General features: G+C 69.3%; 193 protein-coding genes, 6 pseudogenes, 1 riboswitch and 1 other annotated feature (1 of these 201 cut by a window edge). Of the genes and pseudogenes, 118 read left to right on the top strand and 81 right to left on the bottom strand.

Annotated elements, in window-relative coordinates:
- Together ABT115_RS03620 and ABT115_RS03625 are read left to right on the top strand one after the other, a co-directional pair.
- A pseudogene (locus tag ABT115_RS03620) lies at window positions 1-467 on the top strand (hypothetical protein); the annotation flags it as partial.
- A complete protein-coding gene (locus ABT115_RS03625; protein ID WP_351783635.1) occupies window positions 467-1,204 on the top strand; it encodes a tetratricopeptide repeat protein in 738 nt (245 codons plus the stop codon). The pseudogene ABT115_RS03620 and the gene ABT115_RS03625, both read left to right, overlap by 1 nt.
- A gap of 58 nt (window positions 1,205-1,262) precedes the next feature.
- Here the strand turns inward: ABT115_RS03625 and ABT115_RS03630 are convergent, their stop codons facing one another.
- Entirely contained in the window at window positions 1,263-2,546 is a 1,284-nt protein-coding gene (locus ABT115_RS03630; protein ID WP_351783637.1) for a DUF1015 family protein, read from the bottom strand.
- Window positions 2,547-2,617: 71 nt separating this feature from the next.
- Here ABT115_RS03630 and ABT115_RS03635 point away from each other — a divergent pair, with 71 nt between their 5' ends.
- Complete coding sequence (locus ABT115_RS03635) at window positions 2,618-3,646, top strand: HAD hydrolase-like protein (RefSeq protein WP_351783639.1); 1,029 nt, start codon at window positions 2,618-2,620, stop codon at window positions 3,644-3,646.
- A 115-nt stretch (window positions 3,647-3,761) separates the two neighbouring features.
- On the opposite strand, the gene ABT115_RS03640 is transcribed toward ABT115_RS03635, so the two are convergent.
- Window positions 3,762-4,109 carry an SCP2 sterol-binding domain-containing protein gene (locus ABT115_RS03640; protein ID WP_351783641.1) on the bottom strand — a complete coding sequence of 116 codons (348 nt, stop codon included), beginning with the start codon at window positions 4,107-4,109 and terminating at the stop codon, window positions 3,762-3,764.
- Window positions 4,110-4,152: 43 nt separating this feature from the next.
- Between ABT115_RS03640 and ABT115_RS03645 the strand changes: the two genes are divergently transcribed.
- The 6 genes from ABT115_RS03645 to ABT115_RS03670 all read left to right on the top strand — a co-directional run bounded on the left by ABT115_RS03645 (window position 4,153) and on the right by ABT115_RS03670 (window position 10,245).
- Window positions 4,153-4,491 carry a hypothetical protein gene (locus ABT115_RS03645; protein ID WP_502969023.1) on the top strand — a complete coding sequence of 113 codons (339 nt, stop codon included), beginning with the start codon at window positions 4,153-4,155 and terminating at the stop codon, window positions 4,489-4,491.
- A gap of 7 nt (window positions 4,492-4,498) precedes the next feature.
- Window positions 4,499-5,314 carry a TlyA family RNA methyltransferase gene (locus ABT115_RS03650; RefSeq protein ID WP_351783643.1) on the top strand — a complete coding sequence of 272 codons (816 nt, stop codon included), beginning with the start codon at window positions 4,499-4,501 and terminating at the stop codon, window positions 5,312-5,314.
- Entirely contained in the window at window positions 5,311-6,216 is a 906-nt protein-coding gene (locus tag ABT115_RS03655) for an NAD kinase (protein WP_351783645.1), read from the top strand. The genes ABT115_RS03650 and ABT115_RS03655 overlap by 4 nt, the downstream gene beginning before the upstream one ends.
- 108 nt (window positions 6,217-6,324) lie before the next feature.
- Complete coding sequence (recN, locus tag ABT115_RS03660) at window positions 6,325-8,070, top strand: DNA repair protein RecN (protein WP_351783647.1); 1,746 nt, start codon at window positions 6,325-6,327, stop codon at window positions 8,068-8,070.
- Window positions 8,071-8,213: 143 nt separating this feature from the next.
- Window positions 8,214-8,969, top strand: coding sequence for a hypothetical protein (locus ABT115_RS03665; RefSeq protein WP_502969027.1), 756 nt, complete (start codon window positions 8,214-8,216; stop codon window positions 8,967-8,969).
- A 178-nt stretch (window positions 8,970-9,147) separates the two neighbouring features.
- Window positions 9,148-10,245 carry a glycosyltransferase family 4 protein gene (locus ABT115_RS03670; protein WP_351783651.1) on the top strand — a complete coding sequence of 366 codons (1,098 nt, stop codon included), beginning with the start codon at window positions 9,148-9,150 and terminating at the stop codon, window positions 10,243-10,245.
- A 41-nt stretch (window positions 10,246-10,286) separates the two neighbouring features.
- Here ABT115_RS03670 and ABT115_RS03675 read toward each other — a convergent pair whose 3' ends face one another.
- A complete protein-coding gene (locus ABT115_RS03675) occupies window positions 10,287-11,912 on the bottom strand; it encodes a PucR family transcriptional regulator (protein ID WP_351783653.1) in 1,626 nt (541 codons plus the stop codon).
- Between the two features lie 271 nt (window positions 11,913-12,183).
- Here ABT115_RS03675 and ABT115_RS03680 point away from each other — a divergent pair, with 271 nt between their 5' ends.
- Window positions 12,184-13,077: a sulfurtransferase gene (locus tag ABT115_RS03680; RefSeq protein WP_351783655.1), complete on the top strand. Its 894-nt coding sequence runs from the start codon at window positions 12,184-12,186 to the stop codon at window positions 13,075-13,077.
- Window positions 13,078-13,194: 117 nt separating this feature from the next.
- Here ABT115_RS03680 and ABT115_RS03685 read toward each other — a convergent pair whose 3' ends face one another.
- Window positions 13,195-14,997: a glycoside hydrolase family 15 protein gene (locus ABT115_RS03685; RefSeq protein WP_351784033.1), complete on the bottom strand. Its 1,803-nt coding sequence runs from the start codon at window positions 14,995-14,997 to the stop codon at window positions 13,195-13,197.
- Window positions 14,998-15,400: 403 nt separating this feature from the next.
- Between ABT115_RS03685 and pyrG the strand changes: the two genes are divergently transcribed.
- The 18 genes from pyrG (at window position 15,401) to der (ending at window position 34,841) form a co-directional block, all read left to right on the top strand.
- On the top strand, window positions 15,401-17,086 hold the full coding sequence (pyrG, locus tag ABT115_RS03690; RefSeq protein WP_351784035.1) for a CTP synthase: 1,686 nt from the start codon (window positions 15,401-15,403) through the stop codon (window positions 17,084-17,086).
- A gap of 149 nt (window positions 17,087-17,235) precedes the next feature.
- Window positions 17,236-17,862: an NUDIX domain-containing protein gene (locus ABT115_RS03695; RefSeq protein WP_351783657.1), complete on the top strand. Its 627-nt coding sequence runs from the start codon at window positions 17,236-17,238 to the stop codon at window positions 17,860-17,862.
- 220 nt (window positions 17,863-18,082) lie between these two features.
- On the top strand, window positions 18,083-20,143 hold the full coding sequence (locus ABT115_RS03700) for a tetratricopeptide repeat protein (protein ID WP_351783659.1): 2,061 nt from the start codon (window positions 18,083-18,085) through the stop codon (window positions 20,141-20,143).
- A gap of 143 nt (window positions 20,144-20,286) precedes the next feature.
- Complete coding sequence (gene ald / locus ABT115_RS03705; protein ID WP_351784037.1) at window positions 20,287-21,402, top strand: alanine dehydrogenase; 1,116 nt, start codon at window positions 20,287-20,289, stop codon at window positions 21,400-21,402.
- A gap of 398 nt (window positions 21,403-21,800) precedes the next feature.
- On the top strand, window positions 21,801-22,919 hold the full coding sequence (locus ABT115_RS03710) for a ParA family protein (protein ID WP_351783661.1): 1,119 nt from the start codon (window positions 21,801-21,803) through the stop codon (window positions 22,917-22,919).
- Window positions 22,916-23,518: a hypothetical protein gene (locus tag ABT115_RS03715; protein ID WP_351784039.1), complete on the top strand. Its 603-nt coding sequence runs from the start codon at window positions 22,916-22,918 to the stop codon at window positions 23,516-23,518. The genes ABT115_RS03710 and ABT115_RS03715 overlap by 4 nt, the downstream gene beginning before the upstream one ends.
- Before the next feature lie 102 nt (window positions 23,519-23,620).
- Complete coding sequence (locus tag ABT115_RS03720; RefSeq protein WP_351783663.1) at window positions 23,621-24,694, top strand: segregation and condensation protein A; 1,074 nt, start codon at window positions 23,621-23,623, stop codon at window positions 24,692-24,694.
- On the top strand, window positions 24,691-25,338 hold the full coding sequence (scpB, locus tag ABT115_RS03725) for an SMC-Scp complex subunit ScpB (RefSeq protein ID WP_351783665.1): 648 nt from the start codon (window positions 24,691-24,693) through the stop codon (window positions 25,336-25,338). The genes ABT115_RS03720 and scpB overlap by 4 nt, the downstream gene beginning before the upstream one ends.
- Window positions 25,338-26,444 (top strand): pseudouridine synthase, encoded by a 1,107-nt coding sequence (locus ABT115_RS03730; protein ID WP_351783667.1) that lies wholly within the window; start codon window positions 25,338-25,340, stop codon window positions 26,442-26,444. Before scpB ends, ABT115_RS03730 begins: the two co-directional genes overlap by 1 nt.
- Window positions 26,445-26,571: 127 nt before the next feature.
- A complete protein-coding gene (gene pnuC, locus ABT115_RS03735; RefSeq protein WP_351783669.1) occupies window positions 26,572-27,270 on the top strand; it encodes a nicotinamide riboside transporter PnuC in 699 nt (232 codons plus the stop codon).
- A 26-nt stretch (window positions 27,271-27,296) separates the two neighbouring features.
- Window positions 27,297-28,376: an AAA family ATPase gene (locus ABT115_RS03740; protein WP_351783672.1), complete on the top strand. Its 1,080-nt coding sequence runs from the start codon at window positions 27,297-27,299 to the stop codon at window positions 28,374-28,376.
- Window positions 28,373-29,107, top strand: coding sequence for an NUDIX hydrolase (locus tag ABT115_RS03745; protein WP_351783674.1), 735 nt, complete (start codon window positions 28,373-28,375; stop codon window positions 29,105-29,107). Before ABT115_RS03740 ends, ABT115_RS03745 begins: the two co-directional genes overlap by 4 nt.
- A complete protein-coding gene (locus ABT115_RS03750; protein ID WP_351783676.1) occupies window positions 29,104-30,126 on the top strand; it encodes an ADP-ribosylglycohydrolase family protein in 1,023 nt (340 codons plus the stop codon). The genes ABT115_RS03745 and ABT115_RS03750 overlap by 4 nt, the downstream gene beginning before the upstream one ends.
- 240 nt (window positions 30,127-30,366) lie before the next feature.
- Entirely contained in the window at window positions 30,367-30,729 is a 363-nt protein-coding gene (gene aroH, locus ABT115_RS03755; RefSeq protein ID WP_351784041.1) for a chorismate mutase, read from the top strand.
- On the top strand, window positions 30,726-31,811 hold the full coding sequence (locus tag ABT115_RS03760; protein WP_351783678.1) for a prephenate dehydrogenase: 1,086 nt from the start codon (window positions 30,726-30,728) through the stop codon (window positions 31,809-31,811). The genes aroH and ABT115_RS03760 overlap by 4 nt, the downstream gene beginning before the upstream one ends.
- Before the next feature lie 123 nt (window positions 31,812-31,934).
- A complete protein-coding gene (gene cmk, locus ABT115_RS03765) occupies window positions 31,935-32,651 on the top strand; it encodes a (d)CMP kinase (RefSeq protein WP_351783680.1) in 717 nt (238 codons plus the stop codon).
- On the top strand, window positions 32,648-33,319 hold the full coding sequence (locus ABT115_RS03770; RefSeq protein ID WP_351783682.1) for a lysophospholipid acyltransferase family protein: 672 nt from the start codon (window positions 32,648-32,650) through the stop codon (window positions 33,317-33,319). The genes cmk and ABT115_RS03770 overlap by 4 nt, the downstream gene beginning before the upstream one ends.
- Before the next feature lie 52 nt (window positions 33,320-33,371).
- Window positions 33,372-34,841, top strand: coding sequence for a ribosome biogenesis GTPase Der (gene der, locus ABT115_RS03775; protein WP_351783684.1), 1,470 nt, complete (start codon window positions 33,372-33,374; stop codon window positions 34,839-34,841).
- A gap of 78 nt (window positions 34,842-34,919) precedes the next feature.
- Here der and ABT115_RS03780 read toward each other — a convergent pair whose 3' ends face one another.
- Window positions 34,920-35,282 (bottom strand): hypothetical protein, encoded by a 363-nt coding sequence (locus tag ABT115_RS03780; RefSeq protein ID WP_351783686.1) that lies wholly within the window; start codon window positions 35,280-35,282, stop codon window positions 34,920-34,922.
- A 134-nt stretch (window positions 35,283-35,416) separates the two neighbouring features.
- Window positions 35,417-36,208 (bottom strand): DUF8842 C-terminal domain-containing protein, encoded by a 792-nt coding sequence (locus tag ABT115_RS03785; RefSeq protein ID WP_351784043.1) that lies wholly within the window; start codon window positions 36,206-36,208, stop codon window positions 35,417-35,419.
- A gap of 355 nt (window positions 36,209-36,563) precedes the next feature.
- On the opposite strand from ABT115_RS03785, the gene ABT115_RS03790 reads away from it, so the two are divergent.
- The 4 genes from ABT115_RS03790 (at window position 36,564) to ABT115_RS03805 (ending at window position 40,335) form a co-directional block, all read left to right on the top strand.
- Entirely contained in the window at window positions 36,564-37,847 is a 1,284-nt protein-coding gene (locus ABT115_RS03790; RefSeq protein ID WP_351783688.1) for a glycosyltransferase family 4 protein, read from the top strand.
- Window positions 37,844-38,698 (top strand): transferase, encoded by an 855-nt coding sequence (locus tag ABT115_RS03795; protein ID WP_351783690.1) that lies wholly within the window; start codon window positions 37,844-37,846, stop codon window positions 38,696-38,698. The genes ABT115_RS03790 and ABT115_RS03795 overlap by 4 nt, the downstream gene beginning before the upstream one ends.
- Window positions 38,699-38,755: 57 nt before the next feature.
- Window positions 38,756-39,715 (top strand): helix-turn-helix transcriptional regulator, encoded by a 960-nt coding sequence (locus ABT115_RS03800; RefSeq protein ID WP_351783692.1) that lies wholly within the window; start codon window positions 38,756-38,758, stop codon window positions 39,713-39,715.
- 404 nt (window positions 39,716-40,119) lie between these two features.
- A complete protein-coding gene (locus ABT115_RS03805; RefSeq protein ID WP_351783694.1) occupies window positions 40,120-40,335 on the top strand; it encodes an I78 family peptidase inhibitor in 216 nt (71 codons plus the stop codon).
- Window positions 40,336-40,443: 108 nt separating this feature from the next.
- Here ABT115_RS03805 and ABT115_RS03810 read toward each other — a convergent pair whose 3' ends face one another.
- Window positions 40,444-41,484, bottom strand: coding sequence for a phosphatase PAP2 family protein (locus tag ABT115_RS03810; RefSeq protein ID WP_351783696.1), 1,041 nt, complete (start codon window positions 41,482-41,484; stop codon window positions 40,444-40,446).
- A 545-nt stretch (window positions 41,485-42,029) separates the two neighbouring features.
- Here ABT115_RS03810 and ABT115_RS03815 point away from each other — a divergent pair.
- Window positions 42,030-43,748 (top strand): MFS transporter, encoded by a 1,719-nt coding sequence (locus ABT115_RS03815; RefSeq protein WP_351783698.1) that lies wholly within the window; start codon window positions 42,030-42,032, stop codon window positions 43,746-43,748.
- Between the two features lie 73 nt (window positions 43,749-43,821).
- The gene (locus ABT115_RS03820; RefSeq protein WP_351783700.1) at window positions 43,822-45,033 is read left to right on the top strand and encodes an acyl-CoA dehydrogenase family protein; all 1,212 of its coding nucleotides are present in this window, start codon (window positions 43,822-43,824) and stop codon (window positions 45,031-45,033) included.
- A gap of 22 nt (window positions 45,034-45,055) precedes the next feature.
- Here ABT115_RS03820 and ABT115_RS03825 read toward each other — a convergent pair whose 3' ends face one another.
- Window positions 45,056-45,496: a cell division protein SepF gene (locus ABT115_RS03825; protein ID WP_351783702.1), complete on the bottom strand. Its 441-nt coding sequence runs from the start codon at window positions 45,494-45,496 to the stop codon at window positions 45,056-45,058.
- A gap of 814 nt (window positions 45,497-46,310) precedes the next feature.
- Here ABT115_RS03825 and ABT115_RS03830 point away from each other — a divergent pair.
- Both ABT115_RS03830 and ABT115_RS03835 read left to right on the top strand, forming a co-directional pair.
- On the top strand, window positions 46,311-47,210 hold the full coding sequence (locus ABT115_RS03830) for a S1 family peptidase (protein ID WP_351783704.1): 900 nt from the start codon (window positions 46,311-46,313) through the stop codon (window positions 47,208-47,210).
- Window positions 47,211-47,420: 210 nt separating this feature from the next.
- Window positions 47,421-47,900 (top strand): hypothetical protein, encoded by a 480-nt coding sequence (locus ABT115_RS03835; protein WP_351783706.1) that lies wholly within the window; start codon window positions 47,421-47,423, stop codon window positions 47,898-47,900.
- 62 nt (window positions 47,901-47,962) lie between these two features.
- Here the strand turns inward: ABT115_RS03835 and ABT115_RS03840 are convergent, their stop codons facing one another.
- On the bottom strand, window positions 47,963-48,889 hold the full coding sequence (locus ABT115_RS03840; protein ID WP_351783708.1) for a DUF4231 domain-containing protein: 927 nt from the start codon (window positions 48,887-48,889) through the stop codon (window positions 47,963-47,965).
- A 225-nt stretch (window positions 48,890-49,114) separates the two neighbouring features.
- Between ABT115_RS03840 and fxsA the strand changes: the two genes are divergently transcribed.
- From fxsA to fxsT, 4 genes are all read left to right on the top strand, one after another.
- On the top strand, window positions 49,115-49,282 hold the full coding sequence (fxsA, locus tag ABT115_RS03845; protein ID WP_351783710.1) for an FxSxx-COOH cyclophane-containing RiPP peptide: 168 nt from the start codon (window positions 49,115-49,117) through the stop codon (window positions 49,280-49,282).
- A gap of 85 nt (window positions 49,283-49,367) precedes the next feature.
- Window positions 49,368-51,602, top strand: a complete 2,235-nt coding sequence (gene fxsBH, locus ABT115_RS03850) for a radical SAM/SPASM protein FxsBH, inactivated beta-hydroxylase extension form (RefSeq protein ID WP_351783712.1) — start codon at window positions 49,368-49,370, stop codon at window positions 51,600-51,602.
- A gap of 210 nt (window positions 51,603-51,812) precedes the next feature.
- Window positions 51,813-53,171 (top strand): FxsC protein, encoded by a 1,359-nt coding sequence (fsxC, locus tag ABT115_RS03855; RefSeq protein ID WP_351784045.1) that lies wholly within the window; start codon window positions 51,813-51,815, stop codon window positions 53,169-53,171.
- Window positions 53,155-57,087, top strand: a complete 3,933-nt coding sequence (fxsT, locus tag ABT115_RS03860) for an FxSxx-COOH system tetratricopeptide repeat protein (RefSeq protein ID WP_351783714.1) — start codon at window positions 53,155-53,157, stop codon at window positions 57,085-57,087. The genes fsxC and fxsT overlap by 17 nt, the downstream gene beginning before the upstream one ends.
- A gap of 51 nt (window positions 57,088-57,138) precedes the next feature.
- On the opposite strand, the gene ABT115_RS03865 is transcribed toward fxsT, so the two are convergent.
- From ABT115_RS03865 to ABT115_RS03880, 4 genes are all read right to left on the bottom strand, one after another.
- Complete coding sequence (locus tag ABT115_RS03865) at window positions 57,139-58,014, bottom strand: alpha/beta fold hydrolase (protein WP_351783716.1); 876 nt, start codon at window positions 58,012-58,014, stop codon at window positions 57,139-57,141.
- A gap of 316 nt (window positions 58,015-58,330) precedes the next feature.
- Entirely contained in the window at window positions 58,331-58,750 is a 420-nt protein-coding gene (locus ABT115_RS03870) for a DUF7919 family protein (RefSeq protein ID WP_351783718.1), read from the bottom strand.
- Window positions 58,751-59,047: 297 nt separating this feature from the next.
- Window positions 59,048-59,254 (bottom strand): DUF397 domain-containing protein, encoded by a 207-nt coding sequence (locus ABT115_RS03875; protein WP_351783720.1) that lies wholly within the window; start codon window positions 59,252-59,254, stop codon window positions 59,048-59,050.
- Window positions 59,251-60,093 (bottom strand): helix-turn-helix domain-containing protein, encoded by an 843-nt coding sequence (locus ABT115_RS03880; protein ID WP_351783722.1) that lies wholly within the window; start codon window positions 60,091-60,093, stop codon window positions 59,251-59,253. Before ABT115_RS03880 ends, ABT115_RS03875 begins: the two co-directional genes overlap by 4 nt.
- Before the next feature lie 260 nt (window positions 60,094-60,353).
- Here ABT115_RS03880 and ABT115_RS03885 point away from each other — a divergent pair, with 260 nt between their 5' ends.
- Complete coding sequence (locus ABT115_RS03885; protein WP_351783724.1) at window positions 60,354-60,803, top strand: ATP-binding protein; 450 nt, start codon at window positions 60,354-60,356, stop codon at window positions 60,801-60,803.
- Between the two features lie 147 nt (window positions 60,804-60,950).
- Here the strand turns inward: ABT115_RS03885 and ABT115_RS03890 are convergent, their stop codons facing one another.
- Window positions 60,951-61,967, bottom strand: coding sequence for a helix-turn-helix domain-containing protein (locus tag ABT115_RS03890; RefSeq protein WP_351783726.1), 1,017 nt, complete (start codon window positions 61,965-61,967; stop codon window positions 60,951-60,953).
- A gap of 260 nt (window positions 61,968-62,227) precedes the next feature.
- On the opposite strand from ABT115_RS03890, the gene ABT115_RS03895 reads away from it, so the two are divergent.
- Window positions 62,228-65,929 (top strand): S8 family serine peptidase, encoded by a 3,702-nt coding sequence (locus tag ABT115_RS03895; protein WP_351783728.1) that lies wholly within the window; start codon window positions 62,228-62,230, stop codon window positions 65,927-65,929.
- Window positions 65,930-66,058: 129 nt separating this feature from the next.
- Here ABT115_RS03895 and ABT115_RS03900 read toward each other — a convergent pair whose 3' ends face one another.
- The gene (locus ABT115_RS03900; RefSeq protein ID WP_351783730.1) at window positions 66,059-66,937 is read right to left on the bottom strand and encodes a septum formation family protein; all 879 of its coding nucleotides are present in this window, start codon (window positions 66,935-66,937) and stop codon (window positions 66,059-66,061) included.
- 198 nt (window positions 66,938-67,135) lie between these two features.
- A complete protein-coding gene (locus ABT115_RS03905) occupies window positions 67,136-68,170 on the bottom strand; it encodes an ABC-2 transporter permease (protein WP_351783732.1) in 1,035 nt (344 codons plus the stop codon).
- 177 nt (window positions 68,171-68,347) lie between these two features.
- Here ABT115_RS03905 and ABT115_RS03910 point away from each other — a divergent pair, with 177 nt between their 5' ends.
- The 4 genes from ABT115_RS03910 to ABT115_RS03925 all read left to right on the top strand — a co-directional run bounded on the left by ABT115_RS03910 (window position 68,348) and on the right by ABT115_RS03925 (window position 75,618).
- Window positions 68,348-71,830 carry a DNA polymerase III subunit alpha gene (locus ABT115_RS03910; RefSeq protein ID WP_351783734.1) on the top strand — a complete coding sequence of 1,161 codons (3,483 nt, stop codon included), beginning with the start codon at window positions 68,348-68,350 and terminating at the stop codon, window positions 71,828-71,830.
- Window positions 71,827-72,834 (top strand): DNA polymerase Y family protein, encoded by a 1,008-nt coding sequence (locus tag ABT115_RS03915; protein ID WP_351783736.1) that lies wholly within the window; start codon window positions 71,827-71,829, stop codon window positions 72,832-72,834. Before ABT115_RS03910 ends, ABT115_RS03915 begins: the two co-directional genes overlap by 4 nt.
- 191 nt (window positions 72,835-73,025) lie before the next feature.
- Window positions 73,026-73,937: an esterase/lipase family protein gene (locus tag ABT115_RS03920; protein ID WP_351783738.1), complete on the top strand. Its 912-nt coding sequence runs from the start codon at window positions 73,026-73,028 to the stop codon at window positions 73,935-73,937.
- Between the two features lie 124 nt (window positions 73,938-74,061).
- Window positions 74,062-75,618 (top strand): trifunctional class I SAM-dependent methyltransferase/NUDIX hydrolase/VOC family protein, encoded by a 1,557-nt coding sequence (locus ABT115_RS03925; protein ID WP_351783740.1) that lies wholly within the window; start codon window positions 74,062-74,064, stop codon window positions 75,616-75,618.
- A 41-nt stretch (window positions 75,619-75,659) separates the two neighbouring features.
- Here the strand turns inward: ABT115_RS03925 and htpG are convergent, their stop codons facing one another.
- The 3 genes from htpG to ABT115_RS03940 all read right to left on the bottom strand — a co-directional run bounded on the left by htpG (window position 75,660) and on the right by ABT115_RS03940 (window position 79,085).
- On the bottom strand, window positions 75,660-77,597 hold the full coding sequence (htpG, locus tag ABT115_RS03930) for a molecular chaperone HtpG (RefSeq protein WP_351783742.1): 1,938 nt from the start codon (window positions 77,595-77,597) through the stop codon (window positions 75,660-75,662).
- Window positions 77,598-77,686: 89 nt separating this feature from the next.
- Complete coding sequence (locus ABT115_RS03935; RefSeq protein WP_351783744.1) at window positions 77,687-78,184, bottom strand: ribonuclease FAU-1 family protein; 498 nt, start codon at window positions 78,182-78,184, stop codon at window positions 77,687-77,689.
- Window positions 78,165-79,085 (bottom strand): GNAT family N-acetyltransferase, encoded by a 921-nt coding sequence (locus tag ABT115_RS03940; RefSeq protein WP_351783745.1) that lies wholly within the window; start codon window positions 79,083-79,085, stop codon window positions 78,165-78,167. Before ABT115_RS03940 ends, ABT115_RS03935 begins: the two co-directional genes overlap by 20 nt.
- Before the next feature lie 70 nt (window positions 79,086-79,155).
- Between ABT115_RS03940 and ABT115_RS03945 the strand changes: the two genes are divergently transcribed.
- On the top strand, window positions 79,156-79,533 hold the full coding sequence (locus ABT115_RS03945) for a GntR family transcriptional regulator (RefSeq protein WP_351783747.1): 378 nt from the start codon (window positions 79,156-79,158) through the stop codon (window positions 79,531-79,533).
- 133 nt (window positions 79,534-79,666) lie between these two features.
- On the opposite strand, the gene ABT115_RS03950 is transcribed toward ABT115_RS03945, so the two are convergent.
- Window positions 79,667-80,761 (bottom strand): DUF5925 domain-containing protein, encoded by a 1,095-nt coding sequence (locus tag ABT115_RS03950; protein ID WP_351783749.1) that lies wholly within the window; start codon window positions 80,759-80,761, stop codon window positions 79,667-79,669.
- Between the two features lie 224 nt (window positions 80,762-80,985).
- On the opposite strand from ABT115_RS03950, the gene ABT115_RS03955 reads away from it, so the two are divergent.
- Window positions 80,986-81,795: an SGNH/GDSL hydrolase family protein gene (locus tag ABT115_RS03955; RefSeq protein ID WP_351783751.1), complete on the top strand. Its 810-nt coding sequence runs from the start codon at window positions 80,986-80,988 to the stop codon at window positions 81,793-81,795.
- A 273-nt stretch (window positions 81,796-82,068) separates the two neighbouring features.
- Window positions 82,069-82,332 carry a hypothetical protein gene (locus tag ABT115_RS03960; RefSeq protein ID WP_351783753.1) on the top strand — a complete coding sequence of 88 codons (264 nt, stop codon included), beginning with the start codon at window positions 82,069-82,071 and terminating at the stop codon, window positions 82,330-82,332.
- 216 nt (window positions 82,333-82,548) lie between these two features.
- On the opposite strand, the gene ABT115_RS03965 is transcribed toward ABT115_RS03960, so the two are convergent.
- Complete coding sequence (locus ABT115_RS03965; protein WP_351784047.1) at window positions 82,549-83,301, bottom strand: ABC transporter permease; 753 nt, start codon at window positions 83,299-83,301, stop codon at window positions 82,549-82,551.
- A gap of 71 nt (window positions 83,302-83,372) precedes the next feature.
- Window positions 83,373-84,350, bottom strand: a complete 978-nt coding sequence (locus ABT115_RS03970) for an ATP-binding cassette domain-containing protein (protein ID WP_351783755.1) — start codon at window positions 84,348-84,350, stop codon at window positions 83,373-83,375.
- Window positions 84,351-84,414: 64 nt separating this feature from the next.
- Here ABT115_RS03970 and ABT115_RS03975 point away from each other — a divergent pair, with 64 nt between their 5' ends.
- Complete coding sequence (locus ABT115_RS03975; RefSeq protein WP_351783757.1) at window positions 84,415-85,122, top strand: TetR/AcrR family transcriptional regulator; 708 nt, start codon at window positions 84,415-84,417, stop codon at window positions 85,120-85,122.
- A gap of 11 nt (window positions 85,123-85,133) precedes the next feature.
- Here ABT115_RS03975 and ABT115_RS03980 read toward each other — a convergent pair whose 3' ends face one another.
- Complete coding sequence (locus ABT115_RS03980) at window positions 85,134-85,901, bottom strand: GntR family transcriptional regulator (protein WP_351783759.1); 768 nt, start codon at window positions 85,899-85,901, stop codon at window positions 85,134-85,136.
- Window positions 85,902-85,984: 83 nt separating this feature from the next.
- Window positions 85,985-87,313 carry a homogentisate 1,2-dioxygenase gene (gene hmgA / locus ABT115_RS03985; RefSeq protein WP_351783761.1) on the bottom strand — a complete coding sequence of 443 codons (1,329 nt, stop codon included), beginning with the start codon at window positions 87,311-87,313 and terminating at the stop codon, window positions 85,985-85,987.
- Window positions 87,314-87,435: 122 nt separating this feature from the next.
- Between hmgA and ABT115_RS03990 the strand changes: the two genes are divergently transcribed.
- The 5 genes from ABT115_RS03990 to ABT115_RS04010 all read left to right on the top strand — a co-directional run bounded on the left by ABT115_RS03990 (window position 87,436) and on the right by ABT115_RS04010 (window position 94,376).
- Window positions 87,436-89,535 (top strand): right-handed parallel beta-helix repeat-containing protein, encoded by a 2,100-nt coding sequence (locus ABT115_RS03990; RefSeq protein ID WP_351783763.1) that lies wholly within the window; start codon window positions 87,436-87,438, stop codon window positions 89,533-89,535.
- The gene (locus tag ABT115_RS03995; protein WP_351783765.1) at window positions 89,532-90,380 is read left to right on the top strand and encodes a hypothetical protein; all 849 of its coding nucleotides are present in this window, start codon (window positions 89,532-89,534) and stop codon (window positions 90,378-90,380) included. Before ABT115_RS03990 ends, ABT115_RS03995 begins: the two co-directional genes overlap by 4 nt.
- Entirely contained in the window at window positions 90,377-91,660 is a 1,284-nt protein-coding gene (locus tag ABT115_RS04000) for a hypothetical protein (protein WP_351783767.1), read from the top strand. Before ABT115_RS03995 ends, ABT115_RS04000 begins: the two co-directional genes overlap by 4 nt.
- Before the next feature lie 52 nt (window positions 91,661-91,712).
- A complete protein-coding gene (locus ABT115_RS04005) occupies window positions 91,713-92,333 on the top strand; it encodes a TetR/AcrR family transcriptional regulator (RefSeq protein ID WP_351783769.1) in 621 nt (206 codons plus the stop codon).
- A 156-nt stretch (window positions 92,334-92,489) separates the two neighbouring features.
- Window positions 92,490-94,376 carry an ABC transporter ATP-binding protein gene (locus ABT115_RS04010; RefSeq protein WP_351783771.1) on the top strand — a complete coding sequence of 629 codons (1,887 nt, stop codon included), beginning with the start codon at window positions 92,490-92,492 and terminating at the stop codon, window positions 94,374-94,376.
- 60 nt (window positions 94,377-94,436) lie between these two features.
- Here ABT115_RS04010 and ABT115_RS04015 read toward each other — a convergent pair.
- The 3 genes and pseudogenes from ABT115_RS04015 to ABT115_RS04025 all read right to left on the bottom strand — a co-directional run.
- Window positions 94,437-95,355 (bottom strand): annotated as a pseudogene (locus tag ABT115_RS04015) (DMT family transporter); the annotation flags it as partial.
- 33 nt (window positions 95,356-95,388) lie between these two features.
- Complete coding sequence (locus ABT115_RS04020; RefSeq protein ID WP_502969024.1) at window positions 95,389-96,111, bottom strand: ArsR/SmtB family transcription factor; 723 nt, start codon at window positions 96,109-96,111, stop codon at window positions 95,389-95,391.
- 15 nt (window positions 96,112-96,126) lie between these two features.
- Window positions 96,127-96,801, bottom strand: a complete 675-nt coding sequence (locus ABT115_RS04025) for a TetR/AcrR family transcriptional regulator (protein ID WP_351783773.1) — start codon at window positions 96,799-96,801, stop codon at window positions 96,127-96,129.
- 224 nt (window positions 96,802-97,025) lie between these two features.
- Here ABT115_RS04025 and ABT115_RS04030 point away from each other — a divergent pair, with 224 nt between their 5' ends.
- Both ABT115_RS04030 and ABT115_RS04035 read left to right on the top strand, forming a co-directional pair.
- Entirely contained in the window at window positions 97,026-97,316 is a 291-nt protein-coding gene (locus tag ABT115_RS04030) for a YiaA/YiaB family inner membrane protein (RefSeq protein WP_351783775.1), read from the top strand.
- 82 nt (window positions 97,317-97,398) lie between these two features.
- Window positions 97,399-98,049 carry a TetR/AcrR family transcriptional regulator gene (locus ABT115_RS04035; RefSeq protein WP_351783777.1) on the top strand — a complete coding sequence of 217 codons (651 nt, stop codon included), beginning with the start codon at window positions 97,399-97,401 and terminating at the stop codon, window positions 98,047-98,049.
- Here ABT115_RS04035 and ABT115_RS04040 read toward each other — a convergent pair.
- Window positions 98,040-98,501 carry a MaoC family dehydratase gene (locus ABT115_RS04040; protein ID WP_351783779.1) on the bottom strand — a complete coding sequence of 154 codons (462 nt, stop codon included), beginning with the start codon at window positions 98,499-98,501 and terminating at the stop codon, window positions 98,040-98,042. The genes ABT115_RS04035 and ABT115_RS04040 overlap by 10 nt on opposite strands.
- Window positions 98,502-98,659: 158 nt before the next feature.
- Here ABT115_RS04040 and soxR point away from each other — a divergent pair, with 158 nt between their 5' ends.
- Window positions 98,660-99,133 carry a redox-sensitive transcriptional activator SoxR gene (soxR, locus tag ABT115_RS04045; protein ID WP_351783781.1) on the top strand — a complete coding sequence of 158 codons (474 nt, stop codon included), beginning with the start codon at window positions 98,660-98,662 and terminating at the stop codon, window positions 99,131-99,133.
- Between the two features lie 61 nt (window positions 99,134-99,194).
- On the opposite strand, the gene ABT115_RS04050 is transcribed toward soxR, so the two are convergent.
- Complete coding sequence (locus tag ABT115_RS04050) at window positions 99,195-99,806, bottom strand: hypothetical protein (RefSeq protein WP_351783783.1); 612 nt, start codon at window positions 99,804-99,806, stop codon at window positions 99,195-99,197.
- A gap of 239 nt (window positions 99,807-100,045) precedes the next feature.
- On the opposite strand from ABT115_RS04050, the gene ABT115_RS04055 reads away from it, so the two are divergent.
- Window positions 100,046-102,874, top strand: a complete 2,829-nt coding sequence (locus tag ABT115_RS04055) for a penicillin acylase family protein (protein WP_351783785.1) — start codon at window positions 100,046-100,048, stop codon at window positions 102,872-102,874.
- 241 nt (window positions 102,875-103,115) lie between these two features.
- Here ABT115_RS04055 and ABT115_RS04060 read toward each other — a convergent pair whose 3' ends face one another.
- A complete protein-coding gene (locus tag ABT115_RS04060; protein WP_351783787.1) occupies window positions 103,116-104,393 on the bottom strand; it encodes an exo-beta-N-acetylmuramidase NamZ family protein in 1,278 nt (425 codons plus the stop codon).
- 184 nt (window positions 104,394-104,577) lie between these two features.
- On the opposite strand from ABT115_RS04060, the gene ABT115_RS04065 reads away from it, so the two are divergent.
- The 5 genes from ABT115_RS04065 (at window position 104,578) to ABT115_RS04085 (ending at window position 108,536) form a co-directional block, all read left to right on the top strand.
- Window positions 104,578-105,342 (top strand): SDR family oxidoreductase, encoded by a 765-nt coding sequence (locus ABT115_RS04065; protein ID WP_351783789.1) that lies wholly within the window; start codon window positions 104,578-104,580, stop codon window positions 105,340-105,342.
- 116 nt (window positions 105,343-105,458) lie between these two features.
- Window positions 105,459-106,052 (top strand): TetR/AcrR family transcriptional regulator, encoded by a 594-nt coding sequence (locus tag ABT115_RS04070; protein WP_351783791.1) that lies wholly within the window; start codon window positions 105,459-105,461, stop codon window positions 106,050-106,052.
- A 448-nt stretch (window positions 106,053-106,500) separates the two neighbouring features.
- Window positions 106,501-107,493 (top strand): dihydroxyacetone kinase subunit DhaK, encoded by a 993-nt coding sequence (dhaK, locus tag ABT115_RS04075; protein ID WP_351783793.1) that lies wholly within the window; start codon window positions 106,501-106,503, stop codon window positions 107,491-107,493.
- 21 nt (window positions 107,494-107,514) lie between these two features.
- Window positions 107,515-108,129, top strand: coding sequence for a dihydroxyacetone kinase subunit DhaL (gene dhaL / locus ABT115_RS04080; protein WP_351783795.1), 615 nt, complete (start codon window positions 107,515-107,517; stop codon window positions 108,127-108,129).
- Entirely contained in the window at window positions 108,126-108,536 is a 411-nt protein-coding gene (locus ABT115_RS04085; protein WP_351783797.1) for a PTS-dependent dihydroxyacetone kinase phosphotransferase subunit DhaM, read from the top strand. Before dhaL ends, ABT115_RS04085 begins: the two co-directional genes overlap by 4 nt.
- Before the next feature lie 311 nt (window positions 108,537-108,847).
- Here ABT115_RS04085 and ABT115_RS04090 read toward each other — a convergent pair whose 3' ends face one another.
- Window positions 108,848-112,318, bottom strand: a complete 3,471-nt coding sequence (locus tag ABT115_RS04090) for a phosphodiester glycosidase family protein (RefSeq protein ID WP_351783799.1) — start codon at window positions 112,316-112,318, stop codon at window positions 108,848-108,850.
- Window positions 112,319-112,589: 271 nt separating this feature from the next.
- On the opposite strand from ABT115_RS04090, the gene ABT115_RS04095 reads away from it, so the two are divergent.
- Entirely contained in the window at window positions 112,590-113,102 is a 513-nt protein-coding gene (locus ABT115_RS04095; RefSeq protein WP_351783801.1) for an NUDIX hydrolase, read from the top strand.
- A 40-nt stretch (window positions 113,103-113,142) separates the two neighbouring features.
- On the opposite strand, the gene ABT115_RS04100 is transcribed toward ABT115_RS04095, so the two are convergent.
- From ABT115_RS04100 to ABT115_RS04110, 3 genes are all read right to left on the bottom strand, one after another.
- Window positions 113,143-114,357: a cytochrome P450 family protein gene (locus tag ABT115_RS04100; RefSeq protein WP_351783803.1), complete on the bottom strand. Its 1,215-nt coding sequence runs from the start codon at window positions 114,355-114,357 to the stop codon at window positions 113,143-113,145.
- A 140-nt stretch (window positions 114,358-114,497) separates the two neighbouring features.
- Window positions 114,498-115,442, bottom strand: coding sequence for a M56 family metallopeptidase (locus tag ABT115_RS04105; protein ID WP_351783805.1), 945 nt, complete (start codon window positions 115,440-115,442; stop codon window positions 114,498-114,500).
- Window positions 115,439-115,771, bottom strand: coding sequence for a BlaI/MecI/CopY family transcriptional regulator (locus tag ABT115_RS04110; protein ID WP_351784051.1), 333 nt, complete (start codon window positions 115,769-115,771; stop codon window positions 115,439-115,441). Before ABT115_RS04110 ends, ABT115_RS04105 begins: the two co-directional genes overlap by 4 nt.
- Window positions 115,772-116,038: 267 nt before the next feature.
- Here ABT115_RS04110 and ABT115_RS04115 point away from each other — a divergent pair, with 267 nt between their 5' ends.
- Complete coding sequence (locus tag ABT115_RS04115) at window positions 116,039-116,707, top strand: DedA family protein (protein WP_351783807.1); 669 nt, start codon at window positions 116,039-116,041, stop codon at window positions 116,705-116,707.
- Window positions 116,707-117,309 carry a phosphatase PAP2 family protein gene (locus ABT115_RS04120; protein WP_351783809.1) on the top strand — a complete coding sequence of 201 codons (603 nt, stop codon included), beginning with the start codon at window positions 116,707-116,709 and terminating at the stop codon, window positions 117,307-117,309. The genes ABT115_RS04115 and ABT115_RS04120 overlap by 1 nt, the downstream gene beginning before the upstream one ends.
- Window positions 117,310-117,352: 43 nt before the next feature.
- Here the strand turns inward: ABT115_RS04120 and ABT115_RS04125 are convergent, their stop codons facing one another.
- Window positions 117,353-118,561, bottom strand: a complete 1,209-nt coding sequence (locus ABT115_RS04125) for a PP2C family protein-serine/threonine phosphatase (RefSeq protein ID WP_351784053.1) — start codon at window positions 118,559-118,561, stop codon at window positions 117,353-117,355.
- Between the two features lie 219 nt (window positions 118,562-118,780).
- Entirely contained in the window at window positions 118,781-119,680 is a 900-nt protein-coding gene (locus ABT115_RS04130; RefSeq protein WP_351783811.1) for a TIGR03619 family F420-dependent LLM class oxidoreductase, read from the bottom strand.
- Between the two features lie 397 nt (window positions 119,681-120,077).
- Here ABT115_RS04130 and ABT115_RS04135 point away from each other — a divergent pair.
- Window positions 120,078-120,283 (top strand): annotated as a pseudogene (locus ABT115_RS04135) (hypothetical protein); the annotation flags it as partial.
- A gap of 72 nt (window positions 120,284-120,355) precedes the next feature.
- A complete protein-coding gene (locus ABT115_RS04140; RefSeq protein WP_351783813.1) occupies window positions 120,356-121,621 on the top strand; it encodes a sulfite oxidase in 1,266 nt (421 codons plus the stop codon).
- Between the two features lie 69 nt (window positions 121,622-121,690).
- Here the strand turns inward: ABT115_RS04140 and ABT115_RS04145 are convergent, their stop codons facing one another.
- The 6 genes from ABT115_RS04145 to ABT115_RS04170 form a co-directional block, all read right to left on the bottom strand.
- On the bottom strand, window positions 121,691-122,599 hold the full coding sequence (locus ABT115_RS04145; RefSeq protein ID WP_351783815.1) for an NAD(P)-dependent oxidoreductase: 909 nt from the start codon (window positions 122,597-122,599) through the stop codon (window positions 121,691-121,693).
- A gap of 54 nt (window positions 122,600-122,653) precedes the next feature.
- The gene (locus ABT115_RS04150; protein ID WP_351783817.1) at window positions 122,654-123,385 is read right to left on the bottom strand and encodes an adenosylcobinamide amidohydrolase; all 732 of its coding nucleotides are present in this window, start codon (window positions 123,383-123,385) and stop codon (window positions 122,654-122,656) included.
- A gap of 48 nt (window positions 123,386-123,433) precedes the next feature.
- A complete protein-coding gene (locus ABT115_RS04155; protein ID WP_351783819.1) occupies window positions 123,434-124,657 on the bottom strand; it encodes a beta-ketoacyl-[acyl-carrier-protein] synthase family protein in 1,224 nt (407 codons plus the stop codon).
- A complete protein-coding gene (locus ABT115_RS04160; protein WP_351783821.1) occupies window positions 124,654-124,932 on the bottom strand; it encodes an acyl carrier protein in 279 nt (92 codons plus the stop codon). Before ABT115_RS04160 ends, ABT115_RS04155 begins: the two co-directional genes overlap by 4 nt.
- Window positions 124,933-125,191: 259 nt before the next feature.
- Window positions 125,192-127,063 (bottom strand): acyl-CoA dehydrogenase family protein, encoded by a 1,872-nt coding sequence (locus ABT115_RS04165; protein ID WP_502969025.1) that lies wholly within the window; start codon window positions 127,061-127,063, stop codon window positions 125,192-125,194.
- Between the two features lie 13 nt (window positions 127,064-127,076).
- Window positions 127,077-128,354, bottom strand: a complete 1,278-nt coding sequence (locus ABT115_RS04170; protein ID WP_351783823.1) for a beta-ketoacyl-[acyl-carrier-protein] synthase family protein — start codon at window positions 128,352-128,354, stop codon at window positions 127,077-127,079.
- Window positions 128,355-128,552: 198 nt separating this feature from the next.
- Between ABT115_RS04170 and ABT115_RS04175 the strand changes: the two genes are divergently transcribed.
- Window positions 128,553-129,845, top strand: a complete 1,293-nt coding sequence (locus ABT115_RS04175) for a hypothetical protein (RefSeq protein ID WP_351783825.1) — start codon at window positions 128,553-128,555, stop codon at window positions 129,843-129,845.
- A 98-nt stretch (window positions 129,846-129,943) separates the two neighbouring features.
- Here the strand turns inward: ABT115_RS04175 and ABT115_RS04180 are convergent, their stop codons facing one another.
- A complete protein-coding gene (locus ABT115_RS04180; RefSeq protein ID WP_351783827.1) occupies window positions 129,944-130,876 on the bottom strand; it encodes a carbohydrate kinase family protein in 933 nt (310 codons plus the stop codon).
- A gap of 176 nt (window positions 130,877-131,052) precedes the next feature.
- Window positions 131,053-131,931 (bottom strand): LysR family transcriptional regulator, encoded by an 879-nt coding sequence (locus ABT115_RS04185; protein WP_351783829.1) that lies wholly within the window; start codon window positions 131,929-131,931, stop codon window positions 131,053-131,055.
- Window positions 131,932-132,011: 80 nt separating this feature from the next.
- Here ABT115_RS04185 and ABT115_RS04190 point away from each other — a divergent pair, with 80 nt between their 5' ends.
- Window positions 132,012-133,277, top strand: a complete 1,266-nt coding sequence (locus ABT115_RS04190) for an MFS transporter (RefSeq protein ID WP_351783831.1) — start codon at window positions 132,012-132,014, stop codon at window positions 133,275-133,277.
- On the opposite strand, the gene ABT115_RS04195 is transcribed toward ABT115_RS04190, so the two are convergent.
- Complete coding sequence (locus tag ABT115_RS04195) at window positions 133,267-133,584, bottom strand: cupin domain-containing protein (RefSeq protein ID WP_114242880.1); 318 nt, start codon at window positions 133,582-133,584, stop codon at window positions 133,267-133,269. The genes ABT115_RS04190 and ABT115_RS04195 overlap by 11 nt on opposite strands.
- A 236-nt stretch (window positions 133,585-133,820) precedes the next feature.
- Between ABT115_RS04195 and pgm the strand changes: the two genes are divergently transcribed.
- Window positions 133,821-135,461, top strand: coding sequence for a phosphoglucomutase (alpha-D-glucose-1,6-bisphosphate-dependent) (pgm, locus tag ABT115_RS04200; protein ID WP_351783833.1), 1,641 nt, complete (start codon window positions 133,821-133,823; stop codon window positions 135,459-135,461).
- A gap of 45 nt (window positions 135,462-135,506) precedes the next feature.
- Here pgm and ABT115_RS04205 read toward each other — a convergent pair whose 3' ends face one another.
- Complete coding sequence (locus ABT115_RS04205; protein ID WP_351783835.1) at window positions 135,507-136,715, bottom strand: MFS transporter; 1,209 nt, start codon at window positions 136,713-136,715, stop codon at window positions 135,507-135,509.
- Between the two features lie 777 nt (window positions 136,716-137,492).
- On the opposite strand from ABT115_RS04205, the gene ABT115_RS04210 reads away from it, so the two are divergent.
- The 4 genes from ABT115_RS04210 to ABT115_RS04225 all read left to right on the top strand — a co-directional run bounded on the left by ABT115_RS04210 (window position 137,493) and on the right by ABT115_RS04225 (window position 140,536).
- The gene (locus ABT115_RS04210) at window positions 137,493-137,870 is read left to right on the top strand and encodes a hypothetical protein (RefSeq protein WP_351783837.1); all 378 of its coding nucleotides are present in this window, start codon (window positions 137,493-137,495) and stop codon (window positions 137,868-137,870) included.
- A gap of 261 nt (window positions 137,871-138,131) precedes the next feature.
- Window positions 138,132-138,278, top strand: coding sequence for a hypothetical protein (locus ABT115_RS04215; protein ID WP_351783839.1), 147 nt, complete (start codon window positions 138,132-138,134; stop codon window positions 138,276-138,278).
- 15 nt (window positions 138,279-138,293) lie between these two features.
- Window positions 138,294-138,812, top strand: a complete 519-nt coding sequence (locus tag ABT115_RS04220; protein WP_351783841.1) for an SH3 domain-containing protein — start codon at window positions 138,294-138,296, stop codon at window positions 138,810-138,812.
- 23 nt (window positions 138,813-138,835) lie between these two features.
- Complete coding sequence (locus ABT115_RS04225) at window positions 138,836-140,536, top strand: acyl-CoA dehydrogenase family protein (RefSeq protein ID WP_351783843.1); 1,701 nt, start codon at window positions 138,836-138,838, stop codon at window positions 140,534-140,536.
- 132 nt (window positions 140,537-140,668) lie between these two features.
- Here ABT115_RS04225 and ABT115_RS04230 read toward each other — a convergent pair whose 3' ends face one another.
- Window positions 140,669-140,968, bottom strand: a complete 300-nt coding sequence (locus ABT115_RS04230) for a DUF1876 domain-containing protein (RefSeq protein ID WP_351783845.1) — start codon at window positions 140,966-140,968, stop codon at window positions 140,669-140,671.
- A 521-nt stretch (window positions 140,969-141,489) separates the two neighbouring features.
- On the opposite strand from ABT115_RS04230, the gene ABT115_RS04235 reads away from it, so the two are divergent.
- A complete protein-coding gene (locus ABT115_RS04235) occupies window positions 141,490-143,037 on the top strand; it encodes a sugar transferase (RefSeq protein ID WP_351783847.1) in 1,548 nt (515 codons plus the stop codon).
- A gap of 114 nt (window positions 143,038-143,151) precedes the next feature.
- On the opposite strand, the gene ABT115_RS04240 is transcribed toward ABT115_RS04235, so the two are convergent.
- Window positions 143,152-144,135 (bottom strand): GDP-L-fucose synthase family protein, encoded by a 984-nt coding sequence (locus ABT115_RS04240; RefSeq protein WP_351783849.1) that lies wholly within the window; start codon window positions 144,133-144,135, stop codon window positions 143,152-143,154.
- 113 nt (window positions 144,136-144,248) lie between these two features.
- On the opposite strand from ABT115_RS04240, the gene gmd reads away from it, so the two are divergent.
- From gmd to ABT115_RS04260, 4 genes are all read left to right on the top strand, one after another.
- Window positions 144,249-145,262, top strand: a complete 1,014-nt coding sequence (gene gmd, locus ABT115_RS04245; RefSeq protein ID WP_351783851.1) for a GDP-mannose 4,6-dehydratase — start codon at window positions 144,249-144,251, stop codon at window positions 145,260-145,262.
- A gap of 85 nt (window positions 145,263-145,347) precedes the next feature.
- Entirely contained in the window at window positions 145,348-147,612 is a 2,265-nt protein-coding gene (locus ABT115_RS04250; protein WP_351783853.1) for a LamG-like jellyroll fold domain-containing protein, read from the top strand.
- Window positions 147,609-148,304 (top strand): Rv1352/Rv1906c domain-containing protein, encoded by a 696-nt coding sequence (locus tag ABT115_RS04255; RefSeq protein ID WP_351783855.1) that lies wholly within the window; start codon window positions 147,609-147,611, stop codon window positions 148,302-148,304. Before ABT115_RS04250 ends, ABT115_RS04255 begins: the two co-directional genes overlap by 4 nt.
- Complete coding sequence (locus tag ABT115_RS04260; RefSeq protein ID WP_351783857.1) at window positions 148,301-149,128, top strand: glycosyltransferase family 2 protein; 828 nt, start codon at window positions 148,301-148,303, stop codon at window positions 149,126-149,128. Before ABT115_RS04255 ends, ABT115_RS04260 begins: the two co-directional genes overlap by 4 nt.
- A 51-nt stretch (window positions 149,129-149,179) precedes the next feature.
- On the opposite strand, the gene ABT115_RS04265 is transcribed toward ABT115_RS04260, so the two are convergent.
- A complete protein-coding gene (locus ABT115_RS04265; protein WP_351783859.1) occupies window positions 149,180-150,340 on the bottom strand; it encodes a glycosyltransferase in 1,161 nt (386 codons plus the stop codon).
- A 103-nt stretch (window positions 150,341-150,443) separates the two neighbouring features.
- Here ABT115_RS04265 and ABT115_RS04270 point away from each other — a divergent pair, with 103 nt between their 5' ends.
- A complete protein-coding gene (locus tag ABT115_RS04270) occupies window positions 150,444-151,958 on the top strand; it encodes a hypothetical protein (RefSeq protein WP_351783861.1) in 1,515 nt (504 codons plus the stop codon).
- On the opposite strand, the gene ABT115_RS04275 is transcribed toward ABT115_RS04270, so the two are convergent.
- From ABT115_RS04275 to ABT115_RS04285, 3 genes are read right to left on the bottom strand one after another with little or no spacing between them, the layout of a single operon-like run.
- Window positions 151,927-153,171 (bottom strand): MATE family efflux transporter, encoded by a 1,245-nt coding sequence (locus tag ABT115_RS04275; protein ID WP_351783863.1) that lies wholly within the window; start codon window positions 153,169-153,171, stop codon window positions 151,927-151,929. The genes ABT115_RS04270 and ABT115_RS04275 overlap by 32 nt on opposite strands.
- Window positions 153,168-154,859 (bottom strand): lipopolysaccharide biosynthesis protein, encoded by a 1,692-nt coding sequence (locus ABT115_RS04280; RefSeq protein WP_351783865.1) that lies wholly within the window; start codon window positions 154,857-154,859, stop codon window positions 153,168-153,170. Before ABT115_RS04280 ends, ABT115_RS04275 begins: the two co-directional genes overlap by 4 nt.
- Window positions 154,856-156,121 carry a glycosyltransferase gene (locus ABT115_RS04285; RefSeq protein ID WP_351783867.1) on the bottom strand — a complete coding sequence of 422 codons (1,266 nt, stop codon included), beginning with the start codon at window positions 156,119-156,121 and terminating at the stop codon, window positions 154,856-154,858. Before ABT115_RS04285 ends, ABT115_RS04280 begins: the two co-directional genes overlap by 4 nt.
- A 211-nt stretch (window positions 156,122-156,332) precedes the next feature.
- Between ABT115_RS04285 and ABT115_RS04290 the strand changes: the two genes are divergently transcribed.
- On the top strand, window positions 156,333-156,782 hold the full coding sequence (locus ABT115_RS04290) for an FAD synthase family protein (RefSeq protein WP_351783869.1): 450 nt from the start codon (window positions 156,333-156,335) through the stop codon (window positions 156,780-156,782).
- Here ABT115_RS04290 and ABT115_RS04295 read toward each other — a convergent pair.
- Both ABT115_RS04295 and ABT115_RS04300 read right to left on the bottom strand, forming a co-directional pair.
- Window positions 156,748-157,479 carry a CDP-alcohol phosphatidyltransferase family protein gene (locus ABT115_RS04295; protein ID WP_351783871.1) on the bottom strand — a complete coding sequence of 244 codons (732 nt, stop codon included), beginning with the start codon at window positions 157,477-157,479 and terminating at the stop codon, window positions 156,748-156,750. The two genes, ABT115_RS04290 and ABT115_RS04295, sit on opposite strands and share 35 nt — an antisense overlap.
- Before the next feature lie 254 nt (window positions 157,480-157,733).
- Complete coding sequence (locus ABT115_RS04300) at window positions 157,734-158,426, bottom strand: ribonuclease H family protein (protein WP_351783873.1); 693 nt, start codon at window positions 158,424-158,426, stop codon at window positions 157,734-157,736.
- A gap of 132 nt (window positions 158,427-158,558) precedes the next feature.
- On the opposite strand from ABT115_RS04300, the gene ABT115_RS04305 reads away from it, so the two are divergent.
- Window positions 158,559-158,750, top strand: coding sequence for a DUF6381 family protein (locus ABT115_RS04305; protein WP_351783875.1), 192 nt, complete (start codon window positions 158,559-158,561; stop codon window positions 158,748-158,750).
- A 207-nt stretch (window positions 158,751-158,957) separates the two neighbouring features.
- The gene (locus ABT115_RS04310) at window positions 158,958-160,646 is read left to right on the top strand and encodes a serine/threonine-protein kinase (RefSeq protein WP_351783877.1); all 1,689 of its coding nucleotides are present in this window, start codon (window positions 158,958-158,960) and stop codon (window positions 160,644-160,646) included.
- A gap of 34 nt (window positions 160,647-160,680) precedes the next feature.
- Here the strand turns inward: ABT115_RS04310 and ABT115_RS04315 are convergent, their stop codons facing one another.
- The 4 genes from ABT115_RS04315 to ABT115_RS04330 all read right to left on the bottom strand — a co-directional run bounded on the left by ABT115_RS04315 (window position 160,681) and on the right by ABT115_RS04330 (window position 164,657).
- A complete protein-coding gene (locus ABT115_RS04315) occupies window positions 160,681-161,310 on the bottom strand; it encodes a hypothetical protein (RefSeq protein ID WP_351783879.1) in 630 nt (209 codons plus the stop codon).
- Window positions 161,307-162,017: a hypothetical protein gene (locus ABT115_RS04320; protein WP_351783881.1), complete on the bottom strand. Its 711-nt coding sequence runs from the start codon at window positions 162,015-162,017 to the stop codon at window positions 161,307-161,309. The genes ABT115_RS04315 and ABT115_RS04320 overlap by 4 nt, the downstream gene beginning before the upstream one ends.
- 163 nt (window positions 162,018-162,180) lie before the next feature.
- On the bottom strand, window positions 162,181-163,215 hold the full coding sequence (locus ABT115_RS04325) for an alpha/beta fold hydrolase (RefSeq protein ID WP_351783883.1): 1,035 nt from the start codon (window positions 163,213-163,215) through the stop codon (window positions 162,181-162,183).
- 236 nt (window positions 163,216-163,451) lie between these two features.
- Window positions 163,452-164,657: an FUSC family protein gene (locus ABT115_RS04330; protein WP_351783885.1), complete on the bottom strand. Its 1,206-nt coding sequence runs from the start codon at window positions 164,655-164,657 to the stop codon at window positions 163,452-163,454.
- Window positions 164,658-164,959: 302 nt separating this feature from the next.
- Between ABT115_RS04330 and ABT115_RS04335 the strand changes: the two genes are divergently transcribed.
- From ABT115_RS04335 to ABT115_RS04360, 6 genes are all read left to right on the top strand, one after another.
- On the top strand, window positions 164,960-166,408 hold the full coding sequence (locus ABT115_RS04335) for an aldehyde dehydrogenase family protein (RefSeq protein ID WP_351783887.1): 1,449 nt from the start codon (window positions 164,960-164,962) through the stop codon (window positions 166,406-166,408).
- Between the two features lie 296 nt (window positions 166,409-166,704).
- Entirely contained in the window at window positions 166,705-167,589 is an 885-nt protein-coding gene (locus ABT115_RS04340) for an ABC transporter substrate-binding protein (RefSeq protein WP_351783889.1), read from the top strand.
- 8 nt (window positions 167,590-167,597) lie between these two features.
- Window positions 167,598-168,572 (top strand): amino acid ABC transporter permease, encoded by a 975-nt coding sequence (locus ABT115_RS04345; protein WP_351783891.1) that lies wholly within the window; start codon window positions 167,598-167,600, stop codon window positions 168,570-168,572.
- Entirely contained in the window at window positions 168,569-169,342 is a 774-nt protein-coding gene (locus ABT115_RS04350) for an amino acid ABC transporter ATP-binding protein (protein WP_351783893.1), read from the top strand. Before ABT115_RS04345 ends, ABT115_RS04350 begins: the two co-directional genes overlap by 4 nt.
- Window positions 169,342-170,961, top strand: coding sequence for an N-acyl-D-amino-acid deacylase family protein (locus ABT115_RS04355; protein ID WP_351783895.1), 1,620 nt, complete (start codon window positions 169,342-169,344; stop codon window positions 170,959-170,961). The genes ABT115_RS04350 and ABT115_RS04355 overlap by 1 nt, the downstream gene beginning before the upstream one ends.
- Entirely contained in the window at window positions 170,958-171,803 is an 846-nt protein-coding gene (locus ABT115_RS04360; RefSeq protein ID WP_351783897.1) for a serine hydrolase, read from the top strand. The genes ABT115_RS04355 and ABT115_RS04360 overlap by 4 nt, the downstream gene beginning before the upstream one ends.
- A gap of 19 nt (window positions 171,804-171,822) precedes the next feature.
- On the opposite strand, the gene ABT115_RS04365 is transcribed toward ABT115_RS04360, so the two are convergent.
- The 3 genes from ABT115_RS04365 to ABT115_RS04375 all read right to left on the bottom strand — a co-directional run bounded on the left by ABT115_RS04365 (window position 171,823) and on the right by ABT115_RS04375 (window position 175,759).
- The gene (locus ABT115_RS04365; RefSeq protein ID WP_351783899.1) at window positions 171,823-172,746 is read right to left on the bottom strand and encodes a LysR family transcriptional regulator; all 924 of its coding nucleotides are present in this window, start codon (window positions 172,744-172,746) and stop codon (window positions 171,823-171,825) included.
- A gap of 9 nt (window positions 172,747-172,755) precedes the next feature.
- On the bottom strand, window positions 172,756-174,108 hold the full coding sequence (gene lysA / locus ABT115_RS04370; RefSeq protein WP_351783901.1) for a diaminopimelate decarboxylase: 1,353 nt from the start codon (window positions 174,106-174,108) through the stop codon (window positions 172,756-172,758).
- A 142-nt stretch (window positions 174,109-174,250) separates the two neighbouring features.
- Entirely contained in the window at window positions 174,251-175,759 is a 1,509-nt protein-coding gene (locus ABT115_RS04375; protein ID WP_351783903.1) for a glutamate synthase subunit beta, read from the bottom strand.
- Window positions 175,760-176,410: 651 nt separating this feature from the next.
- Between ABT115_RS04375 and ABT115_RS04380 the strand changes: the two genes are divergently transcribed.
- Window positions 176,411-176,542 carry a hypothetical protein gene (locus ABT115_RS04380; protein WP_351783905.1) on the top strand — a complete coding sequence of 44 codons (132 nt, stop codon included), beginning with the start codon at window positions 176,411-176,413 and terminating at the stop codon, window positions 176,540-176,542.
- Between the two features lie 160 nt (window positions 176,543-176,702).
- On the opposite strand, the gene ABT115_RS04385 is transcribed toward ABT115_RS04380, so the two are convergent.
- From ABT115_RS04385 to ABT115_RS04400, 4 genes are read right to left on the bottom strand one after another with little or no spacing between them, the layout of a single operon-like run.
- On the bottom strand, window positions 176,703-177,944 hold the full coding sequence (locus ABT115_RS04385) for a cytochrome P450 family protein (RefSeq protein ID WP_351783907.1): 1,242 nt from the start codon (window positions 177,942-177,944) through the stop codon (window positions 176,703-176,705).
- Window positions 177,941-178,915 (bottom strand): amidohydrolase family protein, encoded by a 975-nt coding sequence (locus ABT115_RS04390; protein WP_351783909.1) that lies wholly within the window; start codon window positions 178,913-178,915, stop codon window positions 177,941-177,943. The genes ABT115_RS04385 and ABT115_RS04390 overlap by 4 nt, the downstream gene beginning before the upstream one ends.
- Window positions 178,912-179,799 carry an NAD(P)-dependent oxidoreductase gene (locus tag ABT115_RS04395; protein WP_351783911.1) on the bottom strand — a complete coding sequence of 296 codons (888 nt, stop codon included), beginning with the start codon at window positions 179,797-179,799 and terminating at the stop codon, window positions 178,912-178,914. The genes ABT115_RS04390 and ABT115_RS04395 overlap by 4 nt, the downstream gene beginning before the upstream one ends.
- Window positions 179,796-180,134 carry an antibiotic biosynthesis monooxygenase family protein gene (locus ABT115_RS04400; protein ID WP_351783913.1) on the bottom strand — a complete coding sequence of 113 codons (339 nt, stop codon included), beginning with the start codon at window positions 180,132-180,134 and terminating at the stop codon, window positions 179,796-179,798. The genes ABT115_RS04395 and ABT115_RS04400 overlap by 4 nt, the downstream gene beginning before the upstream one ends.
- Window positions 180,135-180,425: 291 nt before the next feature.
- Between ABT115_RS04400 and ABT115_RS04405 the strand changes: the two genes are divergently transcribed.
- Complete coding sequence (locus ABT115_RS04405) at window positions 180,426-180,581, top strand: hypothetical protein (protein WP_351783915.1); 156 nt, start codon at window positions 180,426-180,428, stop codon at window positions 180,579-180,581.
- Window positions 180,582-180,769: 188 nt separating this feature from the next.
- The gene (locus ABT115_RS04410; RefSeq protein ID WP_351783917.1) at window positions 180,770-181,129 is read left to right on the top strand and encodes a peptidoglycan-binding domain-containing protein; all 360 of its coding nucleotides are present in this window, start codon (window positions 180,770-180,772) and stop codon (window positions 181,127-181,129) included.
- 179 nt (window positions 181,130-181,308) lie between these two features.
- Here ABT115_RS04410 and ABT115_RS04415 read toward each other — a convergent pair whose 3' ends face one another.
- Complete coding sequence (locus ABT115_RS04415) at window positions 181,309-182,754, bottom strand: glyceraldehyde-3-phosphate dehydrogenase (RefSeq protein ID WP_351783919.1); 1,446 nt, start codon at window positions 182,752-182,754, stop codon at window positions 181,309-181,311.
- A gap of 137 nt (window positions 182,755-182,891) precedes the next feature.
- Window positions 182,892-183,821 carry a TIGR03619 family F420-dependent LLM class oxidoreductase gene (locus tag ABT115_RS04420; protein ID WP_351783921.1) on the bottom strand — a complete coding sequence of 310 codons (930 nt, stop codon included), beginning with the start codon at window positions 183,819-183,821 and terminating at the stop codon, window positions 182,892-182,894.
- Between the two features lie 648 nt (window positions 183,822-184,469).
- Here ABT115_RS04420 and ABT115_RS04425 point away from each other — a divergent pair.
- The 12 genes from ABT115_RS04425 (at window position 184,470) to ABT115_RS04480 (ending at window position 200,800) form a co-directional block, all read left to right on the top strand.
- Window positions 184,470-187,004, top strand: coding sequence for a Pls/PosA family non-ribosomal peptide synthetase (locus ABT115_RS04425; RefSeq protein ID WP_351783923.1), 2,535 nt, complete (start codon window positions 184,470-184,472; stop codon window positions 187,002-187,004).
- A gap of 54 nt (window positions 187,005-187,058) precedes the next feature.
- The gene (locus ABT115_RS04430; RefSeq protein WP_351783925.1) at window positions 187,059-190,313 is read left to right on the top strand and encodes a non-ribosomal peptide synthetase; all 3,255 of its coding nucleotides are present in this window, start codon (window positions 187,059-187,061) and stop codon (window positions 190,311-190,313) included.
- A 23-nt stretch (window positions 190,314-190,336) separates the two neighbouring features.
- Complete coding sequence (locus tag ABT115_RS04435; protein ID WP_351783927.1) at window positions 190,337-191,341, top strand: TauD/TfdA family dioxygenase; 1,005 nt, start codon at window positions 190,337-190,339, stop codon at window positions 191,339-191,341.
- Complete coding sequence (sbnB, locus tag ABT115_RS04440; RefSeq protein ID WP_351783929.1) at window positions 191,338-192,408, top strand: 2,3-diaminopropionate biosynthesis protein SbnB; 1,071 nt, start codon at window positions 191,338-191,340, stop codon at window positions 192,406-192,408. Before ABT115_RS04435 ends, sbnB begins: the two co-directional genes overlap by 4 nt.
- A 213-nt stretch (window positions 192,409-192,621) precedes the next feature.
- Window positions 192,622-193,698 (top strand): 2,3-diaminopropionate biosynthesis protein SbnA, encoded by a 1,077-nt coding sequence (sbnA, locus tag ABT115_RS04445; protein WP_351783931.1) that lies wholly within the window; start codon window positions 192,622-192,624, stop codon window positions 193,696-193,698.
- A gap of 150 nt (window positions 193,699-193,848) precedes the next feature.
- Window positions 193,849-194,148 carry a hypothetical protein gene (locus ABT115_RS04450; RefSeq protein WP_351784055.1) on the top strand — a complete coding sequence of 100 codons (300 nt, stop codon included), beginning with the start codon at window positions 193,849-193,851 and terminating at the stop codon, window positions 194,146-194,148.
- A gap of 214 nt (window positions 194,149-194,362) precedes the next feature.
- Window positions 194,363-194,821: a CBS domain-containing protein gene (locus tag ABT115_RS04455; protein WP_351783933.1), complete on the top strand. Its 459-nt coding sequence runs from the start codon at window positions 194,363-194,365 to the stop codon at window positions 194,819-194,821.
- 329 nt (window positions 194,822-195,150) lie between these two features.
- Window positions 195,151-196,965: an ABC transporter ATP-binding protein gene (locus ABT115_RS04460; protein ID WP_351783935.1), complete on the top strand. Its 1,815-nt coding sequence runs from the start codon at window positions 195,151-195,153 to the stop codon at window positions 196,963-196,965.
- A 94-nt stretch (window positions 196,966-197,059) separates the two neighbouring features.
- Window positions 197,060-198,166 carry a polyamine ABC transporter substrate-binding protein gene (locus tag ABT115_RS04465; RefSeq protein ID WP_351783937.1) on the top strand — a complete coding sequence of 369 codons (1,107 nt, stop codon included), beginning with the start codon at window positions 197,060-197,062 and terminating at the stop codon, window positions 198,164-198,166.
- On the top strand, window positions 198,163-198,987 hold the full coding sequence (locus ABT115_RS04470; RefSeq protein WP_351783939.1) for an ABC transporter permease: 825 nt from the start codon (window positions 198,163-198,165) through the stop codon (window positions 198,985-198,987). Before ABT115_RS04465 ends, ABT115_RS04470 begins: the two co-directional genes overlap by 4 nt.
- Complete coding sequence (locus tag ABT115_RS04475) at window positions 198,984-199,781, top strand: ABC transporter permease (protein ID WP_351783941.1); 798 nt, start codon at window positions 198,984-198,986, stop codon at window positions 199,779-199,781. Before ABT115_RS04470 ends, ABT115_RS04475 begins: the two co-directional genes overlap by 4 nt.
- Window positions 199,778-200,800 (top strand): ABC transporter ATP-binding protein, encoded by a 1,023-nt coding sequence (locus ABT115_RS04480; protein ID WP_351783943.1) that lies wholly within the window; start codon window positions 199,778-199,780, stop codon window positions 200,798-200,800. The genes ABT115_RS04475 and ABT115_RS04480 overlap by 4 nt, the downstream gene beginning before the upstream one ends.
- A 64-nt stretch (window positions 200,801-200,864) precedes the next feature.
- On the opposite strand, the gene thiD is transcribed toward ABT115_RS04480, so the two are convergent.
- The 4 genes from thiD to ABT115_RS04500 all read right to left on the bottom strand — a co-directional run bounded on the left by thiD (window position 200,865) and on the right by ABT115_RS04500 (window position 203,093).
- Window positions 200,865-201,662, bottom strand: coding sequence for a bifunctional hydroxymethylpyrimidine kinase/phosphomethylpyrimidine kinase (gene thiD / locus ABT115_RS04485; protein ID WP_351783945.1), 798 nt, complete (start codon window positions 201,660-201,662; stop codon window positions 200,865-200,867).
- A 266-nt stretch (window positions 201,663-201,928) separates the two neighbouring features.
- A riboswitch (TPP riboswitch) is annotated at window positions 201,929-202,023 on the bottom strand.
- A 195-nt stretch (window positions 202,024-202,218) separates the two neighbouring features.
- Window positions 202,219-202,479 (bottom strand): hypothetical protein, encoded by a 261-nt coding sequence (locus ABT115_RS04490; RefSeq protein ID WP_351783947.1) that lies wholly within the window; start codon window positions 202,477-202,479, stop codon window positions 202,219-202,221.
- Window positions 202,476-202,796 carry a hypothetical protein gene (locus ABT115_RS04495; protein ID WP_351783949.1) on the bottom strand — a complete coding sequence of 107 codons (321 nt, stop codon included), beginning with the start codon at window positions 202,794-202,796 and terminating at the stop codon, window positions 202,476-202,478. The genes ABT115_RS04490 and ABT115_RS04495 overlap by 4 nt, the downstream gene beginning before the upstream one ends.
- Window positions 202,797-202,850: 54 nt before the next feature.
- Window positions 202,851-203,093 carry a hypothetical protein gene (locus ABT115_RS04500; protein ID WP_351783951.1) on the bottom strand — a complete coding sequence of 81 codons (243 nt, stop codon included), beginning with the start codon at window positions 203,091-203,093 and terminating at the stop codon, window positions 202,851-202,853.
- 142 nt (window positions 203,094-203,235) lie between these two features.
- Here ABT115_RS04500 and ABT115_RS04505 point away from each other — a divergent pair, with 142 nt between their 5' ends.
- Both ABT115_RS04505 and ABT115_RS04510 read left to right on the top strand, forming a co-directional pair.
- Window positions 203,236-203,487: a hypothetical protein gene (locus ABT115_RS04505; protein WP_351783953.1), complete on the top strand. Its 252-nt coding sequence runs from the start codon at window positions 203,236-203,238 to the stop codon at window positions 203,485-203,487.
- Entirely contained in the window at window positions 203,484-204,632 is a 1,149-nt protein-coding gene (locus ABT115_RS04510) for an aminotransferase class V-fold PLP-dependent enzyme (RefSeq protein ID WP_351783955.1), read from the top strand. The genes ABT115_RS04505 and ABT115_RS04510 overlap by 4 nt, the downstream gene beginning before the upstream one ends.
- A gap of 93 nt (window positions 204,633-204,725) precedes the next feature.
- Here the strand turns inward: ABT115_RS04510 and ABT115_RS04515 are convergent, their stop codons facing one another.
- On the bottom strand, window positions 204,726-206,138 hold the full coding sequence (locus ABT115_RS04515; RefSeq protein WP_351784057.1) for an aminopeptidase P family protein: 1,413 nt from the start codon (window positions 206,136-206,138) through the stop codon (window positions 204,726-204,728).
- Between the two features lie 205 nt (window positions 206,139-206,343).
- Between ABT115_RS04515 and ABT115_RS04520 the strand changes: the two genes are divergently transcribed.
- On the top strand, window positions 206,344-207,327 hold the full coding sequence (locus tag ABT115_RS04520) for a LuxR family transcriptional regulator (protein WP_351783957.1): 984 nt from the start codon (window positions 206,344-206,346) through the stop codon (window positions 207,325-207,327).
- 428 nt (window positions 207,328-207,755) lie between these two features.
- Window positions 207,756-208,193 (top strand): DUF2690 domain-containing protein, encoded by a 438-nt coding sequence (locus ABT115_RS04525; protein ID WP_351783959.1) that lies wholly within the window; start codon window positions 207,756-207,758, stop codon window positions 208,191-208,193.
- Window positions 208,194-208,481: 288 nt separating this feature from the next.
- Here the strand turns inward: ABT115_RS04525 and ABT115_RS04530 are convergent, their stop codons facing one another.
- The gene (locus tag ABT115_RS04530; protein ID WP_351783961.1) at window positions 208,482-208,946 is read right to left on the bottom strand and encodes an RICIN domain-containing protein; all 465 of its coding nucleotides are present in this window, start codon (window positions 208,944-208,946) and stop codon (window positions 208,482-208,484) included.
- 252 nt (window positions 208,947-209,198) lie between these two features.
- Here ABT115_RS04530 and ABT115_RS04535 point away from each other — a divergent pair, with 252 nt between their 5' ends.
- From ABT115_RS04535 to ABT115_RS04555, 5 genes and pseudogenes are all read left to right on the top strand, one after another.
- A complete protein-coding gene (locus tag ABT115_RS04535; protein ID WP_351783963.1) occupies window positions 209,199-209,351 on the top strand; it encodes a hypothetical protein in 153 nt (50 codons plus the stop codon).
- A 2-nt stretch (window positions 209,352-209,353) separates the two neighbouring features.
- Window positions 209,354-209,500, top strand: a pseudogene (locus tag ABT115_RS04540) (transposase); the annotation flags it as partial.
- A gap of 566 nt (window positions 209,501-210,066) precedes the next feature.
- Entirely contained in the window at window positions 210,067-211,092 is a 1,026-nt protein-coding gene (locus ABT115_RS04545; RefSeq protein WP_351783965.1) for a cytochrome P450, read from the top strand.
- Window positions 211,093-211,490: 398 nt separating this feature from the next.
- Complete coding sequence (locus tag ABT115_RS04550) at window positions 211,491-211,763, top strand: CU044_2847 family protein (protein ID WP_351783967.1); 273 nt, start codon at window positions 211,491-211,493, stop codon at window positions 211,761-211,763.
- A 70-nt stretch (window positions 211,764-211,833) separates the two neighbouring features.
- Window positions 211,834-216,204: an nSTAND1 domain-containing NTPase gene (locus ABT115_RS04555; RefSeq protein ID WP_351783969.1), complete on the top strand. Its 4,371-nt coding sequence runs from the start codon at window positions 211,834-211,836 to the stop codon at window positions 216,202-216,204.
- Between the two features lie 235 nt (window positions 216,205-216,439).
- Here the strand turns inward: ABT115_RS04555 and ABT115_RS04560 are convergent, their stop codons facing one another.
- Window positions 216,440-216,901 carry a group II intron maturase-specific domain-containing protein gene (locus tag ABT115_RS04560; RefSeq protein WP_351784059.1) on the bottom strand — a complete coding sequence of 154 codons (462 nt, stop codon included), beginning with the start codon at window positions 216,899-216,901 and terminating at the stop codon, window positions 216,440-216,442.
- Window positions 216,878-217,906 (bottom strand): annotated as a pseudogene (locus ABT115_RS04565) (reverse transcriptase domain-containing protein); the annotation flags it as partial. The pseudogene ABT115_RS04565 and the gene ABT115_RS04560, both read right to left, overlap by 24 nt.
- 1,053 nt (window positions 217,907-218,959) lie before the next feature.
- Here ABT115_RS04565 and ABT115_RS04570 point away from each other — a divergent pair.
- Window positions 218,960-219,247 (top strand): transposase, encoded by a 288-nt coding sequence (locus ABT115_RS04570; RefSeq protein WP_351783971.1) that lies wholly within the window; start codon window positions 218,960-218,962, stop codon window positions 219,245-219,247.
- Window positions 219,208-219,336 (top strand) — a sequence feature (AL1L pseudoknot). (Overlaps the previous gene by 40 nt.)
- A 202-nt stretch (window positions 219,337-219,538) precedes the next feature.
- Here the strand turns inward: ABT115_RS04570 and ABT115_RS04575 are convergent.
- From ABT115_RS04575 to ABT115_RS04590, 4 genes and pseudogenes are all read right to left on the bottom strand, one after another.
- Window positions 219,539-219,825: pseudogene (locus ABT115_RS04575) on the bottom strand (transposase); the annotation flags it as partial.
- Between the two features lie 74 nt (window positions 219,826-219,899).
- Window positions 219,900-220,310: a hypothetical protein gene (locus tag ABT115_RS04580; RefSeq protein ID WP_351783973.1), complete on the bottom strand. Its 411-nt coding sequence runs from the start codon at window positions 220,308-220,310 to the stop codon at window positions 219,900-219,902.
- A 46-nt stretch (window positions 220,311-220,356) separates the two neighbouring features.
- Window positions 220,357-221,292: a hypothetical protein gene (locus ABT115_RS04585; protein ID WP_351783975.1), complete on the bottom strand. Its 936-nt coding sequence runs from the start codon at window positions 221,290-221,292 to the stop codon at window positions 220,357-220,359.
- A gap of 33 nt (window positions 221,293-221,325) precedes the next feature.
- Window positions 221,326-225,744, bottom strand: a complete 4,419-nt coding sequence (locus tag ABT115_RS04590) for a hypothetical protein (protein WP_351783977.1) — start codon at window positions 225,742-225,744, stop codon at window positions 221,326-221,328.
- Window positions 225,745-226,623: 879 nt separating this feature from the next.
- On the opposite strand from ABT115_RS04590, the gene ABT115_RS04595 reads away from it, so the two are divergent.
- Both ABT115_RS04595 and ABT115_RS04600 read left to right on the top strand, forming a co-directional pair.
- Window positions 226,624-226,926, top strand: coding sequence for a DUF4277 domain-containing protein (locus ABT115_RS04595; protein WP_351783979.1), 303 nt, complete (start codon window positions 226,624-226,626; stop codon window positions 226,924-226,926).
- Between the two features lie 299 nt (window positions 226,927-227,225).
- Complete coding sequence (locus ABT115_RS04600; RefSeq protein WP_351783981.1) at window positions 227,226-228,611, top strand: MFS transporter; 1,386 nt, start codon at window positions 227,226-227,228, stop codon at window positions 228,609-228,611.
- A 54-nt stretch (window positions 228,612-228,665) separates the two neighbouring features.
- On the opposite strand, the gene ABT115_RS04605 is transcribed toward ABT115_RS04600, so the two are convergent.
- On the bottom strand, window positions 228,666-229,145 hold the full coding sequence (locus tag ABT115_RS04605; RefSeq protein ID WP_351783983.1) for an NUDIX hydrolase: 480 nt from the start codon (window positions 229,143-229,145) through the stop codon (window positions 228,666-228,668).
- Between the two features lie 30 nt (window positions 229,146-229,175).
- Window positions 229,176-230,686, bottom strand: partial view of an apolipoprotein N-acyltransferase gene (lnt, locus tag ABT115_RS04610; RefSeq protein ID WP_351783985.1) — the 3' portion only. The gene runs 91 nt beyond the window's last position; 1,511 of the gene's 1,602 nt are visible here — the last part of the coding sequence; its start codon lies beyond the right edge, outside the window; it ends in the stop codon at window positions 229,176-229,178.

Here is a 230,686-nt window from a genome sequence, read left to right on the forward strand (position 1 = left end):
TGGTGGGTTCCGGCGTGATGACAGCCGTGGTGGTTCCGGTGGTGGGTTCCGGCGGGATGACCGGGACCGGGATCGTGACCGTGGGCCGCGGCGTGATGATGACCGTGGGGGCTACCGTGGGCCGCGGCGTGGTGACGACCGTGGTGGGCGTCCTGTGGGTGGGTTCGAGCGGCGTGATGACCGGCCGCGTGGCCCCCGCCGGGACGACGACAGCCGTGGTGGTGGCGACCGGCGTGACGACAGCCGTGGTGGCGGCTCCGGCGGCGGGTTCCGGCGGGACGACAGCCGCGGCGGTGGTTACCGCGGGCAGCGGGACGATCGTGGTGGCCGGGGTGGTTACCGCGGGCGCGACGACCGTGGTGGGTACGAGCGGCGGGACGACCGGGACCGTGAGCCCATCAAGCGGCTTCCGATTCCTGACGACGTCACCGGTGATGAGATCGACAAGGACGTACGGCAGGAGCTGATGAGCCTGCCGAAGACCCTGGCCGAGGATGTCGCCAGGAACCTCGTCATGGTGGCCCGGCTGATCGACGAGGACCCCGAGCAGGCGTACGCGTACTCGAGGATCGCGTTGCGGCTGGCCTCGCGGGTTGCTGCCGTGCGTGAGGCGGCCGGTTTTGCCGCGTACGCGACGCAAAAGTACTCGGAGGCGCTGGCCGAGTTCCGGGCGGCCAAGCGGATGACCGGTTCCGTGGAGCTGTGGCCCGTCATGGCTGACTGCGAGCGCGGACTCGGGCGGCCCGAGCGGGCGATGGCCATGGCCGGCGAGCCCGAGGTGCAGAAGCTGGACAAGGCCGGTCAGGTCGAGATGCGTCTGGTGGCTGCCGGGGCCCGTAGGGACATGGGGCAGATCGATGCCGCCATCGTCACGCTGCAGAGCTCCGAGCTTGCCTCGAACGCCGTGCACCCGTGGACCTCGCGACTGCGCTATGCGTACGCGGACGCGCTGCTGGCGGCGGGGCGAGAGGACGAGGCGCGTGAGTGGTTCGGGAAGGCGCTGGAGGCCGACAAGGACGGTGCCACCGATGCCTCGGACCGGCTCGCCGAGCTGGACGGTGTCGAGTTCGTCGACGCCCTTGGTGAGGACCAGGACGAGGACGATGCCGCTCAGGAGCCGGCCGCTGCTGCGGATGACGACACGAGCGACGGCAAGGACAGCGACGGCAAGGACAAGGACGAGGACGGTACGTCCGAGTCCTGAGGCATGAGAAGGGGCGGCACTCCGGAAGGGGTGCCGCCCCTTCTTGTTGCCGTGCGGGTCAGTCCAGGGTGAGGCTTCGCAGGACCAGGCCGGTGGCCGGCTTCGGGCCGAAGGAAGTCGACTTGCGGGGCATGGTGACGCCCTGTCGGGCGAGATCCCGGACGACTTCCTCGCGTACCGGATGCATCAGGACCGCCGTGGCGTTGTGACGTTCGGCCTGTTCGACGACGGCCGCGGTGTCGTGTATGTACGCGATGTGTTCCGGGGCGTCGGGGATCTGCCAGACATGGTCGAGCAGAGCCGCGTGCAGGACCGTCGCGTCGAGGGTTTGCCAGGCGGCCGGACGGTCGGCCGGAATCGTACGGGACAGCAGGTCGGCGTCGGGACGGTCGATGAGGTGGAAGCCCCCGTCGCCCGCGAGCAGGAATGCGTTGCCTTCGGCGGCCGCCTCGGCGAGTGCGTCCAGGGCCAGGGGGAGCGGGCCCTCGATGCCACGGACGCGGAAGAGGCCGTTCAGCGCGGCGAGTGCGTCGGCGACCGGGAGGCGGTGCAGCAGCCGGTGGATGGCGCGGACCCGCAGCGGATAGCGGGCCGTGTCGACGAGGAGGACCAGGCCGAAGTCCCAGGGGCCAGGAGCGGTGTGCTCCTGCTGGAGGCGGAGGTAGGTGGCCCAGCGGTGGTGGCCGTCGGCGATCAGGGCCTGGTGGCGGGCGAGATCGGCCACGATCTCGGCCCGGTCGGCCGGGTGAGTGACCGCCCAGAGCCGGTGGCTGTAGCCGTCCTCGGTGGTGGTGGCGAGGAGCGGCGGCCGGTGGATGGTCTGTTCGATGACGGCGGTCGCGCCGGTCGGGTCGCCTGCGCTGCGGTAGGTCAGCAGCAGCGGTTCGAGATGGGCCGCGGTGGTGCGCATCAGGTTGGCCCGGTCCTCGACGACGTGGGCCATCACGTCCTCGTGCGGCAGCACGATGCCGTCGGCGGGGGCGGAGAGCGCCAGCGCCCCGACGATGCCGCGTTGCAGGATCTCGGCGTTGCGCTGCTCGTAGACGTACAGCGCGGGCTCGGGGTCGGGAGCGAGTATGCCTTCGGCCAGCCAGCGGTTCAGGGTGTCGGCGGCCTGTGTGTGGCGGGCCGCGGCCGTGTCGGCCTGCGGCAGGATCAGCCGGACGATGTTGTGCGGATCCGCCGACTCCAGGTGGTGCAGCCCGTCGGGGCGCACGACGACGTCGTACGGCGGTGAGGTCACCGCGGCAAGACTGCCGACCCGCTCGGGGACGTATCGCAGTCCACGAAACGGGATCAGACGCAGTCCCTGGCCGGGGCCAGCCGGACCTGATGTGTTCATTTCTGCATGGTATGTGTGCGGCCGGGATGCGCGATGATCGGAACAGAAGCAGGCATCGAGGAGCGCAAAGAATGAGTCAGGCGAGCAGGACCAGGCCGCGCGGCAGCAGCACCGCGTTGAACGAGGCCTACGACACGGCGCTGCTCGATCTCGATGGGGTGGTGTACGCGGGCGGTCATGCGATCGTCCACGCCGTCGACTCGCTGGGAGCGGCGCGGGACGGCGGGATGCACCTGGCGTATGTGACCAACAATGCCCTGCGGACGCCGGCCGCGGTGGCCGCGCACCTGACCGAGCTCGGGGTTCCGGCCGAGCCCGTCGATGTGATCACCTCGGCGCAGGCGGTGGCCAGGCTGATGGCCGATCAGCTGCCGGCCGGGGCGCGGGTGCTGGTGGTGGGCGGCGAGGGGCTGCGCGTCGCGTTGCGGGAGCGCGGTCTGGTGCCGGTGGAATCGGCGGACGACGAGCCGGTCGCGGTGGCGCAGGGGTACGGCGGGCCTGACATGACGTGGGGGCGGTTCATCGAGGCCTCGTGCGCGATTGCGCGGGGGGTGCCGTGGTTCGCGTCCAACACGGATCTGACGATTCCGAGTGCCAGGGGCATCGCGCCGGGGAACGGTGCGGCGGTGGAGGTCGTACGGATCGCGACCGGGGCCGAGCCGCAGGTCGCCGGGAAGCCGTTGCTGCCGATGCACCGGGAGACTGTGCTGCGGACCGGGGCCGAGCGCCCGCTGGTGGTCGGGGACCGGCTGGACACGGACATCGAGGGCGCGTTCAACGGCGGTGTGGACTCGCTGCTGGTGCTCACCGGGGTGACGGACGCGGCGCAATTGGTGGCCGCCGAGCCGAAGCACCGGCCGGCGTATGTGGACGCGGATCTGCGGGGGCTGCTGACCGGGCAGCCCGAGGTGACGCGGACGGGCGACGGGTTCGGCTGCGGTGGCTGGACGGCGTCGGTGCGCGGTGACGACCTGGTGCTCGAAGGGGAGGGAGACGTACTCGACGGGCTGCGGGCGCTCTGCGGGGCGGCGTGGTCGTACGCCGGAGACGGCTCGTGCGGGCTGGACGCGGGGAAGGTGGTCGCCAGGCTGGGGCTGTGAAACACGACCCCGGCGATTCGAGCTCGAAGCGGGTTGGGCTGACCTGACTTCGTTCTGCTCTGTGTGCCGCCGTCCGGATGGCCGAGCCGCGGGGCGGGTGGGACCCGCCCCGCGGCTACAGCAGCGCCCTGAGTCTCAGCAGATCGCGGAAGCCGGCCTCCAGGCGGACCCGGCCCGCACCCCATGCCCTGGCGAAGTTCAGCTCGCCGTTCACCATGGCCACCAGGTCGTCGCCGGTCATCGCGAGCCGGATCTCCGCCTTCTCCCCGGGCGGGCCGTCGACGGTGTCCAGGACCTGGATCCGGCCATTGGCCAGTCGGCCGGTGAAGGTGATGTCGAGGTCTTTGATGTAGCAGCTCAGCGAGCGGTCGAGGGCAGCCGCGCTGCGCACGTCGCCGTCGGCCCCCGCGAGGTTGTCGGAAAGTTTGTCGAGTGCGCTGCGGCACTCCGCCATGGTCGCCATTGTGACCGACGGTACCGCAGCCCTTCGAGGTAGCGTTTCCCGCATGAGCGACTCGATGCCGGGTCCCGGGACGGCAGCCGGAACAGCACCCGGAGTGAAACCCGTGGACGCGGCGGAAGATCCGTCTGGCAAGGGCGGGGTTCCGGCCGCCGCAACCTCTCATGGTCCCGCCGCACCCGCGCCCCTCGGCGTCGAGCGTACCCCCACCGGCAACGCCGAGGTCGACACGCTGCTGGAGCGTCTCGCCGATGCGGACCACCTCCCGGCGGACGGGCATATCGAGGTGTACGAGGATGTACACGGCGGGCTGTGCGATGCGCTGACCGCGCTGGACGCCAGGCCCGCACCCGGACCTATGCCCTCGTACAACAACAGGAGCTGAACCGAACGTGGCAGGAGTGGCACGTCGCCGCCTCGACGCCGAGCTGGTACGCCGTAAGCTCGCCCGCTCACGCGAGCATGCGAGCCAGCTGATCGCCGCAGGGCGGGTGACCGTCGGCGGAAACACCGCGACCAAACCCGCCACCCAGGTCGAGACCAGCGCCGCGGTCGTCGTGATCAAGGACGACAGCGACCCCGAGTACGTCTCGCGCGGCGGGCACAAGCTCGCCGGCGCCCTTGCCGCCTTCGTACCCCTCGGGCTGAAGGTCGAGGGGCGGCGGGCGCTGGACGCCGGGGCATCGACCGGTGGCTTCACCGACGTACTGCTGCGGGCCGGCGCCGGTCATGTCGTCGCCGTCGACGTCGGCTACGGGCAGCTCGCCTGGTCGCTCCGGTCCGATGAGCGCGTCACCGTCAAGGACCGCACCAACGTACGCGAGCTGACGCTGGAAGCCATTGACGGGAAGCGGGCGGACCTGGTCGTCGGCGATCTGTCGTTCATCCCGCTGGGGTTGGTCCTGCCCGCCCTGGCGCGCTGCGCCGCCCCGGACGCGGACCTGGTCCTCATGGTCAAGCCGCAGTTCGAGGTCGGCAAGGAGCGGCTCGGCAGCGGCGGCGTGGTGCGTAGCCCCGAGCTGCGGGCCGAAGCGGTACGGGAGGTGGCGCGCCGGGCCTGGGCGCTGGGCCTCGGAGTGCAGGGGGTGACGGCGAGTCCGCTACCGGGGCCCTCGGGAAATGTCGAGTACTTTCTGTGGCTGCGGGCCGGAGCACCTGAGCCGGATCCCGCAGATGTCGACCGTGCAGTGGCGGAGGGGCCTCGTTGACGACGAATGCGGCACGAACTGTCTTTCTTTTGGCACACACCGGCCGCCCGGCCGCGATCCGCAGCGCCGAGCTGGTCGTACAGGGACTGCTGCGCAGCGGCCTGGGGGTACGGGTGCTGGCCACCGAGGCGGCCGATCTGCCGCTGCCGCCGTCCGTCGAGACGTTCACGGACACCACGCCCAAGGCCGTGGACGGCTGTGAGCTGCTGATCGTGCTCGGCGGCGACGGGACGCTGCTGCGCGGCGCCGAACTCTCCCGCGCCTCCGGGGTGCCGATGCTCGGTGTCAACCTCGGCCGGGTCGGCTTCCTCGCCGAGGCCGAGCGGGACGACCTGGACAAGGTCGTCGACCGGGTCGTCACGCGGGCGTACCAGGTCGAGGAACGGATGACGCTCGACGTCGTCGTGCACAGCAACGGCGACATCGTCCACACCGACTGGGCGCTCAACGAAGCGGCAGTGCAGAAGGTGTCGCCCGAGCGCATGCTGGAGGTCGTCCTGGAGATCGACGGCCGGCCGGTGACCGGGTTCGGCTGCGACGGGATCGTCTGCGCGACGCCGACCGGATCGACCGCCTACGCCTTCTCGGCGGGCGGACCCGTAGTCTGGCCCGAGGTCGAGGCGCTGCTGATGGTGCCGATCAGCGCCCATGCGCTGTTCGCCAAACCGCTGGTGACCTCGCCGACCTCGGTGCTGGCCGTCGAGGTCCAGCAGCACACCCCGCACGGGGTGCTGTGGTGCGACGGGCGCAGGACCGTGGAGCTGCCCGCGGGTGCGCGGGTCGAGGTGCGGCGTGGTGCGGTGCCCGTACGGCTTGCGCGGCTGCACCACGCCTCGTTCACGGACCGGCTGGTGGCGAAGTTCGCGCTGCCCGTCTCGGGCTGGCGGGGCGCGCCGCACTGACCGGCGGACGTCGCCCCGGAGACGCTGCGAATGCTCCAGGAGCACACGGGAGAGTGAACCCCGGGCGGCGGGGCCCGTCGCACACCCGGGCCCGGACCTCGTAAGGTCATGTCCGTGTTGGAGGAGATGCGGATACGGTCGCTCGGAGTCATCGATGACGCGGTGGTCGAGCTGTCACCCGGTTTCACCGCGGTGACGGGTGAGACCGGCGCGGGCAAGACCATGGTCGTCACCAGCCTGGGGCTGTTGCTCGGCGGGCGTGCCGACCCCGCCCTGGTACGGATCGGCGCCAAGGCCGCGGTCGTCGAGGGGCGGATCACGGTGTCCGACGGCGACTTTGTGGCCCTGCGGGCCGAGGAGGCCGGGGCCGAATTCGACGACGGCGCGCTGTTGATCAGCCGTACCGTCTCCGCCGAGGGGCGTTCCCGGGCGCATCTCGGCGGCAGATCCGTGCCGGTGGGGGTGCTCGCCGAACTCGCCGACGAACTCGTCGCCGTGCACGGCCAGACCGACCAGCAGGGGCTGCTCAAGCCCGCGCGGCAGCGGCAGGCCCTCGACCGTTACGCGGGCGACGGTGTCGCCGTGCCGCACGCCGAGTACGCGGCGGCCTACCGGCGGCTGCGGGCCGTCGTCACGGAGCTCGACGAGCTGACGACGCGCGCTCGCGAACGCGCTCAGGAAGCGGATCTGCTGCGCTTCGGGCTGGGCGAGATCGCCGGGGTCGAACCCCTGGCGGGTGAGGACGGCGACCTGGCCGCAGAGGCCGAGCGGCTCGGCCACGCCGAAGCGCTCGCTTCCGCGGCGGCCCTCGCGCACACCGCGCTCGCGGGCAACCCTGAGGACCCGGAGGGCGTCGACGCGACGACCGTGGTCGCGGCCGCCGGACGGTCCCTGGACGCGGTACGGGCCCATGATCCGGCGCTGGCAGTGCTCGCCGACCGGATCGGTGAGATCTCGATCCTGCTCGCCGATGTGGCGGGCGAGCTGGCCGGGTACGCCGACCAGCTGGACGCCGATCCACTGCGGCTTGCCGCGGTGGAGGAGCGGCGGGCCGCGCTCACCGGACTCACCCGTAAGTACGGCGAGGACATCACCGCCGTGCTTGCCTGGGCCGAGGAAGGGGCCGCCCGGCTGACCGAGCTGGAGGGCGACGACGACCGCATCGGCGAGCTGACCGCGGAGCGCGACGCGCTGCGTGCCGAACTCTCCGTCCTCGGGCAGGCGTTGACCGATGCACGTACGGGAGCGGCGGAGCGCTTCGCCGAGGCGGTGACCGCGGAGCTGGCATCCCTCGCCATGCCGCATGCCCGGGTCTCCTTCGACATCCGGCAGACCGAGGCGGCCGACGAAGCATCCGGCATCGAGATCGGCGGGCGGAGCGTGGTATACGGGCCGTCCGGCGCCGACGAGGTCGAGCTTCTGCTGGCCCCGCACCCGGGCGCCCAGCCGCGGCCGATCGCCAAGGGTGCGTCGGGCGGTGAGCTGTCCCGGGTGATGCTCGCCGTCGAGGTGGTGTTCGCCGGCTCCGATCCGGTACCCACGTACCTCTTCGACGAGGTGGACGCGGGCGTTGGCGGCAAGGCGGCCGTCGAGGTCGGGCGGCGGCTCGCGAAGCTCGCCAGGTCCGCGCAGGTGGTCGTCGTCACGCACCTGCCGCAGGTGGCGGCCTTCGCCGACCGGCAGTTGCTGGTCGAGAAGACGGTCGACGGGTCGGTGACCAGCAGCGGGGTCACGGTCCTGGAGGGCGAGGACCGGGTACGGGAGCTGTCCAGGATGCTCGCGGGACAGGAGGATTCGCAGACGGCGCGGGCTCATGCGGAGGAGTTGCTGGCCGCGGCGCGGGTGGATGCGTAGCCGGGGCTGGGCGGCCGCCGGGCGCGTGTTCCCGCTCAGTTTCCGGACGGGTTCGTCATTCAAGTCCGCCCGGCGATTCGCGGACGCAGTGGCCGCCGGACGGTCCCGGCGGAGCGCTGCGTAGCCTGGCCCGCATGGGAGCAATGTTCAGCAAAGCCGCAGTGTCCGGTGCTGTCGCCGCCGCCGTCGCGGGGGGTGTGTACCGGGCGCTGCGGACCCGGCCGCGCAGGCGCTGGCAGCGCACCAACTACGCGGGCCGTACGGTCGATCTGTACGCGGGACCGGCCGTCGCCCTCGGCGCCGCAGCCGGAACCGCCGTCCTCCCACTGCCTGCGCGTACCCGGTACGCCGCCGTGCTCGCCGTACTCGCGGCCGGCGGCTGCGGTGCGTACGACGACCTCGTCGGTGCGGACGATCCGCGTCGCGGGTTCCGTGCCCACCTGGGTGCGCTGCGGGACGGCGAGGTGACCAGTGGCGCGGTGAAGCTCTTCGGGATCGGGGCTGCCGGGCTGGCGGCCGGTGCGCTGCTCAGGGAGCTGCCCGTCGACCGGGTTCTCGCCGGCGTCGTGATCGCCGGAAGCGCGCACCTCGTCAATCTCATGGATGTACGGCCCGTCGTGGCCGCCGCCACCGTGCTCGCCCTCGGGGCCCCGGGCCTGTCGGCGGGCGCACTCACCGCCGCGCCGATGGGAGCCGTGGCAGCCCTCGTCGCCGACGACCTGGGGGAGCGCACCATGATCGGGGACACCGGGGCCCACGCCCTGGGCGCCGCACTCGGTGTCGCCATCGTCGCGGGCCGCGGCCGGGCCGGGCTCGTCGCCCATGCGGCGGGGCTTGTCGCGGCGACGGTGTACGGGGACCGGGTCAGCCGACTCGCCCACATGCTGTCGGACCGCTGACAGGGTGCACGGGTGCGGCAACATCGCGCCGCCTTCTCACCCGTGCGAGTGGTACGCCATGGCCGGTTGCTGTCGTACGCGGCGGGACAGTGGCTCGACTGTGCCGGAACGTGCGTACGGACTGGCATCCTTGACGGTGCCATCACCGCCCACTCGGGAGCCCCGGGAGCCATTCAACGTGTCACAGCTGCGTACGGTCCAAGTCCTGGGCGGCGGCAGCGCGGGCAGCAGCGCCCACGTCAGCTCACTGACTGCAGGGCTGGTGGCGAGAGGCGTGCACGTCACCGTCTGTGCCCCGGCCGAACTGGACCGGGCCTACGACTTCTCCGGTGCGGGTGCCCGGTTCGCCCCCGTACCGCGGCGCAGTGATCCTGCCGCCGTCGCCGCGCTGCGTACCGCCTGCCTGACGGCGGACGTGGTCCACGCGCACGGTCTGCACGCCGCCGTGCGCGCCGCTCTTGCGCTCGGCGGCCGGCGTATCCCGCTGGTCGTCACCTGGCATGCTCACGCCCACGCCAAGGGCGCCCGTAGCAGGCTGCTTCATCTGATGGAGAGAAGGGCCGCCCGTGCGGCGGCAGTTGTGCTCGGTACGACATCGGACCTGGTCGACCGGGCGCGGCGCCGAGGAGCGCGCGATGCCCGGCTCTCGCCGGTCTCCGCCCCCGTACCGCGCGTGCCCGCCGACATTCACGAAGGCAAGGCGCGGGCCGAACTCGGTGTGGTGGAACGCCCGTTAATCGTCTCGTACGGAAGCCTCGTGCCGCATCACGGGTACGACATGCTGCTCGACGCCGCACGGGTATGGCGCGAACTCGACCCCGTACCTCTGCTGATCATCGTGGGGGAGGGGCGGGAGCGGGCCGCTCTGCAGCGCCGGATCAGGGACGAGGAGCTGCCCGTCCGGCTCATCGGCAGCCGCGACGACATCGCGGAACTGCTCGCCGCCGCCGATCTGGCCGTGCTGTCCAGCCGGTGGGAGGCACGCTCGGTGCTGGCCCAGGGGGCGCTGCGGCTCGGTGTTCCGCTGGTCGCCACCGCGGTCGGAGGGGTGCCCGAACTCGTGGGGGACGGGGCGGAGCTCGTACCGTACGGGAACGCGGAGGCACTCGCGCGGGTGGTGTGCAGGCTGCTCGGCAATCCGGAACGGCGCGCGGAGCTGGTGGCCGCGGGGCATGCACAGGCCGCGAGTTGGCCGACGGAGGACGACACGATCGCTCAAGTTCTCAGCATCTACGACGAGTTGACGAAACCCTTGGCGGTGGCGCGGACGCGGTGAGCGCCGCTCCTCGTCGACCGGCACTGGTGCCGGTCGCGGCACTAGGACGTGTGGCGGCGGGCCCGGAGGGCCAGGCTCAGGGCCAGGACCGCCTGGGGGTCGTCCAGGTCGGTGCCGAGCAGTTCGCCGATGCGGGCCAGCCGATTGTACAGCGTCTGACGGTTCAGATGCAGTTCGCGTGCCGTCTCCGCCTTGCGGCCCGCGTGGGCCAGATACGTCTCCAGCGTCGGCAGCAGCGGAGGGCGCGAGGTGCGGTCGTGATCGCGCAGCGGACCGATCGCCCGGTCCACGAACGCCGCAAGATCCGGATGGTCCCGCAGCCGCCACAGCAGCAGGTCGATGTCCAGGCGCCGGGCGTCGTACCAGGGCCGGTCGCTGAGACCGTGCGCGGCCGTCGCCGTCTCCGCGGCGTGCCGCAGCCCCGCCCCGGCCGCCGCCCAGCCGCCCGCCACGCCCACCACCACGACCGGGGGATGCGATCCGGCACGCTCCAGACCGGCCCGCTCCACACCCGCCCGCAGCGCCGCCGCGACCCGGTCCGCGACCGCTGTGCGCTCCGTCTCGGACCGCAGCCCCAGCAGCACCGGAACCCGGCCCTCCACGGGCCGCACACCGAGCAGCACCGGCACACCAACCGACGAGAGCTCCTCCAGCACCGCCCGTGCCAGCAGCGCCCAGTTCCCCGACCCGGACAGCTCGGGGGCCAGCCGCATGACCACCGGCAGCAGCGGTATCCCACCCGGCTTGAAGCCCAGTACGCGGGCCTGCGTCGGCGCGTTCTCCGGCGAGATCCGGCCCTCGGCGAGATCCGTCAGGAAGTCGCCCCGGCCGCGCGCGGCGAGCTCCTCCTCCTGGCGGGCCTGCATCAGCACGACGGCGAGAATGTCCGCCGCCCGTTCCGCCGCCATCCGGTGCACCGTCATCAGCGGCCCGGCCACGGCCAGCAGCACCAGCCTGGCCCGTACCGAACCGGTTCCAGGTCCGCCACCCGGCACATCCACCAGCACCGAACCGGTGGGTGGAGTCTCACGGGCCGCGCGGTCGCCGCGCATCCCGTCCCACACCTGGAGCGGATCGACGGACACCTGGCCGGACCCGGGGCCCGCCGCGTACAGCAGCTGGCCGTCCGCCGTCTCCAGGAAGACCGGGTTGGCCGTGAAGTCCGCCAGGATGCCCAGCACCTGCGGCACACCACCGCCGCCGAGCAGCGCCTCCGTACACCGCCGGAGCACATCCTCGGCCTGCCGCAGCAGCGCGTAGTGACCGTTGACGATCTCGGTGTGGATCTCCTCGGTCACCGTCACGAACGGCACCTCGCGGTGCAGTTGCACCAGCGGCAGGCCGGCCGCTCGGGCGGCGTCCACGATCGACGCGGGCAGCCTGCTGAAGCGCGGTCCGAGCTCCACCACCAGGGCGGCGATCTGACGGTCGGCGAGCTTGCGGACGAAGGCGCGCTGCTCGGCGGGGCGGGTGCCCAGCCCCAGACCCGTGGTGAGCAGCAGCTCACCACCCTTGAGCAGCGAAGCGATGTTCGGGACCTCGCCCGCGTGCACCCAGCGCACCGTACGGTTCAGCCGGTCCGCGCCGGCCACCACCTCCGGGAGCCCGCTGCGCAGCCCCGGCAGCTCAAGGGCTCGCTGCACGGTGATTCCGCCTTGGCTCTCCACTGGCTCTGGCCTCGCGCTTCCACTCGGGTCGGGCGGCAGTCGCCCTGATCAGGAAGGTACCGGCCCCGGGCGCCGGAGGCTTCGTCGGGGAGCCGTCGGGGAGCCGTCGGGGGAGTCCGCCGACCGGGGCCGTGGCGTTGATCAGCCACTTATCACGTGGCCGGGGTGATGGAGCCGCTGTTGACACCGGTCGAGCGCCGCTGCGATCTTGTGACCGCCGCGCGGTTCGGGCCGAGTGGTACTCATACCCGGATCTGGACCTGGAGCAGACATGGGCGACGACGCATCGGCGTACGCAAGCCGGGAAAACCTTGCAGGCCCCCTTCCCGGCCCGCTGGTCGGGGCCGACTGGCTCGCGGCGCGGCTGGGCGAGCGCGGGCTGGTGGTCCTCGACGCCTCGGTGGGGGCGCACCGGGGCTCCGAGCAACGGATTCCGGGAGCGCGGTCCTTCGACATCGACGGGGCACTGTCCGACCACTCCGGACCACTGCCCCACACGCTGCCCGACGCCGACCGGTTCACCGAGGAGCTGCGCTCCCTCGGCATCGACGACACCGACACCGTCGTCGTCTATGACGGCGCGGGCATCTACTCCAGCGCGCGCGCCTGGTGGATGCTGCGCGCGATGGGCTTCGACCGGGCCGCGGTGCTCGACGGTGGCCTGCCCGCCTGGACCGGCGCCGGACTGCCGCTGGAGAATGCCGGGCCCGCGCCCGTCGTGGCGCGCGGCGACTTCACGGCTCGGCCGAGAGCGGGACTGGTCGTCGGCAGCGACGAGGTGGTGGCGGCCCTGGCCGACCCCGCCGCGGTCGTATTCGACGCCCGATCCAGGGAACGGTTCTCCGGCGCGGTCGCCGAGCCACGACCAGGGCTGCGCCCCGGCCATATGCCGGGTGCGGTCAATCTGCCCTTCGGTGAGATCCAGCGTGACGGCCGGATGCTCCCGGCGGTGGAGCTGCGCGCCGTATTCGCCGCCCTCGCCGGGGAGCGGGAGCGGCTGTTCTTCAGCTGCGGATCGGGCGTCACCGCCTGCGTGCTGACGCTGGGGGCCGAGCTGGCTGGGTACCGCGAGCTGGCCGTGTACGACGGGTCCTGGAGCGAGTGGGGGCTGCCTTCAAAGCTGCCCGTCGTGACCGGAGCGGACAGCGGGGGGCCACTGCGATGACACCTCTTGCCGCACTCGCCGGTCAGGGCCTGTCCGGCGGAGGAGCGGGCCCCGCATAGTCAGTGCGGCTTACCCAGGCGAAGAGCCCGCATACGCCACGCCCGCCCCTCCCCGAGGTCAGCCGACGTACGCCCCGCTCGCCGTCAGGCGTAGTGCCGTGTCGATCAGCGGCACATGGCTGAACGCCTGGGGGAAGTTCCCCACCTGGCGCTGCAGCCGGGGGTCCCACTCCTCCGCGAGCAGGCCCAGATCGTTGCGCAGGGACAGCAGCCGCTCGAAGAGCTGGCGTGCCTCGTCGACCCGGCCGATCATCGCCAGGTCGTCCGCCAGCCAGAACGAGCAGGCCAGGAATGCGCCCTCGTCGCCCTCCAGACCGTCGATGCCCGCGTCCTCACCCCTGGTGGGGTAGCGCAGCACGAAACCGTCCTCCGTGGACAGCTCGCGCTGGATCGCCTCGATCGTGCCGATCACGCGCTTGTCGTCGGGCGGCAGGAATCCCATCTGGGGGATCAGCAGGAGGGAGGCGTCCAGCTCCTTCGATCCGTAGGACTGGGTGAAGGTGTTGCGTTCCTTGTCGTAGCCCCGTTCGCAGACATCGTGATGGATGTCGTCACGCAGTTCCCGCAGCCGCTCCAGCGGCCCTTCCGCGTCCCCGGATTCGATCAGCTTGATGGTGCGGTCGACGGCGACCCAGGCCATCACCTTCGAGTGGACGAAGTGGCGGCGTGGGCCGCGCACCTCCCAGATGCCCTCGTCCGGCTCGTCCCAGTGCTTCTCCAGGTAACCGATCAGCTTGAGCTGGAGGCCTGTCGCGTAGTCGTTGCGGGTCAGGCCCGTCATGTGGGCGAGGTGCAGTGCCTCAATGACCTCGCCGTACACATCCAGCTGGAGCTGGCCCGCCGCGCCGTTGCCGACCCGGACCGGGCCCGAGTTCTCGTAACCGGGCAGCCAGTCCAGCTCGGCCTCGCCCAGCTCGCGCTCGCCCGCGATGCCGTACATGATCTGCAGGTTCTCCGGGTCGCCGGCAACGGCCCGCAGCAGCCACTCGCGCCAGGCGCGGGCCTCCTCGCGGTAGCCGGTACGCAGCAGGGAGGAGAGGGTGATCGCGGCGTCGCGGAGCCAGGTGTAGCGGTAGTCCCAGTTCCGGGAACCGCCGATGTCCTCGGGCAGGGACGTCGTCGGGGCGGCGACGATGCCGCCGGTCGGCGCGTACGTCAGTGCCTTGAGGGTGATCAGGGAGCGGACCACGGCCTCGCGGTAGGGCCCGTGGTACGTGCACTGCTCGACCCATTCACGCCAGAAGTCCGCGGTCGCGTCCAGCGAACTCTCCGGGTCCGGAAGACCGGGCGGCTCGTGGTGCGAAGGCTGCCAGCTGATCGTGAACGCGATCCGGTCCCCGGGCGCGACCGTGAAATCGGAGTACGTCGTCAGGTTCTCGCCGAAGGTGTCGGCGGGGGTGTCCAGCCAGACGGAGTCCGGGCCGGCGACGGCGACCGTACGGCCGTCGACCTTGTGCACCCATGGTGTGACCCGCCCGTAGCTGAACCGCATCCGCAGCTCGGAGCGCATCGCCACCCGCCCGCTGATCCCCTCCACGATCCGGATCACTTGCGGCGCACCGTCACGCGGCGGCATGAAATCGGTCACTCTGACCGTTCCGCGCGGTGTGTCCCATTCCGATTCCAGGATGAGGGAATCCCCGCGGTAGCGGCGGCGGTCCGCGGACGGCGGCTTGGCCCCGTCCTCCCGTGCCGGTGCCAGGCGCCAGAAGCCGTGCTCCTCGGTACCCAGCAGTCCCGCAAAAATAGCGTGTGAATCGAAGCGGGGAAGGCACAGCCAGTCCACTGTGCCGTCCCGGCAGACCAGGGCAGCGGTCTGCATGTCTCCGATGAGTGCGTAATCCTCGATGCGCCCGGCCACGTGCATCTCCAGTCGAACGGCCATGTCACCCCGTAGGGCATTACTGCGGGTCAAGAGGTCGTCGCAAGGGGTCGTTGTGGGGGACCTGCGAGCTCGGTACCTCGCCCGGAGCGAGTGTCCGAGCAGGATACGACGCACCCGCATGATGTGCGCGACTGTCTCAGCAACGCACCTGCGCCGAACGGGTGGGCGGGAGGGGCTCGCGGTGATCAGGCGCGATGAGCGAGCGGGGTGTGGCCGGAGCAGGCTCTCTTAGGCGCTGATACCCTGGTAGCCCGTGGACCGGTGGTCGTCCGCAACAGCAGACGAGGCCCCCGAACCGCAGCGACGGCACCTCCGGAATCTCCGGATGGCAACGCCGGTACGCACCTCACGATCGCGACCACGGGAGCCCCCTTTGGCTATGCAGCCCACGTCCACGACGACCAAGCACATCTTCGTCACCGGGGGTGTCGCCTCTTCCCTCGGCAAGGGTCTGACTGCCTCCAGCCTCGGTGCCCTGCTCAAGGCGCGCGGCCTTCGTGTCACCATGCAGAAGCTCGACCCGTATCTGAACGTCGACCCGGGCACGATGAACCCCTTCCAGCACGGTGAGGTGTTCGTCACCAACGACGGCGCCGAGACCGACCTGGACATCGGCCACTACGAGCGTTTCCTCGACGTCGACCTCGACGGCTCCGCCAACGTCACCACCGGCCAGGTCTACTCGCAGGTGATCGCCAAGGAGCGGCGCGGCGAGTACCTCGGTGACACCGTGCAGGTCATCCCGCACATCACCAACGAGATCAAGCACCGCATCCGCCGCATGGCGACCGACGACGTCGACGTCGTCATCACCGAGGTCGGCGGCACGGTCGGTGACATCGAGTCGCTGCCGTTCCTGGAGACCGTCCGCCAGGTACGCCACGAGGTCGGCCGGGACAACGTCTTCGTCGTGCACATCTCGCTGCTGCCCTACATCGGCCCGTCCGGCGAGCTGAAGACCAAGCCGACCCAGCACTCCGTCGCCGCGCTGCGCAACATCGGCATCCAGCCCGACGCCATCGTGCTGCGCGCCGACCGTGACGTACCGACCGCGATCAAGCGCAAGATCTCGCTGATGTGCGACGTCGACGAGGCCGCTGTGGTGGCCTGCGTGGACGCCAAGTCGATCTACGACATCCCGAAGGTGCTGCACGGCGAGGGCCTGGACGCCTATGTCGTGCGCAAGCTCGACCTGCCGTTCCGCGACGTCGACTGGACCACGTGGGACGACCTGCTGGACCGCGTCCACAACCCCGACCACGAGGTCGTCGTCGCGCTTGTCGGCAAGTACATCGACCTGCCCGACGCCTATCTCTCGGTCACCGAGGCCATCCGGGCCGGCGGCTTCGCGAACAAGGCCCGGGTCAAGGTCAAGTGGGTCGCCTCCGACGACTGCAAGACCCCGGTCGGCGCCGCCAAGCAGCTCTCCGACGTCGACGCGATCTGCGTCCCCGGCGGCTTCGGCGACCGCGGTGTCAACGGCAAGATCGGCGCCATCCAGTACGCCCGCGAGAACAAGGTGCCACTGCTCGGCCTCTGCCTCGGCCTGCAGTGCATCGTGATCGAGGCGGCGCGCAACCTGGCCGAGATCCCCGACGCCAACTCCACCGAGTTCGACGCCGCCACCTCGCACCCCGTCATCTCGACGATGGAGGAGCAGCTGGCGTACGTCGAGGGCGCGGGCGACCTGGGCGGCACCATGCGGCTCGGCCTGTACCCGGCGAAGCTGGCCGAGGGCTCGCTGGTCCGTGAGGCGTACGACGACCAGCCGTACGTGGAGGAGCGTCACCGCCACCGCTACGAGGTCAACAACGCCTACCGTGCCGAGTTGGAGAAGAAGGCCGGTCTGGTGTTCTCCGGCACCTCCCCGGACAACAAGCTCGTCGAGTACGTCGAGTACCCGCGCGAGATCCACCCCTATCTGGTCGCCACCCAGGCGCACCCGGAACTCCGCTCCCGCCCGACCCGCCCGCACCCGCTCTTCGCGGGCCTGGTGAAGGCGGCCGTGGAGCGCAGGACGGGCGCGGGTGCCGGTGGCAAGCAGGGTGCCAAGTCGGGCAAGTAGTCCCGCACTACGCAGACGACGACGCGGGAGGCGGAGGCCCCAGGCGCCGCGACCTGCTGCCCATCGTGGGTGAGGCCGTAACGTTGACCGGGGTACGGATCCAGCGAGGATGCGTGCCCCGGCTTCTGTTCTTTTGTGGGAGGACGTAGATGGGTTTCCAGGACACGCCCGAGGAGTGGCAGGTCACCGCGACCGAGACGCCCTTCACCGGCAACAAGACCAGCGTCCGCACCGACGAAGTGGTGATGCCCGACGGCAGGGTCGTGCGTCGTGACTACCAGGTCCATCCGGGCTCGGTCGCGGTGCTCGCGCTCGACGATGAGGGCCGGGTCCTCGTGCTGCGGCAGTACCGCCACCCGGTGCGCCACAAGCTCTGGGAGATCCCGGCCGGACTGCTCGACATCCCCGGCGAGAACCCGCTGCACGCGGCCCAGCGCGAGCTCTACGAGGAGGCGCACGCCAAGGCCGAGGACTGGCGGGTGCTGACCGACGTCTACACCACACCGGGCGGCTGCGACGAAGCCGTACGGATCTTCCTGGCCCGCGACCTCTCCGAGGCTGATGGGGAGCGCTTCGAGGTTTCCGAGGAGGAGGCCGACATGGAGCTGGCCCGGGTGCCGCTCCAGGAGCTGGTACGAGGCGTGCTGGCCGGGGATCTGCACAACAACTGCCTTGTGGTGGGCGTCCTTTCGCTCGCGACGGTGCTCGCCGGTGACGGGATCGAGTCGCTGCGTCCGGCCGAGGCGCCTTGGCCGGCCCGCCCGTTCAAGGACTGACGATTCGTGGCCTGACGGTTGGTAAGGACCGTCCGAGCACCGACTCTCTGCGAGGCCGCTGAACGGTTCACTGCCGTCCTCCGATCGAAAAACATGCTGATCCGATCGTGGGACCTCCACGCCGTGCTCCACAAGAATCGTCCATACGCTTGAACTACGCTCGGAATGCCCGGGCCGGAGTCCCGGCGGGCAATGCGTGCAGCGAAGTGGAGCGTGGCCCGTGACGGATCAGGCGGTGGACACCAGCGGCCCGGCCAAGGCAGCGGGAACCGAGGAGCCGTCCGGCGCCGCCCCACCCCAATTCTTCGGCCGCGACCGCGAGTTGAAGGCACTGCGGTCCGACATCGAACGAGCCGGGCTGGACACCCTGGCCGGTCGCAAGGCCGCCCGCGCCCGGGTCCTGCTGATTGCCGGACGCCCCGGCTCCGGACGCACCGCACTCGCCGGCGAGCTCACCCGCCTACTGCTCGCCACCGGCGACCACCCGGACGGTCTTCTCCGGGCCAGGCTCACCGAACCCGGCGGTGCGCCCGTCCCCACCGAGCGCACCGCCCGCGAGCTGCTCGAGCAGCTGGGCATGACGGGTCCGCCCGGCGCGGACGGGGACGAGCTCTCCGAGATGGTCCGCGAGGAGCTCGCCGGGCGCCGCGCCCTGCTGCTCCTCGATGACGCCGCGGACGCGGAACAGGTCGACCCGCTGCTGCCGGACAACCCCGACTGCCTGGTCGTCGCCACCTCCGAGGGCCCGCTGACCGGTATCCCTGGTGTCCGCCCCTGCACCATCGGCGGCCTGGACGCGGGCTCCGCCGTCCGGCTGCTGTCCCGCATCATCGGCCAGGTCAGGATCACCGTCGACCCGCGGACCGCCGAGACCCTCGCCGAGGAGTGCGCCGGCCTGCCGGCCGCCCTGGTCATGGTCGGCGGCTGGCTCGCCGCTCACCCCATGGCGTCGGTCGCCGATGTCACCAAACGGCTGCGCGAGCTGCCGGACGACACGGAGCAGTCCACCGGCGCCCGCCCGCTGGCCCGCGCCTTCCGGCTGGTCCATGACTCCCTGCCGCCGACCGCCGCCCGGATACTGCGACTGCTCGCCCTCGCCCCCGCCGGGCTCGCCGACGCCCACACCGCATCCGCACTGGCCGGCTGCTCCGTCTCCGCTGCCCGGACGACCCTCGACGACTTCATGGCCCTGGGACTGCTGCGTACCGATGGGGCGGACGAGCCGCAGTACGAGGTGCCCGGCTGTCTCGCCCCGCTGCTGCGGGCGCTGCTGGAGAAGGACCGGCCGGCGGAGATCCAGCTCGCCAGGGCCCGGATGCTGGAGCGGACCGTACGGCTGCTGCAGTCCTGCCGGGCGGTCACCGACCCCGAGGGTTCCGCGGCCCGCCGCAAGCTTGCCGGGCTGCCGCGCTCGCTGCGCTTCCCCACTCCCGATGCGGCAGCCGTTTGGCTGCGGATCCGTCGTCCCGCCCTGCTGGCTTCGGCCAGGCTCGCCGTCGAGGACGGTGAACTCGACACTCTGGCAAGGCGGTTGGTGGCAGCGCTGGTGCGGGCGCTGGCCGTGCACCAGGGCACCGAGGCGGCCGCGCCCGAGCTGTACGGGCTGCACGGTCTGGTTCTGGCCGTTGCCGAGCGGCGCGAGCTGCCGCGCGAACAGGCCGCCGCGCTGCTCAACCTCGCCGACCTCGATGCCAGGACCGGCCGTACGCGGGAGGCGCTGACCCGCTACCGGGCCGCGCTGGACGCCGGACGGGCCGCGAAGGATCCCTACGCCACCGGCCGCGCGATGGAATCCGTAGGCGGCGCCTACGCCGAGCTGGGGGACTTCCAGCGGGCCTCCGACTGGTACGGCCGGGCGCTGGCGCAGCGGCTCACCCAGGGCGAGCGGGCCGACGAGGCGCGGTTGTACGGGCGGCTGGGTGCCGTCCACACCTATGCCGGGCGGTACGGCGAGGCGCTGCGGAACTGGCGGGCCGCCGCGGCCGGGTACCGCAGGCTCGGCGATGTGCCGGCCCAGGCGCGGGCGCTGAGCGAAGCGGCCCGGGTGCAGGAGTACGCGGGCCGGCCGCGCGAGGCGCTGCACACCTGCCAGGAGGCCGTTCAGTGGGCCATGCGGGCCGGGGACGTACGGCTGCACGCGGCGCTGGAGCTCCGGCTGGCCGACACGCTCGAGAGGCTCGGAGACCCGGCTGCGGCCCGGCTGCACCGCGGCCTGGCCGACAGATTGCTGGGAAAGGAGGGTGCGACCTGCGAAATCCGTAGTGCAGTGACTGAAAATTAATGCTTTGTAAGGCTAGACAGCGCGAATCCCTTCATTAGACTGGCTTTGCCGCGTGCGTTCGCGGTGTCTCCATTTACGCAGTGTCTATCCGGGTATGTGTAGCTATGTCCGGGTAACCCTCTGAACCAAGGACCGTGATCGACGTGAAGGTCGGTATCCCCCGCGAAGTCAAGAACAACGAGTTCCGCGTGGCGATCACGCCCGCCGGTGTGAACGAGCTCGTACGCCACGGCCACCAGGTCGTCGTCGAGGAGAACGCCGGGGCCGGCTCCTCCATCACGGACGAGGAGTACGTCGCCGCCGGGGCGCAGATCCTCTCCACCGCCGACGAGGTCTGGGCCACCGCCGACCTGCTGCTCAAGGTCAAGGAGCCGGTCGCCGAGGAGTACCACCGCCTCCGCAAGGACCAGACGCTCTTCACCTACCTGCACCTCGCCGCCTCCCGCGAGTGCACGGACGCGCTGCTGGAGTCGGGCACCACCTCCATCGCGTACGAGACGGTCGAGACCGCGAACCGCGCGCTGCCCCTGCTCGCCCCGATGTCCGAGGTCGCGGGCCGGCTGGCCCCGCAGGTCGGCGCCTATCACCTGATGCGCTCGGTCGGCGGCCGCGGCGTGCTGCCGGGCGGCGTCCCGGGTACCGCGCCCGCCGAGGCCGTCGTCATCGGTGGCGGCGTCTCCGGCTGGAACGCCACGCAGATCGCCGTCGGTCTGGGCTTCCATGTCACGCTGCTCGACAAGGACATCAACAAGCTGCGCGAGGCCGACAAGGTCTTCGGCACCAAGGTGAAGACGGTCGTCTCCAACGCCTTCGAGCTGGAGAAGGCCGTCCTCGAGGCCGACCTCGTCGTCGGCGCCGTGCTCATCCCGGGCGCGAAGGCCCCGAAGCTGGTCACCAATGAGCTCGTCGCCAAGATGAAGCCCGGAAGTGTACTTGTCGACATTGCAATCGATCAGGGTGGTTGCTTCGAGGACTCGCACCCGACGACGCACGCCGAGCCGACCTTCAAGGTCCACAACTCGGTCTTCTACTGCGTCGCCAACATGCCGGGCGCAGTGCCGAACACCTCCACGTACGCCCTCACCAACGCCACGCTGCCGTACATCCTGGAGCTCGCCAACCGTGGCTGGGTCGAGGCGCTGCGCCGTGACGCCGCACTCGCCAAGGGCCTCAACACCCATGACGGGCAGGTCGTTTACCGCCAGGTGGCCGAGGCCCACGGCCTGGAGCACGTCGAGCTGAGCTCGCTTCTCGGCTGACGGTTCCCCCACAACCAAAGGGTGTGGGAGGCGCCCCTTCATCTCCCGTCAACCCCGTGCGTCCGGCCGGGCCTTGCTCAGCAGGGTCCGGCCGGACGCATGCCGGGCCCTGTGAGGTCCCCGTTCAACTCGTCTCGAACGTAACCCTTCAACCGATTCGTGCCCCGTTAAAAGTGTTCCCTGGTGGCCGCGTGCCCTTGACAGGGAGGTGTTCGATTGCCGACACATCGGGCCGGGTCCGGCGGATTGTGTTGCTGCGGAGCGGTGACACGCCATAGAGTCGCCAATCGTCGGCATGGTGCCACGCTGACCTATCGATAAGTTTCCTGGTCACGTCCAAGGAGGTAAGACGACTTGTGAATGAGTCGACATTTACTCCCGGGGGTTTTCAACCAGGGATGCCTGCACGGGGCCAGAGCCCGAACGGGCTGGAGACTGTCGGCTCCGTCGCTGTCCGCACCTTCGCCACCCACCAGCACATGACGACAGCCCCCCAGATGATGGACGGCCTACACGTGAACGCCATGGCCGGCAACGAGAGTGGCCGAGAGACCGCCCACTTCGCCGACTTCGACGAGGTGCCCCAGGGGCACTTCTACGACCCCGACGCCGAGTACGAGCCCGATCCGGAGTACGCGGCCACCCTCGCGCCCGACGCTGCCCGCCAGCGCCGCGAGCGGATCGGCCCGACCGGTCGGCCCCTGCCCTACTTCCCGATCCCGGGCCCGCTGACCGATCACGGTCCCGCGAAGATCATCGCGATGTGCAACCAGAAGGGCGGCGTCGGCAAGACCACGTCGACCATCAACCTGGGTGCCGCACTTGCGGAGTACGGGCGCCGCGTCCTGCTCGTCGACTTCGACCCGCAGGGAGCCCTGTCGGTCGGACTCGGCGTCAACCCGATGGAGCTCGACCTCACGGTCTACAACCTGCTCATGGAGCGGGGCATGTCGGCCGACGAGGTCCTGCTGAAGACCGCGGTCCCGAACATGGACCTGCTGCCCAGCAACATCGACCTGTCGGCTGCCGAGGTGCAGCTGGTGAGCGAGGTGGCCCGGGAGTCCACGCTGCAGCGCGCCCTGAAGCCGCTGATGGCCGACTACGACTACATCGTGATCGACTGTCAGCCCTCGCTGGGCTTGCTCACCGTGAACGCCCTGACGGCGGCTCACAAGGTGATAGTGCCGCTCGAGTGCGAATTCTTCGCGCTGCGAGGTGTGGCGTTGCTCACCGAGACCATCGAGAAGGTCCAGGAGCGGCTCAACCCGGATCTGGAGCTCGACGGCATCCTCGCCACCATGTACGACTCCCGTACGGTGCACAGCCGCGAGGTCCTCGCGCGCGTCGTCGAGGCCTTCGACGATCACGTCTACCACACGGTCATCGGACGCACGGTGCGCTTCCCCGAGACCACGGTCGCCGGTGAGCCCATCACCACGTACGCCTCCAACTCGGTCGGTGCCGCCGCCTATCGCCAGCTCGCCAGGGAGGTGCTCGCCCGGTGTCACGCCGAGTGAGTCTGCCCGGGGCCGACGAACTGTTCCGTACCACCGGGGGGATGGGACTGCAGGCCTCGTCCCCCGCGGACCGGCGACGCAAGGCGAACGGCGAGGCCCAGGTGCCCGGTCCGGCAGGGGAGAGCGATCCCACGGCCGACGGGTCCGGGGCGGGCGCGGCGGCTGCGGCCCCTTCGCGGGAGGAGCACTCCGCTGCGGACGCCGACGCGGGGGAATCGCGCAGCCGCGGCGGTGACGGTGGCCGGGTCGCGGGGGCAGCGCAGTCGGGACGCAGGCCTCAGCGGCCCTCGTCGTCCGCGCAGGAGGCGGTTCCCGCCCCTGCTCCCGCCCCTGCCGTTCAGCAGCAGCGCGGGCGCGGAGGCGGACGCGGAGCGAACCGGCGGCCCAGCGGCCGTGAGCGCCACGACGAGAAGATCACCGTCTATGTCTCGGCCGAGGAACTGATGGACCTCGAACACGCCCGTCTCGTGCTCCGCGGGGAGCACGGGCTCGCGGTCGACCGCGGGCGGATCGTCCGCGAGGCGGTCGCGGTGGTTCTCGCGGACCTGGAGTCGCGGGGCGACGCGAGCATCCTCGTGCGGCGGCTGCGCGGCCGCTGACCGGTGGGGCGCCGGTAGCCTGCCCGGAGTGCCGCCGCGCAGTCCGGACCTTCCCGTACGGACCACTGCCCGCCGCCCGTATCCCGCAGCCCCTGGACCTTCATGCCGATGACCGACGAGCCCGCCCGTACCCCTCGCCGCCCCTTGGGGCGCGGCCCGGGCGGTCGGTCTGCGCCGGGGCCTGCGGGGGACGAGGGCATCGACGGTGAATCCGTCACTCCGCCTCTTCCCGAAGCCGCGGAAGCGTCCCCGGACCTGTCGGTGGCCGATGCGACAGCGTCCGCCGGGCCCGCCGCCCTCGAGGTGCCCGCAACGCCCCCCGAGTCCGCCGTACCGACAACACCCGGCCCGCCCCCCGAGCCCGCCGACGACGGGCGGTTCACTGTTCGGCTGGCGAACTTCGAGGGACCGTTCGATCTGCTTCTGCAGCTCATCTCCAAGCACAAGCTGGATGTGACCGAGGTCGCGCTGTCCAAGGTCACCGACGAGTTCATGGCGCACATCCGCGCCATGGGGCCGGACTGGGATCTGGATCAGACCACCGAGTTCCTCGTCGTCGCCGCGACCCTGCTCGATCTGAAGGCCGCCCGGCTGCTGCCCGCCGCCGAGGTGGAGGACGAGGCGGATCTGGCACTGCTCGAAGCGCGGGACCTGCTCTTCGCCCGGCTGCTCCAGTACCGCGCGTACAAACGCATCGCGGAGATCTTCAGCGACCGGCTGGAGTCGGAGAGCAGGCGTCTTCCGCGGACCGTGGGGCTGGAGCCGCACCATGCCGAGCTGCTGCCCGAGGTCGTCATCAGCATCGGGGCCGAGGGGTTCGCCAAGCTGGCAGTGAAGGCGATGCAGCCGAAGCCCGAGCCGCAGGTGTACGTCGACCATATCCACGCGCCGCTGGTCAGCGTGCGGGAACAGGCGGAGATCGTGGTGGCGCGGCTGCGGGAGGCGGGGGAGATCAGTTTCCGGATGCTCACCGAGGATGCCCAGGACACCCTCACCGTTGTCGCCAGGTTCCTCGCGCTGCTGGAACTGTACCGGGAGAAGGCCGTCGCGCTCGACCAGGACGAGGCGCTCGGGGAGCTCCTGGTGCACTGGGCCGGGGGAGACGGGGCCGAGCCCGTCGTGACGGACGAGTTCGACACCGAGACGCAGGACGTCGCCGAGGATGTGAAGGCATGAGTCAGCAGTCCCCCACCGGATCCACCGTCGCAGATCTTGATCTCAAGCCCGCCCTGGAGGCGGTCCTGATGGTCGTCGACGAGCCTGCCACCGAGGAGCACCTCGCCAAGGTGCTGGAGCGGCCCCGCAGAGCCGTCGCCGACGCGCTGCGCGAGCTGGCCGACGAGTACACCGTGCAGCGCCGCGGCTTCGACCTGAGGCTGGTGGCCGGCGGCTGGCGCTTCTACACCCGCCCGCAGTACGCGGCGGCCGTCGAGCGCTTCGTCCTGGACGGCCAGCAGGCCCGTCTCACACAGGCCGCCCTGGAGACCCTGGCGGTGGTCGCGTACCGCCAGCCCGTCAGCCGGTCGAGGGTCTCCGCGGTCCGCGGAGTGAACTGTGACGGGGTCATGCGGACCCTGCTGCAGAGGGGCCTCGTCGAGGAAGCGGGCGCGGAACCCGAAACAGGTGCGATCCTGTACAGGACGACGAACTACTTTCTGGAGCGGATGGGCCTGCGTGGCCTGGATGAGCTCCCGGAGCTCGCGCCCTTCCTTCCCGAGGCGGACGCGATCGAGGCTGAGACGCTAGAGGGTGTGCCGTCGTTCGATCCGGACGCACCGGACACCCCGGATACTCACGCAGACGACAAGACGGAATTTTGATGCGAAGCAGTGGCAGGAACAGCGGAAGCGGCAGCGGCAAGAGCGGCGGCAACCGGAACCCCCGGGGTGCCGGCGCCGGGCGCGACGGCAAGCAGGAGCAGCGTCCCCGCCGGCCCCGGCCCGAGGAGCGCCGCTACGAAGTGGGCTCCACCGGAGAGAAGAGCGGCGAGGGCCCCCGCAAGGGCCGCGGCACGGCGGCCCGCGGCGGCGCCAAGGGCGGCCCGAGGCCCGCGCAGGCAGGCAGCAGCAGGAGCGGTGGCCCGCGCCGTCAGGGCGCCCCGTCCCGTCCGCGTGAGCTCGACGCCAAGATCGAGCAGCGCAACCGGGACAGGTACGCCGACAAGCCCGTCATCAGGACACCCAGGACCCACCCGGGCGCCGAGCAGGAGGGCGAGCGGCTGCAGAAGGTCCTCGCCCGGGCCGGCATGGGCTCGCGCCGGGCGTGCGAGGAGCTGATCGAGCAGGCCCGCGTCGAGGTCAACGGCAAGATCGTCGTCGAGCAGGGCATGCGCGTCGATGTGCACAAGGACGAGATCAAGGTCGACGGTCTCACCGTCGCCGCCCAGTCGTACCTCTTCTTCGCACTGAACAAGCCCGCCGGTGTCGTCTCCTCCATGGAGGATCCGGACGGCCGCCAGTGTCTCGGCGACTACGTCACCAACCGTGAGACGCGGCTCTTCCACGTCGGCCGGCTGGACACCGAGACCGAGGGCATCATCATGCTCACCAACCACGGTGAGCTGGCCCACCGCCTGACCCACCCCAAGTACGGGGTGAAGAAGACCTACCTGGCTGCCATCCAGGGGCCGCTCCCGCGCGACCTGGGCAAGCGGCTCAAGGACGGTATCCAGCTGGAGGACGGGTACGCCCGCGCCGACCACTTCCGGGTCGTCGAGAACACCGGCAAGAACTACCTGGTCGAGGTGACCCTCCATGAGGGCCGCAAGCACATCGTCCGCCGGATGCTGGCCGAGGCCGGCTTCCCGGTCGAGCGGCTCGTCCGGACGTCCTTCGGGCCGATCCCGCTGGGCGACCAGAAGTCCGGCTGGCTGCGCCGCCTCACCAACAGCGAGGTGGGGATGCTGATGCGCGAGGTCGGTCTGTAACCCGCCTCCGTCCACTCCACGGCCCGCGGTCGGTTCCTGTCTTCGAATTTCGAACAGGAATCGGCCGCGGGCCTTTTGCTGTGGCCGTTCCGCCTTTATAGTCAGTGTGACTATTAAGGAGGCGGGAGTGAGTCTCGCGGATTTCCTCGATCCACTGCAGCAACCCCTGGTGACCGTCCTCGGTACCCCGGTCAGCTGGACCGAGGTGCTCGGCTTCGGCAGCGGGGCGCTGTGTGTCTGGCTCGTGGCCCGCCAGCACCTCGCCAACTGGCCGATCGGCATCGCCAACAACCTCTTCTTCATCCTGCTGTTCACCCAGTCCGGTCTGTACGCCGACGCCGGCCTCCAGATCGTCTTCATCGCCCTTGCCGCGTACGGCTGGTGGACCTGGACCCACGGGGGTGGACCAGGATCACCGGACCTGCCGGTGCGGCGCACCACGCGCACCGAATGGGCCTGCCTGCTCGCGGCAGGGGCGATGGGGACCTTTGCCCTCACCGTCCTGCTCGACCGCGCCACCGACTCGACCGTGCCCTTCTGGGACGCCCTGACGACCGCGCTGTCCCTGACGGCGACGTACGGACAGTGCAGGAAGCTCGTCGAGTCGTGGTGGCTCTGGATCGCCGCCGATGTGGTGTACATCCCGCTGTACGCGTACAAGGAGCTCTATCTGACCTCCCTGCTCTACGTCGGTTTCCTGACGCTGTGCCTGATCGGCCTGCGTAACTGGAAGCGCGATCTCGACGCGCGGCCGCTTCGGCCCGTGGAGGTGGCGGCACCCGGGTACGGGGCCGGCGTGGGCCGGGGGCGTGGGGGGTCGCTGTGAGCGGTTGGTTTCCACGAGCCGACGGCATGAAGCGCTTCGCGCACGGACTCGTCCTCGGCAAGTTCTACCCGCCGCACGCCGGCCACCACCACCTCGTCCGCACCGCGCGGGACCGCTGCGAGCGGCTGACCGTCCTGGTCTGCGCCGCCTCCGTCGAGTCCGTACCGCTCGCCGACCGGGTGGCCTGGATGCGGGAGGTGCACCCGGACGTACGGGTTGTGGGCGCCGTCGACGACATCCGCATGGATCTCCACGACCCGGTGATCTGGGACGCGCACATGGCCGTCTTCACCGCGGCTGTGCCCGAGCCGGTGGACGCCGTCTTCACCTCGGAGTCGTACGGGGAGGAACTGGCTCGCCGGTTCGGTGCCGAATCCGTCTGCGTCGACCCCGACCGCACGGTCTTCCCGGTCTCCGGTACTGCCGTCCGCAAGGACCCGGTGGGCTGCTGGGACTTCCTCGAACCACCCGTACGGGCCGCGCTCACCCGCCGGATCGTCGTCCTCGGCGCGGAATCCACCGGTACCACGACGATGGCCCTCGCCCTCACCGACCACTACCGGCGGCGCGGCGGCGTCTGGGCACAGACCCGTTACGTCGCCGAGTACGGGCGGGAGTTCAGCGAACAGAAGCTGGCCGCGCTGCGCGCCCGGTGGCCCGGGGCCCAGTGGGAGGACGTCGCCTTCACCAGCGACGACTTCCCGCAGATCGCCCAGGCGCAGAACGCCAAGGAGGAGGCGGCCGCGCGCACCGGGTCGCCGGTGCTCTTCTGTGACACCGACTCCTTCGCGACCACCGTCTGGCACGAGCGGTACGTCGGCGGACGCAATCCGCTCGTCGAGGAGACCGCCGACCGCATCGCCCACCATCTGTGGCTGCTCACCGACCACGAGGGCGTCGCCTTCGAGGACGACGGGCTGCGCGACGGCGAGGAGCTCCGGCCCTGGATGACCGACCGCTTCCGGGCCGAACTCACCCGTACCGGAAGGAAGTTCATCGAGCTCACCGGAACCCACCAGGAACGCCTGGCCACCGCGGTCGCCGCCGTCGACACCCTGCTCGCCGCCGGCTGGAACTTCGCCGCACCCCTCCCGGAGCACCGATGAGCGCCGGTGTCCCCGCAGGCTACGACCCGTACGCCTTCGAACCCTTCGCGGTCACCGTCGACCTCGCCGTCTTCACGGTCCGCGACACCCGGCTGCACGTCCTGCTCGTCGAACGGGGCGAGGACCCCTACAAGGGCCAGTGGGCGCTGCCCGGCGGCTTCGTACTGCCCCGTGAGTCCGCCGAGGACGCCGCCCGCCGGGAGCTCGCCGAGGAGACCGGGCTCACCGAGGACACCGTCTGCGCCCTCCACCTGGAACAGCTGCGCACCTACAGCGATCCCGACCGCGACCCGAGGATGCGGGTCGTCTCCGTCGCCTATGCCGCACTCGTACCCGACCTGCCCGAACCGCGCGGCGGCGGCGACGCGGCCAACGCCCAGTGGTGGGACGCCGGACCCCCCGGCCTCCTCGCCTTCGACCACGACCGCATCCTCGCCGACGCACATGACCGGATCGGCGCCAAACTCGAATACAGCTGTCTGGCCACTGCCTTCTGCCCGCCCGAGTTCACCCTGGGGGAACTCCAGCAGGTGTACGAGACGGTCTGGGGCGTCGAGTTGGACCGCCCCAACTTCCGGCGCAAGGTCCTCACCACGCCCGGCTTCGTCCAGGCCGTCGAGGGATCACCGCGCCGCACCGGCGGACGGGGGAAACCGGCCGCGCTCTACCGGGCGGGTGCTGCCACCGCCCTGCACCCTCCACTCCTGAGACCGGAAGGAAGAACCACGTGATCGTGACCAGGACCATCACCAAACAGGCCGCCACCGGCGCACTGACCGGGCTCGCGCTCGGCGATGCACTGGGCTTCCCGACCGAGTTCAACAACGTGCCGTCGATCCTCGCCAAGTGCGGGCCCTGGCACCAGATGCGGCTGCCGAAGCCGGCGATCGTCACCGATGACACCCAGATGACGCTGGCCCTGGGGCGGGGCATCCGTACCGCCATGGACCGCGGGCTGCTCACCCCGCTGCGGCTGGTCCGCCCGGTGCGCGAGGAGTTCGTCGACTGGTACCACTCGCCCGACAACAACCGTGCCCCCGGCCGCACCTGCATGACCGCCTGCCGCCTGCTCGACAGCGACCGCCTCTGGCAGGAGGCCAGCCAGACCGGCTCCAAGGGCTGCGGCGCCAACATGCGGGTCGCGCCGGTCGGACTCGTGCCCGGACTGAGCGACGAACAGCGCTCCGGCGCCGCCCAGTTGCAGGCGGCGCTCACCCACGGCCACCCGACCGCGCTCGCCGCGTCGGACCTGACGGCCCGCACGGTGTACCTGCTGGCGCAGGGAGCGGAGCCGATGGCCCTGATCGGACAGTTGCGCAGCTACGCGTACGAGAACAGCAGCCGCTACCTCACGCGCTGGCTCGGCGACCTCTGGCGGTACGCGGGCGACTCCTCCCCGGAGCAGTACATCCAGCGCGGCTGGGACGAATGCCTCACCGCCCTGGCCCGCGTCCAGGACGCCCTGCGCGACCCGTCCCCGGAGACCGACCCCTGCGAAACCACCGGCGACGGCTGGATCGCGGAGGAGGCCCTCGCCACTGCCCTGCACTGCTTTCTGCTCTTTCCCGAAGAACCCGTCACCGCCCTGCGCCGCGCCGCCTGCACCCGGGGCGATTCGGACTCCCTCGGCTGCCTGACCGGCGCGCTCGCCGGGGCGCACCTGGGGGCGGGGGCCTGGCCCAAGGAGTGGTCGGAGCGGATCGAGTACCGGAGCGATCTGCTGTCGCTGGGGGCGCTCTGGGACGCTTGATCCATGAGTACGGAGACGATGCGCGCAGCGCCCCGTACGGCCGGACGTCCGCCTCCAAGGGCCGGCGCGCAGGGCCGTGGGCCCATCACGTGTGGTCGCGCACGCGAGCCTCGGGGTCAGGGGTGATCACGCGGGTGAGGCTGCGTGAGCGAGAATGTGCTGCACCGGAGGCTGATCGCGCAGAAAGATCACGCAGGCGGACAGCAGGCGCGACACGTACGAAAGAGCGAGGAGCACGACGTGGCGGTACGAGCGGTCCGTGGAGCCGTCCAGCTGGACCAGGACGAGGCCGGACACATGGGCGAGCGGGTCAGCGCCCTGCTCACCGCAGTCCTGGAGCGCAACAGCCTCGTCACGGACGACCTGATCAGCATCTGGTTCACGGCCACCCCCGATCTGCACAGTGACTTCCCGGCCGCCGCAGCGCGCGGGATCGGTATCGTCGACGTACCGCTGATCTGTGCCCAGGAACTGGACGTCGTGGGGGCCATGCCCCGTGTGGTGCGCATCCTCGCGCACGTCGAGACGTACCTGCCCAAGTCCGAGATCGCGCACGTGTACCTCGGCGCCACCGCCGCCCTTCGCAAGGACATCGCCCAGTGAGAACCGCCCTCGTCATCGGAACGGGCCTCGTCGGCACTTCCGCAGCCCTCGCTCTGACCGGGCGCGGCATCCATGTCCACCTCGTCGACCGCGACCCCGAATCGGCCCGCACCGCGGCCGCGCTCGGTGCCGGCACGGACGAGGCACCCGAGGACCGCGTCGACCTGGCGGTCATCGCCGTGCCGCCCGCACATGTGGCCTCGGTGCTGGCCACCGCCATGCGGGACGGCGTGGCCCGCGGCTACCTGGACGTCGCCAGCGTGAAGGGCGGCCCGCGCCGCGAACTGGAGGCCCGCGGCGTCGACCTCGCGCCCTACATCGGTACGCACCCCATGGCCGGCAAGGAGCGTTCGGGCCCCCTCGCCGCCACCGCGGACCTCTTCGAGGGCCGCCCGTGGGTCCTCACCCCGACCCGTGACACCGACACCGAGGTCCTCAACCTTGCCCTGGAACTGGTCGCGCTCTGCCGCGCCGTACCGGTCGTCATGGACGCCGACGCGCACGACCGGGCCGTTGCCCTGGTCTCCCACACCCCGCAGCTGATCTCGTCGATGGTCGCCGCCCGCCTGGAGGAGGCCGACGAGTCCGCTGTGCGCCTCTGCGGTCAGGGCATCAGGGACGTCACCCGGATCGCCGCCTCCGACCCCCGGATGTGGGTGGAGATCCTCTCCGCCAACCCAGGCCCGGTCGCCGACGTCCTGGCCGGGGTCGCCGCCGATCTGGACGAGACGGTACGGGCGCTGCGTGGTCTGCAGTCCGGTGACGACGACAGGCGCCGCGAAGGCACCGAAGGCATCGAGGACGTGTTGCGCCGCGGCAACGCGGGCCGGGTCCGGGTCCCCGGCAAGCACGGGACGGCCCCCGCCTCGTACGAGATCGTGTCCGTGCTCATCAGCGACCGGCCGGGCGAACTGGCTGGGATCTTCGCCGACGCCAACCGGGCCGGGGTCAACGTCGAGGACGTCCGGATCGAGCATGCCACCGGGCAGCAGGCGGGCCTGGTCCAGCTGATGGTCGAGCCGAGCGCGGCCCCCGAACTGAGCGCGGCACTGCGCGACCGGGGCTGGTCGCTACGCCAGTAGGCGCGGGGCGTCGGGGCCGGGAGGCGGTTGTCCACAGGGGTGCAGAGGCCCGCTCCGACACTCGGTAACCTTGTGCGGGGCGGGTTCGCGCGCCCCCGTCCCGCCCACCCGTGTACCAGGAAGGTGTCCACCACCGTGGAAACCGCAAGCGCCGCCGCCCGAATGGCCAGGGCCGCAGTGATCGTCGCCATCGACGGGCCCTCCGGCACCGGAAAGTCGAGCACGTCCAAGGCCGTCGCCGCGCAGCTCGGCCTGAGCTACCTGGACACCGGCGCCCAGTACCGGGCGATCACCTGGTGGATGCTGAACAACGGCATCGACGTGCAGGACGCGATGAAGGTGGCGACCGCTGCCGCCAAGCCGGTCATCGTCTCCGGTACGGACCCGGCCGCCCCGACGATCACTGTCGACGGCGAGGACGCCTCGGGCCCGATCCGTACCCAGGAGGTCACCTCCAAGGTCAGCGCCGTCAGCGCGGTCCCCGAGGTCCGCGCCCGGATCACCGAGCTGCAGCGCACCATCGCCGCCGCGGCCGAGCGGGGCATAGTGGTCGAGGGCCGTGACATCGGCACCACGGTGCTGCCCGATGCCGACCTGAAGATCTTCCTCACCGCATCGCCGGAGGCGCGCGCCGCCCGCCGTAGCGGAGAGGTCAAGGGCTCCGATATCGCAGCCACCAAGGAAGCACTGATCAAGCGTGACGCGGCCGATTCCGGCCGCAAGACCTCCCCGCTGGCCAAGGCGGACGACGCCGTCGAGGTGGACACCACCGAGCTGACCCTCCAGCAGGTCATCGAGTGCGTCGTCACCCTCGTCGAGGAGAAGTGGGCCGCGCAGTGACCCAAGCCACGGGCTCGCCCACGCTGCGCGGCGCAGCGGTCGGGCGCGGGATCGGCATCGGGCTGATGTATGGGCTGTGGAAGCCCCGCGTCCTCGGTGCGTGGCGGGTTCCCGCCCGCGGACCCGTCATACTCGCGGTGAACCACTCCCACAACATCGACGGTCCGATGCTGATGGGCACCGCGCCCCGGCCCGTCCACTTCCTGATCAAGAAAGAGGCGTTCGTCGGCCCCCTCGACCCGTTCCTGCGCGGAATCGGTCAGCTGAAGGTGGACCGTACGACCGCCGACCGCACCGCCGTCACCCACGCCCTCGGCGTGCTGGAGAACGGCGGGGTGCTCGGGATCTTCCCCGAGGGCACCAGGGGTGACGGAGACTTCGCCGCCCTGCGTGCCGGGCTCGCATACTTCGCGGTACGCAGCGGGGCGCCGATCGTGCCCGTGGCCGTACTGGGAAGCACCGAGCGCCGCGGACGGTTGATATCGGCACTGCCGCCGTTGCGCAGCCGGGTCGATGTCGTGTTCGGCGATGCTTTTGACGCGGGCGACGGAAGTGGCCGGCGCACGCGCAAGGCGCTGGACGAGGCGACGGTACGGATCCAGGGGCGGCTGACCGCCCACCTGGAGGAGGCCAGGCGTTTCACCGGGCGCCAGGTAAGACTTGAGTAGTGGGCCGCGTGGTTGTGGCCCATCGATGATGATGCAAAGAGGAACGGACTTCATGAACGACCAGATTCACTCCGACGGCTCGGACCACGAGCACGGAGCGCTTGGCGACGCCGAGTACGCGGAGTTCATGGAGCTCGCCGCGGAGGAGGGTTTCGACGCCGAAGTGGTCGAGGGCGCGATCGATGAGGCAGGTCACGGACCGCTTCCCGTGCTCGCCGTCGTCGGCCGCCCCAATGTCGGCAAGTCGACGCTGGTGAACCGGATCATCGGTCGCCGTGAGGCGGTCGTCGAGGACAAGCCCGGCGTCACCCGCGACCGCGTCACCTACGAGGCCGAGTGGGCGGGCCGCCGCTTCAAGGTCGTCGACACCGGCGGCTGGGAGCAGGATGTGCTCGGCATCGACGCCTCCGTCGCCGCCCAGGCCGAGTACGCGATCGAGGCCGCCGACGCGGTGGTCTTCGTCGTCGACTCGACCGTCGGCGCGACCGACACCGACGAAGCCGTCGTCAAGCTGCTGCGCCGGGCCGACAAGCCCGTCGTGCTGTGCGCCAACAAGGTCGACGGGCAGAGCGGCGAGGCGGACGCCACCGCGCTCTGGTCGCTGGGTCTCGGCGAGCCGCACCCGGTCTCCTCGCTGCACGGCCGCGGCACCGGCGACCTGCTCGACGCCGTGCTCGACGCACTTCCCGAGGCCCCGGCGCAGCGCTTCGGCACCGCGATCGGCGGCCCGCGCCGGATCGCGCTCATCGGCCGTCCGAACGTCGGCAAGTCCTCGCTGCTCAACAAGGTGGCGAACGAGGAGCGCGTCGTCGTCAACGAGCTCGCGGGCACCACCCGTGACCCGGTGGACGAGCTGATCGAGCTCGGCGGCATCACCTGGAAGTTCATCGACACGGCCGGCATCCGCCGCCGCGTCCACCTCCAGGAGGGTGCGGACTACTATGCCTCGCTGCGTACCGCCGCCGCCGTGGAGAAGGCCGAGGTCGCCGTCGTCCTGATCGACGCCAGCGAGTCGATCAGCGTCCAGGACCAGCGCATCATCACCATGGCTGTGGAGGCCGGGCGCGCCCTGGTGATCGCGTACAACAAGTGGGACACGCTCGACGAGGAGCGCCGCTACTACCTGGAGCGCGAGATCGAGACGGAGCTCGCGCAGATCGCGTGGGCCCCGCGGGTCAACGTCTCCGCCGTCACCGGCAGGCACATGGAGAAGCTGGTCCCGGCGATCGAGACCGCCCTCGCCGGTTGGGAGACCCGCGTCCCCACTGGCCGGCTGAACGCCTTCCTCGGTGAGATCGTCGCATCCCACCCGCACCCCGTCCGCGGCGGCAAGCAGCCCCGCATCCTCTTCGGCACCCAGGCGGGCACCAAGCCGCCGCGCTTCGTGCTGTTCTCCTCGGGCTTCCTGGAGCACGGCTACCGACGTTTCGTCGAGCGTCGGCTGCGTGAGGAGTTCGGCTTCGAGGGCACCCCGATCCACATCTCGGTGCGGGTCCGTGAGAAGCGTGGCCGCAACAAGTAGTACGCAAGGCCCCATGACGGAGCCCCGGACCATTTCGGATACGAAACGGACCGGGGCTCCCTCATGAGGCGAGGCCCCTCACGATTCCGATCCCGGGGGCAGTGCCGCAGGCTGGGCCCGCCCGGAGTGCCGGCCCACCCGCTGCCAGGAGCTGAGGCTGCCGGTGTGTGTGCTTGGGGCGCTGCCGTGTCCGGTGGCCCCGTTGTCTACGGACAGCCCCGTGGCGAGACCGGAGAGACCTGAGAGACCGGAGAAGCCGGAGTGGCTGCTGAGCGGTACGCGGCTGCCGAGGCGTCCGGTTCCGAAGGCCACGAAGCCGAGATTCTCCTCGCCGCTACGATCACCCGGCAGCGCCCGGAACGAACGGCGGTACTCGGAGTACAGCGCGTCGTAGATCGGGGTGGGGGACTGGCTGCCCGAAGGATCCTGCGGGGGACGCATGGCAGGGATCGGGCGGCGCTGGTGGGAGGAGTCGTATGTGTGCACGTATGTGCCAACGACCCTGCTGTCCGTCGGATGCGGGCCCGGCGGAGAAATAGCTGTTCGCCGCAGGTGCGAGGAGCCGACGGCCATGATCAGGTCCCGGCCAGCGGCATTGCCGCGGCGACCAGGAGCCCGCCGGCGGCGGCCCTGTCCAGAGCGTCGCGCAGCAGGTCCTCGCGGGGCTGCTGGCCGATCGCCCCCACCGGGGCGGCGTAGACGAGTACGGTCTGCGACTTGTTGGCCGCGGTCCGCCAGCCCTCGGTGACCTGGAGCGGTGCATGCGCCTGCCACCAGGCGACCGGGGCACCGCCGCCGGTGCCCGGCTGGAGCACGGCGTGCAACTGGCCCATGGCGAGCAGGATCGACCAGCCGTGCAGCACCGCGGGCATCTGGTCCATCCGGTGTACCGGGTGGAAGCCCTGCTCCAGCAGCAGCTGGAGGAATTCGTCGCCCCGGCTGCCGTCCGTGCCCGGGCGGGCGATCGCGCCGGTCGGCTCGACGACGAGGGCCGGGTGGAGCTCGTCGTCGATCAGGACGAGGCCGCTGGTGATCCCGAGGACGGCCTGTTCGGGGCTGAGGCCCTCAGGGCGCTCAGGGTGCTCCGTGTCGCTGCCGGTGATGCTGCGTACGGCGCCCTGCAACTGCTCCTCGGCGACCTGGACGACCTGCGAGGGGATGCAGGTCGCGTGGGCGAAGGCGAGGACAGCGGTTTCGTCGCCGACGAAGAGCACCGTGCTGGTGCGTTCCTGTTCCAAGTCGCCGGGGGTGCGGCAGGAGGTGCAGTCGTAACTGCCTGGGGTGTTGTCGCCGATGAGCAGCCGGTCGGCTTCGGCGTCGCCGATCTCGGCGCGTACGTCCTCGCTGACGTCGAGCATGCGCGGCACGGGTGGCTCCTCGAACTCGGTGCGTGCGCCGGGCGGTTCCCGGCTCATGCAGAAGACAACGGGCGAGCTGCGGCCGGGGTCACGCGAGAAAGGGAACGTAATCGAACCGTCCGACGCAGAGGGTGAATCTCAGGACCCGAGGGGCCGATTGCGATGCGTTTCTCCTGATCGGCCGTACGGCATGTGGTCGACTCAGCCATGGACCGGTTCGCCGATACGTCGATAAATCGGGAAAACAGGTAAGCGTGAGGATGGCTGAATCTGGCCCATGCCCGGAGGAACCGCCAACCGGTCTGTGTCGTCATGGCAAATGGTGTTCGCCACTGATCAGCCGAACCGGGAGATATGGCGTTTCATGCACATTTCTTTCCTGCTCCACAACGCCTATGGAGTCGGGGGCACGATCCGTACGACCTTCAATCTCGCCGGGGCGCTGGCCGGGCACCATGACGTCGAGATCGTGTCGGTCTTCCGGCACCGTGACGTCCCCGCGCTGGGTGCCCCCGAGGGTGTGCGCCTGAGCCACCTCGTCGACCTGCGGAAGAAGAGCCCGGACTACGACGGCGACGCGGCCGAACACGCCCGTCCCGCAGCCGTGTTCCCGCGCGGCGACAGCAGGTACCGCCAGTACAGCAGGCTGACCGACACGCGAGTGGCGAGCCATCTGCGTTCCCTGGAAGCGGATGTCGTGGTCGGCACCCGACCCGGGCTCAATGTGCAGATCAGCAGGCAGGCCCGGCGCGGTCCGGTCCGGATCGGGCAGGAACACCTCACCCTCGACAGCCACAGCTACCGGCTGCGCCGCGAGTTGGGGCATCGCTACGCTCTGCTCGACGCGATCACCACCGTCACCGAGGCCGACGCCCGCGCCTACCGGACCGGGCTCAAGCTGCCCGGCGTACGGATCGAGTCCATTCCCAACAGTGTGCCCGCGCCGAAAATCGCGCCCGCCGACGGTGACAGCAAGTGGGTGATTGCCGCAGGCCGGTTGCACAAGGTCAAGCGGTACGACCTGCTCGTCCGGGCGTTCGCCGACGTGGTCGCCGTCCGCCCGGACTGGCGGCTGCGCATCTACGGTGGCGGCGACGCGACCGGGAACGAACGCCAGGCACTTCTCGCGCTCATCGGTGAACTCGGCCTGCACAACCATGTGTTCCTGATGGGTCCGGTCAACCCGTTGGAGGCCGAGTGGCCCAAGGGGGCGATCGCCGCAGTCACTTCGGACCGCGAGTCCTTCGGGATGACCATCGTCGAGGCGATGCGCTGCGGCCTGCCGGTCGTCGCCACCGACTGTCCGCACGGCCCCCGCGAGATCATCGAGGACGGCACCGACGGACGGCTGGTGCCGGTCGGTGACCCGGCGGCGGTGGCGGGGGCCCTGCTCGGTCTGATCGATGACGACGAAGCACGGCACCGCTCGGGCCGCGCCGCTCTGGTCGCGTCGCAGCGGTTCGACCCCTCACGGATCGCCGAACGCCATGAGCGGCTCTTCACCGAACTCGCCGCCCGGGCCCCGCGCGACCGCTCGCATGGCGCTCTGCGCACCACACTGCACCTCGCCCGCGGCGCCGTGCTGGACGGGGCGTACGCCCTGCGCTACAAGGCCGCCGACGTCATCCGCAAGGGAAAGTCCGCATGACCGTGTCCACAGAGCGACAGACACCACGAGCCGACTGCACCGCAGGCCGCGACGGCGGGATCACCTTCGACCTCGACCTCCCTCGCCGAGAGACCGCAAAGACGCCCGAACTGCTTCTGAGGCTGCGTGGAGCCAAAGGCACGGGCAGCGACGGCGACACCCTGCGACTGCCCCTGAGCCCGCTCGGCGGGGGACGGCTGCGCGCGGTGCTGCCGGGCACCGCGGCGCCCGCCGAAGGCCGCTGGGACGTCTATGTGCGTGAGCCGGGCGCGGATGACGACGGGGCGGTGGCCGTCGAGCCCGGAATCAGGGATGTGCGCCTCCTCATGGACCGCACCCCGGAGACCGGGCGGATCGCGGTCCGTATCCCGTATCCGACCGCCGACGGCCGGCTCGCCGTGCGCTGCTGGATCCGCTCACCGCACGCCGAAGCCGGGCCGGTCACCTTCGACCGGGGCGGGCTGACCGTCGAGGGCACGCTGTACGGGACCCACCTCGGCGACGACGCCCGCGTCGAGGCGCGACTGGTCGCCGCCCCGGACCGGGTCTGCCGGGTGCCGGTCACCGGAAAGGACGACACGTTCTCCTTCACGCTTCCGCTCGACCGACTGGGCACCGGCCCGGTCACCGGGCAGCATCTGTGGACACTCTGGCTGGTCCCCGGGACGGGCACCGGGGGACCAGCCGACGGCGTACGGGTCTCCCGCATCCTCGACGACGTCTGGGACCGCAAGAACAGCTTCGTCTACCCCGGCCGCAACGCTGGAGAGGGCGCCCGCGCCACCCCCTGTTACTCGGCCGACAATGACCTCTGCGTGCGGATCGAACCGGATCCGGCGCAGGCCCGGTAGACCGCCGGTACCCGGTTACGGACGCAGGTTGTCCGCAACCGCTGGCAGACTCGCCCCATGTTGGAGACCTCCGCACGACTGCTGCGCCTTCTCTCACTGCTCCAGGCGCACCGGGACTGGTCGGGCGCAGACCTCGCCGAACGGCTCGGAGTCACCCCGCGGACCGTCCGCCGTGACGTCGGCAAGCTGCGCGAACTGGGCTACCCGGTCAACGCCAGCTCCGGCACCGGCGGCGGATACCAGCTCGGCGCCGGCGCCCAGCTGCCGCCGCTCCTCCTCGACGACGAGGAGGCCGTCGCTGTCGCCGTCGGGTTGCGCACCGCGGCGGGCAACGGCGTCCAGGGCATCGGCGAGGCCTCCGTACGCGCCCTTGCCAAGCTCGAACAGGTGCTGCCGACCCGGCTCCGGCGCCGGGTGAACGCGCTGAACACCTTCACCGTGCCGCTGCTCCGCGGACCCGTCGCGTCCACCGCCGATCCGGGTGTCCTCACCGAACTGGCCGGAGCCTGCCGGGACAGCGAGCGGCTGCGCTTCGAGTACCGGGACCACTCCGGCTCCGTATCGCGCCGTACCGTCGAACCGCACCGGCTGGTGTGCACCGAGCGCCGCTGGTACCTCGTGGCCTGGGACCTGGACCGCGCGGACTGGCGCACGTTCCGCGCGGACCGCATCACCCCCACGCCGCCGCACGGCCCGAGATGCCCCCCCCGCGACGCACCGGCCGAGGATCTGGCCGCCTATGTCTCGAAGGGGATCTCGACCACTGTGTACGCGACGCACGCGCTGATCCGGCTGAAGACCGGGATCGAGCGCGCGGCCGAACGGATCTTGCCGACCTCCGGGGTGCTGGAGGCGGACGGCGCCGACAGCTGTCTGCTGCGCACCGGGGCGGCGAGTCTCGATGTGCTGGTCATACACGTCATGTTGCTGGGGATCGACTTCGAGGTCGTCGAACCGCCAGAGCTCAAGGACGCGATCACGGCGGCCAGGGACCGGCTGTCCCGGGCCCTGGACTGAGCGCTTCCACCGGTGTCCCGATACAGGGACGGTTCGGGTTGTCCGCTATACGGGCGCAGTGGGTGGCCGCGTGGTAAGGATTTTGTGACCAAAAGATAAGGCTGCCATAAGGGAGCGTGAATTCTCGGTGGCATGTCCATTTATGCGGGCTATTCAACGCCGAAATTCCGGTGTTCTATACGGGGTATTCCGTTTTGCTTTCGGTCCTTCCGCATGATCGTTTCTTGGCCTGTGTGATTACTGTGCGTCCGGTCGGGGGACCGCGTGCTCGGGTGGCGTGATTCGAGCGGCCCGCGTGTCGTGATCCTGTGACACAAGTGTGACCGCCGAGGGACGTGAGGATGCCGTGCGGCGGCCGGCGCCCCGGCTTCCGTTGTGGTCCGGGCCCGCCTACGGTGAGAGACATGGCACCCATACCGACTCCTCCCGCCCAGCCCGACGACACACCCGGTGCGTACGTCGGCCTCGCCGTCGACGCGGCTGAACAGCGGGCCCGCCGGCATGGCTGGAACACCGTCAGATCCCTGCCGCCGGGCGCGATCATCACGATGGAGTTCCGGAGCGGACGGATCAACTTCGAGGTGGCCGATGCCGTGGTCACCCGCTGCTGGGTGGGCTGAGGATCCTGCGCCCCGGGCCCCGGGCATGAGTGCAGGCCCCGACCGAAGTCGGGGCCTGCACTGTGCGGGGGATCGGCTGTGCGTACCGGCCCGCTGCTCCAGAGGTGTTCAGCCGCCGGTCATCGGGCGGGCGGTGGTGCCGCCGCGGGGCGTGCGGTCCGCGTGCGGCGGGCGGCGGCTGCCGGCCGGGGTGACCGGGGTCCGCTCCGAGCGCACCAGATGCGACGGATGCGACGGGGGCGCCGGGTGTGCACGCGAGCGGGCGCCCGTGACCGTGCCGGTTGTGGCCGCCGTGTGTCCTCCCGCGGCGACCGGCGTCGGCACGGGGCTCTCCGTCACGGCGTCGCCGCCGTCCAGTTGCGGGCGCGGTACGGTCCGGGGTCCTCCGGCCGCGACGGGCAAGGAGGGAACGGGACGGCTGCGGCCCCGCAGGTTCTCGCGCTGGGCGAAGATCCAGGCCTCGGTCCGGGCGATCAGTGGCTCGACCCAGGGCAGGCCCAGCAGGATCAGCAGCCCGGCGGCCCAGCCCAGCAGGACATCGCTGAGCCAGTGCGTGCCGAGGTAGACGGTGGTGAGTCCGACGCCGAGTGAGACGATCGCCGATACGGCCGACAGATAGCGCCTGGCCCGCGGGGTAGTGGCCAGATAGGCGAGGATTCCCCAGGTCACGACCGCGTTGGCCGTGTGGCCCGACGGAAATATATCGCCGCCGGAGAAGAGCTCCGCGGAGCCGATCTGGGTCGCGTAGTGCGGGCCGAGCCGCCCCAGGCCGATCTTGACCGCGCCGACCGTCGCGTTGAGCAGCAGCAGTGAGGCGCCGAGCATCAGCAGGGGCCGGAGTGTGTGCTGCCGCCAGGAGCGCCAGCCGAGCCAGCAGGCGACCATGGTGGCGGTCGGGCCGCGCTGACCAAGCACGACGTAGTAGTCGAGGAAGGCGTGAATTTCCGGCCACTGTTCATATGGCCGGAAGAGCATGACCTTCCAGTCCAGGGTCACCAGCCAGGAAGAGGTCAGCACGGCAACGACGATGGCGACATAGAACGCCAACGTCCCGCAGAAGAGAGCGATGCGGTGACGGCTCATCCGCGGCGGCTCTATCTTCGGCGGCTCCGGCTCCCGGTCCAGGCGGGCAAAGATGTCGGTACGCACCCACTCGACGTTACAGCGAGTTAGTGCGAGACCAGGTCGATCCGGTCTCTTCGTGATGACGATGTGATGTGGACTTTGTCTCAGCCGGGTCTTAATTCCTGACCCGAAGAAGCGTATCGGCGGGTTTCTGCGCTATTGATTTCGCACTCATTTCGGAAGGGTGCTTGAGTGTGGAAAGAAAAGCGCAGGAGGTGCCGGTATGAATTTCTCCGACCTCACGGAGTGGTAAAACGTACAGTGTTCGTCCGGTTACCGAACGCTAGCGATGAGGGCCCGGCGCGTGCTCCGGCAGTCACGCCGAGTACCTTCTGTGCCGGGTGCGGAGGCCGTCCGTGCAGGTCCGAGCGGGCCGCGGACGGCGGCTCGGCGTGGCGTACGCCACACTCCACGACTCATCGAGGTATGAGGTGAACCACGTGTGAGTGCTCCGTACTCGCGTACGCTGACGGATCACTCGCCGTCGATGCCGGGCCCCGAGGGACAGCGAACCGTTGCATCCCCGGCTGGCCTGCCGAGGTGCGAGGGACCTTTTGGGAGGTACATGCATGTCCGGGACGACCACAGCCCGAATCCGGCGGCGCTCTGCCGCCGACGGTGCCAATCGATGGGTCGTCCTCGTCGTCCTCTGCTTAAGTCTGCTGCTCGTCGCGCTCGACTCGACCGTGCTCCATGTCGCCGTCCCCGCCGTCACCGAGGACTTGCGGCCCAGCGCCGCCGGTCTGCTCTGGATCGTGGATGCCTATCCACTGGTCTGCGCCTCGCTGTTGATCCTCTTCGGTACTCTCGGCGACCGGGTCGGCCGACGACGCATTCTGCTGCTCGGCTATGCCCTCTTCGGTGTCGCCTCCGCGATCGCCGCGATGGCCGACAGTCCCGGCGTACTGATAGCGGCGCGTGCTCTGCTCGGTGTCGGCGGGGCGATGATCATGCCGGCGACGCTGTCGATCCTCCGGCAGGTCTTCCCCGATCGGCGTGAACGGGCCGTGGCGATCGGCGTCTGGACCGCGGTCGCCGCCGTCGGCGCCGCCACCGGACCCGTCATAGGCGGCTTCCTCGTCGAGCATTTCTGGTGGGGCTCGGTCTTTCTGATCAACATCCCGCTGATGGCGCTGGTCCTGCCGGTCGGTCGCCTGCTGCTCCCCGAGTCGCGCGGCAGCGACGATGGCCCGTGGGATGTGCTGGGTGCGCTGATGGCCGCGGCCGGAGTGCTCGGTGTGGTCCTGGGCGTAAAGCGGGCGGGCACAGGCGAGGGGCTGCTGAGCCCGGCCACACTGGCCCCGCTGCTGATCGGGACCGTACTGCTCATGGCCTTCGTACGCCGTCAGAAGCGCCATGCGCATCCGCTGATCGACATCGGGATGTTCGCCAGGCCCGCCTTCTCGACCGCGGTGGGCTGCATCATCCTTGCCATGCTGGCTCTGGTCGGGCTGGAACTGATAGCCGTGCAGTACCTCCAGCTCGTACTCGGCCTGACCCCGCTTCAGACGGGGCTGCGGCTGCTTCCGCTCACCCTCGCGGCCATGGCGGCGGGCGCCACCGGCTCGTACACCCTGCGCCGCATCGGGCCGCGCCGCATGGTCGGCTGGGGCTTCGTGCTCACGGCCGCCTCCGTGCTGATCCTGACCGCGATGGGGCAGCACGACCGGCCCGGCCTGCTGACCGCGGCCTTCGTGGCGCTCGGCTTCGGACTGCAGACCACGCTCTTCGGGGCATACGAATCCATGCTCAGCGAGGCCCCCGCCGACCGGGCAGGCGGTGCGGCGGCGATCGGCGAGACCTCTTACCAGCTGGGTGCGGGCATGGGGATCGCCCTGCTCGGCAGCGTCATGAACGCCGCGTACGCCTCAGGACTCGCGAAGCTCCCCGAAAAGGGCGTCCCCGCCGCGGACGGTGCGGCCGCCTCCCACTCGCTGGGCGAGGCATATCAGGTGGCGGACCGGCTCGGCGGTCCGCTGGGCGAGGCGGTGCGCTCCACGGCCCGCCATTCCTTCGTCACCGGGCTTCATGTCACGCTGCTGGTCAGCGCGGCTCTGCTGCTGGTCGGAGCGCTTGCCGCGCTGCGGCTGCCGCGGGTGATGGAGTGCCCCTCACCGGGTGTCAGCGAACCCCAAGAGGCCGAGGACGTCCGTGGGTCCCTGAGCAAGGCTCCGGAATTCCACGGTCCGCGCGAGGCGCCCGTCGCGGGCCGTACACAGCGGCCGCACCCGCTGCCCGCCCGGCGTCGACCCGCCGAGGCGACCGGCTCTGGACGGGCGGGACACTGAGCCGTAACGTCGGTACGACGCCGTAACTAACACTGCTAGTTTTAGCATCGTGCTAGCCGCCGGAGGCACCCTCATGTCCACCACTCCGTCCTCGAAGCTCCCGCCCTTCGACCCCGCCGACCCGATCGGCATCGATGATCTGTTCAGCGCCGAGGACATCGCCATCCGCGACACCGTCCGCGCCTGGGCCACCGACCGCGTCCTGCCGCACATCGCCGAGTGGTACGAGAACGGTGCGCTGCCCGGCATCCGCGAGCTGGCCCGCGAACTCGGTTCGCTCGGCGCCCTCGGCATGTCCCTGCAGGGATACGGCTGCGCGGGCGCGACCGCCGTTCAGTACGGACTGGCCTGCTTGGAGCTCGAAGCGGCCGACTCGGGAATCCGCTCCCTGGTTTCCGTACAGGGATCGCTCGCCATGTACGCCATCCACCGCTTCGGCTCCGAGGAGCAGCGGCAGCAGTGGCTGCCGGGCATGGCGGCCGGCGAGATCATCGGCTGCTTCGGCCTCACCGAGCCGGACCACGGCTCCGACCCGGCCGGGATGCGGACGTACGCCAAGCGCGACGGCGAAGACTGGGTGCTCACCGGCCGCAAGATGTGGATCACCAATGGCTCGGTAGCCGGGGTCGCCGTCGTCTGGGCGCAGACCGACGAGGGCGGCGCGGGCGGCGGAATCCGCGGTTTCGTCGTGCCGACCGGCACCCCGGGTTTCTCGGCGCCCGAGATCAAGCACAAGTGGTCCCTGCGCGCCTCGGTCACCAGCGAGCTGGTCCTCGACGAGGTACGGCTGCCGGCCGACGCCGTACTCCCCGGGGTCACCGGTCTCCGCGGCCCGCTCAGCTGTCTCAGCCATGCCCGCTACGGCATCGTCTGGGGAGCCATGGGCGCGGCGCGGGCCAGCTTCGAGTCGGCCCTCGACTATGCGAAGACCCGGGAGCAGTTCGGCAGACCGATCGGTGGCTTCCAGCTCACCCAGGCCAAGCTCGCGGACATGGCCGTGGAACTGCACAAGGGCATCCTGCTTGCCCACCATCTGGGCCGGCGGATGGACGCGGGCAGGCTCCGTCCGGAACAGGTCAGTTTCGGAAAGCTCAACAATGTGCGGGAGGCGATCGAGATCTGCCGTACTTCGCGCACGATCCTCGGTGCCAACGGGATCTCGCTGGAGTACCCGGTGATGCGCCATGCGACGAATCTGGAGTCGGTGCTCACGTACGAAGGAACCGTGGAGATGCACCAGCTGGTGCTGGGCAAGGCGCTCACCGGCCTCGACGCGTTCCGGTAGATCGGTCCGGCGAGCGCCTTGCTCAGCTCTGGTTGAAGAAGCCGTCGGCCGGGCGGCCGGCGGCTTCGCCGTTGATGACCCGGGTGTCGGCCGGGGTCAGCAGGAAGACGCGGGTGGCCACGCGCTCGATCGAGCCGCGCAGTCCGAAGGTCAGCCCCGCGGCGAAGTCCACGACGCGCTTGGCATCGGTGGGGTCCATGGTCGTGAGGTTGACGATCACCGGGATGCCGTCCCGGAAGAGCTCTCCGATGGCTCGTGCGTCCCGGAAGCTGTCCGGGGTGACGGTGGCGATCCGGCGGCCCGTCTCCTCGGCCGTCTCGGAGGCCACCTGCACCCGGGGGTCGGTCACCCAGGCCTGACCGGTCCCGGTTTGTGCGCCCTCGGCGTACTCGTCGTCGTAGTACCGCTCGTCGTTGTCCTCTACGAGGCCCAGCCAGGCACTCGCCTTGCGCACCGATCCCATGGACGCCTCCCTTCACCGCGGTTCCGTGGTGTTCCGCATCTTTTTCGTATCCCTATGGTCGTCCATGATGCGGATCGTGCGCCAAGTGGATAGTCGGCGCGCAGGGGATTCGTGACGGTACTGGTGCAGAAGATGTGGCGGTTCGTCAAGGTTCCTCCAGCGTCAGGGGCCTGAAAGAAAGAAAATGTGATGTACCGGTCCGTATGGGTGACATGGGCGACGTACGGGTGAACCGGGCGCTCGATACGATGCGCGTCGCGCATGCGCACGAGCGCAGCGCACGGGTGAACGACTCTCGGGGGATCGTCGTGTTCGGATAGTCAGGGGCCCTGTGCTCACCGGTTGTCCGAGGGGCTCAGGATCGAGTGGATGGCCCATCGCTGCGGGCTCTGTCTCGCGCTCCGCTCCGACCACGGGCATTTTGCCTGGATTGTCACGAACTATGACGGCCTGATCGTCTCGGTTCTGACGGAAGCTCAGTCCGAGCGCGCCACCGGGTGGTGACCCACCGCGGGACCCTGCCCTTCCCCCGAGGTCGGAGCTGTACCTGCGTCAGGTACGCGGCAGACCGGGCCCTTCGGGCCGCCGTCCGGCAATCCGTACGGCCGGGCCCCGGCAGCCCATGTGCTGCCGGGGCAGGGTTTCAGGCCCGCAGGCCCTCTTGCGCCAGAAGTTGACGCCTTGAATACTCCCGAGCAGCGCTTGTCAGGAACACGGCATTTCACACAGTGGGCATGCCGTGCGAACGACTGCGCCTCACGGGTCCGACCACCCCACAGGCGGGCCCCCGACTTCCCCTCGGGAGGAATGAAAAGTGAGGATCAAGCGCACCACCCCCCTCAGTGGCACCGCGAGACGCAGCAGGGCTGTCGCCATTGCCGCAGGCCTTGTCGCCGTCGCCGCACTCGCCGTCCCCACCGCCCAGGCCGACACCACCACAACCTTCAGCGCCGAGCAGCTCTCCGCCGCGAGTGACGCCGTGCTCGGTGCCGATGTGGCGGGAACTGCTTGGAGCATCGACCCGGCGACCAGCACCCTCGTGGTCACCGCGGACAGCACGGTCTCGCAGTCCGAGATCAAGCGGATCAAGCAGTCCGCCGGCGCCAACGCCGGCGCCCTGCGGATCGAGCGCACCTCTGGAAGGCTGAGCAAACTACTCTCCGGCGGCGACGCGATCTACGCCCCCGGCTGGCGCTGCTCCCTCGGCTTCAACGTCCGCAGCGGCAGCACCTACTACTTCCTGACCGCCGGTCACTGCACCGACGGCAACCCGCCCTGGTACACCAACTCCTCCAACTCGACCAGTATCGGCCCGACGGTCGGATCCAGCTTCCCGACCAATGACTACGGCCTGGTGCGCTACGACAACACCTCGCTCGCCCACCCGGGCACCGTCGGCAGCGTCGACATCACCGGTGCGGCCAACGCCACGGTCGGCATGTCCGTCACCCGCCGTGGATCCACCACGGGCATCCACAGCGGAACGGTCACCGGTCTCAACGCCACGGTCAACTACGGTGGCGGGGACATCGTCTACGGCATGATCAAGACGAATGTGTGTGCGGAGCCGGGCGACTCCGGCGGCCCGCTCTACTCCGGCTCCCAGGCGATCGGTCTCACCTCGGGCGGCAGCGGCAACTGTTCCTCCGGCGGTACGACGTACTTCCAGCCGGTGACCGAGGCGCTCAGCGCGTACGGGGTCAGCGTCTACTGAGGCCCGGCACCCCGGGCCGGCCCTCGAACCATCGGTCGGCCGAGACGGAGCCCCTGCCCGAATCCCGGGCGGGGGCTCCCGTTCACCCCACGGCATTTGAGAGGATGTGGGGCAGGTCGGTCACGCAGGAGCAAACGGGGGCGGATGCTGTGCCTTCCGGAGGGATGCCCTCCGGGGACCCCCGCAGACACCTCAGGGGGTTCCAGGTCCGTGAAACGCATCGGAGTGACCGGCCATCGCAGCATTCCACAGGAGGCCCACGCCCATGTGCTGGCCGGGCTACGGGCGGCGCTCTGCGGCTTCGAAGGTGCCCTGGAGGCCCTCTCCAGCCTGGCAGTGGGAGCGGACCAGCTCTTCGCCGATCTCGCCCTGGCCCGCGGTGCGGAGCTGACCGCGGTCATTCCCAGCGGCGACTATGAATCCTGCTTCGCCGACGCGGCCGAACTCGCCCGCTACCGGGCCCTCAAGGACCGGGCGGTCCGGGAGGTCCGACTGGACTACCCGCACTCCACGGACGAGGCGTACTACGCGGCGGGCGCCTATATCGCCGACCACTGCGACCGGCTGCTCGCCGTGTGGGACGGAAGGCCGGCCCGAGGCTTCGGCGGCACGGGCGACATCGTGACGTACGCCCGCAGTCTGGGCCGCCCGGTCACGGTGATCTGGCGCGAGGGCGTGGAGCGCACCTGACCCGTTCGCGCGACCGGCTTCGTACCGACTGCGCGTCCTTTATCCATATATCTGACTTCCCGTCACATCTGGTGCCGCGCAAGCCAGTCGGTGTGCTGCGGGGAGACGATGCGCTCGGTCTCGAACACCGCCCGCGGCCACTGGCGCTCGGTCAGCGTGGTCTCCATCGCGACCTGCATCGACTCCAGATCCTGCTCCACCAGCGAGTGGGCCGAGATCAGCGGGTGGTGGCGACGCATCTCGCTCCACGCCAGACAGGCTGCCGCGGCAGCCGACAGTACCCCTGTCAGGGCGAAGGACTGAGTGACGGAGAACATCCGCAACAGCGCGAACACCAGGGCGAGCGCCGTGAGTACGGCAATGGTGGTCGACCAGACGAGCGTGGCCCGCCTGGACACCTCTTGACGCCTGCGGTACCAACTGCGCTGCTCGATCAGCCGGTCCCGTACATACGTCTCCTTGCGCACGGTGAATGCCTTGTTCCGTAACTCGCGCATGGAGTCCGTTATCAACCCGCCGGACTCCGCCGTCAGGTCGCGGGGGTCGGCCCATCCCACCTTCCGGAGCTCCTGAAGGCCTTCTTCGAGACGATTCGCGAACACTGCCTCGGGGTGCTGGGTGGTGGTGTCGAAAGGTGAGCCGTGTACGGAGTAACGCCAGCAAATCGACTTGATGAACTCCGCTGCCGAGCGGTTGAGTTGCCATTGCGACTTTGCTTTGCGCTGGGCGGTGAGGTACATCGTGATCAGGACACCCGCGTAGGCCAACACGCCGATGACGTCGGCGAGTTGAAGCGTGTCAGCTATCTCCAGGTGCCAGGGCACCGCGGCCGGCATCGCGCCCATGACCAGTAGAATCAGCTGGACACGGGTGGTGTTCACGGCCTCCCGCTGCCTTGCGATGGCGATCGCGTCCGTGTGATGGAAGAGCGCCGGCAGGTCGGCGTTCCTGAACACCATGCTCTGCAGCGGTCCGGGAATCGCCGTCATGTTCACTCCCGTCTGCGGTTACGTCGTCACCTCAATGGCGGAATTAGTGGTTCCGTTCGATCCGGGCGGTCCCACGTGACGCTCTTGTTCCAAGTCGGCAACCTCAGTTGCAGACCGAGGTCATGAGAGTAAAGTCGAGCCGCCAGGCACTGCAATGGTGCAGATACCGTTGCTGCATTCCTGTCTGGAACCATTCCATCGGAACAAACCCCCTCAAGGACGGCCGTGAAGACCTCTGAATCCTCCCTCTCCTTCGCTGTTGCGAAGAAGGACCGTGTGCCGCTTGCCAAGATCGATGTCCGCGGCACTGCTGCTGCCCGGAAGCTCGGTCGTGTGCATGCCCCGTCAGCCGGTCGCCCCACCCAGGCGTCGACCTTCAACTCGGCACTGTGAACCGACGCCTCGGCACTCCGAACCGATGCCCCGGCACTCCGAACCAATGCCCCGATCACCCCCGCGGGCTGGCTAGACTGGTGGAATGACAGGACCCCTGGTCCCTTTCCGCGAAGTCGTCCTCAAGGTTCACAGCAGGTGCGATCTTGCCTGTGACCATTGCTATGTCTATGAACATGCGGATCAGAGCTGGCGAACCCGGCCAAGAACAATCTCTGATGATGTCATCTTCCGGACTGCTCAACGCTTGGCCGAGCATGCCAAGACACATGCACTGCCCTCCGTGTCAGTGATCCTGCACGGAGGGGAGCCTCTGCTGGCGGGCCCCGCCCGATTGCGGCGCATCTGCGAAGAACTCACCTCCGCCTTCGACGGCATCGCTGAACTCGACCTCCGCATCCACACCAACGGACTCCAGCTCAGCCCGCGCTATCTCGACCTCTTCGACGAGTTCGACGTCAAGGTCGGCATCTCCCTGGACGGCGACCGTGCCGCCAACGACCGGCACCGCCGATACGCCGACGGACGCAGCAGCCACCCCCTGGTTCTCAAGGCCGTCGAGCTGCTCCAGCAGGACAGCTACCGCCATCTCAACCTCGGGCTCCTGTGTACCGTCGACGTCGAGAACGACCCGCGCGCGGTCCTCGACGCACTCACCGAGCTCGACCCGCCGCTCATCGACTTCCTGCTTCCGCACGCCACCTGGGACGAGCCGCCGCCCCGCCCGGACGGATCACCCACCGCCTACGCCGACTGGCTTCTCGCGGTCTTCGACCGCTGGCAGGAGCAGGGGCGCCCAGTGCCGGTACGGCTCTTCTCCTCGGTGCTGTCCACGCTGAGCGGCGGCCCCAGCCTCACCGAGTCCCTCGGGCTCGCCCCCACCGACCTCGTCGTCGTCGAGACCGACGGACAGCTGGAGCAGGTCGACTCGCTCAAGAGTGCCTACGAAGGCGCGGCGGCCACCGGATTCGATGTCTTCACCCACTCCTTGGACGAAGTCGCCGCCCACCCCGGGGTGCGGGCCCGCCAGCTCGGACTGGCCGGCGTCAGCGAGACCTGCCGCCGATGCCCGGTCGTACGTTCGTGTGGAGGTGGCCTGTACACCCACCGGTACCGCTCCACGGGGCCGTCCGGCGCATTCGACAACCCGTCCGTGTACTGCGCCGATCTGGAGGCCCTGGTGCGCGGCATCGAGGCGCGCACCGCGGCGGCCCTCGTGGCACCCGCGGTGGCCGAGCCCGTCGAACTGCTCGCTGCCCAGCAGGACCTCACCCGCACCCTGCTCGCCCGGCTGAACGCCGACATCGGGCAGCGCGGCGGCGAGCGGTGGGCGGCCGTCTGGGAGCTGGCCGCAGCCATCGACGCGTCGGAGGAAGGGGCCCGTGGTCTGGACGAGGTGCTGGCCCACCCCTACACCCGCAGCTGGCTGCTGTACGCGATGGAGCTGGTCCACGAGCGGCCCGGGGCCGTGGAGGTGGCGCGGCGGATGCCGGTGTATCTCGCGGCCGCCGCTGTACGGGGCGGCCTCGATCTCTCCGTACGGGTGACCTTCTCGGGCGGCAGGATCCTCCTGCCCGGTCTCGGCGAGTTGCGGATCGCGGAGGCGGGGGAGCGCGGCACGGCACTGGTGCGGGCAATCGAGGACGGTTTCCTGGTCCGGCGCGAAGAGGCCGACGCGGCCGAGCTGCGGGTCGTACGGCCCAAGGAGGCCGGTCCCGGCTGGCGGCCGTTGCGCCGGCTCGCGACGCCCGGTTCGACGCCCGGCTTCGTGCTCGACGACCTCGACCCGTACCGCAAGTGCTTCTCCGTGCCCGCCGCGGACGCCCTCGACGACCGGGCCGCCGCCGACCTGGAGGCCAGGATCGGCGAGGCCTGGACGCTGATCGGGACGAAGGCGCCCGGGCGTACCGGGGACATGGCGGGCCGCCTCACCACCCTCACGCCGCTGACCCGTCTGGCCCCGACGGAGCCCGCCGTCGGGCGGCACGGATTCGGCGCACTGGGGATCTCCCCGGACGGCAGCGCAGAGGAGTTGGCGTTCGCGCTGCTGCGGGGCTTTCGGCGGGCCGAATTACGGGCGCTTCGCGATGTCACGGATCTTTACGCGGCAGACGGCTCCTGGGAACATCGGACGCCCTGGCAGGAAGAACCAGTTCCGATTTCCCGGTTGCTGGCCGACACCTATGAGCGGATGGCGTTGGGGGCTTTCGAGCTGAGCTATCTGGAGGGCGTACCGCAGGCCCTCGACACGCTGGAGGGCGCCGCCGAACTGACCGTCAGTGGGAAACGGCTGCTGGATCAGATGCGAAAAGAGATCTGAGGCTCGCGTTCCGGTTCAGCCGGGGCCGTCGCTACGCACAGGACAACTGGGAGGAACAGGAACAGACCGAATTCGATCAAGAAATGATCGACTGAACCTGGGAACGTATGACTGAAAACTGGCGTTGAATGACCGAACGCCATGGGGGTGGAGCAACGTCCGCTCCGGAATGATGAATTCGCTCGCATTCACTTCAATCCTCGGGTGCGGGTGCTCACACAGGACGGGGGTCGTGTGCACGCAACAACGCAACAGCGAGCGGCGGACCATCGGCCGTACTTCTTCTTGAGTTATGCGCATACACCGGGGTACGGCGGTGGAACGGACCCTGATATGTGGGTCGAGCGGCTCTTCCAGGATCTCTGCGGCCATGTGATGGCCATGACCGATCTGCCCGCGGGCGCGCCCGCCGGGTTCATCGACCGCGAGATACGCTCCGGCGAGGGCTGGTCGGAGCGGCTCGGCGAGGTGCTCGCCACCTGCCGGGTGTTCGTTCCGCTGTTCTCACCGCGCTACTTCGCCAGCGAGATGTGCGGCAAGGAGTGGTACGCCTTCGCCCAGCGCGCCATTGACTACCGGGCCCGCTCCAACAGGCCGGCCGAGGCGATCGTCCCGGCGCTCTGGGTGCCGGTGCCGCCCAGCCAACTCCCGGGCCCCGCCGAGCGATTACAGTTCAACCACCGCGACTTCGGGGAGCGTTATGTCAGCGACGGACTCTACGGACTGATCAAACTCAGGCTCTTCACCGAGGAGTACGAGCGCGCGGTGTACGAACTCGCCAAGCGCATCGTCAGCGTCGCGGACACCATTCGGATCGGCAGCGGGCGCCCCGTCGACTACCGGCTGGCCCCCAGCGCCTTCGGTCCGCCGAACAGCGGAGTCGGCGGCCCCCGCCCCATGCAGGTGACCATCGCCGCCCCCACCCGGCACGACCTGCCCGAGGGGCGCAACGCCGAGTACTACGGCGACAACCCGCAGGACTGGAATCCCTACCACCCGGCCGCCGCCCGCCCGCTGGCCTATGTCGCCGAGGACCTGGTGCGCTCCCTCAACTACCAGGCCACCATCTCCTCCTTCGACGAGGAGTTCGAGCACCCGGAGGGCAAACAGCCGCCCAGCAGACCGGAGATCCTGCTCGTCGACCGCTGGGCCCTGCAGGACGAGGACCGGCGTCGGCGGCTCGCCGCCTTCGACGCCGAGAATCGTCCCTGGGTGACGATGGTCGTGCCGTGGAACCGCGAGGACCACGAGAGCAGGGCGGTCGAGGCCGAGCTGACCGAGAAGCTCGAACAGACCATGCCGACCAAGATGCGCCAGGGGCGGGCCTTCTGCCGCTCCGCCGCCAAGGGCGTACCCAGCATGGAGGCCTTCGGGCAGATCCTGCCGCAGGTGGTCGAGGTGGCAGCCCAGCAGTACCTGAGACATGCGGCGGTCTACCCACCCGCCACCGGCGGCGGCGGGCACCACGAACGGACACGGTTGATGGGGCCGATGGCGCAGACGTACTACATCCCCGAGACACACAACCCTGCGACGGATGCGGAGGACACGGATGACGGCCAGTCGTGACGGGCGCATCGTCACTTTCTACTCGTACAAGGGCGGCACCGGGCGCACCATGGCCCTGGCCAACACCGCCTGGATACTCGCCGCCAACGGAAAACGGGTACTGGCCGTCGACTGGGACCTGGAGGCACCGGGGCTCCACCGGTTCTTCCACCCGTTCCTCGACCCGTCGACGCTCGGTGCCACCACCGGTGTCATCGATCTGATCACCGAGTACGCGTGGGCCGCGACCAGCCCCGTCCAGCGCGCCGACGACTGGCACCGCGACTACGCCCGTATCCAGCCGCACGCCGTCTCCCTCACACCCGAGGCGCTCGGCTGGGAGTTCCCGCACGGCGGCACCCTCGACTTCGTCTCCGCCGGGCGGCAGAACCGCGAATACTCCGCGACCGTCTCCACCTTCGACTGGGACAACTTCTACGACCGGCTCGGCGGCGGCCACTTCTTCGACGCCCTGCGCGACGACATGAAGGCCAATTACGACTACGTCCTCATCGACAGCCGGACGGGCCTCAGCGACATCGCCGACATCTGCACCGTCCACCTGCCCGACGTCCTCGTCGACTGCTTCACCCTCAGCGACCAGTCCATCGACGGTGCCGCCTCGGTCGCCCGGCAGATCTCCGAGCGCTACACCGGCCGCCCCATCTCCATCTTCCCCGTCCCGATGCGCATCGACGAGGGCGAGAAGGAGAAGGCCGATGCCGGACGGGCGCTGGCCCGGCTGAAGTTCGACCGGCTGCCGCGCGATCTGTCCGGTGATGAACTCACCGCCTACTGGGGCGCGGTGGAGATTCCGTACCGCCCCTACTACGCCTACGAGGAGACCCTCGCCACTTTCGGCGACGAGGCCGGTCTCACCAACTCACTGCTCTCCGCCTTCGAACGGCTCACCTCCGTCATCACCGACCAGCAGATCACCTCGATGCCACCGGTCGGCGAAGAGGTACGGCTGCGCATCCGTGACGCGTTCACCCGGCGCAGGCCCGCGCTGCCCGCCGATCTCTTCCTCAGCTATGTGGCGGAGAACCGGATGTGGGCCGACTGGATCGAATCCGTGCTCACCCGGGCAGGGTTCCGCGTCGTACCACGCGATGTGTCCGCCGAGCGGGAGCCCCAGGAACCGGCGGCCGCCGAGAACGCGGCCCGGACCGTGGTGCTGCTCTCCAGCGCCTACCTCAAGTCGCAGCGTGCGGTGAACCTCTGGGACCGGGCCGTGGCGGAAGACCCCGGTGGTGGTCGGCGCCATCTGCTGCCGCTCAGGGTCGGTGACGTACGACTGACCGCGCCCTACATCGACCGCAACCCCGTCGATCTCTTCCGGCTCGACGAGGTGCATGCCACCGCCGCCCTGTTGCGCGCCCTGGACCGGCCCGTGCAGCTCACCGACGGTGTGTCGCCCGGACCGCGCTTCCCCGGCACCGTCCCCAGGATCTGGAACGCACCGCCGCGCAACCCCGGCTTCACCGGCCGCTCCCTGGTTCTGGAGCGGATGCGTGACCAGCTCGGCGGCGGGATGGCCGTCGTGCTCCCGCAGCCGCAGACCCTGTACGGGCTCGGCGGCGTCGGCAAGACCCAGGTCGCCCTGGAGTACGTGCACCGCTTCATGGCCGACTACGACCTGGTCTGGTGGATCTCGTCCGAGCAGACCGACGACGTGGTGGCCGCGCTCGCCGAGCTCGCCGTCCGGCTCGGCGCCCAGGGCGGCGACGACATGGCGGCCGCCTCCCAGGAGGCCGTGGACCTGCTGCGGCGCGGCGTGCCCTCGGACCGCTGGCTGCTGGTCTTCGACAACGCCGACGACCCCGAACGGCTCAGGCGCTACTTCCCGCAGGGGGGCTCCGGCCACATCCTGGTCACCTCCCGCAACCAGGCCTGGTCCCAGCACGGCGACGCACTGCCCGTCGACGTCTTCCTGCGCGAGGAGTCCATCGAACACCTGCAGCGCCGGGCCCCGGGGCTGAGCGAGGAGGACGCCGCGCAGGTGGCCACCGCGGTCGGTGACCTGCCGCTCGCCGTCGAACAGGCGGCGGCCTGGATCGCGGAGACCGCCACCCCGATCGACACCTATCTGGAACAGCTGGCGCAGCAGGCTCCCGAGGTCCTGGCGCTCAACCAGCCGGCCGGCTACCCGCAGCCGGTCGCCGCCACCTGGAACATCTCCATCGAACGGCTCAAGGAGCGCTCGCCCGCCGCGGTGCGGCTGCTCCAGCTCTGTGCCTTCTTCGCCCCCGAGCCGATCTCGGGGAACCTGCTGTACAGCAAGGAGATGATCGAGGCACTGAAGCCGTACGACGCCTCGCTCCAGGAGAAGCTGGTGCTCGGCCGGGTGATCCGGGAGATCGGCCGGTTCGCCCTCGCCAAGGTCGACCAGGTCTCCAACTCCATCCAGGTGCACCGTCTCGTCCAGGCCGTCATCCGGGCACAGCTCAGCGAGGAGGAGCAGCAGGACGCCCGGCACGCCGTCCACCGCATCCTGGCGGGCGCTCGGCCCGACGACGAGAACGAGCCGATCGACAACCCCGCGAGCTGGCCGCAGTTCGCCACGATCTGGCCGCACCTCGGCCCGTCCGACGCCCGCAACTGCAAGGAGCCCGAGGCCCGCAGGCTGCTGATCGACCGGATCCGCTATCTCTGGAAGCGAGGTGACTTCAGGACCGCCGCCACTCTCGGCGAGGAGCTGCGCGCCCTCTGGAAGGAGACGCTGGGGGAGCGGGACATCCAGTACCTCTACCTCTGCTTCCACCTCGCCAACATCTACCGCGCGCGCGGCCGTTATGTGGAGGCGCGGGAGCTTGACGAGATCACCCTGGCGACGCAGCAGGAGGTCCTGGGCCCGGAGCATCCGCACACGTACATGAGCACCAGCAGCCTGGCGACGGACCTCGGCACGCTCGGTGAGTACACCAGGGCGATCGAGCTGGCGACGGAGGCGACCGAGGGGTTCAACCAGATCTTCCACGAATCGCACCCGAGGACCCTGGCGGCGGCCAACAACCTGGCGTTCACCCTGCGGTCCATCGGTCAGTACGCCAGGGCCAGGGAGATCGACCAGGACGTCTTCGACCGGCGGGTGGACGTGCTCGGCCAGGATCACCCGTACAGCCTCTCCTCGGCCATGAACCTGGCCCGCGACCTGCGTGACGTCGGGCGTTACGAGGACGCGGTCAGCATCCTCAGCCGCACGTACGACAGTTACAAGGCCACGCTCGGCCGGGCTTTTCCCGGCACGCTGAGTGCGGCGAAGAGCCTGGCGGTGTCGCTGCGCCGGGCGGGCAGGCTGGAGGACGCCCGCAGGCTCACGGTGGCCACCCGTGCCAGGTACCGGGCCAAGTACACCGTCGCCAACCCGGAGTCGCTGGCCTGTGACCTCAATCTGGCGGCCGACTTGTACGCGGCGGGCGAGGCGACCGAGGCCAGGGACACCGCGCAGGAGGTCGTCGACCAGTACATGAAGGTGCCGGGGGAGAAGCACCCGTACACCCTTGCCGCCCTGAACAACCTCGGCGTCTACCAGTTGGGGGCGGGCGAGGTGGAGGAGTCGGAGCGGGTGCTGACCCGAGTGGTCGCGTCGATGCGGGAGGTGTACGGGCAGGAGCACCCCAACACCCTGTTCTGCGTGATGAACCTGGCCAACGCGACGGCCGAACGGGGCGATCTCGACATCGTGCTGGAGACCGAACGGAAGGTAGCAGGGCAGCTCAGGCACGTCATCGGGGCGCACCACCCGGAGACCCTGGCCATGATGTCGAACATGGCGGTCACGCTCGATGCGATGGGGCGCAAGGACGAGGCGATGCGGCTGAGGGCGGAGACGGTCGACGAACTGTCCCGGCAGCTCGGCGAAGACCACCCGATGACCCGGATCGCCCGGGACGAGCGCCGGTTCGAGCGCGAACTGGAACCGATGGCGGTGTGAGTCGAGGGAGCGTCCGGCCGCCACCGGACGCTCCCTTTCTCTGTTCGTTTTTCAGCAAACAGCTGGCTCCAGCAGCCAGTTGAGGATCGTGGGCAAGATCTGCAGCGCGTCGAAGTGCGCGGCCGCCGGTTCCACCACGACGGTGGAGTTCGGGATGCGCTCGGCCAGCCAGCGGGAGTGGCCCACCGGCGAGAACACATCCTTCTCGCCGTGCCACAGCATCACCGGACCCGTGATGTCCGCAGGGTCGAACCCCCACGGACGGCTGAACGCGATCGCGTCGTCGATCCATCCCCATGCCGAAGTGCGCAGCCCCTCACGGTAGTTGCGCAGCAGCATGCTGCGGACCCCGGCGTCGTTGACCACCATCCGGTCGGAGTCGGTCAGCTCCCGGCGCAGATCGTCGATGAGCCTGACCGGGTTCTTCCTGATCACCGCCGACCGTGAGATGAACGACTCCGCGAGCCCGTCCGGATCGGCCGCCGCGGTGGAGTATGCCAGCACATTGGAGGCGGCCATCCCGTCGAACCAGTCGAGGCCGTCGGCGCCCCAGGGAGCCAGCGCGACCAGTGCGGCGGTACGGGTGACCCGCTCGGGCATCAGCGCGGCGCAGGCCAGCGCGTGCGGAGCGCCACCGGACCGGCCCACCACGGCGAACCGCTCCAGCCCCAGGTGGTCCGCGATGGCCTGTACGTCCTGAACGACATCGGCGACACGGCGGCCCGGCAGCCGGTCGGAGTCGCCGTAGCCCGGTCGGTCATAGGTGATCAGCTGTGTCTTGCGCTGGTACAGCACCATGCCGCGCGGAGCCGGACCGAGCCTGCTGCCGGGCATTCCGTGCAGCAGGAAGACCGGTCTGCCGCAGGGATCTCCCAGACGCTCCACCACCAGATGCCGCCCGTCCGTTGCGCGCACCCGATTACGCACTTGGCGCCTCCTCCGTATGGTGCGGGCACCGCATGTTGCCCGACTTTTTCCGCCGATTCGATGATGGCCCATCAAAGTGCTCTTTGGCACTGTGCGTTGGACTTGGACTTGACCGGCAAGGAGCAGCCCGCGCGAGGTGGCTTGGACTTCGACACGGCTTCGAGCGGTGTGGTGGGGCCCGCCCCGAGTCCTCCAGGCGCCGAGGATGGAGCTCCCTCGGCAAGCAGGTGGTCAACTGCCACCGCACAGGCGCGGCAGTTCCCGGCTTCCCCTTGCTTATGTTGAGCTGCCCGAGCCGGCAGCAACCCGTTGTGCGTTACTCGGCAAGGGTCAGTTCATCGACACCCTCGAACCCCGCGGCCCGTACGGCGGCCTGGCAGAACTCCTCAGGCGGGCAGTACCAGTGCTCCGTGATGTAGTGGATCACCAGGTCCGGCGCGGCATAGCAAGTCCCGTCCGCCCCTTCGACTCGAATTTCAGCCGAGCCGAGCCAGACCTTCGCTTCTCCGGTCGGCCCGCCGAAGACGAAAGGACGGTCTGCATCGCAGAACTCACAGTGGTGGATGCCGCGCATCTGGTTCTCGTAGGCGCTGGAGAGGACCTTCAGAGCGTCCAGTACGCGCTCGTCCACCAGCCCCTTGACGTACTGGTGCTGTATCGACAGCCATCCGACATTGAGCATGTCGCGCGATGACTGGTCGTAGGAGTAAGGGGAGAGGTCGGGGTAGTAGGTCATATCGTGCTCCTCAGCGCCGCGGGTCACAGTGCTTCCGGCAGATCGCCAGATGGACCAAACCCTTGTTCGGTTTGAGGATCTCGCTGAGCAGGGTGTCCCCCTGAGGTCGCCTCCAGGCGCCACAGTGTAGTCGGGTAGAGACTTGCCGGGTCCGACCTCGCGGCGCGAGGTGGCACGGATTTCGGTGAGGGTGCCGAGGACGCTCTGTTCTGAGCAGCCAGGCATGACAACGGGCTCGCCCGCATCACCTCAAGACGTGAGCGAGCCCGTTGTTGTGTCCAGGCAGCCTGGCCGGCACTATCCGGCCGCAAGCGACAGGAACGCCGCCCACTCGCCCCGGCTGACCCGCAGCACCGGCCCGCCGCCCGCAACCTTCGAGTCCCGTACGTGCACGGCGTCGTGGCAGGTGGCCACCTCCACGCAGTCTCCACCGCCCGACCCGCTGTAGCTGCTCTTGAACCAGCGCAGCCCGTCCACGTTCTCGGAAACCTGCTCCACGCTCATGTTCCTCCCACCAGCCGTTCAATGAACCGCGCAGACTCCACGCCGTTCAGAGCCCGCGCCCGCAGCTTGCCATATCGCAACCCGAAGGCGCTGACCTCTGCCGCATCACGGACGACGCACCCGACTTCCTGCGACTCGATGTATCCGAGGTGCTGAAGCTCCTTCGTTTGCAGCACTACAAACGGCCCGTTCAGGCCCGCGTGGAACCCCGGCGCGGCGGGCATGACCTGAACTTCCACATTCCGCATCGCGCCCACCTCCAACAGGCGTTGCCATTGCCCACGCATGACCTCCTCGCTGCTCACCGGGTTCCGCAGCGCCTCCTCACAGATGATGAACGACAGCTCCGCCAGCGGGTTCCGCGTCAGCAGCTTCTGCCTGGCCAGCCGCGCCTCCGTGTGCTGGTCGACGATCTCCTCGCTCAGCGGCGGACAGTGCCCCGCGAACACCGCTCGTGCGTACGCCTCCGTCTGCAACAGCCCCGGCACCAGCAGCGGATCGTATGAGAACCGGCTCGCCACCTCCGCCTCGATGAGCGCGAAGTTGCGGAAGAACTTCGGCAGCTTCGCCCGGTCCACCTCGTCCTGGAGCACCTCCAGCACGCCACCTGCCGCCAGCACCCGGTCCGCCGCCATCGTGAACGCTTCCTTCGCCGGTCGTCGTCCCTGCTCGACCGAAGCGACCTGCTCCAGTGAGTAGCCGATCGCATCCCCAAGCGCCTGCTGGCTCAACTCGGCTCGCTTGCGCAGATGCTGGAGGAGTTTGCCGTAAGCCGCCCACACGCCCGGCAGGTCGTTCTCCTCCTTCACCTTCGGCGTTGTCGCGCGGCCGTTCCGCATATCCCGCACTGTCCTCACGCCCTCTCCGAGGTCGTTCCCGCCACATCGCCGCTGCCCACCGTGGCTCCCCTCAACTCCATTGCAACTGGGCAAGGTTCAACGGATGAGCCTTTTCCTGGGACACGGCCCCCGCCCCGTACGACGCACGTACAGGACCCGTACAACTCAGGAGGGCATCTCTCCGCGCGGCCCGTACCACCGATTTGTCGTACGGCCGTCGCACCTGGTCAGCGACATCCTTGGAGTTCCACGATGACGTCGTGAAGCAACAGGGAAGCACCCGTGAACCACTCACCCCGGCACCCGAGTTCAGCCTCTGCCTCAGCAGCACTCCACGTGGCGCTCGGCTGGCCCGTACCCTCGCCGTCCAGCAGCTCATCGAGTGGTGCGGTAGTTCGTACGACTCCGAGACCGCTCGAACCGTCGCCCTCGTCACTGTCGAGCTGGCAGCCAATGCCATCACTCACGGCCGCCTCCCCGGACGCGACTTCAGGCTGACGCTCCTCCTCCTGCCCCACGCTCTTCGTATCGAGGTGACCGACACCCGCCCGGAGTGCTTGCCGCCCACGCCGACAGCGGGGCCGGCGTCCGCCGATACGACATCGGGCCGCGGTCTGCTGCTCGTCGAGGCCTACGCGAACCGTTGGGGCTGCATCGTCCGCGACGCGTTCACCAAGACGGTCTGGGCGGAGGTCGCCGTGGTGGAGTAAGCGGAGGCGGTTTCATTCGGGACGCCGGGGATGGCCGGTATGAAGAACAAGGCATCGGGGGCGTCGGACAACGAGAACGGGCGGGTGTCGATGCGGCCGGTGGGGCTGCCGGAGAGCAGCGGCTCGTATCTCATGACAGCCCCCCTCTCACGACAGCCACCCCCGCCGCGCCGCCTGCCACACCAACTGCGTACGCGTCGCGGCGCCGGCGCGCTGCATCAGCACCTGTATCCGGCGCTGCACCGTTCGCTGGCTGACGCGTAGCTGCGAGGCGATCGCCTTGTCCGCGACGCCGGCGACGACCAGGGACAGCAGATACCGCTCGTCGTCGGCGACGTTCGCACCGGGCCGCGGACTGCCGCCGAAGCCGGCCAGCTCACCGGAGTCCGTGACGTGCAGCGGCGACGCCGCCGCCCACTCGCTCTCGAACAGCGCGATCAGCGCGTCGAGCAGGCTGCTGCCGCGCACCACCGCGGCCGTCGGTTCACCCAGCGAACCACCCGAACCGCCCGGCATCAGCGGGCAGATGGCGATCGAACCGTCCGCGATCACCATCCGCACCGGCAGCGTCCCGGTAGCCCGCGCCTGCTCACCCGCACGGATGCTCCGGGCAACGTTGTCGACCATGCCGGGCTCCTCCAGCAGAGCGCGCTCGTAGACAGCCTCGTACCGCACCCCACGGGCGAGCAGCTCCCACTCCTCGACGTTCTCCGCCGCGGGCATGGCCACATGGCCGGCCTTGCAGAGCCACCGCATCTCACTGGCCCCGTACGCCATATGACGCAGCCGCTGCCGGATCACACTCGCCCCCGTGATCACCTCGACAAGCTGCCCCGCGTCATGCCGCCGCCCCCCGGCCCAGTACTCCTCGGTGAGCTGCTCCACCCCCCGCCGCGCCGCCTCCAGCGCCTCATGCCCACGCAGCAGCAGCGGACGCAGCGCCGCATCGGGCGCCACCGGCACATAGCGCACCGCGTCCCGCGCCGGCGAAACGGCCACCCGCCCCACCAGCCCCTTGTCGTGGAGCGAGGCCAACAGCCTTTGTGCCTGCGCCACTTCAAGCCCCAGCTGCTCCGCGATCACCGCGGCATCAGCCTCACGCACCCCGATGAGGAAGCGGTACACCCGCTCCTCCCCCGCCCCGATCCCCGCGGCCTCCAGCATGTGTCCGCCTCTCACGACGCCCCCCACCCCAACCGATGTACCACCCACCGGACACAGCGTGATCTAACCACACCCGCACACCGGGATGATGTCCGCGCTATCACGCACGACGACCATCTGTCTTCGATACGCGCAATGTGGCGGCGAGCGGACATGTCACTTCTTCGTCAGGCGCGGCCGTAGCGTCGGTGCCCCTTCCTGCCGAGGCTTGACCCGCCGGTCGCGGAACCCTCCCTGCCGGCGGAAGGAGAGCGTTCAGCATGCGTTTCAGGCGAAGAGCCGCATTGCTCAGCTTCACCTTGGCGACCACCTTGGCCACCACCGTGGCCGGCGGCGGCCTGGTGTACGGTGCCACCCCCGCACCGAAGACCGGGGAGGTCGCGGTAACCACCCCGTCCCGAGCAGAAGTTCGCACTGCGAAGGTCACCCTTGTCACCGGAGACCAGGTGACGGTGGCCATGAAGGCGGGCAAGACCCTCGCCGTCAACATCACCCCGTACCACCGCAGTGCGGCCGAGCTGCGGACGTACACCGTCGGCACCGATGTGTACGTGATCCCGCGCGACGTCGAAGCGCTGGTGCACAACGGCCAGGTGGACAGCCGGCTGTTCAACGTCACCCAGCTCATCGCCCAGGGATACGACGACGCCCACCACGCGTCGACCCCGATGATCGTGCGCTACGCGTCCGGCGCCAAGGACACCGCACCCGGCCAAGCCCGCATCACACGGAAACTCCCCGGCGTACGCGGAGCCGCCGTCAGCGCCGACAAGCGCAAGGGTGCCGCGTTCTGGGAGGCCGTCGACGACGACAGCGCCCGCGCAGGTACCCCCAAGGCCCGCCTGTCGGGCGGCGTCCAGCGCCTCTGGCTGGACGGGCAGGTCAAGGCGCTTCTCGACAGGAGCGTCCCGCAGATCGGCGCCCCGGAGGCGTGGAAGGACGGTTTCGACGGCACCGGCGTGAAGGTCGCGGTGCTGGACACCGGTGTCGACGCCACCCACCCCGACCTCGTCGACCGCATCGTGGAAAGCCGCAGCTTCGTCCCCGGCGAGACGGCGCGCGACGGCCACGGCCACGGCACCCACGTCGCCTCCACCATCCTGGGAAGCGGAGCCGCCTCCGGCGGGAAGTACCGGGGCGTGGCACCGGGTGCCGGACTGATCGTGGGCAAGGTGCTCGACGACAGCGGCAGCGGCTCGGAATCCTCGATCATCGAAGGGATGGACTGGGCCGCGCACTCGGGGGCGAAGGTCATCTCCATGAGCCTGGGCGGTGGGGAGGGCGCCGACGGTACCGACCCCATGTCGATGGCGGTCAATGAACTGACGGCGCAGACCGGCGTGCTGTTCACCATCGCGGCGGGCAACAGCGGCCCCGCTGCGAAGTCCGTCGGCTCACCCGGAGCCGCCGACGCGGCCCTGACGGTCGGCGCCGTGGACTCCACCGACGCGGTCACCGACTTCTCCAGCCGGGGCCCACGAGGCGGTAACGGCGGGCTCAAGCCGGAGATCACCGCGCCGGGCTCACGGATTGCCGCCGCCCGCGCCGCCGGCACGACGATGGGCACACCGGTGGACGGCTCGTACACCACCGCGAGTGGCACCTCCATGGCCACGCCGCACGTGGCCGGCGCCGCCGCGATCCTCGCGCAGCGCCACCCCGACTGGACAGCGGCCCGTTTGAAGAGCCAGCTGATCAGTACGGCCAAGACCACCGCCGCCACCTCCGTCTACGCCCAGGGCGCCGGCCGCGTGGACGTGGCACGCGCACTCCGGCAGCCCGTATCGGCCAGCGGTACGGTCGACTTCGGACTGCGGGACTGGGATGCCACCGCCCCGGTCGGGAAGAAGATCGAGTACGTCAACGACGGCGACCAGCCGGTCATTCTCGCCCTGAAGGTCGAGAACGCGGGCGAGGAACTGCCGGCCGGAGTGCTCAGCCTGGGGGCAGACTCGGTGACCGTGCCCGCGCACGGCACCGCCGAGGTCGACCTCAACCTCAACACCGTCGGCGTGACGACCGGATCCCACGGCGCGCACATCACCGCGGTCTCCGCCGACGGACGGACGGCGGCAGTGACGGCGGTCGGCTTCGGCCGGGACGTACAGCGCTTCGACGTCACGCTGAAGGTGCTCGACCGCGACGGCAAGCCGACGAGCGGCATCGCCGCGGTCACCGCCTGGCAGCTGGGTGGCTACGGACTGCCCGAGACGTACCCGGTCGCAGCGGACGGGACCGTCGTGGTGCGGGTACCGCGCGGCGAGCACGCCTTCATCTCGGAGATCTTCCACTACAACTCCGACTGGAGCCGGCTGGAGGAGTACACCTACGCCGCCCAGCCGGGCACGATGATCGAATCCGATCGGACCTTCACCCTGGACGGCGCCAAGGCCGGCCCGGTCACCATGACCACCTCCCGGCCGACGGAGACCAACCGCGCCCGCATCGGTCTGAACTTCCAGGCCGTGGAGGACGACCTCGTCTATGACCGCGAGACGTGGCTGGACGGCGAGACGGCCGTGTACTCCATCCCGTCGCAGACCACGAACGAGCGCTTCGAATCGCGCGTCGGCTGGTCGCTCGGCGCACCCGCACTCGACGCCCGCCTCGTCGGGCACGGCAACCGGACCCTGGACGCGGCCTACCTCGAGGGCTGGACGGGCTCCGCACGTATCGACGGCACCCGTGTCCTGCGCGTGGCGAAGGCCGGCGAGGACGTCCGGGGCAAGCTCGCCCTGGTGAAGCGGAGCGCCGAGCGCACGGTGCGAGAGCAGGTCGACGATGCCGCGAACGCCGGTGCGCTCGCCATCCTCATCTACAACGACATCCCCGAGAACTGGCTCGCAGGCAACTGGGGCTCGACGGCCACCAAGATTCCGGCGATGACCCTCTCCGGCACCCAGGGCGAGGAGCTTGCGGCCCTGGACAACGCCGTGATCAGGATCTCCGGTACGGCGGTGAGCCCGTACTCCTACGAGCTGCTGAAGTACCGCAAGGGCGGCATCCCCGCCGACCAGCGTTATCGGGTACGCGACGAGGAACTGGCCACCGTGGAATCCTCGTTCCACGCCTCGACGCCGGCCACCGAAGGCGGATACGCCCGGCTGACGCGCTCGCCGATGCAGCCGACGGCGTACTTCGGCTTCGACCGGGTGGTCCTGCCGCGCTCCCGGACCGAGTACGTCTCCGCGGACATACCCACCTGGGAAGCGGTGAAGGCAGGTCCCGTGTGGACGTCGGACGGCTCTTGGAAGCTGACGAACACCTCGACGCTCAAGGCCGGACAGCGCGTGCACCGCGACTGGAACAAGGCCGTGGTCCGCACCGCGCTGCCGGACGCACAGTCCAACTCGGCCGTCCGGCGGGGCGATGTCGGTGTGGTGGCGTCGGGCGGTCTGCTCGACACCGCGCCGGACCAGGCCTTCTCCGCCGAAGCCGGCAGCGACAAGGCGCTGTCCACTGTCTACCGGGACGGCCAGCTCCTCGGCAGCGTCCGTTCGGCGCCCGTCGCCTTCCCGATGACGGCACAGCGCGCCGAATACCGCGTGGTCACCGACGTGAAGCGGGACGCCCCGGGCTGGACGACTTCCACCGAGGTGCGCACCGACTGGCGCTTCCACTCCGAGTGGAAGGAAGGACTGACCCTGCTCCCCGTCCTGTCGGTCGACTACCGACTCGACGTCGACCAGGCCAACAGCGCCCGGCCGCACTCCACCACCAGCATCGGACTGGGCGTGCGCTACCCCAAGGGCCTGAACGGTCTGAAGCTCGCCGGGGCGAAGCTGTGGGCCTCGTACGACGACGGCACCAACTGGCGGCAGGTCCGCCTCGACGACGGCCTCAACGGCACGATCGGCAACCCCGCGAACGCGGGCTTCGTGTCGCTGCGCGTGCAGGCCACCGATGCCGATGGCAACACCATCGAGCAGACGGTGACCCGCGCCTACCAGATCCGCCGCTGACCGATGCCGGGGCGCCTGCACCACAGGCGCCCCGGCGTGCGCGTCCACCCAGCAACGGTGACATGAGCGGGCCACACGTGGCCCACGCCGTCCGGCAAGGGCCCGGCCGGACGGCGTGATCCGATCAAATCAGCCGGCCCAGACCTCGGCGTCGTCGGCCGGGACGGTGGTGGCGAGCTTCAGCTCCTTGCGGGCGGCGACCGTCTTGTCCGGGTTGATGCCGGTGAAGGCCTTGTCGTAGGCGAGGTAGAAGGCGTCCGCGTCACCGGCCGAAGCGGCCTGTTTCCACGCAGCGGCGGTCTCCTTCAGCTGTGCATGGAGCTTGACGGTCTCCGGCTGCTGAATGTTCTTCAGGGCCGCGACGTGGGTGTCGAGCGCGGTGGCGACGGCTTTGGCCTGCTTCTTGTAGCCGGCCAAGTCGTCCTCGACCTGCTCCGCTTCGGGCTGGTTCGTCCACAGTGCCTCGTAGACGGCGTTCGAACCCTTCAGGTACGCGAGCTGGTCGGCGTTCAGGGACTCGCTCTTCAGCGAACCGGAGAACGTGCCCGATTCCTTGGCGTAGGTGCAGCTCACGGCCCGATCGCCCGTCGCCCAGCTCTCCTTGGTGGGGTAGTAGTAGTAGACGTCGACGCCCTTGGGCAGGGCCCAGGTGTCGGGGGTGAACTTCTGAGCCTCGACCGGGCATCTTTCGTCGGCGATCTGTGCGGTTTTATCCTCACCGGGGTACGCCGACTCCCCGTCGATCTTGAAGTCACCGACGACCTGGCCCTCGTGCGGTTCCTTGCACGGCACGACCTCGACGCTGAGCTCCTCGCCCTCGGGCTTCCCACTGTTCGGGTTGTAGCAGTCGCCGGTCGCGAGCGAGAAGACCGATCGCTGGCGAACCACTTTCTTGGCGCCGGCCTCAGCGCTGTCGAGGGCTTCGGAGCATCCCACCGCTCCGACCGAGAGCAGGGCTACGGCAGCGGATATACCGCGCAGGGAACGGGACGTGACACCGAGAGACATGACGTAAGGGTCCTCAAACGGAAGAGTTGCGAACAGGTGTGCGCATCGTATGTCATGTCAGTGACAGTGCTGTGCAGCGTTGGTCCTGGTCGATCCACCCGCCGTTGCCGAAGATCGGGTTGCAAGAGGACTGCGTTTGCGGATACGAACCGATGGCACTCTTGCCGGAGTGCGGCTCAGAGGCCACCCGACAGCCTCTCAGACGGTCGTCGACCCGAACGGTGGCCGGGCGTCGGCGTCGTCCGGTTTGCGGCGCATGGCCATCAGGAGTGTGACGAGCGTGCCCGCCACCGCCCACGCGGACAGCACCAGCAGTGGTCCGGTGACCGCGTTGCCCTTGAAGTACGCGATCGAGCGGGCCACCCAGGTGCCCGCCCCGGGCGGCAGCGCGGGGCCGATCGTTCGCCAGAAGTCCGGGAGCATCGGCAGCGGGAAGGCGCCGCCGGCGCTCGGGTTGCCCGCGATCACCACGATCAGGACGGCCAGGCCGATGCCGATGATGCCGGTGAGCGCCTGCAGGCCGAGAGTGAGCATGCCGACCGCGAATACGGTCAGCGCTCCCAGCCCCGACAGGCCCCAGAAGCTTCCGGGCAGGGCGCCGAGGATCGGGCCGATGATGATCGCGCCGCCGATTCCGCCCACGATGGAGTACAGCACCATGACGCCGGTCCGGATCACCGCGCGCTGACGGTTGGCGGGCTTGGCGCCGGCGCTGATCGCCAGGACCGAGGCGCAGAGGTAGCCGCCCACGCACCAGCCCACGACCAGGTAGAAGGACGAGAGTCCTTCGAAGTCCTGGTTGGAGGCGGGTGCCACGTCCACGGTCCGCACCGTGCGGTGCCGGGTCAGATCGACCTTCGTGATGATCTTCGTCAGGGTGTCGGCCAGCGAGGCACCCCCGCCGGAGGCGACCAGCAGGGTGTCGGTCGTGCTTCTGGCGTTGACGATCAGAGCGCCGTCGATCTCGCGGTTCAGGATCTGCTCGCGGGCCGTGGCCGCGTCGGCGACCGCACGGGGGTCCAGCGGGCCGCCTGGGAGATTCTTCAGCTCGGTGATCAGCTGTGTGGACATCCGCTGGGGTGCGACGACCCCGAAGGGCACGTCCGTCGGCTTCGGCTTGTGCAGCGCCCCGACGTAGGACGCGATGAACAGCAGTTGCAGTCCGAGCACACCGATGACAAGCAGTGCGGCCCGCGGAGTGACGGCGTTCTTCACCTCGTCAGCGAAAGTCATGCCCCCACGGTCCGGGGCGTCGGCCGTTCATGCAGGTGGGGACGGGCCGAATGGCTGACCGGAGCACCGATCCGGGGCCGGAGGTGTGTCCCGCACTCCGCGTATCGTACGGATGTTCGAAACTTGGTCTATGGTGGAGAGCGAGGGGGTGAGTGCGGATCGGTCCAGGAGGTGCAGATGCCAGAGTTCACGCATCTGCATACCGTCTCCGGGTTCTCCCTGCGGTACGGGGCCTCGCACCCGGAGCGGCTGGCGGAGCGCGCCGCGGAGCGGGGGATGGATGCTCTCGCGCTGACCGATCGCGACACGCTCGCGGGTACGGTCCGCTTCGCCAAGGCCTGCGAGAGGGCCGGGGTGCGGCCGCTCTTCGGGGTGGAGCTCGCGGTGGACCCTGCGGCGGCGGAGCGTACGAGAAAGGGCGGGGGTACACATCGGCTGCGCACCCCGGTCCGCGGCGGTGCCTTCGTCGATGAATCCGCACCCCGGGTCACCTTCCTCGCCCGGGACGGTGCGCAGGGCTGGGCGGAGCTGTGCCGTCTCGTCACTGCCGCCCACGCCCACGCCCCCGCGCCCGCCGGTGCCGGGCAGCCCCTGGTCGGCCGGTCCGGGCTGCCCGCCGAAGGGCTCACCGTGCTGCTCGGCCCCGCCTCCGACGTCGGCAGGGCGCTGGCCGCCGGCCGCCCGGACCGGGCCGCCGTACTGCTCGCGCCCTGGCGGGAGATCTACGGCGACGACCTGCGCCTCGAAGCCGTTCACCATGGACGCGAAGGCACCGGCCCCGGATCGCTGCGGCTCGCCGCCCGTACCGTCGGCTTCGCCGCCGAGCAGGGGGTACGGGTCGTGCTGAGCAATGCCGTCCGGTACGCCGACCCAGGGCAGGGCCCGGTCGCCGATGTGCTCGACGCGGCCCGCAGTCTGGTCCCCGTCGACCCCCGCCGCGCCCCGCTCGACAGTGGCGAGCGGTGGCTGAAGGATGCCCGCGCGATGGCGGAGACCGCCGAGCGGATCGCCGCTGCCGCCGGGCTCGGCAGGGATGGCGGAGCGCGGCTGCTCGCGGAGACCCGGCGCACGGCCGACGCCTGCGTCGTCGACCCCGAGGGCGACATCGGCCTCGGCACCGTCCACTTTCCCGAACCGCATCTCGTCGGCGCCGGGCGGCGCACCGCCCAACGGGTACTGGCCTCCCGCGCCGCCGCCGGAATGGTGCTGCGCGGCTACGACCGCAGGCGCGACTACTGGGAGCGGATGCACCAGGAGCTGGACATCATCGCCTACCACGGTTTCGCTTCCTACTTCCTGACGGTCGCTCAAGTCGTGGATGACGTAAGGGCGATGAAGGTGAGGGTCGCCGCCCGGGGCTCCGGCGCGGGCTCCTTGGTCAACCATCTCCTCGGGATCGCGCACGCCGACCCGGCCGAGCACGGACTACTGATGGAACGCTTCCTCTCCAAGCGCCGCTTCGTGCTGCCCGACATCGACATCGACGTCGAATCAGCCCGCCGCCTCGACGTCTACCGCGCGATCATCAGCCGCTTCGGCACCGAGCGCGTCGCGACCGTCGCCATGCCCGAGACCTACCGGGTGCGTCACGCCATCCGGGACGTCGGCGCGGCACTGTCCATGAACCCGGCCGAGACCGACTGGCTCGCCAAGGCCTTCCCGCACATCCGGGCCCGCGACGCCCGCGCGGCCATGGAAGAACTGCCCGAACTGCGGGCTGTCGCGGCAAAGAAGGAGAAGTACGGGCGGCTCTGGGAACTGGTGGAGTCACTGGACGGCCTGCCGCGCGGTATCGCCATGCACCCGTGCGGGGTCCTCCTCTCGGACGCCACGCTGCTGCGCCGTACGCCCGTCGTGCCCACCAGCGGCGAGGGCTTCCCGATGGCGCAGTTCGACAAGGAGGACGTGGAGGATCTCGGGCTGCTCAAGCTCGATGTGCTCGGCGTACGGATGCAGTCGGCGATGGCGCACGCGGTCACCGAGCTGAAGCGGGCCTCGGGGAAGGATGTGGACCTGGACGCCGTACCGCCGGGCGATCCGGAGACGTACCGGCTGATCAGGAGCGCCGAGACACTGGGCTGCTTCCAGATCGAGTCGCCGGGCCAGCGCGACCTGGTCGGCAGGCTCCAACCCGCCACCTTCCACGATCTGGTGGTCGACATCTCGCTGTTCAGGCCGGGGCCGGTCGCCGCCGACATGGTGCGGCCGTTCATCGAGGCCAGGCACGGCCGGGCGCCCGTCCGCTACCCCCACCCCGACCTGGAAGGGCCGCTGCGCGAGACCTACGGAGTGGTCGTCTTCCATGAGCAGATCATCGAGATGGTCGACATCATGACAGGCTGCGGCCGGGACGAGGCCGACCGGGTGCGGCGCGGGCTCTCTGACCCCGAGTCACAGGGCCGGATCAGGGTCTGGTTCGCGCAGCACGCGGCAGCGAAGAAGTACAGCGCCGAAGTGATCGCCCACGCCTGGGAGATCATCGAGGCGTTCGGCTCGTACGGATTCTGCAAGGCGCACGCGGTCGCCTTCGCCGTGCCGACGTACCAGTCGGCGTGGCTCAAGGCGCACCATCCGGCGGCCTTCTATGCCGGACTGCTCACCCATGACCCGGGAATGTACCCGAAGCGGCTGCTGCTCGCGGACGCGCGGCGGCGCGGGGTGCCGGTGCTGGGGCTGGATGTGAACCGGTCGGCGGCCACCCATCGAATCGAACTGATGTCTGACGGTGAGAAGGGGAGGGAGGTCTGGGGGGTGCGGCTCGCGCTCTCGGACGTCCATGGCATCAGTGCGGCCGAGGTTGCCCGGATCGAGGCCGGGCAGCCCTTCACCTCACTGCTGGACTTCTGGCAGCGGGCCAGGCCGGGGAAGCCGGTCGCCGAACGACTGGCCCAGGTCGGCGCGTTGGACGCGTTCGGCGCCAACCGGCGTGATCTGCTGCTGCATCTGTCCGAGCTGCACCGCGCCCAGCGGAGTACCGGGGCGCGGTCCGGCTCCGGCGCGCAGCTCCCGCTCGGCGAGGGGCGCAGGACCGGCTCCATCGGGCTGCCCGACCTCAACGAGGCCGAACGCCTCAGCGCCGAGCTGGGCGTCCTGGGCATGGATGTCTCCCGCCATCTGATGGGCGATCACCATGCGTTCCTGAAGGAGCTCGGCGCGGTCTCCGCCAAGCGGCTGCGCGAGGCGCGGCACGGGGAGACCGTGCTGGTCGCGGGTGCCAAGGCGGCCACCCAGACCCCACCGGTCCGCTCCGGCCGCCGGGTCATCTTCACCACCCTGGACGACGGTACGGGCCTGGTCGACCTGGCCTTCTTCGACGACAGCCATGCCGCCTGCGCGCACACGGTCTTCCACTCCTGGCTGCTGCTGGTGCGGGGTGTGGTGCAGCGGCGCGGACCGCACAGCCTGAGCGTGGTCGGCGCGGCCGCCTGGAATCTGGCGGAACTCGCCGAGCTGCGGCGTACCGGCGGGCTGGACGCGGTCGCGGCCCGGCTGGCGGAGGTCCCGGCGGAGGATTCTGTTCCTGAGGGCGCCGGCAACGGCCGACGCATCCAGATGTCCACCGGGTATGAGATGAACCCCTGGTCCGATCTGCAGCCGCCCGGCGAAGGCATCGCCACCGGAAGGAAGCTGTGGCACCAGTCCCCGGGGAGTGCGGGATGAGCGATACACGTGATGAGCCGGGGATCCTGTATCTGAGATTCCGCAAGGTCGGCGGCGGCCTTCCGGACAGCGCCGGTTACGCCGGGCTGCTCGCCCTCCTCGGTGCGTTCACCCCGGTCGTCGAGGGGGTGCCGCCCGACGGGGCGCTCGCCGATGTGAGCGGCGCGCTGCGTTACTTCGGGCGGGACGTGAAGGGGCTGGCCTCGGTGATCCGGATCCGCGCGCTCGCCCTGCACGGCGTGGACTGCGCGATCGGGGCCGCGGAGAACCCGATGCTGGCCCGGATGGCGGCGCGGCAGGCCGCGCCCGGGACGACCTTCGTGGTGCCCGGGGGCGGGGGAGCGGAGTACCTCGCGGCCAAACCGGCTGCCGCGCTGGACGGTGTGGGGGCGGCGACGGCCCGCACCCTGTGCGGATACGGGCTCGACTCCGTCGGCCGGATCGCTGCGGCCCCGCTCGGCACCCTGCAGCGGATCACCGGCGTACGGACCGGACGTGAACTGTGGGAGCGGGCGCGCGGCATCGACCGCACGACGGTTGTGCCCAACGCCGCCGCCCGGTCGATCGCCGCCGAACGGTCCTTCCCACGCGACGAACTGGACCGGGAGCGGCAGCGCCGTGCTCTCATGTCGCTCACCGAGGAGCTGGGGGCCCGGATGCGCAGGGACGGGCAGGTGTGCCGTGCGCTCGCGGTCTCCGTGCGCTATGCCGACCGGACCAGCTACTCGACACTGACCCGCAGCCGTACGCTCCAGGAGCCCACCGCACACTCCGCGGCGCTCACCGAACTCGCGTACCGGATCCATGACTCGTTCGGACTGCAGCGGGCCAGGGTGCGGGGAATCGGGCTGCGCGCCGAAGGGCTGACGAACCGTGAAAAGAGCGCCCATCAGCTGTCGTTCGACCCGGTGGACGAACGGGCACGGCAGATCGAGGCGGTGGCAGACCAGCTGCGGGCCAGGTTCGGCCCGCAGGCCGTGATGCCGGGGCGGCTCGCATCCTGACGTGTTGTCATGCTAAGAGCTGTCTAGAAGGATGATGTGGCGTCAATTTTTACCGACGCGTAACTTCCCCCACTACCTTACTCGCGCGTAATTTGGCATGCGTACACAGAAAGTCAGCACGGAAGACTTGTGGTCCGGGCCGCAGGGTGCATTGACATCGCAACTCCCTTGAGCCGCAAGGAGATCACACGATGCTGCCCTGGAAACGTGCGCCACGCACCCCACGTGCGCGGAGAACACTCGCCGCACTGCTCCTCGCCGTCGCAGCGCTCGCCGCCCCCACGGCGACCGCGACCGCAGCCACCCCCACCGCCGCCACAGCCACCTCCCGTGCCTGGAACGACTACTCCTGCAAACCTTCCGCAGCCCACCCCCGCCCGGTCGTCCTGGTCCATGGGACCTTCGGGAACTCGGTCGACAACTGGCTCGTCCTCGCCCCGTACCTGGTCAACCGGGGCTACTGCGTCTACTCGCTCGACTACGGGCAACTGCCGGGCGTGCCGTTCTTCAACGGCCTCGGCCCGATCGACGAATCAGCCGGCCAGCTCGCCGCCTTCGTCGACCAGGTGCTCGCCGCCACCGGGGCGCCCAAGGCCGACATCGTCGGCCACTCCCAGGGCGGCATGATGCCCAACTACTACCTGAAGTTCCTCGGTGGTGCCGCCAAGGTGAACGCCCTGATCGGGCTCGCGCCCGACAACCACGGCACCACCCTCCTCGGCCTGACGAAGCTGCTGCCGTACTTCCCGGGCGCCGAGGATCTGCTGAACGCCAACACCCCCGGCATCGCCGACCAGATGGCCAGATCCCCGTTCATCACCAGGCTCAATGCGGGCGGTGACACCGTGCCCGGGGTGCGTTACACGGTCATCGCGACCAGGTACGACGAGGTCGTGACCCCGTACCGCAGCCAGTACCTGGACGGGCCGAACGTACGCAATGTCCTCCTCCAGGACCTGTGCCCGGCCGACCTGTCCGAGCATGTGGCGATCGGGACCGTGGACCGGATCGCCTACCACGAGGTGGCGAACGCCCTGGACCCGGCGCACGCCACCTCGACCACCTGCGCCTCGGTCCTCGGCCAGGACGTGTTTCGAAAGTAGCGTAGTCCGCCCCCGGCCAGACCGCGCTTCAGCGCCGTGTGGACGGCGCATGCGACCGCTTCCGCTACCGCAAGCGGCCGGCCGGCTGATCGACTCTGTCAGTGGCGGATGGCACGATCGAATCATGACGACGATCGACTGGGATTCCGCAGCCGACTCCTTCGACGACGAGCCCGACCACGGGCTGCTCGACCCGGTGGTCCGGCACGCCTGGGCGCAGCGACTGGAGAGCTGGCTGCCCGGCGAGCGATCCGAGGTACTCGACCTGGGATGCGGCACCGGAAGCCTTGCGCTGCTCGTCGCTGGGCAGGGACACCGGGTCACCGCCGTCGACCGGTCGCCGCGCATGGTGGAGCAGGCACGGGCCAAGCTCGCCGGGACGGGAACCGGGGTCCTTCTCGGCGATGCGGCCCAACCACCGGTCGGAAAGCAGCAGTTCGATGTGATCATGGCCAGACACGTCGTATTTCTGCTGCCCGATCCGGCGGCGGTCCTGCGCCACTGGTTCACCCTGCTGCGGCCCGGCGGCCGCCTGATCCTGATCGAAGGCGTCTGGGGCGGCGTCGGCCTCTCCGCCGAGCGGCTGACCGGACTTCTCTCGGGGCTCACCGAACGCATCCACCACGAGCGGCTCTCCGGCGATCCGACCCTGTGGGGCAAGCAGGTCGACGATGAGCGCTACGCCCTGGTGGCCCGCGCCGAACCGCCGCGGCGGCACACCGAGGTCGTGGATGTGCATCTGATCCTCCGCCGCGGCCCGGACGTCCTGCTCGCCCGCCGGGCCAATACCGGGTACGCGGACGGGCTGTTCAACGGCCCGTCCGGACATGTCGAGGACGGTGAGGACGTCCGCGAGGCGATGATCCGTGAGGCAGCCGAGGAGATCGGTGTCGAACTCGGCCCGGACGAGCTGCGGGTCGCTCTGGTCATGCAGCACCGAGGCCCCGGTGGCAGTCCCAGGACCGGCTGGTTCTTCGAGGCGGAGTACGACCCCGGCCGCCCGCCGTACAACCGCGAACCGGACAAGTGCTCCGAGCTGGCGTGGTTTCCGCTGGACGCCCTTCCGGACGACATCGTCGCCTACTGCAGAGCGGGACTCGACGGCTACCGCGCGGGGGAGCACTTCCTGATTCACTGGCACGAGGACGGCGACACCGTGGCGTACCAGCCGCACGCGATCCGCCGCGCCGTCCCGCTGCCGGCCGGCGGGGCCCGTACCGGGGGGGTGCACCACATCGAACTGTGGGTGCCCGATCTTCCGGCGGCCGAGCAGGGGTGGGGCTGGCTGCTCGGCGAGCTGGGCCATGTCCCGTACCAGCGCTGGGAACACGGGCGGAGCTGGCGGCGCGGCGACAGCTATGTGGTGGTTGAGCAGTCACCCGACCTGACCGGGGGGGCGCACGACCGCCGCCGCCCCGGGCTCAACCACCTGGCGTTCCATGTCCGGGACCGGGCCACCCTCGACGCACTGGTGGCCAGGGCCCCGGAGCACGGCTGGCAGCCGCTCTTCCCGGACCGTTACCCGCACGGGGGCGGGAACGGTCACATCGCCGCTTATCTGGAGGACGCGGCGGGGTACGAGGTGGAGCTGGTCGCCGGATTCCAGCAGGCCCGCCCGGCGCCGGAGGACCCGGCGCCGCACACCGATGCATGGGCGCGGCGCCGGGACGCCCGACCCTGATCCGCCGGACGGGCCCCAGGGCCAGGAGTTGCGGCCTTCACTCAAAGGGTGCGCTCAAGGCGGTCGGCCATCAGTCTGACGAAACGCGACGGGTCGCCCAGTTCGCCGCCCTCGGCCAGCAGCGCCAGGTCGTGGAGGAGTCCGGCCGTCTCCTCCAGTCCGGTGCCGGCATCCTCACCGCGTTCGGCGTGCGCCCGGTTGAGGCCGCTGACCAGCGGGTGCTCCGGGTTGAGTTCGAGGATGCGCTTCACGTGAGGCACGGGCTGACCCATGGCGCGGTACATGTTTTCCAGGGCCGGCGTCACATCGTGCGTGTCCGAGACGATGCAGGCGGGTGAGACGGTGAGGCGCGAGGAGAGCCGCACCTCCTTGACGGTCTCGCTCAGCTGGTCCGTCATCCAGGAGAGCAGATCCGCGTACTCCTGCTGCCGGTTCTCGCGCTCGGTCGCGGCCTCCTTCTTCTCCTCCTCGGTACCGAGGTCGACCTCGCCCTTGGCGACGGACCGCAGCTTCTTGCCTTCGAACTCGGGTTCCGCCTCGACCCACACCTCGTCGACGGGATCGGTCAGCAGCAGCACCTCGACGCCCTTGGCCCGGAACGCCTCCATGTGCGGGGAGTTCTCGATCGCCTGCCGGGACTCACCCGTGAGGTAGTAGATGTGCTCCTGGCCGTCCTTCATCCGCTCCACGTACTGTCGCAGAGTGGTCGGCTCGTCCTTGTCGTGGGTTGTGGCGAAGGAGGCGACGCCGAGGATGGCGTCGCGGTTCTCGAAGTCGCTCAGCAGCCCCTCCTTGAGGACGCGGCCGAACTCCCGCCAGAACGTGGCGTAGCGCTCCGGATCGGCGGACATCATGTCCTTGACCGTCGACAGCACCTTTTTCGCCAGTCGCCGGTGCATCAACTGGATCTGGCGGTCCTGCTGGAGGATCTCACGCGACACATTGAGCGACAGGTCCTGCGCGTCCACGACGCCCTTGACGAAGCGCAGGTATGGCGGCATGAGCGCTTCGCAGTCGTCCATGATGAAGACGCGCTTCACATAGAGCTGGATGCCACGCTTGTACCCCTGCATGAACAGGTCCTGGGGCGCGTGCGACGGGATGAAGAGCAGCGCCTGGTACTCGAAAGTGCCCTCCGCCTGCAGCCGGATGGTTTCGAGCGGGGCGATCCAGTCGTGGCTGATGTGCTTGTACAGCTCGTGGTACTCGTCGTCCGTGACCTCGTCGCGCGAGCGGGCCCAGAGGGCCTTCATCGAGTTGAGGGTCTCGGGTTCGCGCGGGGCGTCGTCGGCTGCGGCTTCCGTGCCCACGGCGTCGTCGGCTGCGGCTTCCGGGGCCATCCTGACGGGCCAGGTGATGAAGTCCGAGTACCGCTTGACGATCTCCCTGATCTTCCAGGCAGAGGTGTAGTCGTAGAGCCGGTCATCGGCGTCCTCCGGCTTGAGCCGGAGGGTGACCGCGGTGCCCTGGGGGGCGCCGTCGACGGTCTCGATCGTGTACGTGCCCTCGCCGGTCGACGTCCAGCGGGTGCCCTGGCTCTCGCCCGCGCGCCGGGTCAGCAGCGTGACCTCGTCGGCCACCATGAAGCTGGAGTAGAACCCGACCCCGAACTGGCCGATCAGCCCTTCGGCCGCGGCGCTGTCCTCGGCCTCCTTGAGCTCCCGCAGGAACTTCGCTGTGCCCGAGTTCGCGATGGTCCCGATGAGCTGGACCACTTCGTCGTGCGACATCCCGATGCCGTTGTCCCGCACGGTCAGCGTACGGGCCTGCTTGTCGGTCTCGATGTCGATGTGGAGGTCGGACACGTCCGCGCCGAGCGAGTCGTCGCGGAGTGCTTCGAGCCGCAACTTGTCGAGCGCGTCGGAGGCGTTGGAGACGAGTTCGCGCAGGAACACGTCCTTGTTCGAGTAGATCGAGTGGATCATCATCTGTAGAAGCTGACGCGCTTCCACCTGAAACTCGAACGTCTCAGTGGGCATAATCCGTAATTCCTTCTCAGGTCACCAGGTGGGGAACTGACCTGAGAACTGTAGATCAACTGGTCATCACGAGAGCTGCGTTCCGACGATCAGGGGGCCAGCAGCGTCGCGAGGCCGTCCGTGCGGGCCAGGTGTTCCAGTTCGTCCAGCGCCCGGCGGGCCGCCTCTGCCGCCGCCGGATCGCGTTCGGCGAGACCGCTCTCCTCGAACTCGTCCTCGTCCAGCCGGAGTACGGACGAACCATCCGCCGACACCCACAGATCGAGATCCAGGTCCTCGACCAGAAGCTCCGCGTCCCGCAGCACGGCAGGGCGGGTGATGTCGCAGTACCAGCCCTTGAGTTCGCCCGCGCCGGTACGGACCTCCTTCACGGCGAACCAGAGGTCGCGCCAGTAGTGCTCGGTGAACACATCGCCCGGCTCGAATCGTACGAAGCCGAAGTCACGGACACCCGGCGCCGCCCAGGGCGCACGCACCGTCACCCGGGTGCCGTCGTCGCGGACCACATCCGCCGGGTAGCAGATCTTGGTCCGCCCGGCCTTCACCAGGGTGACCACCAGCGTGGTCTCAGCCGAGCTTGCGGACATACCGCACCTCCGTGGCACAGATCTCGTAGCCGAACCATCGATTGACCGCCAGCATCGGACCGTTGTCCGCGTCATTGCCGGTGTACGCGTCCGTGTACCCGGCGGCGCGCGCCCGGTGCAGCGAGTCGTTCTTCGCGAGTCTGGCCAGACCCCGGTTGCGGTACGCCCGGCGGGTTCCGGTCATTCCCGACATGTAGCGGGTCAGACCGTCGGTCTGCGCCGCGCTGAACGCCGCCACTTCCCCTTCGACCACCACGACCGAAGTCAACTCGTGGTCGAACCCGGGGCGGCGCCAGATCTGGTTGAGCCAGTCCTCGTAGTCGGACAGTTCGGCCGGGGTGTCGCTCGGCTCGTCGGCCGTGGTCTCGGCGTCCGCCTCGAAGAGCGGGCGCGGATCGTCCGCGAAGTCCGCGGCGGTACGCAGCTCGACGTCCGCCGGTATTTCCTGACGGGGCGGCAGCGAGCCGCCCGCCAGATCGAGGTGGAGGAAGTGAGCCGAGCGGCTCGGCGCATAACCGCGCTTCTCGGCGAAGGCGCGGTTCGACGGGGTGTCGAGCACCCAGGTGTAGAGCGCGAGCGCGCCCTCCCGCGCCAGGTACTCCTCGGCCGTGCTCAGCAGCAACCCGCCTGCCCCGCGCCCGGTGCGGCTCGGATGTGTGTACGGATTGCAGAACGCCTGGCCGGGTTCGGGGCTGTCGTGGACGAGACCGACCTGTGCGGTCCCGATGAGCTCACCGTCCTCCTCGGCGACCAGCAGCCGGTAGCGCTTGTCGGGATGGGCGGAGGTCAGATCGAAGGCGGCCTGATCGGGAGTCGTCACCATATAGGGCAGTGCGGCACGCCGGACCTGCACCCAGGCCTCTGCGTCGGCGGGCAGGAAGTCGCGAACGAGGACGGTCATGGGCCTGACGTTACGTGTGCTCCCGCACGGGGCGCCGCTGAATTTTCCGGCGGTGGGGGACAATCGGCGCGTGACCCTGAAGATTGCCCTTGATCCGGATGCCAGTACCGCCCCGTACGAGCAACTGCGGACGCAGATCTCCGAACTGGCCCGCTCCGGCGCGCTGCCCGTCGGTTTCAGACTTCCGACCGTACGCGGCTTCGCCGAGCAGCTCGGCCTCGCCGCAAACACCGTCGCCAAGGCATACCGGGCGCTGGAGACCGACGGGGTGATCGAGACCCGGGGCCGCAATGGTACGTTCATCGCCGCCGCCGGTGATGCGGCGGAGCGGCATGCGGCCGCTGCGGCGCAGGAATACGCGGAGCAGGCCCGGCGACTGGGCCTGTCCCGGGACGAGGCGCTGTCCCTGGCCGAGGACGCGGTACGGGCGGCGTACGCGGCGCGATGAGTCGGTGGCCGGGACGGATTTCCCAGCCCAACACAGGAGCGCTCAGGCGATCGGCGACTGATCCGCGGGCAGGACATCCTCAAGCGCCGGACGGGCTTGGCTCTGCTGGGCTCAGAGGTCACCCGACAGCCTTTCAGAGGTACAAGCCCGCGTCCGCGCCGGAATCCTGCTTGGGCACTGACGTGGGACTGCTGCCGCGCCGCAGCGCGTACAGCTCGGCGAGCGTGGCGCCCTCGCGGCCGAGCCCTTCCTCCGTACCCAGCCAGGCCGCCGCCTCCTTGCGGGTCAGTGCGCCCACTTCGATTCTGGCGAGGCAGCGGCCGGGTCTGACCACGGCCGGGTGGAGCCGTTCCAGGTCCTCGTTGGTGGTGACGCCCACCAGCACATTGCGGCCCTGTCCCAGCAGCCCGTCGGTGAGGTTCAGCAGCCGGGACAGCGCCTGGCCCGCCGTGTGCTTGGCCTCGCCGCGGATCAACTCGTCGCAGTCCTCCAGGAGCAGCAGCCGCCAACGGCCCTTCGCCGTGCCGTCGTCTTCACCGATGGCGATGTCCATCAGGTAGCCGACGTCGTTGAACAGCCGCTCCGGATCGAGCACGCAGTCGACCTGGCACCAGTCCCGCCACGAGCGTGCGAGCGTGCGCAGTGCGGACGTCTTGCCGGTTCCGGGCGGGCCGTGCAGCAGAAGCAGCCGGCCGGCGATGTCGTCGGGCGTGACCTTCATCAGCCGGTCCATGGCGTCGGCCACCGGTGCCGTGTAGTTGCCGCGGACCTCGTCCCACGTACCGGCGGCGATCTGCCGGGTGGTGCGGTACGGGCCGCGGCGCGGGGACACGTACCAAAAGCCCATCGTCACATTCTCGGGCTGCGGTTCCGGTTCGTCCTGGGCGCCGTCCGTCGCCTGGCCGAGGATCTTCTGCGCCAGCTCCGGGCTGGTCGCGGTGACGGTGACATCGGCGCCGCGGTTCCACCGCGAGATGAGCAGCGTCCAGCCGTCTCCCTCGGCGAGCGTGGCGCTGCGGTCGTCGTCGCGGGCGGTGCGCAGCACCTTGGCGGCCGGGGGCAGCAAGCCGGCCCCGGCTTTGACGCGGTCGAGGGAGGAACTGTGCGAGTACGGCTGCTCGCCCGTCGCGAAGCGGCCGAGGAACAGCGCGTCTACGACGTCGGACGGGGAATCGCTGTCGTCGACGGTGAGCCGGATCGGCAGAGCGGACTCAGGGTTGGCAGACATGACGCCCATGATCCGGCAAGGGGGCACCCGGCGCACCCAGGTTTCGGTACCTTCCTTCCTGCTTTCGGTGGGCAGACGGCGGACATGACGCAACCTCAGTGGGGCACGCAGGAGAATTCATTGGACCAACTTGGCATGGACACTTCCGGTGGGGGTGCGGCTGCTGCTACCACAGACACGGCAGACCAGGCGGAGATGCTGCCGGTCGGTCCAAGGGAGGTTCCATGAAAATGTCCAGACTCGCGGCGTTCTCGTCCTCACTCCTGCTCGGTGCCGTACTTGCTCTGACCGGAGCGGCCACCGCCAACGCCGCACAGTCTGTTCAGGCCGTCGACTACGTCGCCCTCGGCGACTCGTACTCCTCAGGCCTCGGATCCGGCAGTTACGACAGTGCCAGCGGTGACTGCAAGCGCAGCACCAAGGCCTACCCCGTACTCTGGGCCAACGCCAACTCGCCCTCGTCCTTCGGCTTCACCGCTTGCTCGGGTGCTCGTACGGGTGATGTCAAGGCCAACCAGCTCGGACCCCTCAGTGCCTCGACCGACCTTGTCTCGATCTCCATCGGCGGCAATGACGCGGGCTTCTCGGACGTCATGACCACCTGCGTCGTCCAGTCGGAGGCCACCTGCCTCAGCCGGATCGCCACGGCTCGCAGCTATGTCGACACCACCCTGCCCGGCAACCTCGACTCGGTGTACTCGGCGATCCGTACCAAGGCGCCGTCCGCTCATGTCGTCGTCCTCGGCTACCCGCGCTTCTACAAGATCGGCGGCAGCTGTGTCGTCGGCCTGAGCGACAAGGTGCGCACCGCGATCAACGACGCCGCCGACTACCTCAACTCGGCGACCGCCAAGCGCGCCGCCGACCACGGCTTTACCTTCGCCGACGTCACGGGGAACTTCACCGGGCACGAGATCTGCTCCGGAAGCGCCTGGCTGCACAGCCTCAACTGGCTCAACGTCGGTGAGTCGTACCACCCCACCGCAGCCGGACAGTCGGGCGGCTACCTGCCCGGCCTCAATTCGGCCGCCTGACGTCCAGCCCAGTGGATGAGCCGGGCCCGTTCGGTTGTCTGACGGGTAGGAGGCCACTGTCCGCAGGGGTCTCCGTCCGGCACTGGGGCGATCCACTCCGGGCGAACCGCTTCCTTTCTGTCCAACTCGCCCTGGAATCGGGTGTATTCGGATGCCGACCGTCAACCTCCGTATGTGTGTGCTCAATCCCGTGACCGGGATACACGGGTGTTGTTGCGGGGGGATAGGGTTAACCTGCCCGGGCCGGGTGCCCTCGTACGGGTGGGGAGTGACATGGAACAGATAACGATGCGCAGCAGGCCGCGTGTGCCTGCCGTCACATGCGGGAGCAGTGCGACAAGTTCGCGCCTGGACCGCCATCTCGCGGTGCTCGGCGGCCCTGCCGTCCCGCAGCGGGAGGCCGCGGAGGCGACACGGCTGATGCGTGAGCTCACCTCGCGCGATGCCGCCCACAGCCATCGGAGCAAGAGTGCGCGGGTCTCGCTCTTCGCGCCGCTGCGGCGACTGCGACGCTCGCTCCTCGGCAGCCGGCACTGACCCCACGGCCCGTCTCGACCGCGCTTCGGTTCACCGCCCGGGCTCCCCGGCCAGGGGCCGTCGCCCAGGCCCCCCGCTCGGGGCCGTGCAGGCGATCACACCGTTCCGGCGCTGCGCTGCTGTCCGCTCTCCCGTCATCCCCAGGGCTCACAGCAGCGCTTTGGTGCGCTCACCGGCCCGCCAGGCTGCCCCGGTGAGCGCTGCCCACGGTGGCGGTCACTCGCCGCCGCGCGCGTAGCGCCGTACGGACAGCGGCACGAACACCGTGAGGAGCGCCACCGACCAGGCGAGTGTCCCGGCCACCGGGTGGGCGACCGGCCAGGCCGCGTCGGCGGCCGGGGACGCGTTGCCGAACAGTTGGCGGGTGGCCGAGGCCATGGCGCTGATCGGGTTCCACTCGGCGACCGTCCGCAGCCAGCCGGGCAGGTTGTCGGTCGGGATGTACGCGCTGGACAGCAGCGGCAGGATGAAGGTGGCACTGCCCAGCTGGCCGGCGATCTCCTCGTTGCGGATCAGCAGGCCCAGCCAGCAGCCCAGCCATGACGTGGCGAACCGGAGGAGCAGCAGCAGCCCGAAGGCGCCCAGGGCGGCGAGCGGGCCGCCCTCGATCCGCCAGCCGACCGCGAGTCCGGCCAGGATCAGCGGAATCATGCCGATGGCCGTGGTCAGCAGATCGGCGACGGTCTGGCCGAACGGTACGGCGGCCCGGCTCATCGGCAGCGTACGGAGCCGGTCCATCACCCCGCGGTGACAGTCCTGCGAGGCCTGGAACATCCCGACCATGATGCCGTTGGCCGCCGTGGACGCCAGCAGGCCCGGCATCAGGAACGCGCGGTACTCCTGGCCCGGCATGGCCAGTGCGCTGCCGAAGACGTACCCGAAGAACAGCAGCATGGTGATCGGCATGGTCTGGGTCAGGATCACGACGCCCGGCGCCGCCTTGATCCGCTGCAGATGACGGCCCAGCATGGCCAGAGCATCGGCGATCGGGGTGCTTGTGGCGGGCGGGACAGACTGCTCGTGGACCAGTGCGGTGCTGCTCATGCTGCCGTCTCCTTCAGGGGCGGGGAGGTGCGGCGGTCGCCGCGGCCGGTCAGGCGGAGGAAGACCTCGTCGAGCGTCGGCGGGCGCAGGCTCGCGTCGATCACCGGTACTCCCGCCGCGTCGAGTTCGCGGACGATACGGGGGAGGGTGAGCGTGGTGTCGGTCGCGACGGCGCCCACGGTGCGGCGCTCGCGGTCGAGTACCGGTTCGGTGCCGGTGAGCTGATCGAGGACGCCTGCCGCCGGTACCAGCGCCGATTCGTGTGAGACGACCACTTCGGCGTAGCTGCCGATGCGGGCCTTCAGCTCGGAGGGGGCGCCGCGGTGGGCGGCCCGGCCCCGGTCGATCAGCACGATGTCGTCGGCCAGCTGATCGGCTTCCTCCAGATACTGCGTGGTCAGCAGGACCGTCGTGCCCCGGCCGGCCAATTCCCGTACCGCCGCCCAGATCTGGTTGCGGCTGTGCGGGTCGAGTCCGGTGGTCGGCTCGTCCAGGAACAGCACCCGCGGGCGGGTCAGCAGGCTGGCGGCGAGGTCGAGACGGCGGCGCATGCCGCCCGAGTAGGTGCGGGCCGGGCGGTCGGCGGCCTCTGTCAGCTCGAAGCGCTCCAGGAGCTCGTCGGCGCGGCTGCGCGCGGCCTCGCCGCGGAACCGGAGCAGCTTGGCGAAGAGCCGCAGGTTCTGCCGGCCGGACAGCTCGCCGTCGACCGAGGCGTTCTGCCCGGTGACGCCGATCGCCGCGCGTACCGCGCCCGCCTCGCGCACCACGTCGTGGCCCGCGACCCGGGCGCTTCCGCCGTCCGGGACGGTCAACGTGGTGAAGACCCGGACGGCGGTGGTCTTGCCCGCGCCGTTCGGCCCCAGTACTCCGCAGACGGCGCCCTCGGCGACCGCGAGATCGAGCCCGTCCAGGGCGTGGACATCGCCGTAGCGCTTCTCCAGACCTTCACTAAGTACAGCGTACGTAGTTGTCATGCGGCCCACCGTACCGCACTACGTACGGTGTACGTAACTACGATGGTGGAAGAGGTGATGATCAATGGTGGGGCGACCCGCTGTACCCGAAGTGATCTGGGCGCGCCCCGAGCGTGCGGGCCGCGGCCCCAGGCCCGCGTTCAGTCGCGCCGACATCGCGGCGGCCGCCGTCCGTATCGCCGATGCGGAGGGCCTCGACGCGGTGTCCATGCGGAAGGTGGCGGCTGAGCTCGGCTGCGGCACGATGTCGCTCTACAACTACGTGCCGCGCAAGGAGGACCTGTACGAGCTGATGCTCGACGCGGTCAGCGGCGGGTACGAGTTCCCGGAGCCGTCCGGCGACTGGCGCGCCGATCTCATCTCGCTGGCCCATCAGGCCCGCGAGATGATGCACCGCCACACCTGGGTGCCCCGGCTGATGTCACCCGTGTACGGCTTCAGCCCGAACACCCTGCGGTACCTGGAGTACGCGCTCAGCTGCCTGGACGGGGTCGACGCACGGTTCGGCGAGAAGATGGAACTCATCGCCATGGTCAACGGCGTGGTCACCACCTATGTGGCCAACGAGATCGCCACGGCGGAGCGCAGCCGGTCGCTGCCCTGGTCCGAGGAGCAGGAGCACGCCGCGCGCACCAACTATCTGATCAGCCAGATCACCACCGGGAAGTATCCGCGGATGGCGGCGGGATTCGCCGAGGACCCCGGGCCGATCGATCTGGACGGCGTCTTCGACCGGGCGCTCGAGCGGGTGCTGGACTCCTTCGACCGGTAGGGCGCGGGCCGTCAGTGCGCCTCCACCGTCACCGAGAAGGAGAACCGGTCGCCCCGGTAGCGGATCTGCGCCACATCCACCACCCGGCCGTTCTCGTCGTACGTCACGCCCGTGTAGAAGAGGATCGGGCTCAGCAGCGGTACCTGGAGGAGTTCGGCGGTGGCCGGGTCGGCGAGGCGCGCCTCGACCGTGTCGGTGATGCGCGCGATCCGGACACCGACCCGGTCGCGCAACACCTTGGTCATCGGCCAGCGTTCGAGATCGCGGACATCGAGCCGGGCCGCGACCTCGGGATCCACCGCGTTCTCCGCCCAGTTGGTGGGCTCGTCGCTCTCCCTGTCGCGGCGCAGCCGGCGGTAGCTGACGACCTCCGCGCAGTCGGGGAAGTATTCGGTGAGGTCTCCCGGCACGGCGAGCGGACCATGGCCGAGGACCACGGTCCGCTCGCCCGACTGCTGGGCCACGATCGCATCGATCGAGCCCAGCAGCCGGACCGGTGACACCCGGCGGGCGCGCGGTTCGATGAAGGTGCCGCGCCGCCGGTGCCTGCTGATCAGCCCTTCCGCCTCCAGCTCCTTGAGCGCCTGGCGCATCGTCAGGACGCTGACGCCGTAGTGCGCGGCGAGCTGTTCCTCGGTCGGCAGCCGCGCCGATGCGTCCTTGGCTCGGCCCAGTATCGAGGCGCGCAACGACTGCGAGACCTGGTACCACAGCGGTAGTTTGCGGTTCAGGACCAGCGAATCGGGGGCGAAGGCGTGCCCCTGGGACATCTTGGGCATCTGGGGCACCTGGTTCACCTGGTCTCTCCGTACTGCGACACGGCGGACGCGACGACGCGGGGGCCGGGAAGCGGCGTCGTTGCCTACGGCCTGAAGTTGCGGCTCAGACCCTGCCACACGTCGTCGTAACCACGCTGCAGATGGTCGGCGCTCGCCGCCTGCCTGGTCGCCGTCACCGGCCAGCGGGTCTCGAACATGAAAGCGAGACCGTCGTCGATCTTCTGCGGCTTCAGCTCCGCCTCGCTCGCCCGGTCGAAGGTCTCCCGGTCCGGGCCGTGTGCCGACATCATGTTGTGCAGCGAGCCGCCGCCCGGGACGAAGCCGCCCTTGCCGGCCGTCTTCGCGTCGTACGCCCCCTCGATCAGGCCCATGTACTCGCTCATCACATTGCGGTGGAAGTACGGTGGCCGGAAGGTGTCCTCACCGACCAGCCAGCGCGGTGCGAAGACGACGAAGTCGACGCCGGCCAGGCCAGGGGTGTCGGACGGCGAGGTCAGCACCGTGAAGATGGACGGGTCGGGGTGGTCGTAGCTGATCGAGCCGATGACATTGAAGCGATGCAGGTCGTAGACGTACGGAGTGTGGTTGCCGTGCCAGGCGACCACATCGAGTGGCGAATGGTCATAGGTCGCGGACCAGAGGTTCCCACAGAACTTGTTGACCACCTGCACCGGGCGGTCGCCGTCCTCGTACGCGGCGACCGGGGCGAGGAAGTCCCGGGCGTTCGCGAGGCCATTGGCGCCGATCGGGCCGAGGTCGGGAAGGGTGAACGGCTGGCCGTAGTTCTCGCAGACATAGCCGCGGGCGGTGGCGTCCAGCAGCTCCACGCGGAAACGGACGCCGCGCGGGATCAGTGCGATGTGTCCCGGTTGCGCGTGCAGCAGGCCCAGTTCGGTACGGAGCAGCAGGCCGCCCCGCTCCGGGACGATCAGCAGCTCGCCGTCCGAGTCACTGAACACTCGGTCGGTCATGGATGAGTTGGCGTGGTAGAGGTGCACGGCCATGCCGGCGCGCTGCGTCGCGTCGCCGTTGCCGCCGAGGGTCCACAGGCCGGCCAGAAAGTCCGTCCCGGCCGCGGGCTCGGGGAGTGGATCCCAGCGCAGCCGGTTGGGGTCGGGTACGGATTCGGTGAACGGGGCGGTGCGCAACGCGCCGTTGTCGATACGGACGAACGGGGGATGAGCGGCCGACGGGCGGATCCGGTAGAGCCAGGAACGGCGGTTGTGCACCCGCGGTTCGGTGAACGCCGAGCCGCTCAGCTGCTCCGCATAGAGCCCGAGGGGCGCGCGCTGAGGTGAGTTGCGGCCGTGCGGCAGCGCTCCCGGCACCGCCTCCGAGCTGTGCTGATTGCCGAACCCGGCGGAATGCTGGAGCCCTTCCGCCGTCTTCCTCGCCTGCTCGATGCCGCTCATGTGCGCTCCCGGTGCCGAAGGAATCCTATGGGTAACCGTAGGAATCGGACCGGGGTGCGTCAACGGCATTCGTGGTGCACAGGGGGGTCCCAAAAGTTGAACAATGCTCTACTCTCCCGAACATGTCGTGGACACGAAGACTTCTGGTGGTCCTGGCTGCGCTCGCCGCCGCCCTCCTCGCGGCTCCGGCGGCCCAGGCGCACGAGGAACGTCCGGTCACCCTGCCCGACGGAACCGGCAGCGTCCCCGTGCACCGCACCGGCGAACCGGATCTGCTGGTCTGCAAGAGCGACCGGGCGGACTTCGAGCGCCGCATATCCGGCTTCCCCGACGGGCTGCGGGCCCGGAACCTGAAGCTGTACGAGCGGTGCTTGAACTCCGGCTACCGTCATCTGCAGCAGGCCGTCGACTCGGTCGGCAGACCCGGCATGAACATCGCGATCCTGCCCGGCCTGTACGAGGAGGAGCCCTCACTGCCCAAGCCGGCGGGGGAGTGCGCCCGGCTGAAGGCGCCCAATTCCAAGCTCGGCTACCAGATCCTGTCCTACGCGCAGCAGACGAAGTGCCCGCACAACCAGAACCTGGTGGCGATCCTCGGCAAGAAGAACCTCCAGATCGAGGGCACGGGCGCCGAGCGCACGGATGTCGTCATCGACGCCAAGTACCAGAAGCTCAACGCGATCCGCGCGGACGGCTCCGACGGCATCTACTTCAAGAACTTCACCGCCCAGCGCACCACGTTCAACTCCCTGTACGTTCTGGCGCAGGACGGCTTCGTCATCGACTCCGTCCTCACCCGGTGGAACGACGAGTACGGCTTTCTGACCTTCGCAAGCGATCACGGGCTGTACAAGAACTGCGAGTCGTACGGAAACGGCGACTCCGGCATCTACCCCGGCAGCGCGTCCAACATCAACGACGCGTACGGCTACAAAGTCCCGCGCTACTCGATCGAGATCACCGGCTGCCGCAGCCACCACAACATGGTCGGCTACTCCGGCACCGCGGGCGACTCCGTCTACGTCCACGACAACGAGTTCGACCACAACATGGGCGGCGCCTCGATGGACAGCGCCTTCCCCGGCCACCCAGGACTGCCGCAGAACCACGCCCGCTTCGAGCGCAACCTGATCCACGACAACAACGCCGACTACTACCCGTACGTCGCCGACGGAACCTGCGCCAAGCCGCCCGTGGACCGCGGCTACGAGGACGGGGTCGTCTGCCCGCAGATCTCCATGCCGCCGGGCACCGGCATCATCACCGCGGGCGGCAACTGGAACCTGTACGAGAACAACTGGATCTACGGGCACAAGCGCGCCGCCTTCTTCCTGTCCGCGGTCCCCGCCTTCATCCGCGGCGAGAGCGCGCTGTCCAAGCAGACCGACACCTCCCACCACAACCGGTACGCGGGCAACCGCCTCGGCACGGACAAGGCGGGAAGCTCCCGGCCCAACCGCACCGACGTGTGGTGGGACGGCCAGGGCGACGGAAACTGCTGGCAGTCGGACACCGGGCCTTCCACCCCGCGCGCCCTGCCCGCCTGCGGCTCCGAGCGTGGCGCGGTGTCCGGGCGCAGCGACCGGCTCGTCGGCGAACCCGTCAAACTCGCCCAACTGCTGGTCTGCGCCGACTACAACGTGCAGGCGCGACGGCTGCCGGCCGGCTGCGACTGGTACGGAGCACGTGGCATCGAGCGCATCGAGGTACAGGTGGTGCTGGCGGTCGCGGTGGTGCTCGCGTTGGTCGGCGGGGTGCTGTGGTGGCGCAGACTGCGCGGCAGCAGACTCGCCACCGCGGTCACCGTGCTCGGCGCGATCGGTCTCGGGCTGGATGTGGCCGGATCGACGATGGGGCTGGCCTCCTCCTACGTGCCTGCGCTGGCGCTACTGCTGACCGGGGTGTGGTGGACCGGGATCGGGCTGGTGCTGCGGGGCGAACGGCCCTGGCTGGGCTGGACCACGGTGGTCCTGGGTGCGCTCACCCTGCTCGACGCCGTCGACAAGGCCGTGTTCATGATTCCGTGGATTCCGCTCAGCCCGGCCTGGGTGCGTGGACTGCTCGGTGTGATCTGGGTGGTGTGGGCCGTCGTGGCCGCCGCCCGGCACGGCGAACAGGGAGCGTCGGGCGAACGGGGAGCGTCGGAGGAAGGCCCTGCTCCGGACTCGGGCGTGGACGCGCCTGCCACCCCGGCCCCCGCCCCGGAAGGAGACCCATCGTGAAGCGTTCCCGCAGGCGACTGCGGCCCGCCCGGCCGGGCGTCGCAGCCATCACCGTGCTCACCGCAGGCGCCCTCGTGTTGGGTGCGAGCGCCTGCGGCGGGCGGGCCACCACCCACCACAAACCCGGCACCAGCCACGAGCAGGCCAGCGGCAGCGTCGGCCGGCTTCTCACCCTCGACGACGGCTCCGGGCACCGGCTGCGCCAGGTCGACGCGGACGGCGCCCCCGAGGTGACGCTCGCCGTCCGTCCGGACTCCGAGGACGGCTGGAACGTCCAACTCTCCGTACGGAACTTCCGGTTCACCCCGGACAGCGTTGGCGGCGCCGCTCTCCTCGGGCGCGGCCACGCCCGGCTGTTCCTCGACGGCCGCCCCCTCGCCCGGGTCTACGGCTCCTGGTACCACCTTCCCGACTCCCTCGTCCGCAGCGCCGGCGGCGGCACCGGCCTCACCGCCCGGCTCTTCGCCGACGACCACACCGCCTGGGCCGTGAACTCCGCCCCGATCCAGGCCACCACCTCCCTCGCCACTGCCTCCGCACAGCCCACCGCCCCCGAGGCGCACCAACCGGAAACGCCTCGGCCCGGCGCGACCCTCGAGATCGTCGTCTCCCACGGCAAGGTCACCCCCGCCCCCGGCCGCACCGAGATCAAGAAGGGCCGGATCGTCGAACTCCGGGTCCGCAGCGACCACGCCGACACCCTCCACGTCCACGGCTATGACAAGGAGGCCCGGCTGCCCGCAGGAAAGACCGTCAGCCTCACGTTCACCGCCACCCGCACCGGCCTCTTCGAAGTCGAGACACATGAGTCCGGCCTGCTCCTGACTCAACTCGTCGTACGGTGAGCGTCCTCGCTCATGGCATCGGCGCCCAGCACGACCTTCCGCTGTCCCCCTTCTACGCCTTCGCCGGTGCCTTCGCCGCGCTCTTCGTCTCCTTTCTCGCGCTCGGCCTGCTCTGGTCCTCCTCCCGATTCCGCGGCGACCGGGCGGGCCGCCCGCTCCCGGCCGCCGTCCAGCGCCTCGCTGACGCCCGCCCCACCCGTATCGCCGTGCGCGTACTCGGACTGGCCACCGCCCTGTTCATCACGCTCCACCTCCTCCTCGGCCCGGACGACCCGGACCGCAACCCGGCCCCCGGCGCCGTCTACGTACTCCTCTGGGTCGGGCTCGTCCCCGCATCACTCCTGCTCGGTCCCGTCTGGCGACTGCTCAACCCGCTCCGTACCGTCCACCTCCTCGGCTGCCGCGTGCTCGGCCGCGATCCCGCCGCAGGCCACCCCCTTCCCATACGCCTCGGGCTCTGGCCCGCCGCGGCCGGGCTCCTCGCCTTCACCTGGCTCGAACTCGTCGCCCCCGATCCCGCATCGACCACCTCCCTCCTCCTCTTCCTCTCCCTCTACGCCGCCGTCCACCTCGCAGGCGCCGCCCGCCACGGCGCCGGATGGTTCGACCGGGCGGATGCCTTCGAGGTCTACTCGGGGCTGCTTGCCCGGCTCTCCCCGCTCGGCCGCCGCCCCGCCGACCGCCGCCTCGTACTCCGCTCCCCTTTCAACGGACTCGATGCCACGCCGCAGACCCCCGGACTCGTCGCCACCGTCTGCGTCATGCTCGGCTCCACCGCCTATGACGGCTTCTCCGACGCACCCTCCTGGATCACCACCGTCCAGAGCTCACCCCTGGGCCGCACCACCGCGGCCACGCTCGGACTCCTGGGTGCTGTCACCCTCGTCGCCACCTTCTATGCCCTCTGCGCCGGCGCCACCCGGCTGATCTCCGGTCAACTCCGCCACCCCCTCGCCGCCTTCGCCCACTCGCTCGTCCCGATCGCCCTCGGCTATCTCATCGCCCACTACTTCACGCTCTTCGTCACCGAAGGGCCACGCACAGTCATGGTGGCATCCGGCACTGACAATCCCGTCCCGCCCGAGCCTCCCCTGGGGCCGGGCGGCGTCGCCACGCTCCAGGTCGCCGCGATCGTCCTCGGCCACGTACTCGGCGTCATCGCAGCCCACGACAGGTCCGTACGCCTCTTCCCGCCCGGCCGCGCCGTCGCGGGGCAACTCCCGCTACTGGTCCTGATGATCACGTACACCATCGGCGGGCTGTCCCTGCTCATCGCATGACGGCCGCACCGGCAACACCGACCTGGCACCCGCGGAGGAGACCCACGGCATCATGGAGACCGTGCCCCATGCGAACACGAACCTCCGCCGTGCCCCCGTGCAGCAGCGCAGCGCCGAACGCCTCGCACGGATACTCGACGCCTGCGCCGAACTCCTCGACGAGACCGGGTACGAGCAGCTCTCCACCCGTGCCGTCGCCGTCCGTGCCGAGGTCCCCATCGGCTCCGTCTACCGGTTCTTCTCCAACAAGCGCGCCCTGACCGACGCGCTCGCCCGGCGCAACCTGGACAGCTACGCCGAACGCATCACCGCCCGCCTCGCCGCCATCCCGGCCGCCGACTGGCGCAGCACCATCGATGCCGTCCTGGACGAATACCTGGTGATGAAGCGCTCCGTGGCCGGCTTCGCCCTCGTCGACTTCGGCGCTCCGGCCCCCGACGACGACCCGGCCAGTGACGCCAACCACCGGGTCGCGGGCCGGCTCACCGAACTGCTCTCCGGGCACCTCGGCCGTGCCCCCGACGAGAATCTTCTCCGGACGGTCCTGGTCTGCGTCGAGGCCGCCGACGCCCTCCTCCAACTCGCCTTCCGTACCGACCCGTCGGGCGACCGGGCCATCGTCGCCGAGACCCGTGTCCTGCTCCGCGCCTACCTCGCGCAAGTCCTGGACTGACTGCGAGGGAGCTCGTCCCGCAGTCCTGGCAGTACCGCCGCGACACACAACACCTGCTCCGCGTGATCGTCGGCCCGTAGGAGATCAACGAGGGCGAACTTCTTCTCGAATCCGGGTGGTTGACCTCAAGTCCGCTGGAGGTCGTACGTTCCTCTCATGAGCATGGAAGCCACCGCCTGGACGCAACTCCACAACGTCATGAACGCGCAAGCGGACCGACGCCCCTTCGACCGAGCAACCCTGCGGCGCATCGCCGCGTTCGCCCGTCCGCACCTGCGCCGGGTCGCCCTGTTCCTGATGCTGAGCGTGGCGACGGCGCTGCTCGCGGTCGCCACCCCCGTCCTCGCCGGCCGCGTGGTGAACGCGATCGTGGCCGGCAAGGACGGACACACCGTCACACGGCTGTCTCTGCTCATCGCCGTGATCGCCGTCGCGGAGGCGGCGCTCGGCCTGGCCGGTCGCTGGCTCTCGGCCAACCTCGGCGAAGGGCTGATCGTCGATCTGCGCACCGCCGTCTTCGACCATGTGCAGCGCATGCCGATCGCGTTCTTCACCCGTACCCGTACCGGCGCGCTCGTCAGCCGCCTCAACAATGACGTCATCGGCGCCCAGCGCGCCTTCAGCAACACACTCTCCGGCGTCGTCAGCAATGTCGTGACGCTGCTCCTCACCCTCGGTGTCATGCTCTCCATCTCCTGGCAGATCACCGCGCTCGCCCTGGTGCTGCTGCCGGTCTTCGTGCTGCCCGCGCGCCGCATGGGCACCCGGATGGCGAGGCTCCAGCGGGAGGCCGCGGCCCACAATGCCGCAATGGGGACCCGGATGACCGAGCGCTTCTCCGCGCCCGGCGCCACATTGATCAAACTCTTCGGCCGGCCCGCCGACGAGTCCGCCGAATTCGCCGCCAGAGCAGGCAGGGTGCGCGACATCGGGGTACGCACGGCCATGGCACAGTCCGTGTTCATCACCGCCCTCACCCTCGTGTCCGCACTGGCGCTCGCCCTGGTCTACGGGCTCGGCGGGTTCTACGCGCTGCGCGGGCAGCTCGACGCGGGCGCGGTCGTCTCCCTCGCTCTGCTGCTGACCCGGCTGTACGCGCCGCTCACCGCCCTTGCCGGGGCGCGCGTCGAGGTGATGAGCGCCCTCGTCAGCTTCGAGCGGGTCTTCGAGGTCCTCGACCTCAAGCCGCTCATCGAGCAGAAGCCGGACGCACGCGCGGTCCCGGAAGGGCCGGTCTCCGTGGAGTTCGACGGCGTACGCTTCGGCTACCCGTCCGCCGACAAGGTTTCCCTCGCCTCGCTCGAAGACGTCGCGACTCTCGACACCCGCGGCGGCGGCGAAGTGCTGCGCGGGGTCTCCTTCCGCGCCGAACCCGGCCAGACAGTGGCACTCGTCGGTTCGTCCGGCGCGGGCAAGTCCACCATCGCGCAACTGCTGCCACGCCTGTACGACACGGACGAGGGTTCGGTACGCATCGGCGGCATCGACGTACGCGATCTGTCCGTTGACACCCTGCGTGACACCCTCGGCATGGTCACCCAGGACGGCCACCTTTTCCACGAGTCGGTCCGCGCCAATCTCCTGCTCGCCCGGCCGGAAGCCACCGAGGAGGACCTCTGGGACGCCCTGCGCCGCTCACGCCTGGACGGCCTGGTCGCCTCACTCCCCGACGGGCTCGACACGGTCGTCGGCGAACGCGGCTACCGCCTCTCCGGCGGCGAACGTCAGCGGCTGACCATCGCTCGGCTGCTCCTGGCCCGCCAGCGCGTCGTCATCCTCGATGAGGCCACCGCCCACCTGGACAACACCTCCGAGGCGGCCGTGCAGGAGGCGCTCACCGAAGCACTCGCCGGACGCACGGCAGTCGTGATCGCCCACCGGCTCTCCACCGTACGGGCGGCCGACCTCATCCTTGTCGTGGAGAACGGGCAGATCGTGGAGCGGGGCACCCACGAACAACTCCTGGCGGTCGGCGGCCGGTACGGGGAGCTGTACCGCACCCAGTTCGAGAGCCCCGGCACGGAGGCCGCGGAACTCGGCTGACGACGGCGGTCCGGAGCGGCGGCTGTCCGGGGAATCCGGCACGAGCCCCGGTCGGTCGGTCCCGCCTGTCCGGCCCGTCCGCGGACGCATCCGGGAGACCGCCACCCCGGCCAGGCAGAGCAGCCCCCCGCCGACGGTGAGCGGCGCGGGCACCTCGTCCAGCAGCAGCCAGGACATCACCACCACCAGCGCGGGCACCGCATAGGTGGTGGCGCCCATCCGTCCCGCGGTGGTCCCTGGCGAGTGCGTAGGCCCAAGTGGTGAAGGCCAGCGCGGTCGGGAAGAGGCCCAGATAGACCATGTTCAGGGTGGCGGACAGGGGTGCGTCGGCGGCGTCGGAGATCAGTTCGCCGGAGAAGGGCAGGCAGGCGACGGTGCCGACCAGGCAGCCGAACGTGGTGATCTGCAGTGCTGAGCCGTGCCGCAGCGCGGGCTTCTGACTTACCACCCCCGCCGCGTACGCCACCGCGGCCAGCAGACAGAGCGCCACGCCGAGCACCGACGCATTGCCGTGCCCCGACATCGAGAGCCCGACCACGGTGGCGCCCGCGAACGACACGGCCATGCCGGCCACCAGCCTGCTGGGCAGTCCCTCGCCGAGCATCCGGGCACCGAGCAGCGCGATCAGGAGGGGACCGATGTTAACCACCATCGCGGCCGTGCCCGCGTCGACCAGCTGCTCACCCCAGTTGAGCACCACCATGTACAGGCCGAACCAGAGCAGGCCCGACCATATGATCCCTGGCCAGGCGGCCCGCGACGGCAGCCCCTCGCGCCGCAGCACCAGCAGTGTGACCAGCGCCAGGGAGCCCGCGAGCAGCCGGCCGAGAGCGAGCGCGCCGGGCGAATAGGCATCCCCGGCGCTGCGGATGGAGACAAAGGCGGAGGCCCACAGCAGCACGCTGGTGCAGGCCGCGGCGGGGGCCCGCCAGTCACGATGTGCCGCAGGTGTCGCCGCCGGGGTGGGTGTCGTCGTCATGGACCCGAAAGTAGGACAGTGATCGTTCGGCCCTCACCGAATGGTGGACGGCTCGATGCCGAGGTGTTCGTTCAGCGCCCGTTCCCCGTCCGGGGTCACCTTCACCGCGCGCCCGGACCCGATCCGTACGCACCACCCGGCATCCAGCGCATGCCGGCACAGTGCCGCTCCCGCGACGCCTGCCAGGTGCGGCCTGCGCTCCGTCCAGTCCAGACAGCTCCGGACGAGCGGACGCCGCGACCTCGACTCCAGACTGATGCCCAGTCCGCCGAACCAGCTGAGCCCGTCGTCGGTGAGCGCGAAGCCGGTGTCCTGCCGCAGCAGTCCTCGTACGGTCATGGCATCGGCGATCGCGATGCCGATCCGGCCCGCGAGATGGTCGTAACAGGTGCGTCCGCGGGCCAGCGCGCTGCCGGCGCTCACCGCGCTCAGGGTGTGCGGACGCTCGGGCACGGTGCGGGGGACGGCTTGGGCCGCGAGGTCCTCGACGAGGTGCGCGGCCCGTTCGTCGGTGAGCCGCAGATAGCGGTGGCGGCCCTGCCGCTCCTCGGTCAGCAGCCCGCCCGCGACGAGCTTGCCCAGGTGCTCGCTGGCGGTTGACGGCGCCACCGAGGCGTATCTGGCCAGCTCGCCCGCGGTCCAGGCGCGGCCGTCGAGCAGGGCCAGGCAGAAGGCGGCCCGGGTCTCGTCGGCGAGGAGCGCGGCCAGGGCGGCGAGGCGGGGTGCGGCCGGGTCGGGGTGCGCCATGCGTGCCATGCGTTCCAGGATGCGTCAGGAACGCTTCGGTGCGGGCCGCACAGTCCCGGCGGGCACCAGTTGCTCGTACTGGAGGGAGAGGCCGTCGACCAGTGCCCGCAGCCCGGTTTCGAACGCCCCCTCGTCGACCTTCTGGCGGCGGTCGGCCGGCAGATGGGCCTGGCCGAGGTGCGGATAGTCCGCGCGGTCGTACGCCGTCTCGTCGTCGACGGAGCCGTGGGCGAACGAACCGAGGGCCGAGCCGGTGATGAAGTAGCGCATCAGGGCCCCGATGTACGTGGCCTGGGCGGGCGGCCAGCCGGCCCTGACCATCGCGCCGCAGACCGCGTCGGCAACCCGCAGACCGGCCGGGTGGTGTCCCGGGCCCTGGGCGAGCACCGGAACGATGTGTGGGTGCTCGGTGAGCGCCGCGCGATAGGAGACGGCCCAGTCATGCAGGGCGGCGCGCCAGCCGCGGGTGTCCGACTCGTCGAACATCGACAGATCGACCTGGGCTGACACGGCGTCCGCGACCGCGTCCAGGATCTCGTCCTTGGTGCGGAAGTGGTTGTAGAGCGAGGGTCCGCTGACCCCGAGTTCGGCGGCGAGCCGACGGGTGGAGACGGCGTCGAGGCCTTCGGAGTCCACGAGTGCGCTCGCCGTCTCGACGATGCGGTCTCTGCTGAGAAGGGGCTTGCGCGGTCGGGCCATGCGGCACATGGTAGGGGCAACAAGCAGAAAACTAGCAGCGCTAATTAACGGCCTGGTGCACGATAGCGAGCGGGCTCCCGGCGATCCACTCTCTATCGTGCACCAGGCCGTAAGGCCGACCGGTGAATGGGGGAGTCGAGGGAATGCTCGAACGGGAGTCTGAGTACTGGGCTGAGTACGGGGGCGGATGGTGGCGCATGCCACGTCGGTCGATGCTGGTGGTCATGAGTGACACAACATCGGTCAAGCAGCAGAGCACCGCGGCCTTCTACGGCCAGGCCGTCGCGTCCTTCGGGGTGGCGATGGCCGCAGTGGCTCTCGGTATCTACTTCCTGGACGCCGACGCCTGGGTCCGAGGATTCCTCGCGATCGGCGTTCTCTACCTGGTCACCTCGTGCTTCACCCTGGCCAAGGTCATCCGTGACCGCCAGGAAGCGGGACAGCTCATCAGCCGGGTCGACCAGGCCCGGCTGGAGAAGATCCTTGCCGAGCACGACCCCTTCCAGAAGGTCTGACGATCCCGTCCGGACGAACCCTAAGCGCTTGCTCAGGTTCGGGGTATGGTGTTCGTCCTGCTGACGAGAGGGGCGAGTGACGATGAGCACGGCGGAGGAGATCCACGGTGACAGTGAGCCGTGGGCCGAGGTGACGCCCGAGGCGGCCAGGCGGCTCCTCGTCGCCGCCGTCGACGCCTTCGCCGAGCGCGGGTACCACGCCACCACCACCCGCGACATCGCCGGCCGCGCGGGGATGAGCCCCGCCGCGCTCTACATCCACTACAAGACGAAGGAAGAGCTGCTCCACCGGATCAGCAAGATCGGTCACGACCGCGCCCTGTTCGTCCTGGAGGCCGCCGCCGACGGCGGGGGCACGGCCGCCGAGCGGCTGGCCGAGGCCGTACGGTCCTTCGTCCGCTGGCACGCCGAACGCCACACCACGGCCCGTGTGGTCCAGTACGAACTCGATGCCCTCGGTGAGGAGCACCGCATGGAGATCGTCGAGCTGCGCCGCAGGAGCGACGCGGTGGTGCGCCGGATCATCAGCGAGGGTGTGCAGGCCGGGGAGTTCGACGTGCCCGACATCCCGGGCACCACGCTCGCGGTGCTCTCGCTCTGCATCGATGTGGCGCGCTGGTTCAACGCGCAGGGCAGCCGGACGCCGGACGAGGTCGGCGAGCTGTATGCCGACCTCGTGCTGCGCATGGTCGCTGCCGACGGCAGAGGTGACTGGGCGCGTCGTCAGAAGTAGTAGCGTGACACCGACTCGGCCACGCACACCGGCTTGTCGCCGCCCTCGCGTTCGACCGTGACGAGGGCGGTGACCTGCACACCGCCCCCGGCCTCCTCGACGTTCTTCAGGACGGCCGTCGCGCGCAGCCGGGAGCCCACGGGCACGGTGGACGGGAAGCGGACCTTGTTCGTCCCGTAATTGATGCCCATCTTCATGCCTTCGACCCGCATGATCTGGGGTACGAGCGCCGGCAGCAGTGAGAGCGTGAGGTAGCCGTGCGCGATCGTCGTGCCGAACGGCCCGGCCGCGGCCCGCTCCGGGTCCACATGGATCCACTGATGGTCACCGGTGGCCTCGGCGAAGAGGTCGATCCTCTTCTGCTCGATCTCCAGCCACTCGCTGTGCCCCAGCTGCTCACCCACCCCGTCACGCAACTCCTGCGCGGACGTGAAGATCCTCGGCTCTGCCATGTCCCTGGTCCCTGCCCTTCCAGTTCTCGGCCACCCGTCCGGCTCGCGGCCGGCGGTCATCCGTAATCGCACTGTCTAAGCGCTTGCTCAGAATGGTTGCCGGGTGCGTTCCTGTCAACGACGGACCGGCCGTGGGAGGGGCAAGTAGGGTTGGAGGGGTGCCCCAGATCCCACAGACACTCCATGAACTCACGGTCGGCCAGCTCTCGGCGCGCAGCGGCGCCGCTGTTTCGGCCCTGCATTTCTACGAGGCCAAGGGCCTGATCAGCAGCCGCCGCACCAGCGGCAACCAGCGCCGCTACACCAGGGACGCGCTGCGCAGGGTCGCGTTCGTCCGTGCGGCGCAGCGGGTCGGCATCCCGCTCGCCACCATCCGGGACGCACTCTCCGAACTCCCCGAGGAACGCACCCCGAACCGTGACGACTGGGCGCGGCTCTCCGCGGCATGGCGCTCCGAACTGGACGAGCGCATCGCGCAGTTGGGCCGACTGCGGGACCACCTCACCGACTGCATCGGCTGCGGTTGTCTGTCGTTGGAGAACTGTGTGCTCTCCAACCCGGACGACATCTCCGGTCAGCGGATCAGCGGCTCACGCCTGATGCCGGAGCGCCGGTCGGCCGACTGCTCGTAGCGGCGTGGGCCCGCCCGCTCGGGGGTGCCTGGCGGGTGCGCCGGGCGCCCTTCGCTGTCCGTCATGCCGCCGATGCCATCTCCCGTCGCCATGCGTTTCGGGCCTTCGCCAGCGCCCCCGGTGTGAGCGCCGGCTGCGGCACCACGATTCCGCACCGCGTGCAGACCGGCCCCGACCACGGCTCGCACTCCAGATCGTGCCGCCAGGCGATCTCGGTGCCCGCGCACACCGGGCAGGAGGCGCCCGGTTCCGACTCCAGCGCGGCGATCAGCCGGCCGAGGACCTCGGCCAACGGCGCCGAGGGGTGAACCGCCGGGTCCTCGCAGCGGGCGACCCCGTGGCCGCCCAAGGTGCGCCGGTGCCAGTCGTCGAACGCCCCGGGCCTGCGAAGCCCGTCGCGCTTCTCCCTCCTGCGCCGCTCGGCGAACCCCGCCTCGTATCGGAGCCAGACGGCCCGCGCCGCCTCCAGCTCGTCCAGCGCGCGCACCAGCCGTTCCGGATCGGGGGACCGGTCCTCGGGCTCGATCCCGTGCCGGGCGCACAGATGATCCCATGTCGCCCGATGCCCGTAGGGGGCGAACCTCTCCAGGCACTTGCGCAGCGAATACCGCCGCAGCGCCAGGTCGCCCCGCGGGTCGCGGACCTGTCGCGCAAGACTCCGGAATCCGGCCACTGCACTGTCACCTCCGTCGCTCGTACTTCGGCGTCAAGGAATGGACGTACGACTGCCCGATTCGGATCCAAAATATGGTGACGTCCGCCATGCGAGATGACTTACGGCCTCACCCACGATTGGACAGCGGGCCGCAGGCGGCGGCATGTGATGATTCAGAAAAGGTGACTGGTGTTCACCCTCTTGGCGGGTCGTACCGGCGGTAACCTCCGGCGCATCGGCCTCTCGGAGGAGCACGTATGCCCCCACGCACCGTCAAGTTCAGAGTCGCTACCGCCGCGGCGGTTCTCGCGCTCGGCACCACCTTATTGGCGGCCTCACCGCAGTCCGGTGCCGCGGCAGCGGAACCTTCACCCGTCACCGACTACTGCCAGGGGCAGTGCGACGACATTCTGCCGCCCGGCGAGAACGGCAACGCCACGCTCGTCGACATCCTCGGCAACAAGGCGTTCGGTACGCACCCCGCCCACAGCGACGACCAACTCGACCGCTACAACGGCCTGGTGGCCGGGCACACCGGTCTCACCGACCAGAAGCTGACCGACTTCTTCAATGATGCCTCGTTCGGCGTGCCCGAGGACCAGGTCGAGTCCGTCACCTCGCCGCGCGACGACGTCACGATCACCCGTGACAAGACGTCAGGTGTCCCGCACATCAAGGGCACCACCCGTTACGGCACCGAGTTCGGTGCCGGATTCGCGGCCGGGCAGGACCGGCTCTGGCTGATGGATCTCTTCCGGCACATCGGACGCGGCGAACTGACCTCGTTCGCGGGCGGCGCGCTCGCCAACCAGGGCCTGGAGCAGCAGTTCTGGCCGCAGGCCCCGTACACCGAGGCCGATCTCGAAGCCCAGGTCGAGTACATCAGGACCCATGAGGGCGCCCGCGGCGAACAGGCCATGGCGGACGCCCAGGCGTATGTCGACGGCATCAACGCGTACCGCGAGAAGTCCAAGAAGGGCCGCTACTTCCCCGGTGAGTACGTTCTCACCGGCAAGATCGACGCGATCACCAACATCGGGGAGATCCAGCCGTTCAAGCTGACAGACCTGATCTCGATCGCCTCAGTGGTCGGCGGTCAGTTCGGTGGCGGTGGCGGCGGCGAGGTACAGGCGGCGCTCTCGCTCCTCTCCGCCCAGCAGAAGTACGGCGTCGCCGAAGGCACCAAGGTCTGGGAGTCGTTCCGGCAGCGCAACGATCCCGAGGCCGTGCTGACGATCCATGACGGCACGTCGTTCCCGTACGCCGGCAAGCCCGCCACGGCCCGCGGCACCGCACTGCCCGACAGCGGGTCCGTCACGGCTGAACCCCTGATCCACGACCGCACCGGCTCCGCGGGCACGGACCGGAAGACCCCCGTCAAGGCCCCGGCCACGCTCAAGAAGGCCCAGGGCATCTACGACGACGGCGTCATCCCCGAGGGCTCGCTGCCCGGTTCCGGCTCCGGCGCCCAGAAGCGCGGTTTGTCCAACGCCCTGCTGGTCTCCGGCAAGCACACCGCGAGCGGAAACCCGATCGCGGTCTTCGGACCCCAGACCGGCTACTTCGCCCCGCAGCTGATGATGCTCCAGGAACTCCAGGGCCCCGGCATCAGCGCCCGAGGTGTCTCCTTCGCCGGTGTCGGCATGTACATCCAGATGGGCCGCGGCCAGGACTACGCCTGGAGCGCCACCTCGGCCGGCCAGGACATCACCGACACCTACGCCATCGACCTGTGCGAGCCCGACGGCTCCGTCCCCACCAAGGACTCCACGCACTACCTCTACCGGGGCACCTGCACCGCCATGGAGACGCTGGAGCGCACCAATTCCTGGACACCGACCGTCGCCGATTCCACGGCGAAGGGTTCCTACCGGATGCAGGTACGGCGCACCAATTACGGCATCGTCACCCACCGCGCCACCGTGGGCGGCAAGCCCGTCGCGTACACCTCGCTGCGCACCACCTACCGTCACGAGGCCGACTCGATCATCGGCTTCCAGATGCTCAACGACCCGGCGTACGTCAAGGACGCCGCCTCCTTCCAGCGGGCGGCGAGCAATATCGACTACGCGTTCAACTGGTTCTACGCCGACTCCCGCACCGCCGCGTACTACAACAGCGGCATGAACCCGGTACGCGCGACGGGCGTCGACCCGGCGCTGCCCGTGACGGCCGCGCAGGCCTACGAGTGGAAGGGGTACGACCCGGCAGCCAACACCGCCGCGTACACCTCGTTCGCCGAGCATCCGCACTCCAGCGGCCAGGACTACTACGTCTCCTGGAACAACAAGCAGGCCAAGGGGTACGCCTCCGCGGGCTTCGGCCTCAGCGCGGTGCACCGGGCCGATCTGCTGGACGACCGTGTGGCGGAGCTGGTCGAGGAGGGCGGTGTGACCCGTGCGTCCCTGACCCGGGCCATGGCTCAGGCCGCCGTCACCGATCTGCGCGGCGAACAGCTGCTGCCCGAACTGCTCAAGGTGATCCGCACCCGGCCGGTCACCGATCCGGAACTGAACGGAGTCGTACAGCAGTTGGAGTCCTGGCGGGCAGCAGGATCGCAGCGCAAGGAGAGCAGTCCCGGATCGCATGTGTACACCTACGCCGATGCTGTACGGATCATGGACGCGTGGTGGCCGAAGCTGGTCGAGGCCGAGTTCAAGCCGGGTCTCGGCGAGGACCTGTACGGGGCGCTGACCGCGAACCTCGCTACCGACGAGTCTCCGGCGGCCAGTCACGGGCCGAGCGGGGCGCACAGTGGTTCGGCGTTCCAGTACGGCTGGTGGGGCTTCGCGGACAAGGACCTGCGCCGGGTCCTGGGGCAGCCGGTCAAGGGTCCGCTGGCCAAGGCGTACTGCGGGAACGGCGATCTGGGCAACTGCCGTGACGCACTGCTGGCATCCCTGAAGCGGGCTGCGGCCGAGCCGGCCGCGGACGTCTACCCCGGTGACGACAACTGCAAGGCCGGCAAGCAGTGGTGCACGGACTCGATCGTCCACCGGCCGCTGGGCGGGATCGACCAGAAGTCCATCCACTGGCAGAACCGCCCGACGTACCAGCAGGTGGTGGAGTTCCCGGCGCACCGGTAGCGCCGGAAGATGTCCTCTGGTGCCGGACGGGCTTGATCTGCCCGCCCGTCCGGCGCTCGGCCTTCCGGCGCCCGCCCTTCGGCGCCCCGCCTTCCAGCCGGAGCCGGGAATCCAGGCCGTCCGGCGATTGAGGGCGCAACCGTTCGGCCGGTGGGCCGGAACCATCAGGGCCGTTCTGCGAACGCACCCAGCCCGTCCGGCGTTTGAGGACAAAGGAACCGGCCCCCGGACGTCCCTGGGCTCACCGGTACTGGAGGTACCTCTTCCGGACGCCCCGGAACGCGGTGAGATCCTCTTCCCACGCCCCCACCACCTCATCCGTGTCCGCCCCCGCATCGATCATCGTGCGGACCCGGGTGTTGCCGGTGAGCTTGTCGATCCAGTTGTCCGAGCGCCAGGCGAATCCGCTCCACGTCTGCTTCGCCGTCACCAGCAGCGCGATCCCCGTGCGGACCGGATCGAAGGCCTCACGGTCCTGGACGTGCAACTGCACCCCGCCGACCGTCCTTCCCTGGAACTTGGAGAACGTCGGCGCGAAGTACGCCTCGCGGAAGGCCACCCCCGGCAGATCGAGCGCGTTCGCGGCCGCCGCCCACCGGTGGTCGATGCCTTCCGCACCGAGCAGCTCGAACGGCCGGGTCGTGCCACGCCCCTCGGAAAGGTTTGTGCCCTCGAACAGGCAGGTCCCCGAGTAGACCAGCGCCGTGTCCGGCGTCGGCATATTGGGGCTCGGCGGCACCCACGGAAGCCCGGTCGCGTCGAAGAAGTCCGAGCGTTTCCACCCCGACATCTTCACGATGCGCAGGTCCACCGGCCGCTCGGCCAGGAACTCCGCGTTGAAGAGCAGCGCCAGCTCGGTGACCGTCATGCCGTGCGCCTGTGCGATCTCCCGGCGGCCCACGAACGTGGCGAACGCCGGATCGAGCACAGGACCGAGTGCCGCCCGCCCGGTCACCGGGTTCGGCCGGTCCAGGACGACGAACCGCTTGCCCGCGAGCGCCGCCGCCGCCATGCAGTCGTACAGCGTCCAGATGTAGGTGTAGAAACGGGCGCCCGCGTCCTGGATGTCGAAGACGATCGTGTCCACCCCGGACGCGGTGAAGACATCGGCGAGCGGCTGCCCGCTCTTCAAGTACGTGTCGTAGACCGGGAGTCCGGTTGCCGGGTCGTCGTAGCGTCCCTCCGAACCGCCCGCCTGCGCGGTGCCGCGGAATCCGTGCTCGGGCCCGAAGACGGCGATCAGGTCCACCCGGTCGTCCGGATGCATCACATCGACGATGTGGCGCACGTCGGAAGTGATCCCGGTGGGGTTGGTGACGACCCCGACCTTCTGGCCCTTCAGCAGCGCGTAGCCGTCCGCCGCAAGCCGGTCGAAGCCGGTACGGACCCGGCCGTGCACGGTGCCCCGTCCCTGGCCGGGGATGGGGGCGGCCGTCGCGACCCCGGTACCCGCGGCCGTCGCCGCGAGGGCCCCCACCGCACCGCCGGCGGCCAGCAATCCACGTCTGGACAGGCTCATTCAGCTACCTCCATGATCGCGACGACTGTCATGGTCACGCACGCTAGCGCGCGTTCAGGCCATACGGAATGAGCCGGACGTGACAGTTGTGACAGGAGTGTCGCTCGAGCGGCGCCAACCCCTTCCCCGACGACATACCGACTGGTTAGTCTGCTGAGACAGTCGGCTGAGAGAGGCGGGACCGATGAGTACGGTGCAGGGTGCGGGCGTAGTGATCACGGGGGCCGCAGGCGGCATCGGAGCCGCTCTGGCCCGCCGATTCGCCGCGGAAGGCGCACGGGTCGTGGTCAACGACCTCGACGAGGCCAGGATCAAGCCGCTGGCCGAGGAGATCGGTGGCACCGCCGTCGCCGGTGACGCCTCGCGGATCGTGGACGCCGCCCGGGACGCGCTGGACGGCACCGTCGACATCTACTGCGCCAACGCGGGCCTCGCCTCGCCCGGCGACCTCTTCGTCGACGAGGAGGTCTGGGCCGCCGCCTGGGACGTCAATGTGATGGCCCATGTCCGCGCGGCCAGAGCGCTGCTGCCGGACTGGCTGGAACGCGGCAGCGGCCGCTTCGTCTCGACCGCATCCGCCGCCGGACTGCTGGCGATGATCGGCGCCGTACCGTACAGCGTCACCAAGCACGGAGCCGTCGCCTTCGCCGAATGGCTCTCACTGACCTACCGCCACCGTGGCATCAAGGTCCACGCGATCTGCCCGCAGGGCGTGCGTACGGACATGCTCACCGCCGCCGGATCGGCCGGCGAACTCGTCCTCGCCCCCAGCGCCATCGAGCCCGAGGCGGTTGCCGACGCGCTCTTCGACGCCATGGCCGAGGACCGCTTCCTCGTCCTGCCGCACCCCGAGGTGGCCGCGTACTACCGGGCCCGCGCCAAGGACACCGACCACTGGCTCGGCAATATGAACCACCTCCAGCAGAAGTGGGAGGAGACGAGATCCTGACTGAAATCCCGAAGACGGCGAGTGGGAAGATCCTCAGGCGGGAACTGCGTTCCCCTCGGCAGACCGTTTCACGCACAGCACGGATTCACGCACGGTACGGAAGGAAGGTGGCGGCTATGGCCAAGGCGACGGACGGGGGCACGGTCCCCGTCCCTCAACGGCTGTTGGCCGCCGCCACCCGGCTCTTCGCCGAGCAGGGGTACGACCGCACCTCGGTCCAGGAGATCGTCGAGGCGGCAGGCGTCACCAAGGGCGCCCTCTACCACTATTTCGGCTCCAAGGAGGACCTGCTCCAGGAGGTCTACGCCCGGGTGCTCCGGCTCCAGCAGGAGCGCCTCGACGCCTTCGCCGACGCCGACGCCCCGGTCGAACAACGGCTGCGCGACGCCGCCGCGGATGTGGTCGTCACGACCATCGAGAACCTCGACGATGCCTCGATCTTCTTCCGGTCCATGCACCACCTCAGCCCGGAGAAGAACAAGCAGGTACGTATGGAGCGGCGCCGCTACCACGAGCGCTTCCGGGCCCTGGTGGAAGAGGGCCAGCGGAGCGGAGTGTTCTCCACGGCCACCCCGGCGGACCTGATCGTCGACTACCACTTCGGCTCGGTACACCATCTGTCCACCTGGTACCGGCCCGACGGCCCGCTCAGCCAGCAGGAGGTTGCCGACCATCTGGCCGACCTGCTGCTGCGCGCCCTGCGTCCCTAGGGCGTGTTTCGAAAGTCCCGCCTGCCCCGCGGCGTCTGGCACGCACGCTCGCCGCGTTGTCGGGATCGTCCTCGTACGTCCAGTACGAGGACGACCCTCCGCCTTGCGATCGCACGCACCAGACGCCGCGGGGCCCGCCCTTCGGGCGGACGACGGGACTTTCGAAACACGCCCTAGCCGTTGACGGGGCACGCCCAGTGATGTTCTCGCGCGTGACCTTCGCTGCCGCAAGGCCGATACTGCCGACAGCGGCACTCCACCCGAGTCCCGCCCGACCGCGCAGCCGACCTGACGAACCGTCACCGAAATCAGCATTAAGCCAGCATCAGTACTGCCACAGCCCGCTTACAGCCGCTACTGACCGCCGAGGTCAAGAACTGTCCATACCGCTCTGACCAGCAAAAACACAGGTCGAAGACCCACCTGCTAACCGTCCCAGGAGGTACGCATGAGGATGCTCATCAACGTCCCCGAAACCGTTGTCGCGGACGCGCTGCGCGGTATCGCCGCCGCCCACCCCGAGCTGACCGTGGATGTCGAGAATCGTGTCGTCGTACGGCGTGACGCGCCCGTGGCCGGGAAGGTGGCGCTCGTCTCCGGGGGCGGGTCGGGGCACGAGCCGTTGCATGCGGGGTTCGTCGGGCCCGGGATGCTTTCCGCGGCCTGCCCGGGAGAGGTGTTCACCTCGCCGGTGCCGGATCAGATGGTGCGGGCCGCCGCCGCGGTCGACAGTGGGTCGGGGGTGTTGTTCGTCGTCAAGAACTACACCGGTGACGTGCTGAATTTCGAGATGGCCGCCGAGCTCGCCGAGGACGAGGGCGTGCGGGTCACCCAGGTGCTCGTCAATGACGACGTGGCGGTGACCGACAGTCTGTTCACCGCGGGACGGCGAGGCACGGGCGCGACCCTGTTCGTCGAGAAAATCGCCGGCGCGGCGGCCGAGGAGGGTGCGCCGCTGGAGCGGGTGGAGGCCATTGCCCGGCAGGTGAACGAGGCATCGCGGAGTTTCGGGGTGGCACTCAGCGCCGTCACCACACCTGCCAAGGGGTCACCCACATTCGATCTTCCGCCGGGCGAGCTGGAGCTGGGCATCGGGATTCATGGCGAGCCGGGGCGGGAACGGCGTCCGATGATGACGTCGCGGGAGATCGCGGACTTCGCGGTGGACGCGCTCCTGGAGGACCTGCGGCCGCGTGGACCCGTGATCGTGCTGGTCAACGGGATGGGTGCGACACCACTGCTGGAGCTGTACGGGTTCAATGCCGAGGTGCAGCGGGTGCTGTCCGAGCGGGGTGTGGTGGCGGCTCGTACGCTCGTGGGGAACTATGTGACCTCGCTCGACATGGCGGGCTGCTCGGTGACGCTCTGCCAGGTGGACGAGGAGCTGCTGCGCCTCTGGGACGCGCCGGTGGAGACGCCTGCGCTGCGCTGGGGCCGTTGACCCGCCGGAAAAGGAGATCATGTGCTCGACGCCGACTTCTTCCACCGCTGGATGACCGCGGCCGCGGCTTCCGTGGACCGCGAGGCGAACCATCTCACCGAGCTCGACTCGGCGATCGGGGACGCCGATCACGGCAGTAATCTGCAGCGCGGATTCACCGCGGTGCGGGCGGCCCTGGAAAAGGAACCGCCGCAGACCCCGGGGGCCGTGTTGATGCTCGCCGGGCGGCAGTTGATCGCAACGGTCGGCGGGGCTTCGGGCCCGCTGTACGGGACACTGTTGCGGCGTACCGGTAAGGCTCTGGGCGAAGCGCCACGGGTGGCACGGCAGCAGTTGGCGGAGGCGCTCGGGGTGGGCGTCGCGGCCGTGGCCCAGATGGGCGGGGCGCAGGCCGGGGACAAGACGATGCTCGATGCGCTGCTGCCGGCCTCCGAGGCGCTCGGCATGTCGTTCGTGGCGGCCCGGGAGGCGGCGGAGGCAGGGGCGCTGGCGACAGTTCCGATGCTGGCCCGCAAGGGCAGGGCGAGTTATCTGGGTGAGCGCAGTATCGGGCATCAGGATCCGGGGGCGACGTCCTCCGCCCTGCTGGTCGCTGCACTGGCCGAGACCGATGGTGCGAGTGGCGGTGACGCGTGAGCGGCGGGAAGCAGGTCGGGATCGTGCTGGTCTCGCACAGCGGCCCGGTGGCCGAGTCCGTCGCCGAGCTGGCCAGGGGTCTCGCGGCGGGTGGTGCGACGGCTCCGGTGGCCGCTGCCGGGGGCACTCCCGCGGGTGGTCTCGGGACCAGCACTCAGCTGATCGCTGAGGCAGCCAGATCGGTGGACGGCGGTGCGGGGGTGGCATTGCTGGTCGATCTGGGCAGCGCGGTGCTCACGGTCAAGACGATGCTGGACGAGGGAGACGAACTGCCAGGCGGCTCACGGCTGGTGGACGCGCCGTTCCTGGAGGGTGCGGTGGCCGCCGTGGTCACCGCGTCGGCAGGCGGCGATATCGTGGCGGTGGAAGCTGCGGCGTCGGAGGCGCACGGGTACCGCAAGGTGTAACGACCTCGCCCATGATTGGCAGTGGGAGAAGGAGCGGCGTCCGGGGCCTTCGAATCCAAGGCGGAGGAGGAAGTCGACGCGGAGCGGATGGGGTCTTCCCCAGGTCGAGCAAAGCCGAGACCTTGGGGAAGACTGACGACAACGCCGGAGGCGGGGGTCCCAGACACCGCGACGCCGCTGACGATCGTGGGCGAGGTCGTAAGCAGATGGGCTCCACGTTCGTGAAGGCCGCCCCGCGCGGGTGTTCATGGGTGTTGCTGAGCGGCCCCGGGGCCTGTCCGGCTGTGATCGCCGGGCAGGCCCGTGGGCCGTCAGGCGGCCGACGCCGCCCCGGCCGCCCCGATCCTGATCTGCACCTTCTGTGTCGTTCCGTTGACCGTCACGGCGAGCGTGATCGTGCCCGGTCGCAGTGCGGTGAGGGTGCCGGTGGACGGGTCGAGGACCGCCGTGTGGCGTTGCCGTGCGTCGTCCCGGCTGCCGATGTGGACATTCGGGGATCCGGTCCAGTCCGCGGCCAGCGGGAAGCCGACCGGGACACTGCGGGCGCCCTGGGTGACGGTCGCCGTGATTCTTGTACGGCTTCCGGTGCCGAGCATCGAGGGTGCGTCGATTTCCAGCGCGTCGACATGCGCACGGGTCTGCACGGAGACCCAGTCCGGGCCGCCCTGCCACGGCCGTTGTCGCGCTGCGGCCTGTTCGCCGGGCGTGATGTGGTCGGCGCCGACCAGCGACCAGCCGGTGAAGCCGCCCTCGTCCGCCGGTCCGGCCGGTGCCTTGCCGGAGTTGCCGTTGATCAGATACGGCACTCCGTCGACGTGCGAGGCGTGGAAGACCCCGACATGGCTGCCGATGAAGGCCGCGCCCTTGCCCGTCGTACGGCAGAAGTCGGCGAGCCAATGTTCGACCAGGGCCGCCTCCTTGCGGTCCCCGAGCTGGCTTCCCTTCTGTACGGTCGGGTCGCGCGGCGGCACGTGCTCGATCAGCATGACCGAGTCCACGGTCCGGTCCTTCGCCGCCGCGTCCAGCTGGGCGCGGAGCTGTTCGATCTGGGCGAAGCCCCCGCCGCGCAGGCTGAGGCTGGACGTGTCGAGCGTGACGAAGCGGGTGCCCTTGTGGTCGAACGTCCGCTGGGCGGGCCCGAATTCGGTGACGAAATTGTCGATCCTGCCGCCCATGACCTCATGATTGCCCGGTACGTAGTACCAGGGCAGCGAGTCACCGAGTTCCTCGGTGAGGACCCGGTGGGCGAAGGCCAGGTCGGCGCGCGATCCCTCGTCGACGAGGTCGCCGTTGATCACGAGAAAGTCCGGGCCGGCCGCCTTGATCTCGCGCAGGGTGCGCCTTGCCTGGGTGACGATCGCACTGTCCGGGTCGCGGGCGACGAACTGGGCGTCGGACATCACCGCGAACTGCCAGTCCCTGCCCTCGGTCACGGCCGCCGGGTCGATCAACGGGTCGGCGGGAGCCGCCTGCTCGGGGAGGTCGACGGTGGGCGGCACCTGGGTGGTGAGTTCGTCGATGACGATCTCGCCCGTGTACTGCTTGGCGGCCGCGGTCTCTGCGAGGTAGAAGCGGGACACGGAGAGCGGCATGGCGGCTCCCGGCGGTACGGCGAAGGTGACCTGCCGCCAGCCGGTCCAGGTGACGTACGGTCCGCGCAACAGCTGGTCGGAGCCTGCGGCGTCCTTGAGGTGCAGGGTCGGCCAGGCGCCCTTGCCGTCGCCCTTGATCCACAGCTTGAACGACTGGGGCTGGCCGGGCACGGCGACCGGCTGGGGCGGGGCTGCGTAGGCGGCGCGGGTCGCGGTGGACTGGGTGAAGTCGTAGGTGAGCTTCAGTCCGGTGCCGGTGTGGCCGTCGGGCGTGGCAGCGAGCGAACCGCTCGCCCGGGCCTGGCTGAACTTCCAGGACCCTGCGTCGTCGAAGGAGGAGACGGCCTGCTCGGCGAGGCCGACGCTGACTGCGAGGACGGTGGTGGTGCCGGCCACGGTCGCCTTGATCTGTCCGGCCCCGTCGCCGGTACGTGAGGTGACGGTGAATGAGCCCTGACCGTCGTCGCGGATGTCGAAGAGTGCGTGATCGTAGTCGAGGGCGATGTCCCGCGGTTCGACGGGGGCGCTGTTGCCGTGGGCGTCGAGTCCGACGATGCCGAACGAGCCGGTGGCCTCGGCGTCGGCGAGGCCCACCCGCTGGGTGGTCGGCTCGATCCGGGCGAGCTTGTCGAGGACGGTCAGGGATGTGCTGCCGCGTGCTGACCCGTGTTCGGCGCGTACGTCGGTGGTGCCGCTGCGGCGGGCGATGAAAAGCCCGTTGTCGTCGACCGTACCGACGGCTCCTCTCACCGTAAGCCAGCGCGGGGTGCCGTCGGCAGGGCCGTACGTCTCGTCGTATCCGGTCGCGGTGAGCTGTCGGGTGAGTCCAGGGAAGACGCGGTCGGGGTGGCCGCCCTTGACGGGGTCGACGCCCGGCGCGGAACCTGAGGGTGTATGGGGCTGGACCCAGAAGCCCTTGAGCCGTCCGCTGCCGTCGGGGGCGGTGAGGGCGAGACCATTGGGGACGGTGCGTTCGCTGCCGTCCGACGGGCTGTTCTCCACCCGGAGCGCGTCGCTGCCGGGCTCGCGCGCGACGAGGGTCGACGAACCGCCGCCGTCCAGGTTGAGTGCGCTGTACGAGCCGGCGTGGCGCATCATCAGACCGAGTTCGGTGAGGGTGACGCCGCCGCTGTCGGCCTGCCGCCCGTCGACGGTGAGGATCTGCATGGTTCGGCCGTCCTTGGAGAAGCCGACGGCGGTGCGGGGCGCTGCGGTGTTGTTGCCCTCGCCGTCGTGGTTCTGCGCGACCCCGTCGACGACGAGAAGTTCGCGGCCGCCGACCGCGGTGCGCGGCACGGCTCCGCTGTCGGTGCGTGCCCGGTAGGTCAGGGACACCGGGTCGCCGGGCTTCAGGGCGTCGACTGCGGCGGCGCCGGCTTCACGGCCGACCAGGATGGTGGTGTCGTCGGGGACGGCTCCCGATCCGGGGGTGTCCGAGACGGAAACGACCTTGCCGTCCCGTACGACCGCTTCGGCGACCGGGGTCGCCTTGTCCACGGTCAGGGCACGGTCGGCGGTTCCCCAGGCGGAGGTGTACGCGCCGACTCCCCCGGCGGGCACATTGGCGGCGTTGTACGCGCCGAGCGGATGCTGCCCGGAGTGGAGGGTGAGCGTCCCCTCGAAGTACAGGTTCAGGATGCGGCCTGCGCTGTCGGGGCCGATGCCGACGGCCCGGTTGATTCCCGGGGCGGGCGACTGGACGGTGACCCCGTCCTTGATGCCGATCCCCTCCGGCGCACCGGTCTGGTTGATGTCGAAGAAGTCGGCGTTGACCGCGGCGACGGTGCGTCGGCCGTGGCCGGCGTCGTGCCCGGCGGCGAGTTCGGAGACCGTGCGCCGGCCGGAGACCTTGCCGGTGGAGAGGTAGTCGGCTTGTACGCCGGTGCCGGCGAGGTCGACGGAGAGGGAGTCGACCCGCAGCCACTTGTCGGATTCGAGGCGGTCGTACGAGTCGAGACGGATACCCGGGGCGATCGGGCGCGACGTACGTGCGGTCTCGATGCCGTCGCCGTCCGCGACCGATGCGGTCTCCCCTGCCGGGTTGCTCGCGGGTGGTGGGGCGACCGGTCTGAGGACTTCGGCGAAGGTGTGGGGGTGGAGGTCGGGGGCCGAATCAGCGAGGGCGGGAGAGATCGCGCCGGCCGTCACCGCGGACACCGTCGCCAGCAGCACGAGCGGTCGCGCGGCCATTCCGTACCTTCGCGCCGCCCTCCCGCGCCGTCCGGTTGTCTTTCCGACTATGCCAAAGACCACAAATCCTCCTGGAATCCTGATGGTTGGGCGCCGACCCGCAGGCGGAAGGCGCTGTCCGCGGACAGCATGGCCGCGGGCACAACCACGCACCAGAGGGCATCGGGAACCTCAGGGGAAACAGGGAACGTCGAGTCGATGACAGCGGTGATCACCGGACAAGGGGTGTCGTGCGTGGCGGCGTACGCTACCGGGACGCAGACTTGACGGCATGCCGTCCCAGAAGCGCGCCACGCGCAGTGCGGGTCTTCTTCTGTTCCGCCGACTGGAGGGGGCCGCGGACGACAGTGCCGGTTTCGAGGTGCTCATCGGGCATATGGGCGGTCCGTTCTGGGCGGGCCGCGAGAGTGCTGCCTGGTCGATCCCCAAGGGTGAGTACGGCCCTGACGAGGAGCCCGCGACCGCTGCCCGCCGTGAGTTCGAGGAGGAGTTCGGCCGACCGGCGCCGGACGGTGAGTGGGTGGCACTCGGTGAGGCCCGTCAGTCCGGTGGCAAGACGGTGGTCGTGTGGGCGATGGAGGCGGATCTCGATGCCGCGGCGGCCGTTCCCGGGACGTTCACCATGGAGTGGCCGAGGGGATCCGGTGTGCTGCGCAAGTTTCCGGAGATCGACCGGTTCGCCTGGTGCACGCCCCAGGAGGCCGCGGAGCGGCTGGTCACGGGGCAGCGGGTCTTTCTGGACCGGCTGCGGGATCACGTGACGCCTGCTCAGGACGGTGCCTGAGCGGGCGTCTCTCGGTGATCCGGCCGCCTCCGCGGCCGGTTCAGACAAGGCGCACCGGGAAGGTACCGAAGCCACACGCGATGAAGGACTCCAGGGGATCCGCCGGTGCCGACGCTTCGTCCGTGCGCAGACCGGGGAAGCGGGCGAACAGGGCGGGGAGGGCGATCGACGCCTCCAGCCGGGCCAGTGACGCGCCGACGCAGAAATGGACGCCGTGGCCGAAGGAGAGGTGCTCCTTGTCGGCACGGAAGATGTCGAAGCTGTCCGCGTCCCCGCCGTGCCGCCGGGGGTCCCGGCCGGCTGCGGCATAGGTGGCGAGGATCGCGTCGCCGCGTGCGAGGGTGACGCCGTCGGGGAGTTCGATGTCCTCGACGGCGTAGCGCAGCGGAAGGTTGGCGATCGGCGGGGCCCAGCGCAGGGTCTCCTCGATGACCTCGCTCCAGGGGACCTCGCCACCGCGTACCCGGGCGAGCTGCTCGGGGTGGGTGAGCAGGGCATGGACGGCATTGCCGATCAGGTTGACGGTGGTCTCGTGGCCTGCGCCGAGGACGAGGAGGAGGGTGCAGACGAGTTCGGTCTCGGTGAGGCTGGAGCCTTCCTCGTCGCGGGTGGCGATCAGCACACTGGTGAGGTCGTCAGCGGGCTGCTCACGCTTGGCGGCGACCAGACCGACGAGGAGTTCGTAGACCTCCTGCAGGGTGGCGAGGGCCCGTTCCGACGTCGCGGTGGTGTCGAAGATCTCGCTGACGAGCCGCGCGATGTCGGCCCGCTGGTACTCGGGAACGCCGAAGAGCTCGCAGATGACTCCCATCGGCAGCGGGTGGGCGAAGGCGGCTCGCAGTTCGGCCCGCCCGTCGGGAGAGGTGGCCATCCGGTCGAGCAGCGTCGCGGTGATTGCTTCGATACGGGGCCGGAGTGCGTCCGTCCGCCGTTTCGTGAAGGCGGGTGAGACGAGCTTGCGCAACCGGCGGTGCTCGGTGCCGTACGCGGTGAACATGTTGGGCACGCCCACCCAGGTGTTGATCCAGCTCTCCCTGTACCGGCCGTCTCTCCAGGCCGGCCAGTGCTGATTCGGGTCCTTGGACACCCGGTCGTCGGCGAGGAGGCGCTTGAGCACCTCGTGCCCGGTGGGCGCCCATGCCCGGATTCCGCCGGGGAGCTCGACCGGGGCGACGGAGCCGTGGGGGCGGAGCGATTCCGCCTCGCCGTGGATGTCACGGCCTGCCGGATCGATGAAGATCGGCTGCTGCTCCATGGAGGTCTCCTGTCTGCGTCGCGGCACATCCCGAGCGGACTTCGGCAGTACAGGACTTCATGGTCGGGGTAGCGCGACGGAGCACGAAAGGGCGCGCAACGGCTCAAAGGAGTCAGAGGAGCTCGAAGGAGTCGGAACGGTCAGTGCTGTGCGCCCTCGCCCTGCGCTGCCTCGATGCTGCTGTGCAGATCGCTCGTCGCGTCGAGCGCGGCGGCACCGGAGACGACGAGGCAGGCCAGCAGCGCGGCGGCCGCCGTCCGGCCGACGCGGGGCCGCGGGGCGCTCCGGCCGAGGAGTGCGGCAACGCGACGCGGTACGGGCCCGGCCGCTGCGGCGAGCGCCACTCGTGGGCGGGACTGCGGTACGCCTTCGGCGGCGCGTGCGGCAAGGGCGGCTCGGCCGATGGCCCGGGCGGCGACCTTTCGGTCACCGACGGCGGAGGCGGCCGCCTCGTCGGCGCAGCGCTCCAGGGCGTAGCCCATGGGCGCACGCAGGGAACGCAGCGCCGGGTGGCAGAGTGCCGCCACTTCGGCGGCCGCGATGAAGAGGTGGTGGTGGCCCGCGAGATGGGCGCGTTCGTGTGCCAGCAGGGCGTCGCGTTCGGCGGGGTCCAAAGCGCGCAGCATCCCCGTGGTGACGACGATCCGGCCGACAGTGCCTGGACGTCCTGGCAGTGCATACGCGTCGGGTCGGCTGTCGCGCAGGACGGCCAGCTCGCCATCGGCGTATTCGGACGGCTGCTCGGCCCGGTGCAGCTCTGCCCAGTGGCGGCGGGCAGTGCGGGCGACGGCGGCGGCGCAGCCCGCGAGTAGCGCCAGTGCGACGGCCGCGAGGGGCACGGCGACGGCGGGAGCGGCCTCGGAGAGCGGTCTGACGAGTTCACCGAGGGCGGAGACGGCGGAGAATCGGGTCGCACCCGGCACCACCAGCAGGGCCAGGGCGAGCAGGCTGCACAGGGCGAGGCCGATGCTTGTCGAGGCGAGCAGCCGTACGGCCCGCACCGGCGGCAGGGCGTCCGCCAGGCCACGGGCTGCGGGTACCGCGACAAAGGGCATCAGCAGCGGAACCCAGACGGCATAGATCATCGGGCTTCTCCGTCGAGCAGGTCCCGGAGCAGTTGCTCGTCCTCATCGGTGAGCTGCGACACGAATCTGGCCAGCACCGTGCTGCGGTCCTCCTCCTTCTGCATTTCGCTGTGCATCCGGCGGGCGGTCAGCCCGGGCGCGTCCTCGGTGGGGGTGTACGCAAATCCGCGGCCGGCACGGGTGCGGCTGACCGTGCCCTTTTCGTACAGCCGCGACAGGATCGTGGTGACGGTGGTGCGGGCCAGCGTCGCCCCGATGGCACCCTGCACCTGGCTTGGGGTGAGGGGCGTTTCGGCCGCCCACAGGGCTGCCAGGATCGCGGACTCCAGCTCGCCGGACGGGCGGCGCTCCGATGCGGTGTGGTGCGGTGACGGGCGCTGCGGCGCACGCTCCGGCCCGGCTTCCGTTGTCGGCCCGTGGGCCGGTTCGCCGTACGAGCGGAGGCCGGGTTCTCCGCCCGATATCCCCTTCACCTGAGACATGGGAACTCTCCTCCCCCTTCGGGCGTCTACAGTGATGCAGACCGTCTACATCACTGTAGTCAGTCCGGGCGTTCCGCAAGGCCGCCCGCTCACCATTATGGGAGACCTTCCACCGTGTCCGTATTCTCACTGGCGGCCTCGCCACAAGCAGTGAACCTGCTCGACGCAAGTTCACTGCTCGGAGCGTTCGGTGCGCTCGGCATCGCCGTCGTGCTCTTCGCCGAGACAGGACTGCTCGTCGGCTTCTTTCTGCCCGGCGATTCGCTGCTGTTCACCGCGGGCCTGCTCTGCGCGTCGGGTAACCACGGTCCGGTCGAGCTGTCGTTGCCGCAGGTGCTGATCGCCGCGATGACCGGCGCGCTGCTCGGTGCGCAGGCGGGCTACTGGATCGGTCGCCGCGGTGGCCGGGCCGTGCTCGCCCGCAGCCGTGCCAGACGGCTGCACGAGGGTGCCGCTCGCGCCGAGGAGCTGCTCGCCAGATACGGCCATGCGCGGGCGATCGTGCTGGCCCGCTTCGTACCCGTCGTACGGACGGTGCTCAACCCGCTGGCCGGGGCGCTCAACGTCCCTGCCGGACGCTTCACGCTGTGGCAGGTCGTCGGCGGGACGGTCTGGACCGTGGGGCTGGTCCTCGCGGGATACGCGCTGGGGTCCTCGGTGCCCAACGTCGACCGTTATCTGCTGCCGATCGTCGCTGCCGTGGTCGTGGTCTCCCTCATTCCGCTCGCCGCCGAGCTGCTCCGCTCCCGCGGCCGGCGCACCGCCGAAGGAGACAACAGCTGATGCTTCTCGCCTCCACCGCCGCCTCGATCGACGGCGACCTGTACACCTGGATCACCGAGCTGGCCCAGCGCTCCCCCGCCGCTCTGGATTCCGCCATTCAGGTCTGGTCGGACTACGGGCTGGCCCTGTTCGGCCTGCTGATGCTCGTGTCGTGGTGGCGCTCCCGCTCCGCAGGCCCGGCCCGTACCGCCATGGCGCTCTGCACCCCGCTCGTCGTGGTGGCCGCGTACATCGTCAACGACCTGGTGAAGTCGGCATTCCAAGAGCAACGGCCGTGCCAGACCCTGCATGTCGTGACAGTGGAAGCATGTCCCCCTCTCGGTGACTGGTCCTTCCCCAGCAATCACGCCGCCATCGCCGCGGCCGCGGCGATGGCGATCTGGCTGACCGACCGCCGGCTCGGGGCGGTCGCGGTGCCTGCCGCCCTGCTGATGGCGGCGTCCCGGGTGTGGATCGGTGTGCACTACCCGCACGATGTGCTGATCGGGCTGGCCACCGGCGCGCTCGTCGCCTGGCCGCTGACAATCGCGGCGAGGCGCTGCGCCCCGGCGGTGGTCCGGCTGCGCGAAAGCCCGCTGCGCCCCCTGGTGGCGACACGGTGAGCGAGGGGAGGTGTAACGTTCGGCCGCCCTAAGGGCTCAGCCCTTAGCGGCCGCTGAAGGTCTCAGCGGCCCGGCGAGCACGGTGGCCGGTCGACACGGGCCGCTGGCGTCTTCCCGCGGGTGCCCGACGCAGGGCGAGGACAGCAATGTCGTCACGTCGCACGCCTTCGGAGAAGGACTCCAGGTCGGCGTGGAGCGCGTCCAGCACCTCGCGCGGACCACGTTCTGCCCAGCGTCCCAGCCGGGCGTCCAGCGGATAGAAGGCGCCCGATGCGTCGCGGGCCTCTGTGACCCCGTCGGTGAAAACCAGGAGCGTGGCGCCCGGAGGGAAGTCCAGCCATTCCGCGACCCGTGCCTCCGTGCTGAGCTCCGCCATACCCAGCGGAACGGATGCACGGCGGAGCGGAACCTGGCAGGCCACGCCGTCGCGCAGCAGCCGGGGCGGCAGATGGCCGCAGTTGACGGCCTGCACCCGGTCCTCCCCGTCGAAGCCGAGCACCAGGGCGGTGACGAAGCGTTCGATCTCTCCGGTCTGGGCGGAGAACTCGTTGTGCCGGGCGACCGCGTCCTCGAGCGCATCGACCACTCCGGTCAGGGTGGGCTGACGAATGGCCGCTTCCCGGAACGCTCCGAGCACGGCGAAGCCTGCTCCGATCGCCGCGAGCCCCTTTCCCTGGACATCTCCGATGATCACCCGGGTTCCGTAGGGCGACTGCACGACCTCGTAGATGTCACCGCCGACCAGGCGGTCCTCCTCGATCGGCGTATAGATGCCGTGCGCGAAGATCTGCTCGGTCAGGATGGGCAGCGGGCGCAGAATCTGCCGCTGGAGCGCGACGGCGGCGGAGCGCAGCCTGGCTATCTCGGCGGCGTGGCGGATCCGCAACGCACAGGAGCCGACCCCCAGAAAGCAGGCCACCACAGTGAAGGCGACGTTGGTGGCGACGTCCCAGAACGTTCCCCCGGTCGCCAGTCGGGAGCAGACGACGACGGTCGTGATCCAGGTGGCCACGCCCACGGTCTGCCGGATCGTTCCGAAGACCGAGACGAGTGCGGGCACCACCACGAGGAGCGGTACGACGCGCAGCTCGTCCCCGGTCCAGGTGTCGAGGATGATGAACAGGACGGTCAACAGCGCCAGCCCGCCGAACAACGCCCCGTTGCCAATCCGGGGGGCGAATACGGCTGCCTCACCCGCGTCCGTACCCGGGAGCGTCGCTCCACGCGTCTCCACTTGGCGCTGGAGCCCCATCCTCACGGCCCATTCCTCCCGGGCTCTGCCGACCCCGCGCCGGCGTTCTGTCCCATTCAACCCGGTTGGCAAAGGGCAGCACACGAGGCTTACGACCTCTTGGAGTGCGCCGAAGGTCCCGGTACGGGATATGGCAGTGACCTTCGGCCCGGAAGTCCCGGGACGAAGGTCACTGTGTTGCGGTTCAGCGCAGCGGAGTGTTTATCGGGCCGCAATGATTCAGCGGACGCCGCCCGTGACCGGGTCCACGACCTTGTTCACAAGGAGTTCGAGAAGCCCCCGGTCGTCGCCCGCGGTGCCGCGTTCGGCTGGTGTGTCCGGGTTGACGTCGAGCAGCACATGGGTGGCGCCCAGCTCGCCGAGTTCCGCCAGATCGGCCCGGATCCTGTCGATCGTGCCATGCCCGGCGGGGCGTTCACTGCCGAAGAGTGCGTCGGTGACGCGGATCTGCAATCGCGGCACGAGCGCGGGAACGGGGCGCCGGACCCGTTCGGCCTCCTCGGCGATCACCGGTAGCCCGGCACGGATCGCATCGAGCGGCAGCCGGTACGGGTGCCAGCCCTCACCCAGCCGGGCGGCTCGGCGCTGCGCAGCGGCCGAGTTGCCACCGACCCAGACGGGCAGGCAGGGGGCGGATGCGGGCGCGGGTGCGGTCCGTACGCCTTGGTACGAGACGTGGTCGCCCCGGAACGTCGTGGGGTCCTCGGCCCATGCGGCGCGGATGGCGGCCAGGTATTCGTCGGTGATCCGTCCCCGCTCGGCAAAGGGCACTCCCAGCGCCTCGTACTCAGCCCTGGACCAGCCGATCCCCGCGCCGAGGATGAACCCGTCGGCGTTCAGGTTGTCGATATTGGCGGCGAGCCGGGCCGTCTGCAGAGGGTGCCGGTACGGAATCACGGTGACGGTCGTACCGAGCACCAGACCGGGTACCCGCCCGGCGATGTGCGCGGCAAGTACGAACTGGTCGTAGAACGGGGCGGGATACGTCTCGTGCACATCTGGGGTGACCGCGATGTGATCGGAGATCATCGCGAAGGAGTACCCCAACTCACGGGCGTCCATTGCCTGTTGAAGGAGGCTTGCCGGGGTGGTGCCAGCACCGAAATTGAGTATGTTCACGCCGAATTTCACCATCGGAGCCTAACGGCCTGATCCACTCTCTATCGCGCACCAGGCCGTAACAACCGGACACGCACGGACATCGCCGCGGGGGACCGTCACCTCACCGTCGATTTCGACTCAACTACCACTGGATATGAGCCGGTCGGTCCCGATGCGCCGTCCGCTGTGGCACTCTGGAGTGCAACCACCCCACCGGGCTCCCCCGTACCGGTGGGGCGTTCCGCTGTCCGGTGCGCCTTGCCTGCGCAGATATGACGAGGGATCACGATGATTTCCTGCCATCGATGCCAAGTGACCTGATCGAATTCCGCTGTTTCGCATGGGAGCCTCCTTTGGGGGCAGACGCATACACCTCACCTACGACCAGGGGAGCGTGACGAGATGACGGCCCACACTGCGCGGACTGCCGGTGCGGAGCGAGCGAAAGAGTGCACGGTCGACGCCTGCGTGGCCCGGCCATCCCACGACCGACTGGTGGAATGCGCTGATCGGCCTGGGTAAGGCGCTGGACATTGACGCTGGTCCGTCTGCGCGCCGGATGTGCTCGGCGGCTGCCGGGGCAGCACTGGTCCGTCGTCGTCCCGCCCTGAAGGCCCGCGCCGAGCAGCGACTTCCCGTGTCTGACCGGTTCATGACCACTGTCCCCATCCTCCTCACCCCCTGGAGACATTCATGAGATCCGATCCACCGTCCGAGGCCGCGTACGACGGGATGCGGTTGCGCCAGTGGTCGCGTGGTGCCGCACGGTCCGCCGGTATCGAGCGCCGTGACCTGATGAAACTCGTGGCGGCCGCCTCGGTGGCCGGGCCGCTGGCCGGGCTCGCTGGTCCCGCGCACGCGGCACCCACCGCGGCCTCCCCCGCCCCCGGGATCGTGAAACCGCTGCCACCCGAGCTCTTCACCGTGCGCGACACCAACGCCGAGACGAACTTCGCGGCGCTGAGCGATACCGGGCTGCTGACTCCGGCCGACCGTTTCTTCGTACGCAATCACACCGCCACCCCGCGGATCGACGCGTCGGACTGGAGGCTGACCGTCTGGGGCAGCGGGCTGAACGGCCCGGCGGTGGAATTCACGTACGAAGAACTGCGCGCGCTGCCTTCGGTGACCCGTACCGCGTTCATCGAGTGCGCGGGAAACGCCCGCAACTTCTACACGACACAGCAGAACCAGCAGGTCACTGGCACCACCTGGACGCTGGGCGCAATCGGTACGGCCCGCTGGCGCGGGGCGCGGCTCGCCGATGTGCTACGGCGCGCGGGGATCGGCAGGGATGCGGTGGATGTGATGCCGCGCGGCCTGGACGACGAGGTGATCAGCGACGGGATCAATCTGGGCCGGGTGCGCCGGCCGATGCCGGTGGCGAAGGCGCTGGACGACGTGCTGCTCGCGTACGAGATGAACGGTGAGCCGCTGCCGCCCGATCACGGCTATCCGGTGCGGCTGATCGTGCCGTCCTGGATCGGCATCGCGAGCCTCAAGTGGGTCGGCGACATCGAAGTGAGCGCGGAGCCCTTGTTCTCCCCGTGGAACACCAGCATCTACCGGCTGTTCGGCACCGCCTATCCACCGGAGGGGGCTCCGATGTTCCAGCAGACGCTGAAGAGCGCCTTCGAGGTGGCGCCCGGTGCCTCGTTCACCGCCGGTAGGCGCCATGTCCTGACGGGGCGGTCGTGGTCGGGCGGGGCGCCCGTGCGTACGGTCGAAGTCAGCACTGACGGGGGCGTGAGGTGGCGGCGTGCGAGGCTGCTCGACGAGCCGAGAAGCGGAAGCTGGGTCCGCTGGTCGGCCGACTGGCTGCCGAGGGACCGTGGTCCTGCCGTCCTGCTGGCGCGGGCGACGGACCGAACGGGCCGTACTCAACCCGAGGTTTCCGTCCACAACACGCAGGGTTTCCTGTTCGATGCCGTGGTACGGCACGAGGTGCAGGTCGTCTGACGGCTCTGCGGGGTTCGGCGGTGCCGGAGCGGGTTGCTCCGGCACCCCGGGCGGGCCATCCGGCGGGACTCAGCCGCCGTCCATCTCCTCGGCGCGGCCCGCGTAGTAGGTGGCGATCATGTCCTCGCCGCCGTGCCCTGCCGCCTCGGCGCGCGCGAAACGGTCGGCCGACGCGGCGACCAGGTCCAGCCTCACCCCCGACGGTTGTGCCGCGTCCAGGATGAGGCGGCTGTCCTTGAGGGCGTTGGTCACGGAGAAGCTCGGGGTGAGATCACCGGAGAGAACGGCGGCGGACTTGCCCTGGAGATAGGCGGAGTCCAGCGGGCCGCCCTTCATGACGTCGAGGAACGTCTGTGGGGCGATCCCCAGTCCCTCAGCAAGGTTGAGGCATTCCGCGATGCTGTTGACCATGTTGATCACCCAGGTGTTGACCACGAGCTTCAGCCGCGAGGCCGCTCCCGGGGTCTCGGCTACCCAGACCGTGCGCTGCCCGATCGCGTCCAGCACGGGATCCACCGTGGCTCGGGCGGTGGAGGTACCGGACACAAAGACCGTCAACGCGCCCTGTTCCGCGGGCTGTTTGGTACCGGAGACCGGTGCGTCGAGATAGACAAGGCCCAAGTCCGCCGCTCGACGGGCGAGATCGGAGGTGGCGTCGAGCCCGACGGTCGAGCTCTGGAGCAGGATCTGGCCGGCGCGCAGCCCCGGAGCCGCGGCGGTGAGTGCGGTGGCGACGGCGGGGCCGTCGTTGAGCATGGTGAGGATGACATCGGCGCCGCTTACGGCTTCCTCAGCAGTCTCCGCGACCGTGGCGCCGTCGGCGGCGAGCGGGGCTGCCTTGGTCTGCGTACGGTTCCAGGCACGGACGTCGAGTCCGGCCCGGAGCAGACTCCGGGCCATGCCTGATCCCATGATGCCGGTGCCGAGGACGGCGACGGTCGGCCGCTGCTGGGTGGCGTCGGTAGCGCTTGAGCTCATGAGAGGACTCCCTTTGTCGGCCGCGCCCCGGTCGGCTTGCGGCTCGGTGGGTTCTCAGCATTGCCGCAGCGCACCTTCGAGGACGGCAGCGTGCACGGCCCTGGCGAGTCGCGCACCCCAGCGGGAACGCGGTCCCGCAAAGGGTTCGCCGGGAGCGGGTCCCGGTGAGGGGGCGGCTATGCAGACGGCGTCGGTGGGGGTGCCGGAGCAGTCGAGTCCCGCGTCCAGGAGCGCCTGGACCTTCGCCTCGGTCGCAGTGGCGACCGCGTTGACGAGTGCAGCGTCGGAGAGTGCCACCGGCAGGGTGACGACAATATTGACCGTACCCGGCCGCGGCGGCCCCTCAGTGCCCTCGGCCGGGGCTGCGGCCCAGCCGCGTACACCGAGTCCGCAGGTGGCCGTCGCCATCACCCCCTCGTCGGCGGCGACTGTGTACGCGGTGACATCGGCGGCCGTCATCAGTCCGGCGCCGGGGCCGGTGAGGTGTTCCGCTGCGGCGATCTCAGCGAGATGGCGGTCGGGGTCCAGGCGCGGGTAGCCGCCGGGCACCTGGGCGTTGAGGATCCAGGCACGCGGGCCGACGCCTCCGCCGAGCACGGCGCTGCTGCACGCCCTCCACCCCGGACCGATCCGCCACACCAGATGGTGCAGGTCCAGGCCGTCCTCGTGCCGGGTCAGCAGTTCACCGCGCTGCTCGGGCAGCCGGATGCGTACGGAACGGATGGGGCACTCCCGGTGGCACGGCAGGACGGTGGGACGGCAGTCGGTACTTGGCCGGTCGATCATATGCGCCGGGCCCTCAGACCGCGACGGGCACCGGTGCCGGGCCGGAGCCTAGGGACGCTGAAGAGCGATCACGGCGTTGTGTCCACCGAAGCCGAAGGAGTGGCTGACGGCGCGCCGGATGGGCTGCCGCAGGGGTTCCTTGGTGACGCAGTTGATGTCGAACTCGGGCGCCGGGGCGTCCAGGTTGGCGATCGGCGGTACGACTCCGCGTTGGAGCGTCAGGACGGTCAGCCCCGCCTCGATCGCTCCGGCTGCCCCCATGCAGTGCCCGAGTACGCCCTTCGGGGCGGTGACGGGCGGCCGATGCGGGTAGACCCGGCCGATGAGGGCGGCCTCGGTGGCGTCGTTGATCGGTGTCGCCGTGCCGTGTGCGTTGACGTGCTCGACATCCTCGGCCGCCCAGCCCGCGTCGCGCAGCGCGGCCTCGACCGCGGCCTGGGCGACCACGCCGGACGGGTGCGGGCTGGTGGGGTGGTGGGCGTCGGTGGTGGCACCGGTGCCCACGAGCAATGCCCGCGGCGCGGCGCCCCGGGCGGCGGCGTCGTCAGCCCGTTCCAGCACCATGACTGCGGCGCCCTCGCCCATGACCAGCCCGGCACGGTCGGCCGCGAAGGGCCGGCACCGCCTGGCCGGGTCGCCGTCCGCCCGGGCCGCGGCTCCGGACCGGGCGAATCCGGTCATGGCGACCGGGTAGACGATCGACTCGGTGGCTCCGGCGATCGCGATGTCGCACTGTCCGGTGGCCAGCAGATCTCGGGCGACGGACAGTGCGGTGGCGCCGGACGAGCAGGCTGTGCACGGTGCCAGGCTGGGACCGGTGGCCCGCAGCTGGATGGCGATCTCGGCCGCGGGCATGTTCGGAATGGTGAGCAGGATGCCCGACGGCGAGGTGGCATTCGGTCCGTGCCGGTCGAGCACAACGGCCTGCTCGGTCAGTGCGGCGGAGCCTCCGCTGCTGGTGCCGACGACCACCGCGACCCTGCTGCCCTCCCACTGCGCCGGGTCGAGTCCGGCGTCGGCGACCGCCTCCCGGGCGGCGAGAACGGCGAACTTGACGTACTTCCCCATCCGGAATGAGGTACGGCCGCCGATCGCGGCGTCCAGATCGATGTCGTCGACCGTGCAGGCGAAGTCGATCGCGCACCCTTCGAGCGCCGCGACGGTACGCACCGGCGAGACTCCGGCGCACACACCTTTCCAGGTGGACTCGGTGTCGTTGCCGACCGGAGTGATCATTCCCAGGCCGGTTACGGCAATCGCCGGCTTGTTCATCGGGCGTTGCTCATCGGTGCTTCGCCGCCCATCAGCGCCCCGCCGCCGGCTGTCGCGTCGATGAACCGCGTGATGTCGGCCAGGCTGGCGTCCTTGGGGAGCTTGTCGAAGTCCCCGTCGCCGCCCATCGTCTCCCTGATGAGGACGGCGAATTCGGCGACGGCGAGCGAGTCCATCTCCAGGCTGTCCATCGTGGAATCCGGGCGGATCTCGGCGACGGGCACTTTGAAGGTGCGTGTCAGAACCTCAGTGATCTTGGGATGAATCGCACTCATGGGCTTCCTCTCCATCATTCGGTACGCCTGCCGGGACGGTGGGGGCAACGTCCCGACGCCGAATCAACTGGGTGACGCGCCTCCAGTTACGCCTTGTGCCGAACCGATTCGCCACCGCCCTGCTCCGGCTGCTTGCACCAGCGGGCCAGGACGGCTGCCGTACCCCAGAAGACCAGCAGAACAACGCGGACACCGAGGCCCCCGGCCGCCTCCTGCACCCGACACGTTCGCACAACTGTTCCCGTCCCTGTCGTGACCCTCACCGCTCCCCCGAAGCGGTCGTCCGGTCCCCGTCCGACTGCCAAGCGGCCGCCGGATCGTCATAGGCATCGACGTAATCGGCCCCCGCGATGGGCCAGTCGGCGAGCAGTTCCTGCGGCAGCGCGAAGGAGTCGGCGAGGGCGGGCAGATGAGCGGCTACGGCGGTGATCAGCTGCTCCAGGGCGTCCGGCAGCAAATTGACCTGATGGGGCGTCAGATATCCTGCGGCCAGCAGATCACCGCTGTTCCGGGCGATCCGGTCGAGCGCGAACAGCCGCTGCAGCTCGACCAGTCGCTCACGGGCGGGCCCGTCCTGCAGACCTGCCACCGCGTCCTTGTACGCCTCGGCCGCCTGCCGGTGGGCGTGCGCCTCGACGCCGCGCAGGGCAGGACCGGATGCGGCGTTCCACCGCTCCAGCGAATCACCGTGCGGTGCGCGGCCCAGCCTCTCCCTGGCCCGGCCGAACCAGATCTCCTCCAGCGCAGCCAGGAGCCCGCCGAGGAACCGGGGGTCGGTGAGATCACCTGGTTCGCCGACGAGGGGAGCGTCGCAGGCAGCCGGTTCGGTGGCGAAGAGCATTTCCGCGGCCGCCTTGGCGTGGATGGCCAGGTTGTCGCCCTCGGCGGTGATGACACCTTCCACTCCGGTGATGAGTTCGGTCATGCCGTTGTTCTCCAGGAGCGCCTGGGCACCGCACCTTTCACGGCATTCGACGATCACGGACCTGGCCTGCCAGGTGATCCATCCCTTGGCGACGGCGACCAGCCGCTCCGCCTCATCCCGGCCGGAGCCCGAGCCGTCCTCCCGTCGCTCCCAGCGGTTCAAGGCCCTGCGGTGCAGCAGGCTCATCGCGAAGACGGTGGCCATGGCCCGGGCGAGCGGGCCATGGTGGCTGCGGTGGGCCATCACCGGTACCTGACGCGATCCGCGGGGCCCGGAGATGTACCGGTGGCCGCCGTAGCGGACGGCGACGGCGAGCGTTGCGCGCGCTGAGCCGACCGCGCAGGCGCTCATGGAGATCTTGCCGGAGGTGACGCGCCCGATCGATGCGAGGAGGCGACGCCTGCGGTTGTCAACGGCGCTGCTGAACTCGCCGTCGTCGCCGATCCGTCCGTGGTCCCCGCCGAGCAGCGCATCGCGCCCCACGAAGACCTGGTCGAAGGAGGTCAGGCAGTGGTCCACCGGGCTTCCCAGGCGCGCGGGAAGTCTGCGTACCCGTACTCCGGGCAGGGCCCGTACGGCATCGGTGAGCGGTACGAGGAAGAGGAAGACGCCGTGGTCCATTTCTTCGACGAGCAGACGCGCCGCCACAAGACCGGTCTTGGGGCCGCCTGCCGGGCTGGTGTTGGGCATGAATTTCTGGGCGCCGGCATGCGGTGTGTGCAACACAAACCCGTCGCGTTCGCGGTCGTAGGCAGCCGTGGTCTCGATGGCCGCCGCGTCGTTGCCGTGCGCCACCTCCGTACAGAGAAAGGTGCCGATGCTGCGCAGTCGGAGGAAGTCCGACAGATCGCGTCGGCTATCGCCTTCGTGGTCGAGGAGGCTGCCGAGAAAGAGGTTGTAGTGGATGCCCGCCACCGTGGTGAGGGCCGGGTCGACCGGGCCGAGCCATTCGTGCAGGGCCGCGAGGGCGCGGGGGTCGGTGGCGAGCCGGACGCCGCTGTCGAGGCAGTCGTTGAGGATGCGCAGCCGCTCGTACGCGAGTCGCAGGCGTTCGTCGGGAGTGCAGCGGTCCGGGCGGCGGAACGGTTCTGTGCTGATCATCCGGCGCCAGAATCCGTGCTCCCGCCGGAAGTTGTCGCCGAGGAGCACACTGGTGAGAAGGTCCGTGGATTGTTCCGCGGAGGGGCTGTCGATCGTTGCGGTCATGAGACAAGAACGATCAGCCGAGGGTGAGGACACCGGGGGCCGTCCTCGGCGGGCCGTCCGCGTCGACGCGTTGGAAGGCGAGCGCGACGTTGTGTCCACCGAAGCCGAAGGAGTGGCTGAGTGCCCGCTCGACGTGCTGCATGCGGGGCTGCTTGACCACACAGTCGAGGTCGAACCCGTCCGGCAGCGAGTCCAGGTTGGCGATCGGCGGGACGAGGCCGTGCTCCAGAGTCAGTACGGTGGCCACCGCTTCGATCGCCCCTGCCGCGGCGAGGGTGTGCCCGAGCACACCCTTCGGGGCGGTCACCGACGGCCGGTGGGGGAAGAGCCCCGAGATGAGCGCAGTCTCCATCGCGTCGTTCAGCGGGGTCGATGTGCCGTGCGCATTGATGTGGTCGACCTCGTGGGCCACCCAGCCCGCCTCGTGCAGCGCAGCCTCCACGGCCCTGCGCGCACCGGCTCCTTCCGGGTCCGGGGCCGTCGGGTGGTGGGCATCGGTGCCGGAACCCGCGCCGGCCAGCAGGGCGCGCGGCCGCCGCCCGCGGCCGTGCACATCGGGTGTCCGCTCCAGCACGAGCACGGCGGCGCCCTCACCGATCACGAAACCGTCCCGGTCCGCGGCGAACGGCCGCGATGCCCCCGCCGGATCGCCCGTACGCAGGGAGAGCGCTCCCATTCCCGCGAAGGCGCTCACCACCAGCGGAGTCAGTACGGACTCCGCGCCGCCGGCCACCACCACATCGCACCGGCCGCTCGTCAGCAGATCACGGGCGACGGCGATCGCGGTCGCCCCGGAGGCGCAGGCCGTGGCCGGTGCCAGGCTGGGACCGTGGGCCCGCAGGGCGATCGCCACCTCCCCGGCGGCGGCGTTGGGCATCATCATCGGGGCCAGGAGCGGAGACACCGCTGCCGGTCCGCCGCCGTCCAGCCTGCGCAGATTGTCGACGAGCACGGAAACCCCGCCCACACCGACGCCGAGCACCACTCCCACCCGGTCGCCGTCCCACCGCTCCGGCGACAGCCCGGCGTCCGCCACCGCCTGGCGGGCGGCGACCAGCGCCATCTTCACGAACCGTGCCATCCGCCACGCCGAGCGTCCGCCGACGGCGTCGTCCAGGTCTATCCCGTCCACCGGACAGGCGAAGTCGACCGGCAGCCCGGCCAGTTCGGGACAGCTCCGCGCCACGGACACACCGGCGCACAGTCCCGCCCAGAAGCTGTGCTCCTCCGCACCCGCAGGGGTCACCAGACCCACTCCCGTAACCGCGACACCCATGTCGGCCCGCCCCATGTTCCGCCCCCTCATTCGTGATCGATCACGTCTACCGGTTGTCGAACGGCAGTCGCCCCGGCGAGGATGCGCTCGCTGAGCCGAACGGGTCACCGATGGGCCGAGCGGACCGAGCCGAGCCGCGCGCCCGGTGAACGTGTTCACCCGCCCGCAGCAGTCCGCCGCGCTGTGTGCACCGGCAGGGCATCTTCTTGGGGCATGGACGCGGACGGTAGCCAGTCGCAGTCCCCGGAAGCGCGCACGGAACTGGAGGCGCTGCGCGCCAGGGTGGCGGTGCTGGAGGCCTGGGCCCCGGCACGGCACCGGCTGCGGGCCCGTTCGTTCTTCGCCGTACTGCTCATCCTCGTCGCGGCCGTCCTCACGCCGCTCAGCATCGTGTCCACCTGGGCGAAGAACCAGATCGGCAACACGGACAACTATGTGGCGATGATGACGCCGCTCGCATCCGACCCCGATGTGCAGTCCGCGGTGGCCGATCGCGTCACCGGCGCCGTCATGAAGCACCTCGAAGTGAAGGCGCTGCTGGCGGATGTCGCCCCCGCGGACCGGCCGGTTGTCGACAAGGCGCTCTCGAGACTGAGCGGCCCCCTGACCACGGGGCTTTCGGACTTCGTGCACGGGGCCGTGGAGAAGTTCGTCACCAGCGACGCCTTCGAGACGATCTGGACCGACCTCAACCGGACAGCCCATGCCGTGACGATGAAGGCACTGTCCGGGAGCGGCGGCGGGGCGGTGAAACTCACCAATGACACCGTCACCATCGACCTGGCACCGGTGATCGACCGGGTGAAGCAACGCCTCGTCGACCGGGGGCTGACGATCGCCGCGAAGATCCCGGTAATCCACACCGACTTCACGGTGCTGACCTCCGACTCGGTCGGCAACGCCAAGAAGTGGTTCCGGGCCCTCCAGATCATCGGCTTCTGGCTGCCGGTGGTCACTCTGGTACTTGCCGCGGGCGGGGTGCTTCTCGCGGTGCGCCGCCGTCACGCACTGATCACGACGGCGCTCGCGGTCGCGGCGGGTGCCGCGGTGCTCGGGCTGGCCGTGTGGGTGGGCCGCGCCTTCTATCTCGACAGTCTCCCGTCCGAGGTGTCGCAGCCGGCGGCCGGTTCCGTGTTCGACGCCCTGTTCGGTTACGTACGTGCCCTGATCCGCCTGGTGATCACGCTCGGCATTGTGGTGGCCCTCGCCGCCTGGCTCACCGGTGACAGTCACGCCGCCACCCGAGTCAGAGCGATGTGGAGCGACGGCATCGGTGCCGTGCGGGACGCGGCGGGTGTCACCGGCGGCACGGTCGGCAGCTGGGTGCATCGCGCCAGGCGCTGGCTGAACTGGACGGTCGTCGTGGTGGCCGCCGCGGTCCTGGTGGCGTGGGATCGGCCGACGGGCCTGGTCACGGTGTGCATCGCGCTATGCGCACTGTTCGTCCTCGCCGTCATCGAGTTCCTCGACGAGGACAGCACACCGCATCGGGTGCCGCCTGGGTAACGTACTCGGCGCTCCCCCGGACCGTCCCGGTCGGCCGACCCAATCCCGGCGACACGATGGGGCCACCGCCTCGCAAGGGGGCGGTGGCGTCGTCGTGTTCAGCACCGGGCGAGTGCCGCCTTCAGTTCCGCCTCGTCCGGCGGGTTGGCACCGGCCCGTGCGACGGTCACGGCAGCACAGGCCGCGGCGTGACACAGGACGTCGGTCATGATGTCCCGGTCCAGCGAGCGCAGCCGTCCACGACTGTCCGCGCCGAGCAACCCGTGCGAGGCGAGGGCATGCAGGGTGCCGGACATGAAGGCGTCGCCCGCCCCCACCGTGTCGACCACGTCGGTGGGCAGCGCGTCGACCGTCACATGCCCGTCGGGAAGGACGGCCAGGGCGCCGTCGCCTCCCCGGGTGACGAGGACGACGGCCGGGCCCGTGGTGAGCCACCGCTCGGCGGCCTGCTCCGGCTCCTGGCCCGGATACAGCCACTGCAGGTCCTCGTCGCTGGCCTTGACCACATCGCTGAGCGCGACGCAGCGCTCGACCTTGCGTACAGCCGCGTCATGGTCCCCCATCAGCTCGGGCCGCACATTGGGGTCGTAGCTGACGGTCGCGGACGTACGCAGCGACTCGACGGCGGAGAGGACGGTGGCCGCTCCGGGTTCCATCACCGTCGCGATGGAACCGGTGTGGACGTGGTGGGGCGGCCGGTCCAGAATGACCGGGTCGAGCGTCCAGGCGATCTCGAAGGTGTACGCGGCATGGCCGCCGTCGTCCAGGGTCACGGCGGCGGACGGGGTGGGCGCCGTGGCACTGTCCGTGCGGACTTCGACCCCGGCACCGGCCAGATGCTCCCTGATCAGCCGCCCGTTGTCGTCCGGGCCGAGCTGAGTGAGCAGGGTGGCACCGTGCCCGAGCCGGGCCAGACCGTGAGCGACGTTGGCCGGACTGCCTCCCGGGTGGACCTGGTCGGCCGCACCTGGCAGCCGGACGATGTCGGCGACGCATTCGCCGATGACCAGCAGGTCGAGTCTGTCGGGCATGAGGGCGGCTCTCCTCTGGTGCGGTGACGAAAGTGTCCTGGTAGGCGTTGCAGCCTCCGAACACAATGAGCCCGATCCTGTCGCGTGCATAGCGGGTGTCGGTCACATCGATGACCGGCCGGCCGTCGATGAACGCCTCGATCCGCCCTACTGGGCCCGAATCCGCAACGGAAGGGTCACCCCGGTGCGTAGACACCGAGCCCGGTCAGGAACGCCGCAGCGGCCGGGGTGGGGCGGAAGCGGCTCCAGACCAGCCGCTCCGTGCGGGCGGGCGCGTCGCGGACGGACAGCACATGCAGGCCGGTCAGTTCCGCCGCGAAGGCGGCCGGAAGCATGGCGATGCCGAGCCCGCTGCGGACCAGCCGGACGATGTAGTCGGTGCCGCTGACCTCGAACGCCACCTCGCGGGTGAGCCCCATCGCCGCGAACGCCTCGTCCGACTGCGCCCGGGCCGCGGTGCCGTCGGGATGGTCGACGAACACCTCCTGCGCAAGCCGTTCCAGGCCCACCTCTGTCTGTCCGGCCAGGGAGTGGGTCGGTGCCACGACGGCGACCAGTTCGCCCGTGGCGAGTTCGTGATCGCTCACGCCCTTCGGCCGATAGCTCGGCAGCACGCCCAGGAACGCCACATCGAGCGTGCCGTCCCGCACTTCCTGGACCAGGTCCTTGCTCGCCCCGTCCCGCAGGACGATATGCACCTTCGGGTAGCGGAGGTGGAACGCCCGCAGCGCGGCCGGGATGTCGACCGCGGCAACGGTCGGGATGGCTCCGACCGCAAGGCGTCCGCGGACCTCCCCCGCCGATGCGGCTACTTCGGCACGGGCCCGCTCCGCCGCGTCCAGCGCCTGCCTGGCCTCCGGCAGAAATGCCTCACCCGCCGCGGTGAGCCGCACCTGACGGCTGGTTCGGTCGAAGAGCCGGGCCCCCAGCTCCTTCTCCAGCCTCGCGATCTGATGGCTCAACGCGGACTGCACGACCAGACACCTCTTCGCGGCGCGGGTGAAGCTCCCCAGCTCCGCCACCGCGACGACGTACCGCATCTGCTGAAGTTCCATCCATCCATCGTGAACCACGATCAATGGAATGAAAAACATGTGTTGGACTCATGGATGGTGGATCCCCGACGCTGAGGGACATGGCTCATTCCACACACGGGACCCGAAGCCGGGCCGTCCCGCACACTCTCCCCGATTCGCCTGCGCTCGGGCGCGGCCTGATCCTGCTGATGGCCTTCGCCGCCGGGCTCTCGGTCGCCGGCAACTACTTCGCGCAGCCGCTGCTCGACGTCATCGAGGTGGATCTGCACATCGGGGTCACCGCAGCGGGGCTGATCGTGACCGCCGCCCAGGCCGGGTACGCGCTGGGCCTGATCCTGCTCGTTCCCCTCGGGGACATCATGGATCGCCGAAGGCTCGCCGTGAGCCTGTTTGCGCTGACCGCCTTCTTTCTCCTGGTGACGGCGGTGGCCCCCACCGGCCCCCTGCTGATCGCCGGAACCCTGCTCACCGCGCTGACCTCCGTCGGGGCTCAGGTCGTGGTGCCGTTCGCGGCGACCCTCGCGGCTCCGGCCGAACGCGGCAGGATCGTCGGCGTCGTCATGTCCGGCGTACTGCTCGGCGGCCTGTTCGGACGGCTGGCCTCCGGTGCGCTGTCCGAGCTCGGCGGCTGGCGGACCGCGTACTGGGTGAACGCGCTGCTCATGGCCGTCATGGCGATACTTCTGCACAACCGGCTCCCCCGACTGCCCCGGCCGCGCGACGCGGCCCCGATGTCGTACGCCGGGCTGCTGCGCTCCACGCTGTCCCTGCTGCGGCAGGAGCCTCTGCTGCGCTGGCGGGCGGCCATCGGCGCGTTCTCCATGGCCTCGTACAGCGTGCAACTGACCGCGCTGACGTTTCTGCTGACCCGGCCTCCCTTCGACTGGAGCGCCGCCGCCGTCGGGCTCTTCGGTCTGTTGGGCGTCATAGGTGTGGTGGGCATGAACGTCGCGGCCCGGTTGAGCGACCGGGGCCGGGTGCAGGCCGTGTCGGGAACGGCGGCCGCACTCCTCACGCTCTCCTGGCTGCCGCTGCTGGCCGGCGAATCCTCCCTGCTGTGGCTGGCGGTCGGGGTGATCTCGCTGAACATCGCCCAGCAGGCGGGGCTCAACAGCAGTCAGAACGTGATCTACGCGCTCCGCCCGGAGGCCCGCAACCGGATCAACTCCGGATTCATGACGCTCTTCTTCATGGGCGGGGCGGTCGGAGCCGCACTCACTTCGGTGGTCTGGGCGCGGGCGGGCTGGAGCGGCATCTGCCTCCTGGGCGGTTCGCTGGCTGCCGGAAGCCTTGTGCTGTGGGTCCTCGAGCGCGTCCGGATGGCCTCCGCCGCACGTCCCGGATCCGTCGCCGTCACTCGTTGACAGTGGTCAGCAGCACCACGGCGTCCTCCAGCGCCAGCAGCCCGTGCCGCTCCTGCGGGATCGGGTGGAGTCCTCCGGCGCTCAGCTCCACATCGCCGGAGGGCGCCGTGAGGCGCACCCTGCCGCGGAGCACCTGGAGCGAGGCCGCGGCGGGTGCATTGTGCTCGTCGAGGGCGGATCCGGAGGTGAGGGCGATGACGGTCTGGCGCAGGGGTTCCTCATGCAGCAGGCGGTGGGCGCTGCGGCCGTGTGCCGAGGTGCGGGCCGCGGCCAGATGCTCGTCGGCGAGGGCATTCAGATCGTCCATATGCCCACTGTGCCGCAGCCCTCGTCCCCCCGCGATCCTGCCGGAGGGCGCCAGCTCGGCGGATTCCGCGCCCGGCTCGACAACGCACGTCAGTCCTCCGGGCCGGCGAACGCGAGCACTCTGCCCTCCGCCCCGGTGCGTGTCCACGGTGGGGCAGTCGCGGACCGGCGCAGGCCACCCGCGAAAATGACGGCGGGGAAGACCGCAAGTACCGACCGATACGGAGGAGTGGGCAGATGGCGCACGAACGAGCTGGACAGCCGGCCCGGCCGGAGGATCTCACCGATGTGGCCCGGCTGGTGACCGCGTATTACACGCTGCACCCGGATCCGGCCGAGCCCGGCCAGCGGGTGGCGTTCGGTACCTCCGGCCATCGAGGGTCGTCCACGTCCACTGCGTTCAACGAGGACCACATCGCCGCCACCAGCCAGGCCATCAGCGAGTACCGGGCACGGCAGGGCACGGACGGGCCGCTCTTTCTCGGCGCCGACACCCATGCACTGTCGGAACCGGCCCGGATCACCGCCATCGAGGTGTTCGCCGCCAATGACGTGACCGTGCTCATCGATCCGGCCGACGGATACACCCCGACCCCGGCGGTGTCGCACGCCATCCTCACCCACAACCGGGGCCGGACCTCGCAGCTCGCCGACGGTGTGGTGGTGACGCCGTCCCACAACCCGCCCGGTGACGGCGGGTTCAAGTACAACCCGCCGAACGGCGGCCCGGCCGGCTCCGATGCCACCGGCTGGATCCAGGAGCGGGCCAACGAGATCATCGCGGCCGGAATGAAGGATGTACGACGACTGCCCTACGCCCGCGCACGGGCGGCGTCGACCACCGGGACGTACGACTTCCTCGGCAGCTATGTCGCGGACCTGCCGTCCGTGCTCGACCTGGACGCGGTCCGCTCGGCCGAAGTACGCATCGGTGCCGACCCGTTGGGCGGCGCGTCCGTCGCGTACTGGGGCCGTATCGCCGAACAGCACCGGCTCGATCTGACCGTGGTCAATCCGCTGACCGACCCCACCTGGCGGTTCATGACGCTCGACTGGGACGGCAGGATCCGGATGGACTGTTCCTCGCCGTACGCGATGGCCTCGCTGATCGGGCAGCGTGACCGCTATCAGATCGCGACCGGGAACGACGCCGACGCCGACCGGCACGGCATCATCACACCCGACGCCGGGCTGATGAACCCGAACCACTACCTCGCCGCCGCCATCAACTACCTGTACGCCCACCGCGAGCAGTGGCCGGCCGCGGCAGGGGTCGGCAAGACGCTGGTCTCCTCGGGAATGATCGACCGGGTCGCCGCCGACCTCGGCCGTGAGCTGGTCGAAGTGCCGGTCGGCTTCAAATGGTTCGTGGACGGCCTGGTCGGCGGATCGCTCGGGTTCGGCGGCGAGGAGTCGGCCGGGGCGTCCTTCCTGCGACGTGACGGATCGGTGTGGACGACCGACAAGGACGGCATCGCCCTGGCGCTGCTCGCCGCCGAGATCCTCGCGGTGACGGGCAAGTCCCCGTCGGAGCACTATGCGGCGCTCACCGCCCGGTTCGGCGAGCCGGCGTACGCCCGGATCGACGCTCCCGCCGACCGCGAGCAGAAGGCCGTTCTCACACGGCTCTCCCCCGAGCAGGTGAGCGCCGACACCCTGGCCGGTGAACCGGTCACGGCCGTGCTGACGGAGGCGCCCGGCAACGGCGCACCGATCGGCGGCATCAAGGTGACCACCGAGAACGCCTGGTTCGCCGCCCGCCCATCGGGCACCGAGGACGTGTACAAGATCTACGCCGAGTCCTTCCTGGGCGCCGACCATCTCGGCCGGGTGCAGGAGGAGGCCAAAGCCGTGGTCTCCGCGGCGCTGGACGCCTGAGTTCGGCCGGGGCCGCGTCGAGGCGGCCCCGGCCGTTCGGCGGGCTCAGCGCACCACGTCAAGCTGTGGGGTTGCTCCATGCCGTCGCACGGAGGGGAGCGCCAGTACCGCTCCGACCGCGGTCAGCTGCCACATCACGCCGAATGCCAGGAGCCGCTCTGCCCCCACGGCGCCCGACACCGGCCCAGCCAGCGCCAGCCCGAGCGGTCCAAGCGCAAAGGCGCCCAGGCTGTCGAACGCGCTGATGCGTCCGCGGACCTCGGCGGGAATCTCGCGCTGGATGACGGTCGTCGACAGGGTGTTGCACGCCGCTGCCCCGGCCCCCGCGGGGAATGCTGCCGCTGCCACGCAGGCCAGCGGCAGCCGCGCGGCCAGCGCGGCCGCCGGTAGCACCCAGCCCGCAGATGCGGCCATGGACCAGGCGAGTGCTCGACTGGGGTTCCTGCCGAGCAGCGCCAGGCCACCGACGACTGAGCCGGCGCCGTACAGGGCAAGCACGAGACCCCAGGAACTCGCGCCGCCGAGCCGCTGCTGGGCAAGAGCCGGTCCCAGCACCAGGAACGGCGCCCAGAGGACGAAATTGAACAGGCTGATGTGGAGGGTCGTGACCCACAGCCACGTGCGGGAGGTGAACTCCTTCCATCCGCGTCCGAGGTCGGTGAACAATCCGCGGCGGGGCGTGACCGGCTGCGACAGGTGCAGTCCGGCCAGAGCCAGGGCGCTCACGCCGTAGCTGACCGCGTCGACCGCGACCACTGTGCCTGCGTCGGAAACAGCGACGAGCACACCGGCCACACCGGGACCCACGACCGAGGCGACTGCCTGGGCGGTCTGCAGCAGCGAGTTGGCGTCCGCAAGGTCCTCCGCAGGGACCAGGCCGGGCACCAGGGCTGTCAGGCCCGGGCTGAACCCACCCTCGCCGATTCCGAGAACCGCCGCCAGCACGACAATTTCCCAGAGCTGCGCACTGTGGGTGACCAGCAGCACGGCCAGGACGCCCTGGGCGGCGAACCGGAGCAGATCCGCTGTCAGCATCACCGACCGGGCCCCGAGCCGGTCGGTGAACACGCCACCGAGCAGCAGCACAGCCAGGACCGCCAGAATTCGCACCGCCATGACCAGGCCGACGGCGTCGACCCCGCCGTCAGGCAGCTGCAGTGCGGCAAAGGTCGCGCCGATCGTGCTCATGCCGGAGCCGAGCAACGATGTGCTCTGGCCGACGAGGAAGCGACGGAACCGGGAGTGCCGCAGCACGCGCAGACGGTGCCGGGGTTTCCGGGGACCCGCTGCAGCAGGAGGGCGAGCACGAAGTGTCATAGCCCGCAATGTTCCGCCGCCGCCCTATGCACCACAAGTATTTCGGGAAAGAAAGTTGAGTCCCTTACGAGCAATTTCACTTCCGAAGTGAATTAGCGCAGTAAATGAGCCCTATTTACTGCAACATGCCTGGTGGTAGGCTCCGTTGCCGAAGAATGGAATCGTCTCCAAAGAACTCATTTACTGCGGATGTGGTCAGCATGAGTCAGCAGCGAACCGACGGGGTGGGCACGCCTCGCCCGGCATCGGTGGAGTACGGCGCCGCAGTCGACCGCTACCTCACCGGCCGGGCTGGGTAACTCCTCCAGCCGCGTCTACCGCATCTCGCTGCACGGGTGGGCCTGGCCGCTCGTCGACCGCCGGGCCCCGACCGGTCGCGAACGCAGAGGCGCCCTCCCGCCCGTCGTGCCGCTGGCCCAGCTCGACGACCCGCAGGCCGCGCAGCGGTTGCAACGGGGACTGGTCGACCGCGCCGCCGCTGTGGAACCACGCACGCTGGCCCGCGAACTGGCCTGCCTCCGAGCCGCGACCGCATGGTGGCGAGCACGAGGCTGGATCACGGAAGACCCGGCCGCTGGACTGGCGCTACCGACGCCACTTCCTGGACCGGCACCGACCCCCTCTGGTGCTTCCATGGCCGCGAGGCCGACTGCTGACGCGCCCGATCGGGCCCGCGCCGCTCTCGCTTTGCGGGCCCCGCTCAGGGAATTGGTCTTGTGGCACCTCCTCCACGAGACGGGTGCCCCCGTCGAACGGGTACTCGCCCTCGACATCGACCACCTCGACCTGCCCGGTCGACGCACCAGAGCGGGCGCGGCAGCACCCCTGAGCTGGGGATCGGGCGCCGCACGCCTGCTACCCATGCTGCTTGCCGGGCGCACTGCAGGGCCGGTGTTCGTCACCGACCGGCGTGCTCCCGCCACCACGCCGACAGCCGACCGCTGCCCGGTGACCGGCCAAGGGCGGCTCTCCTACCGCCGAGCCGCCGAATTGTTCACCGCCGCGACCAGACCACTCGATCCAACCGGCCGCGGCTGGACCCTGCTTGTCCTGCGCGACCGAACACCGCGGAGCAGGACGATCCGCAGATGACACACCAATTGGTGGTCCTCATCGCCCACGCACGAACCCATTCCGCAGCTTCCCATAGCCGATGTCACCGATAGCGGGTTGCCCTTGCCGGGCGGCAGCGGACCGGCTGGGCGGAGGCCATTCAGAACGATGAGCCGGGCACACAACAGCGTGCATCGCTAGAATCTGGGGCATGGGAGGGCGGCCTGTCGCGCCGACTGCGCCCGGACTCGTCATCGAAAGTCCGAGCCGCGATGACCACGTCGGGCGCGACCCCCGATCGTGCCGGGCAGGCTGACGGCGGACCTGCTGTTCGCGTACTCCGCGGGGCTGCTCAACATCGGGATGCTGGTGACACTCTCAGTCGTCTTCGGAATCGCGGTCGCCCGGCTGCTGCGTCGGCATGGACCCGCCATCATGCGGAAGTAGCGAAAGCAGGCGCCCATGGTGACTCCGGAGTTCCACCCAACCCATGTCGTCCCCCAGGGCGGGCTGCCCGCATGGGAGGCACCGGACATGTCCCGTCCCATCGAACCGCTCGACCCGCTGCTCCCGGTACAGCTCATCGACCGGCGCGGGGACTGGGGGCAGGTTCTGTGCGCCGACGGCTGGTCGGCCTGGGTCGACGGCCGCCTGCTCGTCTCCGTACCGCACGGGCCGCCGTTGGCCGGGCAGCCGCTCGCCCGTCAGGCGGACCCCCGCCCCCTGCTGGCCCGGGTCCAGGAGTCGCTGACCCAGTACCGGCGCGCGGTGGAGGAGCTGGCCGACGAGCATATCGACGGGGAGACCTTCCGCCGCCGTACGCAGGGGCTGCGGGTGGGGCTGGTCGTGGACGGCGAGGCGGTGTGGCTGTACGACGCCGAGCGTGAGCGCTGGGTGTACTGCGACGGAATGAAGCTGAGCAGAAAGAGGAACGGCGATTCCGCGACGGACCAGCCATTGCACCCCGAGAGTGAGCAGTGATTAACTGACGAAGAAAGATATGAATGGAGGTTCAGAGCATCGTGAGTCTGCGGCCCGACGCCCCCGCACCGCACGCCACCCATGCGGTCACCAACCAGGCACCACCCCGGACCGGCCTCGACGAGTACGGCACCAATCTGCCACTCGCACAGGCGGTCCGGACGTTCGGTGCGGCCTGGCACGAGCCGGAGCTGCACGACATCGGCGCCCTGGTCGGTTCGGAGCGGTTCCAGACCAGTGCGGAGCTCGCCCACACCTCCCCGCCCGTCCTGCGCACCCATGACCGCTACGGCAACCGCGTCGACGAGATCGACTTCCACCCCGCCTATCACGAGGTCATCGGCGCGGCGGTGAGTCATGGGACGCACACTGCGGGCTGGGCCGACCCGAAGCCCGGAGCCGCGGTGGCACGAGCGGCCTCGTTCATGCTGTTCGCCCAGATCGAACCCGGCCACGCCTGCCCGATGTCCATGTCGCATGCCGTGGTCCCGGTCCTGCAGCACGACCCGGACGTGGGACGGGACTGGCTGCCCGGCCTGCTCAGCCGTTCGTACGACCCCCGGCTGATCGCCCCGGGCAGCAAGTCCGGGCTGATCTTCGGCATGGGGATGACGGAGAAGCAGGGCGGCTCCGACGTCCGCACCAACACCACGCGGGCCGTCCCGCTGGCCTCCGACCCCGAGGGCCGGAGCCATCTGCTGACCGGGCACAAGTGGTTCTTCTCGGCCCCGCAGTCGGACGCCTTCCTGGTCCTGGCCCAGGCCGAGGCCGGACTCACCTGCTTCCTCGTGCCGCGTGTACTGGCCGACGGCACCCGTAACACCGTCCGTATCCAGCGGCTGAAGAACAAGCTCGGCAACAAGTCGAACGCCTCCTCCGAGGTGGAGTTCGACGGCACCTGGGCGGTACGGGTCGGCGAACCCGGCCGTGGCGTCCCCACCATCATCGAGATGGTCAACCACACCCGGCTCGACTGTGTGCTCGGCACCACCGCCGGCATGCGCCAGTCGGTGTCCGAGGCGCTCTGGCATGCGCATCACCGCAGCGCCTTCGGTGCCCGGCTGGCCGACCAGCCGGCCATGACGGCGGTTCTCGCCGATCTGGCGCTGGAGACGGAGGCCGCGACCTGGACCTCACTGCGCCTGGCCCATGCGTACGAGGCCGACAGCGGCGAGTCCGAGGCGATGTTCCGGCGGCTGGCCACCGCGGTGTCCAAGTATTGGATCTGCAAGCGCGGCCCGCACCACGCCTACGAGTCGCTGGAATGCCTGGGCGGCAACGGCTACACCGAGGACTGGCCGCTGGCCCGGCGCTACCGCGAGCAGCCGGTGATGGCGGTGTGGGAGGGGTCCGGAAACGTCATCGCGCTCGATGTGCTGCGCGGCATCGCCAGGACCCCGCGGTCACTGGACGCCTTCTGGGCCGAGCTGGAGACCACCGCCGGTGCCAGTTCCGTACTGGACGCGCACATCCGCCGGGTGCGACAGGAGCTGGCCGAGGACCTGCGTGACCCGCTCGCCGCGCAGGTCCGCGCCCGGGCGACGGTCGAGGGCATGGCGCTGGCCCTGCAGTCCTCGCTGATGCTCCGTCACGCTCCCACGGCGAGTGCCGATGCGTTTGTCGCCGCCCGGCTCGGCGAGGCCCGCGGCCACCAGTACGGCATTCTGCCGCGCGGCACCAATGCCGCGGCGATCGTGGAGCGGCACTTCGGCGGGGCCATCTGAGACCGTCAACCACGACGGGGCGGGCAGCGGCCCGAAAGAGCCCTGCCCGCCCGTCGTCGCCCAACGCTTCCGGTGCCGTGACCTTGGACCGGTCGGCAAATGGGTGGCGGTCCAAGGTTGGCCCCCACGGGCTCAGGCCGTGGTGTCGGACCATGCGTACGGCGGCGTGAGGGGCCCGCTCGCGGGTCCGGCTCCGACCGTTTCCAGTTCCTGGTCGGCGGCCTTCATCAACTGCGCGGCGATGTCCTTCATGGCGCGGCTCGCCGCTAGTTCCTCGCCGATGACGGGAACGTCCACGTCCTGCGGGTTGCAGCGGGCGACCCCATGCCCGACGAGCTTTTCGGAGCCGGTGTCCAGCACCGCCTCGGCCCTGGTCGTACCGTCCTCCTCGGACAGAGCTACGCGGACCTTCCATTCCAGCGTGTGAGTCATCGCGCACCTCCTGCGACCGCGCCCGGCCTCGGTCCGCCGCCACAACGCAGTCCTGTGACCAGCATCCACCCGGCCAGGCCCGTTCGCGCGTTCCGGTTCGTCCTGCGGGGATCACTCCGCCGAAATAGGATGCATGGAGTCACTTCCACCGAATGCGGAGCGGCCCATGAACCGGCGTCGTCCTGCTCGTTCGACGAGCGCCGGGAACTGCTCACCACTCTGCATCGGCTCCACCTCACGGACGCGCCGTGAGGTGGAGCTGTATCACGCTGAACCGGACCGGCTGCGCAACGCACCATGCGATTCCGGCGCCTTCCAAATGCGAACAGTCACCCACAGAACGAGAGATCCCGCATGGAACGGGACGAGTTCCCAGTCTGTGCGCATGTCTGAACTTCACTGGAACTCCAGCGAAATGGCACGTGTGTGGATATCGTGCACCGAGCGAGGGCGCATCCGTCAGTCCATGAGATCGGCGGATGCGCCGCGTTTATGGCGATGCAACTGTGACTGGGGGGTTCATGGGGCATGTCGAGCTACCCGATTCGAACAGATCAGGACCTGTGGGACTGGCGGGGGCGCCTCGTCCACGAACTGCTTCAAATCGGCCTCGCAGCAAGGAACTCGACGATTTGTGGAGGGTACCGGCCGTACAGAGTGAACGTTCAGGACCGGCCGCGGCGAAGAGAAGGACGGGCCGGCGTCTGCCGGTCGTCATCGGGGCCGAACTTCTCGGCCTGGGGATTCCGGCATGGCTCGCCCTGCAGACCGACGGGCACTCGCGGGCCGCGTTCGCCGCTGCAGTGGCCGCGCTCGCGTGGACCGGTGTGCGGGCCGCGCGCGGCCGGTACGCGGACCGGCCTCCGGGCGATCCGCCGGGGGTACTGAGCACGACCGGCGACTGGCTGCTACTCATCGGCGTACTCGCCGTGCTGCGGACCACGACCGGCGGTTCGGCCGATCCTGCGACGGCGGTCGTGGCACTGCTGCCCGGCCTGCTCGTGGGCATTGCGATATGGGGGGTGCGGCGGTTGCCCTGGCCGGGGCGGAAGCAGCGGGCGGTCCGGCGGGTACTGGTGGTCGGTGAGGCTCCGGGGGTGGAGCGCGCGGTGCGGCTGCTCGGTTCCCGTGCAGACCATCCGTACTCGGTCGTGGCCGCCATACCGGTGGGTAGCACACCACTGAAGTGCCAGGTCCGGGTGCCGCGCCGGCTCGCACCGGCACCGGCCGACGACGACGCGTCGACCGTGCTGGGCGGAGCCTTCGCCCATGACGCGGACCTGGCTCTGGTGGTGCCTGGGCCGCAGCTCTCCGAGGAGCGGCTGCGCCGACTCTCCTGGGGGCTGCACGACGGCGGGCTTCCGCTGTCCGTGCTGTCGGATCTCTCGGGCATCGCAGCCGGCCGAGTACGGCCGTCCGCGGCGGCCGGACTGACCCTGCTACACATCGCGCCGCCGCTGCGCAGGGGACCGCAGATGGTCCTGAAGGCCGTGGTGGACCGTACCGGCGCCGCACTGGGTCTGCTGGTCCTGGCACCCCTGCTGCTCCTGATCGGGGTAGCGGTGCGGCTCGGCTCGAACGGGCCGGCCTTCCACCGCCAGATCCGCCACGGGCAGCACAACCGGCCGTTCACCATGTGGAAGTTCCGGACGATGGTGGTGGACGCCGAAAGCCGCAAGGCACAGCTGGTCATGGCGAACGAGAACGACGGCCCGATGTTCAAGATGCGCCGCGACCCCCGGGTGACCGGGATCGGCCGTCTGCTGCGCCGGACGTCTCTCGACGAGCTGCCGCAACTGCTCAATGTGCTCCGGGGCGACATGTCGCTGGTCGGTCCACGGCCTCCACTGCCGGACGAAGTGTCCCGCTACGACGAGCGCGAACTCCGGAGGCTCACGGTCAGGCCGGGGCTGACCGGCCTGTGGCAGGTCAGCGGACGCTCGGACCTGTCCTGGCAGGAATCCGTCTCGCTCGACCTGTGGTACGTCGACAACTGGTCGGTGGCCACGGACATGGGACTCATGGCCCGTACACTGCGCGCCGTCACCGACGGCCGTGGGGCGTACTGAGTGCGGCGGCCGTCGATGCGAAGAGCGCGAAACCACTGGCCGTGCGGGGCCAAGGGGACTGGCGGCCGTCGCGTTGCGGCGGCCGGCCCGTGCCGGTCGGCCCGTCGGGTCCGCTCAGACCTGTGTGGTCTGCTGCTCCAGCCACCATGCGTAGGTACCGGCGATCCCGTCGCGCAGCGGAATCTGCGGTGCGAAGCCGAGAGAGGTGAGCCGGGAGACGTCGAGCAGCTTGCGCGGGGTGCCGTCGGGCTTCGACGTGTCCCATTCAACGGAGCCCTGATATCCCGTCACATTACTTATGATCTCTGCGAGTTCACGGATGGTCAGGTCTTCGCCGCAGCCGACGTTGACCGGCTCGTCGCCGTCGTAGCGCTCCAGCAACAGGAGGCATGCGGCGGCCAGATCGTCGACGTGCAGGAATTCGCGGCGCGGACTGCCGGAGCCCCAGAGCGTGACCGCTGGGGAGCCGTCCCGTCGCGCCTCGTGGAAACGGCGGAGCAGCGCGGGCAGTACGTGCGAGGTCTCCAGGTCGAAGTTGTCGCCCGGGCCGTAGAGGTTGGTGGGCATGGCGCTGATGTACGAGGCGCCGTACTGCCTGCGGTAGGACTGGGTCTGCACGATTCCGGTGATCTTGGCCAGCGCGTATGCCTCATTGGTCGGCTCCAACGGACCGGTGAGCAGGGCGCTTTCGTTGATCGGCTGCGGGGCACGCTTGGGGTAGATGCAGGACGAGCCGAGAAAGAGCAGCCGCTCGACCCCGGCGGCATGTGCTCCGGCGATGACGCTCAGCTGGATACGCAGATTGTCCTCGAGGAACTGCACCGGATACGTGTTGTTGGCCATGATCCCGCCGACCTTGGCGGCGGCCAGCACCACGGCGTCCGGACGGACCTCGCGGAGAAAGGCCTCGGTCCGCGCGGCGTCGCGCAGATCGAGCTGGTCGCGATCGCGGGTGATCACCTCGTGTCCGGCGGCGGTGAGGCGGCGTACCACCGCCGAGCCGACCAGACCGCGGTGGCCCGCGACGAATATGCGAGCGCCGGGCCGTAGGAGGGGGCGGACGAATTCCTGGGGAGGGCCGGGGAGATCAGTCGTCATGGCTCGGATTGTGCCAGCAGCCGCAGGCCGCGGTGACGTTTTGCCGCAGATCGCTCAATTCAGATATTTCGGTGAGAACCAACAGCCTTTCAGGCGAACACAGAGGGGGAATCGTGGCGAAGACCGCGCTCATCACCGGCGTGACCGGGCAGGATGGTTCGTACCTGTCCGAGCTGCTGCTCGACAAGGGGTACACGGTCCATGGACTGATACGCCGCTCGTCGAGCTTCAACACCGAGCGGATCGACCACATCTATCAGGGACCGGAGGAAGAGAACCGTTCGTTCGTCCTGCATCACGCCGACCTCGCCGACGGGGTCGCGCTGGTGAATCTGCTGCGCGACATCCGGCCGGACGAGGTCTACAACCTGGGTGCGCAGTCGCACGTCCGCGTCTCGTTCGACGCTCCGCTGTACACCGGTGACATCACCGGTCTCGGCACCATCCGGCTGCTGGAGGCCGTCCGCGCGAGTGGCATCGACACCCGTGTCTATCAGGCGTCGTCGTCGGAGATGTTCGGAGCCACCCCGCCGCCGCAGAACGAGAAGACCCCGTTCCATCCGCGGAGCCCGTACAGCGTCGCCAAGGTCTATTCGTACTGGGCAACCGTCAACTACCGTGAGGCATACGGCATGTTCGCGGTCAACGGAATTCTCTTCAACCACGAGTCCCCGCGCCGCGGCGAGACGTTCGTGACCCGGAAGATCACTCGTGGGGTTGCCAGGATCAAGGCTGGTCTGCAGACCCACCTCCACCTGGGCAATCTCGATGCCGTGCGCGACTGGGGCTACGCCCCCGAGTACGTGGACGCGATGTGGCGGATGCTGCAGTGCGACAACCCGGACGACTATGTGGTGGCCACCGGCGAGGGTGTCAGCGTCCGGCAGTTCCTGGAGTACGCCTTCGCGCACGCCGGCCTGGACTGGCGGGAGCACGTCCGCTTCGACGCCAAGTACGAGCGCCCCAGCGAGGTCGACGCGCTGATCGGTGATGCGGCCAAGGCCGAGGAACTACTTGGCTGGAAACCGGCCGTGAAGTCGCAGGAGCTCGCCAGGATCATGGTCGAGGCGGACATCCGTCAGCTGTCCGATCAACTGGCCGGAGCGGCCGTGCGGGTGGACCGATGAGAAATCCTGGCACATCCGACAGCCACGCCTCCCTGCCGGTCACCGGTGTGTGGACCGGTTCGTTCGTTCTCACCTTCGGAGCTGAATGATGAACGGAAGTAAGAAGCTGCGCAGACCCTTCGGACGCGGCAGGGCTCGCGCGGCGGCCGCCGCGCTGTGCCTGCTTGCCGGAGCCCTGACCGCCGCCGCGTCCGGGGGCTCCCCGGCCGCGGCCCTCACATCGCCGGTCTCCCTGACCGCTGACGACCTCACCACCTGGCAGACCAACGGCATCGTCTGGTCGATGGCCGCGTCGGACGCCGGTGTGGTGTACACCGGCGGGACCTTCTCCACCGTCCGGCCGCCGGACGCGGCGGCCGGAACCTCGGAACAGTCCGCGGTGAACTTCGCCGCGTTCGACGCGGCGACCGGCGTACCGACCGGCTGCAGCCTGTCGTTCACGCTCTCGTCGGGGACGGCGACCGTACGAGCCCTCGCGCTCTCCCCCGACCAGAAGACCCTCTACGTCGGCGGGCAGTTCGGAGCGGTGAGCGGGGTCGGGGTGAGCAATATCGCCGCGATCGACACCGCGACCTGCACCCCGCGCCAAAACTTCAAGGTCTCCGTCTCCGCGACCGTACGGGCGCTGGCCGTCACGGCCGACACCGTCTATCTGGGCGGTGACTTCAACACCGTCGCGGGGCAGACCCGGAACAAGTTCGCCGCGGTCACCACAAGCGCCGCCCTCAAGCCGTGGACGGCCAACACCGACGAGGTGGGCCGGGCCGTGGAGCTGACGCCCGACCGGAAACACGTACTGATCGGCGGTGACTTCTTCACCGTCAACGGCACCACCTCGCACGCACTGGCCGTCGTGGACGCCACCACCGGGGCTGTCGCCAAGAGCTACCCGGCCGGCTTCATTCCGAACACTTCCACGGTGCAGGACCTGACCACGGACGACACCGGCTTCTACACCGCCAACGAGGGCACCGGAGGCGGTGTCTTCGACGGCCGGATCGCACTGGACCTCAGCAATTTCGAGCAGCGCTGGCGGGACACCTGCCTGGGCGCGACCCAGGCCGTCCTCGTGCACAACGGCGTTCTGTACAGCGGAAGTCACGCACACGACTGCGCCAGCATGGGCGAGTTCCCCGACCAGCCACGCAAGCATCTGCTGGCCCAGTCCGTCGACGACCCGAAGCTGCTTCCCTGGTTCCCGGACACCAATGACGGCATCGGGGAACCGGTCGGACCGCGGGTGATGGCGCAGACCGACAAGGGCGGCCGTCACTATCTCTGGGTGGGCGGGGAGTTCACCACCGTCAACGGCTCCGCACAGCAGGGCCTCACCCGATTCGCCGACGGCCCCGACACCGGGGCACCATGGGTGCCGAACGTCAGCCTGTCCACCGTTGCCGCGGGCAGGGTGGAGGTCAACTGGCAGACGAGCTTCGACGCCGACGACGGTGAACTCACCTACCGGATCTACAAGGACGGTGCGAGCACCCCGGTACACACCACGACGGGGTACTCGCTGTTCTGGGACCGGCCTCAGCTGAGGTGGACGGATACCGACGTTGCCGCGGGTGAGACCCACTCGTACCGGATCAGTGCGAGCGACGGCACCAACACCAGTGCCAAGTCGCCCGCCCTGTCCGCCACCGTGGCGTCAACGCCCGCGAAGTACCCCGCCAGGGTGCTGGCGGACGGCGCTTCGCTGTACTGGCGGTACGACGAAGGCACCTCCACATTCGCCGGGGACACCGGCAGCGGGCTGGACAACGGATTCCTGCGCAACTCCCCTGCCTACCGCCAGACTCCGGCGGCCGTGGCGGGTGACTCGACCGCGATCGGCTTCAACGGGTCGAACCAGTACGCGTACAGCAACAAGCGTCATGCGCAGCCCACCAGGTTCTCGGTGGAGACCTGGATCAAGACGACGACCACCAGGGGAGGGAAGATCATCGGCTTCGGCAATGTGACCATGCAGAACAGCACTCAGTTCGACAAGCATGTGTACATGCGCGATGACGGGAAACTGGTCTTCGGCGTCTACAGCGGCGGCACCAGGACCATCACCACACCTGCCGCCTACAACAACGGGGCCTGGCACCATGTGATCGCCACGCAGGGCACCGGCGGCATGGCGCTGTACGTCGATGGGCAACTCCGCGCCTCGAGCGTTCTGTACACCGGCAACGAGAGTTACAGCGGCTACTGGCGAGTGGGCGGCGACAATCTGAACAACTGGCCGAGCCGGCCGACGAGCAGCTTCTTCGCCGGGCAGATCGACGAGACCGCCGTCTACCCGACCGCGCTGAGCAGCGCGCAAGTCAGCGCCCACTACGCTCTGAGGACGGGTGGATGAGGTATTCGTTCTCGGCCGGTGCCGCCGTCATCGTGCTGACGGCAACGCTGGTCGCCTGCGGCTCGTCCTCCGACGGGCACAGGGCGGCGAGCGGCGACGGGCCATCCGCCACCCGGGCCCCTGTCACGGCCCCCTCGGCAGGTCCCGGCGCCACCGCGTCCAGTGGCCCTTCGGCTCCGCGGACGAGCGAACCAGCGATACTGCCCACCGATGAACTCACCCCGGCCACCGGTTCCTTCAACAAGAAGGAGAAGGAGTTTCTGGTCGACCGTGTGCCCAGGGGCATGGACCCGGCGGCCGTGCTCCAGACCGGTCAGGAGACCTGCGACAAGCTGACGTACCTCGTCAAGGTCGACCGGGACACGGCGATCGGCGCGATCGTGACGGGCGAAATCGCCGATGCGGAACCTGCCGCCGAGCACCTCTGCACCCAGCACAAGGAGCTGGTGCGGGATGCGTCACGGGGGTACGCGGACGGCACGTACAAGGACGAGCAGATCCGGCCGGGCCGCTACCACGACGTCACTCCCACCGAGAACTGCACCTGGCAGATCACCGGGGCGAACGGCAAGAACCTGGTGTCGGGCTCCTCCACGTCCGGGAAGCGGGCCAAGATCACCGTCCCGAAAGCGGCCCGCGCCTTCACCTCCACAGGCTGCTACGCCTGGCTGCCCGAAGGAGACCATGGATGAGCAAGCTGCCGATAGTCGTGGCAATCCCCACGAAGAACGAGGGGCTGAACATCGCCGAGGCGGTGAAATCGGTATTCGGCCACTTCGAGGCGGTCGTCGTCGTCGACTCGCACAGCACGGACGACACGGCGAAGATCGCCGAGGAATGCGGGGCCGAGGTGATCACGTACACCTGGGACGGTGGCCATCCGCGGAAGAAGCAGTGGTGCCTGGACCATGTCCGCACAGACCTGGACTGGATTCTTCTGCTCGACGGGGACGAGCGGCTCAGCCCCGGACTGCTGGCCGAACTGCGGCAGATCTTCGCCGATCCCAGCGCGCCGAAGTACGCGGCCTACGACATTCCGCTGGGCTACTGGTTCTCCGGGAAGCGACTGCGGCACGGCTACACCATCCGCAAGCGGTCACTCACCGACCGTACCCGCTGCCGCTACCCGGAAGTCGGTGACCTCGAAGCGCCGGGCATCGGCGAGGTCGAGGGCCACTACCAGCCGGTCGCCGAGTCGGCCGGCTCGCTCCGCAACCCGATCGAGCACCAGGACCACGACCCGGTCACCGCCTGGTTCGAGCGGCACAACAGGTACTCGGACTGGGAGGCGTGGCTGGAGCACCACCCCGAGGTCAAGGAGCAGGTGCGGAGAGTGAAGTCGCGCCAGGGGCAGCTGTTCCACAAGGCGCCCTTCAAGCCCCTGGTGTCGTTCGCGTACATGTATGTGTACCGACGGGGCTTCCTCGATGGGCGGGCCGGTTTCGACTTCGCGCTGGCGATGAGTTTCTACCGCTGGCAGATCGCGCTCAAGTCGCGTGAGCGGAAGGCTGTTTGAATTGGAACGGCCAGCAAATGGGCAACACCGCCTGCCATTTACCGGTCGGTCTCAGCGGCTCTTCCGGCGGACCACGTCCTCGTAGGTCCGCCGGAGGGTCCGGGTCACGACCTCGATGGTGAAGTGCTCATTGACCAGGTCCCAAGCAGCCTTCCCGGACCGGGCGTTGGTCTCGGGTTCGAGAAGTTCCAGAATCGCCCCGGCGACCTTGAGCGCATTCTTGTCGTCCTCGCCGACCCGGCTGTCGATCACCCGGCCCGCACCGGCCCGCGCGACATCGGGGCCGAGGCCACAAGTGCGGGTGATGACCACGGGAGTGCCGACCGACATCGCTTCGAGGACGGATACGCCCAGGGGCTCCTCGATCGACGGCAGTACGTACACATCGGCCTGCCGCCCCGCCGCCAGGACCTCTTCGTGGCCCAGCGGACCCACATGGTCGAGGGAGCCCATCACCCCAAGCCTGCGGGCGAGTTCGAGCGTTGTGGGCAGCGCTCCGGTGTCGGGACCGGCCAACACGAACCGAGCGTCCGGATGCTCAGCCAGGACCGTGGGCATTGCAGCGACGAAGTCCTCCGGGCGCTTGCGCTCCTGAATCCGGGCCAGGAAGAGGACCGTCGGCGGCCGCCCCGGCTCGCGGGCGGGCTTGCGTTTCTGCGGTTGTACGCCGTTGACCAACCGTACGGTGCGGGTCAACGGCACCGGTGCGGCAACGGCGTTCACATCGCGGCGTTCCATTTCGGTCAGGTGCAGCACGGCGTCGGCGTCGCGCAGCACCTTGCGCACCCCCAGCAGATCGGTCAGCTGGGCGACCCGCTTCTCGGTCGGGTCCACCATGCCGTGGGTCTGGACGACCATGGGTGTACGGGTGGCCAGCGCGAGCAGCGCGGCGGGCAGCGTCACCAGGTCGCGCATCAGATGGACATGGACGAGATCGGCGCCACGCATCATGCGACGGGCGGCGAGCAGGAGCGCACCGGAGGTGATTCCGCTGACTTCGAACATGGGGAGCAGATGGCGGGCCTGGAAGAGATGCACCGGCACTTCCTCGACCTCGCGCGGCAGTCGGCCTTCGAAGCCGTCGCCCAGTGCCATGATCCGGGCGTCGTCGCCCCCGGCCCGCTGGACCTTCGACAGGTTGAGCGCCACCCTTGTCGGGCCGCCGAACGCATGGTCCGGGGTGTGCAATGTGACGACGTGCAGGATCTTCACCAGGTTCCCCCTCAACCTTGGCCGGTCTTACAGACTAGTCATCCAAACCCCCCAAGTGGGTTGATTCGTTAGAGTGTTCACAGGTCCACGGAACGGGGAGCAGATGACGTCCGTGCACGAGTCGGCGCCGCTCGCACCCGTACCGGAGCACGGCCCGCAAGAGCCGGTTCTGCCGCCAGCGAAGGCCATGTCGTGGGCGATGCTGTCGCGGGCCCTGTCCGTGCCTCTCATCCTCGGCCTGGTCTGCTTTCTGCCCGCGGTGATCGCCGCGCAGCCTGGCACGGGCGTCCGGGACACCGCGTACTGGCTGCAGCTCGTGCTGACCTGCTATGCCGGGGCCCGGCTCGCCACGATGATTCTGTCCACCCGGCGGCGTCTGCTGCAGGGCGTGTTCTGGATGTTCGTGTACATCGCAATGGGGGTGGCGCCGTTTGCGCAGACGGTCATCGGGCAGACCCCCACCCCGATGGTCGGGCCGCGGTCGGATCTGATGACGGCCATCGCGCTGATCCTGGTGGGATGCGCCGCGTTCGACCTCGGGGCACTGCTGGCGTCCCGGCGTCCGCTGCGCCGCCGCCCCACCGCACGCTCCGGCAGCGGTCCGGCCACCGCGCACCGGGTGCGTCTCAGACTGCTGGTGGCGCTGGCCTTCGCGGCGAGCGGCTACTACATCCTGAAGCTCGGCGGGCCCGCGATCTTCTTCACCAGCCGCCAGGAGATCAGCGCCTCGGTCGCGGTCAGCGGGGTGGCGTCGAGCCAGTCCAACGTGGGATCGGCCTTCCTCAAGGGCTTCGGTACGGTACCCGCGCTGCTGGGGCTGCTCTTCTACACCCGTCGGCTGGTGACCTCGCGCAGGGCCCGGCGTTCACCCTCGACCACTCTGGTCTGGTGTGCGCTGCTGATCCTCAACGTCGTCGTCAACAACCCGATATCCAATGCTCGTTACTGGTTCCTGACCGTACTGGTCTCGCTCCTGTTCACCGCGTTCCCGAGCAGCGCGGCGATGTACCGGTCGGTGCTGGCCATGGGGGTGGTCGGGGCGCTGGTGCTGTTCCCGTACGCGGACCGGTTCCGCTACGACAGCGCCGGGTACCGGCCGGTGGATTCGTCGTCGGTCTTCGAGCCGCTGGCCACCAAGGACTACGACCAGACGGTGATGTTCGCCAACACCATTACCTGGGTCGACACCCGCGGCCACACCTATGGGCGTCAACTCGCGGGCTCCGCCCTTTTCTTCGTACCCCGGTCGGTGTGGAGCGGCAAGCCGGAGGACACTGGGGTGCGCGTCGGCCAGTGGATGGGGATGAAGATGACCAACCTGTCGGCGCCGCTGTGGACCGAACTCTGGGTCGACTTCGGTATGCCGGGCATGGTCGGCGGTCTCGCACTGATCGGGTATGTCGCTGCACGCACCGACCGCCGCTACGCGTGGGCGGTGTCCCGGAACGGCCCGGGCCCCGGCAGTGTTCTGGCCATTGCCGCGCCACTGATCGCCGGGTACACCTTCATTGTGTTGCGCGGACCACTGCTGCAGTCCGTCGGAAAACTGGCGATCGCGACGCTCTGTCTGCTGCTGATCACAAGCTTCAGGAGCCGGAGCGGACAGCGCTCGCGCTGATGTGCGCCTGGTCCACCGCGGCACGGCGTCTGAGCCGGGCCACCCGGATCCACGTGGCCGCTGCCTTGCAGACGGACCCCAGGCACAGGCCCCAGGCCGCGCCCGGCACCCCGCCGAGCACATAGCCGCCGGTGAGGAAGGCGACGGTGGCGAGCGAGAAGACCACCTGGATGGAGAGGGTGGTACGGGGGTCGAGCATCCGGAGCGCGAGCAGCCCGCAGGTGCCGACGGCCATCGCCGCGTACTGGCTGCCCGTCGCCGGGAGCAGGGCAGCGGCTGTGGACCAGGTGTCGCCGAGCAGATGGCGGCCGATTCCGTCGGGCAGCAGGGCGAGTGCGGTGGCCCAGGCGGCGGCTGTGGCGGCCAGGACTGCTGCGAGCGTCGCCGTGGCACGTACCCTGCGCCGTTCGCAGGCGAGCCGTCCGAGAAGTGGGGGTCCGAAGCCGGTGGCCGAGGTGAACAGCACGTTCAGCGGCCCGAAGAGGGTGGTGGCGCCGCGCAGGGCGCCCACCACGAGCGGGTTTCCGACCATGCCGAGTCCCAGCACGGAGAGCTGGCTGGTGGCATTACCCACCCCGAACTCCACCACGAAGCGCCGCCCCAGATGGCCTCTTTGCAGCAGGACCTCGAGCCGCAGCGGCGTGCCGGCCACTCTGTGGTGCAGCAGGGCGGCCGACAGCAGCAGGGCGGGAAGCGCGGACAGCCCCCAGACGGTGACGAGCCGGGCCGCCGGGGCACCGTAAGGCTGCACGGCCAGCGCGCCCAGCACGCAGAGCAGTCTGAGCGTGTCGCTCGCCAGTGCCAGGTGCGGCAGTTGCAGGGTGGAGAAGGCGTAACGCATGGTGTCCTGCCCCAGGACCACCGGCAGGACGAGTCCCAGCATCATCAGGGCACGTGCGGTGGCTCCCGGCAGCGTCAGGCAGACGGTGGCGAGCAGGGCGCCGAGCGCGGCCGCTGCGAGCAGGGTGAAGGTGACCGCCGACCGGCACGCGCCGTGTACCTCGTCGCTCTCGCCGCGCCGCAGCACGAGCGGCTGCCCGGCGTAGGCGCCGGATACCCCCAGCAGCACAGTGAAGACGAGGTAGACCGCCGAGAAGCGGGCGAAGTCCGCCACCGTGGAGAGCCGGGCGGCGGCCACCAGCACCAGGATGTTGGTGAGTGCCGCGACGCCCTGGTCCGCGACCGAGCAGACGATCGTGGTCCGTGCCTTCATCTGTGTCCCGCGGTGGAGTCGAAGGGGCGCAGGCCGAGCGTCTCGGCCGGGTCACCGGTGTGCTCCCGGCCGTCGCGGCCGTCGCCGTCGTCCCGGCCCGATGCGGAGCGGGACCGGCCACCGCTTGTGCGGCGCCTGTCGGCCTTCTTGCGGGCCCGGCGCTCGTAATGGCTCCGGCCGGGGTGCAGCAGGGCGCCGAGCACAGAGCCTCCGGCCGCCCCGATGATCTCGCTGATCCGCTCCAGGTCGCTGCGGTGCACCTCGCGCGGGTCGCACACCACCACGACACTCTCCACCCGGTCGATCAGTGCGACGGCGTCGGCGTACGAGAGCACGGGCGGGGCCAGCACGATGACGACAACGCCCAGCCGGTCGCCCTCGGCGACGATCCGTCCGACGGGCGCGGAGGTCAGCGCACGCGGGACGTTGTCCGTGCGCCGGCCCGCTATCAGGGTGAAGGCGCCCGACCCGGGTACGTCCACATTCATCCAGCTGTCCGACGGCCAGGCCCGTTCGCCCTGCCACGCCCAGCGCGGCCCGGCGCCCTGCACGGCCGGGCCGAGGTCCCTGGCCAGTGAGGGGGTACGCAGATCGGCCTCGACCAGAAGTACGTCACGTCCCATCTCGGCGAAGGCTGCGGCCAGGTTGACCGCCGCGGCGGCCGCCGCGGCGCTGTCCCCGCGCGGCGCCGTGACCAGGAGTCTGCGGCGCTGCGCGAACGACGGGTCGTAGGCGAGCCGGAAGGCGACCGCCCGGTACTCCTCGGCGAGTCGGCTCCCGTTCCGCCCGATGGCGAGCAGCGCACCCGCGGATGCCCGTTCCCTGGGCAGAATGCCGAGCAGCGGGGCGCCGAGTGAACGGACCAGCTCCCGGGTGGAGCGCACGGCCGGGTCGAAGACCAGGCGCACCCAGGACAGGAGCAGTCCGAGCGCGAGCCCGACGACACCGCCGAGTCCCAGCAGCAGGGGCAGCCCCGCACCGGTGGGCTCCGTGGGCGCGACGGGTTTCTTCGTCAGATAGCCGGGAGTGGTGTCCAGGGCGCGCAACTCCGAGATTTTTCTGCTCAGTTCGGAGATCGAGACCACGAGGTTGGCCCGTGCGCTGGTCACGTCGTTACCCGCCCCGGCCTGCTCCGCCAGCTGATCGCGCTGTTCGGTGAGGGGCTCCAGCTGAGCGCGGTAGCCGTCGACCATGTTGGCGATGCTGTTCTCGGTGCGCTGCCTGCGGATCTCCAGATAGGCTTCGGCGAGCGCCTCGGCCCGCGCCTTCGCCAGGGCGGGGGTGCGGCCGGTGTAGGAAAGGCGGAGCACGAGGGTGTTCGGCGGGTTCGTGACCTGGAGACCGGACAGCAGTGTCCCGACCTCCACCCGGTCGCCGTGCCTGGCCAGGGAGCCGGCGGCCAGGGTGCCCACGGTGTCGCTGACGGCGTTCTGTCGCTCGGAGCCGATGTTGATGCCCTTGTCGGCGGAGGCGCTCGCGGCGAAGGGGTCCGAGGTGGCGGAGCGCACGACGACCTCGCCCGTCGATGTGTAGCTCTCCTCACCGCTCAGGGCGAGCCAGCCGCCGCCGAGCAGTCCGAGGACCACTCCGGTGGCGAGCAGTGCTCGGTAGCGCAGGAGCTGACGGAACTGGTCCCTCAGCAGCGCGGGTTCGTCCTGGTCCTCCAGCGCGCGGATCGGCTGGGTCATCGGCGTGGCCTCCCTTGTGCGTCCGCAAGGACCTCGGTGAGCAGTGCGTCGAAGCGGGCCAGGCCCGCCTCTCGGCTCAGGTGACGTGCGACGTACTGCGGTCCGTTGGCGCCGAGCCGGTCCGCCTCGGCCGGCGCTTCGACGAGCTTGCGTACGGCTGACAGCAGCGCGGCGGGATCCTCCGGTGCGACGAGGATGCCGGCACCGGACCGGTGGACCTCCTGGGCGGTGCCTCCCCCGTCGGCGACCGAGGCGACTACGGGGCGGCCCGAGACGAAGTACGAGGTGAGCTTGGACGGGACGCTCATGTCGAGCACGGATGCCCGCTGGGTCACCGCGAGCACATCGGCGGCGGCGAGAATGTCCGTGAACTCATCCGCGCCGGCCGGCGGCAGGAAGTCGAGATTGCGCAGGCCCCTCGCACGCCCCAGCAGCGCCTCTCGCTGATTCCCGTCCCCCATCAGCACGACGCGTATCTCCGGCGCCAGCCGGGCCGCGTCGACCAGGACCTCCAGGCCCTGCTTGAGTCCCATGTTCCCGGAGTGCAGGACCACGGGAGTGCCCTCGCTCCATCCGAGTCTCGCCCGGGTCCCGGCTCGGTCGGCCGAAGGTGACTGCACATGCGACCAGTTGGGGACGACACGGATGCGCCCCGGGTCCACGCCGTACGCCGTGACGCGCGGGACGAAGCTCTCATGGATGACTCCGACGAGGGCTGCGCCGCGCAGCGCGTAACGTTCGGCCGCTGAGGCGACGGCTGCCGCTCGGCCGCCGCCCCGGATACCGCTCTGCGCGGCGGCGGCACCCATCAGATCCTGCACGACCGGTATGTGCGGGACTCGGTGACGGTCGGCCAGCCGGGCTCCGACGACACCGCCCGCGAGGCTGGGCAGTTGGGAGATCACCGCATCGGGCTGACACGAATCGGGCGGCGACAGCAGGCCGTGCCCGAGCACGGTTGCCTCGAACGCCGCTCTGCGCAGAGCAGTCTGACGGGACGGCACATAGTGTCTTCTCCGGTGGACGGTGACCCCAACCCGCTTCTCGGTGACCCGCCAGACGCCCCGGTACTCCGCTTCGGTGCGCCAGGACGGGTAGTGCGGCATGCCGGTCAGTACATGGGTCTCGGCCCCCGACACGGCCCAGTGCTCGGCGAGCTGCGCTGCGTACGGGCCGATGCCCGTGAGCTCCGGTGCGTAGTTGGTCGAGACGACCAGCAGAGTGCGACCTTCGAACGGCTTGTGACGATCGGCATCAGACATGGACGTTCGCCTTCCCCCCGGAACATTCTGTGTTCCCCCCAAGGAACAGCCCCAAAAGCGAGCTTATCCGTTCACGAGATGCGCAAGTGGTCCTCACAGTAAGGTCGTTGCACCATCAACACCGATACCGATATCCCGCAGCACCGGATGCCATGTCCGGACAACTGCTGCTGGACACGGACATCACGTTCACCGTGGGGGGAGAGAACGGATGGCGCACAGGGTCGGCTACGCGCCGGGGGTCTACGACCTGTTCCACATAGGGCACCTCAACATCCTGCGGCATGCCCGCAGCCAATGCGACTATCTTGTCGCGGGCGTCGTCTCGGACGAGATGGCCGCGCTCGCCAAGGGGCACAAGCCGGTGATTCCGCTGTCGGAACGGCTGGAGATCGTACGCAGCGTCCGCTTTGTGGACGCGGCGTTCGTCGAGACTGTGCCCGACAAGGTCAAGACCTGGCAGCAAGTCAGGTTCGACGTCATTTTCAAGGGGGACGACTGGCAGGACACGGAGCGGGGCAAGCGACTGGAGCGCGACTTCGCCGAGGTCGGCGTCGAGGTGGTCTACTTCCCGTACACCGTGCACACGTCCAGCACCCAGCTGCGCCGGGCGCTGGACACGCTCGTCAGTCCGCAGTCCGGAGCGCTTTCAGCTCCTTGAACCACTTGACGAGGAACGCCACCAGGAACAGTGCGTGCACGACGGCGAGCATCGCATAGCCGATGCGGAACGCGGTCCGGTCGCCGAGCAGCAGGAACACCAGGCAGAACACCCCGTAGTCGGCGGGCAGCAGTGCCACGGCCCGCACCCGGGACACCGGAACCGCGGCACCGCTGCCCGCCGCGGGCCGGGCGGCCACCTTGCCCAGTTGTTCGCGCAGCAGCCCGGCGCAGAAAGTCAGCACGGCGGTGAACAGAAAGCCCAGCGGCAGGAGCAGCCAGCCCTCGGCCGGCAGGTCGAAGAACCGCTGGAACGAGATCAGCACGGCGGTGTGTACGAGGATCATCTTGGCGCAGTCCACGACATGGTCCAGCCACTCGCCATCCGGACCTCCCCGGCCGGTCAGCCTGGCCAGCTGCCCGTCGGCCGAATCGAAGGCGAAGCCGATGGCGAGCCCCGCATACACCGCGACCGCGAGCCCCCAGGACGGCCGGACGAGTGCCACCGAAGCGATGGCTGCGAAGGTGAGTGCGGCGCTGATCACCGTTACTTGATTGGGTGTCAGTCCGATGCGGTATGCGCCCGCCGCGAACACCCGCCCGGCCGGGCGGTTCACATACCGCGAATACAGCGACACCCCCTTGGCCGTCTTCTGCGCACCGCGCAACTCGCGCAGAACCGTGGCTGTGCTTCCCATACGCCCCCCAGTGTGTCGCCGTTGCCGGTGGCATCGGCAGAGCACTGCGGATGCCACCGGCCAAGCCGCATCATGGCACGCAGGCTCCATTTCGCGTGGCCACTCGCCCGCTCCGGCCGACGATCCATGCCCCGTCGGGCCCGCACCGTGCGCAGGCCCGACGGGGCGGTGTTTCAGGGCTGTCGGGTGACCTCTGATCCGGCGGCCACGCCCTGGCACGCGCGCTCCCCGATCGGAGGCCACCCGACAGCCTCTCAGGCGGGCGTGGTGCGGCACTCCGGGTGGCCCCAGCCGTTCGGGTTCTTGGCGATCATCTCCTGTGCCGCGTAAGGCCTTCCGCAGTGGCAGCGGCCCGCGAACTTGGCCCGGATGGTTCCACCGGAGCGTGCGGAACGTGCCACTCCCCCTGCCTTCTTCGCCCAAGCCGCCTTGCTCCGCCCCTCGGTCGCCCGGGCCGGAGCGGGCGTCGGCAGCTGCGAGCCGTGCGCGGTGCCGGCCGGCCGCTGCGCCACCGCGGCCTCGCTGGCCGCCTGATCGGCGAGGGCGTTGAGCGGATCTCCGTCCACCTGGTGCGCGGGCACATAGACGAAGTCCACGGTCCGGCCGGTCAGCAGCTCGTCGATGCGGGTCACCAGGTCACGGTTGGCCACCGGCTTTCCGGCAGAGGTCTTCCAGCCGTTGCGCTTCCATCCTGGCAGCCACTTGGTCACCGCGTTCATCGCGTACTGCGAATCCATCCGTACTTCGATCGCCACGGACGGATCCGTGGACTCCAACAGCTCCTGCAGCGCCGTGAGTTCAGCGACATTGTTGGTGGCGGTCCCCAGCGGTGCCGCTTCCCAGCGCTCCGGTCGCCCCTGCGCATCGGCCACGACCCATGCCCAGGCCGCAGGCCCCGGATTGCCCTTCGATGCCCCGTCACACGCGGCGATGATGCTTTCGTTCATGCCGTTGATAATGCCAGCGCCGCAAGGCCCCCATGGCATGACGTAACGCTGAGTGACGATTCGAGGTGCGGTGAACCGGCGACGCTGGTTCTCTGATGGAGCCCGCTCTTCCCAACCGCACAAGGAGCGATGATGAGCGTTGGACGTGAATCCGGTGACCGTGCGCAGCAACTGCGCGAAAAGGCCCGGCAGATGACCGAGGCCGCTGAGCGCACCACCGACCCTGAGCAGCGCCAGCGGCTCCAGGAGAAGGCCCGACAGCTGCAGGAGCAAAGTGACCAGCTGGGCAACATCGGCGGCGAGAACATCCGCCCGCCGAAGTAGTACCCGACTCATACAAGCGGCCAACGGCTTGCGGCTCGTACCTGAGTGCGTGGCGAGCCGTCGGCCGCCCGGTCCCCGACACTCCGACACGAGGACGGCAGCGGGGATGTGATGCTCCGGCTCCACGAGGCCCACGGGGGCCGGGCCTTGGCGCCGCGAACGGGGTGGGTTCGCACCGCTGCGAGCCCGCCCCGTACCCTCTTTTCCATGAACGCTGGGGGACCTGTACGCCGTGTGATCGACGAGCGTTTCGAGCTGCGCAGCAGGCTCGGCAGTGGCGGCATGGGCATGGTGTGGAGGGCCCATGACCTGGCTCTGCACCGCGATGTGGCGCTCAAGGAAGTACGGCCCCCGGACCCCGCGCTGGCCGAGAACGATCCGGAGGCGGCCCGGCTGCTGCGGGCGCGGGTGCTGCGCGAGGCCCGTGCGCTGGCCCGGCTCGACCACCCGGGTGTCGTCACGGTTCACCACATCGTGGACGGCGGCGAGCACGCGTACCCGTGGATCGTGATGGAGCTGGTGCCCGGCGCCTCGCTCGCGGATCGTCTCGCCGAGGGGACCCTCACCCCCGTCGAGGCCGCCGAGCTCGGCCGTGGTGTGCTGTCCGCGCTGGGCGCCGCCCATGCCGCCGGTATCCACCACCGCGACGTCAAGCCCGCCAACGTACTGCTGCGGGCCGATGGCAGCCCGGTGCTCACGGACTTCGGCATCGCCGCGATCCGTGAGTCCACCAGCCTGACGGCGACCGGTTCCATCATCGGCTCCCCCGACTACATGGCGCCCGAGCGGATTCGCGGCGAGGAAGGCGATCCGTCGTCGGACCTGTGGTCGCTCGGCATGATGCTGTACGTCGCTGTGGAGGGCCGGCATCCGCTGCGCAAGGCCACCACGCTGGCGACGCTGGCGGCCGTGCTCGACGAGGAGATCCCGCCGCCCCGGCAGGCCGGTCCACTGGCTCCCGTACTGAACGCGCTGCTGACCCGGGACACAGCCGCGAGGCCCAGGGCCGAGGAACTGGACCGGATGCTGGCGTCGGTGAGTGAGCCGGTCGAGGCGCCGCAGCCCCCCGGGGCTCCGCAGGATGCGGTGCCGCAGCGCCCCGAGCCGGCCGCGCGGCGGGACGAGGTAGCGCCCGGCCGCGAGCCGGTCGGCCCGACCACGGTCCTGCCCACCGCCCCCGTCCGTCGCCCCGTCGCCACACCTGACCGTCCGCAGCCGCTGACGCTGGGCGCTCACGAGGCCCGCCGCCGGGTGCGGCGCAGCCGCGCCGTCACGATCTCGACGGCTCTCGCGGGGACCGCCCTGACCGGCGTACTCGTGTGGTCGCTGCTGCCCGCCCCGGACACAGAGGCTTCCGGCAGAAAGCGGTCCGATTCGGAGCACTCCTCCAGCAACCCGTCGGCCACCGAGTCCGAGAAGGCCCGGAAGGCGAATGAGGCGAAGCCCAAGGATCTGCTGACACCGGCCGGGGCACGCTCCGTCATCGCCGCGCTCAAACCGGTGATGGGCGGCACCCACGTCACGTCGTTCTCGCTGTACGAGGAGCATGCGCGCGTCGAGGCCCCGGTCACGAACAGCAAGGGCCTGTACGACGTCTACGCGTACCGGGACGGCAAGGCCACCCGCGAACGTGCCGGCGGCACCCTCATGCCGGACGCCAAGACGGTGGATCTCGAAGAGTTCGACTGGGACGCCCTCCCTGCTCTGATGCGCCGGGCGGACAAGGAGCTTGGCGTCACCAAGCCCACCGGCCACTACGTGGACATCGATCCGGCCTCCCCGTTCGACGGCTACCAGCCGACCATGAGCGTCTATGTCCTGGACGAGTACGGCGGCGCCTATCTGCGGGCCGACATCAATGGCAAGGTGCTCAAGCAGTATCCGCGCGGCGCCTGAACCGGACGCGCCTAAGAGGCTGGCGGGTGGCCTCTCAGCCGAGAAGCCGCACCAGCACCAGCAGTACGCCCGCGAACACCACGCCCATCACCAGCGTCCAGAAGCCGGCCGGGAAGCCACCGACGCGGTTCTTCACCGCGGCCGGCGGTGTGAGGCTGTTCGCGCGGGCCAGCCATTCGCGGGGCGGGTTGTTGGGGATGACGACCCGCCAGGGCTGATCTGGGTCGTACTCGACGACCGCCCTGGACCGGTGCAGCAGTCCCTGTACGTCGAGGGGGTGACGGATCTCGATCCGGTAGGCGGGGAGCCCCTCGGGCACTACGGTCAGGTCGAAGGCGAACACGGAGTCCGCCGCCTGCCCGTCGGTGGCAGGCCGGCCGTTCGACTTGTTCACGGCCTTGACCCCGTGGACCACGGCGGGCGCGAAGGCGCGCGGTCCGCCGGAGCGCAGCCCGCGGACCACGGTGCCCGACTCCGACGGCTCGGCCGCCTTACCGAGCGCCGTCAACGCCAGCGCCGACGCGGGGAGACCGGCCAGCAGCAGCCAGCGGGGGCCGTTCACGGCGCCCTGGATCAGCGCGGCGAAGGCCAGGCCTGTGCCCGCCGCGGCCAGCAGGCTGAGCGTGGTGAAGATCCTGCGCAGGAAGGAAATTGTCGGATTCATGAGAGGCGCAGCAGCTTTCGGCGGGGTATGGCGACCCTGGTTCGGGCGGGATCGTCGGGGCGGTCGGCGTCGTACACGGCGAGGACGTCGCGTCGGAGGACGACGCGTTCCACGATGGCCGGGACCTCGTGGCGCACCCCGGCCGTGTCATCGAAGACCACGGTGACCTCGCCGTAGTTGCGGCCCACCGACCGCCAGCCCTCCAGCACCGCGTCGGCCGTGGTGTAGCGGCGGGAGATTCTGCGCAGCGCCGCGGTGCGGCGCAGACTCACCGCCGCGCCCCACCAGGCGGCGAGGCAGCCCACGCCCGCGGTGGACCACAGGAAGGTGAGCCAGTCGGAGACGGAGAACCGGCCGACGGGGAAGAAGAGGTGGAAGTCGGTGACGGTGCCGTACTCGATCCGGCCGTCCGCCACCGCGTCGTACCAGCCGGCGGCGCAGGCGACCGCGCAGAGCGTGACCATCGCGCCCGGCACCGCGCGGTGCAGGAACCGGGCGGAGAGCAGACCGAGCAGGATCGCGCAGAGCACCCCGACGAACGGGGCCACAGCCGCGAACTGGTCGCTGGCGCAGCCGCCGGTCCCGTCGCAGCTCCATTGCACGGTGGACGCGTCGTAACTGGCGATGTGCCACATCATCCAGACCTGCCACACCATCAGCGCGCAGGCGATGACACGCATCACCTGCGCGTAGGCTTTCTGCCGCACTGTCCGCCCCCGTCATTGCCACGTCACAGGGGCCATGGCGTGCCCCGGTGGACGATATACGTGCTGTCCACACTCTGTCCGTGATCCACACCACGCGGCCGGAAGGACCGGGGCCGGAACGGTCGGCGCGCCGATGACGGCGCCGTCCTTCGGCTCATTCCTGTCAGCGGGCCACGTGGCGTCCACCGCCGGCCGCGCGGCGCCTGCGGGCCGCCGTGACGAGGGCCGCGCCTGCCAGCACGGTCACGCTCGCGAGTGCACCGAGGCAGGCCAGGACCAGGGCGCCGGCACCCGTCGCGGCCAGGGCGTCGGCAGCCTTTGTGGCCAGGGACGGCTCCTTGGGTGTTCCGGCTCCGGCGGCCTGCCGGATGAGATCGGCGACGACATCGGGGTGCGACATCATCGCGACATGGGAGGAGTCGACCTCGACGGTGTGCGCATCGGCGCGCTTGGCCTCGAAGCGTTCGAGATCCGGGGCGATCGCCTTGTCCCGGGTGGCGACCAGCGCCCAGGACGGAATGGTCTTCCAGGCCGCCGCAGCCGACCTGTCCATGAAGGCGGCTCCGTTGATGGGGCGCTGGGTGGCGGCCATCACGGCCGTGGTGCCTGACGGGACGTCCGCCGCGAAGACGTCGTGGAACTTGGCGGGCTGGATGTACAGATCGGCCCCCTCCCCTCCGTCGGCCTCCGGGAACGGCACCGGCTTCAGAGCCGCATTCAGCTCGCTTCCCGCGAACTTCGCCGACAGATCCGCCAGCTTCTCCCACTTGTCCGGCATGAGCGCGGACACGAAGACCAGCGACTTCACCTGCGGGTTCCCAGCGGCGGCGTTGCTGATCACCGCACCGCCGTAGGAATGCCCGGCCAGCACGATCGGGCCCCTGATGCTCTTCAGCACGCTGGCTATGTACGCGGAGTCAACGGCGAGCCCGCGCAGCGGATTGGCCGGGGCCATGACCTTGTACCCGTCACGCTGCAGGCGTTGCACCACACCGTTCCAGCCCGAGGCATCGGCGAACGCGCCGTGCACCACCACCACCGTGGGCTTGGCCCCGGACGAATCGGCATCGCCATTGGCTGCGGCGGGTCCGGCGGCGACGGCAACGGCGGCCGCGGCCGCGGTGAGCGCCACGGCGGCGGTCTGCGCGCGCCGCCCGCGTATCCGCTTCCGCGGGGCGAGAAAGGTTGAGACAGTCATGGCTCTTCTCTCTTCGTCGAGGAGCGGTTGGTGGGCTCAGCGTTGCCAGGCACCGGCCCGAAGGGCGCGACACGCGACGCAGGGGAGTGAAAAAGGCCGACTGCCCGAGTGAACATTGCGCAGCACGGAGTGACGGCGGATTATGTGCCCGTCCGCGTCGAGTGGGCTGTGCGGATCGGTCGTACGGGGAGCTGTGACGGACCGGGTGAAGTGTCCCGGAGCCGGTCCGGCCCGTTTCAGGCCCGGTCGGTTCGCAGCCTTCGCGATACGGCGCGCAGCCAGGGGTGGCGTTCGTGCAGTTGCGCCGAGCGCCGGTCGAGCTCCCTGCCCAGGCGTTCCGTGCGCTTGTCGATGTCGAGCTCGTCGAGAATCCGGTCGACCTCGGCGAGAAGGGCTCCGTGCAACTGCCATTGTCTGGGATGTTCCTGAACGTCTTCGAGGAGCAGGTTCGCCACCCGGTCCCTGGTCGCGTGGCTGACGGCCAGTGCCTGGGCGAGCCGGCCCTCCGCCTCCTCTGCGTTCTCCGCGGCGGGAGCAGTGATCAACTCCGAGAAGCTCTCGATGGCACCGGCCATCTGTCCGAGCAGCTCTGTCAGGGATTCGGCCACGTCGGCGGGGAACAGCGGCTCCTCGGTACGGGCCTTGGCGAGGTCGGTCAGAGTGCGCGACAGCACCCGCAGTACCACGGCGCAGATCTCCAGGGTGTCCAGACCGGTGCGCAGCACGACCCTGTACAGCAGCCCCTGCCGGACGCGCGGATTGAGCGTGAGGCTCTCCTCCGCCTGCCGCAATGCGGCGTCGACCGCCACGATGTCATGGTCCAGCCGACGGGCTTCGTGGAGCCGTTCGGCCGCCTGCTGGACGGAGATGTGACCGCCGACGTCCTCCCCCATCGCGCGGAACATCTTTCCCATCTCACGCGCCAGGCTGTCGATGGAGGCGCCCGCCGGCTGCACCCACACGGGAGGCGCCAGGAGCAGGTTGAACAGCAACCCCACGCCCGCGCCGATCAGTGTCTCCAGCACGCGGTCCCAGGCGGTGGCGGCGACCTGCGAGACGCCCAGGACGAGCATCGCGCTGATCGCCACCTCGGGTACGAACTCACCGACGCGCACCAGGCGTCCGATGATCAGCGAGGTGAAGATCACCAGTCCGAGGCTCCACCAGGTGAGGCCCACCAGTGAGCTGAGCGCAGTGGCGATGAGCACCCCGACGACGACCGAGTTCACGCGGCGGATCCCCGTGGTGAGGGTCGCGTAGAGAGTGACCTGTACGACGAGCAGTGCGGTGAGCGGCGCTGTGAGCGGCGCCGGATACGGAAGGGTCCACACTGCCACGGCATAGGCGATGACGGCAGCCGCCGTGGAACGCATGGTCTGTGCTCCGACAGGCTCGGTCGTACGCCGGACAAGCTTGATCACGGGTTCGGATACTCCTGGCATCTCATTCCCATGCCCGCCCGTGTGCCAACACAGCGCGTCGGCGCGTCGAACCCACCTTACGGCCTCACCCACGATGGGCAGCGGCGTCGCAGCGCCAATCATGAGTGAGGCCGTTACGGACGTGCGTGCCATGCCGGTGGCCGAGAAGCAGTGATCGACTTCGTATTTTGCTGATTATGCAGTCTTGACAGTTCCTGGTTGCACAGCGAGTCTCCAGCCATCGCTTCGCACCGGACCCGGGTCGGCGCGGCCCCGAGCCGACGCGCCCTTTCCCCGTCAGGACAGGACAGAGAGGCCCACGCATGACCACCCCGACCGCCGACCGGTACCAGCTCTTCATCGACGGCGCCTGCACCGACGGCACCTCCGGGACCGCCCACGAGGTCATCAGCCCCGCGACGGGCGAACTCGTGGGGATATTCCCGCTGCCCGCGGCCGCGGACATCGACGCGGCGGTGCGTGCCGCGAACGAGGCCCAGCCGGCCTGGGCCGCGACCAATGTGTGGACCCGCGCCGAGCTCTGTCACCGCATCGGTACGGAAATCAGCAGGCGCGTGGACGAACTCGCCCGCCTCCAGTCCCTGGAGCAGGGCAAGCCGCTCGCCGAGTCGGTCGCCGACATCGAGGAGGCGGCCAAGCTCTTCCACCTGCACGCCGAGGACGCCGTACGACTCCACGGCGAGACGCTGCCCTCCACCGACAACACCAAGCGGATGTTCACCTTCCAGCGCCCGGTGGGGACTTGGGGCATCATCACGCCGTGGAACTTCCCGCTGCTGATGCTCGCGGAGTTCGTCGCCCCCGGACTGGCCACCGGCAACGCCCATGTCGTCAAGCCGCCGGCCAATACTCCGCTCACCGTTCTCAAGGCGATGGACGCGTTCGTCGCCGCCGGACTGCCCGACGGCCTCGTCAACATCGTGCCCGGCGAGGGTGACACCGGCGATGCGCTGGTACGCCACGAGGGCATCCACGCGATCGGCTTCATCGGCTCCACCGCGACGGGGGCGAAGATCCAGTCCGCCGCCGGCCTCAAGCGCTCCATCATGGAGTGCTCGGGCAACGGCCCGCTCGTCGTCCTCGCGGACGCCGATGTCGAGGCCGCCGCCAAGGCCGCCGTCGACGGCGCCTACCCGTGTGCCGGGCAGGTCTGCTGCGCCACCGAACGCGTCATCGTGCACGCCGACATCCACGACGAGTTCGTCGAGGCCGTGCTGCACGAGGCCCGGCGCATCACCCTCGGCGACCCGTTCGACCCCAAGACGGTTCTCGGCCCCCTCAACAACGAGGGCGTCGCGGCCAAGATGGACCGTCACATGGCCGACGCCCGCGAGCGCGGCGCGCGCATCCTGCTCGGCGGCAAGCGCGCTTCAGGACACCCAACGGACCTCTACTACGAGTTCACCGTGGTGGACGAGGTGCCCGAGGACAGCCTGCTGTCCCGCGAGGAGTCCTTCGGCCCGGTCGTCCCGATCATCACCGGGCAGGACGAGGACGACCTGCTGCGCATCGCCAACGACGACAAGCTGGGCCTCCAGGGCGCCGTCTTCACCCGCAGCATGACCTCCGCCTTCCGCTTCATCGAGGAAATGGCCGTCGGCCAGGTCGTCGTGAATGAGAGCAACAACTGGTGGGACATCAACATGCCTTTCGGCGGCGCCGGCAACCGCTCCACCGGCTGGGGCCGCATCGGCGGCAAGTGGACGCTCATGGACATGACCGACACCCGTACCGGCGTCATCAGTCTCTGACCGCCCCGCGTCCGCCCCACCGTCCTATGAGAGCCGGAGCAACAGCATGCGCACCGGGGTGTCGGTGAGGAGGTGGACGGACACCTCGTTGCTCGACGCCCCGCAGCCGCCGCTCGGCGCCGGTCTCGACCGATGCGCCTGAGAGGCTGTCGCGTGGCCTCTGAGCGGTCCTCGTTCACCTGGACCCGGACCCGTACAGATTTCGATGGTCAGGCATGAATAGCTTCATCATCTTCCATTCACCCGGGAGCGACTGCCAGCATCGGCGCACCGCCACCCCCGTGAGGGAGAATCCGATGAATCGTCCCCGTTCCCTGCGCTGCCTGGCAGCCCTGGCCGTGATGGCCCTCGCGGCCACCGCCTGTGGACGCTCCGGCCAGGGCGACACCCCGGCCGGCAGTGCCTCGCAGGCCACCGCCGGCCGGACCGCAGCCGAGCTGCTGCCTGCCCAGTACCGGCAGAAGGGTGTGCTGCGGGTGGCCACCGCGGTGGGATATCCGCCGATGGAGATGTACGAGCCCGGGACCACCCGGCTCACAGGTGTCGACCCCGACCTGGCCAAGGCCATCGCCGAGCGGCTGAAGCTGAAGCTCGAACTCACCAACGCCGCCTTCGACGGGCTGATTCCCGGTCTGGAGTCCGGACGCTTCGACCTGGTCATGTCCTCCATGACGGACAGTGCCCAGCGGCGCCAGGCGGTCAATTTCATCGACTACTTCCGCACCGGCGGCGTCATCATGACGAAGAAGGGCAACCCGCAGGGCATCAAGTCCCTCGCGGACCTGTGCGGCAAGACCGTCGTCCTCGCCAAGGGCAGCTCGAACCTCCACATCGGCGAAGAACAGAACGCCAAGTGCCAGGAGAAAATGCGGATCTCGCAGAGCGAGGACGCACCGACCGGGCTGCTGCAACTGGACAGCAGACGCGCGGTCGCGACCATCGTCGACTATCCCGTCGCCAAGATGTTCACCAGGAAGAGCAGCGAGTACGCGGTCCTGCCGGAGCAGTACGGCACCGCCCCCTGGGGCATCGCGGCCGCGAAGAGCCAGGGCGGACTGCGTGACGCCGTCCACAAGGCCCTGCAGGAACTGATCGACAACGGCGGATACCAGAAGATCCTCGACACCTGGGGAGTCGGCGACAGCGCCGTACCCGAGGCCACCGTCAACGACGGGCAGTGAGAACGGACATGAGCCACCAGAAAATGCCCGGCGCCGCCCTCGGTGCGGCGCCGGACGTCACCCCCGCCGCCGGAACACCGCAGCAGGACGACCTCTCGCTCCAGGTGACCGGACGCCCTCGTCCCGGGCGCTGGCTGGCGGTACTCGCCGCCTCGCTGTTCGCGGTGTGGCTCGCCTACACCGTCATCGTCAACCCCAATCTGCACTGGGACATCGTCGCCAAGTACCAGTTCGACGGCGTGATCCTCAAGGGACTCGGGGTGACCATTCAGCTCACCCTCGCCTCGATGGCTCTCGGCATCGCCATCGGGGTTGTCGTCGCGGTGATGCAGCTTTCCGACAGCCCGGTTCTACGTCTCACCGCAGGTGCCTACACCTGGTTCTTCCGGGGCACCCCGCTGCTGGTCCAGCTCATCTTCTGGTTCAACCTGGCCTTGCTGTTCCCGGTGATCAGCATCGGTATCCCCTTCGACGGCCCCAAACTCATCAACTGGCAGTCCAACCAGGTCATCACCGGTTTCGTGGCGGCGCTGCTCGGCCTGTCCATAAACGAGGGCGCCTACATGGCCGAGATCGTGCGGGCCGGCATCCAAAGCGTGGACCCCGGCCAGCGCGAGGCAGGTGCGTCCATCGGCATGTCGAACCGTCAGATCCTGTCCCGGATCATCCTTCCGCAGGCGATGCGGGTCATCATCCCGCCGTTCGGCAACCAGTTCATCTCCATGCTCAAGACGACTTCGCTGGTCTCGGTCATCGCCGGCGCCGATCTGATGACCGTCTCCCAGCACCTCTACCTCGCCAACTTCGAAGTGGTCGCGCTGCTCCTGGTGGCTTCGTTCTGGTACCTGCTGCTCACCACGATCGCCAGCATCGGCCAGCACGCCGTCGAACGCCGCTACAGCCCCGGCGCCGCTGCTCCACTGCGACGCAGGGTCCTGGCCAATCTCGTACCCGGGCGCGCCAAGAAGGGGGCAGCGACATGAACGACGTGATCCTCAAGGCCCGCGGGGTCCGTAAACGATTCGGTGAGACCGAGGTGCTGAAAGGCATCGATCTCGACGTCCGCAGCGGCGAGGTGCTCTGTGTCATAGGCCCCTCCGGGTCCGGGAAGTCCACGCTGCTGCGCTGCTTCAACCACCTTGAGCAGATCGACGCGGGGCGGGTGTGGATGGACGGTGAACTGATCGGCTACGAACAGCACGGCCCGTCCGGCCGCGTGCTGCGCGAGCGTCGCGCCCGCGACATCCGACGCCAGCGCGAGCGGATCGGCATGGTGTTCCAGCGGTTCCACCTGTTCCCGCACCGCACAGCGGTGCAGAACGTGATGGAGGGGCCGGTCGCCGTCAAGGGCCGGTCACGTGCGCTGGCCGAGAAGCAGGCCCGGCAACTGCTGGCCGACGTCGGTCTTGCGGACCGGGCGAACCACTACCCGGGGCAGCTGTCCGGCGGGCAGCAGCAGCGCGTCGCGATCGCCCGCGCCATGGCCATGGAGCCCACGCTCATGCTCTTCGACGAACCCACCTCCGCCCTCGATCCCGAACTCGTCGGTGAGGTCCTGGGCGTCATGCGCGACTTGGCCCGCAGCGGTATGACGATGGTCGTGGTCACTCACGAGATGGGCTTCGCCCGCGAAGTCGCCGACCGCGTCCTGTTCATGGATCAGGGTGCCGTGGTCGAGGCCGGGAGCCCGGACCTGCTGTTCACCGACCCGCGGCACGAGCGCACGCGGGCCTTCCTGTCGACGGTGCTGTGATGGGCCGCCCCCTCGATCTGCTGCTGCGCGGCGGCACGCTCGTCGACGGAACCGGCGCCCCCGCCAGGGAGGCGGACATCGCGGTGGTGGACGGGCGGATCGCCGTACTCCCCGCCGGCACCCCGGCCACGGCGGCCGAGACCCTCGATGTGACCGGCCAGATCGTCACACCCGGCTTCATCGATGTGCACACGCACTCCGACGCCCTCGCGGCACCCCACGGCGCCGACGGCGCCACGGAGCCGATCGACGGTCTTCGCCTCGCGCCGCTGCTCCAGGGTGTCACCACGGAGATTTGCGGCAACTGCGGGACCAGCCTGTTTCCCTCGTTGCCGGAACGGCTGCCGCTACTCGCCGAGCATCTCAGGGTGACGTTCGGGCTCGGACCGGTCCGGCCCGCGGTGGACTTCGACGCATTCGCCGCCGGACAGGACCCTGCCCTGCGCCGCACCCATATCGCCTCGCTCGTCGGCCACGGCACGCTCCGCGCCGGAGTGATGGGCTTCGAGGCCCGAGCGCCTCGGCCCGACGAGCTGGACACCATGTGCGCGCTGCTGGACCGGGCGCTGACCCAGGGGGCGGCCGGCCTGTCCACCGGGCTGATCTACCCGCCCGGCACCTACGCCGACACCGAGGAGATCGTCGCGCTGGCCGGCGTCGCCGCCCGCCACGGCAAGCCCTACGTCACCCATCTGCGCGACGAGATGTCACAGGTGGAGTCCGCTCTGGAGGAGGCCCTGGAGATCGCGGTGCGCTCCGGCGCCCCGCTGCAGATCTCCCACCACAAGACCGCGGGCCGACACGCCTGGGGCGCCACACTGCGCACCCTGCCCCGGCTGGAACAGGCCCGTGCCGAAGGCGTGGACGTACTGTGCGACGTCTATCCGTATACCGCGGGAAGCACCGTCCTGCACGCCATGCTGCCCCCGTGGACGAGCGAGGGCGGCATCGGCGCCCTCCTGGAACGGCTTCGCCGGCCTGAAACGCGCGACCGGATCAGGACGGACATCGCTCAGGGCGTCAAGGGGTGGGAGAACACTGTGGGAAACGGTGGCTGGGATCTCATCACAGTGGCCGCCGCGCAGGCGCATCCGGAGGCCGAGGGCCGCAGCGTCGCCGACCTCGCCACCGGACACGGCGTCCACCCGGTCGACTACGCGTGCGATCTGTTGCTGGCCGAGCAGGGCGAAGTGACCATCATCAGCCATTCCATGCGTGAGGACGACGTCCGCCGGGTGCTCGCCAGTCCGCTGTCGATGATCGGCTCGGACGGCGTCCCCAAACCCGGTCGGCCGCATCCTCGTTGGGCAGGCAGTTTCGCCCGCGTACTCGGCCACTACAGCCGCGACGAGCAGCTGCTCCCGCTGGAGAACGCGGTGCACAAGATGACCGGTCTGCCGGCCCGGCGGTTCGGACTCGCCGGCCGCGGTGTGGTCCGCGACGGCGCCCTCGCCGATCTGGTCGTGCTCGAACCGGCGTCGGTACGCGACACCGCCACCTTCGACCGTCCCCTGCTCGCACCCGAAGGCATCGATACCGTCGTAGTGGCGGGACGCGTCGCCGCCAGAGGTGGCTGCCCGACCGCGGTGCGGGCGGGAGAAGTGGTGAGGATCCGATGAGTCTGGCCCAAGTGGCAGCGGCGGCACGGCGCTCGGCCACGCTGCCGCTCACCCTGGCTGTCGCCGCCGTCGACATCGACGGCGGCGAGACGGTGGGGGTCGACGAGCACACCGTGCTGCCGGTCGCGTCCGCCTCGAAACTGCTGCTGCTCGCCGAGGTCGCACGCCGGCTGGACACCGGGGAGCTGCTTGCCGACGGAACCGTGGAAGTCCTCGACGAGGACGTGGCGGACGGTACCGGCCTGCTGCGCGGGATGAGCAGGCGCGGCTGGACCGTCGAGGATCTGGCTTGGCTGACTGCTGCGGTGAGCGACAACACCGCCACCAACGCGCTGCTGCGCCTGGTGGGGCGCGAGTCCACGGCCCGGCTCGCGAAGGAGCTCGGGCTCGACCGCCTCACGCTGCACGACAAGGTCCGTGACATCCGGGGCCCCGACGTGCCGCCCGTCTTCGCCACCGGCACCGCGAAGGACCTGGCGCGGCTGGTGACACACGCGGTACGCGGAACGATGAGCTCCCCCGCGGCCTCCGCACGGCTGCTGCATTGGATGCGCGCCAACACCGACCACGGCCTGGTCCCCGCCCTGGTGGATCACGACCCTTACGCCCCGGGCTTCCCAAACCCCTTGCCCAACGGGCTCCTGGTGGCCAACAAGACCGGCACCGACACCGGGGTCCGCGCCGACGCCGGTGTCATCGTCGGGCGGCGCCCGCTGGCCTATGCGGTGGTGGCGCGCTGGGACCCGGCGCTGGGCCCCAGTACGGAGCGGGCCGCGGTGCACGCCATCCGGGACGTCGGCCGCACCCTCGGGGCCTGTGCCCGGCGCCGCACCGCCGAATGAGAGCGGCCCGCCCCACCGGTCAGGACCACTGCATCTCCAGCAGCGACCGGATCTCCTCGGCGGCCGACCGCAGCTCCGCGAGGAAGATCCGCAGCAGCGGGTTGCGGTTGGTGGGCCGGGTGGCGACCCCGATCCGCCGGTGCAGTCGGGGATGGTCCAGTCGGCAGACGTGCACGCCCGTGGTGTCGCCGAGTCCGAGGGCCGGGACCAGTGCGATACCCATGCCCGCGCGAGCCAGGTTGATCGTGACCTGGTAGTGATCGCTGCGGCAGCGGACCCGCGGCCGGAACCCCTCGGCCGCGCATGCGCGTTCCAGGACCGGCTCGCCGGTGTGGCCGCCGTGCGTACCGATCCAGCTCTCCCCCTCCAGAGCGGCGAGCCGGACCGCGGTGCGCCGCCCGAGGCGGTGCCGCAACGGCAGGACCACCAGCTGCGGCTCGTCGAAGAACATCTCCACGTCCACGGTCGCCTGCCGGCACCAGGGGTCCAGCGGGTGTTCGAAGACGACCGCCGCATCCAGCCGGCCCGCCTCCAGATCGGGCACCAGCTCGTGCGGCTGCCCCAGGATCAGCTCCAGCTCGACCTGGGGCCGCTCGGCCGCGAAGACCGACAGCGCGCGAGGCAGCAGCTCCAAGCCCGAGGAAGCGAAGAAGCCCAGCCGCAGTACACCGGCGTCGCCTTCGGAGTGCGCCCGCAGATCGTCCTGAGCGACAGCCATCAGGTCGGCAACGGCCTGTGCGTGCTCGGCCAGTCGCACACCGGCCGCCGTCAACCGCAGGCTCTGCGGCTGACGCTCCACCAACGCCACCGCGAGTTCCTGCTCCAGCCGGGCCAGTTGATGCGAAACCGCGGAAGGGCTCAGATGCAGCGCCTGGGCCGCGGCCACAATAGTGCCCGTGCGGGCTATTTCCAGCAGGACGAGCAGTCGGGCACTGTTCAGCATCGGGTCAGATTAGGCCGTTCCGACGCACTGCGCCGCGTCGGCACCCGACTGTACCGTCGCCGTCGGCGCGATGAGCCCGGCGGGCTCGTCCACGTCCAGGCGCAGCAGGTCCTCCTCGGTCTCCCGCCGCACCACGGTACGGACACGACCATCGGACACGAAGACGACAGCGGGGCGCGGCAACTTGTTGTAGTTGGACGACATGGCGTATCCGTATGCGCCCGTTACCGGCGTGGCCAGGAGATCACCCACCCCGACTCCGGCCGGCAGGGCGGCGTCGTCGACGATCACGTCACCACTCTCGCAGTGTTTGCCGACCAGCCTTGCCCGCAGCGGTCGCGGTGCGAGGGGGCGGCTCGGCAGGAACGCCTCGTAGCGGCTGCCGTACAGGGCGGGGCGCAGATTGTCGCTCATCCCGCCGTCGACGCTGACGTATGTCCGCACGCCCTCGATCCGCTTGATCGTGCCCACCCGGTACAGGGTCAGCCCCGCCCGGGCGGCGATGGACCGTCCGGGCTCCACTGCCACATCGCCGCCCCAGCCCGCTTCGCGCACCGCGGTACGCACCCGGGACGCCCAGTCGGCGAACGAGGGTACGGTCTGCCCCGCCTCGTATGCGGCTCCGAGGCCGCCGCCGACGGTGAGCCGGTGCACCCGTGTCTCCGCGGCGAACCATGCGACGGCCGCGGCTCCTGCCGCGAGCTCCGCCGCGTCCAGCACCTGGGAGCCCACATGTGCATGGACGCCCTCCAGGATCATCGCCGGGGAGCCGGCTGCCCGCCGCACGGCGGCTGCGGCGGTTCCGCCGACGAGGCCGAAGCCGAACTTCGAGTCGTTGCCACCGGTCCGGATCGCCTCGTGTGCGCCTGCGGCGACACCGGGCGCCACGCGCAACTGGACACGGGCGGGCGGAAGTTCTTCCTCGGCGTGCAGGCGCTCGATGCGGTCCATCTCGTCGAAGCTGTCGACCACCACGTGCCGCACCCCGGCCGACATCGCCGTGCGCAGCTCCGCCTCGTCCTTGTTGTTGCCGTGCAGCACGATCCGTCCGGCCGGAACACCCGCGTGCAGCGCCACCCGCAGCTCGCCGCCGGAGGCGACATCGAGCAACAGCCCCTCCTCATGGGCCAGTCGGGCCATGGCCGTGCACAGGAATGCCTTGGAGGCGTACGCGACGTTGTCCTGACCGAAGGCGGCGACCGCCTCCCGGCAGCGTCGGCGCAGGTGCTCCTCGTCGTATACGAAGAGCGGTGTTCCCAAGCGCCGCGCCAGTTCGGTGAGCAGGACCCCTCCGACAGCGAGCCCGCCCGGACGGATCTCGGAAGTGAATGGCAGCAGACCGGTTTCGATTGCTGACGACATGGTTCCTCCCCGTAGGCCGGTTTCTCCGCCATCCTGCGGCCTGCACGAGGGGTCAAAAAAGCGCATTCTTCTGTGGCTGAGCCTCATGTCTTTGGATGCTCGTGCGCGTCGAGGGCCGCGGGAAGGGCCGCGTTCCGCGCGTTCAGGCGACCAGGGGCCGGTCCTGTGGAGCGATGGGCGCCGGAAGTACCGTGGAGCCGTTCAGATAGCGGTCCGCTGCGGCCGCGGCGGACCGCCCCTCGGCGATGGCCCACACCACGAGGGATTGGCCGCGTCCCGCGTCACCGGCGATGAACACCCCACCGGTCCCGGTTCGGGCTGTCCGCTCGGCCGACTCCGCCGTTTCGGCCGCGAAGGCAGCATCGCGGGCGAAGTTTCCCCGGCCGTCCAGCGTGAGCCCGAGCTGCCGCGTCAGACCGGTGCCCCGTTCGGGACCGAAGAAGCCGAGGGCGAGCAGGACCAGATCCGAGGGGATCACACGTTCCGTCTCCAGCCGCGGCCTTCTGCCCTCGGGCTCCACTTCCGCCAGGCGCAGCGCGCGCACGTGGCCGGACCGGTCCCCTTCGAAGCAGAGGGTGGCGGAGGAAAAGAATCTCGGATCTGCGCCCTCTCGCCCCCGAGCCTCTTCATGAGCATGGGATATCCGATAGACCTTCGGATACACGGGCCAGGGCTCGGTGTCCCGTCGCGTGTCACCGGGCTCCGGATTGATGTCCAACTGCACCACGGAGGCGGCACCCTGACGCAGAACGGTGCCCAGACAGTCCGAGCCGGTGTCCCCGCCACCGATGATCACCACATGTTTGCCCTCGGCGGTGACGACAGGCACGTCGTGGTCGCCCTCCGCCACCCGGTTGGCCAGGGTCAGGTAGTCCATGGCCTGGTGGATGCCGTAGAGCTCACGGCCCGGGACTGGAAGCTCCCGTTGCCCCGTGGCTCCGACGGCTATGACGACCGCGTCATTTCGCTCCGCGAGCTCAGTCGCGTCGAGATCGCTGCCGACCTCCACACCTGTGCGGAACCTGGTGCCTTCCGCCCGCATCTGCTCGAGACGGCGGTCCAGGTGGCGCTTCTCCATCTTGAACGCGGGGATGCCGTAGCGCAGCAGCCCACCGATGCGGTCGGCACGCTCGTAGACGGCGACGGTGTGACCGACACGGGTGAGTTGTTGTGCTGCCGCCAGACCCGCGGGGCCGGAGCCGACGATGGCGACGGTTTTGCCGCTGAGCCGCCCGGGCGGTTGCGGCGTCGCATACCCGCGCGCCCAGATCTGGTCGGCGATCGCCTGTTCGACATTCTTGATCGTCACCGGATCGGCATTGATGGTGAGCACGCAGGCGTCCTCACAGGGCGCCGGGCACAGCCGCCCGGTGAACTCCGGAAAGTTGTTCGTCGCGTGCAGTCGCTCGGCCGCCGCCCACCAGTCGCTCTTCCTCGCGTACGCGTTCCACTCGGGGATGAGGTTTCCCAGCGGGCAGCCGCTATGGCAGAACGGTATGCCACAGTCCATGCAGCGCCCCGCCTGCTCGGACACGAGCGGAAGCCGCGCCTGCCCCGCGTAGACCTCGTTCCAGTCGCTCAGCCGTTCCTGGACGGGGCGCGCCGGGACGGGCCGGCGGGGGGTCTTGAGGAAGCCGTACGGGTCGGTCATGCGCCGCCTCCGTCGCTCACTCGCGGTGCATGGGCGTTACGCCCAGACTACGCCCGCATACCACGACGACCACCTGCTCGCTGCAGGGGTTTCGACGCAAGCCTGGGGGTGCGCACGGGTGAGCCCGGCCGATTTCACGGTGCTTCGCCTGTACGGGTGGTACATCCCTGGCCACAGTCGTAGCGTCGACTGAGGAACAACTGCCGGAAAGGGGCGCCGCCACCACCGACGACTGTGTCTGGCGTGCACACCGCAGCGCGCGTGGCGAGTCAGGTGTACCCGGAGGACCGCCCAGGCTCGAAAAGAGGCAGCTGGGGAGCCGATATGCCAAGAGACACGTTCAAAACAGCAGCCATGCTGTGTGCTGCTGGCGCACTCGCAGCAGCAGTAGTACCGGCATCCGCATCCGCGTCCACATCCACTTCCACAGAGTCACGCTCGGCCGCTCATGTGGTGGCCGTCGACTGTTCCTGGAATCCACAAGTGCGCCCCGACAACTTCTTGCTCGCCTGCGGGGACGGCAACAACCACCTCATCGCACTTCGATGGTCCGATTGGGGACGTACGTCGGCTGTGGGCAGCGGACTCGACGCAGTGAATGACTGTCAGCCCTATTGCGCGGCAGGCACGTTCCACTCCTACCCAGTCACCGTGAGGCTCGACCGTCCGAAGTCCTGGCAGAAGCACCCAGAGCTACAGCACTTCACCCAGCTGCAACTCACCTACACCGTCGACCGGCCGTCGGACACGCCGCGGCACGTGACGTACGAGCTCTGGGGCTGACGCGCACCGCGACCCGCTGCGGCAGCGCACCATCTCGTGCCGGGCACAACCCAATGAGGTCGCTCGTAGGGGGTGTGATCGTGCGCGCCGAGGCGTCCGGGCCGCCCCGGGGCGGCCCGGGGCGGCCCGGACAAGGATGTCGGTGCCTTCCCGCTGTGGGTCACGGCACAGCAGGCTTGAGCACGACAGGCAGCTCCGCGAGACCGCGGAAGGCCGGGTACGGAACCTCCATCCAGGGCGCCTCACGCGCGGGGTCTGCCAGAACCACCCTCGGAAAGCGGCTGAACAGACATGTGAGAGCGAGTTGCATCTCCAGTCTGGCCAGAGGCGCTCCCAGGCAGTAGTGAATGCCGTGCCCGAACCCCAGATGGGCACATTTCCCACTCGGTCGGGTCACATCGAACTCGTCCGGGGAATCGAATTTCAACGGGTCGCGGTTGGCCGAACTGAGCGCGATCTGAACCAGGGAGCCCTTGGGAATCCGCGTCCCGGCGATCAGTACATCCTCGCTCGCGAAGCGGAACGTCGCGCTCTCCACCGAGCCGTCGTAGCGCAGCAGCTCCTCCACCGCCTGTCCGACCAGCTCCGGCTTCTCCTGCACGGCGCGGAGCTGCGCAGGATGGGTGAGGAGATGGTGGACGGCGTTGCCGATGAAGTAGGCGGTTGTTTTGTGACCCGCGAACATCAGCAGAAAAGCTGTCGAGATCAGCTCCTGCTCGGTGAGCCTGCCGCGTTCGTCCCGGGCTGCGGCAAGCGCACTGAGCAGGTCCTCATCAGGGCGGCTGCGCTTGCGCGCGAGGAGACCCGCGAAGTACGCGTACAGGTTCTCCTCCGCATTCTGCTGGGCCTGCTTGGATTCCTTGCTGAATCCTGTCTGCGCCACTGTGGTGGAAAGGCGTTGCAGCTCCGACCGGTCCTCCGACGGCACGCCGAGCAGTTCACAGATCACGATGATCGGCAGCGGGAACGCGAACGCGGTCAGCAGGTCGATCGGTTCGCGGGTCGCACAGTTGTCCAGCAGCGTGTCGACGATGTCCTGGATCCGCGGCCTGAGCGACTCCACGCGGCGCGGGGTGAACGTGGAGCTGACGAACTTGCGCAGCCGGGTGTGCTTGGGCGGGTCGGAGTTGAGCATGTTGTCGTCCAGAGCCACGGACGAGTCACCGAAGATCCTCCGGTAGACGTCCATGGCCCCGTACATGTCCTTGCTCAGCCGCGGATCCGCCAGGGCCGCCCTGGCGTCCTCGTACCGCGTGATCAGATAGGTGTCGATGCCGTGCGGCGGCCGCATCGGGCAGACAGGTGCCGTATCCCTGAGGCTCGCGTAGACGGGGTGCGGGTTCCGTCGGAACTCGGGGGTGCACCGCTCGGCCGCGGTGACCGGATCGTCCACTGTGGTCACGGACGGCTCCTCAGATCAAAGAGGGCCTCGGCGTTCCCGCCGAGGATGAGCTGCCGGGACGCCTTGTCGATCGGCAGCTTCTCGATCATGTTCAGGAACTCCTCCAGGGGCACGGACATCGGCGGCGAGTCGGTGCCGAACAGCATCCGCTCCGGCCCCAGCACCTCTGCGTTGAGGCCCAGGTGCGCCGGGCTGAACGTGCTGGTGTCGACATACATGCGCTGGAGTGCGCCGCCCGGGTCGACCGCCGACGTAGTGGAGGATGGAGCCGGGGCCGAGGACGGCGCGGGCGGCTTGCCCCCACCCCAATGCCGCGGGCGTGCCGCCGTCTGCAGGCGTTCCGGCAGGAGCGCCATCGCGCCGCCGCCGGTGGCACCGATCAGCCGCAGGCCCGGATATTTGTCCAGCCAACCCGCGAACGCGATCATGGCCATGCCCGTGGTGATATCGCTGAACCGTCCGATCTGCTCGACGAAGCCGAGGTCATCGACCCGGTCCGTGCCGATCGGTTCGGCCGGGGCGTGCACGAGAACCGGCACTCCCGCCTCGGCTGCCAGCGCGAAGAAGGAGTCGGCCCGCGGCGAGCCGAGCAGTTCGCCGTGGACGCTGGAGGTGGTGATGAGGCCGACGAAGGCGGGATCCGCCAGCGTCTCCCGGACCCCTTCCAGATGATCGTCGTCGCCGAACGGGTTGGCGTACACGTACCCGCGCAACTGGTCGGGGAAGGAGGCGATCAGGCCCGACATCCAGGAGTGGAAGCTCCGGAGCCGGTCTCGCGGTTGCGCGTAGTTGTCGACGCCCGGGACTCGCGCCATGGCGCCGGCGCCGACCGGACTGCCGATGATGGTGAGGTCGATCCCGGCCTGGGCGCGAGCGGCCAGCATGCCATCGACGTCGGTCAGGCTGGGCGGCATGGGGAAGCGTCGGGCAGCCTCTGGTGGGGACAGATGTCCATGGATGTCGATGATCACGTCTGAGTTCCCGGGTTCGGTGTGAGTGCGTGGGCGACCGCGACACAGTCCTCGTCGCCGTGTCCCTGGTCGGCGGCGCGGACGTGGGTCTGCGCGGCTGCGGCGACGAGGGGGAGCCGCAGTCCGGCCGCCGCGGCCTGCTCGGCGGCGAGCAGGAGATCCTTGGCCATCAGGCTCAGCCGGAAGTCGGGCTCGTCGAAGCGTCCGGCCGCCAGCCGCTTGGACTTGAACGCCATGACAGGCGAGGCGAAGCCGCTGCCGGCGATCGTGCCGAGGACGAGCTTCCGGTCGAGTCCGGTGGCGGCCGCCAGCTCCACCGCCTCGGCCAGAGCCTGCACCTCGATCCCCATCAGCAGGTTGAGAAGCAGCTTCATCCGCATGCCGGAACCGAGTTCGCCGAGGTGGACGACCTCCTTGCCCAGCAGTTCGAGCAGCGGCCGCCCCGCGGTGAATACCCGTTGCTCGCCGCCGACGAAAAGTCGCAGCTCACCGCTGCGGGCATGCTCGCGGTTGCCGAGCATGCCGACGTCCAGAACGGAGTGCATGTCGCCGGTGAGGCGGACGACCTCGTCGGGGGCGACCGTGCTGGCGCAGACCAGGTGACCGGGGTACGGGCCCCCGGTCAGAATCCCGTCCTGTCCGTGCAGCACGGCTGCGAGGGCTTCGCCGTCGGTCACGGTGCAGATGGCGGCGCTCGTACCCTCGACGGCCTCGGCCGGATCGGCTGCGGCGACGGCGCCGGCCCGGGCGAGCGGTTCGGTCCGCCCCGCGGTGCGGTTCCAGACCCGCACCTGAACGCCCTGCTCGAGAAGGCGATTGGCCAGGCCGGTGCCCATCGTGCCGAGCCCGAGGACGGCGACGGGGCCAGTGGCGGGGTGTGTCATGAGTTCACCCCTACGGTCTCCTGGATGACCCGATATCGTAGCGATTGGGTCTCGTCGACCCAGACGCGCAGTGGAGCCAGCAGTGCGCGATGCTCTTCGCCCTGTTGCCAGGCGAAGAAGTGGTCGGGCGTCTCCCACTCGCTGGTGATCACCCACTGACGGGAGTCGTCAATGGGTTCTCCCAGCCGGTCGATGATGTGTCCCGGGACACTGGCGACGGACTTCCTGATTCGCTCGTACGCATCCAGGAACCCCTGCTCACCGCCCTCGACGACGTGGACCGTGTACACCACGGAAAGCTTGTCGGCCGAGTGGCCGTTCTGCTCAGTGTGCATGTCTCCTCCTGAAAGTTGAGATCTGGCAGGGCACGACTCCCACAGACTCATGGCCCCCGTGGCCACGCAACTCCGGCGTGCCGACGGCCCAATGAGGAAAAGGAAGTTCACACGTTTGCTGGCTCGGTCGAGTGAGATCCGCAGGGCCTGCTCGGTGCCCCCGGGTCGCGGCCGGCTCAGAGACCTGAGCTTATGGCCGACTGGGCAGGGCAATGCGCACTGCCACGCTGCCGACCGGGCGACGCGTTACGCTCATTTTGTATGCACGCGTCCCGACCCGTGGAGGCGGCCATGAGCGAGAACGACGAGTACCCGACGCCGTCGCAAGCAGAAGGCGAGAGGCTGGAAGAGGACATGAATCCGGCCGAGGAGCGGCACCCCGCTACGATGCGCACCCAGCCGTCCCAGGCGGAGGGCGAGCGCGGCGCCGAGGATGCCGAAAGCTGACGAGAAGGAGCCGCCACCGTACGGTGGCGGCTCCTTGCCGATCACACGCTACGCCCGCCGGTACCCGCTGCCGCAGCGCGGGGACCTTGGTACGCCTTGCGCGGGCACGGCGGTGCCAATGCGCGGAACGACGCTTGCGCCCCCATGCTGGACGGGGGTGCACCTACCCGCACGGAGAGGGGTATCACATGATCCGTCGAACGTGTACGGCCCTCGGCACAGCCCTGCTGACCGCCGGGGCTTTGGCGACGGCGACGCACAATGCGGCCGCCGCTGAGGAGACATGCTCCTACACCCCCTCCACTGATCGTCCCGCGCTCACCTACATGAGCGCCGGTCTGTCCGTGATGCAGGCTCAGTGTCTGAGCAATGTGTGGGGCGGCGTTCCGAAACTCACGGTCGACGGGATCTTCGGCTCAGCCACGTCGAAGAAGATCATATGGATTCAGGGATGCCATGGTCTGGCCAGAACCGGGGTCGTCGAGGAGGACACCTGGCGGGTGCTTTACCACCCCGCACTGGACTGCTACGACCCGTATCCGAAGTGACCTGCCCGGATTTGGCCGGGACGGCTGTCGCCGGAACTGCAACGCCGGTCGGCCTTGCGTACGGTCCATTCCGCTGCCGGGACGGCCGGCGGGGGGTGGGAGAGCAACCGGATACCGATCGGATCGGTTGCTGCCCCACTGCCGCCCCGCCGGCCGGGACACGGATCACTCCGCCGGGATCAGACCGCCGGGGCCGGGTAGGTCGGGTACTCCACCCCGGAGATGTGCTGGACGACGCGGATGACCTGGCAGGAGTAGCCGAACTCGTTGTCGTACCACAGGTAGAGGATCGCATTGTCGCCATCGACCTTGGTGGCGCCGGCGTCGACGATCGAGGCGTGGCGCGAGCCGATGAAGTCGCTCGAGACCGCGTCGGGCGCCGTGGTGAAGTCGATCTGGCGCTTGAGCGGGGAGGTCAGCGACACGTCGCGGAGGTAGTCGAGAACCTCCTCGCGGGTGGTCTCGCGCCCGAGCCGCAGGCTGAGGATCGCGATCGAGACGTCCGGCACCGGAACGCGGATCGAGCTGCCGGTGATCGGCGCCTTGAGATCGGGCAGCGCCTTGGCGACGGCGGAGGCCGCACCGGTCTCGGTGATGACCATGTTGAGCGGTGCCGAGCGGCCGCGCCGGTCGGCCTTGTGGTAGTTGTCCAGCAGGTTCTGGTCGTTGGTGAACGAGTGGACGGTCTCCACGTGGCCGCGCAGGACGCCGTACTCGTCAGCCATCGCCTTCAGCGGCGGGACGATCGCGTTGGTGGTGCAGGAGGCACAGGACAGGATCTGCTCGTCCGGCTTGATCGTGTCGTGGTTGACACCGTGGACGATGTTGAGGACGTCGCCCTTGCCCGGCGCGGTCAGGACGACCTTGTCGATGCCGGGGCGCAGGTGCTTCGAGAGGCCCTCACGGTCGCGCCACTTGCCGGTGTTGTCGATGAGGATGGCGTCATCGATGCCATACGCCATGTAGTCGACCTCCGACGGGTCGTTGGCGTAGATCACCTTGATCTCGTTGCCGTTGGCGACGATCGTGCTGTTCGCCTCATCAACGGTGATCGTGCCCTGGAACTGACCGTGGATGGAGTCGCGGCGCAGGAGCGAGGCGCGCTTGACGATGTCCTGGTCGCCGCCCTGACGGACGACGATGGCGCGCAGCCGCAGTCCGTTGCCGGAGCCGGCCTTCTCGATCAGCAGGCGGGCGACGAGGCGGCCGATGCGACCGAACCCGTAGAGGACGACGTCGCGGCCCTCTCGGCGCTCGATCTTGTTGGCACCCGTGGCGCCGGCGACGGCCTCGGCGGTGAAGTCCTGCACCGAGAGACCGCGGTCATCGCTCTTGTACGTCGCGGCGAGCATGCCGATGTCGATCTGCGAAGGGCCGAGATCGAGCGTGGCGAGAGCCTGCAGGAACGGCAGCGTCTCGGTGACCGAGAGTTCCTCACCGGCGATCTGCCGGGCGAACCGGTGCGTCTTGAGGATGCTGACCACCGACTTGTTCACCAAGGAGCGGCTGTGAAGCAGGACCGTGACGTCCCGCTCCCGATGCAGCTTCCCAATGACGGGGATCATCGATTCCGCGATCTCCTCGCGGTGCTTCCAGTTGGTGAACGAGTCGTCATTGACAGTCACAGGTTTATCTTTCGAGCTAGGCGGCGCTCATATGCTAACCCCCCGACACTTTGATCGTTCAACCGGTACCACCTGAGCAGGATCCAGGAGCCCGGCAAAGCCGATGACGTCCGGGCTGCGCCAGCAGCTCACCACCATCAGACGCCCGCGGCTCGCGCCGCCTCGTACACCTCGGCCGCCACGTCGATCAGCTCCGCAGCGTCCCGTGTCGTGCCCTGGAGATCCAGCAGGATCTCCGGTACGCCCGTTTCGGCGTGTGCCACCAGGTCTTCGACGATCTGCGCCACGCTCCCATGGAAGGGCTGTCGGCCCGCACCCTCGAACGGCTTGGCGCTGTACCGCGCATTGGCACGGGCACAGACGTCGATCGGACGCTCCCTACCACGCTCGGCGGCCACATCCTGTACCCGCTGCCACCCGTCGGCCAGCCGAGCGGCGCCCGCGGCCACGGGCATCCAGCCGTCCGCCCGGTCGACGAGACGGCGGGTGGCGCGCGGGCTGTTCGCAGGCAGGTAGACCGGAATGCGGCGCACCGGCTTGGGGCCGACCTCGGAGGGGGCGATGGTGGTCAGCTCGCCCTCGTAGGAAACAGGGTCCGGGCCCCAGACGGCCGCGCACACGTCCAGCAGCTCGTCCAAGACCGCACCACGCCTCTCGAAAGGCGCGACGGAGGCGGCTGCGTACTCGTCCAGAGACCATCCCGTGCCGAGGCCCGCGATCACTCGCCCACCGCTCGCGACGTCCAGCGAGGCGAGCGAACGGGCCAGCTGGAACGGCACGTGCAACGGCGCGACCAGGATGCTGGTGCCGAGCCGTGCCCGGCCGGTGGCCGCGGCGGCCAGCGCGAGCGTGACGAGTGGGTCGGCGACACTGCGGTACTGGTCGGGCCACGGCAGCCCCGGTACGCCGTACAGCCCCTGGGTGGCGGGCTCAGGAAACAGGACACGCTCGAAGACCCAGAGACTCGCGTATCCCGTCTCCTCCGCCGCGCGTGCCACGGTGGCCACATCGCGGCCGATGTCGTACTGCTTCATCTGCGGGAGGCCGAGGCCGAGCATGATCGTCATGTGCGCACTCTTACATAATGACTCCGGGACAACCGGCACATGACACCCATTCATTCCTTGGACCGACCGGCAAATTGGGGGGCGGACGTCGCCTTCCTGCACCACCCGATCGGCCCCGGCCCGAGCACCGTCGCTTTTGACGGCCTAAGGGCTGTCCCGTAATCCCTGGCGGGCGCGCGGCGTCAGATGCGGCACCTCGCCGCGTTGTCGGAACGTCCGCATACATCCAGTATGCGAACGTCCCTCCGCCTTGCGATGCACCGCATCTGACGCCGCGCACTGATCCACCACGGATTACGGGACAGCCCTTAGGAGACACGGACCGGCTGCCGCGCCGGCGTCCGGCCACACTCCTGGCGCAGTGATGGCGAGTGGATCGGACGGCGAGCACTCCTCGCTCCCGAGGCCAGGCATCCGGCAACGAGGTCCTCCCCTTTCGCGTCGTCGAGAGCTGCTGCCGCGCCGGCGCGCTCGAGTTCGAGTGGCAGCCCGACGGATGGACAGCTAAGACTGAGGCGACGGTTTGGAATCGGACAACGGATCCCGACCTCGTGACTTCCGGACTGCTCGCTCCGGCCATCGAATAGGCGAGTACAGGGCGCCGACCGTCATGGACGACGGCGCTCGAAAGTTCCTCAAGGAGCTCGCATGGATGAGAAATCCATCGATGTCTTGACGCCGGGGACAGATGTACCTGCGCTCGACGAGCGCAGGTACACCGGCCCGACGACTGGCATCGAGACAAACCTCGCCAAGGTACTGGCGGATGTCATGGGCGTCGAACGGGTATCAGTCGATAGCCACTTCTTCGACGATCTCGGTGCCAACTCGTTAGTGATGGCCCATTTCTGCGCACGGGTCAGGAAGCAGGCTGACCTCCCATCGGCGTCGATGAAGGATGTCTACCGGCACCCGACGATCCGAAGTCTGGCGACGGGGCTCGCGGACGCCGCGCCCGCCCCTGTCGAGGCGTCGGTACCGGCGTCGACCGAAGTGGTGACCCCCGCCGGGACAGTGCAGTACGCCCTCTGCGGAACGCTGCAGTTCCTGTTTTTCCTGGGATATTCCTTCCTCGTCGGACTTGCTGCCGACCGAGGCTTTGTCTGGGTCTCCGCCGCCTCGGATGTGATCGACGTCTACCTGCGGTCGTTCGTCTTCGGCGGCGTCGGATTCGTCGTTCTGTGCACCTTCCCGATCGCGGCCAAATGGCTCCTCATCGGCCGGTGGAAAGCGCGCGAGTTCCCGGTCTGGGGTCTGACGTATCTGCGTTTTTGGACCGTCAAGGTGCTGATCCACGCCAACCCGATGATTTTCTTCGTCGGCAATCCCCTGTACGTGCTGTATCTGCGAGCCCTGGGCGTCCGGATCGGCAAGGATGTCACGATCCTCTCCCGCAGCGTTCCGGCCTGCCCCGACCTGCTCACGATCGGCGCCGGCTCGGTGATCCGCAAGGACTCGTTCTTCCTCTGCTACCGGGCGCACGCCGGCCGAATCCAGACCGGCCGGATCACCCTCGGCCGGAACGTGTTCATCGGCGAGAAGACCGTGCTCGACATCGACACGTCGATGGGCGACGGGGCACAACTTGGCCACACGTCCACGCTGTACAGCGGGCAGGCGGTCCCGGACGGCCAGTGCTGGCACGGGTCCCCGGCACAGCGCACGGACCATGACTACCTGAGGATCGGGCCGGCCAAGTGCGGCACGCTGCGCCGGGCCGGCTTCGGACTTGTCACCGTGCTTCAGCTGTTCTTCCTCTACGTGCCGCTGACCATCGGGGGCTCGTACATGGTGGTGACCCTGGTTCCGGCGTTGCACAACCGGCTGGGTCCGGGCGCGGCGGGGTTCGCATCGCCGGACCTCTACATCGACGCCCTGGTCCTTTCCTGCGTGCTGTTCTTCGGCTTCGTCGTCGTGGGCCTGGCCCTGTCGTTCACCATTCCGCGCCTGCTGAGCCTGTTCGTCAAGCCGGACAAGGTCTATCCGCTGTACGGGTTTCATTACTCGATGCACCGGGCCATCGGACGCATGACCAACGTGAAGTTCTTCAAGTGGCTGTTCGGGGACAGCTCCTACATCGTCCACTATTTGCGCGGCCTCGGATACGACTTGTCCCGGGTGGAGCAGACCGGTTCGAACTTCGGCACAGAAGTGCAGCACGAGACCCCGTATCTATGCTCTATCGGCAGCGGAACAATGGTCGCCGACGGGATCTCCATCCTCAACGCCGACTACTCGAGCACGTCCTTCCGGGTGTCCCGGGCCTCGATCGGATCGCACAACTTCCTCGGGAACAACATCGCTTATCCCTCAGGGGCCAGAACGGGCGAGAACTGCCTCCTCGCGACGAAGGTGATGATTCCGCTCGACGGCGAGGTGCGCGAGGGTGTGGGCCTGCTCGGCTCGCCGTGCTTCGAGATTCCCCGTTCGGTCGAGCGCGACTCCCGGTTCGACCATCTGCGCACCGGTGACGAGTTTCGCCGCAGCCTGGCCGCAAAGAACCGCTACAACACCCGCTCGATGGTCTTCTTCCTGCTCGTGCGGTGGCTGCACGTCTTCGTGCTCACGCTGCTCGGCCTGGCGAACATCGAACTGTACGATTCTTACGGGCATGTGCTGATCGGCGCGTACCTGGTGTTCAGTGTTGGGTTCACCGCTGTCTACTTCGTACTGGTGGAGCGATGCATCGCGGCATTCCGCGCGCTGCGACCGCAGTTGTGTTCCATCTACGACCCGTACTTCTGGTGGCACGAGCGCCTCTGGAAGGTGCCTGACGAGTACCTCGAATTCTTCAACGGCACCCCTTTCAAGAACGTGATCTGGCGGATGCTGGGGGTTCGGCTCGGCAGCAGGGTCTTCGACGACGGCTGCTATGTGACGGAGCGGACGCTCACCACCATCGGGAACGACTGCACGCTCAACGCGGGCAGCAAGATCCAGTGCCACTCGCAGGAGGACGGCACCTTCAAGTCGGATCGCAGCACCATCGAGGCCGGTTGCACCATCGGTGTGGGAGCCCACGTCCACTACGGCGTGACGATGGGTGCCGGCGCGGTGCTCGCGCCCGACTCCTTTCTCATGAAAGGCGAGGAAGTCCCTCAGCACGCACGCTGGGGAGGAAACCCCGCCACGGAACTGCGGGATGCCCCGTATCAGCCCGAGGCGCTGACGCAAAAGGGGTAGCAGCCCCACCCTTGTCGGCGCTGAACAGCACGGTGATTGGAGAGGGACGACCAGATGGGTATGCAAGTGCAGGCCGACCGGGAGTTCTGGCGTGCAGTGCTCGTCGCCGGTGGATTCACCGCAATCCCGCGGTGGACGCTCGATCCGGTGACGGGCGTCGGCGAACACGAGGCGACGGTCCCGGACGACGTCGTGGCAGCCTTGGGGCGGTTGGCCAAGGATCTGGCGGTGCCGCTCGGCTCGGTGCTGCTGGCCACCCACGCCAAGGTGCTCGCCGCACTGTCCGGCGAGCACGAAATCACAACTGGCTACATCACCGTGGAGGGCGGCCGACCGCTGCCCTGCCGGCTGACGACCGAACCCGCCTCGTGGCGGACGCTGCTGCTGGACACCCATCGAGTCGCGTCGGATCTGATGTTGCACCAGGACTTTCCGGTCGACGAGCTCAGGCGCGAGCTGGGCCTGGCCGAACCGTCGATCGAGGCCGTGTTCGATCCGCACGGCTCGGGCGGCGAACTCGTGGGCAACACCGTGCTGAGGGTGGGATTTTCGCAACGCGGCGGCCACCTCGTGCTGCGGCTGCGATATCGGACCGACGCGCTCGACACGGACTGCGCCGTCAGGATCGCCGGCTACCACCTCACCGCGCTCGCGCTGATCGCCGCCGATCCGGACGCCGAGCACAGGCGGCAGAGCCTGCTCTCCACCGAGGAACTCCGCTTCCAGCTCGAAGGGCTCGCCGGTCCGCGCCGGGAGCTGCCGGACCGCCGGTTCCACGAACTGTTCGAGCAGCGGGTGGCGGTCCACCCGGACGCCGTCGCGGCGGTGCACGGGGAGCAGCAGCTGACATATCGGGAACTCAACGCGCGTGCCAACCGGGTAGGACGAGCCCTGCTGGACAGAGGGCTGCGTCCCGAGGGTGTTGTCGCCGTGGTGACCGAGCGCAACCTGGACTGGATGGCCGCCGTCCTCGCAGTCTTCAAGGCCGGCGGCGTGTACCTGCCCATCGAGCCGCACTTCCCGGCCGATCGCCTCGCGGCCATGCTCTCCCGTGCCTCGTGCGGGCTCGTGCTGACCGAACCCGGCAGCACAGCCACGCTCGACCAGGCCCTCGACTCGCTGTCCGGGGTCCAGAAGCTCCTCGTCGGCACAGCCTATGAGGAAGACCATGCGGACCATGATCTGGGCGTGAGCGTCGCACCGGACCAGCTCGCCTACATCTATTTCACCTCCGGCTCCACAGGTGAGCCCAAGGGCGCGATGTGCGAGCACGCGGGCATGCTCAACCACCTCTACGCCAAGATCGACGACCTGGAGATCGGCGAGGGACAGGTGGTCGCCCAGACCGCACCCCAGTGCTTCGACATCTCGCTGTGGCAACTGGTGTCGGGGCTCCTGGTCGGGGGGCGGACCCTGCTGGTGGAGCAGGAGGTGGTCCTGGACGTCCAGCGGTTCGTCGACAAGATCGTTGACGGCCGGGTCGCCGTCCTCCAGGTCGTACCCTCCTACCTGGACGTCGTCGTGTCCTTCCTGAATCAGCACCCTCGCGAACTGCCGCACCTGCGGTGCGTGTCGGTCACCGGCGAGGCGCTGAAGAAGGAACTCGTGCAACGCTGGTTCGCTGCCCAGCCCGAGATCAAGCTGGTCAACGCCTACGGGCTGACCGAGACCTCGGACGACACCAACCACGAGGTCATGGACCGCGTGCCCAACGGAGACCGGGTCCTGCTGGGTCCCGCGGTCAACAACGTGCGCGTCTACGTCGTCGACGAGCACCTGAACCCGGTGCCGCTCGGCGCTCCCGGTCTGATCGTCTTCTCCGGTGTCTGCGTCGGCCGCGGATATGTCAACGACCCCGAGCGCACCCGGCAGGCCTACCTGACCGATCCGCACAGTGGGGGTGACCGGCTCTACCGGGGCGGCGACTACGGCCGCTGGCAGCCCGAGGGCAAGCTGGAGTTCCTCGGCCGCCGGGACAGCCAGGTAAAGATTCGTGGCTTCCGGATCGAGATCGGCGAGATCGAGAACAAGCTGTTGCAGGTGCCCGGTGTTCGCGACGGTGCAGTGATCGTCACCGAGCGGGCCGACCAGAGCAAGCACCTGGTGGCGTTCTACTCAGGTCGGCAGCCACTCGAGGTGGACGTCCTGCTCGACCGGCTCGGTCAGTCGCTGCCCGAGTACATGGTCCCGTCGGCCTTCCACTGGCGGGAAAGTCTGCCGCTGACGGCCAACAGCAAGATCGACAGAAAGGCTTTGCAGGCGTTCGCCGGAGAACTCGACGTGGTCCAGGACGACTACCACGCGCCGAATACGCCGACCGAACAGCAGCTGGCGGCAGCGTGGTCGAAGGTGCTCGGCGTCCCGCAGAACCAGATCGGACGGCGGGACCACTTCTTCGACCGGGGCGGCACATCGCTGTCGGCAGTAAAGCTGGCGATCACCCTCGACCGTACGGTGTCCCTCAGCGACGTCACCCGTCACCCGGTGCTTGCCGATCTGGCCGGGCTGGTCGACGGCCGTGCCGAGCGGCGCTCCGGGCTGCTTCAGTCACTGTCGGAATCGGACGGTGCGCAGGCCGCTGCCCTGGTGTGCTTCCCATACGCCGGCGGCAACGCGGTGAACTTCCAGCCGCTGGCCACGGCGCTGTCGGGCGGCGGGCCGGCGGTCTACGCCGTGGAGTTGCCCGGTCACGACGTGGCTGCCGAGAGCGAGCCGTTCGCCCCGATGACGCAGGTGGTCGAGCAGGTCGTTGTCGAGATCATGCGGCGTGGCCTGACCAGGGTCCTGTTGTGGGGCCACTCCTCGGGCACCGCGTTGGCCGTGGAGACGGCCCGAAAACTGCAGGAGCGCGGGGTGGACGTCCAGCGGGTGTTCCTCGGCGCGCAGCTTCTCGGTGACGCCGCAGAGCGGCGCGCCGGCATCACCGAGCTGACCGGGCGAAGCAACTCCGAAATCGCCGCGAAACTGAGCGCGGACGGCGGGTACACCGAACTCGGTGAGCTGGATGCGCAACACGCTGAGCATGTGGGTGCCGCCTACCGGCATGACTGCCTTGCCGCACACCGCTATTTCGCCGACGCCCTGGAAAGCCCGCCGACGCTGAAGCTGGCCGCGCCGGTCACCGTGGTCGTTGCCGCCGACGACCCGAGCACGGCGGAGTACCGGCGCCGGTACCGCGACTGGCAGCTCCTGGCCGAGCAGGTCGACCTGCACGAGCTCGCCGACGGCGGCCACCACTTCCTGCGCACCCGTCCGGCCGAGGCGGCACAGGCCGTACTGCGCGCCGCCGAATTGTTCGCTTCTTCTTGAGTGGCAACTGAAAGGAAATCGAGATGTCGTCCGTATCCACGGCGTCGCTGGTCGACGTGGGACTTGAACCCGGCAAACCTCCGCTCCTGCGGGCCGATGCCACCGGCGACGCGCTGAGCTGGGCGACCGAGCACCGGGACGCGCTGCGCGCTGTCGTAGCCGAGCACGGTTCGGTCCTGGTCCGCGGCCTCGGGCTGCGCGACGCGGCCGAGACCGGCGCCGTCTTCGCGAGGCTGGCCACCAGTCTGACGACCGAGAAGGAGGTCTTCGCGCCCCGACAGACCTACTCCGACGGCGTGTACTCCTCATCGAAGTGGCCGTCGAACCAGCCGATGTGCATGCACCACGAACTGAGCTACACGCTGGAGTTCCCCGGCCTGATGATGTTCGCCTGTCTCAGCGCACCCACCGATGGCGGGGCGACCGCGGTGGCCGACTCACCGACCGTGCTCGACGCGCTGCCCGCAGAGTTGACCGAGCGGTTCGAGCGGCAGGGTTGGCTGCTCACCCGCAGCTACAACGACGAGATCGGGGCGTCCATCGCCGAGGCGTTCGGCACCGAGGACCGTGGCGCCGTCGAAAGCTACTGCCGCGCCAACGCGATCACGTTCGAGTGGCAGCCCGACGGTGGGCTGCGCACCAGGCAGCGCCGCAGCGCCGTGGTGCGTCACCCGGTCACCGGCCGTCGCTGCTGGTTCAACCAGATCGCCTTCCTCAACGAGTGGACGATGGCCCCCGAGGTGCGTGACTACCTGATGGACGTCTACGGCGTCGACGGGCTGCCGTTCAATACCCGCTACGGCAACGGCGACCCGATCGGCGAGGACGTCGTGCAGCTGCTCAACAGCGTCTACGAGGCCAACACCGCACGCGAGCCGTGGCAGTCCGGCGACCTGATGCTCGTCGACAACGTCCGCACCGCGCACAGCAGGGAGCCCTTCGAAGGACCGCGCGAAGTGCTCGTCGCCATGGCCGACCCGGTGCGTCTGGCCGACTGCTCGCCGACCATCGAGGTGACGGCAGGATGACTACCCTCAGTTCCACCGTAACGGAGTTCGCGATCGCCCCGCCGGTCACCGTGCCACCATTCGCAGTGATCTCCGGTGCCCAGGTCCAGCGCGCGCTGCACGGACGTGAGAAGCGGATCGTGGAGTTGGTCGAGGCCACCTACCGGGTGCACGGCGCCGGTGATTCGGTGAACCCGCCGTCGTACTTCCTGCGTTTCCCCGACCGCCCGTCCTCCCGGATCATCGCGCTGCCCGCCTCGATCGGCGGGGACGTGCGGGTGGACGGCCTGAAGTGGATCTCCAGCTTCCCGGAGAATGTGACGGCCGCCATCCCGAGGGCCTCGGCCGTGCTCATCCTCAACGACCATGACACCGGCTACCCGTTCGCCTGTCTGGAGAGCTCGATCATCAGCGCCACCAGGACGGCCGCGTCGGCGGCGTCGGCGGCTGACTGGCTCAGCCGCGACCGGCCGCGACCGACGCGTGTCGGGTTCTTCGGAGTGGGCTTGATCGCGCGCTACATCCACACCTTCCTGGTCGGCAATGGCTGGTCGTTCAACGAGATCGGCGTGCACGACCTGTCCGCCGACAGCGCGGCAGGATTCCGGTGCTACCTGGAGCAGTCGGGCACAACCGGCCGCATCACCGTGCACGACAGCGCCGAGCAGTTGATCCGTAACAGCGACCTGGTGGTCTTCGCCACTGTCGCCGGTCAGCCGCATGTCAGCGACCTGTCGTGGTTCACACACAACCCGCTGGTGCTGCACGTGTCGCTGCGCGACCTCACGCCGGAGATCCTGCTCGCCTCGACCAACTTCGTCGATGACATCGAGCACTGTCTGAAGGCCAACACCTCGCCGCATCTGGCCGAGCAGCTCACAGGCAACCGGGACTTCCTGCACGGCACGTTGGACGACGTGATGGCCGGGCGGGTGACGGTGCCGGCGGACCGGCCGGTGGTGTTCTCGCCCTTCGGCCTCGGGGTACTCGACCTCGCGGTGGGCAAGTACGTCTACGACGAAGTTGTCCGCAGCGGAGAGTTGCACGTCGTCGACGACTTCTTCCACGAACTGAGCCGGTACGGATGAGCCGGCCGAAAGCGCGGGAGGATTCTCCAGGGCTGATCCCAGGAGAGATCACCGGTCAAGTCGCAGCAAGTCAGGACGCACGAGACAACGGCCGCTGACACAGGGCCCCGTCCGGCTTGGTTGGACACAGGCTCCCGCCCGCACAGGCGAGAAGCCCGCCCACGGTCGGCTGAGCGTTCCGAAAGTGCTCTGCTCCAGACAGAGGAGACCATCGTGCCCGTCGTATCCGTTCCCTATGCGTTCAACGAAGAGAAGCTCTATGTCGACCTTCGGTCGATCTTCGGGCACTCGCTCTTCCTGAAGTGCGAGGGCTTCAACTTCGCCGGCTCGATCAAGTTGAAGGCCGCGACCGAGATGGTGGAGGCCGCTGAGCGGGATGGAATACTGACGCCGGAATCGATCCTGGTCGAGTCCTCGTCCGGAAACCTCGGCGTGGCGCTGAGCATGATCGCGGCAAGCAAGGGCTACCGGTTCCTTTGCGTGACGGACTCCCGCGGCAACCTGTCGAACAGGATGATGATGGAGGCGCTGGGCAGCCAGGTGCACGTGATCGCCGAGCAGAAGGCCAACGGAGGCTTTCTCGGCGCGCGGCTCGAGTACGTCCGCGCGCTGTGCGCCTCCGATGACCGGTACGTGTGGCTCAGCCAGTACACCAATCCGAGCAACTGGAAGGCGCACTACCGCAGGACGGCGCCGGAGATCGCCCGTCAGTTCCCGCGGCTGGATGTGCTGTTCGTCGGGACCGGCACCACCGGGACCCTGATGGGCTGCGCGCGCTACTTCCGGGAGTGGCACCGACCGGTGCGGATCATCGCAGTGGACAGCGTCGGCTCGGTGTCCTTCGGCGGTCCGCCTGGCCGCCGGATGATTCCCGGCCTGGGTATGAGCATGCGCCCGCCACTGCTCGACGAGTCCTACGTGGATGAGGTGATGCGTGTCGAGGAGGCAGACACCATCCGTGCCTGCCATCGTCTGGCCAGACGCGGATTCCTGTTCGGCGGCTCCACCGGCACGGTGGTCAGCGGCGCAACGGACTGGTTGGCCCGGCATGACGCGCGCGAACTCACCGCAGTGGCCATCGGCCCGGACCTCGGCGAGCGCTACCTCGACACCATTTACCAGACCAACTGGCTGCAGGATCTTTACGGCGAGAACGTGCTCAACTCCGACGAGAAGGCCGCCGGTCCCTGGGCGGCCTCCCCCGCGTCACCAGCACGGTGGGGCCGGCAGTTGGACCCCGCAGACCGGCGACCGCAATGGCAACCAGCACCATCAGCTCCGGGATCGTAACGACCTCACAATCGTGGGCGAGGTCGTAAGAGCTGGGTGCTCGTGACGGAACGGCCGCTCGGCATGCGGCGCGCGGGATGCCGGAGCACTCTGATCCTGTGAGCTGCTTGTCCCCCGACAGGCAGTCGGCCAGGAAGGGGTGTGGCAGCGATGTTCGCCAGGCTGAGCACGTATGAGGGATCACCGGTTCCTGCGCAGGGAGACCTGACGGCGAACTGGGAAGCGACTCTGAAGCAGGTCCGGGAGGTTCCCGGCTTCCGGGGCGTGTACTACCTCGTCGACCGAGCCTCTGGGAAGGCCAAATCGCTCACCTTGTGGGATGACGAGCAGACCATGCAGGCCAGCGAGGAAAGAGCAACCCGGCTCCGCGAGGAAGTCGCACAGAGGGAAGGCCAACGGGTTGTCTCGGTCGAGCGCTTCGAGGTGGGATTCGGTCACCTGGAGCCGTAGCAGCCATCGCTGCGCATGTTGACGGCGCCGTAGCGCCGGCGGGCCGAAGTCACGGCCGACGACACCGGGGGCATTATACGAGCGCTTGAATCCGTGCGCGATCGCGGCAGGCCCGGGTTCCCTTTCTTGACTGACGCTTCCGGGAAGCGATGTTGAGCCATTCGTGTTGTGATCGATAACGAGGACACAACGGCGTCGAGAACGGGAGGAAATCATGACTGAGAAGCTGCGAGCCCGAGACATCATGTCCGGTGGCGTGCAGTGCGTCGGTGCACACCAGTCGCTGTTCGATGTGGCGAAGATGATGCGCGATCTGAATGTCGGTTGCCTTCCCATCTGCGGCGACAACAACAAGCTCACAGGCTTGATCACCGACCGTGACATCGTCGTCAAGTGCTGCGCCGAGGGCGTCGACCCGGCAACCGTGCAGGCCGGATCACTCAATGCCAAGGTGTACTGGATCGATGCCGCAGCGGACGCCACCGATGCCCTGACGACCATGGAGGAACACCAGATCAAGCGGTTGCCGGTGATCGACGTCCAGGGCGGCCACCGTCTGGTCGGCATGATCACGGAGGCCAATGTTGCGAAGAATCTGAGCGACGAACAGGTCGCCGAGTTCGCGAGCCGCGTATACGCGAGTGCTGGGATGCCCGGTCAGTCCGCAGACTGAGGCGTCAGCGCAGCCCCGCCTGCTCTCCGGCGAGGTACTCGTCGGAGAACAGGCCGTCGCTGGTGCTTGCGGGATAACCCGCTGGCTGAGAAAAACGCTTGGACACCGGGGGTGCCGTCGCGGGACACTGCGATTCCTGGCCTCCCCCTACTCGCACGGATACGTCGCCGCGAGCAGAGCGGGGGCCCCGCCGTCGTGCCCCGCCTTCAAAAGACGACCCGGGCGAAGGCACTCACTCGAACCGAAGCTCCGCACGGCCAGAGAGTCAACGGCTTCTCCCCGGAGAAGCGCGTCGCGGTCTGCCGCACGACAGACGACACAGGGGTGGGATGGGATTGCCTGAATCGCGCGAGGATCCGCCCGGCAGGGGCCCGGTGCTCCTCGCCCTTCGCTACTACGGACGGGAGTTAGCCCGGCTCCGACGGCTGACGGTACCCGCGATGCTGCTGCCGGCGCTGGGCAATATCGGCATCAGCTACGTCGCGCCGCTGCTCGTCGCGAAGCTCGTCGGCCGAATCGCCGGCGACGCCGAGATCGCCATCGGCTCGACTCTGCCCTACATCCTCGGCTTCGCCGGCGTCCTGCTGCTCGCGGAGATGCTGTGGCGCATCGGCCTGCACTGCCTGAACCGCCTCGACGCCCTCGGCATCGAGCATCTGTACGTGATCGGCATGGACGAGCTGTTCGCCAAGGACGCCGCGTTCTTCCACGACAATTTCGCCGGGTCGCTGACCAAGCGCGTCCTGAGCTTCGCCTCCCGCTTCGAGGAGTTCGTCGACACGCTGACGTTCTCGGTCGTGGGCAGCTTCGTGCCCCTGGTGTTCGGGTCGGTGGTGCTGTGGCGCTACGAGCCGCTGCTCGTTGTCGGGCTCTTGGCGATGATCGCACTGACCGCGCTGTGCGTGACGCCCCTCATCCGCCGCCGCCAGGCGCTCGTCGCCCAGCGCGAGGAGGCGATCGCTCGGGTGTCGGGCCACGTCGCCGACAGCCTGATGAACATGGACACGGTCCGGGCGTTCGCCGCCGAGGCACGCGAGGCCGCCGAGCACCGGTCCCGCGTCGCGGCGTCGCGGCGGCTCACGTTGCGGTCGTGGGACTACGGCAACCTGCGCATCGACACGCTGGTCGCGCCGATGTCCGTGCTGACCAACGCGCTGGGCCTGCTGCTCGCGGTCACGATCGGCGGGGGTGGCCACGGCGTGGAGGCGATCGTGGTCGCCTTCACGTACTACACCAACGCGACGCGGATCATGTTCGAGTTCAACCAGATCTACCGCCGTCTGGAGAGCTCGATGACGGAGGCAGCGCAGTTCACCGAACTGCTGCTGAAGCCGGCGACCGTGCTCGACCCGGCGTCGCCGGAGCCGCTGCTGCCTGGGGCCGCCGACGTCCACTTCGAGAACGTGACCTTCGCCCACGCAGGCGCGGAGCCGCTCTTCGAGGGCCTCGAGCTGGCTGTGCCCAATGGGGCGAAGATCGGTCTCGTCGGCCGGTCCGGCGGGGGCAAGACCACGCTCAGCCGGCTGCTGCTGCGGATGACTGACATCGACGCCGGCCGGATTTTGATCGGGGGGCAGGACATCAGCATGCTGCGCCAGGCCGACCTGCGCAGCCTGATTGCCTACGTGCCGCAGGACCCGGCGATGTTCCACCGCACGCTGCGGGACAACATCGCGTTCGCCCGGCCGGACGCCACCGACGCCGAAATCCGCCGCGCGGCCGAGGCGGCGCACGTCACGGAGTTCGCCGACGCGCTGCCGGACGGCTTCGACACCATGGTGGGCGAGCGCGGTGTCAAGCTGTCCGGCGGACAGCGCCAGCGGGTCGCCCTCGCCAGGGCGATCCTGCGCGACGCGCCGATCCTGCTGCTCGACGAGGCGACCAGCGCCCTGGACTCCGAGAGCGAGATCCTCGTCCAGGAGGCGCTGTGGCGGCTCATGGAGGGACGCACGGCGCTCGTGGTGGCACACCGGCTGAGCACGGTCGCCACCATGGACCGGCTCGTCGTCCTCGATCGCGGACGGATCGTCGAGCAGGGCACCCACCAGGAGCTACTCGCTTCGGAGGGCGCCTACGCGAAGCTGTGGCAGCACCAGTCGGGCGGCTTCCTCGACGACAGCCCTGCGCGGGCCGACCTGCGCTGAAGGCGAGCTCGGCCGACCAACGCCCCATTGTGCAAGAGGCGACGTGATGCGAGACTCGCGCTGCAACTTGGGCTTCGGCAGGGGGAGTTGTGACATGAGGGGCATGCGTGCGGTGAGTGCGGTGGCTACGGGCCTTGCCCTGCTACTGCTCATGGGTTGCGGAGAAGGCGACAACCGGAGCAACGGCCCGGACACACTCGACCCGAAGGCCGACATCACCAAGCAGTCCCTCACGGTCTCCATCTGGGACGGCTACAGCCCCGAGGACCTCCCCGCGCGGGTCAAGAAGAACCTCGGTGTCCCGGTGAAAGTCGCGCACCACGCCACCAACGAAGAGATCATGGCCAAGCTGACGGCCGGCGGCGCGGCGGGGAGCGACAGCGCTGTCGATGTCGCCTTCGTCTCCGGCCAGTACGCCCAGGCCCTGAACGAGGCCGGACTTCTCGAGCCCATCCACGCGGAGCTGATTCCGAACCTCAAGAATCTCTATCCCGAGGCCCGGCAGCTCGCCTACGACAAGGGCAACACCTTCTCCGTCCCCTACACCTGGGGGACGACCGGGATCTGCTACCGCTCCGACCTGGTGAAGCAGCCCCCGACCAGCTGGAACGGCCTCCTGAGGCCCCCGCCCGCGCTGAAGAAGAAGGTCACCATGATGACCACCGAGCGCTGGCTGGCCCTCCCCGCGCTCAAGGTGCTCGGTCACTCCGTCAACACCACCAGCGACCAGGAACTCACCGCCGCCCGCACCCTGCTCCTCGACGCCAAGAAAGACCTGCTCGCCTACGACGACACCACCTTCGGTGACCGGCTGGTCAAGGGCGAGGCGGCCATGGCCGAGGCGTGGGACGGCTGGTGCCCGACCAGCGACCCGAAGATCAAGTTCACCGTGCCGAAAGAGGGCAGCGATCTCTGGGTCGACACGATGGTCGTGCTGAAGTCCTCCAAGAACAAGGAGGCCGCGCACGCCCTCATCAACTACATCCTCGACCCGGATATCCACCGCTGGGCTGCTGAGAACATCCTTTACAAAGTGCCCAACAAGGCCGCCATGGAACAGCTCGACCCGAAAGTGCTCGCGGCCAACGCACCACTGCGCATGCCCCCGGCCGAACTGCTGAAGGGCGAGTCCATCGTCGATGTCGGCGAGGCAGCCACGAAGTACACCCGGCTGTCGACCGAGGTAGCCGCCGGCTCATGAAGCGGTGGCCGCTGACCGGGCCCGGCCTGACCTATCTGACCGTCCTCATGGCCATCCCTCTGGGCCTGGTGCTGAGTTACGCCTTCCTCCGGCGCGGCCGCTTCGGCGGCGTCGTGTACGAGCCGACCACCGAAAACCTCACCCGCCTCGCCGACCCGCTCTACGCCGACGTCGTCCTCCACTCCGCCTGGATCGCAGCCCTCACCACCGTCCTCGCCCTCCTGATCGGCTATCCGACGGCTTACGTGATCGCCGGCCTCCCGCGCCGCCGGCAGACGATCGCCCTGATCGCCGTCGTCCTGCCGTTCTGGACCAGCTTCCTCATCCGCATCTACGCCTGGATCGTGCTGCTGAGCGGTCCCGGCTGGCTCAACAAGGCGCTGGGCGCGGTCGGCCTGAGCCCGGTGGACGTCCTGTACACCGACGCCGCCGTCACCGTCGGACTGCTGTACGCGTATCTGCCACTGATGATCCTGCCGCTGTACGCGTCCCTCAGCCGGTTCGATCCGCAGCTGCGCGAGGCGGCCGAGAATCTGGGCGCCGGACCGTGGACCACCTTCCGCACGGTGACACTTCCGCTCACTCTTCCCGGGGTCCTCACAGGTTGCCTCTTCGTCTTCGTACCGAGCTTCGGTAACTTCGTCGTCCCCGAACTGCTCGGCGGAGGGCGGTCGGTGATGGTCGGCAACCTCATCCGTGACCAGTTCCTCAAGGCCCGCGACTGGCCTTTCGGCTCGGCGCTCGCGCTCGCGCTGCTGGCCGTGCTGATGGTGTTGCTCTTCGCGCAGGCGTGGGCGGCGAGGAGGTACGCGACCCGATGACGAACATCCCGAACCGGCTGTTGACGCGCCTTCCGTTCTGGCTGACGTACGTCTTCCTCTACTCGCCCGTCGTCGTCCTCGTCGCCATGTCGTTCAACGCTGGCGGCTCTCCGTACGCCTTCGAGGGGTTCAGCCTGCGGTGGTACGGCGAACTGGCAGGAGACGACGAGATCCTGCACGGGCTCTTCAACACCCTGATCGTCGCGGCGGGGTCCGCGGCGCTGTCCACCGTCCTCGGTACTTTGCTCGCGGTCGGCGCAGGCCGTGACAACCGTTCACGGCTGCTGGACGCGGTGGCCCTGCTCCCCGCCGTCGTCCCCGATCTGCTGCTCGCCATCGGCCTGCTCGTCTTCTACGCGGCTGTCCAGCTCACTCTCGGCCTGCACAGCGTGCTGCTCGCGCACACCGTCTTCGGCACCGCCTTCGTCGCCGCGCTCGTACGGACCCGGCTGGCGCACACCGATCGCTCACTGGAGGAGGCATCCCGGGACCTAGGAGCGACACCGTCGGCGACGTTCGTCCGCATCACCCTGCCGTCCCTCGCGCCGGGCATCGCCGCCGGGGCGCTGCTCGCCTTCACGCTTTCCGTCGACGAGTTCGTCATCGCGTTCTTCACCGCCGCTCCGACCGAGCCGACGCTCCCGGTCGTCGTGTACTCGATGGTCCGCTTCGGCGTCACCCCGGAGATCAACGCGCTGGCGACACTGCTGCTGGCGGTCAGCTTCACCGCCGTCGTGGCCGCGCAGCGGCTCACCCGTACGACCAATCCCGGTGCTCCGGAGGCGACACGTTGATCAAGATCAAGGGGATCGACCACCATTTCGGGCGGACGCGGGCGCTGGACGGCGTCTCGCTGGACATCGGCGAGGGCGAGTTCTGCGCACTGCTCGGGCCGAGCGGCTGTGGCAAGACGACCCTGCTGCGCATCCTCGCCGGCTTCGAGACCCCGGACGCGGGCACGGTCACGCTCGACGGGAAGGACCTGCTGACCGTGGAGCCGCACCGGCGCCCGGTCAATCTGATGTTCCAGTCGTTCGCGCTCTTCCCGCACATGTCGGTCGAGCGGAACGTGGCGTACGGGCTGGAGCGGGAACGGCGTCCGCGCCGTGAGGTACGGGGACGGGTCGAGGAGGTCCTGGCCACGGTCGGCCTGACCGCGTTCGCCCGCCGCAGGCCGCACCAGCTCTCCGGCGGACAGCGCCAGCGTGTCGCTCTCGCCCGCGCGATCGTGAAGCGGCCCCGTCTGCTGCTGCTCGACGAGCCGCTGTCCGCGCTCGACAAGCAGGTGCGGGCTCACATGCAGCTGGAGCTGAAGCGGCTGCAGGAGGAGGTCGGCATCACCTTCCTCGTGGTCACGCACGACCAGGAGGAGGCGATGTCGCTCGCCGACCGGATCGCCGTCATGAACGCGGGCCGCATCGAGCAGACCGATGCTCCGGTGGCGCTGTACGAACACCCGCGCACCGCGTTCGTCGCGGGCTTCGTCGGAGCGAACAATCTCTTTCCGGGCCCGGACGGCATCACCGCCGTACGCCCGGAGCGCATCCGCATCGGCGACGGTGACAGCCACGGTGACGACGGCGGCGGCGGGCTCACGGGCACGGTCGTCGATGTCAGCTTCCACGGCGGTACGTCCCACATCGCCGTGCGCGTCCCGCAGCTGGACCAGCCGGTACTCGTCGCCGTCCAGGGTCCGTCCCGCGTTGTGTCCGGCGATCGGGTCCGTCTTTTCTGGCCGCCGGAGGCCGCCGTCCGCATTCCTGCCGGCCCGATCGCGGGGGAAGTCCATCACATCGCGGGGGAAGCGCCATGACGGAGCGCCGACTCGCTGTGCTGTTCGTACCGCAGAGCGCGTACGGCCCCCTCCTCCAACTGCGTCAGGTGCGCGTGTGGTTCCGCCAGCCGTGGTCCACCGGCCCGGTGCCGGCCCCCAGAGCGAACCCCGCCGCGATCGCCGCGGTGACGTAGTCCTTGGCCTGGCGGACGGCATCCGGAACCTGGCGGCCTTGCGCCAGGCCCACCGCGATGGCAGAGGCGAGCGTGCAGCCCGTGCCGTGGGTGTGGCGGTTGTCGTGCCGCGGGGCGCGCAGCCAGTGCTCCTCCTCGCCATCCGTCAGCAGGTCCACCGCCTCACCCGGCAGGTGGCCGCCCTTCACCACTACCCAGCGGGGCCCGTACGCGAGCAGCCGCGCGGCGGCGCGGCGCATACCTGCTTCGTCCGTCACCGTGATGCCGGTGAGCTGCGCGACCTCGTCGAGATTCGGCGTGGCCACCGTCGCGACCGGCAGCAACGCGGTCCGTACGGCATCCAGCGCGTCGTCGGCCAGCAGCTTGTCTCCGTGCTTGGACACGCTCACCGGGTCCACGACGACCGGGGCCACCACGTCCGACAACAGCTCGGCCACCACCGTGACCAGCTCGGGCGAGGAGAGCATCCCCGTCTTGACCGCCTGGACACCGATGTCGTCCACGACACTGCGGTACTGCGCGCGCACCGCCTCCACGGGGAGTTCCCATGCGCCCTGCACACCCAGGGAGTTCTGTGCCGTGACGGCCGTGAGCACGCTCATTCCGTGGGCGCCGAGCGCCAGCATGGTCTTCAGGTCGGCCTGGATTCCGGCTCCTCCGCCGGAGTCGGACCCGGCGATCGTCAGCACGCGGGGCGGCGCGGTCATGCGTGGTTCTCCTCTCGGTCTCGGGTCCATGCCCTGGCGTATGCGCGGGTCGCTGCAGAGACGGTGCGCTCGGCGGATGTCGAGGGCATTGGAAGTCGCTCCGAGCGGGAGGGGGTGGTGTCGGGGCGCCGGGGGACATCGGGATCCGTCGGCCGGCGACGGTCAGTCGCTGCGGGCGGTGGCGCAGCCGCAACGGAGCGTATGCCGCCAGGACCACGAGGAACGCCTCGTAGTGCGAGAGTCGGCGACGCGGTGGAAACATGCGTCAACGGCATGGAAGACATCCCTCCGCCAGTACGAACTGGTTCAGGTTCGACGGGTGTGATCTCAGCCCTCGAAGGGGGCACCCCGTGTCCGGTACCGCGGACAGACTAACCCGATCGCTCTGGCTCTCACATCGCCGGGACCGGTACTCCGTGCACAGCGCGCGGACGGAGCCTTCCGCGAATCGGCGTTCAGCGGTTTCGAAGGGGAGGCCGGCACGCGGCCTGCCCCAGCGCCTCACCGCCATCACAGCACGTGACCACCCGCGATGCCTTTACTCCTCGTACCCCGCTCACTTCCGGCTGACCTTGATGTGCTCGGTCAGGTTGCCGACCTCGCTGCCGAGTTTCTGCACAGGGCCGGCGAGGGAGGTCAGAGCGGACTCGATGTCGACCGCTGCGGCCGTGTAATGGTCCATGGCGGCTGCGTGCTCCACGTGTGCCCACACAGCGGCTTCGGCCACCAGCGCGTCGCGCTGAGGACTGGCAACCGGGTGCTGGGATGCCTGGGTAAGCAGCTCGCGGGCCTTTTGGCCAGGGTTTCTTTCGGTCATGGACCGGATCTTTCCAGCGGAAGCGAGGCGACGGGCGGGTTTCGGAGGAGGGACACGGAAGCGGTAGTGGAACTGGCACAGCGTGCATACGAGACGACGATCTCACGATCCCCCTTGCCCGGCCCGACCTGCCGGTCGGCGACCTGGGTGACCGCGACGACCTCGGCGCCCCGGGACGAAGCGTCGAATCCGCCCATCTCCCCGGCAGGTAACACCGTCGACGCGGTGGCGAGCGCCGGCGAAATCGGCGCCAGGGTGAGCAGCAGCGCGGCAAGGACGAGCAAGAGGCGGGCTCGGCGGATCGGGATGACGGGCATGGCGGCTCCCTGCGATCGGCAGTCACTGGCTCGGGCGTTCTCGTACCGGCTGGGTCAGCCCCGGTCGGGCGGGATCAGCAGTGCGTCCCCAACGGGGCGTTCACCGGTCGCGTCGGACGGTACGGCCTGTCCCACCCCGTGTAAACGGCGGACCCGGCGCCTCTCAGTCGGGTGCGCTCGTCCGTCGCGGCGACTGCGAGCGAAGCGCCCGCCCCTGGCCCGCCATCCCAGCGTTCCACCGTCGTAGTCGGCGGCTGCCCCGTCGAGCAGCAGCTCGTGGTGCAGGTGCTTGACCATTCATCAACTACCGTGAGATCCATTGCAATCCGTCAGAAAGGGTTGCTAGCGTGCCGCGCGCCCCGGGCCTCCGTGCCCCAGCTCTCAGCGCTCAGCCCTCAGCCCCCAGCCCTCAGCCCGAACCGAACCGGGAGAGAACCCGATGAAGCGTTCCCGCATGACGCTGCTCTCCGCCGTCGCGCTGCTCGCCTCGCTCGCTCCGCTCATGCCCCTCACTGCGAGCCGTGCCTCCGCCACCGAGACTCCCGCCACACAGGCATCCGCCTCCCCCGCCGTAGTCGCCGTGAGCGACCCCGGCTTCCAAGCCCGTACCGAGGTGATCGACAAAGTGACCTACACCAGTGTCCGCACCCGCGTGGCCCCGGGCCGGACCGTCACTGTCGAGGTCCGGTGACCGGGCCCGCGGCACCCGCCGCGTTTCCCGGCGGCGCCGGGTTGTTCCGGCTCGGCTCGCACGTGGCCCATCTCAACCACGGGTCCTTCGGCGCCGTTCCGGTCCCCGTCGCCGACGCCCACCGGCGGCTGACGGCAGAGGCCGCAACCGACCCCGACGCCTTCTTCCTCGGCGTCGCGGACCGGCTCGCCGAAGCCCGGACCCGTATCGCGGCCCATATGAACACGGAACCCGAGGGGGCCGCCTTCGTCACCAACGCCACCGAGGGCGCCAACCTGGTCCTCGACGCCCTGTGCCTGGCGCCCGACGACGAGGTTCTGGTGACCGACCACGGCTACGGCACGGTCGTCGCGGCCGCCGCCCGCCGGGCCCGTGTCATCACCGTCACCCTCGACCCGGCGCTGCCGGACGAGAGCGCGTTGCGCAAGGCGGTGCTCTCCGCGCTCACCCCCCGCACTCGAGTCGCCCTCCTCGACCAGATCAGCTCGCCCACCGCCCGCCTCATCGCCACCCCGGAGCTCATCGCCGACCTCGCCGAGCGCGGGGTGACCACGGTGGTCGACGGCGCCCACGCCCCCGGCATGCTCGCCGAACCCCTGGCCGGCGGGCCCGACTTCTGGTTCGGCAACCTGCACAAGTGGGCGTACGCTCCGCCGGGCAGCGCCCTGCTCGTGGTGTCCCCCACGCACCGGGGACGGGTTCCCGCGCCCGTGCCCTCCTGGGAGGACGACCGCGGCTTCCCTCGCGCGGTCGAGTACCGGGCCACCGCCGACTACACCGGCTGGCTCGCCGCCCCCGAGGGCCTCGACCTGCTCGCGGGCCTCGGTCCCGAACGTGTGCGCGCCCACAACAGTGCTCTGGCGGGCTACGGCGCCGAACTCCTCGCCCGCCTCCCGGGCGTGACCCCGCTGCCCGCCGACGACCGCCTCGCCATGCGTGCCCTGCGCCTGCCGCCCCGTCTCGCCCGCACCCATGCCGAGGCCGCTGCCCTGCGCGAGGAGATCGCGGCCCGGCTGGGCTGCCGGGTGCTGATCTGGCCCTGGCCGGGCGGCGGCGGCATCCGGATCTGCGGGCAGATCTACAACCTGCCCGCGGAGTACGAACGCCTCGCCGTGGCACTGCGGTCCCTTCTGGACGGGCGATAATGAGCCGGGGCCCTCCTCCGGGCCCCGGCGGCAGCACCGGTCGGCACCCGTTCACTGCGGGGCATCCGGCACCGGGCCCCTTCTTCGACGTAGTCAGCCGGCGAACCGGGCCATCCACTCCTCGACGTCGTCCGCCGAACGCGGCAGGCCCGCCGACAGGTTCTCGTGACCGTCGTCGGTGACGACCAGGTCGTCCTCGATCCGGACACCGATGCCGCGCCACTCCTCGGGCACGGTGAGATCGTCCGGCTGGAAGTACAGACCGGGCTCGACGGTGAGCACCATGCCCGGCTCCAGCACGCCGTCGACGTACTCCTCGTTCCGGGCCTGCGCACAGTCATGGACGTCCAGACCGAGCATGTGACCGGTGCCCGCCATCGTGAAGCGGCGCTGGAGGCCGAGCTCGTACGCGCGGTCGGCCGGACCCTCGATGAAACCCCACTCGACCAGCTGTGCCGCCAGGTGGCGCTGGGACGCCTCGTGGAAGTCCCGGTACGCGGCACCCGGCTTGACCGCTGCCATGCCGGCCTCCTGAGCCTCATACACCGCGTCGTAGACCTTGCGCTGCAGGGGCGTGAAGGTGCCGCTGATCGGCAGCGTGCGTGTGACGTCGGCGGTGTAGAGGGTGTGCGTCTCCACGCCGGCGTCAAACAGCAGCAGGTCCCCCGGGCGCACCGGACCGTCGTTGTCCGTCCAGTGCATGATCGTGGCGTGCTCGCCCGCGGCGCAGATCGAGCCGTAGCCGACGGCATTGCCCTCGAGGCGTGCACGGCGGAAGAACGTGCCCTCGATCCACCGCTCGGACGACGCGATCGCGCCGGAGAGTTCACCGATCACATCGGTGAATCCGCGCACCGTGGAATCCACGGCCTTGCGGAGCTCGGCGATCTCCCAGTCGTCCTTGATGAGGCGGAGATCGCTGAGCGCCTCTTCCAGCTCGGCGTCGCGCTCCTCTTCGGTGGTGACGGCGGCCTCCAGGGACGGGTCGATCCCCCGGACGATCCGCGTCGGCGCACCGGAGGCGGCGGCCAGGTCTCCGGTCGCCGTGCGGACGTCCCGGCAGGGCAGACCGAGCACGAGCTCCGACTCGGCGAGGGAGCGGCGCCTGCCCATCCACAGCTCCGCCGTGGCGCCGGTCCAGAACTCGTCGTTGTCCCTGCTGTCCCGCGGCAGCTGGTAGCAGTAGGCGTCATGGCCACCGTCCGCTCGGGGTTCGAGGACGAGAGCGCCGTCCCGGGCTTGGTCTCCAGTCATGTGCACGTAGCCCGAGTACGGCCGGAACGGGTAACTGTCGTCGTTCGAACGGACCTTGAGGTTTCCCGAGGGAATCACGAGGCGTTCGCCCGGAAAGCGCGCGGACAGCGTGGCGCGGCGACGGGCTGCGTACGGAGCCTGCTCGCCGAGCCGCAGGTCGCGCCGCTCGGTGTCCGCCCACCCCGTCCGCATCAGAGCGGACAGTTCCTCGGAGATCCCTGAGTAGAGACCGTTCTTTCGGCCTTTCGCCACGGCATACACCTTCTTCTGGCTGGGTTCCTCAGCAGCGAGGGGCAGAGTGTGCCGTACGGACAGGCTTGCTCCCGGTGCGGCTCGGGCGCCCTCGCCGCCGCCGGTCGTCGGCGGCTCCCGGACGGTATCCCGCATCACGCCTGCTCGGTGCCAAGCGGTGCCATTGGCACAGATCGGCCAAAGACCGACCGTTGATAATCGGCGTATGACGAACGCGAAACTCGGCGAGGCCCTTCGGCTTCTGGGCATCGGTCACGCGGCGGGCCAGGTCTATCTGGCACTGCTTGAGCTGGCCCCCGCTCCGCTGAGTGCGATCGCGGCCGCGACCGGCCTGGACGGTGCGGAATTGGCCACGGCTTACGGCGCACTGGTCGACGCAGGTTTGGCCAGTGCCACCGACGAGGGCGGGAATATGGTGGCCCCGGTCCCGCCGACCGCCGGCCTGGAGATCCTTGCCCGGCACCGGGTGGCCGAGGTCGAGGAGTCGCGCATCACCGTCGGGGGCGCGTTCGAGTCGTTCCGGCGGCAGCGGCTCGCCGCGTACAACGACAATCTCGTCGAAGTCGTCACCGGCGACGCGATCGGCCCCAGGATTCGTCACGCCTGGGCAAGCGCCCGCGATCAGATCCGGCAGTTCGAGTCACCGCCGTACTTCCCCTTGGCCGGCGCCACGGACGACGCGCTGGCCACGCTCGCCCGCGGGGTGACGCAGCGTGTCGTGTACTCGCGGGAGTCGCTGGAGCACCCGGGCCACCTGAAGGAGGCCATCGAACCGTGCATCAAGGCCGGCGAACAGGCCAGGGTGCTGCCGTCGGTGCCGGTCAAACTCGTGATCATCGACGAGGCCTACGCACTCGTGTCGTTGTCGATCAAAGAGGCCGACGTGCACAACACCATGCTGGTCGTGCAGCCATGCGGCCTGCTCTCCGCGCTCATGGCACTGTTCGAGCAGTCCTGGCAGAACGCCCTGCCCTTCCACGGCCGCACCACTCGCCCAGGCGGCCTGCCACCCGCCGACCGCCGGCTGCTGTGGCTCCTCGCGGGCGGCGCGAGCGACGACGTCATCGCCCGCGAGATGGGTATCAGTCGCCGCACGCTGTTTCGCCGCCTGCAGATCCTGATGGCCCAGCTGGGCGCCGCGAACCGCTTCCAGTTGGCCTTGCAGGCACAGCGCAGTGGATGGTTGTAGCCGGCTCGCTGCGCCCGCTGCTCGCCGCACAACACGTTCGGTGGCAGAGCAGGCCAGGGCTGACACCCGCCGATCTTCCCGAAGGCCTGTCAGCCCGCTTCTTCCTCGGCGGATATCGGCTCCTTTGTCAATCGCCACCCACGCCGGTTTCCGCCGACGCCACCAAGATCCTGGTCCGCCGCGAGTTCGGCCTGACATGTGACGGCAGAGATCGGGCGGGCGACTCCGCCCGTGGCGTCTCCGGAGCGGCCCGCTCATGAGCAGCCCCATGGGCGAGTGAACTCCCTGACGGGCACTCACTCGGAGGAGTGGTATGTCGGCAATGGAGATTCCGGGTGCGCCGCCAGGACCAGGATCAGGAACGAGCACCGGTGCACTGGAGATCACGATCCATGTGCATTCGTCCTTGTACGCCAAAGGAGAGCCGTATGACCGTTCACCGCTCACTTCTCTCGCTCGTCGGCACCGCTGTTCTGACCTCGGCGTTACTGCTGCCCCCCGCTCTGTCCGCCGAAGCCGCGGCGCCGACCGCATGCAAGGGATCTTCCTGCACGGGGAAGAACCCTCAGCGCGAGGGATGCGGTTCCGGTGCCAAGGTCATCGACCGGGTAAGCCCGGCCGGTGGCGGGCCGGAGGTGGAACTGCGCAACTCGGCCCGGTGCAGTGCTGCTTGGGCGCGAATCCAGAAGGCGAACAGCGCCTGGGAGTTCAAGATCCAGATCCGGGGCGGCGCGTCGTACACGGCGAACGCCTCGCTCTCCTACGCCGCATACACGCAAATGGTCGGGTCGAGCAACGCCTATCGCGCGTGCGTGGAGATCTATGACGGCCGAGGGGGCAGTTGGTCCTGCACCGGCTGGCACTGATCCGCAGGTCACCCGTCGGCCCTGCCAGACCAGCTCCGGCAAGGCCGACGGGCCCGCCGCCGGCGGGGCGGTTCGCCGCGGGACGTCAGCGCCAGGCCGGACAGTGGAAGCGCCGAGGGCGCGAACGTGGTCGCGGGGCGATCGGTCTCCGTTCGTCCTGACCTCGTCGGTGTGGGGCGCGTCCCCGTCGCCCGCACCCCACACCCCCACGCGTCAGCCGTACGGTCGACGCCCTTCGTCACACGGCACCGGAAAGGTGGTACCGCGCGTGGGCGTCGACCGCCCCGATCACTTCCAGATCTGGAAGTCCGTGCCGTTCGGCGCCAGCGGGCGCAGACCAAAGGCGAGGCTGTCGTCCAGCCGTCGGCCGGTGGCCGCGTTGGTCAGGGTGATGCCCCCGGGAGCGCTCTCCGGCTTCCACTGCTGGTACTTGTTTCCATAGCAGGGGACCGTGCGCAGCCCGTACGCGAAGCTGTCGTCCAGGCAACCGTTGGTCGCCAGGTTCCGCAGTTGGCGCAAGTCCCCGATGCGCATGACGTCCCACTGCTGGAAGGGCAGGTTGTTGCAGCCGAAGGCGCGCAGCCCGGCTTGGCTGTCGTCCAGGCAGCGGCCCGTGACCTTGTTCTGGTACGTCTCGACGACACCGTTGGCCCCGGTGGGCGCGGCCGAGGCGCTCGGCGCGGTCAGTCCGAGACCAACCACCGCCGTCGCCGCGGCGAGGAGCGGTCCGAACGTGCGAATGGCAGAAGGCATGAAGGTTCCTCCCCCTTTGAATGTGTGTTCTTTCCGTTCCAGTCTGTTGCAGCCGGGTCCCTTGATGAAGCGTTTGGTGATTCGACTCGGGCCCGCATTGATAGGCGATCACCTATCACGGCAGGTCACCGCCCCGCGCCCATCGTCGTACAACCCTTCGCGGTCTCCTTGCCACCCCTTGTCGCCCGGCGGCACCGCGGTGGGCCACTGCGCCCTTTCGGTACGGGACGCGGACTGAATTACGGTGAAGGCATGCTGATCAACAGGCGACTGACGCTCGTTGAGGTGCGGCAAAATCGCTCTGAACTTGGCTGCCAGCACGACCCGTTGGCCTTCCAACCAGCTCATGGCAGTGCAACGAATCATCGAGCGGAAAGCGACGAGTTAAAAATCTGCACGCCCTGACTCGGTGGGTCGTCGAGCGCGCGTCCGCCTGGCTGCACCAGTTCAAGCGACTCCGCACCCGCTACGAACGACGCGCCGACTTCCACCAGGGCCTGCTCGAACTCGCCTGCAGCATCATCTGCCTCCGAGGACTCCGGGCGGCATTCTAAAATGATCAGTTAGATCCATGCGTGCGACTGATGCTCTGGATATGACATATGTGGCATGTGTGGAAACATGAAATATACGGCACTTGGGTGCTGAAGAAAGTCGAGAGGAGTGGACCATGATCGCCAAGCTGCTCGGCAAGCTGTCCTTCACCCGCCACTACGGTGCGTACGGTGAACACGACTGGACGTGACTGCACCACTGCTGGCGGGCTCCCCCGGGCGCCCGCTGGCTCGCGGCCACGCTGCCGACCATATCGGCCTGGACAGGTAAGAGAGTCAGGGACGATCTCATGGGCCGAATGAATAAGCCGCCGCGGTTGCCCGAAGGTAGCTTCGCGGCCTGGAGCCGCGACCGGCTGGCAGTAGCGCGCCGTGGCGCTGACGAGTGCGGAGACGTCTGGCAGCTGGAGCCAGGTGTCTACGTAGCCGCTACGGCCGGGCCGTGTGAAGAAGTCCTGCGCCGCGCGCAGGACTTCCTCAAGGTACCCTCGCCTCTCTTCCCGCCGTTGAAGCGGTCGAGCGGAGCACCGACGCCTGAGGAGCGGGCGCACGCTCACGCCGCCCGCATGCGCGGACTACGCCCGCAGGCGGTTGCAGCCCGGATCGGTGAGATTGCGCCCGGGACCGCTCGATTTGCTGACCAATGGCCCACGGGCCAGGACGTCGAGATTCTTCCCCCGGTCCGGCACGTCCTCGCAGAGATCGGCGTGCGCTACCTCTTCTCCGAAGACGCTCCCGCCCTACTGCCCTTTGCCTCACAGCTCTTCCTGGCCCGGGAGATGCTCGTACGCCCCTCGCGCTGGGTATGGCCGCGCTGGATCCCCACACCGGCACGGCGGTTCCGCACACGGCAGCAAGTCGACTTCACCAACGCTTTGCGGTCCGTCGTCCTTCGGCGCCGTTCATCGGGTCACCTCGGTGACGACGTGCTGGGACAGATGCTCCGGCCCTCCCCCCGCTACGGTCTACTGCCGGAAGAGGCCATCCTCGACAGTCTCCCCGGAATCACCGTCGCCACCTTCGAGACACCTTCCAGGGCAGCCGGATGGATCCTGCTCCACCTGGCCCGGTACCCCCAGGCCGCGGACCGCGTCGCGGCCGAAGCCGCCTTGCTGCCCGAAGACCCGGCCGCGACGACCAGCACCCACCTCGACAGCCTGCAATACACCCAGGCACTGGTACGCGAGGTGCTTCGACTGCACCCCCCGAGCTGGCTACTGACCCGGCGCGCCACGCGACAGACTCAGCTCGCCGACTACACCATCGAAGCCGGGTCCACCGTTCTCGTCTGCCCCTACACCGCCCACCGCGACGCACGGGAACACTTCGAGCCGGACCAGTTCCAGCCCGAACGCTGGCTCGAGGATTCGGGCTCGCCAGCGAAACCCGAGGTCTTCTTCTCCTTCGGTACCGGGCCGCATGGCTGCGAGGGAGCCGCTCTGGCCATGGCGATGCTGACGCTCCTGACTGCGCAGACCGCCCGCCGCTACCACGTGAGCGAGCCGCCCGGACCGGAACCCAGTTGCCAGGTCACCACCTTCGGAGGTCTCACAACTGTCGGTTTGCGCCTGCGTGCCACATTGCGCAGCTGAGGGCAGTCCTGCTTTCAGTGACATGCCGCCTCCACCCGCGAGCAGCGAACATTGATCAAGTTCGAGTGCCGTTCCGCACACGCATGGATGACCAGCTTGCACGTGGTACGACCTTCCACGGCATTGATGGCCCTGGCGAAGGCATCTGGCTGTGGAAGCTCCAGTGACACACCCTCGCCCGAGCTGATCTGACCGCCAGGGCAGTCAGCAGCCCCGCGGCGTCCACCCATCCCAGTGGGCGGCCAACCCATGGGGCCGTGCCGACTACGTCCACCGGCGAACCGTGCGCGGGGTTCGTTATGCTCTGCAGCTTCCGAGAGTTGGAGGACGCAGTGAGTGAACGCCCTGTCCACACAGTTGAGGTGCCCCTCCGTGACGGTGGCGAAGAGACAATACGGGTGCAGATCCGTGAAGTGGACGAATCCCTGGTGCGGGTGGGTCGCGGTGGCCGCTCCGTGACGCGGGCCCAGAGATCGTTCGGCGAGATGCTGGACACCGTAAGGCCCGTCGCGGAGAGCTTCGTCGGACGGTTCCAAGGACTGGCCAACGCGCCTGATGAGATCACTCTGGAGTTCGGGGTGTCGCTGTCGGCCGAGGCCGATGTGGTCATCGCGAGCACCGCCACTGCGGCGAACTTTTCTGTGACCCTTGCATGGAACAGAAGAGACTGAGACAACGGTCAATAACTCTCGAAAAGTTGAGCCAGTGAGAATTGTTGGGCCGTGGTGAAACGGAGGCCAGGTGACGGGGTCGGAGCCGGAGCCGCAGGAGCCTGACGAGGCGCTGGTCTCGTCGGTCGTCCGGATCAAGGGACAGGACGGTGAGCCCGTGGGCGCCGGGTTCCTCCTGGCACCGGATGTCGTGCTGACCTGCGCCCATGTGGTGGCGTACGCCTCGGGGGAAGAACACGGCACGACGAACGTGGCGTCCAGGACCCCAGTCACACTGGACATGCCGCTGGACGCGGACCTGGCGGGGCGGTCTTGGACCGCCGAGGTCGAACACTGCATCGAGGAAATGGACGACAGCACCGGAGACGTCGCGGTCCTGCGGGTACGGGGCGCCATTCCGGGCGGCCGTCCGCTGGCCCTGGCCGAACCCGCGACCGCCTGGGACAAGAGAGTTGGCATCGTCGGATTCACGGGACGACGGCCGGGTGGATCCTGGTACTGGGGAGTCCTCGGCGGGCCGACGGAGGAGGGCTGGCGACAGCTCTCTCGGACCGACGAGACCAGGCCCTACATCGAGGAGGGCTTCAGCGGCAGCCCTGTCTGGGATTCCCACGGCCGTACGGTCGTGGGCCTCGTCGCGGTGACCCAGCGGGGGCCCAACGAGGCCCAACAGACGTTCGTGATCCGCGCGAGCACGGTGCTGAGGCTCATCCCCGAACTCGAGAAGATCGTGGAACCGCCGTCGCCCTTCCGAAGCCTCAAGACCTTTCAAGAATGCGACGCCGAAGTCTACTTCGGCCGTGAGGACGACAAGGCGAAGGTGACCAGAGCCCTGCTGGGCGGGCTCCCGAGCGTCACCGTGTACGGGCCGTCGGGCTCGGGCAAGTCGTCGCTCGCGCTGGCCGGTGTAGTGCCCAAGATGCGTGAGAAGGGATACGACGTCCTGGTGGTGGACGCCGGGTCAGTCTCCTCGCCGCTGGCCGCGCTGGCCACCGAGCTGTACGAGACGTACGGCTCTGGGCGGCACGGGGCGCGGAATGCCGGTGAAGTACAGGAGTGGCTCACGGATTTGGGGCTCGTGGACACTCTCCATCGCCTGCGCGGGAAGTCGGGCGGCAAGCTCCTCGTCGTACTCGACCAAGCCGAAGCACTGCTCGCCGGCAAGGACACCGAGGTCGCCCAGGCGGTCGATGTGCTCTTCCCGGAGAACCGTCCGATCGGCGCGCCCAGCATCCTGGTCACACTCCGGGCCGACTTCATCGACGCCGCCCTCAGACACCCGAGCCTCGGTCCCGCGCTGCATCGCGGAGACACCCAGCCGCTGACGCCGATGTCCCGCAAGCAGCTCAGGGATGTGATCACCAAGCCGCTGAATGACCTCCCGGGCGTCGCCGTGACGTGCGAACCAGGGCTCATCGAACGGATCCTGGACGATGCCGGCAGCGAAGCCGGAACACTGCCGCTCCTCGGCTTCGTCCTGGAAAAGCTATGGGAGGGCAAGGAGGGCGGCCGCCTCCGGACGGCGACGTACGAGGAGGCTGGCGGTGTCTCCGGCGCGCTGGCAGGCCATGCCACGCAGGCCTGGGACGAGTGCGTCACAGACGAGGAGAAACAGAAGGACGGCGAAGCGAGTCGGCTGCTCACCGGGCTCGTCCGGGTGCTGCCCGGCAGCCCTCATCCGCTGCGCCGCAGGCTCACCCGACAGGAGGCGGGCGACAAGCGATGGGACATCGCGATCCGGCTCGCCAGCTCCGAGCGCCGACTGCTCGTCGTCCACGGCGGGCAGAGAGAACCAGAGTCCGTCGAACTAGCCCATGAAGCGCTGGTCACCGAATGGCCGGCCCTCCAGGAGCAGGTGCGATCCGACATCGAGTTCCTGGCGGCGCGGTGGGAACTCGCCCATGAGCGTGAGCGGTGGGCCGACGGGGACAAGGCAACAGGGCTGTTACCCGGCGTGCTCCAACTCGCCAGTATCGAGCGGCACTTGAAAAACCGGGAGGAAGAACTTGACCCGGACGAAAGGAATTTCCTCAAACTCGCGCGACAGCGCCGCCGCGTGAGACGGAACCGGCTGCGCGCCGCGTGGATCGCAACTGCCGTGGTGCTCGCGGTGATCGCCGGGCTCGGTACGTTCCTCGTTTACCAGGGGCAGGTCAGCGAGCGGCGGGACGCGGAGGCACGCTCCCGGGCGATGGCCGTCCTCGCGGGCCAGTTGGACAGGAGTGATCCGGGACAGGCCGCACTCGTCGCCGTGGCGGCGTACGAGATCGCGCCGACGCAGGAGGCCCGCAACGCCGTGCTGCGCGGATACGACCGGTTCAAGCGGGCCGACTGGGTGCTCAGCGGCACCGAGGGGAAGATCGTCGATACAGCGATGAGCACCGACGGCACGGTGACGCTGACGACGACCCAGCTCGGGCGTGCGTCACTATTCGTCCGCAGAGCCGGGAAGAGCATCACGAGTACGCGGCTTCGTCTCAACGAGATGGCCTTCCGCCCCATGGTCAGCAGGGACGGGCGGCGTATCGCCTATACGTCGGGAGCAGGCGCGCTGGTATGGCACGACCTCGATCCGGAGGCAGACAGTACGGCGGAACTGCTGGGGCCGGCACACACGATCCGCGACGGCGAGTTCAAGGGCAGGGCTGAGGAACAGGGGCACAGCAGCGATCAGGTCCACACCGCGGACTTCTCCCCGGACGCCCGGCGAGTGGTCACGGTGGCAGCCGACGGGCGGCTGCGGCTGTGGGATCTGGAGACGGGACGGCATGAGGGACTTCCCTCGCGGCTGCCCGCGTTCGAAGCCGTGTGGTTCGGATCCGACGGCGACACGCTGGTGGCCCAGCGGCGCAAAGCCGACAAGTACGCGTTCGTGGCGGTGAACATTGGTACCGGCAGGATCCGCGAGCTGGCGACCGGCATGGGGACCTTCAGTCCCACCCCTGAGGTCTACAGCGCCCCCGCGGCCAGTCTCTCGGGCAACGGTGGGGTGCTGGCCTGGTGCCGGGTGGAGCCCAACAAGGACGGCTTCAGCAGCAACGCTGTATACCGTTTCGTGCGCGTGGGTGACGGACGGGTGCTGAACCGCTACAACAGCGATTCGTACAGCTGCGATGGCGTTTCTCTGAACGAGTCGGGGCAGCGTTTCGCGGTATACGGCAGCGAGTGGGTGCTCGGTGACAATCGACAAGGCGGGGGAGAGAGGGAGGCGATGGGGTCGAAGCCGGCCAACTTCGGCAACCGGCTTCTCGGGGATTCAGCCCATCCAGTAGTCACCACCTGGGACGAGACGACGGTGACGGGGCTGTCCCTGCAACCGATCAGCGGCAGTGAGTACAACATGATCGCCAGCAACCCGGTGCTGATCGACGAAGGTCGTATCCAGGTGGCCCAAGTGACCCAGACCAGGGGCTTCTCCGGCCTCACCGCTGAAAAGCTCGTGCTCTACGACGTGGTGACCGACAAGGTGACGACCGAGGTGAAGCGGCCCACGACGGATGCGCCTGAAGACCCCAGTCCCGCCAACGTGCTGGCGGTGAACGAGGCCGAGACTCTGGTTGCCGACGTGGTGGGACGCAACAAGATTCTTATCCGGAGCCTTCCGTCCCTGCGCGAGGTTGCGGAGATCACCACACTCATGCCCCCTGCCAGTAAGGACGGGAAGCCGGAGCCGCTGTCGCTCTTCTTCGCGAGAGAAAACGAACTGATCACGCGGTCCGGCAGCCGGATCGAGCGATGGAACACCAGGGAGGGCCGACGGCTCTCAGAACCCGTGGACGCGCGTGACCTCGGGCTCGCCAGGGAGAACCCACCGCTGTACACCTCGGAGGAGAAGCCCCTTGACTCCGGCTTCGCGGTGGGCAGGCGCCCCGAGCCGGGATATGTACAGATCATGGTCCGGGGATACCCGAGAATGCACGCCATCGATCTGCGCACAGGCAAAGAAGACAAGGCGCTGAGTGTCAGCCTCGCGCCGGACGACGACCGCGCGTTTCTCGACAGCAGTGGACGATATGCGGCCGCGAAGACGAAGGGGTCCATGCTGGAGCTGTGGTCGGTGCGGCCGGGGCGAGAGGCCCACAGAGTGGTGGGTCCGCTAGGGCCCGTGGGAGCGAACGACATGTCCTGGGGGGATGGGTTCCAGTTCGGTTTCACCGGGCACGGGACCGAGTTCTTCGTGGCCAACGGGAACTCCGTGCGTTTCCAGCGGGCGGACGACCCCAGCCACTTCGACTCTTACGACTTCGCGGAGGACCAGCACTTCGTCGCCGCGAGCAGGGACGGCAAGGCGTTGGTCCGGGTCGTCGACGGCAGGGGGGACCTGATCCGCCTCGATCCCGGCCTGTGGAAACGCCACCTATGCGACGTCGTCGGCCGTGACCTCACTCAGGACGAACGCCGTGGGATGCCCGGCGGACTCCCGGACCGGATCTGCTCCTGAACACGGGCGACCAGTGGGCACTCCGTGAAGGGGAACCCCCCTTGGACGGTCTGGGTGCAAGGAGTTCTTCCGGGCGAGGACCGAATCTATTCTTAACCTGGCCCCGGACCGGTTGAGTCGACCTGGAGCGCGGTACCGGTGTTGCCACCGGCCCGTTTCTCCAGGCCGCTCGCCGAACCCGGCGTACCCGTTACCGAGTACCGGGCTCTCCACAGTTCCTGCCGTGGGCTGTTCGTCAGGCGGTCGTCCAGGGGGTGGGGATTGTGTCGCCCCGGTAGCGGTACCGCGTGATCGCGGGCGTCCGCGCCGGGTTGACCAGTTCCACCCCGTCCACCGCGATCGGCAGCCAGGACCCATCGGGTCCCAGGAGCCAGCTGCGGATGTCCTTCCACGACCAGCGGTGCAGCGTCTTCAGCCACATGATCACTCGATGCCAGAGGAAGATCCCCAGCATCCGGAACGTATGCTTCGCGACTGCGTGCCGGAAGTAGTTGGTCCAGCCGTGCACGATCTGGTTGAGCCGGATCAGCACGTCTGCGGGATTGGCCTGGGACGTCCTGCGGGTCAGGGCACGGATCTTCGCCTTCACCGAGCGGACGGGCCGCGCGGCGATGAAGAAGTAGACATACCACTTGTCGGTTCCCCGCTTGCGCCTCCACTGGATGCGGAAGCCGAGGAAATCGAACCCGTCCTCCATGTGCACGATCCGGGTCTTGGCTGGTGCCAGCCGTAGTCCCAGAGGTTCGAGCACGGAGGCCACTTCGTCCTGGAGCGCGCGGGCGTCGTCGGCGGAGCCGTGCACCAAGATCGCGAAATCGTCCGCGTAGCGGACAATTCGCCAGTTGGGCAGGCCATGACGACGGCGCTTCTTGCGCGGGTATTGGCCATCCATCCGGCCGCCGGGCTTCCAATCGCGGTGCAGGTGCTCGTCGAGGGCCGACAGCGCGATGTTGAAGGTCAGCGGGGAGAGGATGACTCCTTGCGGGGTGCCGGTGTGGGTGTCCCTGCGCTGGCCATCCTGAGTGAGGATGCCCTACTTCAGGAATGCCTTCACCAGCGCCAGGACGCGCTTGTCCTTGACCCGTGCCCGCATCGCGTCCATGACGGCGCGGTGTGAGACGTTGTCAAAGGCCGCCTCGATGTCGACGTCCAGCACCCATCGGTAGCCCTTGGTGCCAAACCGCTGGATCTCGGCGATCGCGTCCTGGGCCCGCCGCTTGGGCCGGAACCCGTAGGAGACCGGAAGGAAATCGGCCTCGAAGGTGGGCTCCAGCACCAGCTTCAGCGCGGCCTGAACGGTCCGGTCGGCCACGGAAGGAATCCCGAGGCTCCTGACCTTCCCGGACCCGCCTGGCTTGGGGATCTTGCGTTCCCTCACCGGAAGCGGCCTGAACGATCCGGACTTCAGATCCGCGCGCAAAGCGTCCAGGAACTGGGGCACCCCCGGGGCCGACTCGACATCGGCGACCGTCAGGCCATCCACGCCGGCGGTCCGGGAACCCTGGTTGCCCGAGACCCGGTCGAACGCCATCATCAGCGTCGCCGGGTCGTGCACGAAGTTGAACAAGTCGTCGAACCGGCGGCCGGGATCGGCCACCGCCCAACGGTGAAGCTTGGTCTGCATCTCCAGTACCCGACCCGACGGTCCCATCGGGGCCGATCCGGCCGGAGCGCCGCCGTTCGGCGGTGCGTCTTCTGGCATTGCAGTCTCCTTCCCTTCTCGGAACTGCTGCCGCCCTTCCCCCTGTTCCGGGCTCTCCCCGGCTCCGATTACTACGGCGGCTCCGCCCCGTCCCGCATCGGTCGGCCGACGATGGGCCCAGCCGCCGGACCGCGCTGGCCGCGCGGCACGGCGGCAGATCCGGGACGGTTCCCGTGTTCACTGCTGACCGTTTGTCGCAGTAGGCGCCCGACTCTGCCCCGGCGGCCTCGCCGTGGTTACGCCGCAGGCATTCACCACGGCTTCCCATGCCTGCATATACAAACCTGCCTGGGAGTTCCCCAATCCCTCAAGGGAGTTGGGTGCGCACCGCATCCGGCCCAGATCCGCCAGGTTCGAGCCGGTGACTCATTTCGGGGCGTAAACGCCGGTTCCTCTCGTACACCTCTGCGTCTCGCTCGCCGGACCCGACCCATCTGGCAGTGCTGGACCGTCCCGGCTTTGTCACGGCTGCTCTCGCCCTCCCCGACACCTCTCAGTTCAGGCTGCCGTCAGCTACGCTCGCCCCGCTGCGACTGGGCTCGCGGTGCAGGTCTTCCACCTCCACTCGGTCAAACAGCGCTTTCCACGGCGCACGTAGTTGTCAAGCCAAATGATACGTTCGCGGTGTTATGAAACTCGTAATTCGGTTTGTCTTCGTTTGGTCGGTTCGTTGATCCAGACTGGCCGGGTACCCCGAGTGGCTTCGGTCGGCGGGCGAAGCGTTCGGGGTGGCGTTCGTATGCCTCGGCGAGAGCGACGGCCCGCTGGTCGCGGACCTCCTCTGCATTGCCGAAGTGGACGGAGGCGGGCCTGGCGCCACTCGATCACGTGCGAGTGGTACAGCCGCTCACGCCGCAGGACCGCGCCCTTCTCCCCGGCCGGGGCGGCGTAAGGCATCCCAGCCTCACCACCTGGACCCTGTGGGCCGGCCCCAGCATCGAACAGCCCGCCTGGGCCATCCACTCCCCCTTGAACCGCCCCGGGTTTGATGGAGACATCGAAGACCCGGAAGGATGCCCATCATGGCTGCGCCGAAGAAGTACTCCGACGAACTTGCGTGAGCGAGCGACGCGGATGGCGGTGGAGGCCCGCAAGGACCCTGCCGCGCGGACTGGGGCGATTCGGCGGATCGCCGAACAGCTCGATGTGCACCCGGAGGCCCTGCGGACCTGGGTCAAGCGGGCCGAGACCGACGAGGGCCTGCGCGAGGGCACCACGAGTGCCGATGCCGCCCGCATCGCGGAGCTGGAGCGGGAAGTGAAGGAACTGCGTCGGGCGAACGCGATCCTGAAGTCCGCCTCGGCTTTCTTCGCGGCGGAGCTGGACCGTCCACTGCGCTGAAGGTCGCCTACATCGACCAGCATAAAGAAGAGTTCGGCGTCCAGCCGATCTGCGACGTCCTGAAGGGGACGGACGCCGAGATCGCGCCGAGCACCTACTACGCCGCCACCAGCCGGCCCGCCTCTGCCCGGAGCCTGCGCGATGAGCGGGTCGACTGGTTCAACCGACGACGTCTCCACGGAGAGCTCGGACACGTCCCACCCACCGAGTTCGAAGCCCGTCACGTCGCAATAGCCGCCCCAGAACTCACCCTGAACACCAGCTGATTCACTGTCCACGAAACCCGGGGCTTGACACCAGGGACAAGTCCGATTCCCCCTGGCGGGCGGCCTCGGCGATCAGGCCCTCCAGAAGCGTGGTGAAGACACCGGCGTTCCGCCAGACCCGAAAGCGTCCGTAGACGGTGGGCCAGGGCCCGAACTCGCTCGGCATCTCACGCCACTGGGAACCGGACCGGAACCGCCAGATCACCCCTTCGAACTGATCCCGCAGCCGATCGGGGTACGGGCCGTACTTGCCGATCGGCAGATACGGCTCGACCAACTTTCCTGATCATCGTTAAGTTGCCTGCGCGTCACAAACTTCGCTCCTACCAGATCCGCCCTGCCGGCGGATGCGGATCAGCAAGATTGATCACGACATCACACAGGACCTAGTCGCCGTCACGCGGGCCGGCGGCCCCCGACTCACGGAGACGGCGGGCAATGGACTCCCGCACGGAAACCCGCAGACGCTCCTGCTCCGCCGCCTCCTCGGCCTCCCGATCCCGCGCGATCAATGGCCCCAACTCCCGCTGCAACCGCGCGATCGCCTCATCCACCCGGCTCCCGGTCTCCTCCCCTGGCGCGCGAACCCACTCCGCGATCACGGGCAGAACTTCACCGAGCCGCACCCGGCCCTCGGCGGAGACGCCCCGCACAAGGTGCGAGACATCGACATCCGGCGCTGCCGCCCCGGGCGGATCCGCCCACTCGGCGACGGCGGCGAGCGCCTCCTCCCGTATCCGCTGGGCGTCGTCTCCCTGCGCCGAGGCTGCGACGAAAACCGCCTGAAGCGACTTCACAAAACGAGCCGCTGAGTCCACCCCTTCCGTCCCGCCCGAGGGCATATCAGGCACCCATCCCTTCAGGCGGTTCTTCGGTGTCCAGGCGGACTTCACGGCCATCGACGATGGTCCAGCACTCCAATTCGTACGGCCAGAGCCGGGGCAGGTGCGCATGGGCCTCGGCCGGTTCCGGAAAGACATAGGCAATGGTCTCGATCGGCCGTTCCGGCCCGAGGGCATCATTACGCCGCGCCGCGCAGGCGTCGCGCATCTCCAGCGCCGATACCGTCCGCCCGATCACAACAATCCTCAGATCGTGCTCGTCATCGCCGTAGAGGCCGCTGATGTCGTGCTCGTAAAAATACGGCGTCTGCAGAAAGCCGCCCTCGTCGGTGATTCCCATGCGCCGATGTGCCGGCTTGGCCTGGGACAGAGCGGTCTCCGCATCCACGCCCAGGTCGTGGAATTGCACAAGCGTGGTGTCGTTGGCCCCATGAACCACCTGCCACGGACCGTGATCCAGCCAGCGACGGGACACCAGCGAGCGATGGCCGTCGCCTCGGAAGGCGCAGGCCCAGCCGTGCGGAAAGTGGTTCTGCCCAAAGGTGGGCACATCCACGTCCCTGTAGGGAGAGTCTCGCGTGTACCACTCGGGGTGGAGAGTTCGGAACGAGGCGACCGAAAAGGGCAGCTGGCTCAGCAGTTCGACCAGGCGCTCCCGACCCTCCGGGAAGTCGAAGGAGGCCGCCACAAGAGGCCCTGCGGGGCCTCCGGCTTGGATCGAGAGGTAGCCCCCGGACACATCCCCGAAGGTGGCACGCACGCCGCGCGCATTCGCATGCTGCTTGTGCCATTCGGCCGTGGGTGAAACCTCTCGGTAATTCACCTTCACCTTGCGCGGGACAGTGGAATCGCCCCACAGCCGCCACGCCATCAAGGTGTCGGCAACGGCGACCGGTGCCGATGTCCGCAGTGCCATGGTGATTCGCCCCAGCTTCACTTGCATTCCCTCCGCAGACGCCGGGTCGGCATACTACTGCTCAATACCCAGCCATGCCCCGAGTCCATCCAGCCACTTGGTGATCGCGGTGTCGTTCGCAAGGTCGACCCCCTTGCCGCCGTTGATGCCATCGCCTGGCTCTGCATATAAATTCCCATTTTCATTGTATATTTCCGTCCGCTCACCTTTCGAGTTGTAGACCTCAATCCTCAGGCTGCTGCTACCGGCATCACTGAGATAGTCGACCATCCAGTCCCGGTTGGCCCACAGTCCGCGGTAGTCCGGAAACAGCACCCTCGCCCCCTTGAGGGTGAGATTCTTCCCCTTGACGTTGATGGTCATGCCGACGCCGACCATGTCCCGCATGGCATCCAACTGCTCGAAGGCCCGGTCATCCAGTTTGCCCGTGTAGTTCTTGACCTCGATGGCGGTCGCGTCATTGCCTTCGACACGCACTTTGTCGAGGTGACGCTCCATGCCGATGTCTATACCCTGATCACTCGCCTCCTTCTTGGTCACCGTGACCTGGCTGTACTCGGGTTTAAACAGCTCCTGGTACCAGCGCTCCCCCACGCTTCCGCGGTCCGCACTGGTGAGATTGGCACTCAGATCTCGCAGCATGACAGCGCTGAGCGCATTGATGGCATCCTGGTCGGTCTGGCACCCCTTTCTTATTTCCGCGAACCTCGGATCCCCCTTGATCACGTGCGGGCTGGTGATATGCGCGATCATCCATTGACGCATCGGCTCTTTGGCCTGACTCCGCACCGGACGGTACGGCCGTCCCCCCGGATCCGGCATCAGATCGATGAAGGAGTCGGGGAGATTGTTGAGGAATCCATCGGGAAGCTCGGGAAGATTCTTACGAACGTCGGACGGAATCTTCTCCGGATCTATATTCAGGCCGGCGAATGCCTCTATGAATTTACGCAGAGACCTCTGTGGATCCTTGCCACCCAGGAGCTCGAAGGCTTCTTCCTTTCCTGTGTTCGGAGGGAATCTTTCTTCTCCTCTTCCGGTATCCGGCTCTATCTTCCCGGTATCGGGGTCGTACCACATTTTCGGCTTGTCAGTATTCCCTGACGTCCGCCTGAGATACCAGACGTTGTTCAGTCGGTACCACTCGTGGTAATCCGGCGGATCCTTCGGCGGTCTTTCGGCTGCCACATACCCCCGCCCCGGATCCAGGTTCCATTCCTTGAGGGTTTGGGCGTGCTCTTTTAATTGTTGGGTGAGGGAGGCGAGTTCGGATTCGAGTTCGGCTCGGGCGGCGGGGACGGCGTCGGCGTAGATGCGGGCGCGGTCGGCGATGATGTCGGGGAGTTTGCGGAGTTCGAGGTGGGCTTCCCAGGCCCGGGTGCCTACCGGAGGTTTGCCGTGGACACCGATCCATTCGCCGACCTGGCGCAGGAGGTTGCGGACGCGGCCGGAGAGGCCGCTGTAGCGGAGCATGGTGCGGGCGGTGGGGGTGTGGAGCTGGATGTCGGTGGGGGTGGCGTTGGGGCCGGCGATCATGCGGACGTTGGTGATCAGACCGTCGCCGTCGAGGTCGTAGTGGACGCGTACGGTGCGGCCGGGCAGGTCGGGGTCGACGGTGAGGTCGACGCGGCCGCCCAACGGGCCCAGGGCGTTGCGGAGTTCGGCTTCGATTCCGGCCTGGTCGCGGGGGCGTACGGGGCCGTCGGCGCTGCCCTGGCCGCCGGTGGGGTCGATGTCGGAGGGTTTCCAGGAGGTGGCGCCGTCGGGGCCGCGGCCTGGTTGCGGAGTGCCGCCGGGGGTACCGCCGTCGGGGGTCGGGCCCGGGGTGTCCGGTTTGGGGGCGGAGGGGGCGTCGGGGGTGGGGACTTCGGTCTTGGGCGCCCCCGGGGCATCCGGGGCGCCGGACGCGTCCGAGGTCTTGGGAGTATCCGGGGTCTTGGGGGCGTCCGGGGCGTCGGCTTCGGGGGGCTTGACACTCAGGGATTCCGGGACCTTGAGGCGGATGTTTCCCAGGAGTTTCTCCGAGCCCAGCTGGACCCGGTGCGTCAGCGCCTGGACACGCGGGTTGGCCATCACACCGGTGGCCGCCACCGTGGTGGCCGCCGTCAGCATGGCCTGCTGCCAGCTGTACTGCTGGCCGGTGATGGCGGCTGCGCCGGCCTCCAGACCGACCTCGACCGCCACCTCGACCACCATCTCGACCGTGACACGCGCGACCGTGCCCAGTGCGGTCTTGGCGACGGCGGCCGAGGCGCCTCCGCCGATCGCACCGCCGATGGCGCCGAAGAGGGCCGCTTTGCCGACGCCCTCCATGAGCGGGGCGCCGTTCATCACGTTGCTGACCATCGCGCCGACCGCGCCCGCCGCCGCTCCCACGATGGCGCCACCGACGATGGTCCCGATCACGCCCGCGACGGCGGCACTCGCACCCAGCGTCCCGGCGATCGCGCCGACGGCACCGATCACCAACGGCCCGAGCGCGATCGTCAGCGCGATGACGACGACGATGACGACGATGAAGGTGAGGACGGTGTGCCAGCGCGGTTTGACCTTGGCGGCTGCTTTGTCCGCCTCCTCGGTGATCTTCGGGTGGATCTCGTCCTTCCCTGTCCCCGTGGCCGCCTTCTTCAAGGCGTCCGCGATGGCCTTGACCTGCCCGTCCGCCCCCTGCTCGAACTTGCCCGCGAGGTCGGTGTACGCCTTGTCGAGGCCCTCCAGGACCTGCTTGTTGGCGTCCGCGTAGCCGCTCTGCATGGTCTTCGCGGTCCGGGCGAAGGACTGCTGGACCTGCCGCAGCCCGCTCACCGTCCGGGAGGCGGTACTCGTCAGCGTCTCGCCGGTGGACGTCGCGGTCCGGACGGCGGACTCCGAGGCGGACCGGGCTGTCTCCGCCATCCCTCGCGCCGCTTGCTTCGCCGCCGCGGCAAGCGATGCGCCGGCCTGCCCCGCCTGCGAACGCAGTTGCTCGGCCACGCCCTCCAGCCGCTCGTCGAACTGCGCGCCGGTGTTCCGTAACACCTCCTCGAGCTGCTCGGGATCGGGCGTCTCGTCCTGGCCGAGGATCTTGAGGAACCCCCTGAGGCTGCGGTCCAGGCCATCGCGCGCCGTCGTCACCCCTCTGGCGACCGCGGCGGTGGCACCGGCCGCGTTGCGTTCGACGGCCTGCCGCTGCTGAGCCGCCTGGCCCCGTATCGCCGCGATCTGCGAGCTCTGTAGTTGGGCCAGGCTCGCCTCGGCGGCGCCCAGGGCCTGGCCGATGCCCTGCAGCGAGGCCGTCTTGGCGTCGGCGGCACCCTGGACGGACTGCTGGTGCCCGTCGGCCAGGCCCTTCTTGCTCTGCTGGAGCACCGTGTCCAGGGACTCGCGGACGTCGTCGGCGACCTGCCGGACCGTCTTCTCGGCGTCCGGCCTGCCCTTCTTCATGTCGGCGATGGGATCGTCCGCCGCTTTGGGTAACTCCTTCCTGTACGCGTCGCCGACCGCGGTGGCGGCGTCCGCCCGCGCCTTGCACCGGTTGTCGGTGAGCGGGCCGTCCCACCAGTTGTCGTCGCGGTGGATCATCTTGGCGCGGTACTGCTCGGCGCGCTTCTTGCCCTCGCCGGCCGCCAGGTCCCCCGCTTCCTTCGCGGCGTCCCTGATCCGTTGTTCCGTCCGCCCATACAACTCGCCGAGCCTGGTGATCTGTTCATCCTGCTTGCCGGTGACGGCCTCGCCCGCCGTACGAAAGCCGCTGTCCATCGCTGTACGCGCGCCGGAGGCCGACGCTCCCATCCCCGCGACCGCCGCCGAGTGACCAGCCTCCACCTGCGCACGGGCCAACCGCGCCTGCGCCTGGATGCGCGACCGAGCATTCCGTACCGCCGTCCGCACCGCCGCCACACCGGACGTCTCGGCCGAGCCGATCTCCCCCAGCGCCGCCGCCTTGACGCCGTTGATCTGCTGGGTGAGCTGCGGCACCAGGCCGGCCAACTCCGCCGACTTCGCCCGGCGTCCGGCCGTGAACGCGGCGATCTTCTCCTGGGAGATGGCGCGGTCCTGGGACAGGGCCTGCTTGTAGTCCTGTATCTCCTCCTCGTGCTGCGCCGGCGACTGCCCCCACAGCGGCGGCATCAGCGGCTCTACGTCCAGTTCGGTGAAGCCGGTGCCCGAACCGTCGCCGCCCTGGTCGGCTCCCTGGTCAGCGCCCTGCGCGCTCCTGCCCGGCCCGTCAGGAGGCTGCCCGCCGTCCCGCCACTCGTGCCCCCGGTCCCGATCCTGGTCCCGGCCATGCTCCCCCTCTTCCTCACCGGGATGCGGCCCCCGCTCGCGTCCGGGCGCCCCTTTCCCTTCCCCTTCCTGGGCCTTACGGTGTTCCTTCAGCAGCGAAGCGGCCGACCGCTGCCTGGTACGGGCGGCCCGCAGCTCGCCCTGGCGCGCGTTCACGGTGGCGGCGGCAGCAGCGGCACCACCGTCCGGCAGCCGCTCGGGCAGCACGGACGCGTCTGCGGGCGAACCGTCCCGCTGCGGCCGACCCGGCTTCTCGTCATCCCTCGCTTCCCTGACGGAGGGAGGGCGGGCGGAATGAGGGCCGGCAGAAGGCGAGTCGGCGAAACGAGGTACAGCAGGTCGTGGCCCGGCGGCCCCGTCACCGGCGGCGTCTTGGGCCCCCGGGGCGCCTCCGGGAACAGCGACCCGGCCCGGCGGAATGCCTCCGGGCCGCTGCTCCTGGGCGCCGGCTCCCCCCGGCGCCTGCCCCGCCTGGCCCGCCTGACCGACCGGTCCGACGGGGGCGCCCTGACCGGCCGGCCCACCCGTCGGGCTTTGCCGTAGGGGGGCGGCGGGCGGCCGCTGCGCGGCGAGCAGCCGCGACACCGCGGCATTGCCCGCGCCACGCTGTAATCGCTGGACGGAACGGAGGTTGAGCGTGCTGCGGGTACGTCCGGCCAGCTGCGGCGTCCGCTGCTCCTCGCGCGACTCGGCCCGCGGTTCCGGGACTTTCGAGGCTTTCGGGTCGTCTTTTTTGGGCGCGCTTTCCTGAGCATGCACGGCAGGCCGGTCCTGTGAGCGAAGGTGCGGAAGCGTCCGAACCCGAGCTTCCCTCAGCCGACACAGATGGATCAGGGCCATTGAGGCAGCGGCGAGGGCAATCCCGTTGCCCTCCGTAACACCGGCGCTTCACGCTGACGCGGTATGCCGAACCCCGCGGCCGGAGTGCCTCTAGTCCCGTACTTCGCGGGTCGTTGATTCGTATGGTGTGACCGGTCCGGGAGTGTCCCGGGCCGGTGGTGTGGCGTTGGTCCAGGTGTGTCGATGACTTCCCGGTCCCCGCGGCCACGGTCCCAGCGTCAGCGCCTTGAGCGCGTGGTGACGTCCGTGGTGGAGAAGCGTCTGGGCGCTCTGCCTGTCGCTGCCGAGTTTCTGCGCCAGCTGGATGTTGCCGGGGTCGTCGATGAGTTGTGTCCCGGCGGCGCGAGCTCCCATCTGACGCACGGACAGGTCATCGAGGCGCTGGTGGCCAACCGGCTGACCTCGCCCGCACCACTGGTGCGGGTCGGGGACTGGGCCCGCACCTGGGCGGTGCTCCGCAGAAACCCGCCAGGCCTGACCGCGGGCGCGCGGAAGGGGAGAACACTACCCGCCCGATCCGCCCGAATGCCGAAGTTCAACGCTGCGTAGTCAGCACCAAGTCAGCACGGGACAGGTGATCAGGGTTCTGACATGCGGTTTCAGGTCAGCACCAAACCAGCACGGGAGTCAGCACCAGGGCAATAAACCATGCCTAATAGCGCAATCCTGACAGGCGCCTGCCGGCCTTCAATACGGTCCTCGAAGCAGTCTCGACGTGCCTGTCATAGTGGCCCCGCGCACACCCGGCCCAAGAACTATGGTGTCCCGCCACATGTGCCTCTGACCTGCCCATTCCTACGGTGTGGCGACACGAAACCGTCCCCGCCAACCGCCCGGAAGTGGTGTTCATGGCTGCCTCGGCATCCGCCCCGCCGACCACCCGCTCACTCAAGCGCATCGTCGCCGCAAGCCTCATCGGCACCACCATCGAGTGGTACGACTTCTTCCTGTACGGGTCAGCTGCCGCGCTGGTCTTCAACAAGCTGTTCTTCCCCGAGTCGGACCCGCTCGTCGGCACGCTCCTCTCCTTCCTCACCTACGCGGTCGGCTTCGCCGCCCGGCCGCTCGGGGCCCTGGTGTTCGGGCACTACGGTGACCGGCTCGGCCGCAAGAAGCTGCTGGTGCTCAGTCTGTTGATGATGGGCGGATCGACGTTCGCCATCGGGCTGTTGCCGACGCATGCCACAGTCGGGTCCGCCGCTCCCGTACTGCTCACCGTCCTGCGTCTGGTGCAGGGCTTCGCTCTCGGTGGTGAGTGGGGCGGGGCCGTGCTGCTGGTGTCGGAGCACGGGGACGCCAAGCGGCGCGGGTTCTGGGCCTCCTGGCCGCAGACGGGTGCACCGGCGGGACAGTTGCTCGCCACCGGGGTGCTCTCCGCGCTCACCGCGTTGATGTCGGACTCGGCCTTCGAGGCATGGGGCTGGCGCATCCCCTTCCTGCTCTCCGGAGTCCTGGTGCTCATAGGCCTGTGGATTCGACTCTCTGTCGATGAATCGCCGGTGTTCAAGGCCGCGCTGGCGCAGGCCGAGGAACGCAGGTCCGCTGCGGGGGCGGCCGAGAAGATGCCGCTCGTCGCAGTGCTGCGGCACCACTGGCGCGATGTGCTGATCGCCATGGGAGCCCGGATGGCGGAGAACATCAGCTACTACGTCATCACGGCGTTCATCCTCGTCTACGCGACCACCGCGACGGACCTGAGCAAGCAGACTGCGCTCAACGCGGTCCTCATCGCCTCGGCCGTCCACTTCGCGGTCATCCCGATGTGGGGCGCGCTGTCGGACCGGTTCGGGCGCAAGCCCATCTATCTCGTCGGTGCGATCGGCGTGGGGCTGTGGATGTTCCCGTTCTTCGCGCTGATCGACACCCGGAGCTTCGGAAGTCTGCTGCTCGCCGTCACTGTCGGGCTCATCCTCCACGGCGCCATGTACGCACCGCAGGCGGCCTTCTTCTCGGAGATGTTCGCGACCCGGATGCGGTACTCGGGAGCGTCGATCGGGGCGCAGTTCTCATCGGTCGCGGCCGGTGCCCCGGCGCCGCTCATCGCCACCGCGCTGCTCGCGGACTTCGGCAGCTCGACGCCCATCTCGCTGTACGTCATCGCCGCGGCGCTCATCACCGTGCTGGCGGTCGCCTGCGCCAAGGAGACCAGGCACCGGGATCTCGCGGACGTCGAGCGGGCTGCCGCGGAGCCGGACGCACCCGCGGCGCTGTCGGCCGACGCCCGAAGCGTCTGAGCCGTGCTCGCCGGGCGGGCCGGAGAACCGGGCCCGCCCGGCGAGCACCGGATGTCACTGCTGGGCAGTGGGTTCGAACCAAGTGGGTTCGTCGGTCAGGGACTGCTTGATCCGGAAGAGCCCGAACTCGCTCAACGGGGGCAACGCGTCCACCGGGAACCAGCCCACCTCCAGCGACTCGTCGTCGTTGACGCGTGCCTCGCCACCGGTCGCCCGGCAGCGGAAGGTGACGTCCAGGTACTGGCAGCGGTCGCCGTTGGCGTACTGCACCGGCGCCAGGGCCTGGGTGAGCACCACCCGCTCCGCCACACAGCGCACAGCGGTCTCTTCGTACACCTCGCGCTCCGCTGTCGCCGCCGGCTGCTCACCCGGCTCGCAGATGCCGCCGATGACCGACCACTTGCCGGTGTCGGAACGGCGTCCGAGTAGGACTCTGCCCTCGTCGTCGAAGACCACGGCGGTGACCCCCGGCAGCAGGAGCAGTTGCTGGCCCGCGGTGGCGCGGATCTCGCGGATGAAATCAGGAGTAGCCATGGGTTTGACCCTACGTGGCGCGCGAGTGGATCAGCGGCTCCGCCGGAGCCGTACCGAACGGACGGTGGCCCAGCCGAGCCCCGCCACGGCGATCAGTGCGAGGACTGCTTCGGGGAGCGCGCCCATCCGGGTGGCGGGCGTGAGCGAGGACCTCAGCGGCACCTCGTCCACGAGCGCGTCCGCGGTGAACGGCTCCGTCTGCTGGGCGACCGTCCCGTCCGGACGGATTATCGCGCTGACCCCACTGGTGACGGGGACGACGACGGACCTGCTGTGCTCGACCGCCCGCACTCTGGACATGGCCAGCTGCTGATAGGTCATCTCACTGCGCCCGAAAGTGGCGTTGTTGCTGGGCACGGCGATCAGTTGGCCGCCGTGCTCGACCGTGTCCCGTACGGCGTCGTCGAACGCGGCCTCGTAACAGGTCACGAGCCCCACGTCCGTACCCGCCAGATCGAAGACGCCGACCTTCTCTCCGGGGCCGAAGTCCCGCTGCACACGGTCCACCTCGGAGCTGAAATGGCGTACGAAGGAGCGCATCGGGATGTACTCGCCGAACGGCTGGATGTGGCGCTTGTCGTATGTGCTGACAGGCCCCTTCTCCGGATCCCACTGAATGAGGGTGTTGCGCAGCTTGCCGGTGTCGGGCTCGACCACCGCCCCGATGACGGTGGGTACGCCTATCGCCTTCACCGCCTCGTCGATCACGATCCGGGCGTCGGCGTTCCGGTAGGGGTCGAGGTCGGAGGAGTTTTCCGGCCACAGGACGAAGTCGGGCTGGGGAACCTTGCCCGACTTCACATCCTGGGCGAGCTGTTCCGTGCGGCGCGCATGGTTGTCGAGAACGGCGCGGCGCTGAGCGTTGAAGTCGAGTCCGAGCTGCGGCACGTTGCCCTGGATCGCGGCGACGGTCGCGGTGCCGTCCTCGGCCGAGTCGTCCACGAGCGGCTGGGCGGCGAATGCGGCGGCGATGGGTACGAGAACGGTCGCGGTGGCTGCGGCGACGGCGGCCCCGGGCATTTCACTCGTGCTGCGGTAGATACGGAACTGACGTACCGCTTCATAGAGACCGAAGCCGCACAGCACCACCGCGAAGGAGAGCAGCGGCGTGCCCCCCACGGCCGCGAGCGGCAGGAACATGCTGTCCGCCTGCCCGAAGGCGATCTTCCCCCAGGGAAAGCCGCCGAACGGCACCCTGGCCCGGATCCCCTCGTCGAGGATCCAGACAGCGGCGGCCCACACGGGCCAGCAGGCGAGGCGGGAGACTGCGGCAATGCCGATACAGCCGACCGCGATGAACAGTGCCTCGGCCGCTGCGAGCGCCAGCCATGGCACCGGACCGACCTCTTCGCCTGTCCAGTGCAACAGCGGCAGCATGAAGCCCAGTCCGGCGAGGAGGCCGAGGCCGAACGCGGCGCGCAGCCTGCGTTCGTACAGCACCCAGCCGAGCAGGGCGAAACCTGGCAGAACCAGCCACCACAGGGGCCGGGGCGGGAAGCTCAGGTACAGCAGCACCCCCGAAATCACGGCGGCTGCAGGCC

Source organism: Streptomyces sp. NPDC001832 (assembly GCF_040297265.1).
In the GTDB taxonomy this organism is placed as follows: Bacteria; Actinomycetota; Actinomycetes; order Streptomycetales; family Streptomycetaceae; genus Streptomyces.

Coding starts and splice junctions, on each gene's coding strand:
- ABT115_RS03625 (WP_351783635.1), top strand. CDS start 467: ATGAGCCTGCCGAAGACCCTGGCCGAGGATGTCGCCAGGAACCTCGTC.
- ABT115_RS03630 (WP_351783637.1), bottom strand. CDS start 2,546: ATGAACACATCAGGTCCGGCTGGCCCCGGCCAGGGACTGCGTCTGATC.
- ABT115_RS03635 (WP_351783639.1), top strand. CDS start 2,618: ATGAGTCAGGCGAGCAGGACCAGGCCGCGCGGCAGCAGCACCGCGTTG.
- ABT115_RS03640 (WP_351783641.1), bottom strand. CDS start 4,109: ATGGCGACCATGGCGGAGTGCCGCAGCGCACTCGACAAACTTTCCGAC.
- ABT115_RS03645 (WP_502969023.1), top strand. CDS start 4,153: ATGAGCGACTCGATGCCGGGTCCCGGGACGGCAGCCGGAACAGCACCC.
- recN (WP_351783647.1), top strand. CDS start 6,325: ATGTCCGTGTTGGAGGAGATGCGGATACGGTCGCTCGGAGTCATCGAT.
- ABT115_RS03665 (WP_502969027.1), top strand. CDS start 8,214: ATGTTCAGCAAAGCCGCAGTGTCCGGTGCTGTCGCCGCCGCCGTCGCG.
- ABT115_RS03680 (WP_351783655.1), top strand. CDS start 12,184: ATGGGCGACGACGCATCGGCGTACGCAAGCCGGGAAAACCTTGCAGGC.
- pyrG (WP_351784035.1), top strand. CDS start 15,401: ATGCAGCCCACGTCCACGACGACCAAGCACATCTTCGTCACCGGGGGT.
- ABT115_RS03695 (WP_351783657.1), top strand. CDS start 17,236: ATGGGTTTCCAGGACACGCCCGAGGAGTGGCAGGTCACCGCGACCGAG.
- ABT115_RS03710 (WP_351783661.1), top strand. CDS start 21,801: ATGCCTGCACGGGGCCAGAGCCCGAACGGGCTGGAGACTGTCGGCTCC.
- ABT115_RS03720 (WP_351783663.1), top strand. CDS start 23,621: ATGCCGATGACCGACGAGCCCGCCCGTACCCCTCGCCGCCCCTTGGGG.
- scpB (WP_351783665.1), top strand. CDS start 24,691: ATGAGTCAGCAGTCCCCCACCGGATCCACCGTCGCAGATCTTGATCTC.
- ABT115_RS03730 (WP_351783667.1), top strand. CDS start 25,338: ATGCGAAGCAGTGGCAGGAACAGCGGAAGCGGCAGCGGCAAGAGCGGC.
- ABT115_RS03740 (WP_351783672.1), top strand. CDS start 27,297: ATGAAGCGCTTCGCGCACGGACTCGTCCTCGGCAAGTTCTACCCGCCG.
- ABT115_RS03745 (WP_351783674.1), top strand. CDS start 28,373: ATGAGCGCCGGTGTCCCCGCAGGCTACGACCCGTACGCCTTCGAACCC.
- der (WP_351783684.1), top strand. CDS start 33,372: ATGAACGACCAGATTCACTCCGACGGCTCGGACCACGAGCACGGAGCG.
- ABT115_RS03780 (WP_351783686.1), bottom strand. CDS start 35,282: ATGCGTCCCCCGCAGGATCCTTCGGGCAGCCAGTCCCCCACCCCGATC.
- ABT115_RS03790 (WP_351783688.1), top strand. CDS start 36,564: ATGCACATTTCTTTCCTGCTCCACAACGCCTATGGAGTCGGGGGCACG.
- ABT115_RS03795 (WP_351783690.1), top strand. CDS start 37,844: ATGACCGTGTCCACAGAGCGACAGACACCACGAGCCGACTGCACCGCA.
- ABT115_RS03800 (WP_351783692.1), top strand. CDS start 38,756: ATGTTGGAGACCTCCGCACGACTGCTGCGCCTTCTCTCACTGCTCCAG.
- ABT115_RS03805 (WP_351783694.1), top strand. CDS start 40,120: ATGGCACCCATACCGACTCCTCCCGCCCAGCCCGACGACACACCCGGT.
- ABT115_RS03815 (WP_351783698.1), top strand. CDS start 42,030: ATGTCCGGGACGACCACAGCCCGAATCCGGCGGCGCTCTGCCGCCGAC.
- ABT115_RS03820 (WP_351783700.1), top strand. CDS start 43,822: ATGTCCACCACTCCGTCCTCGAAGCTCCCGCCCTTCGACCCCGCCGAC.
- ABT115_RS03825 (WP_351783702.1), bottom strand. CDS start 45,496: ATGGGATCGGTGCGCAAGGCGAGTGCCTGGCTGGGCCTCGTAGAGGAC.
- ABT115_RS03840 (WP_351783708.1), bottom strand. CDS start 48,889: ATGACGGCGATTCCCGGACCGCTGCAGAGCATGGTGTTCAGGAACGCC.
- fxsBH (WP_351783712.1), top strand. CDS start 49,368: ATGACAGGACCCCTGGTCCCTTTCCGCGAAGTCGTCCTCAAGGTTCAC.
- fxsT (WP_351783714.1), top strand. CDS start 53,155: ATGACGGCCAGTCGTGACGGGCGCATCGTCACTTTCTACTCGTACAAG.
- ABT115_RS03870 (WP_351783718.1), bottom strand. CDS start 58,750: ATGACCTACTACCCCGACCTCTCCCCTTACTCCTACGACCAGTCATCG.
- ABT115_RS03875 (WP_351783720.1), bottom strand. CDS start 59,254: ATGAGCGTGGAGCAGGTTTCCGAGAACGTGGACGGGCTGCGCTGGTTC.
- ABT115_RS03880 (WP_351783722.1), bottom strand. CDS start 60,093: ATGCGGAACGGCCGCGCGACAACGCCGAAGGTGAAGGAGGAGAACGAC.
- ABT115_RS03890 (WP_351783726.1), bottom strand. CDS start 61,967: ATGCTGGAGGCCGCGGGGATCGGGGCGGGGGAGGAGCGGGTGTACCGC.
- ABT115_RS03895 (WP_351783728.1), top strand. CDS start 62,228: ATGCGTTTCAGGCGAAGAGCCGCATTGCTCAGCTTCACCTTGGCGACC.
- ABT115_RS03900 (WP_351783730.1), bottom strand. CDS start 66,937: ATGTCTCTCGGTGTCACGTCCCGTTCCCTGCGCGGTATATCCGCTGCC.
- ABT115_RS03905 (WP_351783732.1), bottom strand. CDS start 68,170: ATGACTTTCGCTGACGAGGTGAAGAACGCCGTCACTCCGCGGGCCGCA.
- ABT115_RS03910 (WP_351783734.1), top strand. CDS start 68,348: ATGCCAGAGTTCACGCATCTGCATACCGTCTCCGGGTTCTCCCTGCGG.
- ABT115_RS03915 (WP_351783736.1), top strand. CDS start 71,827: ATGAGCGATACACGTGATGAGCCGGGGATCCTGTATCTGAGATTCCGC.
- ABT115_RS03920 (WP_351783738.1), top strand. CDS start 73,026: ATGCTGCCCTGGAAACGTGCGCCACGCACCCCACGTGCGCGGAGAACA.
- ABT115_RS03925 (WP_351783740.1), top strand. CDS start 74,062: ATGACGACGATCGACTGGGATTCCGCAGCCGACTCCTTCGACGACGAG.
- htpG (WP_351783742.1), bottom strand. CDS start 77,597: ATGCCCACTGAGACGTTCGAGTTTCAGGTGGAAGCGCGTCAGCTTCTA.
- ABT115_RS03935 (WP_351783744.1), bottom strand. CDS start 78,184: ATGTCCGCAAGCTCGGCTGAGACCACGCTGGTGGTCACCCTGGTGAAG.
- ABT115_RS03940 (WP_351783745.1), bottom strand. CDS start 79,085: ATGACCGTCCTCGTTCGCGACTTCCTGCCCGCCGACGCAGAGGCCTGG.
- ABT115_RS03950 (WP_351783749.1), bottom strand. CDS start 80,761: ATGTCTGCCAACCCTGAGTCCGCTCTGCCGATCCGGCTCACCGTCGAC.
- ABT115_RS03955 (WP_351783751.1), top strand. CDS start 80,986: ATGAAAATGTCCAGACTCGCGGCGTTCTCGTCCTCACTCCTGCTCGGT.
- ABT115_RS03960 (WP_351783753.1), top strand. CDS start 82,069: ATGGAACAGATAACGATGCGCAGCAGGCCGCGTGTGCCTGCCGTCACA.
- ABT115_RS03965 (WP_351784047.1), bottom strand. CDS start 83,301: ATGCTGGGCCGTCATCTGCAGCGGATCAAGGCGGCGCCGGGCGTCGTG.
- ABT115_RS03970 (WP_351783755.1), bottom strand. CDS start 84,350: ATGACAACTACGTACGCTGTACTTAGTGAAGGTCTGGAGAAGCGCTAC.
- ABT115_RS03975 (WP_351783757.1), top strand. CDS start 84,415: ATGGTGGGGCGACCCGCTGTACCCGAAGTGATCTGGGCGCGCCCCGAG.
- ABT115_RS03980 (WP_351783759.1), bottom strand. CDS start 85,901: ATGCCCAAGATGTCCCAGGGGCACGCCTTCGCCCCCGATTCGCTGGTC.
- hmgA (WP_351783761.1), bottom strand. CDS start 87,313: ATGAGCGGCATCGAGCAGGCGAGGAAGACGGCGGAAGGGCTCCAGCAT.
- ABT115_RS03990 (WP_351783763.1), top strand. CDS start 87,436: ATGTCGTGGACACGAAGACTTCTGGTGGTCCTGGCTGCGCTCGCCGCC.
- ABT115_RS04005 (WP_351783769.1), top strand. CDS start 91,713: ATGGAGACCGTGCCCCATGCGAACACGAACCTCCGCCGTGCCCCCGTG.
- ABT115_RS04010 (WP_351783771.1), top strand. CDS start 92,490: ATGAGCATGGAAGCCACCGCCTGGACGCAACTCCACAACGTCATGAAC.
- ABT115_RS04020 (WP_502969024.1), bottom strand. CDS start 96,111: ATGGCACGCATGGCGCACCCCGACCCGGCCGCACCCCGCCTCGCCGCC.
- ABT115_RS04025 (WP_351783773.1), bottom strand. CDS start 96,801: ATGGCCCGACCGCGCAAGCCCCTTCTCAGCAGAGACCGCATCGTCGAG.
- ABT115_RS04030 (WP_351783775.1), top strand. CDS start 97,026: ATGAGTGACACAACATCGGTCAAGCAGCAGAGCACCGCGGCCTTCTAC.
- ABT115_RS04035 (WP_351783777.1), top strand. CDS start 97,399: ATGAGCACGGCGGAGGAGATCCACGGTGACAGTGAGCCGTGGGCCGAG.
- ABT115_RS04040 (WP_351783779.1), bottom strand. CDS start 98,501: ATGGCAGAGCCGAGGATCTTCACGTCCGCGCAGGAGTTGCGTGACGGG.
- ABT115_RS04055 (WP_351783785.1), top strand. CDS start 100,046: ATGCCCCCACGCACCGTCAAGTTCAGAGTCGCTACCGCCGCGGCGGTT.
- ABT115_RS04060 (WP_351783787.1), bottom strand. CDS start 104,393: ATGAGCCTGTCCAGACGTGGATTGCTGGCCGCCGGCGGTGCGGTGGGG.
- ABT115_RS04065 (WP_351783789.1), top strand. CDS start 104,578: ATGAGTACGGTGCAGGGTGCGGGCGTAGTGATCACGGGGGCCGCAGGC.
- ABT115_RS04070 (WP_351783791.1), top strand. CDS start 105,459: ATGGCCAAGGCGACGGACGGGGGCACGGTCCCCGTCCCTCAACGGCTG.
- dhaK (WP_351783793.1), top strand. CDS start 106,501: ATGAGGATGCTCATCAACGTCCCCGAAACCGTTGTCGCGGACGCGCTG.
- ABT115_RS04090 (WP_351783799.1), bottom strand. CDS start 112,318: ATGGCCGCGCGACCGCTCGTGCTGCTGGCGACGGTGTCCGCGGTGACG.
- ABT115_RS04095 (WP_351783801.1), top strand. CDS start 112,590: ATGCCGTCCCAGAAGCGCGCCACGCGCAGTGCGGGTCTTCTTCTGTTC.
- ABT115_RS04100 (WP_351783803.1), bottom strand. CDS start 114,357: ATGGAGCAGCAGCCGATCTTCATCGATCCGGCAGGCCGTGACATCCAC.
- ABT115_RS04105 (WP_351783805.1), bottom strand. CDS start 115,442: ATGATCTATGCCGTCTGGGTTCCGCTGCTGATGCCCTTTGTCGCGGTA.
- ABT115_RS04120 (WP_351783809.1), top strand. CDS start 116,707: ATGCTTCTCGCCTCCACCGCCGCCTCGATCGACGGCGACCTGTACACC.
- ABT115_RS04125 (WP_351784053.1), bottom strand. CDS start 118,561: ATGGGGCTCCAGCGCCAAGTGGAGACGCGTGGAGCGACGCTCCCGGGT.
- ABT115_RS04140 (WP_351783813.1), top strand. CDS start 120,356: ATGAGATCCGATCCACCGTCCGAGGCCGCGTACGACGGGATGCGGTTG.
- ABT115_RS04145 (WP_351783815.1), bottom strand. CDS start 122,599: ATGAGCTCAAGCGCTACCGACGCCACCCAGCAGCGGCCGACCGTCGCC.
- ABT115_RS04150 (WP_351783817.1), bottom strand. CDS start 123,385: ATGATCGACCGGCCAAGTACCGACTGCCGTCCCACCGTCCTGCCGTGC.
- ABT115_RS04155 (WP_351783819.1), bottom strand. CDS start 124,657: ATGAACAAGCCGGCGATTGCCGTAACCGGCCTGGGAATGATCACTCCG.
- ABT115_RS04160 (WP_351783821.1), bottom strand. CDS start 124,932: ATGAGTGCGATTCATCCCAAGATCACTGAGGTTCTGACACGCACCTTC.
- ABT115_RS04165 (WP_502969025.1), bottom strand. CDS start 127,063: ATGACCGCAACGATCGACAGCCCCTCCGCGGAACAATCCACGGACCTT.
- ABT115_RS04170 (WP_351783823.1), bottom strand. CDS start 128,354: ATGGGGCGGGCCGACATGGGTGTCGCGGTTACGGGAGTGGGTCTGGTG.
- ABT115_RS04175 (WP_351783825.1), top strand. CDS start 128,553: ATGGACGCGGACGGTAGCCAGTCGCAGTCCCCGGAAGCGCGCACGGAA.
- ABT115_RS04180 (WP_351783827.1), bottom strand. CDS start 130,876: ATGCCCGACAGACTCGACCTGCTGGTCATCGGCGAATGCGTCGCCGAC.
- ABT115_RS04185 (WP_351783829.1), bottom strand. CDS start 131,931: ATGGAACTTCAGCAGATGCGGTACGTCGTCGCGGTGGCGGAGCTGGGG.
- ABT115_RS04190 (WP_351783831.1), top strand. CDS start 132,012: ATGGCTCATTCCACACACGGGACCCGAAGCCGGGCCGTCCCGCACACT.
- ABT115_RS04195 (WP_114242880.1), bottom strand. CDS start 133,584: ATGGACGATCTGAATGCCCTCGCCGACGAGCATCTGGCCGCGGCCCGC.
- pgm (WP_351783833.1), top strand. CDS start 133,821: ATGGCGCACGAACGAGCTGGACAGCCGGCCCGGCCGGAGGATCTCACC.
- ABT115_RS04220 (WP_351783841.1), top strand. CDS start 138,294: ATGGTGACTCCGGAGTTCCACCCAACCCATGTCGTCCCCCAGGGCGGG.
- ABT115_RS04225 (WP_351783843.1), top strand. CDS start 138,836: ATGGAGGTTCAGAGCATCGTGAGTCTGCGGCCCGACGCCCCCGCACCG.
- ABT115_RS04230 (WP_351783845.1), bottom strand. CDS start 140,968: ATGACTCACACGCTGGAATGGAAGGTCCGCGTAGCTCTGTCCGAGGAG.
- ABT115_RS04235 (WP_351783847.1), top strand. CDS start 141,490: ATGGGGCATGTCGAGCTACCCGATTCGAACAGATCAGGACCTGTGGGA.
- ABT115_RS04240 (WP_351783849.1), bottom strand. CDS start 144,135: ATGACGACTGATCTCCCCGGCCCTCCCCAGGAATTCGTCCGCCCCCTC.
- ABT115_RS04250 (WP_351783853.1), top strand. CDS start 145,348: ATGATGAACGGAAGTAAGAAGCTGCGCAGACCCTTCGGACGCGGCAGG.
- ABT115_RS04255 (WP_351783855.1), top strand. CDS start 147,609: ATGAGGTATTCGTTCTCGGCCGGTGCCGCCGTCATCGTGCTGACGGCA.
- ABT115_RS04260 (WP_351783857.1), top strand. CDS start 148,301: ATGAGCAAGCTGCCGATAGTCGTGGCAATCCCCACGAAGAACGAGGGG.
- ABT115_RS04270 (WP_351783861.1), top strand. CDS start 150,444: ATGACGTCCGTGCACGAGTCGGCGCCGCTCGCACCCGTACCGGAGCAC.
- ABT115_RS04275 (WP_351783863.1), bottom strand. CDS start 153,171: ATGAAGGCACGGACCACGATCGTCTGCTCGGTCGCGGACCAGGGCGTC.
- ABT115_RS04280 (WP_351783865.1), bottom strand. CDS start 154,859: ATGACCCAGCCGATCCGCGCGCTGGAGGACCAGGACGAACCCGCGCTG.
- ABT115_RS04285 (WP_351783867.1), bottom strand. CDS start 156,121: ATGTCTGATGCCGATCGTCACAAGCCGTTCGAAGGTCGCACTCTGCTG.
- ABT115_RS04290 (WP_351783869.1), top strand. CDS start 156,333: ATGGCGCACAGGGTCGGCTACGCGCCGGGGGTCTACGACCTGTTCCAC.
- ABT115_RS04295 (WP_351783871.1), bottom strand. CDS start 157,479: ATGGGAAGCACAGCCACGGTTCTGCGCGAGTTGCGCGGTGCGCAGAAG.
- ABT115_RS04300 (WP_351783873.1), bottom strand. CDS start 158,426: ATGAACGAAAGCATCATCGCCGCGTGTGACGGGGCATCGAAGGGCAAT.
- ABT115_RS04305 (WP_351783875.1), top strand. CDS start 158,559: ATGAGCGTTGGACGTGAATCCGGTGACCGTGCGCAGCAACTGCGCGAA.
- ABT115_RS04310 (WP_351783877.1), top strand. CDS start 158,958: ATGAACGCTGGGGGACCTGTACGCCGTGTGATCGACGAGCGTTTCGAG.
- ABT115_RS04315 (WP_351783879.1), bottom strand. CDS start 161,310: ATGAATCCGACAATTTCCTTCCTGCGCAGGATCTTCACCACGCTCAGC.
- ABT115_RS04325 (WP_351783883.1), bottom strand. CDS start 163,215: ATGACTGTCTCAACCTTTCTCGCCCCGCGGAAGCGGATACGCGGGCGG.
- ABT115_RS04330 (WP_351783885.1), bottom strand. CDS start 164,657: ATGCCAGGAGTATCCGAACCCGTGATCAAGCTTGTCCGGCGTACGACC.
- ABT115_RS04335 (WP_351783887.1), top strand. CDS start 164,960: ATGACCACCCCGACCGCCGACCGGTACCAGCTCTTCATCGACGGCGCC.
- ABT115_RS04340 (WP_351783889.1), top strand. CDS start 166,705: ATGAATCGTCCCCGTTCCCTGCGCTGCCTGGCAGCCCTGGCCGTGATG.
- ABT115_RS04345 (WP_351783891.1), top strand. CDS start 167,598: ATGAGCCACCAGAAAATGCCCGGCGCCGCCCTCGGTGCGGCGCCGGAC.
- ABT115_RS04350 (WP_351783893.1), top strand. CDS start 168,569: ATGAACGACGTGATCCTCAAGGCCCGCGGGGTCCGTAAACGATTCGGT.
- ABT115_RS04355 (WP_351783895.1), top strand. CDS start 169,342: ATGGGCCGCCCCCTCGATCTGCTGCTGCGCGGCGGCACGCTCGTCGAC.
- ABT115_RS04360 (WP_351783897.1), top strand. CDS start 170,958: ATGAGTCTGGCCCAAGTGGCAGCGGCGGCACGGCGCTCGGCCACGCTG.
- ABT115_RS04365 (WP_351783899.1), bottom strand. CDS start 172,746: ATGCTGAACAGTGCCCGACTGCTCGTCCTGCTGGAAATAGCCCGCACG.
- lysA (WP_351783901.1), bottom strand. CDS start 174,108: ATGTCGTCAGCAATCGAAACCGGTCTGCTGCCATTCACTTCCGAGATC.
- ABT115_RS04375 (WP_351783903.1), bottom strand. CDS start 175,759: ATGACCGACCCGTACGGCTTCCTCAAGACCCCCCGCCGGCCCGTCCCG.
- ABT115_RS04395 (WP_351783911.1), bottom strand. CDS start 179,799: ATGACACACCCCGCCACTGGCCCCGTCGCCGTCCTCGGGCTCGGCACG.
- ABT115_RS04400 (WP_351783913.1), bottom strand. CDS start 180,134: ATGCACACTGAGCAGAACGGCCACTCGGCCGACAAGCTTTCCGTGGTG.
- ABT115_RS04405 (WP_351783915.1), top strand. CDS start 180,426: ATGAGCGAGAACGACGAGTACCCGACGCCGTCGCAAGCAGAAGGCGAG.
- ABT115_RS04410 (WP_351783917.1), top strand. CDS start 180,770: ATGATCCGTCGAACGTGTACGGCCCTCGGCACAGCCCTGCTGACCGCC.
- ABT115_RS04420 (WP_351783921.1), bottom strand. CDS start 183,821: ATGACGATCATGCTCGGCCTCGGCCTCCCGCAGATGAAGCAGTACGAC.
- ABT115_RS04425 (WP_351783923.1), top strand. CDS start 184,470: ATGGATGAGAAATCCATCGATGTCTTGACGCCGGGGACAGATGTACCT.
- ABT115_RS04430 (WP_351783925.1), top strand. CDS start 187,059: ATGGGTATGCAAGTGCAGGCCGACCGGGAGTTCTGGCGTGCAGTGCTC.
- ABT115_RS04435 (WP_351783927.1), top strand. CDS start 190,337: ATGTCGTCCGTATCCACGGCGTCGCTGGTCGACGTGGGACTTGAACCC.
- sbnB (WP_351783929.1), top strand. CDS start 191,338: ATGACTACCCTCAGTTCCACCGTAACGGAGTTCGCGATCGCCCCGCCG.
- ABT115_RS04450 (WP_351784055.1), top strand. CDS start 193,849: ATGTTCGCCAGGCTGAGCACGTATGAGGGATCACCGGTTCCTGCGCAG.
- ABT115_RS04455 (WP_351783933.1), top strand. CDS start 194,363: ATGACTGAGAAGCTGCGAGCCCGAGACATCATGTCCGGTGGCGTGCAG.
- ABT115_RS04460 (WP_351783935.1), top strand. CDS start 195,151: ATGGGATTGCCTGAATCGCGCGAGGATCCGCCCGGCAGGGGCCCGGTG.
- ABT115_RS04465 (WP_351783937.1), top strand. CDS start 197,060: ATGAGGGGCATGCGTGCGGTGAGTGCGGTGGCTACGGGCCTTGCCCTG.
- ABT115_RS04470 (WP_351783939.1), top strand. CDS start 198,163: ATGAAGCGGTGGCCGCTGACCGGGCCCGGCCTGACCTATCTGACCGTC.
- ABT115_RS04475 (WP_351783941.1), top strand. CDS start 198,984: ATGACGAACATCCCGAACCGGCTGTTGACGCGCCTTCCGTTCTGGCTG.
- thiD (WP_351783945.1), bottom strand. CDS start 201,662: ATGACCGCGCCGCCCCGCGTGCTGACGATCGCCGGGTCCGACTCCGGC.
- ABT115_RS04490 (WP_351783947.1), bottom strand. CDS start 202,479: ATGACCGAAAGAAACCCTGGCCAAAAGGCCCGCGAGCTGCTTACCCAG.
- ABT115_RS04495 (WP_351783949.1), bottom strand. CDS start 202,796: ATGCCCGTCATCCCGATCCGCCGAGCCCGCCTCTTGCTCGTCCTTGCC.
- ABT115_RS04500 (WP_351783951.1), bottom strand. CDS start 203,093: ATGGTCAAGCACCTGCACCACGAGCTGCTGCTCGACGGGGCAGCCGCC.
- ABT115_RS04505 (WP_351783953.1), top strand. CDS start 203,236: ATGAAGCGTTCCCGCATGACGCTGCTCTCCGCCGTCGCGCTGCTCGCC.
- ABT115_RS04520 (WP_351783957.1), top strand. CDS start 206,344: ATGACGAACGCGAAACTCGGCGAGGCCCTTCGGCTTCTGGGCATCGGT.
- ABT115_RS04525 (WP_351783959.1), top strand. CDS start 207,756: ATGACCGTTCACCGCTCACTTCTCTCGCTCGTCGGCACCGCTGTTCTG.
- ABT115_RS04530 (WP_351783961.1), bottom strand. CDS start 208,946: ATGCCTTCTGCCATTCGCACGTTCGGACCGCTCCTCGCCGCGGCGACG.
- ABT115_RS04535 (WP_351783963.1), top strand. CDS start 209,199: ATGCTGATCAACAGGCGACTGACGCTCGTTGAGGTGCGGCAAAATCGC.
- ABT115_RS04545 (WP_351783965.1), top strand. CDS start 210,067: ATGCGCGGACTACGCCCGCAGGCGGTTGCAGCCCGGATCGGTGAGATT.
- ABT115_RS04560 (WP_351784059.1), bottom strand. CDS start 216,901: ATGGAGGACGGGTTCGATTTCCTCGGCTTCCGCATCCAGTGGAGGCGC.
- ABT115_RS04600 (WP_351783981.1), top strand. CDS start 227,226: ATGGCTGCCTCGGCATCCGCCCCGCCGACCACCCGCTCACTCAAGCGC.
- ABT115_RS04605 (WP_351783983.1), bottom strand. CDS start 229,145: ATGGCTACTCCTGATTTCATCCGCGAGATCCGCGCCACCGCGGGCCAG.